The organism is Chryseobacterium scophthalmum (genome assembly GCF_900143185.1).
GTDB classification, from domain to species: Bacteria; Bacteroidota; Bacteroidia; order Flavobacteriales; family Weeksellaceae; genus Chryseobacterium; species Chryseobacterium scophthalmum.
Window position 1 is genome coordinate 230,686 of record NZ_FSRQ01000002.1, and the last position, 230,686, is coordinate 461,371.

At 33.0% G+C, this 230,686-nt stretch carries 225 protein-coding genes, 5 tRNA genes and 3 pseudogenes (2 of these 233 running past the window's edge); 105 read left to right on the forward strand and 128 right to left on the reverse strand.

Going from position 1 to position 230,686, the window contains the following annotated elements; genetic code table 11:
• Positions 1–487, forward strand: the 3' portion of a protein-coding gene (msrA, locus tag BUR17_RS11185; RefSeq protein ID WP_074230462.1) for a peptide-methionine (S)-S-oxide reductase MsrA. Its footprint begins 74 nt before the window's first position; the window shows 487 of its 561 coding nt (coding positions 75–561); its start codon lies beyond the left edge, outside the window; its stop codon occupies positions 485–487.
• Between the two features lie 33 nt (positions 488–520).
• On the opposite strand, the gene BUR17_RS11190 is transcribed toward msrA, so the two are convergent.
• Positions 521–1,351: a hypothetical protein gene (locus BUR17_RS11190; protein WP_074230463.1), complete on the reverse strand. Its 831-nt coding sequence runs from the start codon at positions 1,349–1,351 to the stop codon at positions 521–523.
• A 378-nt stretch (positions 1,352–1,729) separates the two neighbouring features.
• Here BUR17_RS11190 and BUR17_RS11195 point away from each other — a divergent pair, with 378 nt between their 5' ends.
• From BUR17_RS11195 to BUR17_RS11280, 18 genes are all read left to right on the forward strand, one after another.
• Positions 1,730–1,933, forward strand: coding sequence for a hypothetical protein (locus BUR17_RS11195; RefSeq protein WP_143747572.1), 204 nt, complete (start codon positions 1,730–1,732; stop codon positions 1,931–1,933).
• A 158-nt stretch (positions 1,934–2,091) separates the two neighbouring features.
• On the forward strand, positions 2,092–3,639 hold the full coding sequence (locus BUR17_RS11200; protein ID WP_143747573.1) for a tetratricopeptide repeat-containing sensor histidine kinase: 1,548 nt from the start codon (positions 2,092–2,094) through the stop codon (positions 3,637–3,639).
• A gap of 10 nt (positions 3,640–3,649) precedes the next feature.
• Entirely contained in the window at positions 3,650–4,315 is a 666-nt protein-coding gene (locus BUR17_RS11205) for a response regulator (RefSeq protein WP_074230465.1), read from the forward strand.
• Between the two features lie 119 nt (positions 4,316–4,434).
• Positions 4,435–4,701, forward strand: a complete 267-nt coding sequence (locus BUR17_RS11210) for a hypothetical protein (protein ID WP_074230466.1) — start codon at positions 4,435–4,437, stop codon at positions 4,699–4,701.
• Positions 4,673–4,957, forward strand: a complete 285-nt coding sequence (gene yidD, locus BUR17_RS11215; protein ID WP_074230467.1) for a membrane protein insertion efficiency factor YidD — start codon at positions 4,673–4,675, stop codon at positions 4,955–4,957. Before BUR17_RS11210 ends, yidD begins: the two co-directional genes overlap by 29 nt.
• 5 nt (positions 4,958–4,962) lie before the next feature.
• Complete coding sequence (locus tag BUR17_RS11220) at positions 4,963–5,295, forward strand: YegP family protein (RefSeq protein ID WP_074230468.1); 333 nt, start codon at positions 4,963–4,965, stop codon at positions 5,293–5,295.
• Between the two features lie 11 nt (positions 5,296–5,306).
• Positions 5,307–6,377 (forward strand): type I restriction endonuclease, encoded by a 1,071-nt coding sequence (locus BUR17_RS11225; protein ID WP_074230469.1) that lies wholly within the window; start codon positions 5,307–5,309, stop codon positions 6,375–6,377.
• Between the two features lie 20 nt (positions 6,378–6,397).
• Complete coding sequence (locus BUR17_RS11230) at positions 6,398–6,679, forward strand: hypothetical protein (protein WP_074230470.1); 282 nt, start codon at positions 6,398–6,400, stop codon at positions 6,677–6,679.
• A 139-nt stretch (positions 6,680–6,818) separates the two neighbouring features.
• Complete coding sequence (locus BUR17_RS11235) at positions 6,819–7,526, forward strand: response regulator transcription factor (RefSeq protein ID WP_074230471.1); 708 nt, start codon at positions 6,819–6,821, stop codon at positions 7,524–7,526.
• A 3-nt stretch (positions 7,527–7,529) separates the two neighbouring features.
• Positions 7,530–8,939 carry a sensor histidine kinase gene (locus BUR17_RS11240; RefSeq protein ID WP_074230472.1) on the forward strand — a complete coding sequence of 470 codons (1,410 nt, stop codon included), beginning with the start codon at positions 7,530–7,532 and terminating at the stop codon, positions 8,937–8,939.
• A 146-nt stretch (positions 8,940–9,085) separates the two neighbouring features.
• On the forward strand, positions 9,086–9,583 hold the full coding sequence (locus BUR17_RS11245) for a hypothetical protein (RefSeq protein WP_074230473.1): 498 nt from the start codon (positions 9,086–9,088) through the stop codon (positions 9,581–9,583).
• Between the two features lie 34 nt (positions 9,584–9,617).
• Positions 9,618–10,472: a YoaK family protein gene (locus BUR17_RS11250; protein WP_074230474.1), complete on the forward strand. Its 855-nt coding sequence runs from the start codon at positions 9,618–9,620 to the stop codon at positions 10,470–10,472.
• 188 nt (positions 10,473–10,660) lie between these two features.
• Complete coding sequence (gene mutL, locus BUR17_RS11255) at positions 10,661–12,439, forward strand: DNA mismatch repair endonuclease MutL (RefSeq protein WP_074230475.1); 1,779 nt, start codon at positions 10,661–10,663, stop codon at positions 12,437–12,439.
• 4 nt (positions 12,440–12,443) lie between these two features.
• The gene (locus tag BUR17_RS11260) at positions 12,444–13,175 is read left to right on the forward strand and encodes a rhomboid family intramembrane serine protease (protein WP_074230476.1); all 732 of its coding nucleotides are present in this window, start codon (positions 12,444–12,446) and stop codon (positions 13,173–13,175) included.
• A 6-nt stretch (positions 13,176–13,181) separates the two neighbouring features.
• A complete protein-coding gene (locus BUR17_RS11265; RefSeq protein ID WP_074230477.1) occupies positions 13,182–14,171 on the forward strand; it encodes an endonuclease/exonuclease/phosphatase family protein in 990 nt (329 codons plus the stop codon).
• A 69-nt stretch (positions 14,172–14,240) separates the two neighbouring features.
• Entirely contained in the window at positions 14,241–15,227 is a 987-nt protein-coding gene (locus BUR17_RS11270; RefSeq protein ID WP_074230478.1) for an endonuclease/exonuclease/phosphatase family protein, read from the forward strand.
• 4 nt (positions 15,228–15,231) lie between these two features.
• A complete protein-coding gene (locus tag BUR17_RS11275; protein ID WP_074230479.1) occupies positions 15,232–15,552 on the forward strand; it encodes a hypothetical protein in 321 nt (106 codons plus the stop codon).
• 97 nt (positions 15,553–15,649) lie between these two features.
• Positions 15,650–16,054, forward strand: coding sequence for a hypothetical protein (locus tag BUR17_RS11280; RefSeq protein WP_074230480.1), 405 nt, complete (start codon positions 15,650–15,652; stop codon positions 16,052–16,054).
• Positions 16,055–16,086: 32 nt separating this feature from the next.
• On the opposite strand, the gene BUR17_RS11285 is transcribed toward BUR17_RS11280, so the two are convergent.
• The 17 genes from BUR17_RS11285 to mraZ all read right to left on the reverse strand — a co-directional run bounded on the left by BUR17_RS11285 (position 16,087) and on the right by mraZ (position 36,141).
• The gene (locus BUR17_RS11285; protein WP_074230481.1) at positions 16,087–17,604 is read right to left on the reverse strand and encodes a GH3 auxin-responsive promoter family protein; all 1,518 of its coding nucleotides are present in this window, start codon (positions 17,602–17,604) and stop codon (positions 16,087–16,089) included.
• Between the two features lie 103 nt (positions 17,605–17,707).
• Positions 17,708–18,118: a BrxA/BrxB family bacilliredoxin gene (locus tag BUR17_RS11290; RefSeq protein ID WP_074230482.1), complete on the reverse strand. Its 411-nt coding sequence runs from the start codon at positions 18,116–18,118 to the stop codon at positions 17,708–17,710.
• 659 nt (positions 18,119–18,777) lie between these two features.
• On the reverse strand, positions 18,778–19,224 hold the full coding sequence (locus BUR17_RS11295; protein ID WP_074230483.1) for a GatB/YqeY domain-containing protein: 447 nt from the start codon (positions 19,222–19,224) through the stop codon (positions 18,778–18,780).
• Between the two features lie 95 nt (positions 19,225–19,319).
• On the reverse strand, positions 19,320–21,227 hold the full coding sequence (gene ftsZ, locus BUR17_RS11300; RefSeq protein WP_074230484.1) for a cell division protein FtsZ: 1,908 nt from the start codon (positions 21,225–21,227) through the stop codon (positions 19,320–19,322).
• An 82-nt stretch (positions 21,228–21,309) separates the two neighbouring features.
• A complete protein-coding gene (gene ftsA / locus BUR17_RS11305; protein WP_074230485.1) occupies positions 21,310–22,689 on the reverse strand; it encodes a cell division protein FtsA in 1,380 nt (459 codons plus the stop codon).
• 90 nt (positions 22,690–22,779) lie between these two features.
• The gene (locus BUR17_RS11310) at positions 22,780–23,706 is read right to left on the reverse strand and encodes a cell division protein FtsQ/DivIB (RefSeq protein ID WP_074230486.1); all 927 of its coding nucleotides are present in this window, start codon (positions 23,704–23,706) and stop codon (positions 22,780–22,782) included.
• A gap of 67 nt (positions 23,707–23,773) precedes the next feature.
• Positions 23,774–25,132: a UDP-N-acetylmuramate--L-alanine ligase gene (murC, locus tag BUR17_RS11315; RefSeq protein WP_074230487.1), complete on the reverse strand. Its 1,359-nt coding sequence runs from the start codon at positions 25,130–25,132 to the stop codon at positions 23,774–23,776.
• 74 nt (positions 25,133–25,206) lie between these two features.
• A complete protein-coding gene (gene murG, locus BUR17_RS11320) occupies positions 25,207–26,307 on the reverse strand; it encodes an undecaprenyldiphospho-muramoylpentapeptide beta-N-acetylglucosaminyltransferase (RefSeq protein WP_074230488.1) in 1,101 nt (366 codons plus the stop codon).
• A gap of 75 nt (positions 26,308–26,382) precedes the next feature.
• Complete coding sequence (locus BUR17_RS11325) at positions 26,383–27,639, reverse strand: FtsW/RodA/SpoVE family cell cycle protein (protein WP_228418698.1); 1,257 nt, start codon at positions 27,637–27,639, stop codon at positions 26,383–26,385.
• Positions 27,640–27,706: 67 nt separating this feature from the next.
• Positions 27,707–29,032: a UDP-N-acetylmuramoyl-L-alanine--D-glutamate ligase gene (murD, locus tag BUR17_RS11330; RefSeq protein ID WP_074230490.1), complete on the reverse strand. Its 1,326-nt coding sequence runs from the start codon at positions 29,030–29,032 to the stop codon at positions 27,707–27,709.
• A gap of 84 nt (positions 29,033–29,116) precedes the next feature.
• On the reverse strand, positions 29,117–30,358 hold the full coding sequence (gene mraY / locus BUR17_RS11335) for a phospho-N-acetylmuramoyl-pentapeptide-transferase (protein WP_074230491.1): 1,242 nt from the start codon (positions 30,356–30,358) through the stop codon (positions 29,117–29,119).
• 42 nt (positions 30,359–30,400) lie between these two features.
• The gene (locus BUR17_RS11340; protein WP_074230492.1) at positions 30,401–30,772 is read right to left on the reverse strand and encodes a four helix bundle protein; all 372 of its coding nucleotides are present in this window, start codon (positions 30,770–30,772) and stop codon (positions 30,401–30,403) included.
• Between the two features lie 43 nt (positions 30,773–30,815).
• Positions 30,816–32,276: a UDP-N-acetylmuramoyl-L-alanyl-D-glutamate--2,6-diaminopimelate ligase gene (locus tag BUR17_RS11345; RefSeq protein WP_074230493.1), complete on the reverse strand. Its 1,461-nt coding sequence runs from the start codon at positions 32,274–32,276 to the stop codon at positions 30,816–30,818.
• Between the two features lie 79 nt (positions 32,277–32,355).
• A complete protein-coding gene (locus BUR17_RS11350; RefSeq protein WP_074230494.1) occupies positions 32,356–34,347 on the reverse strand; it encodes a penicillin-binding transpeptidase domain-containing protein in 1,992 nt (663 codons plus the stop codon).
• Positions 34,331–34,696, reverse strand: a complete 366-nt coding sequence (locus tag BUR17_RS11355) for an FtsL-like putative cell division protein (protein ID WP_074230495.1) — start codon at positions 34,694–34,696, stop codon at positions 34,331–34,333. The genes BUR17_RS11350 and BUR17_RS11355 overlap by 17 nt, the downstream gene beginning before the upstream one ends.
• Before the next feature lie 72 nt (positions 34,697–34,768).
• Entirely contained in the window at positions 34,769–35,662 is an 894-nt protein-coding gene (gene rsmH, locus BUR17_RS11360) for a 16S rRNA (cytosine(1402)-N(4))-methyltransferase RsmH (RefSeq protein WP_074230496.1), read from the reverse strand.
• Positions 35,663–35,682: 20 nt separating this feature from the next.
• A complete protein-coding gene (gene mraZ / locus BUR17_RS11365; RefSeq protein ID WP_074230497.1) occupies positions 35,683–36,141 on the reverse strand; it encodes a division/cell wall cluster transcriptional repressor MraZ in 459 nt (152 codons plus the stop codon).
• Between the two features lie 272 nt (positions 36,142–36,413).
• On the opposite strand from mraZ, the gene BUR17_RS11370 reads away from it, so the two are divergent.
• The 3 genes from BUR17_RS11370 to BUR17_RS11380 all read left to right on the forward strand — a co-directional run bounded on the left by BUR17_RS11370 (position 36,414) and on the right by BUR17_RS11380 (position 38,305).
• Positions 36,414–37,175 carry an alpha/beta fold hydrolase gene (locus tag BUR17_RS11370; RefSeq protein WP_074230498.1) on the forward strand — a complete coding sequence of 254 codons (762 nt, stop codon included), beginning with the start codon at positions 36,414–36,416 and terminating at the stop codon, positions 37,173–37,175.
• 61 nt (positions 37,176–37,236) lie between these two features.
• Entirely contained in the window at positions 37,237–37,860 is a 624-nt protein-coding gene (gene yihA / locus BUR17_RS11375; RefSeq protein WP_074230499.1) for a ribosome biogenesis GTP-binding protein YihA/YsxC, read from the forward strand.
• Positions 37,853–38,305 (forward strand): GNAT family N-acetyltransferase, encoded by a 453-nt coding sequence (locus BUR17_RS11380; protein ID WP_074230500.1) that lies wholly within the window; start codon positions 37,853–37,855, stop codon positions 38,303–38,305. The genes yihA and BUR17_RS11380 overlap by 8 nt, the downstream gene beginning before the upstream one ends.
• Positions 38,306–38,929: 624 nt before the next feature.
• Here BUR17_RS11380 and BUR17_RS21000 read toward each other — a convergent pair.
• The 10 genes from BUR17_RS21000 to BUR17_RS11435 form a co-directional block, all read right to left on the reverse strand.
• A complete protein-coding gene (locus tag BUR17_RS21000; RefSeq protein ID WP_074230501.1) occupies positions 38,930–39,136 on the reverse strand; it encodes a restriction endonuclease subunit S domain-containing protein in 207 nt (68 codons plus the stop codon).
• 493 nt (positions 39,137–39,629) lie between these two features.
• Positions 39,630–40,094, reverse strand: a complete 465-nt coding sequence (locus BUR17_RS11390) for a hypothetical protein (protein ID WP_074230502.1) — start codon at positions 40,092–40,094, stop codon at positions 39,630–39,632.
• Between the two features lie 693 nt (positions 40,095–40,787).
• On the reverse strand, positions 40,788–43,196 hold the full coding sequence (locus tag BUR17_RS11395; RefSeq protein WP_143747574.1) for a beta strand repeat-containing protein: 2,409 nt from the start codon (positions 43,194–43,196) through the stop codon (positions 40,788–40,790).
• 547 nt (positions 43,197–43,743) lie between these two features.
• Entirely contained in the window at positions 43,744–45,165 is a 1,422-nt protein-coding gene (locus tag BUR17_RS11400) for a helix-turn-helix transcriptional regulator (RefSeq protein ID WP_228418701.1), read from the reverse strand.
• Between the two features lie 498 nt (positions 45,166–45,663).
• Positions 45,664–46,308 (reverse strand): response regulator transcription factor, encoded by a 645-nt coding sequence (locus BUR17_RS11405; RefSeq protein WP_074230505.1) that lies wholly within the window; start codon positions 46,306–46,308, stop codon positions 45,664–45,666.
• Positions 46,308–47,075, reverse strand: coding sequence for a sensor histidine kinase (locus BUR17_RS11410; RefSeq protein ID WP_074230506.1), 768 nt, complete (start codon positions 47,073–47,075; stop codon positions 46,308–46,310). The genes BUR17_RS11405 and BUR17_RS11410 overlap by 1 nt, the downstream gene beginning before the upstream one ends.
• Before the next feature lie 668 nt (positions 47,076–47,743).
• Positions 47,744–48,301, reverse strand: a complete 558-nt coding sequence (locus BUR17_RS11420) for a hypothetical protein (RefSeq protein WP_074230508.1) — start codon at positions 48,299–48,301, stop codon at positions 47,744–47,746.
• Positions 48,302–48,580: 279 nt separating this feature from the next.
• Positions 48,581–48,662: transfer RNA gene (locus BUR17_RS11425), tRNA-Leu, on the reverse strand.
• An 8-nt stretch (positions 48,663–48,670) separates the two neighbouring features.
• Positions 48,671–48,743, reverse strand: a tRNA-Gly gene (locus BUR17_RS11430).
• Between the two features lie 10 nt (positions 48,744–48,753).
• A tRNA-Leu gene (locus BUR17_RS11435) sits at positions 48,754–48,835 on the reverse strand.
• A gap of 173 nt (positions 48,836–49,008) precedes the next feature.
• Here BUR17_RS11435 and BUR17_RS11440 point away from each other — a divergent pair.
• Genes BUR17_RS11440 through BUR17_RS11450 form a run of 3 tightly spaced genes read left to right on the forward strand, consistent with a single transcriptional unit; the run spans position 49,009 to position 50,970 of the window.
• Positions 49,009–49,386 (forward strand): DUF3127 domain-containing protein, encoded by a 378-nt coding sequence (locus BUR17_RS11440; RefSeq protein ID WP_074230509.1) that lies wholly within the window; start codon positions 49,009–49,011, stop codon positions 49,384–49,386.
• A 59-nt stretch (positions 49,387–49,445) separates the two neighbouring features.
• A complete protein-coding gene (gene aat, locus BUR17_RS11445) occupies positions 49,446–50,099 on the forward strand; it encodes a leucyl/phenylalanyl-tRNA--protein transferase (protein WP_074230510.1) in 654 nt (217 codons plus the stop codon).
• A complete protein-coding gene (locus tag BUR17_RS11450; RefSeq protein WP_074230511.1) occupies positions 50,086–50,970 on the forward strand; it encodes a DMT family transporter in 885 nt (294 codons plus the stop codon). The genes aat and BUR17_RS11450 overlap by 14 nt, the downstream gene beginning before the upstream one ends.
• A 235-nt stretch (positions 50,971–51,205) precedes the next feature.
• Here the strand turns inward: BUR17_RS11450 and BUR17_RS11455 are convergent, their stop codons facing one another.
• The 3 genes from BUR17_RS11455 to BUR17_RS11465 all read right to left on the reverse strand — a co-directional run bounded on the left by BUR17_RS11455 (position 51,206) and on the right by BUR17_RS11465 (position 55,243).
• Positions 51,206–52,588, reverse strand: coding sequence for a tetratricopeptide repeat protein (locus tag BUR17_RS11455; RefSeq protein WP_074230512.1), 1,383 nt, complete (start codon positions 52,586–52,588; stop codon positions 51,206–51,208).
• Between the two features lie 120 nt (positions 52,589–52,708).
• A complete protein-coding gene (gene glmM, locus BUR17_RS11460; protein ID WP_074230513.1) occupies positions 52,709–54,091 on the reverse strand; it encodes a phosphoglucosamine mutase in 1,383 nt (460 codons plus the stop codon).
• A gap of 129 nt (positions 54,092–54,220) precedes the next feature.
• Positions 54,221–55,243, reverse strand: a complete 1,023-nt coding sequence (locus tag BUR17_RS11465) for a DUF4421 family protein (RefSeq protein ID WP_074230514.1) — start codon at positions 55,241–55,243, stop codon at positions 54,221–54,223.
• Between the two features lie 118 nt (positions 55,244–55,361).
• On the opposite strand from BUR17_RS11465, the gene BUR17_RS11470 reads away from it, so the two are divergent.
• Positions 55,362–55,586: a hypothetical protein gene (locus BUR17_RS11470; RefSeq protein ID WP_123873385.1), complete on the forward strand. Its 225-nt coding sequence runs from the start codon at positions 55,362–55,364 to the stop codon at positions 55,584–55,586.
• Positions 55,574–55,864: a type II toxin-antitoxin system RelE/ParE family toxin gene (locus BUR17_RS11475; protein WP_074230516.1), complete on the forward strand. Its 291-nt coding sequence runs from the start codon at positions 55,574–55,576 to the stop codon at positions 55,862–55,864. Before BUR17_RS11470 ends, BUR17_RS11475 begins: the two co-directional genes overlap by 13 nt.
• Positions 55,865–56,035: 171 nt before the next feature.
• Here the strand turns inward: BUR17_RS11475 and feoB are convergent, their stop codons facing one another.
• From feoB to BUR17_RS11495, 4 genes are all read right to left on the reverse strand, one after another.
• Entirely contained in the window at positions 56,036–58,021 is a 1,986-nt protein-coding gene (gene feoB / locus BUR17_RS11480; protein ID WP_074230517.1) for a ferrous iron transport protein B, read from the reverse strand.
• On the reverse strand, positions 58,008–58,274 hold the full coding sequence (locus tag BUR17_RS11485; RefSeq protein ID WP_143747575.1) for a FeoA family protein: 267 nt from the start codon (positions 58,272–58,274) through the stop codon (positions 58,008–58,010). The genes feoB and BUR17_RS11485 overlap by 14 nt, the downstream gene beginning before the upstream one ends.
• Before the next feature lie 173 nt (positions 58,275–58,447).
• Positions 58,448–59,386, reverse strand: coding sequence for a GLPGLI family protein (locus tag BUR17_RS11490; RefSeq protein WP_074230518.1), 939 nt, complete (start codon positions 59,384–59,386; stop codon positions 58,448–58,450).
• A gap of 105 nt (positions 59,387–59,491) precedes the next feature.
• Positions 59,492–60,253, reverse strand: coding sequence for an FkbM family methyltransferase (locus BUR17_RS11495; protein WP_074230519.1), 762 nt, complete (start codon positions 60,251–60,253; stop codon positions 59,492–59,494).
• 204 nt (positions 60,254–60,457) lie between these two features.
• On the opposite strand from BUR17_RS11495, the gene BUR17_RS11500 reads away from it, so the two are divergent.
• On the forward strand, positions 60,458–60,955 hold the full coding sequence (locus tag BUR17_RS11500) for a DinB family protein (RefSeq protein ID WP_074230520.1): 498 nt from the start codon (positions 60,458–60,460) through the stop codon (positions 60,953–60,955).
• Between the two features lie 58 nt (positions 60,956–61,013).
• Here BUR17_RS11500 and BUR17_RS11505 read toward each other — a convergent pair whose 3' ends face one another.
• Positions 61,014–63,704: a carboxypeptidase-like regulatory domain-containing protein gene (locus tag BUR17_RS11505; protein WP_074230521.1), complete on the reverse strand. Its 2,691-nt coding sequence runs from the start codon at positions 63,702–63,704 to the stop codon at positions 61,014–61,016.
• Between the two features lie 482 nt (positions 63,705–64,186).
• On the opposite strand from BUR17_RS11505, the gene BUR17_RS11510 reads away from it, so the two are divergent.
• A complete protein-coding gene (locus BUR17_RS11510) occupies positions 64,187–65,071 on the forward strand; it encodes a cupin-like domain-containing protein (RefSeq protein WP_074230522.1) in 885 nt (294 codons plus the stop codon).
• 115 nt (positions 65,072–65,186) lie between these two features.
• Here BUR17_RS11510 and BUR17_RS11515 read toward each other — a convergent pair whose 3' ends face one another.
• From BUR17_RS11515 to BUR17_RS11575, 13 genes and pseudogenes are all read right to left on the reverse strand, one after another.
• The gene (locus BUR17_RS11515; RefSeq protein WP_074230523.1) at positions 65,187–65,381 is read right to left on the reverse strand and encodes a hypothetical protein; all 195 of its coding nucleotides are present in this window, start codon (positions 65,379–65,381) and stop codon (positions 65,187–65,189) included.
• 135 nt (positions 65,382–65,516) lie between these two features.
• Positions 65,517–66,062, reverse strand: coding sequence for an RNA 2'-phosphotransferase (locus BUR17_RS11520; RefSeq protein ID WP_074230524.1), 546 nt, complete (start codon positions 66,060–66,062; stop codon positions 65,517–65,519).
• A 12-nt stretch (positions 66,063–66,074) separates the two neighbouring features.
• Positions 66,075–67,040, reverse strand: a complete 966-nt coding sequence (locus BUR17_RS11525; protein WP_074230525.1) for an ADP-ribosylglycohydrolase family protein — start codon at positions 67,038–67,040, stop codon at positions 66,075–66,077.
• Positions 67,040–67,726, reverse strand: coding sequence for an SIR2 family NAD-dependent protein deacylase (locus BUR17_RS11530; RefSeq protein WP_074230526.1), 687 nt, complete (start codon positions 67,724–67,726; stop codon positions 67,040–67,042). The genes BUR17_RS11525 and BUR17_RS11530 overlap by 1 nt, the downstream gene beginning before the upstream one ends.
• Positions 67,727–67,829: 103 nt before the next feature.
• Complete coding sequence (locus BUR17_RS11535; protein ID WP_074230527.1) at positions 67,830–68,336, reverse strand: O-acetyl-ADP-ribose deacetylase; 507 nt, start codon at positions 68,334–68,336, stop codon at positions 67,830–67,832.
• Between the two features lie 15 nt (positions 68,337–68,351).
• A pseudogene (locus BUR17_RS11540) lies at positions 68,352–68,983 on the reverse strand (DUF4291 domain-containing protein).
• Between the two features lie 88 nt (positions 68,984–69,071).
• Positions 69,072–69,392 carry an ADP-ribosylation/crystallin J1 gene (locus BUR17_RS11545; RefSeq protein ID WP_074230528.1) on the reverse strand — a complete coding sequence of 107 codons (321 nt, stop codon included), beginning with the start codon at positions 69,390–69,392 and terminating at the stop codon, positions 69,072–69,074.
• A gap of 168 nt (positions 69,393–69,560) precedes the next feature.
• Complete coding sequence (locus tag BUR17_RS11550; RefSeq protein WP_074230529.1) at positions 69,561–69,965, reverse strand: hypothetical protein; 405 nt, start codon at positions 69,963–69,965, stop codon at positions 69,561–69,563.
• A gap of 106 nt (positions 69,966–70,071) precedes the next feature.
• On the reverse strand, positions 70,072–71,142 hold the full coding sequence (locus BUR17_RS11555; protein WP_074230530.1) for an adenylosuccinate synthetase: 1,071 nt from the start codon (positions 71,140–71,142) through the stop codon (positions 70,072–70,074).
• A gap of 2 nt (positions 71,143–71,144) precedes the next feature.
• Positions 71,145–71,999 carry a hypothetical protein gene (locus BUR17_RS11560; RefSeq protein WP_074230531.1) on the reverse strand — a complete coding sequence of 285 codons (855 nt, stop codon included), beginning with the start codon at positions 71,997–71,999 and terminating at the stop codon, positions 71,145–71,147.
• A gap of 3 nt (positions 72,000–72,002) precedes the next feature.
• Positions 72,003–72,338, reverse strand: coding sequence for a hypothetical protein (locus tag BUR17_RS11565; protein ID WP_074230532.1), 336 nt, complete (start codon positions 72,336–72,338; stop codon positions 72,003–72,005).
• Between the two features lie 137 nt (positions 72,339–72,475).
• Positions 72,476–73,027: an NADAR family protein gene (locus BUR17_RS11570; RefSeq protein ID WP_074230533.1), complete on the reverse strand. Its 552-nt coding sequence runs from the start codon at positions 73,025–73,027 to the stop codon at positions 72,476–72,478.
• A gap of 403 nt (positions 73,028–73,430) precedes the next feature.
• Positions 73,431–74,126 carry an NUDIX hydrolase gene (locus BUR17_RS11575; RefSeq protein WP_074230534.1) on the reverse strand — a complete coding sequence of 232 codons (696 nt, stop codon included), beginning with the start codon at positions 74,124–74,126 and terminating at the stop codon, positions 73,431–73,433.
• 123 nt (positions 74,127–74,249) lie between these two features.
• On the opposite strand from BUR17_RS11575, the gene BUR17_RS11580 reads away from it, so the two are divergent.
• The gene (locus tag BUR17_RS11580) at positions 74,250–74,885 is read left to right on the forward strand and encodes a DUF1579 domain-containing protein (RefSeq protein ID WP_074230535.1); all 636 of its coding nucleotides are present in this window, start codon (positions 74,250–74,252) and stop codon (positions 74,883–74,885) included.
• A 101-nt stretch (positions 74,886–74,986) separates the two neighbouring features.
• Here the strand turns inward: BUR17_RS11580 and lepA are convergent, their stop codons facing one another.
• From lepA to BUR17_RS11605, 5 genes are all read right to left on the reverse strand, one after another.
• Entirely contained in the window at positions 74,987–76,783 is a 1,797-nt protein-coding gene (gene lepA, locus BUR17_RS11585; protein ID WP_074230536.1) for a translation elongation factor 4, read from the reverse strand.
• Positions 76,784–76,859: 76 nt separating this feature from the next.
• On the reverse strand, positions 76,860–77,879 hold the full coding sequence (locus BUR17_RS11590; protein WP_074230537.1) for a hypothetical protein: 1,020 nt from the start codon (positions 77,877–77,879) through the stop codon (positions 76,860–76,862).
• Between the two features lie 93 nt (positions 77,880–77,972).
• Positions 77,973–78,485, reverse strand: coding sequence for a hypothetical protein (locus BUR17_RS11595; protein ID WP_074230538.1), 513 nt, complete (start codon positions 78,483–78,485; stop codon positions 77,973–77,975).
• Positions 78,486–78,492: 7 nt separating this feature from the next.
• Positions 78,493–79,068, reverse strand: a complete 576-nt coding sequence (locus BUR17_RS11600) for a hypothetical protein (RefSeq protein WP_228418704.1) — start codon at positions 79,066–79,068, stop codon at positions 78,493–78,495.
• Between the two features lie 66 nt (positions 79,069–79,134).
• A complete protein-coding gene (locus tag BUR17_RS11605) occupies positions 79,135–79,686 on the reverse strand; it encodes an RNA polymerase sigma factor (protein ID WP_074230539.1) in 552 nt (183 codons plus the stop codon).
• 168 nt (positions 79,687–79,854) lie between these two features.
• Here BUR17_RS11605 and BUR17_RS11610 point away from each other — a divergent pair, with 168 nt between their 5' ends.
• The 5 genes from BUR17_RS11610 (at position 79,855) to porW (ending at position 85,318) form a co-directional block, all read left to right on the forward strand.
• On the forward strand, positions 79,855–80,607 hold the full coding sequence (locus BUR17_RS11610) for a Rossmann-like and DUF2520 domain-containing protein (RefSeq protein ID WP_074230540.1): 753 nt from the start codon (positions 79,855–79,857) through the stop codon (positions 80,605–80,607).
• 28 nt (positions 80,608–80,635) lie between these two features.
• Positions 80,636–81,391: an SIMPL domain-containing protein gene (locus BUR17_RS11615; protein WP_074231190.1), complete on the forward strand. Its 756-nt coding sequence runs from the start codon at positions 80,636–80,638 to the stop codon at positions 81,389–81,391.
• A gap of 93 nt (positions 81,392–81,484) precedes the next feature.
• Positions 81,485–82,003, forward strand: a complete 519-nt coding sequence (locus BUR17_RS11620; protein ID WP_074230541.1) for a KdsC family phosphatase — start codon at positions 81,485–81,487, stop codon at positions 82,001–82,003.
• A 103-nt stretch (positions 82,004–82,106) separates the two neighbouring features.
• Complete coding sequence (locus BUR17_RS11625; protein WP_074230542.1) at positions 82,107–82,661, forward strand: Maf family nucleotide pyrophosphatase; 555 nt, start codon at positions 82,107–82,109, stop codon at positions 82,659–82,661.
• Between the two features lie 86 nt (positions 82,662–82,747).
• Positions 82,748–85,318 (forward strand): type IX secretion system periplasmic lipoprotein PorW/SprE, encoded by a 2,571-nt coding sequence (gene porW / locus BUR17_RS11630; RefSeq protein ID WP_074230543.1) that lies wholly within the window; start codon positions 82,748–82,750, stop codon positions 85,316–85,318.
• Positions 85,319–85,330: 12 nt separating this feature from the next.
• On the opposite strand, the gene tsaB is transcribed toward porW, so the two are convergent.
• The 11 genes from tsaB to BUR17_RS11685 form a co-directional block, all read right to left on the reverse strand.
• Positions 85,331–86,014 (reverse strand): tRNA (adenosine(37)-N6)-threonylcarbamoyltransferase complex dimerization subunit type 1 TsaB, encoded by a 684-nt coding sequence (tsaB, locus tag BUR17_RS11635; protein ID WP_074230544.1) that lies wholly within the window; start codon positions 86,012–86,014, stop codon positions 85,331–85,333.
• Positions 86,015–86,022: 8 nt separating this feature from the next.
• A complete protein-coding gene (locus tag BUR17_RS11640) occupies positions 86,023–87,024 on the reverse strand; it encodes a virulence RhuM family protein (RefSeq protein ID WP_074230545.1) in 1,002 nt (333 codons plus the stop codon).
• 22 nt (positions 87,025–87,046) lie between these two features.
• A complete protein-coding gene (locus BUR17_RS11645; RefSeq protein WP_228418706.1) occupies positions 87,047–87,478 on the reverse strand; it encodes a nuclear transport factor 2 family protein in 432 nt (143 codons plus the stop codon).
• 31 nt (positions 87,479–87,509) lie between these two features.
• Entirely contained in the window at positions 87,510–88,262 is a 753-nt protein-coding gene (locus tag BUR17_RS11650; protein ID WP_074230547.1) for an SDR family NAD(P)-dependent oxidoreductase, read from the reverse strand.
• Positions 88,263–88,352: 90 nt separating this feature from the next.
• Entirely contained in the window at positions 88,353–88,724 is a 372-nt protein-coding gene (locus tag BUR17_RS11655) for a YraN family protein (protein ID WP_074230548.1), read from the reverse strand.
• 42 nt (positions 88,725–88,766) lie between these two features.
• The gene (locus BUR17_RS11660) at positions 88,767–89,690 is read right to left on the reverse strand and encodes a S66 peptidase family protein (protein ID WP_074230549.1); all 924 of its coding nucleotides are present in this window, start codon (positions 89,688–89,690) and stop codon (positions 88,767–88,769) included.
• A gap of 156 nt (positions 89,691–89,846) precedes the next feature.
• Positions 89,847–90,527: a LysE family translocator gene (locus tag BUR17_RS11665; protein ID WP_074230550.1), complete on the reverse strand. Its 681-nt coding sequence runs from the start codon at positions 90,525–90,527 to the stop codon at positions 89,847–89,849.
• A gap of 149 nt (positions 90,528–90,676) precedes the next feature.
• Positions 90,677–92,827, reverse strand: a complete 2,151-nt coding sequence (gene rnr / locus BUR17_RS11670; protein ID WP_074230551.1) for a ribonuclease R — start codon at positions 92,825–92,827, stop codon at positions 90,677–90,679.
• A 153-nt stretch (positions 92,828–92,980) separates the two neighbouring features.
• On the reverse strand, positions 92,981–93,787 hold the full coding sequence (locus BUR17_RS11675) for a hypothetical protein (protein ID WP_143747577.1): 807 nt from the start codon (positions 93,785–93,787) through the stop codon (positions 92,981–92,983).
• Between the two features lie 237 nt (positions 93,788–94,024).
• Positions 94,025–94,459: a ribose 5-phosphate isomerase B gene (gene rpiB / locus BUR17_RS11680; protein ID WP_074230553.1), complete on the reverse strand. Its 435-nt coding sequence runs from the start codon at positions 94,457–94,459 to the stop codon at positions 94,025–94,027.
• 27 nt (positions 94,460–94,486) lie between these two features.
• Entirely contained in the window at positions 94,487–96,058 is a 1,572-nt protein-coding gene (locus tag BUR17_RS11685) for a DUF4139 domain-containing protein (RefSeq protein ID WP_143747578.1), read from the reverse strand.
• A 615-nt stretch (positions 96,059–96,673) separates the two neighbouring features.
• On the opposite strand from BUR17_RS11685, the gene BUR17_RS11690 reads away from it, so the two are divergent.
• A complete protein-coding gene (locus tag BUR17_RS11690) occupies positions 96,674–97,864 on the forward strand; it encodes a phosphoglycerate kinase (RefSeq protein ID WP_074231192.1) in 1,191 nt (396 codons plus the stop codon).
• 778 nt (positions 97,865–98,642) lie between these two features.
• Here the strand turns inward: BUR17_RS11690 and BUR17_RS11695 are convergent.
• The 8 genes from BUR17_RS11695 to BUR17_RS11730 all read right to left on the reverse strand — a co-directional run bounded on the left by BUR17_RS11695 (position 98,643) and on the right by BUR17_RS11730 (position 107,908).
• Positions 98,643–99,464: a class I SAM-dependent methyltransferase gene (locus tag BUR17_RS11695; RefSeq protein WP_074230555.1), complete on the reverse strand. Its 822-nt coding sequence runs from the start codon at positions 99,462–99,464 to the stop codon at positions 98,643–98,645.
• A 113-nt stretch (positions 99,465–99,577) separates the two neighbouring features.
• Complete coding sequence (gene mnmG / locus BUR17_RS11700; protein WP_074230556.1) at positions 99,578–101,440, reverse strand: tRNA uridine-5-carboxymethylaminomethyl(34) synthesis enzyme MnmG; 1,863 nt, start codon at positions 101,438–101,440, stop codon at positions 99,578–99,580.
• A 193-nt stretch (positions 101,441–101,633) separates the two neighbouring features.
• Positions 101,634–102,041 carry an rRNA maturation RNase YbeY gene (gene ybeY, locus BUR17_RS11705; protein ID WP_074230557.1) on the reverse strand — a complete coding sequence of 136 codons (408 nt, stop codon included), beginning with the start codon at positions 102,039–102,041 and terminating at the stop codon, positions 101,634–101,636.
• A 5-nt stretch (positions 102,042–102,046) separates the two neighbouring features.
• Positions 102,047–104,203, reverse strand: coding sequence for a patatin-like phospholipase family protein (locus tag BUR17_RS11710; protein ID WP_074230558.1), 2,157 nt, complete (start codon positions 104,201–104,203; stop codon positions 102,047–102,049).
• Positions 104,204–104,205: 2 nt separating this feature from the next.
• Positions 104,206–106,653 carry a bifunctional UDP-N-acetylmuramoyl-tripeptide:D-alanyl-D-alanine ligase/alanine racemase gene (locus BUR17_RS11715; RefSeq protein ID WP_074230559.1) on the reverse strand — a complete coding sequence of 816 codons (2,448 nt, stop codon included), beginning with the start codon at positions 106,651–106,653 and terminating at the stop codon, positions 104,206–104,208.
• A gap of 6 nt (positions 106,654–106,659) precedes the next feature.
• On the reverse strand, positions 106,660–106,962 hold the full coding sequence (locus tag BUR17_RS11720; RefSeq protein ID WP_074230560.1) for a type II toxin-antitoxin system RelE/ParE family toxin: 303 nt from the start codon (positions 106,960–106,962) through the stop codon (positions 106,660–106,662).
• Positions 106,943–107,263 (reverse strand): hypothetical protein, encoded by a 321-nt coding sequence (locus tag BUR17_RS11725; protein WP_074230561.1) that lies wholly within the window; start codon positions 107,261–107,263, stop codon positions 106,943–106,945. The genes BUR17_RS11720 and BUR17_RS11725 overlap by 20 nt, the downstream gene beginning before the upstream one ends.
• Positions 107,264–107,317: 54 nt before the next feature.
• The gene (locus BUR17_RS11730; RefSeq protein WP_074230562.1) at positions 107,318–107,908 is read right to left on the reverse strand and encodes a thymidine kinase; all 591 of its coding nucleotides are present in this window, start codon (positions 107,906–107,908) and stop codon (positions 107,318–107,320) included.
• A gap of 60 nt (positions 107,909–107,968) precedes the next feature.
• Here BUR17_RS11730 and BUR17_RS11735 point away from each other — a divergent pair, with 60 nt between their 5' ends.
• From BUR17_RS11735 to fabG, 4 genes are all read left to right on the forward strand, one after another.
• Entirely contained in the window at positions 107,969–109,396 is a 1,428-nt protein-coding gene (locus tag BUR17_RS11735; RefSeq protein WP_074230563.1) for a ring-infected erythrocyte surface antigen domain-containing protein, read from the forward strand.
• A gap of 2 nt (positions 109,397–109,398) precedes the next feature.
• On the forward strand, positions 109,399–110,076 hold the full coding sequence (gene rsmI / locus BUR17_RS11740) for a 16S rRNA (cytidine(1402)-2'-O)-methyltransferase (protein ID WP_074230564.1): 678 nt from the start codon (positions 109,399–109,401) through the stop codon (positions 110,074–110,076).
• Positions 110,077–110,081: 5 nt separating this feature from the next.
• Positions 110,082–111,554 (forward strand): WG repeat-containing protein, encoded by a 1,473-nt coding sequence (locus BUR17_RS11745; protein ID WP_074230565.1) that lies wholly within the window; start codon positions 110,082–110,084, stop codon positions 111,552–111,554.
• A gap of 113 nt (positions 111,555–111,667) precedes the next feature.
• Positions 111,668–112,411, forward strand: coding sequence for a 3-oxoacyl-[acyl-carrier-protein] reductase (fabG, locus tag BUR17_RS11750; protein ID WP_074230566.1), 744 nt, complete (start codon positions 111,668–111,670; stop codon positions 112,409–112,411).
• 57 nt (positions 112,412–112,468) lie between these two features.
• On the opposite strand, the gene BUR17_RS11755 is transcribed toward fabG, so the two are convergent.
• Both BUR17_RS11755 and BUR17_RS11760 read right to left on the reverse strand, forming a co-directional pair.
• Positions 112,469–113,920 (reverse strand): tetratricopeptide repeat protein, encoded by a 1,452-nt coding sequence (locus tag BUR17_RS11755; RefSeq protein ID WP_143747579.1) that lies wholly within the window; start codon positions 113,918–113,920, stop codon positions 112,469–112,471.
• Positions 113,921–114,671: 751 nt separating this feature from the next.
• Entirely contained in the window at positions 114,672–115,712 is a 1,041-nt protein-coding gene (locus BUR17_RS11760; protein WP_074230568.1) for a GMP reductase, read from the reverse strand.
• A gap of 68 nt (positions 115,713–115,780) precedes the next feature.
• Between BUR17_RS11760 and BUR17_RS11765 the strand changes: the two genes are divergently transcribed.
• The 3 genes from BUR17_RS11765 to BUR17_RS11775 are packed head-to-tail and all read left to right on the forward strand — an operon-like array spanning position 115,781 to position 118,170.
• Positions 115,781–116,524, forward strand: coding sequence for a prolipoprotein diacylglyceryl transferase (locus BUR17_RS11765; RefSeq protein ID WP_074230569.1), 744 nt, complete (start codon positions 115,781–115,783; stop codon positions 116,522–116,524).
• A complete protein-coding gene (locus tag BUR17_RS11770; protein ID WP_074230570.1) occupies positions 116,521–116,757 on the forward strand; it encodes a hypothetical protein in 237 nt (78 codons plus the stop codon). The genes BUR17_RS11765 and BUR17_RS11770 overlap by 4 nt, the downstream gene beginning before the upstream one ends.
• 9 nt (positions 116,758–116,766) lie before the next feature.
• Entirely contained in the window at positions 116,767–118,170 is a 1,404-nt protein-coding gene (locus BUR17_RS11775) for a radical SAM protein (RefSeq protein WP_074230571.1), read from the forward strand.
• An 86-nt stretch (positions 118,171–118,256) separates the two neighbouring features.
• Here the strand turns inward: BUR17_RS11775 and BUR17_RS11780 are convergent, their stop codons facing one another.
• On the reverse strand, positions 118,257–118,922 hold the full coding sequence (locus BUR17_RS11780; RefSeq protein ID WP_074230572.1) for a GNAT family N-acetyltransferase: 666 nt from the start codon (positions 118,920–118,922) through the stop codon (positions 118,257–118,259).
• Complete coding sequence (gene surE / locus BUR17_RS11785; protein ID WP_074230573.1) at positions 118,922–119,692, reverse strand: 5'/3'-nucleotidase SurE; 771 nt, start codon at positions 119,690–119,692, stop codon at positions 118,922–118,924. The genes BUR17_RS11780 and surE overlap by 1 nt, the downstream gene beginning before the upstream one ends.
• 143 nt (positions 119,693–119,835) lie before the next feature.
• On the opposite strand from surE, the gene BUR17_RS11790 reads away from it, so the two are divergent.
• Entirely contained in the window at positions 119,836–121,965 is a 2,130-nt protein-coding gene (locus BUR17_RS11790; RefSeq protein ID WP_074230574.1) for a carboxy terminal-processing peptidase, read from the forward strand.
• Between the two features lie 66 nt (positions 121,966–122,031).
• Here BUR17_RS11790 and BUR17_RS11795 read toward each other — a convergent pair whose 3' ends face one another.
• Complete coding sequence (locus BUR17_RS11795; protein ID WP_074230575.1) at positions 122,032–122,535, reverse strand: superoxide dismutase family protein; 504 nt, start codon at positions 122,533–122,535, stop codon at positions 122,032–122,034.
• 160 nt (positions 122,536–122,695) lie between these two features.
• Here BUR17_RS11795 and BUR17_RS11800 point away from each other — a divergent pair, with 160 nt between their 5' ends.
• From BUR17_RS11800 to BUR17_RS11845, 10 genes are all read left to right on the forward strand, one after another.
• Positions 122,696–123,577 (forward strand): AraC family transcriptional regulator, encoded by an 882-nt coding sequence (locus tag BUR17_RS11800; RefSeq protein ID WP_074230576.1) that lies wholly within the window; start codon positions 122,696–122,698, stop codon positions 123,575–123,577.
• Positions 123,578–123,782: 205 nt separating this feature from the next.
• On the forward strand, positions 123,783–126,005 hold the full coding sequence (locus tag BUR17_RS11805) for a TonB-dependent receptor (protein ID WP_074230577.1): 2,223 nt from the start codon (positions 123,783–123,785) through the stop codon (positions 126,003–126,005).
• Between the two features lie 272 nt (positions 126,006–126,277).
• Entirely contained in the window at positions 126,278–126,925 is a 648-nt protein-coding gene (locus BUR17_RS11810; protein ID WP_074230578.1) for a hypothetical protein, read from the forward strand.
• A gap of 398 nt (positions 126,926–127,323) precedes the next feature.
• A complete protein-coding gene (locus tag BUR17_RS11815) occupies positions 127,324–128,637 on the forward strand; it encodes a 2TM domain-containing protein (protein ID WP_074230579.1) in 1,314 nt (437 codons plus the stop codon).
• 5 nt (positions 128,638–128,642) lie between these two features.
• Entirely contained in the window at positions 128,643–128,942 is a 300-nt protein-coding gene (locus tag BUR17_RS11820; protein WP_074230580.1) for a 2TM domain-containing protein, read from the forward strand.
• A 1-nt stretch (position 128,943) separates the two neighbouring features.
• Entirely contained in the window at positions 128,944–129,510 is a 567-nt protein-coding gene (locus BUR17_RS11825; RefSeq protein ID WP_074230581.1) for a methyltransferase family protein, read from the forward strand.
• Positions 129,511–130,060: 550 nt separating this feature from the next.
• Positions 130,061–130,357, forward strand: a complete 297-nt coding sequence (locus BUR17_RS11830) for a 2TM domain-containing protein (RefSeq protein ID WP_074230582.1) — start codon at positions 130,061–130,063, stop codon at positions 130,355–130,357.
• A gap of 6 nt (positions 130,358–130,363) precedes the next feature.
• Positions 130,364–130,648 carry a 2TM domain-containing protein gene (locus BUR17_RS11835; protein ID WP_074230583.1) on the forward strand — a complete coding sequence of 95 codons (285 nt, stop codon included), beginning with the start codon at positions 130,364–130,366 and terminating at the stop codon, positions 130,646–130,648.
• 26 nt (positions 130,649–130,674) lie between these two features.
• Positions 130,675–130,947 (forward strand): 2TM domain-containing protein, encoded by a 273-nt coding sequence (locus BUR17_RS11840; protein ID WP_074230584.1) that lies wholly within the window; start codon positions 130,675–130,677, stop codon positions 130,945–130,947.
• Positions 130,948–130,997: 50 nt separating this feature from the next.
• Positions 130,998–131,741 (forward strand): LytR/AlgR family response regulator transcription factor, encoded by a 744-nt coding sequence (locus BUR17_RS11845; RefSeq protein ID WP_084550586.1) that lies wholly within the window; start codon positions 130,998–131,000, stop codon positions 131,739–131,741.
• A gap of 428 nt (positions 131,742–132,169) precedes the next feature.
• Here the strand turns inward: BUR17_RS11845 and BUR17_RS11855 are convergent, their stop codons facing one another.
• Positions 132,170–132,373: a hypothetical protein gene (locus BUR17_RS11855; protein ID WP_066675915.1), complete on the reverse strand. Its 204-nt coding sequence runs from the start codon at positions 132,371–132,373 to the stop codon at positions 132,170–132,172.
• A 231-nt stretch (positions 132,374–132,604) separates the two neighbouring features.
• Complete coding sequence (mnmA, locus tag BUR17_RS11860; RefSeq protein ID WP_074230586.1) at positions 132,605–133,792, reverse strand: tRNA 2-thiouridine(34) synthase MnmA; 1,188 nt, start codon at positions 133,790–133,792, stop codon at positions 132,605–132,607.
• Between the two features lie 154 nt (positions 133,793–133,946).
• Here mnmA and BUR17_RS11865 point away from each other — a divergent pair, with 154 nt between their 5' ends.
• Positions 133,947–134,474 (forward strand): hypothetical protein, encoded by a 528-nt coding sequence (locus tag BUR17_RS11865; RefSeq protein WP_074231196.1) that lies wholly within the window; start codon positions 133,947–133,949, stop codon positions 134,472–134,474.
• 208 nt (positions 134,475–134,682) lie between these two features.
• Here the strand turns inward: BUR17_RS11865 and BUR17_RS11870 are convergent, their stop codons facing one another.
• Positions 134,683–137,214, reverse strand: a complete 2,532-nt coding sequence (locus BUR17_RS11870) for an ATP-dependent Clp protease ATP-binding subunit (RefSeq protein WP_074230587.1) — start codon at positions 137,212–137,214, stop codon at positions 134,683–134,685.
• 151 nt (positions 137,215–137,365) lie between these two features.
• Between BUR17_RS11870 and BUR17_RS11875 the strand changes: the two genes are divergently transcribed.
• From BUR17_RS11875 to BUR17_RS11895, 5 genes are all read left to right on the forward strand, one after another.
• Complete coding sequence (locus tag BUR17_RS11875) at positions 137,366–137,590, forward strand: uroporphyrinogen decarboxylase (protein WP_074230588.1); 225 nt, start codon at positions 137,366–137,368, stop codon at positions 137,588–137,590.
• Entirely contained in the window at positions 137,590–138,687 is a 1,098-nt protein-coding gene (locus tag BUR17_RS11880) for a glycosyltransferase (protein ID WP_074230589.1), read from the forward strand. The genes BUR17_RS11875 and BUR17_RS11880 overlap by 1 nt, the downstream gene beginning before the upstream one ends.
• Positions 138,688–138,810: 123 nt before the next feature.
• Positions 138,811–139,230 (forward strand): SufE family protein, encoded by a 420-nt coding sequence (locus tag BUR17_RS11885; protein ID WP_074230590.1) that lies wholly within the window; start codon positions 138,811–138,813, stop codon positions 139,228–139,230.
• A gap of 2 nt (positions 139,231–139,232) precedes the next feature.
• On the forward strand, positions 139,233–140,198 hold the full coding sequence (locus BUR17_RS11890; protein WP_228418709.1) for a glycosyltransferase family 9 protein: 966 nt from the start codon (positions 139,233–139,235) through the stop codon (positions 140,196–140,198).
• Between the two features lie 4 nt (positions 140,199–140,202).
• Positions 140,203–141,102: a glycosyltransferase family 2 protein gene (locus BUR17_RS11895; protein WP_074230591.1), complete on the forward strand. Its 900-nt coding sequence runs from the start codon at positions 140,203–140,205 to the stop codon at positions 141,100–141,102.
• A 41-nt stretch (positions 141,103–141,143) separates the two neighbouring features.
• On the opposite strand, the gene BUR17_RS11900 is transcribed toward BUR17_RS11895, so the two are convergent.
• The 3 genes from BUR17_RS11900 to BUR17_RS11910 form a co-directional block, all read right to left on the reverse strand.
• Positions 141,144–141,218: transfer RNA gene (locus BUR17_RS11900), tRNA-Val, on the reverse strand.
• A gap of 30 nt (positions 141,219–141,248) precedes the next feature.
• A tRNA-Val gene (locus BUR17_RS11905) sits at positions 141,249–141,323 on the reverse strand.
• A gap of 42 nt (positions 141,324–141,365) precedes the next feature.
• Complete coding sequence (locus tag BUR17_RS11910) at positions 141,366–142,610, reverse strand: bifunctional folylpolyglutamate synthase/dihydrofolate synthase (RefSeq protein WP_074230592.1); 1,245 nt, start codon at positions 142,608–142,610, stop codon at positions 141,366–141,368.
• 170 nt (positions 142,611–142,780) lie between these two features.
• Here BUR17_RS11910 and BUR17_RS11915 point away from each other — a divergent pair, with 170 nt between their 5' ends.
• Genes BUR17_RS11915 through BUR17_RS11935 form a run of 5 tightly spaced genes read left to right on the forward strand, consistent with a single transcriptional unit; the run spans position 142,781 to position 146,999 of the window.
• The gene (locus BUR17_RS11915) at positions 142,781–144,127 is read left to right on the forward strand and encodes a TolC family protein (RefSeq protein WP_084550589.1); all 1,347 of its coding nucleotides are present in this window, start codon (positions 142,781–142,783) and stop codon (positions 144,125–144,127) included.
• A gap of 1 nt (position 144,128) precedes the next feature.
• The gene (locus tag BUR17_RS11920; RefSeq protein ID WP_074230594.1) at positions 144,129–144,719 is read left to right on the forward strand and encodes a SprT-like domain-containing protein; all 591 of its coding nucleotides are present in this window, start codon (positions 144,129–144,131) and stop codon (positions 144,717–144,719) included.
• Positions 144,720–144,721: 2 nt separating this feature from the next.
• The gene (locus BUR17_RS11925) at positions 144,722–145,801 is read left to right on the forward strand and encodes a mannose-1-phosphate guanylyltransferase (RefSeq protein ID WP_228418712.1); all 1,080 of its coding nucleotides are present in this window, start codon (positions 144,722–144,724) and stop codon (positions 145,799–145,801) included.
• Between the two features lie 33 nt (positions 145,802–145,834).
• Positions 145,835–146,497 carry a hypothetical protein gene (locus BUR17_RS11930; RefSeq protein ID WP_074230596.1) on the forward strand — a complete coding sequence of 221 codons (663 nt, stop codon included), beginning with the start codon at positions 145,835–145,837 and terminating at the stop codon, positions 146,495–146,497.
• The gene (locus BUR17_RS11935) at positions 146,460–146,999 is read left to right on the forward strand and encodes a GNAT family N-acetyltransferase (RefSeq protein WP_074230597.1); all 540 of its coding nucleotides are present in this window, start codon (positions 146,460–146,462) and stop codon (positions 146,997–146,999) included. Before BUR17_RS11930 ends, BUR17_RS11935 begins: the two co-directional genes overlap by 38 nt.
• Positions 147,000–147,088: 89 nt before the next feature.
• On the opposite strand, the gene bcp is transcribed toward BUR17_RS11935, so the two are convergent.
• Positions 147,089–147,535 carry a thioredoxin-dependent thiol peroxidase gene (gene bcp, locus BUR17_RS11940; RefSeq protein WP_074230598.1) on the reverse strand — a complete coding sequence of 149 codons (447 nt, stop codon included), beginning with the start codon at positions 147,533–147,535 and terminating at the stop codon, positions 147,089–147,091.
• 33 nt (positions 147,536–147,568) lie between these two features.
• On the opposite strand from bcp, the gene BUR17_RS11945 reads away from it, so the two are divergent.
• Entirely contained in the window at positions 147,569–148,198 is a 630-nt protein-coding gene (locus BUR17_RS11945; protein WP_074230599.1) for an endonuclease III domain-containing protein, read from the forward strand.
• Positions 148,199–148,291: 93 nt separating this feature from the next.
• Here BUR17_RS11945 and BUR17_RS11950 read toward each other — a convergent pair whose 3' ends face one another.
• The 3 genes from BUR17_RS11950 to BUR17_RS11960 form a co-directional block, all read right to left on the reverse strand.
• Complete coding sequence (locus BUR17_RS11950) at positions 148,292–148,738, reverse strand: DinB family protein (RefSeq protein WP_185116695.1); 447 nt, start codon at positions 148,736–148,738, stop codon at positions 148,292–148,294.
• 114 nt (positions 148,739–148,852) lie between these two features.
• A complete protein-coding gene (locus BUR17_RS11955; RefSeq protein WP_074230600.1) occupies positions 148,853–149,416 on the reverse strand; it encodes a hypothetical protein in 564 nt (187 codons plus the stop codon).
• A 99-nt stretch (positions 149,417–149,515) separates the two neighbouring features.
• Positions 149,516–151,312 (reverse strand): DUF885 domain-containing protein, encoded by a 1,797-nt coding sequence (locus BUR17_RS11960; protein WP_074230601.1) that lies wholly within the window; start codon positions 151,310–151,312, stop codon positions 149,516–149,518.
• Positions 151,313–151,549: 237 nt separating this feature from the next.
• Here BUR17_RS11960 and BUR17_RS11965 point away from each other — a divergent pair, with 237 nt between their 5' ends.
• From BUR17_RS11965 to BUR17_RS11980, 4 genes are all read left to right on the forward strand, one after another.
• Positions 151,550–152,011, forward strand: a complete 462-nt coding sequence (locus BUR17_RS11965) for a hypothetical protein (RefSeq protein WP_074230602.1) — start codon at positions 151,550–151,552, stop codon at positions 152,009–152,011.
• A gap of 173 nt (positions 152,012–152,184) precedes the next feature.
• Positions 152,185–152,889: a MotA/TolQ/ExbB proton channel family protein gene (locus BUR17_RS11970; protein WP_074230603.1), complete on the forward strand. Its 705-nt coding sequence runs from the start codon at positions 152,185–152,187 to the stop codon at positions 152,887–152,889.
• A 10-nt stretch (positions 152,890–152,899) separates the two neighbouring features.
• Positions 152,900–153,295 carry an ExbD/TolR family protein gene (locus tag BUR17_RS11975; protein WP_074230604.1) on the forward strand — a complete coding sequence of 132 codons (396 nt, stop codon included), beginning with the start codon at positions 152,900–152,902 and terminating at the stop codon, positions 153,293–153,295.
• Positions 153,296–153,380: 85 nt separating this feature from the next.
• Complete coding sequence (locus tag BUR17_RS11980; RefSeq protein ID WP_074230605.1) at positions 153,381–154,259, forward strand: ferric siderophore ABC transporter substrate-binding protein; 879 nt, start codon at positions 153,381–153,383, stop codon at positions 154,257–154,259.
• 15 nt (positions 154,260–154,274) lie between these two features.
• On the opposite strand, the gene BUR17_RS11985 is transcribed toward BUR17_RS11980, so the two are convergent.
• The 10 genes from BUR17_RS11985 to BUR17_RS12030 form a co-directional block, all read right to left on the reverse strand.
• Positions 154,275–154,667, reverse strand: coding sequence for a hypothetical protein (locus BUR17_RS11985; protein WP_074230606.1), 393 nt, complete (start codon positions 154,665–154,667; stop codon positions 154,275–154,277).
• A 50-nt stretch (positions 154,668–154,717) separates the two neighbouring features.
• Positions 154,718–155,203 (reverse strand): hypothetical protein, encoded by a 486-nt coding sequence (locus BUR17_RS11990; RefSeq protein ID WP_074230607.1) that lies wholly within the window; start codon positions 155,201–155,203, stop codon positions 154,718–154,720.
• A gap of 34 nt (positions 155,204–155,237) precedes the next feature.
• A complete protein-coding gene (locus BUR17_RS11995) occupies positions 155,238–156,641 on the reverse strand; it encodes a nucleoside recognition domain-containing protein (protein WP_074230608.1) in 1,404 nt (467 codons plus the stop codon).
• 154 nt (positions 156,642–156,795) lie between these two features.
• Positions 156,796–157,308: a DUF6973 domain-containing protein gene (locus tag BUR17_RS12000; RefSeq protein ID WP_074230609.1), complete on the reverse strand. Its 513-nt coding sequence runs from the start codon at positions 157,306–157,308 to the stop codon at positions 156,796–156,798.
• A gap of 55 nt (positions 157,309–157,363) precedes the next feature.
• Positions 157,364–158,218 carry an acetyl-CoA carboxylase, carboxyltransferase subunit beta gene (accD, locus tag BUR17_RS12005; protein ID WP_074230610.1) on the reverse strand — a complete coding sequence of 285 codons (855 nt, stop codon included), beginning with the start codon at positions 158,216–158,218 and terminating at the stop codon, positions 157,364–157,366.
• 89 nt (positions 158,219–158,307) lie between these two features.
• Positions 158,308–159,378 (reverse strand): class II fructose-bisphosphate aldolase, encoded by a 1,071-nt coding sequence (gene fbaA, locus BUR17_RS12010; protein ID WP_074230611.1) that lies wholly within the window; start codon positions 159,376–159,378, stop codon positions 158,308–158,310.
• A 73-nt stretch (positions 159,379–159,451) separates the two neighbouring features.
• Positions 159,452–160,318 carry an NAD kinase gene (locus tag BUR17_RS12015; protein ID WP_074230612.1) on the reverse strand — a complete coding sequence of 289 codons (867 nt, stop codon included), beginning with the start codon at positions 160,316–160,318 and terminating at the stop codon, positions 159,452–159,454.
• Between the two features lies 1 nt (position 160,319).
• On the reverse strand, positions 160,320–160,970 hold the full coding sequence (locus tag BUR17_RS12020) for a CBS domain-containing protein (protein ID WP_074230613.1): 651 nt from the start codon (positions 160,968–160,970) through the stop codon (positions 160,320–160,322).
• A 184-nt stretch (positions 160,971–161,154) separates the two neighbouring features.
• The gene (locus BUR17_RS12025; RefSeq protein ID WP_074230614.1) at positions 161,155–161,685 is read right to left on the reverse strand and encodes an RNA methyltransferase; all 531 of its coding nucleotides are present in this window, start codon (positions 161,683–161,685) and stop codon (positions 161,155–161,157) included.
• A gap of 71 nt (positions 161,686–161,756) precedes the next feature.
• The gene (locus BUR17_RS12030) at positions 161,757–162,638 is read right to left on the reverse strand and encodes a bestrophin family protein (protein ID WP_074230615.1); all 882 of its coding nucleotides are present in this window, start codon (positions 162,636–162,638) and stop codon (positions 161,757–161,759) included.
• Positions 162,639–162,719: 81 nt separating this feature from the next.
• Between BUR17_RS12030 and BUR17_RS12035 the strand changes: the two genes are divergently transcribed.
• Both BUR17_RS12035 and mutS read left to right on the forward strand, forming a co-directional pair.
• Positions 162,720–163,601: a cupin-like domain-containing protein gene (locus BUR17_RS12035; protein ID WP_074230616.1), complete on the forward strand. Its 882-nt coding sequence runs from the start codon at positions 162,720–162,722 to the stop codon at positions 163,599–163,601.
• A 234-nt stretch (positions 163,602–163,835) separates the two neighbouring features.
• Positions 163,836–166,424, forward strand: coding sequence for a DNA mismatch repair protein MutS (mutS, locus tag BUR17_RS12040; RefSeq protein ID WP_074230617.1), 2,589 nt, complete (start codon positions 163,836–163,838; stop codon positions 166,422–166,424).
• On the opposite strand, the gene BUR17_RS12045 is transcribed toward mutS, so the two are convergent.
• The 3 genes from BUR17_RS12045 to BUR17_RS12055 form a co-directional block, all read right to left on the reverse strand.
• A complete protein-coding gene (locus BUR17_RS12045; RefSeq protein WP_074230618.1) occupies positions 166,425–166,865 on the reverse strand; it encodes an energy transducer TonB in 441 nt (146 codons plus the stop codon).
• A 70-nt stretch (positions 166,866–166,935) separates the two neighbouring features.
• Positions 166,936–167,397, reverse strand: a complete 462-nt coding sequence (locus tag BUR17_RS12050; protein WP_074230619.1) for an energy transducer TonB — start codon at positions 167,395–167,397, stop codon at positions 166,936–166,938.
• An 83-nt stretch (positions 167,398–167,480) separates the two neighbouring features.
• A complete protein-coding gene (locus BUR17_RS12055) occupies positions 167,481–167,900 on the reverse strand; it encodes an energy transducer TonB (protein ID WP_074230620.1) in 420 nt (139 codons plus the stop codon).
• 110 nt (positions 167,901–168,010) lie between these two features.
• Here BUR17_RS12055 and BUR17_RS12060 point away from each other — a divergent pair, with 110 nt between their 5' ends.
• The 3 genes from BUR17_RS12060 to BUR17_RS12070 all read left to right on the forward strand — a co-directional run bounded on the left by BUR17_RS12060 (position 168,011) and on the right by BUR17_RS12070 (position 169,635).
• Positions 168,011–168,508, forward strand: a complete 498-nt coding sequence (locus BUR17_RS12060; RefSeq protein ID WP_228418715.1) for a TlpA family protein disulfide reductase — start codon at positions 168,011–168,013, stop codon at positions 168,506–168,508.
• Between the two features lie 2 nt (positions 168,509–168,510).
• Positions 168,511–169,164 carry a thioredoxin family protein gene (locus BUR17_RS12065; RefSeq protein ID WP_074230621.1) on the forward strand — a complete coding sequence of 218 codons (654 nt, stop codon included), beginning with the start codon at positions 168,511–168,513 and terminating at the stop codon, positions 169,162–169,164.
• An 84-nt stretch (positions 169,165–169,248) separates the two neighbouring features.
• Positions 169,249–169,635: a ribosomal maturation YjgA family protein gene (locus BUR17_RS12070; protein ID WP_143747581.1), complete on the forward strand. Its 387-nt coding sequence runs from the start codon at positions 169,249–169,251 to the stop codon at positions 169,633–169,635.
• On the opposite strand, the gene BUR17_RS12075 is transcribed toward BUR17_RS12070, so the two are convergent.
• Genes BUR17_RS12075 through BUR17_RS12095 form a run of 5 tightly spaced genes read right to left on the reverse strand, consistent with a single transcriptional unit; the run spans position 169,632 to position 173,252 of the window.
• On the reverse strand, positions 169,632–170,054 hold the full coding sequence (locus BUR17_RS12075) for a hypothetical protein (RefSeq protein ID WP_074230623.1): 423 nt from the start codon (positions 170,052–170,054) through the stop codon (positions 169,632–169,634). The genes BUR17_RS12070 and BUR17_RS12075 overlap by 4 nt on opposite strands.
• 6 nt (positions 170,055–170,060) lie before the next feature.
• On the reverse strand, positions 170,061–170,981 hold the full coding sequence (locus BUR17_RS12080; RefSeq protein WP_074230624.1) for a YARHG domain-containing protein: 921 nt from the start codon (positions 170,979–170,981) through the stop codon (positions 170,061–170,063).
• A 5-nt stretch (positions 170,982–170,986) separates the two neighbouring features.
• Positions 170,987–171,625 carry a DUF2306 domain-containing protein gene (locus tag BUR17_RS12085; RefSeq protein ID WP_074230625.1) on the reverse strand — a complete coding sequence of 213 codons (639 nt, stop codon included), beginning with the start codon at positions 171,623–171,625 and terminating at the stop codon, positions 170,987–170,989.
• 12 nt (positions 171,626–171,637) lie between these two features.
• Positions 171,638–172,036, reverse strand: coding sequence for an energy transducer TonB (locus BUR17_RS12090; protein ID WP_074230626.1), 399 nt, complete (start codon positions 172,034–172,036; stop codon positions 171,638–171,640).
• A 13-nt stretch (positions 172,037–172,049) separates the two neighbouring features.
• Positions 172,050–173,252: a BaiN/RdsA family NAD(P)/FAD-dependent oxidoreductase gene (locus tag BUR17_RS12095; protein WP_074230627.1), complete on the reverse strand. Its 1,203-nt coding sequence runs from the start codon at positions 173,250–173,252 to the stop codon at positions 172,050–172,052.
• A 272-nt stretch (positions 173,253–173,524) separates the two neighbouring features.
• On the opposite strand from BUR17_RS12095, the gene BUR17_RS12100 reads away from it, so the two are divergent.
• Both BUR17_RS12100 and thiL read left to right on the forward strand, forming a co-directional pair.
• The gene (locus BUR17_RS12100) at positions 173,525–174,016 is read left to right on the forward strand and encodes an acyl-CoA thioesterase (protein ID WP_066677105.1); all 492 of its coding nucleotides are present in this window, start codon (positions 173,525–173,527) and stop codon (positions 174,014–174,016) included.
• An 88-nt stretch (positions 174,017–174,104) separates the two neighbouring features.
• The gene (gene thiL, locus BUR17_RS12105; protein WP_074230628.1) at positions 174,105–175,169 is read left to right on the forward strand and encodes a thiamine-phosphate kinase; all 1,065 of its coding nucleotides are present in this window, start codon (positions 174,105–174,107) and stop codon (positions 175,167–175,169) included.
• A gap of 223 nt (positions 175,170–175,392) precedes the next feature.
• Here thiL and BUR17_RS12110 read toward each other — a convergent pair whose 3' ends face one another.
• The 3 genes from BUR17_RS12110 to pepT all read right to left on the reverse strand — a co-directional run bounded on the left by BUR17_RS12110 (position 175,393) and on the right by pepT (position 177,606).
• The gene (locus BUR17_RS12110) at positions 175,393–175,635 is read right to left on the reverse strand and encodes a hypothetical protein (RefSeq protein WP_074230629.1); all 243 of its coding nucleotides are present in this window, start codon (positions 175,633–175,635) and stop codon (positions 175,393–175,395) included.
• A 117-nt stretch (positions 175,636–175,752) separates the two neighbouring features.
• Complete coding sequence (locus BUR17_RS12115) at positions 175,753–176,355, reverse strand: hypothetical protein (protein ID WP_074230630.1); 603 nt, start codon at positions 176,353–176,355, stop codon at positions 175,753–175,755.
• A gap of 3 nt (positions 176,356–176,358) precedes the next feature.
• Entirely contained in the window at positions 176,359–177,606 is a 1,248-nt protein-coding gene (gene pepT / locus BUR17_RS12120) for a peptidase T (protein ID WP_074230631.1), read from the reverse strand.
• Between the two features lie 186 nt (positions 177,607–177,792).
• Here pepT and BUR17_RS12125 point away from each other — a divergent pair, with 186 nt between their 5' ends.
• The 3 genes from BUR17_RS12125 (at position 177,793) to BUR17_RS12135 (ending at position 180,279) form a co-directional block, all read left to right on the forward strand.
• Positions 177,793–178,641 (forward strand): hydroxymethylglutaryl-CoA lyase, encoded by an 849-nt coding sequence (locus BUR17_RS12125; protein ID WP_074230632.1) that lies wholly within the window; start codon positions 177,793–177,795, stop codon positions 178,639–178,641.
• Positions 178,642–178,673: 32 nt separating this feature from the next.
• Positions 178,674–179,072: an OsmC family protein gene (locus BUR17_RS12130; protein WP_074230633.1), complete on the forward strand. Its 399-nt coding sequence runs from the start codon at positions 178,674–178,676 to the stop codon at positions 179,070–179,072.
• A gap of 370 nt (positions 179,073–179,442) precedes the next feature.
• Positions 179,443–180,279 carry a sulfurtransferase gene (locus BUR17_RS12135; protein ID WP_074230634.1) on the forward strand — a complete coding sequence of 279 codons (837 nt, stop codon included), beginning with the start codon at positions 179,443–179,445 and terminating at the stop codon, positions 180,277–180,279.
• Between the two features lie 199 nt (positions 180,280–180,478).
• Here the strand turns inward: BUR17_RS12135 and BUR17_RS12140 are convergent, their stop codons facing one another.
• The 3 genes from BUR17_RS12140 to BUR17_RS12150 all read right to left on the reverse strand — a co-directional run bounded on the left by BUR17_RS12140 (position 180,479) and on the right by BUR17_RS12150 (position 181,990).
• On the reverse strand, positions 180,479–180,805 hold the full coding sequence (locus tag BUR17_RS12140) for an SUF system Fe-S cluster assembly protein (RefSeq protein WP_066677091.1): 327 nt from the start codon (positions 180,803–180,805) through the stop codon (positions 180,479–180,481).
• A gap of 36 nt (positions 180,806–180,841) precedes the next feature.
• A complete protein-coding gene (locus BUR17_RS12145) occupies positions 180,842–181,543 on the reverse strand; it encodes a 3'-5' exonuclease (protein ID WP_074230635.1) in 702 nt (233 codons plus the stop codon).
• Positions 181,544–181,642: 99 nt separating this feature from the next.
• Positions 181,643–181,990 (reverse strand): tRNA-binding protein, encoded by a 348-nt coding sequence (locus tag BUR17_RS12150; protein WP_074230636.1) that lies wholly within the window; start codon positions 181,988–181,990, stop codon positions 181,643–181,645.
• Positions 181,991–182,192: 202 nt separating this feature from the next.
• Between BUR17_RS12150 and BUR17_RS12155 the strand changes: the two genes are divergently transcribed.
• The 8 genes and pseudogenes from BUR17_RS12155 (at position 182,193) to qatD (ending at position 191,745) form a co-directional block, all read left to right on the forward strand.
• Positions 182,193–182,504: a hypothetical protein gene (locus BUR17_RS12155; protein WP_228418718.1), complete on the forward strand. Its 312-nt coding sequence runs from the start codon at positions 182,193–182,195 to the stop codon at positions 182,502–182,504.
• A 232-nt stretch (positions 182,505–182,736) separates the two neighbouring features.
• On the forward strand, positions 182,737–183,597 hold the full coding sequence (locus tag BUR17_RS12160; protein ID WP_074230638.1) for a DUF3347 domain-containing protein: 861 nt from the start codon (positions 182,737–182,739) through the stop codon (positions 183,595–183,597).
• An 8-nt stretch (positions 183,598–183,605) separates the two neighbouring features.
• Positions 183,606–185,921, forward strand: coding sequence for a multicopper oxidase domain-containing protein (locus tag BUR17_RS12165; RefSeq protein WP_084550592.1), 2,316 nt, complete (start codon positions 183,606–183,608; stop codon positions 185,919–185,921).
• 150 nt (positions 185,922–186,071) lie between these two features.
• Positions 186,072–186,701, forward strand: a pseudogene (locus BUR17_RS12170) (magnesium chelatase domain-containing protein); the annotation flags it as partial.
• Between the two features lie 231 nt (positions 186,702–186,932).
• Positions 186,933–188,786 (forward strand): KAP family P-loop NTPase fold protein, encoded by a 1,854-nt coding sequence (locus BUR17_RS12175; RefSeq protein WP_074230639.1) that lies wholly within the window; start codon positions 186,933–186,935, stop codon positions 188,784–188,786.
• Positions 188,787–188,796: 10 nt separating this feature from the next.
• A complete protein-coding gene (gene qatB, locus BUR17_RS12180; protein ID WP_074230640.1) occupies positions 188,797–189,672 on the forward strand; it encodes a Qat anti-phage system associated protein QatB in 876 nt (291 codons plus the stop codon).
• Entirely contained in the window at positions 189,672–191,003 is a 1,332-nt protein-coding gene (qatC, locus tag BUR17_RS12185; RefSeq protein ID WP_074230641.1) for a Qat anti-phage system QueC-like protein QatC, read from the forward strand. The genes qatB and qatC overlap by 1 nt, the downstream gene beginning before the upstream one ends.
• A 7-nt stretch (positions 191,004–191,010) precedes the next feature.
• Positions 191,011–191,745, forward strand: coding sequence for a Qat anti-phage system TatD family nuclease QatD (gene qatD / locus BUR17_RS12190; RefSeq protein ID WP_074230642.1), 735 nt, complete (start codon positions 191,011–191,013; stop codon positions 191,743–191,745).
• Positions 191,746–191,806: 61 nt separating this feature from the next.
• On the opposite strand, the gene BUR17_RS12195 is transcribed toward qatD, so the two are convergent.
• From BUR17_RS12195 to BUR17_RS12205, 4 genes are all read right to left on the reverse strand, one after another.
• Positions 191,807–193,048, reverse strand: a complete 1,242-nt coding sequence (locus BUR17_RS12195; RefSeq protein WP_074230643.1) for a hypothetical protein — start codon at positions 193,046–193,048, stop codon at positions 191,807–191,809.
• 8 nt (positions 193,049–193,056) lie between these two features.
• On the reverse strand, positions 193,057–193,230 hold the full coding sequence (locus BUR17_RS20865; RefSeq protein WP_167594300.1) for a hypothetical protein: 174 nt from the start codon (positions 193,228–193,230) through the stop codon (positions 193,057–193,059).
• 190 nt (positions 193,231–193,420) lie between these two features.
• Complete coding sequence (locus BUR17_RS12200; RefSeq protein WP_074230644.1) at positions 193,421–193,849, reverse strand: hypothetical protein; 429 nt, start codon at positions 193,847–193,849, stop codon at positions 193,421–193,423.
• A complete protein-coding gene (locus BUR17_RS12205) occupies positions 193,846–194,913 on the reverse strand; it encodes a helix-turn-helix domain-containing protein (RefSeq protein WP_074230645.1) in 1,068 nt (355 codons plus the stop codon). Before BUR17_RS12205 ends, BUR17_RS12200 begins: the two co-directional genes overlap by 4 nt.
• A gap of 311 nt (positions 194,914–195,224) precedes the next feature.
• On the opposite strand from BUR17_RS12205, the gene BUR17_RS12210 reads away from it, so the two are divergent.
• Positions 195,225–196,916: a hypothetical protein gene (locus BUR17_RS12210; RefSeq protein ID WP_074230646.1), complete on the forward strand. Its 1,692-nt coding sequence runs from the start codon at positions 195,225–195,227 to the stop codon at positions 196,914–196,916.
• Here the strand turns inward: BUR17_RS12210 and BUR17_RS12215 are convergent.
• From BUR17_RS12215 to BUR17_RS12230, 4 genes are read right to left on the reverse strand one after another with little or no spacing between them, the layout of a single operon-like run.
• Positions 196,906–197,895, reverse strand: a complete 990-nt coding sequence (locus BUR17_RS12215) for a TniQ family protein (protein WP_074230647.1) — start codon at positions 197,893–197,895, stop codon at positions 196,906–196,908. The genes BUR17_RS12210 and BUR17_RS12215 overlap by 11 nt on opposite strands.
• Positions 197,882–198,778, reverse strand: coding sequence for a TniB family NTP-binding protein (locus BUR17_RS12220; RefSeq protein ID WP_074230648.1), 897 nt, complete (start codon positions 198,776–198,778; stop codon positions 197,882–197,884). Before BUR17_RS12220 ends, BUR17_RS12215 begins: the two co-directional genes overlap by 14 nt.
• A complete protein-coding gene (locus BUR17_RS12225; RefSeq protein ID WP_084550595.1) occupies positions 198,766–200,601 on the reverse strand; it encodes a Mu transposase C-terminal domain-containing protein in 1,836 nt (611 codons plus the stop codon). Before BUR17_RS12225 ends, BUR17_RS12220 begins: the two co-directional genes overlap by 13 nt.
• A complete protein-coding gene (locus tag BUR17_RS12230; protein WP_159437599.1) occupies positions 200,598–201,245 on the reverse strand; it encodes a TnsA endonuclease N-terminal domain-containing protein in 648 nt (215 codons plus the stop codon). Before BUR17_RS12230 ends, BUR17_RS12225 begins: the two co-directional genes overlap by 4 nt.
• A gap of 120 nt (positions 201,246–201,365) precedes the next feature.
• On the opposite strand from BUR17_RS12230, the pseudogene BUR17_RS12235 reads away from it, so the two are divergent.
• Positions 201,366–202,049: pseudogene (locus BUR17_RS12235) on the forward strand (YifB family Mg chelatase-like AAA ATPase); the annotation flags it as partial.
• Between the two features lie 160 nt (positions 202,050–202,209).
• A complete protein-coding gene (locus tag BUR17_RS20570) occupies positions 202,210–207,045 on the forward strand; it encodes a PKD domain-containing protein (RefSeq protein WP_084550598.1) in 4,836 nt (1,611 codons plus the stop codon).
• Between the two features lie 257 nt (positions 207,046–207,302).
• Here BUR17_RS20570 and BUR17_RS12255 read toward each other — a convergent pair whose 3' ends face one another.
• Together BUR17_RS12255 and BUR17_RS12260 are read right to left on the reverse strand one after the other, a co-directional pair.
• Positions 207,303–208,520 (reverse strand): spondin domain-containing protein, encoded by a 1,218-nt coding sequence (locus tag BUR17_RS12255; RefSeq protein WP_074230651.1) that lies wholly within the window; start codon positions 208,518–208,520, stop codon positions 207,303–207,305.
• 233 nt (positions 208,521–208,753) lie between these two features.
• A complete protein-coding gene (locus BUR17_RS12260; protein ID WP_074230652.1) occupies positions 208,754–210,952 on the reverse strand; it encodes a S46 family peptidase in 2,199 nt (732 codons plus the stop codon).
• Between the two features lie 86 nt (positions 210,953–211,038).
• Between BUR17_RS12260 and BUR17_RS12265 the strand changes: the two genes are divergently transcribed.
• From BUR17_RS12265 to BUR17_RS12315, 10 genes are all read left to right on the forward strand, one after another.
• On the forward strand, positions 211,039–211,473 hold the full coding sequence (locus BUR17_RS12265; RefSeq protein WP_074230653.1) for an META domain-containing protein: 435 nt from the start codon (positions 211,039–211,041) through the stop codon (positions 211,471–211,473).
• Between the two features lie 222 nt (positions 211,474–211,695).
• A complete protein-coding gene (gene hflX / locus BUR17_RS12270) occupies positions 211,696–212,928 on the forward strand; it encodes a GTPase HflX (RefSeq protein ID WP_074230654.1) in 1,233 nt (410 codons plus the stop codon).
• The gene (locus tag BUR17_RS12275; RefSeq protein WP_074230655.1) at positions 212,928–213,563 is read left to right on the forward strand and encodes a DUF4919 domain-containing protein; all 636 of its coding nucleotides are present in this window, start codon (positions 212,928–212,930) and stop codon (positions 213,561–213,563) included. Before hflX ends, BUR17_RS12275 begins: the two co-directional genes overlap by 1 nt.
• 12 nt (positions 213,564–213,575) lie before the next feature.
• The gene (locus BUR17_RS12280; RefSeq protein ID WP_074230656.1) at positions 213,576–214,862 is read left to right on the forward strand and encodes a cation:proton antiporter; all 1,287 of its coding nucleotides are present in this window, start codon (positions 213,576–213,578) and stop codon (positions 214,860–214,862) included.
• A 14-nt stretch (positions 214,863–214,876) separates the two neighbouring features.
• Positions 214,877–215,596, forward strand: a complete 720-nt coding sequence (locus BUR17_RS12285) for a DNA alkylation repair protein (protein ID WP_074230657.1) — start codon at positions 214,877–214,879, stop codon at positions 215,594–215,596.
• Positions 215,597–215,664: 68 nt separating this feature from the next.
• Positions 215,665–216,333, forward strand: coding sequence for a hypothetical protein (locus tag BUR17_RS12290; protein ID WP_074230658.1), 669 nt, complete (start codon positions 215,665–215,667; stop codon positions 216,331–216,333).
• A 13-nt stretch (positions 216,334–216,346) separates the two neighbouring features.
• A complete protein-coding gene (locus BUR17_RS12295; RefSeq protein WP_074230659.1) occupies positions 216,347–218,419 on the forward strand; it encodes a hypothetical protein in 2,073 nt (690 codons plus the stop codon).
• A gap of 89 nt (positions 218,420–218,508) precedes the next feature.
• Positions 218,509–219,735, forward strand: coding sequence for a hypothetical protein (locus BUR17_RS12300; RefSeq protein WP_074230660.1), 1,227 nt, complete (start codon positions 218,509–218,511; stop codon positions 219,733–219,735).
• A gap of 6 nt (positions 219,736–219,741) precedes the next feature.
• Positions 219,742–220,080, forward strand: a complete 339-nt coding sequence (locus BUR17_RS12305; protein ID WP_074230661.1) for a DUF6122 family protein — start codon at positions 219,742–219,744, stop codon at positions 220,078–220,080.
• A 349-nt stretch (positions 220,081–220,429) separates the two neighbouring features.
• On the forward strand, positions 220,430–221,500 hold the full coding sequence (locus BUR17_RS12315; RefSeq protein ID WP_074230663.1) for a calcium:proton antiporter: 1,071 nt from the start codon (positions 220,430–220,432) through the stop codon (positions 221,498–221,500).
• Between the two features lie 36 nt (positions 221,501–221,536).
• Here BUR17_RS12315 and BUR17_RS12320 read toward each other — a convergent pair whose 3' ends face one another.
• Positions 221,537–221,917 (reverse strand): group III truncated hemoglobin, encoded by a 381-nt coding sequence (locus tag BUR17_RS12320; protein ID WP_074230664.1) that lies wholly within the window; start codon positions 221,915–221,917, stop codon positions 221,537–221,539.
• A 128-nt stretch (positions 221,918–222,045) separates the two neighbouring features.
• Between BUR17_RS12320 and BUR17_RS12325 the strand changes: the two genes are divergently transcribed.
• Together BUR17_RS12325 and BUR17_RS12330 are read left to right on the forward strand one after the other, a co-directional pair.
• Positions 222,046–222,534: a YkgJ family cysteine cluster protein gene (locus tag BUR17_RS12325; RefSeq protein WP_074230665.1), complete on the forward strand. Its 489-nt coding sequence runs from the start codon at positions 222,046–222,048 to the stop codon at positions 222,532–222,534.
• 104 nt (positions 222,535–222,638) lie between these two features.
• The gene (locus BUR17_RS12330; RefSeq protein ID WP_143747582.1) at positions 222,639–224,084 is read left to right on the forward strand and encodes a hypothetical protein; all 1,446 of its coding nucleotides are present in this window, start codon (positions 222,639–222,641) and stop codon (positions 224,082–224,084) included.
• A 90-nt stretch (positions 224,085–224,174) separates the two neighbouring features.
• On the opposite strand, the gene BUR17_RS12335 is transcribed toward BUR17_RS12330, so the two are convergent.
• The 4 genes from BUR17_RS12335 to BUR17_RS12350 form a co-directional block, all read right to left on the reverse strand.
• Complete coding sequence (locus BUR17_RS12335; RefSeq protein WP_143747583.1) at positions 224,175–224,546, reverse strand: iron chaperone; 372 nt, start codon at positions 224,544–224,546, stop codon at positions 224,175–224,177.
• A 141-nt stretch (positions 224,547–224,687) separates the two neighbouring features.
• The gene (gdhA, locus tag BUR17_RS12340; RefSeq protein ID WP_074230667.1) at positions 224,688–226,046 is read right to left on the reverse strand and encodes an NADP-specific glutamate dehydrogenase; all 1,359 of its coding nucleotides are present in this window, start codon (positions 226,044–226,046) and stop codon (positions 224,688–224,690) included.
• Between the two features lie 191 nt (positions 226,047–226,237).
• The gene (gene dprA, locus BUR17_RS12345; RefSeq protein WP_074230668.1) at positions 226,238–227,347 is read right to left on the reverse strand and encodes a DNA-processing protein DprA; all 1,110 of its coding nucleotides are present in this window, start codon (positions 227,345–227,347) and stop codon (positions 226,238–226,240) included.
• 35 nt (positions 227,348–227,382) lie between these two features.
• Positions 227,383–228,150, reverse strand: coding sequence for a rhomboid family intramembrane serine protease (locus BUR17_RS12350; RefSeq protein ID WP_074230669.1), 768 nt, complete (start codon positions 228,148–228,150; stop codon positions 227,383–227,385).
• A gap of 199 nt (positions 228,151–228,349) precedes the next feature.
• Between BUR17_RS12350 and BUR17_RS12355 the strand changes: the two genes are divergently transcribed.
• Positions 228,350–229,282, forward strand: a complete 933-nt coding sequence (locus BUR17_RS12355) for a DUF3078 domain-containing protein (protein WP_074230670.1) — start codon at positions 228,350–228,352, stop codon at positions 229,280–229,282.
• Positions 229,283–229,487: 205 nt separating this feature from the next.
• Positions 229,488–230,411: a DUF3078 domain-containing protein gene (locus BUR17_RS12360; RefSeq protein WP_074230671.1), complete on the forward strand. Its 924-nt coding sequence runs from the start codon at positions 229,488–229,490 to the stop codon at positions 230,409–230,411.
• Positions 230,412–230,479: 68 nt separating this feature from the next.
• Here the strand turns inward: BUR17_RS12360 and sufD are convergent, their stop codons facing one another.
• A protein-coding gene (gene sufD, locus BUR17_RS12365; protein WP_074230672.1) for a Fe-S cluster assembly protein SufD crosses the window boundary here: on the reverse strand, positions 230,480–230,686 show its final stretch. The gene runs 1,101 nt beyond the window's last position; the window shows 207 of its 1,308 coding nt (coding positions 1,102–1,308); the start codon falls outside the window, past its right edge; it ends in the stop codon at positions 230,480–230,482.

The following is a 230,686-nucleotide window of genomic DNA, read 5'->3' on the forward strand; positions in this document are numbered from 1 at the left end:
ATTGAAAGGAGTAGAATCTGCAATTTCAGGGTATTCCGGAGGTCATAAAGATAATCCGACCTACGAGGAAGTTTGCACAGGTGAAACCGGTCATGCTGAAGTGGTAGAAATTACCTATGATCCTGCAATTATTTCTTATGAGCAATTAATGGATGTATTTTTCTTCCTTCACAACCCTACTCAACTAAACAGACAGGGAAATGACATCGGAACTCAATATCGTTCTGTCATTTATTATAAAGACGAAGCTGAAAAAGCAAAAGCTGAAGAAGCCATCAAAGCGTCACAAGAATCAGGAAGATGGTCTGGAACTTATGTGACAGAATTATCACCATTTGAAAAATTCTGGCCAGCTGAACAATACCATCAAGGATATTATAATGAAAACCCGACACAGCCTTATTGCAGCGCAGTTGTAGGACCAAAAATTCAGAAGTTCAAAAAATATTTTGGAGAGTTGGGAATGCTGGAAACAGATTCACAGTAAAAATATAGAAGCGGAGATTTTTCTTCGCTTTTTTTATTGCGCTTCTTCCTGAATTCCGCCATATTTATCAATGATATATTCTGTTGCTTTTCTTAATTCTCTTCCATTATTCGGATCAACTCCATCATCTGTAAAAAAATCTACTTCACCGTTATATTTCGAATACCAAACCTTCCCATAAGCATTGTCTACCGTTAAAGTATCTTTCCGTTCAATTCTTTTAAAATACGTCATCCTTTCATAATCAAAAGGAATTCTATGATTGTAAACCGGGTTTTTATCCTGACAATCTATCGGCTTATATTCACTTTTATCCCAATACATACAATGAATTTGTGAATCTAAAATTCCGGCAAAACCCTTTCCCGGAATTTGTGTATTAGGTTTTTTCGAAAAAGCAATACTACCAGTTGTAAGACATATTAAAAATGCAATTTCCATAATTCCCATTCCATTTTTCTTCATGAATTCGGGCATCTTGAAATTTTGCTCGTTCGTTATATTGATAATAATATTGGATAACTTCTCGCTGAGAGATTCTTCATCTTTATCAACACTTATTTTTACCGTTGTCTTATTGGTTTCATTATCTTTTTTTATGAAGGTTCTGGAGAAAGCAGCAAAGTCTTTATAATCTAAATATTCGCTTAATTTATCAAGCTTTTCAGGTTCAATATCTCTTTCATAATGTCCTAATACATAATCTTCGTAATACCTTACAAAAGTTCTTTCTGAAATTGTAAAATTTAAATGCTCCTCGAAATACACCCATAAAAAAGATGCTAATCCGTTTTTTGAAGTCTTTCCTGAATCTTCCTTGGCTTTTTTAAATACCTCATTGATTAATAATTTTCTTTTGGACATAATTAGTTTTTAAAGGCATTACAAATTAAATGATTTTCAATCACATAACATTATGGTTTCCCGTAATATAAATAGACATAACCGATGTCCATCGATGTCCATACTTTGTCTAACACTTGCTTTCTTTTCTACCCCATCTTTGCCTCAGAAATCAGTGACAAACTAACAATTACAAAAACAAAACATTTAATCTGATTTCTAAAATCACCTGATAAAACGGAAGAAAACTCCGGGTTGGGAAGCAGATGTTTCTCTTCCGTTTTTGAAGGTTCACTTCCCAAAAATTTAGAAGCGCTTCGAAATTTAACGTGTACAGCTCGAGATCAAAGTATCTGCGAGAGGAAGAAAAACAATTTCAACTTCAAAAATTTAAAGGAAATGATCCAATTAATATTAATGCTATTAGGTTTAGCATTCGGAAATAATAATGCAAATACAACAAACACCGATAATAACCAAGACCCTATAACGGTACAGAACTCAGGAGGAACTACTCCGGGAACTGGATTAGGTGAAGATGGAGGAACAAGTGGAAACACAGGACAGAAACCTCCATTTACAGACCCATCAACAAATCCATAATTCAATAAACTGAGAGAGTAATTAATTATTACTCTCTTTTTTGTAATTTTCGGAAAAAACTAACCTTGAAAAAATTCTTATTACTTTTATTCACCTTATTGATTTTAATAAATTGTAAGGAAAAAACAGAAAACAATTCTTCTCAAGAAAATAGCAATTTGAATAGAGCTGTAAAGTTTAGAGATTCTGCAAATGAAGATTCAGCTTACGTTTACTATGTTAGAGCTAAAGAAGAATTACTAAAAAACAACAACAATACTGAAGCTGCCCGAGCAATTGTAAATATTGCTATTATAGAATGCAACAAAGGTGATTACCATTCAAGTATTGGTAATTCTATAGAAGCAGAAAAACTTTTAAAGAATAAAAAAGACAGCATCGCATTACAAATTGCATCCAGCAATTATAATTCTATCGCAATTGCATCTAAAAATTTAAAAAACTACTCACAAGCAATTGATTATTATAAACTTGCTATAAAAAAATCTCAGAAAAAGACAGATTCATTAGCTTTTTATAACAATATTGGAGACACCTATTTAGAGCAAAAAAATAATAAACTAGCTAAATCTTACTTTAAAATAGCCCTACAAACAAATGACAGTATAGATTATGCTCGTGCGTTAAATAACCTTGCAAAAGCTAATTTTTCAGAAAACCCATTCTATGATGCATATCCTGAGTTAGAAAAAGCTTTACAAATCAGAATACGACAAAAAGACAATAAAGAAATCACTTCAAGCTTTGCCACTTTAGCCGATTTTTATTTTAAAAAAAATCCTGCGAAATCTTTATTCTATATAAATAAAATGTATAAAATTGCTCTGAAAAATAAAAATCCCGATGATCAATTAGAAGCTCTAAACAAAATAATACTTTTAGATTCTAAAGAATATTCACAAAATTTTAGTAGATATGCTTCACTAAAAGACAGTGTCCAAAATTCGCGCAACAATGATTTTCAACGATTTGGTCTCATAAAATTTGATGTTGAAAAACAAAAACGAGCAAATCAGGAGCTAAAAGCAAAAAACTTTCAGCAAATTATAGGAATTGTATTTTTAGTTTTAGCATTAATAGGGACATTCATTTGGTATAGAAAAAGAAAACAAAGACTCCTACTAGAATCCGAAAACAAATTAAAAGAACAACAACTTAAAACATCCAAAAAAGTACACGACGTAGTAGCCAACGGAATTTATCAGGTGATGACAAAAATTGAAAACCAAAATGATTTCAATAAAGAACAGACACTTGACGAACTGGAGTTTGTTTATGAAAAATCCAGAGATATTTCCTACGAAAATCCTGATTCTCATGATGAAAAGTTCAATGAAAAAATTTCAAAACTCGTAGCTTCTTTTAAAAATGATGAGATCAATACTTTTACCGTCGGAAATCAGGAAGAAACTTGGGAAAACGTTACAAAATCCACTCAAACGGAGATTTATCAGATTATCCGTGAGCTTTTGGTAAATATGAAAAAGCATAGTGAAGCCAATAACGTTGTTTTTAAGTTTGAAAAAATAAACAACCTCATCAACATCAACTATGCTGATAACGGAATTGGAATTTCTGATGAATTAATTTTTAAAAATGGTTTATCAAATACGGTTTCCCGTATAGAAAACATCAACGGAAAAATTACTTTTGAAACCAAAACCGAAAAAGGATTGAAGGTCAATATTTCATTTCCAGTTTCTTAAAAAGATAACAATGTTTAAAAAAATTCTAATTTCCGAAGACCACGAAAGCATCAATTTTTCAGTACAGAAAACTTTAGAGGATCTCAATTTTGATAATTTTGAGTATGTCTATTATTGTGATGACGCATTGGCAAAAGCTCAGAAAGCCATTCGTGAAAAAACACCTTATGATTTACTCATCACCGATCTTTATTATGAAGAAGATCATCATCCTCAAAAACTAAAAGACGGCCGTGAATTGATTTCTGCAATCCGACAAGAACAGCCAGATTTAAAAATTATTGTATTTTCTGCTGAGCACAAATCCGGAATAATCGATTCTCTTTTTAATGATTACGGAATAAACGGTTATGTACGAAAAGCAAGACACGATTCTAAAGAATTGAAAAAAGCAATTACATCAGTTTATAACAATGAAAATTATCTTTCACTTGATCTTAAGCAAGAGGTAAAAAAACTGAATAATTATGAGTTCACAACGTATGATATTACCTTAGTTTCTTTACTTTCTCAAGGCGTTTTACAAAAAAATATTCCGGTATTTCTACAAAACAACAATATAAAACCCAACAGTTTGAGCAGTATTGAAAAGAAACTCAATACTCTGAAAGAAGAGTTGGGAATAAGCAACAACGAGCAATTGGTTGCCTTCTGCAAAGATTTAGGAATTATATAATTTCTTTTAATTAACTATTCGAAACCTTTCAATAATTTGAAAGGTTTTTTGTTTTACGGTTTCCCGTAAGGATTGGTTTTGAAAGGTTTATACTTTTGGAGTATTAAACAAAAACAATCATGGAATATAAAGTAATCCCGTTTGTTGCAACTGCAAAACAACAAAACATAAGTTCAAGTATTATCGCTCAACAATTAGAAAGTTTAATAAAGGATCAATCTCAATTAGGTTGGAAATATTTGAGACTGGAAAGTGTTTCAACTTACATTCAACCAGTAGAAGGTTGTTTTGGAATCGGTCAGCAAAAACCCGGATATATGACATCCTATCAAGTAGCTGTTTTTACAAAAGAAACAAATGAAATATCTTCTACTATTAATCATTAAATCTTATTGGTTTATAATTCCTGCTTCAAAAAGAAGAAAGTGCATTTTCAGAAAGAGTTGTTCAAAACATGTTTATGAAGAAACAATAAGTAAAGGAATTATTTCAGGATTAAAAGCTCTTAAATATAGGTTTGAAAATTGTAGATCAGGAGCTCAAATTTTTGAAAACCCAATAACAGGAAAACTTCAAATCATTTTACTAAATAATCAAATTCTTGATGAAAAAGAAATTTCAGAAAGATTTATAAAAAAATAACAATTATGGGAAAATTTACGATCAGCAAAAGAAAAAATGATGAATATCAATTTAATCTGAAAGCCGGAAACGGAGAAATCATTTTAACCAGCGAAGGTTACACTACAAAAGCAAACTGCCACAAAGGAATTGAATCTGTAAGAATCAATTCACAGGATGATTCAAGATACGACAGAAGAGTTGCTGTAAACGTAAAAGATTACTTCGTATTGAAAGCAAGAAACGGTGAAATCATTGGAAAAAGCCAGTATTACAGTTCAAAATCGAGCATGGAAATCGGAATTGATTCTGTAAAAACCAATGCTCCAACCGCTGAAATCGTTGATGAAACTTTTTAAAAAACACCATTATGGATCTTAAAATTAAACTTGAGCAATTACATCAAAAAGTAGTTGGGTTAAAAGAGCAGATCACTACAGAAGAAGCTACCAAAAATGCTTTTGTAATGCCTTTTATACAGATTTTGGGTTATGATATTTTCAATCCCACAGAAGTCGTTCCGGAACACGTTTGCGATATTGGAACTAAGAAAGGCGAAAAAGTAGATTACGTCATTAAAAATAATGACGAGCCCATTTTTATTATCGAATGTAAACACTGGAAAGAAAGTGCAGATGCACACAATTCTCAGCTTCACAGATATTACCATGTTTCGAAAACGAGATTTGGAGTTCTTACCAACGGAATTGTTTACAACTTCTACACAGATCTTGAAAAACCGAATATTATGGATGAAAAGCCTTTTTTCACCATCAATATTGAAGATATAAAAGACAGTTCGATTAAAATTCTGGAAAGTTTCACCAAGAAAGATTACAACCTTGAAAGCATCCTGGATTCTGCAGAAGCATTAAAATACATCAAAGCCATCAGAAAAGAGTTTGAAAAAGAGATTGAAAATCCTTCTGATGAATTGGTCAAACTATTGGTCAACCGCTTTTTTGAAAAGCCTTTAACCGCAAACCGAATGATTTCGTTTAAAGAATATGCAAAAAAAGCGTTGACAACTTCCATTAATGAATCAATCAGCTTCAGACTAAAATCTGCATTAAGCATTAATGAGCAGATTGAAAAGCAGGATGATGATATAAAAACATCTCAATCCATCGACGAGAATAATGATTCTAAAATTGTAACTACAGAAGAAGAGCTGGAAGGTTTTCAGATTGTGAAAGCTATTTTAAGAGAAAAAATTCCTTCTTCAAGGATTGCTTACAGAGATACACTATCCTATTTCGGGATTTTACTCGACGATAATAATCGAAAACCACTTTGCAGATTACATTTTAATACCGCAAATAAATATCTCGAAACATTTCATAACGGAAAAGAAGCCGGAGAAAAGATTTTACTGAATAATCTGGATGAAATATATAATTACAAGGCAGAGCTTCTGAAAACATTAGAAAATTATAACTAAAATAAATTAACATTAAAACCATGAAAAAACTACTATTTACAAGCCTTTTAGGTTTAGGATTATTATTACCTGCTAACTTTTTAGCCAAAGAAAATTCAACTGCTAAAACAGAATTTTCAAACACAAAACCAAAAAAGAAAAGTAAAAAAAGCAAACAGAAAAGAACAATAACAGCTTCTACAAGACAAGACTGCACATATAACGGTCGTACTTTATATGTCGGGGAAAGAGGTGGTTGTTATTATTACACAGGAAACAGCAAAAAATATGTTGACAGATCATATTGTTCAGGTTGTAATTAATTATTTTTTTAAACTAAAAACACATTCCATATATTACTCAAGGCGAATTTTATATTCGTCTTTTTTGTTGAATTAAGATCAAAAAACAGAATTTTCCGTTTATAATCTTTTTCCTATTTTTGTGAAGTTCACTATTTTTATGAAAAAAATTGTTCTGATTGAGGATGAAACCAGCGTAGTCTCTTTTATTAAAAAAGGACTTCAGGAAAAAGGATATGAAATTTCTGTAGCATTTGACGGTCTCACCGGTGTCAATCTGGTGCAGGAAAATGATTTCGATTTGGTCATTCTCGATATTATGCTGCCCGAAATGAACGGACTGGATGTCTGCAAAGAGATCAGAAAAACCAATAAAAATGTTCCTATTCTTTTTTTAACGGCATTGGGAACTTCTGAAAACATTGTTTTAGGATTAGAAAACGGCGGTGACGATTACCTTGTAAAGCCTTTTAAATTCATCGAATTGGTTGCTCGAGTAAAATCTCTTCTTCGAAGAAGTAACCCAATCAACACTCCAGATGCAACTGAAAACGAAATCGATAACGAGCATGTTTTTCAGATTTCAGATTTAATCGTGAATGATTACACCAAAAAAGTAATTCGAGCAGGTGAAGAGGTTTCTTTAACTTCTACAGAATACAAACTTCTGATGTACTTCCTCAATAATCCTGAAAAAGTGATCTCAAGAGCTGAAATTTTAGATGCAGTTTGGGGTGTCAATTATGAATTGGGAACCAATGTTGTGGATGTTTATGTCAATTATTTACGAAAAAAAATAGATAATCAGGAAGACAGCAAACTCATTCACACGGTAATCGGAATGGGATATGTTTTAAAAAAACCTTAGAAAATGTTTAATAAAGTCATTACCAATCAAACCAAAACGATGGTTCTTTTGATGGTTGTTTTTACAACCGTTATTCTGATTTTTGGTGGATCGGTGTACTTTTCTATTGTTAATTTTTCGCATCAGAGGTTTTATGAATTGCTGAAAATCCGTACCACAACGATTGTGCAGATCGAGAAAAGCAAAGAACACCTTGACCTTCCCGAAAACTATATTCTCAACAGCAGGAATGATGAAGAACTTCCGATGGAAAGAGACTATGTTTTTGCAATTCCTACAGATTCTAATTTCAAAAAAATATCGCACGAAGTACATATTCCGGACACATTTTTTAAAAATATCATCAGATCCGGTGAAGCCAATTACAACGATTCTGAATTTTATTATATCGGTCAGACTTTCAAATATCAAAACAAAGATTATATCGCAATTGCTTCGGCAAAAAACCATTACGTGGTTCATTATCTTGGTTTTTTAAAAAGAACATTGATCACATGTATGATCCTTTCGATATTCTTCAGCATGATTTTCTCTTTTTATCTTTCTAAAACTTTATTCAAGCCAATTTTAAAAATCACTGGAAAAGTAAAAGAAATCAGCTCTGAAAATCTGCATTTAAGACTTGAACCTCAACCGGATAATAAAGAATTAAATGAATTGGTTGAAACATTCAACACGATGCTGACAAGAATTGAAACCTCTTTTGAAACTCAAAATCACCTGATTGGAAATGTTTCGCACGAGCTCAGAACACCGCTTACTTCGATTATGGGCGAAGCTGATGTTGCACTTTCTATCAACCGAACGGCAGAAGAATATAAAGAAACGCTCGAAATAATTTTGGATGAAGCCGAAAAGCTTGATAAAAAAATAAAAGCACTTTTACTAATTGCACAAACCGGATTTGATGGCAGAATTCAGAAAATCGATAAAGTAAGAATCGATCAGCTTTTATGGGATGTTATCGAAACTTTAAGAAGAATCGACTCCCGAAACAATATTTATCTTGACATCAGCATGCTTCCTGATAATCCTAAAAAACTGAAAGTTCAGGGTAATGAGCAGCTTCTTCATTTGGCGGTTGCCAATATCATCAATAACGGCTGTAAATATTCTAATCATCAACAGGTAAAAGTTTCTTTAGGAGCAACAGATACAGATCTTTACATCATCGTCAAAGATAACGGAATCGGTATTCCTGAATCTGAAATGAATAAAATCTACGATCCTTTTTTCCGCGCTTCGAATACCCGAAATTATGAAGGTTATGGTATCGGTCTTCCTCTTGCCAGAAATATTGTGAGAATGCACAACGGAGAATTGTTGGTAAGCTCACACGAAAATCAGGGAACAACTGTACAAATGCGTTTTCCTACGATTTACGGTACTCAGAAGGAAGAAAATCCAACTTAGCTTCAAAAAGAAGCTTTTCTTAAAATGAAATTCTAATCTCATTTTAATCTCTTTAATTACATTTTAATTTCGTTCCAAAGGTCTTCTAATCTTACAGATATAGTTTTGTATCATCAAAAAGATGTTACACAACTAAATCTAAAGATATGATCAAAACCATTTTAATAGCAACAGATTATTCTCTTGAGTCTCTTAATATTTTAAAAAGAGTTTTAAAAGAGAAAAACGCAGAAGAAAATGACACTCAATACAAAATTTTATTGGTATCGGGTTACGACATGGGAGATTCTATCAGAGATCTTCTTTTTACCACAAAATCTACTATTTTCAGTAAAATAAGAACTCAGGAATTTTGTGATGCATACGGAATTATCGTTAATAAATATCCGCATCTGGTTCACAAAATTGTATGCGACGTTTTCTCAGGAAGCTTCCAGAGAGCATTCAATAATTATGTGAAAGCTGAAGAAATTACAGAAGCATACTATTCGCCTTCGCTTAAAAATAAAAATACCAAAGGAAAATTCGATCTGAATCCTTACATCAAAAAATGTAAAGAATTGACGTCTCACGAAATGGTATTCGGAACTCCTCAATTTATGCCAGAAAAAGGCAGATTGGCGGAAGTTTTTGTGGAAGTTTAATGACTTTAAATAAACTATTTAAAATTTAAGTAAAATGTTAAGAAATTATAGTAACAGCAGGACGTTGGGAGACAACATAAAACTGGGGACGCTGACTGCCTTTACGGCAGGAACTATAAATATTGCATCTCTATTAATATTTCTCTCATTTACCTCAAACGTAACGGGACATTATGCCGTTTTTGCAGCAGAAATAAGCAAAGGAAACTGGAATCAGGTTGCCGTTGTCGGAGCCTGGATCTTCCTATTCTTCTTCGGCAGTTTTACCGCCAATTTTTTCGTTATCAACTTCAACAGAAAAAGTAAATATTTTGCACACGCAATGCCGATTGTTTTGGAGATTTTGTGTCTTTTGGCAGTAGGAATTTACGGACAGTTTTATTATCAGAAAACACTGGAAGAAGCAGAATATCTGGTCGCTTTAATGCTTTTTGCAACCGGTTTACAGAATGGTTTAACGGCGAGTATTTCCAACTTTTTGGTAAAAACAACCCACCTTACCGGAACAACAACCGACTTGGGGATTCTGATGTCTATGTTTACGCACAAAAAATACAGAAAAAACCCGGAATTGATTGCAAGAGCAAAGCTTTTATCAAGTGTCATGTTGGCTTATGTTACAGGAGCAGTGTTTTCAGGATTGACTTATTATTATCTGGAATTCAGCGTATTTTATGTAATCAGCGTTTGCTTGGTAGTCGTTATCGGATATGATCTTTATAAAATTCATCTGAGACACTTTTATACGAGCTACAGATATTCGAAAATCTATAAAAAACCCAATCTGATGGCTTATTTGTACGACAGAATACATGGAAGCGCCGAAGTGGTAATGAAACAAAAACGACCGGAAAAATCTAAACTGGTCTTAGAAGAAAAAATGATGTGACGATCATTGATTAAAATTTGGACAGCACAAATTGTATATACTTAGTTTGGGGCTCTTAATTGTTATACAATTAGGGGCTTTTTTTAATAGGATTGTGTAAAAGTTAGGGATAACTTAATCTTAAATCATTGTTTTACTGTTTTAAATCTTATTTGCTTTGCCTATTTTTGTAAGTTCATTACCCACTTATGTCAGATATTATTCAGCTTTTACCCGATCATGTAGCCAACCAAATCGCAGCCGGTGAGGTGGTGCAGCGTCCTGCATCTATTGTAAAAGAGCTTTTGGAAAACTCTATCGATGCTGGAGCTACAAAAATAGAGCTGATTATAAGAGATGCCGGGAAAAACCTTATTCAGGTTGTTGATGATGGAAAAGGAATGTCTGAGACCGATGCAAGAATGTCTTTTGAAAGACACGCCACATCAAAAATAAGAGGAACTGAAGATATATTTAAAATAGCAACCAAAGGATTCCGTGGTGAAGCTTTGGCTTCTATTGCTGCCGTTTCTCAGGTAGAATTAAAAACTAAACAAAAAGACACTGCATTAGGAACCAATATTTACATTGAAGGCGGAGTTTTCCAGTTTCAGGAACCAACGCAGACTTCGGAAGGTTCTAATTTTTTAGTTAAAAACCTTTTCTATAACGTTCCGGCAAGAAGAAAGTTTCTAAAAAATAATAATATTGAATTTCGTCATGTCATTGATGAATTTCAGCGTGTTGCTTTAGCTCACGAAGGTTTAGAATTTTCATTATTTCATGATGATGAGCCTATTTTTAAATTAAGAAAAGGAACTCAGATGCAGCGAATTGTTGATATTTTCGGCAGAAAGCTTCATCCACAGCTGATTCCTATAAAAGAAGATATTATCTGGTGTAAACTTCATGGTTTTGTAGCAAAACCGGAAGGTGCTAAGAAAACCCGTGGCGAACAGTTCCTTTTTGTAAATGGAAGATTTTTTAAAAGTCCATATTTCAACAAAGCCGTTCAGGAAGCTTTTGAAGGATTGCTTTTACCTGGATACATTCCTACATTTTTTCTTTTTCTTGAATTAGATCCTGAAAAAATTGATGTTAATATTCATCCTCAAAAAACAGAAGTAAAATTTGAAGATGAGCATCTTATTTTTGCTTTGCTCCGTTCTACCATCAAACGTGCTTTAGGAATTTACAATATTGCACCAAGTTTAGATTTCGAAAGAGATCCCCAACTTGATGAAATGATGCAGAAAAGCTTTCCCAGCAAAAGCAACAACATTGGAAATCTCAAAATGCCTGAAATAATTGTAGACCGAGATTACAATCCTTTTTTGGAAGAAAGGGGAAATCCGCAAATAGAAATTCAGAATCTTACAAAAATGTATCATCAGAACATTTCTGCAGAGCCTTCAAAAATCAATTTATTTGAAGATGAAGATTTTGATGAAGATTTGATGCGACTTCCCAACGGATATTGGCTTTTTAATAAAGGAGATTCTACATTAATGCTCGATCTGGGTAGAATGCATCGTCTTTTGGTGGCAGAAAGCAATAAAAAATCAAAAAAATCTACAAACAGACAGTCTCTCTTGTTTTCGTTGGAATATCATATGAACGAGACTGAAAAGAGCAAGTACAAAGCGATAAAAAAATATCTTCCAGAACTTGGGTTTGAAATGAGCATCAATCACGACAGCGTTTTAAGTATTGATGCAGTTCCTGAAGGATTGAAAGAATCTCAGGTGATGAAATTTCTGGAAAATCTTTTTGAAGTTTTAGAATATAAAACTGAGGAAGAGTTTTTACAGTTTTACCAGAATCAGTGGAACAAAATGCAGTCGAAATCCCGTTTTGATTTTATCTATAAAGCAGATGCTGAACAATTGATTAAAGATTTTACAGCATTGGGCTTCCCAGAATTTTTACCTAACGGAAAAAGATGTTTTTATGAGGTTCCGTTTAATGATTTTAAAAATAAATTTTAAGTAGATGTTTAATAATATACCGCCACTTACCCGAAATATCATTATAATAAATGTAGTTGTATTTATTGTAGTAACTCTTCTGAACAGCAATCAAGTAAATGCATATTTAGCAGCTTTCTATCCATTCTCACCCTTTTTTCACTCTTGGCAAATAATCACACATATGTTTATGCATGGAAGTTTTATGCATATTTTATTTAATATGCTGACTCTTTTCAGCTTCGGTCCGATACTGGAACAAAGCTTGGGTGACAAAAAATTTCTAATACTATATTTTTTAAGTGGGCTTGGTGCATTTTTCTTATTTAATTTATGGAATTTTGTTGAAGTTGAGCAAATCAAATCTAGTTTAGAAAGTTTTGGGTTTGACATTAATGGTTATTTAGCAGGAGAATCTGTTCAATTCAAAGGAAATTCGGCGGCTATTATTACCCAACAGGGATTATTAGAAGACTTAAAAAATATTATTTCAATACCGATGGTTGGTGCATCCGGAGCAATCTTTGGAGTTATTGCTGCGTTTGCAACTTTATATCCTGAAGCAAGAATTGGAATTATGTTCATTCCCATTCCCGTAAAAGTAAAATATGTTCTCCCAATTGTTATTATCGTTTCAATAGGATTAGGCGTTACAGGAAGCGTTGGTGGAATTGCTCACTTAGCTCACGTTGGAGGTGCAATTGTAGGGTTTATTTTAGCTAAAATTTGGAAAAAACACTTATATAGATTCAAATAACATCTTGTGAAAATTTTCCGATTAATACTTTTCATACTGCATTTAGGATTATTACTTCTGTTAACAGGAGTTTTACTGAATGCTTATATTCCACCGAAAATTTTTCCTTGGTCTAATTTACTGTCTTTAGGCTTTCCTATTTTAGTTATTGGATATGTTATTCTCACGTTCTTTTGGATTTTCAGCTGGAAAAAAAGAGCATTTGTCTTTATGTTTTTGGGATTATTTTTCTTAAATCCTGTAAAGAGATGGGTTAATTATTCTTCTGAAAGTAAAGAAACAGCAAACCTTAAAATTCTTACGTTTAATATAAAAGGAGGTACTTTAGGTAAAGATAAAATACAAGATTATATTGATCATCAAAAAGCAGATCTAGTTTTTGTTCAAGAAAACGGAGGAGAATTAAAACTTCAAAACCTTACCGGAAAGGATAGTATTCCTGTAATATCACTTTACACACATTATAAAATTATTTCCCGTAAAAATCTATTTGAAGGTCTTCCTAATAGAGATATAACTGTACAGTGCGAACAAGTAGACCTTGAAATTAGAGATAAAATCTATCGTGTCATAAATGTTCATTTAGAATCTTTCGGTGTTGTAAAAAGTATGGTTAAACTTAACGGAAACAGCGAGGAAGATGAGCAAAAAGTAAAGAATATTGTAAAGCGCTTAATTCCTACTTTTAAATCGCACCAAGAACAAGTTCAAATTATCAGAAAAAGTATTGATGCTTCTCCTTACCCTGTAATTGTTGCAGGAGATTTTAATGCCGTTCCTAATTCTTATGAATACTATAAAACCTCAGAAGGATTAAAAGATGCTTTCTACGAAGTAGGCAGAGGAAGTGGAACCAGTTTTCATGATTACAAATACCCCTTAAGAATAGATTATATTTTTACTTCAGAATCTATAAAACCGGTTAGCTATAAAGTTGATCGCTCCGTAAATCTTTCTGATCATTTTCCGGTGATTGCTACTTTTAAAATTGAATAAAACCAACTATTTAAATTTCATAAAACGCTGATTGGCAGAATTTTTGTTACTAAACAAACATTTGAATTCATGAAGCGGTTTCCCTTTTTACTTTTTATCCATTTAGTTGTTTTAACACTGTTAATCAGCACATTTGCAAACGCTTGGATAGCTCCCAATTATTTCAGTAAGCTCAATCTTCTTTCATTAGGTTTTCCTTATTTAATTTTAGCCCATCTTTTATTTACACTTATTTGGATTATTAAAAGAAAAAAAATTGCTCTCATTTTTATTCTTTCAACATTTATTTTTTACAATCCTGTAAGACGATGGGTAAATTTCTCTCCGCAAAACAGCAATATTACTTCTGCCAAAACAGATATAAAAGTTTTAACCTACAACGTGAAATATGGAAGTTTGGGCTGGGATAATGTAAAAAAATATATCCGAGATCAAAATGCCGACATCATTCTGGTTCAGGAAAAAGACACCAATAGAGCACTCAGAAGCGATTTGATAAAATATCCTTCGGTGATATTAAAAACCAAACACAAAATTTTGAGACAGGGAGATTTAATCAATGATGCTTCTAAAGGCAATTCTTTTTTTGCAGATATTGATATCAATGGTAAAATCGTAAGAGTTGTAAACGTCTATCTGGAACCTTTCAGATTAAATAAAAACATGCTTGGAATGGAAGATGAAAACTCCGAGAAAAAAGAAAACAATAAAATGGAAGCTCTTTTTTCAAGACTGATTCCTACCTTCAGAACGCATGAAGAACAGGTTAAGAAAATCAGAAAAGCAGTTGACAATTCGCCTTATCCGGTGATTCTTGCAGGAGATTTTAATTCCGTTCCTAATTCCTGGGAATACTATAATTTAGGCAAAAACTTAGATGATGCCTTTGTAAAAGCAGGAAATGGAAGTTCTACAAGTTTTCATGATTATAAATTTCCTCTGAGAATAGATTATATTTTTGCATCCAGCAGCATTATTCCCAAAAGTTACAAAGTAGATTATTCTGTAAAATTATCAGATCATTATCCTGTAATTGCTGAATTTCTATTAAATTAGTCGCATGAAAAATGTGATTTTTGCCAGTGTCATTTTATCTTTATCAACGGTTGCGTGTTCTCAACGAGAACCCGTTGTCAATAACGTTCAGGAATTAAAAGTAAAATACGATACCACAGCAATAGATTCTTTTTCGGCAGGCGCTACATCGGTTGATATTGCAAGACAAATAAGAATGTCTTCACAAAAATATCAGGATTCTTTAAAAGAGGCCTTAAAATTGCAACAAGAAGAAAAAAGAATTACCGAAGAACTTGAAAAAGAAAATAAAAAGAAAGCTGAAGCAGAGAAAAAACTAAAAGCTTCTGAAAACGCAGCAGAATAATTAAATTAATTTTTATCTCAAAAGAAAATTTTTTGTTCCTTTTCTCGTTTAAAAACACATCATCAATTCATTTAAATCAACATTAAAAATATACACAATGAAAAAGCACATTTTAGCAGCAGTAGCCGTTTCTACACTATTTGTTGCATGCACAAAGTCAACAACAACTGAAAAAACTGAAAATCCTGACGGATCTGTAACAACGACAACGACGACAGAACTCGGTACAGACTTGGTAGATAGCTCAAAAATAGATAAGGCAAAAAGCGATATTAAAAATACCGTAGATAATGCGGGTGATAAAATAGAGAATACTGCTCAGAAAGCAAAAGAGGATATCAACGCTGCAGGAAAAGATCTTAAAAGCGAAGCCAATAAAGTAGGGAAAGATATTAAGTCTGGAGCTCAGGATGTGAGTAAAGATGTAAAAGATGCAGCTGCAAAAGGAGCTCAGAAAGTAGAGGATGGTGCGAAAAAATTCAAAGAAGATCTTAAAAAATAAAAGATAAAACCGCAGAAATTTCTGCGGTTTTTTTATGCTTTATTTAGCTCCAATAAAGGATCAATATATTCTCTGTCGTTACTCAGTCTAGGAACTTTGTTTTGTCCGCCTAATTTACCCTTAGATTCAAGCCAGCAATAGAAAAGATTAGGTCTTGCAATATGCACTACCGGCTTTTTCAGTGTAATATTATTGTATCTTTTGGCTTCGTAATCAGAATTGATGCTTTTCAGGTGTCTATCAAAAATATCCGTGAATAATTCTAAATTTTCGGGATGCTCACTAAACTCAAAAATCCATTCATGGGCGCCGCTTTCATTTTCTTTCATAAAAATCGGAGCTCCGGTAAAATCTTTTACAGAAGAGTTTGTTTCCTGACAAGCTTTGGTTAAAGCCGATTCTACATTGGTAATCATCAGTTCTTCCCCAAAAGCATTAATGTAATGTTTTGTACGACCCGTAATTTTTATTCTGAAAGGATTTGTTGAAGTGAAAATAACAGTATCTCCTATTAAGTACCTCCAAAGTCCGCCATTGGTTGTAATTACCATTGCATAGTTTTTTCCGACCTCTACACCTTCCAGACTTACCACTTTCGGATTGGAACGGTGAAACTCATCCATAGGAATAAACTCATAGAAAATTCCGTAATCGAGCATCAGAAGCATTTCGTCACTATTCGATCTGTCCTGAATTCCGAAAAATCCTTCAGAAGCATTATAGATTTCATAGTAATTGATGTCTTTCCCGATAATCGGTTTATATTGCTCTTTATAAGGTTTAAAACTAATTCCTCCGTGAAAAAACACTTCCAGATTTGGCCAAAGTTCAGAAACATTTTTTACATCCGTTTCTTTTAAAACTCTCTGTAATAAAACCATCATCCAACTTGGAACTCCGAGAATACTTCCTACGTCTTCATTTTTAACTTCAGAAACAATGGCTTTCAGTTTACTTTCCCACTCTCCCATCAATGAAACTTTCTTGCTTGGCGTTGTTGTAATTTCAACCCAAAAAGGAAGATTATCAATTAAAATAGCGGAAAGATCACCGAATTTTGTGTTGAAATCTGCATACAATTCAGAGCTTCCGCCCAAACGTAAATTTTTATTGGTGAAAAGTTGATTTTCCGGATGGTTATTGGCGTAAATGGAAACCATATCCTTTCCAGCTTTCATATGGCAATATTCAAGGCTTTCTGCCGAAATAGGAATGAATTTACTTTTGGCATTGGTTGTTCCGGAAGATTTTGCAAAATGCTTGATATAACCAGGCCAACTTACGTCTTTATAACCTTGTCTTGCGCGCTCAACATAAGGTTCAAATTCTTCATAAGTAACAATCGGAACTTTATTTTTAAAATCCTGATAACTTGAAATAGAATTAAACCCATATTTCTTGCCGTATTCCGTGTCTTCTGCATGGAATAACTGAGAAAACAGGATTCCTTTCTGTGTCTCGATAGGATAATCCATAAAATGCTGAATCTGATCTATCCTCTGCTTGATAAACCAATTGACTACCGTATTGAAAAGTGCTTTCGTTGCCATTCTGACAAATATAATAATATTTGGATTTTCAACGAGTTATTTAAACAAAAAAACCATCACAAATTTGCAATGGTTCTCATATTAATTTTTAAATACTAAAAGATTAGCAGTACTCATCGTAAGCAGCCTGTAGGTTTGCCGCAATAGCTCCTGCAGGATTTCCTTCAATATGATGTCTTTCAAGCATGTGTACCAATTCTCCGTCTTTGAAAAGAGCCACACATGGTGAGCTTGGAGGGAATGGTGCCAAATGTTTTCTAGCCGCTTCTACCGCTTCTTTATCGAAACCTGCAAAAACTGTAGTCAGATGGTCTGGTTTTTTATCTCCTGTTAAAGAGTAAACAACGCCCGGTCTTGCCGCTCCCGCTGCACAACCACATACAGAATTGATTACTAAAAGAGTAGTTCCTGATTGTTTTAAAGCATCTTCTACCTGAGCAGGAGTTGCCAAATCTGCGAAACCTTTATCTGTAAGCTCAGCCTTCATAGGCATTACTAAATCTGTTGGATACATTTCTTATTTTTTTTAAGTGTTTACAAATTTACACAATTCTGCATGTATTTACAATTTATAAAAACTATCTAAGTATTTAATAAACAAAATTAAAAGTTATTGATATATAACGATATAATAATAAATTTAATTAATATTTAAATAAAATACATTGATATTAAATTATATTTGCTAAATTTGAAATGATTCTAAAAACGATTTCCATGAAAAAAAACTTATTAATTAATCTTTCAGGATATTAGAGTAAATCTAATGCCAATGTAATTCCCTCACCTTTATCTTTGTTTTATCTTAGGTTTTTAGAATATTTATAAAAAAAATATCGATAAAGGATTTACAATAAGTGAAGTCCGAATACTAATTTCGGGCTTCATTATTAAAAGTAATAAATTAAACATAAATCTTAAAAATTACTTATCTACTCAGAAAACTACAAACAAATACATTTTAAATATTGAAAATGGCTTAGGAAATTACATCCACCATTTTATTAAAAAATAAAATCAACATTCATATTAAAAACGAAGCCCGAAACATAAAGTTTCGGGCTTCGTTAATCAAATCGATATGCAAAGGTTGAATATCCTTAATAAATGGTGGATGGGTTTTGGTTGATAGTCGATAGTTTAATCTATCAACAAACAACTATGAACCAATAGCTATGAAAGTAACTTCTTCGCCATTTCTGAGATACTTTTTCCGTCAGATTTTCCGGCTAAATTTTTTGAAGCCGTTCCCATCACCTTTCCTAAATCTTTAATAGACTCAGCTCCGGTTTCGGAAATAATCTGCTTAATTTCAGCTTCCAATTCTTCAGAAGATAATTGTGCAGGTAGAAACTTCTCAATGACTTTCATCTGAGCTTCTTCTACTTCCGCCAAATCATTTCTTCCCTGAGCTGTAAACTGCTCGTAAGAATCTTTACGCTGTTTGATCATTCTCTGCAAAATTGAAATTTCCTGCTCAGATGAAACTTCAGCTCCTAAAGCTTCGGTTTTTAGCAATAATATCTGAGATTTTACAGCACGAAGAGAATCTAAAGCTACTCTGTCTTTAGCTCTCATTGCTGTTTTTATTGCTTCACTTATGGTAAGTTCTAAACTCATTATAATTAATTTAACAATGTAAAAGTGTATCAATGTACCAATAACTTAATGCACAAAATTGATACATTATTAGATTGATACATTGTTACATTATTTTAGTCTACGTCTTTATTTAAAAATCTATTTTCTCTGATCTGCATGTTCCCATTGTTGTCAGACAAATACGTGTTGATATTTTGATCTGACGCATTAGAACCGTCAATGGAAATGTTTTTTCTCTTGAAGGCAGGTACAGATTCAAATTCATTCACATTATCGAAATTCTGGTAACGAGAATTGAATTCTTTCAGTTTGTTTCTTCTCTCAACTACTCTTTCCTGCTCTGCAGGTTTATTAACAAAAGTAAATTCAGATTCTGTTTGTTTCTGAGTCTCTACTTCTGATCTGTTTTGGAAAGTTGATCTTTCTTCTACTTTCGGCTGTTCAGGAGTTTGATAGAATGTTTCTATTTTTTGAGTAGTTTCTTCTATTTTTTTCTCGATTACTGAAGTTTCAAACTCATTTTTTGGCTGGCCAAAATCATATTTAGGCTCAACAACAGGTTCGTTAACGGTGAAGTTAAACTCAACCTTTTTTTCGTCTGAATAGCTATTGTTGAATGAATTTTCCTTTGGCTCTTCTTTTTTATTGTCAAAATCAAAAGAAAAAGACTGAATTTCTAAATCATTCGGATCGTCATCAAAAGAAAACAAATTCACATCATTATCATCGCTCGATTCTTCGCTTCTCCAGCTCTGAATCGGGCTTTCCAATGTATCTTCCTCTCTATCAGAGAATTTTATTTCGGTTTTTACCTCTTCATCCTCAATAATCATTTTTTTTTCAGAAGACGTCATCTTAAACTGTGGCGCATCCTGATCTTCATCATCTAATCTGAAAAGATTTTTTCCTCCAAAGTCGTATCCCTGTTCAGGAGCAACCTCTCTCTCATCTCTTGTTTTGAAAGGCGAAGTTTTTGGGTTGTCTAAAGCATCATTTAAACCGATTCTGATTTTCTCAGTAGGCCCAGAAAACTTTTGGTTATCGTTAGAAAAACCAGTAGCAATAACCAATACACTTACCGCATCACCCAATTCTTCGTCAGCTCCAACACCAAAAATAATATCTGCTGTGTGACCTGCTTCTTTTTGGATATAATCCATGATGATACCGATTTCGTCCATTGTAGCTTCTTCTACACCACTTCTGATCAACAATAACACGTTTCTTGCGCCCGTAATTTTGTTGTCGTTCAATAATGGAGAATCCAATGCTTTTCTTACTGCTTCTTCAGCTTTATTTTCGCCAGAAGCCATTCCTGTAGACATCAATGCCGTACCAGAATTCTGAAGCACAGATTTAGCATCTCTAAAGTCAATGTTTACATCAAAGTAACCGGTAATAACCTCTGCCATTCCTTTTGCAGCATTGGTTAAAACTTCATCGGCTTTTGAGAATCCTTGTTTGAAACCAAGGTTACCAAATTGCTGTCTTAATTTATCATTATTGATTACAATTAATGAATCAACATTATTTCTTAATTTATCAAGTCCTAATTCTGCCTGATCAAGTCTTCTTTTTCCTTCAAAGCTGAAAGGTACGGTAACAATACCTACCGTAAGAATTCCCATATCTTTGGCAACTTTAGCAATAACCGGAGCCGCACCCGTTCCGGTACCACCACCCATTCCTGCGGTGATGAAAACCATTTTGGTGTTTTGCCCCATTGCTGCTTTAATATCTTCGATACTTTCGATAGCCGCTTTTTCCCCTACTTCAGGATCTGCACCCGCTCCAAGACCTTCAGTAATGGTAACTCCCAACTGAACTTTATTTGAAACCGGATTGTTATCTAAAGTCTGTGCATCAGTATTACAAATCACGAAATCTACCCCGTGAATACCTTTTTCGTACATGTGTTTTAGAGCGTTGTTTCCACCGCCTCCAACACCAATAACTTTGATGATCGAAGAATTCCCTTTTGGCAGATCAAATGAAAATCCTTGTGTGCCTATATTTTCCATATTTAATTTTTTCTAAATTGATAATCGACTATGATAGTTGATGAGAAAATCGTTCATCGCTTATCATTCATCATTTATATTTTTATTCTACTTCTTCAAAGAATTTTTTCACTTTCTCCATCAGCGACTGTCCGAAGGTTGGTTTCGAAGATCTAGATGTTTGTACCGGAGCTTTAAATTCTTCTTCTATTTGCGGAGCTACCTGAGTTTCAGCATTAATATCAGTTTGCACTTCTTTTTGCTCAACTTTAGCATCAACCTCAATTTCAACCTCTTCTTCTACAACAACCGTTTTTTTGTCTCTGATTTTTAAACTTTCCATCAGCAAACCAATAGATGTTGCAAATTCCGGTCCTTTAAGATACTGGTTTTTATCGTTTGCAATGTATTCATTTGCAAAACCAATTCTGCTGTCGAAACCTGTTGTATAATTTGCCAACTGACGAAGATGTTTCAAGTTTGAACCACCACCCGTCAATACAATTCCTGCAATCAGTTTTTTCTTTTGTTCGAAAGCTCCGTAAGCTTTCAATTCTGTGTTAACCATTTCCAAGATTTCCTCCACTCTCGCATTGATAATCTGCGCTAAAGTTTTAAGAGAAATCTCTTTATCCGGTCTTCCGTGAAGCCCCGGAATGGTTACAAATGTGCTGTCTTTTTCCAATTCAGGAACAGCAGAACCGAACTTAACCTTTAATTGCTCGGCGTGCTTTTCAATAATTGAACAACCTTCTTTGATGTCTTCCGTGATAATTCCGCCTCCGTAAGGAATGACGCAAGTATGACGGATGATATTATCTTTAAAAATAGCAATATCTGTAGTACCACCACCGATGTCTACAATTGCTACTCCTGCTTCTTTTTCTTCTTTGGTAAGAACAGCTTCAGAAGATGCTAAAGGCTCTAAAGTAAGTGCCTCCATTTCCAAACCTGCTTCTCTTACGCATCTTGCGATGTTTCTGATGCTTCCCATTTGTCCTACAACAACGTGAAAATTCGCTTCCAGACGTTTTCCGTGCATTCCGACAGGCTCCTGAATTTCTCCTTCAGAATCAACCTTATATTCCTGCGGAAGTACGTGGATAATTTCTTCTCCTGGTAACATCACCAGTTTTTTTACCTGATCTTTTAACGCTTCAATATCATCGTCTGTAATGAATCTATCTGGATGCTCACGCATAATGTAATCTGAATGCTGCAGTGAACGAATGTGTTTTCCTGCAATACCTACAGTTACCTTATGAATAGGAACTCCTGCGCTTGACTGTGCTTCTGACACAGCTGCCTTAATGGAGTTAATGGTTTGTGAAATATTATTCACAATTCCTTTATGAACTCCCAGACTTTTTGCCTTCCCTACACCGAGAATTTCTATTTTCCCGTGTGCATTCCTCCTTCCGACAATGGCGACAATCTTGGTTGTCCCGATGTCAAGACCTACTGAATACTCTTGATTTTCCATTGTATATATCTCGATTTGATTTAATTACTTTTTTTATTAAATAGGATTACATCCTATCCTTTATTAAGTCGTCCCTTTGGGACTCTTTTTTTATTCTATTTTAATTTTTGCTTTGGGTTTTGCCGCCGTTTTCTTTTCTGGAGTTTTCTTTTTCTCCTTTGGTTTGACGACCGCTTTCGGCTTCGTATTTTCTTTCGGTTTTAAAGAAGTGGAGCTCGCTTTTTTTACTATCGCAACCGGAGCTTTTACCAAATCTTTATGACTTGCTTTTAAAATACTGTCATTTTCTTTAAAATAAGGATTCAGTGTTGTTACAATCTGATTTTGATACTTTACCGAAATCATCTTATACTTTTGCGGATCCTGAAACACCAGATATTTTTCTACAAAAGTCTTAAAACCTTTTACTTTTAATTCAATATTGTCTAAATCTCCTATTTCCACTCTATAAATTCCCTCACTAGTCAGAAGATTATAGCTGTCTTTATATTTTGAGATCCCGATGAAATATTTTTTACTGAAATCATCTTTGTCAATTTTATCAACTAATTCGGCAAGCTTTTCATATTCATCTTTTTTCACATCACCTGTCACCAACATACAAGGATGAGAATAGGTTTTAGAGATCGGAAATTCTATTCCTTTTTCGTCCACATAAAAATCCTTTCCTTTATAATTCAGCCTGAAAACCGGAACTCTTTGTTTGATGTCTAAATTCAGTTTTCCATTTAAATTTAAATATACATTCGCGCTGTCAACCGCAGGAAGCGCATTAATTTTCTTTTCAAGCTCAGGAATATTTAAATCTCCAACTTTTCTTGACGGATTTTCTTTATTAACAATCTCACGAATATCTTTTTCATCAATGAAATAAACCGGAGTTTTTTCATTCATTTTTACAGAAATTTTATTGTCCGTAATCTTCTGACCCCCAAATTTCTTCAACGAGAAACTCAGCAGGAACCCAAGAATGATCACTGTGATGGCAATTTTTAAAATTCTGTATTTGTTTTTCATACTTTTTTGTATTCATGTATTAATGTATTCATGAGCATTCATTAATACGTTAGTACATTATTACTTTTTACATTTTATTCATCCATTCGCAAATTGGATCATACAGTGTGTCTATATTTCCTGCACCGACTGTAAGTAGAATATCAAACTCTTTTTCTTTTATTTTGTTGAAAGCATCTGATAAATTCGACACTTCTTTTTTATTTAAAGTCACTTTTTCTAATAACCAATCTGAGGTAATTCCTTCAAAATTTTCCTGAAGCTCTCTTGCAGGATAAATATCAAGCAGAATCAATTCATTAGAATTATTTAAACTTTCCGCAAATCCATCAGCAAAATCTCGTGTTCTGCTGAATAAATGCGGCTGAAAAACCACCAATAATTTTTTATCCGGATAAAAGGTTTTAATTGAGCCAACCACAGCATTAATTTCCGTTGGATGGTGCGCATAATCGTCAATATAAATTTTACCACTCGGATAAATATGTTTTGTATATCTTCTTTTAATTCCTTTAAAATTGGCAATTGCTTTCTTTAAAATTTCAAAATCGACTCCCAGATTATGAAGAATAGCCAATGCAACCGTTGCGTTTTCTACATTGTGAATTCCCGGAATATCCCACACAAAATCTTTTATGGTTTCTGTCGGCGTATGAAAATCAAAATAGATTTTATCATGATCCATACGAAGATTGTCTGAATAATAATCTGCTTCTTCGTTTACTGCATACGTTTTATGTGCTCTACCGATTTCAATTCCTTTTCTTACAAAAAGTTGTTTATCTTCCGGAACTAAAGCTGCAAATTGTTTAAAACCTTCTTCAATTGTATTTTTATCTCCATAAATATCCAAATGATCGGCATCTGTAGAAGTAATCACTGCCCAATCCGGAGAAAGGTTGAGGAAACTTCTGTCGTATTCATCGGCTTCAACTACAGAATATTTCGAACCGTTATATAGGAAATTTGATTTAAAATTCTCAGAAATTCCACCTAAGAAACATGAGAAAGGCAAATCTGCTTCTTTACACAAATGCGAAACCAAAGTAGACGTCGTTGTTTTACCATGCGTTCCTGCAACAGCGATGCAATCTGTATTTTCAGTAATTAAACCTAAAACTTTAGCACGTTTTAAAACTTCAAACTGATTTTCATTAAAATAATCTAAAATATCCAGCTTTTTAATTGCCGGAGTATAAATTACCAATGTATTTTCTTTCTGAAGCGAAGTAATTTTTTCATCAATGACATCTTCAAAAACAATATCAATTCCCTCGTTCATTAAAGCCGTCGTCAATTTCGTGTTGGTTTTATCATAGCCCAAAACATTTTTACCCGAAGCATGGAAGTACCGTGCCAAAGCACTCATTCCGATACCTCCGATTCCAACGAAGTAAAAATTTTGATATGTTTCTAAATTGTTCATTCTTTTTTCTTGTATTATTGTATTCATGTAAAGGGTATTTATGATTTCATTAATACATTTTACATTGGTACTTTTTACAGTTTATTAAATATCTCATCTACAATCTCCTTTGCCGCATTGGGTTTGGCAAAATATTTCAGATTTTCAGACATTTCTTTTCTTACATTTTCGTTTTCACAGATCTCTGATAATGTATTCCAGAATTTCTCCTGCATTTCAGAATCTTTTACCATTTTAGCTGCATTTTTTTCAACCAGATTCATCGCATTTTTGGTTTGATGATCTTCCGCCGCAAATGGAAAAGGAATCAATAAAACAGGTTTCTGTGCTACCGCCAATTCTGAAATGGCGATCGCTCCAGCTCTTGAAACAATGACATCTGCCGCCGAATAAGCAGTTTCCATGTCTTTGATGAATTCCTTTATTTGGATTTGAGATTCGAGATTCGAGATTCGAGATTCGTTGCTCAATTCACTATAGTCCAATTTTCCGGTTTGCCAGATTAATTGATATCCTTTTTCTTTAAGTTGATCAAGATTTTCTTTCCAACCGTTGTTTAATGTTCTTGAGCCTAAAGATCCGCCAACTGATAAAATGGTCAGTTTATTTTTATCTAAACCTAATTTTTCTTTAGCCGAAGAAGATTCCTGCATTCCTGAAACGATGTTCTCACGAATCGGATTTCCTAAAAACTTTATTTTTTCAGCCGGAAAACCTTCTACTTTTGGGTAGGCTGTAAACACGGCTTTCGCTTTTTTACTTAAAATTTTATTCGTCACTCCTGCATGTGCATTCTGCTCCTGAATAAAAATCGGAATTCCCATTTTACTGGCTTCATACAAAGCCGGTCCGCTTGCAAAACCACCCGTTCCCACAGCAAAATCGGGAGCAAAATTTTTAATTATTCTTTTAGATTTAGATAAACTTTTCAAAATCTTGAAAGGCAAACCTAGATTTGATAACATATTTCCTCTATCGATTCCTGCAATGTCAATTCCCTCTATTTTGTAGCCAGCTTGCGGAACTTTTTCCATTTCCATTTTTCCGTTGGCTCCAATGAACAAAAACTCTGCATCAGGAAATCTTTTCTTGATTTCGTCTGCAATAGCGATTGCCGGGAAGATGTGTCCTCCTGTTCCGCCTCCGGATAACAATACTTTTAGTTTTTTGTTCATACCTTTTATTATTGATAAATGATGATTGATAAGCGATATGAAAATCAATTATAAATTATCATTCATCACTTATATTTATGCAATGTCGTTTATTTCGACAATGCTTTGTTTTTTGCCCATTCCTTCTTCATCGTAGATCTGTATTCTTGAACTTATATTTAAAATAATTCCAAGCTGGATGTACGTTACCAACATGGATGTTCCCCCATAACTTATCAGCGGCAGTGGCTGTCCTGTAACTGGAATCAGATTCACAGCAACGGCAATATTTACTGCCAATTGTATGAAGATCATCACACCGAGACTGAGAACGAGCAACGAGCCGAAAAATGCGGGCATTTTACTTGCAATCATCACAATCCTTACAATCATAATCAGATACATACTGATCAGAAATCCGGCTCCGATTAAACCATATTCTTCTACAATAACTGCAAAAATAAAATCGGATGCAGATTGCGGAAGCATTTGTTTTAAAGCAGATTTCCCTGGTCCCATTCCGGTAATTCCACCGTGAACGATGGCGGCTTTTGCCTGCATTACCTGATAATTTTTAGCTTTTACACTTTCATCATCAACATCGGCAGATTTTGCTTTGCTCGACGTAAAGGTTTCGATACGGCTCATCCATGTATGTACACGGTTTCCGCCAATCATATTTGTATTTAATGCAATTAATAGAAACAATGCAATCGCAACAAATGATGCCGAGATAAAACCTGCAATGTACTTCCAATCTAACTGTCCGATAATCAAAACAATAACCGAAACCATTAAAATCATCAAAGCTGTAGAACCGTTATCTTTCGCCACCAATACAAAAACCAATAAAATCGGCCCGAAAATGTACATAATGTTCTCAATCGGAAGCCTTTCTCTTGTTATTTTCTTCGTTAAATATCTACACAGATAAATAATCAACATTAAAAAAGCAAAAGACGAAGGCTGAAATGAAATGGGTGTTCCCGGAATTTTCAACCATCTTGAAGCACTCGCTCCGTCAATGGTTTGTCCGGTAAACATCGTGACAATCAATAGAATAATCATTAAACCCAACATAATACTGCTGAGTTTTCCCATGTATTCATATTTCACGGTTCCCACCAATCGCATGATTGCCAAACCTAAAACCACAAAGAACATGTGCTTCATAACGTGACCCGTTGTAGTACCGTTATTTACAATATATTCTAAGTTTGAACTCGCAGAATAAACCGGGAAAATAGAGAAAATGGAGATCACAAGAATGACCATCCAAAGTACTTTATCACCCTTTAGAAATTCGAATCTGCTTTCTTCTATATTCTGTTCGTTCATACGTTTCGTATTCATGTATTTATGTAAAATGTATTCATGATGCTAAATATCTTTATACATTAATACTTTTTACATTTTACAATTATTTTAATACTTGCTTTTTAAACTGATGACCTCTGTCTTCGTAGCTTTTGAAAAGATCAAAACTTGCACAACAAGGTGAAAGTAAAACCGTATCACCCTTTTTTGCTAAAGCTTTTGAAGTTTTCACCGCTTCTTCCATGCTTGAAGTGCTGTAAATCAATTCTTTTTTGTTTTTGAAAAAGTCGATAATTTTCTGATTATCAATTCCTAAACAAACAATTGCTTTTACTTTTCTTTTAACTAAATCTTCAATTTCAGTATAGTCGTTTCCTTTATCTAAACCTCCAACAATCCAAACTGTAGGGTTTTTCATGCTTTCTAAAGCATAATAAGTTGCGTTTACATTGGTTGCTTTGCTGTCGTTGATGTATTTTACCCCTTCAATTTCCGTAACAAGTTCCAATCTGTGCTCAACCGCCTGGAAAGTCATCAATGAATTTCTAATGCTTTCATTATTGATTTCCAATATTTTACCTGCAATTGAAGCCGCTAAACTGTTGGCAACATTGTGATTTCCCAATAAAGACAATTCTTCAATTTTCATCGAGAATTCGTCTTTTAGTTTCACCACAATTTTATCTTCATTTACAAAACCTCCTTCATTCAATTTTTCTTTGGTTGAAAAAGGAATCATTTTCGCTTTAATTTCAAATTTTTCAAGAATATTTTTGCTCATTTCATCATCTTTATTGTAGATGAAAAAATTGTCATTTTCCTGATTTTCAGTTATTCTGAATTTAGCCAAAGCATATTCTTCGTAGTTGTAATTGTACTGATCTAAATGATCTTTCGACAAATTCAACAATAAAGAAATATACGGTCTGAAATTCTGAATATCATCCAACTGGAAAGAGCTTACCTCCAAAACATAATATTCATGGTTCTCATCGGCAACTTGTTTTGCAAAACTGTGGCCAATATTTCCGCCTAAACCAACATTCAATCCTTCATTTTTCAGGATGTGATAGATTAAAGACGTTGTCGTTGTTTTTCCGTTGCTTCCTGTGATGGCAATGATTTTTGCGTCTGTAAATTCAGATGCAAATTCAATTTCAGAAGAAAGTCTGATTCCTTTCTCTTGAATTTTGATAATCATTTCTGTCTTTTTAGGAATTCCTGGACTTTTTACAATCCAGTCTGCATTGAGAATTCTTTCCTCATCATGGTTTCCCTCCTCAAATTCAATATCATTTTCCGTTAAAAACTGTTTGTAATGATCCTTAATGGCACCTTTGTCTGAAAGAAATACTTCCAAACCTTTTTTCTTAGCCAAATAAGCAGCACCACATCCACTTTCGCCACCTCCTAAAACAACTATTTTCATATATTTTTTATTTAATGATTGAAAGATTTAAATGATTCAAAAAATTTTTAAATGCCTAAATCTTTTCAATTTTAAATTAATTTTCTATCTCATCTTCAATGTAATGAGACACACGATTGCCAACATAACCCCAATGATAATCATCCTGTTAACGATTTTACTTTCGTGAAAACCGTCTTTCTGATAATGATGATGCAGCGGAGACATTTTAAACAATCTATTATTTTGGGCATATTCCAACCCGAATTTTCTTTTTCTGTATTTAAAGACAACTACCTGAAGCATTACTGAGATATTTTCAATTAAGAAAATTCCGCAAAGCACAGGAATCATCAGTTCTTTTCTTAAAATAACCGCCAAAACAGCAATCACACCACCCAACATCAAACTTCCGGTATCTCCCATGAAAACCTGCGCAGGATAAGTATTATACCAGAAAAATCCGATTACTGCACCTACCATTGCGACGGCAAAAATGGTGGTTTCACCCATATTCGGGAGGAACATAATGTTGAGATAATCCGCAAAAATAATATTCCCGGAAACGTAGGCGAAAAAGGCAAGCGCCAAAAGAATAATGGTACTCGTTCCTGCGGCGAGTCCGTCGATTCCGTCGGTAATATTTGCTCCATTTGAAACAGCCGTTACAATAAAAATAACGATAGGAATAAAAACAATCCATGCCCATTCATGGGCATCTTTGTCATTCATCCAAAATAAAATTCCGCTGTAGTCGAACTCGTTATTTTTGGTAAAAGGAACAGTGGAAACTGTAATTTTTTCTGTTGGCATAAAGTTTTGTTCAACATTATTTCTGTTGACTACTTTTGCATCTGCATATTTTCTTTTAACCGTAATATCCGGATGGAAATACATTGTAACCCCGATAATTAGCCCTAAACCGACCTGACCTACAATTTTGAATTTTCCGCTTAACCCGTCTTTATTTTTCTTTATTTTCTTTAAATAATCATCTATAAAACCAATCGCTCCCATCCAAATTACCGTTACAATCAAAAGAACGATGTAAATATTGGTAATTCTTGTAAACAGCAATACCGGAATTAAAGTAGCAATAATGATGATGAAACCTCCCATTGTAGGCGTTCCTTCTTTTTGTTTTTGTCCGTCTAATCCCAAATCACGAACTAACTCGCCCATTTGTTTTCCTCTCAGGTAATTGATGATGCTTTTTCCATAAACGAGGGCAATCGTTAATGAAAGTAAAACAGCCATTCCTGCACGAAACGAAATGTACCTCAACATTCCCATTCCAGGAATATGGATGCCTTGGCTCGTTAAATATTCGTATAGATAGTATAACATCTTTTTAATTTAAAATTTAATTTATTTAAGAATTTAAAAATTCTAAGTTCTCTCAATATTCTCTTTTAAATACCTAATAAAGTTTGAAATATTAGAAGAAATTTCTCTTGAGAGATTGATTATTTCTTCCGCTGCATTTTCATCTCCTAGTTTCAACCTTTTACTTACAATCATCATGCTTCTTACTTCAGCACAACTGCCTTTTGCAATTTTTAAATATTTAATAAATTGTCTGTTATTATTATATTCTGAGCCTTCAGCAATATTATTTGATATTGAAAAACTGGCTCTTTTTATTTGATTATTAAATTCAAATTCTTTTTCTAAACCTTTAGATCTTAGAAATTGATAGACTTTCTCAATCAATTCTAAACTCTTTATATAAACCGGAAAATTTTCAAAATTTTTAGTCATCACTAATTTTTAAATTTTTAAATCGGTTCAATCTTTAAATAAACTATTTACTCATAAGCTTCCAAAGCTCATTAATTACTTTTTTGTCGTCAAAATGATGTTTTACACCATTGATTTCCTGATAATTTTCGTGGCCTTTTCCGGCAACGAGAACTATATCTTTTGGTTCGGCAAATTTTATTGCCATCTTTATCGCTTCTCTTCTGTCTGGAATTGAAGTGTATTTGCTGAAATTCTGAGGCTCAACACCTGCTTCAATTTCTTTTATAATCACAGCCGGATCTTCTGTTCTTGGATTATCTGAAGTGATGATTGCCAACGTTGATTTTTTTGTGGCAATATTTCCCATTTCAGGTCTTTTCGAGTGATCTCTGTCGCCTCCACAACCAAAAACAGTAATCAGTCTTTCGTTTTTCGTTCTGATATCGTTGATACTGTCTAAAACATTTTCAAGTGCATCCGGAGTATGAGCATAATCTACGATGAAGAAAATTCCACCGTCGGATCTGAACGTTTCAAATCTTCCGGAAACTCTTTTCAAAGTACTGATTGCCTGAAGAATTTCATCCTGCTGAAATCCTAATTCGGTAGCAATTCCAAAGACCAAAAGCAAATTGTAAACATTGAATTTACCCGTTAAGGTTGTCCAAAATTCTTTTCCGTTGAAATTTAACAGCATTCCGTTAAAATCAAGCTCCAAAGTTCTTCCGTGGTAATCTGCCATCGTTTTCAAAGCATAAGATTTTTTCTTTGCCTTGGTGTTTTGCAACATTACATTTCCGTTTTTATCATCAACGTTAGTGATGGCAATGGCATTTTCATTTAACTCATCAAAAAATCTTTTTTTCGTTTTTAGATATTCATCAAACGTTTTATGATAATCTAAATGATCGTGGGTAAGATTGGTAAATCCTGCAATTTTGAAATGCAAACCTTCAGTTCTATTTTGAGAAATTCCGTGTGAGCTTACTTCCATAAAGGCAAATTCACAACCCGCTTCGACAGCTTTAGCTAAGATCTGATTGATGGTAATTACATCCGGTGTTGTATGTGTCGCAGGAATTATTTCATCTCCAACTCTAATTTCTACCGTTGAAAGCAGTGCTGAATTATAACCTAAATTTTTAAAGACATCAAAAAGCAAAGTAGAAACAGAAGTTTTTCCGTTGGTTCCGGTAACTCCGATTAACTTTAATTTTTCTGAAGGATTTTCATAGAAATTAGATGCTAATTGACCTAAAGTTTTAGATGAATCTTTTACTTTGATGTAGGTAATGTTTTCATCTAAATTTCCCGGTAAATCTTCGCAAACAATAGTTTTTGCGCCTTTCTCAATAGACGATGCAATAAATGAATGTCCGTCTGCAACTGTTCCTTTTACCGCAATATAAAGTGAGTCTTCGGAAACTTTTCTGCTGTCGAAAACCAATGCAGAAACTTCACGATCGTTTTTACCGTGACTTTCTAAAACTGGAATTCTATTTAATAATTCAACTAATTGCATTACTTTGATGCTTTTTATTTTTTATTTGATAGGATTTTCATCCTATCCTTTATTAAGTCGTCCCTTCGGGACTCTTTTTTTAATTCTGCAGAGACAAATATATTCTCTGGTTTTTGCTTATCGTTGTGCCTTCCAATGGGAACTGTTCTTTAATTCTTCCCACCCCTTTAAAGTCTACACGATAGCCTAAATTTTCCAATTGCGGGATAACATTTTTTCCGATTAACCCAACTACACTTGGCATTTGTTTATTGTTAACTGCTACTTTTACATTCGGTTCTACCATTTTATTAAGGTTCACCTTTCTGTCAACAAGCATTTCCTTTTCAATATTCTGCGGTGTTTTTAAGAAAGTTTTACCAGCAATCTCTTTAAAAACAGGAGCAGAAACCGTTCCTCCATAAAAGCTTTTAGCTGTATTCGGCTCGCTAATCATTACATAACACGTATATTTCGGGTTATCTGCCGGATAAAATCCTGCAAATGAAGCTCTGTATTTCATTGGACCAGGAAGCCAATATTCAAATCTTGCCGTTCCCGTTTTTCCTGCCATTTTCAGGTTTGGAGTAAAAATACTTCTACCCGTTCCCTTTTCCACCGCTTTTGTTAATGCTGCAGTCATCATCTGAATCGCTTTATCAGAAGCCATTTTCTTAACAATAACCTCTTCTTTTGCCTGAAAAATTGTTTTTCCATCTTTCATTATTTTATCAATGAAAAGAGGTTTTACCATTTTTCCTTTATTGGCAACTCCATTGTAGAAGGTTGTCAACTGTAAAAGATTAATGTTTGATGAATATCCATAAGATATCGAAGCCAATGCTGCGGCATTCCATCTTTTATTTTCCGGAGTTACGATTTTTGGTTTTGTAATTCCCGGAAGCTCGATATCCATTTTATCAAATAATTTCCATCTTCTTAAATGATCAAGGAAAATCTGAGGTTTCTCTGCGTAATATTTTGTAATCAGTTTAGCTGTTCCTACGTTGCTTGATTTTGCTAAAACATCACTGATATCGTAAGTTCCACCACCATGACCATCAGAAATTCTCTGCCTAGCATAGGTCCAAACTCCATTTCCAACATCTACCGTTGTATTTTCATCTATGAAACCATCATCCATTGCTGCCAAAAGAGAAATGGTTTTAAAAGTAGATCCTGGTTCGATATTATCTTTTAAAGCATAATTGTAAGCATCTTCATAAACGCCCGGTTCGGTTTGTCTTAAATTAACCAAGGCTCTCACTTTTCCGGTTTCAACCTCCATTACGATTACCGTTCCGTGTTTTGCTTCGAAATTGATCAGTTGTTTTTCTAAAGCAGAATGCGCAATATCCTGGATTCTAAGATCTAAAGTAGTATAAACATCCTGTCCGTCAACTGGTTCACTAACTTTCCAGAAATCAATTGGCTTCCATTGAGAAGAATTAACCCTTTGTTCCAATCTACTTCCGTCTGTTCCGGTAAGAAATTTTGAAAAAGCTCCTTCAAGACCTGATCTTACTTCACCATTATCCATTCCGATGGTTCCGGAACCGATTTCTGAAGTTGCGAGTTCTCTTTTATAATTCCTGTCAACAATAAATCCACCTTTGTTTTTTCCTCTTCTAAAAATCGGAAAATTTCGGATTCTGTCGTACTGATCAAAGTCTAAACCTTTTACCAAAGAATAATATTGATTCTTCTTTTTTTTCTGCTCGTCGAATCTTTTTCTGAATTCAGCTCTCGGCTTTCCGAACATGTTACTTAAAGAATCTGTAAGAGCACCAATATTATTGCTGTAAACAGTATCTTTTATCGTTTTAAAATCAAGAAAAATATCATAACGCATTACGGTTGTTGCCAAAATTGATCCATCGGAAGCAAACAAATTTCCGCGAGCTGCTTTCAGAGTTGCTGTTCGGTAATTGCTGTTGATATAATCGTCTTTAATTTCCTGAACATTGGTGTTCTGAAGAATAACGATTCTCGCCAAAAACATCACAAATACACATAAAGCAACAGTTGCGAAGAGGTAACCCCATCGCAGTGTTTTTTTTCTTTTGTTATCGTAATCATTTTGTTTTTGCATCACTACTGTCTAATTTGATTAACAATTTGTGCGGGTGACTTTCTAAAGTCATTAATGAATCTGCGGCCACTTCTTTGCCCAATTGAGATTCCATTTTTACTTTGATCAGCTTGCTTTGAGCGTAAGCGTTTCTCGATTTATATTCTTCTGTTTCTTCTTTTAAAGCGTTAACAATTTTTATTTTTTTGTTGACTAAATGATTACTATAAATCATCGCCATCATCAAGACAAACAACAACAGGAAAAACTTGTAATGAATTTTTATTTCATCACGGTTCAGGAAATTTCCTTTTATAATATCTATAAAAGTAAGTCTTCTCTGAGGGCGATTTGTTGTTCTTTTTGCCACTTGTTTATTAGTAATAGGTAATTAGTAATGTGTAATTATTTTTCAAATTACTTATTACCGATTGCTCATTATTTATAATTTAATTCCGGTTCTCATTTTAGCACTTCTGGCTCGTGAGTTTTCTTCAATTTCCTTATCATCAGGAATAATTGCTTTGCTCTTTACCAATTCGAATGCTTTTTCGTAATTTCCGTAGATATCACGTTGCGGCTCACCTTCAAACATTCCGTTTTTCAAAAATCTTTTTACCAAACGGTCTTCCAGAGAATGGTAAGAAATAACCACCAATCGTCCACCTGGTTTTAAAATTTTATAAGACTGAACCAGCATTTCCTTTAAAACTTCAAGTTCCTGATTAACCTCAATTCTTATTGCCTGAAACAATTGCGCATAAAATTTATTCACTTTATGCGGCGGAAGATAACTGAACAGTTTTTTCAGATCTTCAGTAGTCTCTATGGTTTTATTTTTTCTGTGATGCACGATGTCACGAGCTAATTTTCTCGCTTCTCTCAATTCACCATAGTAATAAAAAATATCCGCTAAAGCTTCTTCATCATACTCATTGATTACTTTTTTAGCATCAAGACTCTGCATGACGTTCATTCTCATATCAAGCGGCGCATTGCTTCTCGTAGAAAAACCTCTTTCGCCTGCATCGAATTGATGAGACGAAACTCCAAGATCAGCCAAAATACCATCAACCTGAGAAACACCATACATCAAAAGAGAATTTTCAAGGAATCTGAAATTCTGATTGATTAACGTAAATTTCGGGTCGTCGATATTATTTTTAAGGGCATCAAGATCCTGATCAAAACCGTACAATTTTCCTTTTTCGGAAAGTCGGCTTACAATCTCGCGTGAATGTCCACCGCCACCAAATGTGCAGTCCACATAAATTCCGTCTGGATTGGTCACCAAATCATCCACACTTTGCTTCAATAAAACGGGGTTGTGATACATGCTTATTTGTGTTTATTTAATTATTCTTCATCAAACGCTCCCATCACATCTTCTGCAAGGCTTGCAAAATCGTCTTCATTGGTCGCAATTACTTTTTCATAAGCTTCTTTATCCCAAATTTCAAAAAGTTCTCCCGCACTCGTTATCACAATATCCTTTGTAAGGCTTCCAAAATGGGTAAGGTCTTTCGAAATCTGCAGTCTTCCGGCGGTATCAAGCTCAACCGTCTTCACTCCTGCTGTAAACATTCTTATAAAATCTGCATTTTTTTTGATGAATCTATTCAACTTATTTATCTTATCCATCAGCTTATCCCAGGCTTTCATAGGGTAAACTTCAAGACATGGTTGAAACACAGAACGCTTTACCACAAAGGTTTTATCCTCAAAGTCCTCCATCTGCTTAATTAGCGATGAAGGCACTTTAAGGCGACCCTTGTCGTCTATTTTGCACTCATATGTTCCAATGAAATTTCTCATTTGGAACAAAAATATAAATATTTTTCCAAATCCTCCCACTTTTTCCCACTTTTTGACTTAATGTTAATAAGTTTCATTAAATATTGACTATCAGAGAGATAAAATAATTCATTTAATCTATAATATAAACCTTCTTGTATTCAAGGCATAACAAAAAGAATTGTAAAAAATACCACAACAATAGGTTTCATATATTATTTTTAGTTTATATTAGTTATATCAAAAAATTTTTGGTGTTTAATTTGTATTTTTGCAAGGCTTAGATAGGCATTATGAGATTTAGTACAAAAAAAGAAAAGAAATATAACTTTATAGAAGCTGGAGAAGGTCACCCTCTTGTGCTTTTGCACGGGTTGATGGGTGGATTGAGTAATTTTGATAAAATGGTGAGTTTTTTTTCAGAAAAAGGTTTTAAGGTTTATGTACCTCAATTACCGATTTACGATTTGCCGGTACTCAATACCAATCTCACAACGATTGCAAAATTTGTAATCAAATTTATCCAAACCAATATTGGCAAACCAGTTACCATTGTAGGTAATTCTATGGGTGGTCATGTCGGTTTAATTTTAACTTTGGCGCGCCCAGATTTGGTACAAAACCTTGTGTTAACAGGAAGTTCCGGTTTATACGAAAGAGCTTTTGGCGACAGTTTCCCAAGAAAAAACGACCGTTCTTATATCAGAAAGAAAGCAGAAGAGGTTTTTTATGACCCTTCAGTTGCTACTGAGGATTTGGTAGATGAAGTTTTCAGTGTGGTAAATGATCGAATGAAAGGAATCAAAACCGTAATGTTGGCAAGAAGTGCCATCAAACACAATATGTTGAATGATCTTCCTAAAATCTCAAGACCAACATGTCTTATTTGGGGAAAACAAGACAATGTAACACCTCCGGAAGTTGCAATCGACATGCACAAATTTATCCCTAATTCAGATTTATTCTGGATCGATAAATGCGGACATGCTGCAATGATGGAAAAGCCAGATGAGTTTAATGAAATTCTTTACGACTGGGTAAAAGACAAAATATAAAACGATAAACCATTAAGACTCTTCTTAATGGTTTATTTTTCTAAATATAAAAATCAATAAAATGGTTATAAAAACAGCAACGTTTGTAAAAAGCAGTGGAAAATGGCAAGAATGCCCAGAACCTGACATGCCGGAATATGCTTTCATTGGAAGATCAAACGTAGGTAAGTCTTCATTGATTAATGCAATGATGAACCACAAAGATTTAGCAAAAACATCAGGAACGCCGGGAAAAACTCAGCTTATCAATCATTTTTTGGTTAACGAAAACTGGTATCTTACCGATTTGCCGGGTTATGGGTATGCAAAAGTTTCGAAAGTTCTCAGAAAAGATTTTGAAAAACTGATTACCAACTATATTCTTAACAGAAGAAATCTTGTGAATCTTTTTGTATTGGTAGATTCTCGTCACAATCCACAAAAGATCGATTTGGAGTTTATACAATGGTGTGGCGAAAGCGGAGTTCCGTTTTCAATTGTTTTTACGAAAGCAGACAAATTGAAACCCAACATTGCCATCAAGAATGTTGAAGCCTATAAAAATGAATTGCTGAAAACATGGGCTGATCTTCCTGAAATGTATGTAACCTCAGCAGAAAAGAAAGAAGGATGCGACGAAATTTTAAATTTCATTCAGACAACAAACGAATTTTTAGTTAATAATAGCGTTAATTTCAATGAGTAATATTGTTTGGAAAATAAAAAGTTTCGAAGAATTGACGACTTCCGAACTTTACGAAATCATTAAAGCAAGAGTAGATGTTTTTGTGGTTGAGCAAGACACTCCTTATCCTGATTTGGATGGATATGATCAAAAAGCACTACATCTTTGGGCAGAGCAAGAGGATAAAACCGTATTAGCATACTGCCGAATTTTTGACAGAGGAATAAAATATGACGAAACTTCAATTGGAAGAGTTTTAACCTCAGAAAAAGGCAGAGGAAAAAATCTAGGAAAACAATTGATACAATATGCAGTTGAAACGATAGAAAACCGTTTTAAAACTTCTGAAGTAAGAATTTCTGCACAGGATTATTTGTTGAGATTTTATTCAGGTTTTGGCTTTACAGCTACCGAAAAAAAATATTTGGAAGACAACATTCCGCATACGGAAATGTTTAGGAAATAATTGCATTAGCTTTAACTTGATAATATAAAGCCGGAATTTGAAAAAACTCCGGCTTTAAAATACCAAAAACTTAAAAAAGTGAATATGATCATTTTTTTTGAGATATTATATGAGAGATATTGATTAATTATTTAGTGAAATTCTTTTTTTGATAAAGTGCCGCAAGATAAAGTCTGTTCTTACGGCACAAAATACAAATGATGATAAAAATGCGTTAAAAAAAATATTCTTAAACGCTATAGCTAACATACTGGTATTTATATCCAAAACAAAGAAAAGGGCTTGTAATTTTCCGGAATTTTACAAATATAAAAGCCAGAACTTTTAAATTCTGACTCTAGCAAAAAAATTTAAAAAATGAACTAATTATTCTCTTTAGATAACAAAATGATTTAATGTACTCTAACTTTAAAGGCTTCTTATAAAACAGTTTCTTTGTCTGAAGAATAATGTGAAATTGCCAATAACAGCATTAAACATACAATTTTTATAACCTTATCTTTCATACTACAATTTTTTATTAAAAGCGCTGCAGGAAATCTGTTTCTACGGCACAAAGTACATCTGATAATAAAAATGTATTAAGATTTTTCATCTTAAACAATTAACATTAACAAGGCTAACTTAGGTGTTTTCAGATTTTAAAACAATCAAATGGTTGGTAATTTTCCGGAATATTACAAGCAAAAAATCAGAAGATAACATTCCTTTTACGAAATGTTTAGAAAAACACATTTCTTCAAGCATGATTGCTGTCAAGATAACAATATTGCTATTTCTCAATCCTGAAACAGAATATTTCGAAACAGTTAGCTTGTCCAACTCTTGCATTGATGACCTTTAAGGTCAAATTTTTGAGTGTTTTGGTCAAACATCCAGCTTTTTTACTCAAATGTCCGAGCTTTTTGCTTTAATATCAGAGCTATTTACTCGGTTGTGCAACTTTTTTACTCGGTTATCCAACCTTTTAGCTTCGATATCGACCTCTTTTACTCAAATTTATGGGCAAATTAATTCTTATAAAAAGAAAACATCTGAAACAGTTTGGTTACACATGTTTTTCTTTTCGTGATATTGTTTTTCACCATCATAAAAGAGAAATCCGGAATTTTTTAAACTCCGGATTTCATCATGAAAAACATTAAAAAAACTGAAATAATATGAATTACTTTTTCTTGATATAATATAAATATGGTGTCATTTACTTCTTCTGATTATCGAAGCATCAGAATTATCTTAAAAGCATAGAAATCTTAATCATCTCAACGCTTAAAGATTTCGAGTACAAACCTAGTCGCATTTAAGACCCGAACCAAGCAAATAACTAGCACAATTCCGGAAATTTACTAGTATACATCAGCTCTCCTACATCTTTTTCTCTAAAAGTTTTTTTTATTTTCAGAATCTGATGCCTTGTAAAAAGAGGCAACCTGATTCTTATTTTTTTTACTGAATGATTGCTCCGTATTTTAATGTTCATCTGATTTGTAAATATGCCTTCCTGAATATCGAGCTCATTAATTAATGAGATTGGAAGTTCTATTTTAGACGGAACATACTTCTTTTCGACAAAAGGATGTCTTTCTTTAAGAGAAAAGCATTCGCCTGAGTTTTCTACCTCAATCCCTCGAAGATTGATTATAATCAATACTATTGCTATAAAAAATAACAGGCAACCTAATTTCCATATCGTGTTTTCTGATATAAAAAATCCTATGATTGGAAGAATGCTTAAAGCAATCATCACACAGCCCATTACTTTAATCTTTTTTAAATTTGAAATTTTCATATTTACCCGTATTAATTACATCTAAATAATGGCTAGTTGTAAAATTTATTTAATTATTATGGTCGTTTAAATATTTTTCTGTGAATAATCAATGATTTTATCCCGCATGTATAAATTGTAATAAAAGAAAGCCAGAAATGATTTCGTTCCGGCTTCCACCATAAAAAATACATTAAAAAATGAGTGAAGACGTAAATTACATTTTTAGTGGTATTGATCAAATTAACTTTTAAATGAAAAATCTGATATTTGATAAATGTGCCGTAGGAAAAAAGAGTTAGTCCTACGGCACAAAAACACAAATGATAAAAAAAATAAGCGTCAAAATCATCTTAAGACGCTTAAAACAATTCCTATAACTTACTCGTTTTCAAACCATAAAACAAGTAAATGATTTGTAGTATTCTGGAAAATTACAAGGTAAAAATTTGAGAAAAGTATTTTTTATCATTTTATACCTGAACTTGGTTAAAAGAGAGCCGGAAATTTGAAAATCCCAGCTCTCAACACCAAAAATCTAAAAATGAAAGTGAATTATTTTGTTTTTAGTTTATATATGAAGTATTAATAATTTCTACTTTTTTAAACAAATAATCGTTTTTGATAAAAGTGCCGCAGGCAAAGTATACTCTACGGCACAAAACCAAATGATAATAACGTATTCTTTATTTACTATATTAATTATTTGCTTTTTTAATTAACAGGAATAGCATAGAAATAATTCTCCCACGCTCTGGTTGGGAATGACCAATAATTGGTATTTTTATTTTGAAACAGTAAATAAATTCTTGTCGGAGCTGTTACACTAATCACTGAAGACCCTGAAATAAAATTCTGTGTTGAATTTGAATCATTTATATCTGAGCCACTATTAATAACATCTGCAACCGTAACATTATTACCGGCAGGACCAAGATGAGTGAATCCTACTTGTTCTACAGCAGTTTGTGATGAAGAGAGGTATAAGTGCTCTATATATCTTGCATTCGCAATTCCCGCATATATTGTGGCTCCTGAATTTACAATCCATTTTCCTGGTAAAAGATCTATATAGATTTCTGAATACTTAGGTGTGGCTCCCCCATCACTCTTTACTAAAATATCAGTTGTTGGAAAAACTCCCAAAATAGTTGGTCTTATTGAAGCTGGGCTCTGCCAAGTTCCAATACCATTAGCATCACTCATTAATACTTTTCCATTACCTTGTGTACCATCTACAATTTTAATAGCTCCGTTTGTAGTGCCGTTGTTTATTTCTAATTTTGTAGATGGAGTTGTTGTACCAATACCTATATTTCCTGCAGGTGCAGCTGCAGATCCGGTAAGCCCTGTTCCAAAGATTGCACCACCAATGTTAAGCTGATTGCTATCTGTATCATTCTTTAATTTTTGATCAGAACCAATTGCAATATTATTACTTGCTCCATCTTTTAATCCATTTCCTGCAGAAACACCAATCCCAATGTTTTTGTTACCCGTAGTATTGTCTGGGGAAGACAATGCGCTGGCTCCTATAGCTACATTATTTGTACCTGTTGTGTTAAAAGTTAAAGTACTTTGCCCTAAAGCAGTATTGTAGCCTCCTTCTGTATTTGAGGATAAAGAGCTATGCCCTACGCTTACGTTTGAACTCCCAGTAGTATTTGAATTTATTGCGTAATAACCCAAAGCTACATTATTTTTACCTGTCGTGTTGCCATCTAAACTTTTTTGTCCTACAATAGTATTTGTTGGTTGGTCACCCTTACCTCTTCCTATAGTAAGTCCGTTTAAGTTCAGATCCCCTCCTTTAATTTCTTTAATAATATTGTTTGCATTGGTAGATTTATAAGTACGCTCTCTTTCCGTATTATTTGTTTTTACCACAAAATCTACAGCATCGGTTGTTCCTATAAAGTCTGTTGTGGCAGATGTTCCACTATTACCTAAAATAGACCAATCATTTCCCGTTCCGGTAGCTGAATCTTGCCAAGTAGCTAAACCATTTGCATCAGAAGTTAATACTTTTCCAGCTCCTTGTGTACCGTCTACAATTTTGATCGCTCCGTTTGTAGTCCCATTATTTACTTCAAGTTTTGTAGCGGGAGTAGCTGTACCTATACCTATATTTCCAGCGGGAACCATCGAATTTCCGGTAAGTCCCGTTCCATAGATAATTCCACCAATATTAAGCTGGTTATTTCCTGTTGAATCGGCCAATTGTTGGCGTGAACCAATTACAATATTATTAGTAGTTGCATCTTCTAGTCTATTTCCTGCTGCAAATCCAATTGCAATATTGTGAGAACCTGTTTTATTAAGAGTATTTGATAAGGCATTTTTCCCAATAGCTACATTAAATTTACCTGTAGTATTAGAATCAAAACTATTTGTTCCCACAGCAACATTACCTCCTCCTGTTGTATTTGAAATCATAGAACTATGTCCTAAAGCCACATTATTTTCTCCAGTAGTAGTCTTGTTTAAACTATATGCACCTATCACTGTATTGAATGTACTTGATACATTAGCCTCTAAAGCATGGTTTCCTACTACCGTATTAGACTCGAAATTACCCGCTCCTCTTCCTATAGTAATTCCATTTAAATTTAAGTCTCCACCTGCAATTTTTTTAATGGTATTACTAGCATCTACTGCTTTATAAGTACGTTCTACTTCTGTATTATTTGTTTTTACTACAAAATCTTGAGCATCGGTTGTTCCTATAAAATTTGTTCCGGCGGTTGTTCCATTATTACCTAAAATAGACCAGTCATTTCCGCCGGCTCCGTTACTTCCAGTGGTAAGCTTTTGCCAAATATTTCCATCAAAATAAAAATATCCTATACTTGTAACGTTTACGGTTTTAGAAGTTGTATCTGCAGAAGCCAATGCTTCTGTAACATATACCAGACTTGCTTTCTGGTCTGCAGTATAAAGTGCATCTTTAGATTTCAGCTCAGATCCTTTCAATCTAGGAGCAATAATTCCATCTGCCTTTGTAAGATCAGACGGTTTCCCTTTTACATCTAAAGTAGCTTTAGGAGTTTCTGTATCGATTCCGACTTGCGAATACGCAGCACCAGATACCAATACGCTGATTGTAAAAATAATTTTTTTCATCATTCAGTTTTTTAAATTGTTATACTAAATTTTCAAACAACTCTCAGTTTTGAGCTTTCATAGTTGTGTTTACCTAATTCCTTCGCAGGAATTTCAAAAAAAATCGTAAAAGTTAGTTATAGGTAAGTATAGTTTTTAGGAAGAGTTGAATATCAACTCTTTTTGCAAGCAAAATTATAGGAAAGTCAATTGCTCACTTTTTTCGAAAATTTTTTTTTCATGCCTTTGTGTTTTGTTAAATAAACTTTTTTGTGTGTCATCTGATTGTCATAATTTCCGAAAATTAAAACAACCCGTTTTTAGAATCGTATCAAGTGGGAGATTAAGAAGATTAAATTGAGGGAATTGAAAACTTATTAATCTCGACACTTAACTTTTCGGGAGCAAAACTAGCCCCATTTGAAACTTCACACAAATAAAAGGTTTGTAATTTTCTCGAATTTTACAACCATAAAATTTAAATTACCTGTTGAAAATCAACAATTTATAAAGTTTTTCATAAAATTACTATCTAATCAAATTATAGCTTTTTTTACAACTTGATAGCTTACATTTCGTCGACATTTTTATTTTTTTCCGCTAATGAAGAGATAAATTTTGATGGGGTAATTTTAGTTTTTTTAGTGAAGACTTTTGTAAAATAGCTATGTGAAGAAAAACCAGCCAAATCTGAGAGATGCGTAAGTTTGTATTTACTGCTTTCTGGGTTTTCATGAAGATATTCGAGAATATATTTAATTCTTAAATCATTAATATATTCATTAAACGATTTACCCCGATGTTCTTTTAAAATACAGTTTATATATTTTGTATTCGTATCCAAAATACTTACAAAAGTACTTTTTGTGAAGTTTTTAGCTGTAAAAGCTTTTCCTTTTTCAAACTTTTCCAGTTTTTTTAATAAATCTATTTTTGTTGCATCTAATATTAAATGTGATTTTGGATCTTCGCAATCCGAAACAACTTCTTCGTCATTATTATCTTCTATTACATCAAAGCTTTCTTTCTTTTTATTCCTTTCAAGTTCTTTTATAATCTCTTCAAAATATATTTTTTGCTTTTTTCTTTTTCTCCTTTTAAACACCAAAACACCAACCGACAGAATAACAGCAAGTAAAATAAAAATATATTTATATTCTTTTTGATGCTCCAGATTAATATCCTGTCTATTAATTTCCCCGTTAATAACTTTGATGCTTTCTTTTTTAGAATGATCTTTACGTGTTACAAATTCAGCAAAAAGCACCTCTCTTTTTTCTGAAGTATCAATATTAAGCTTTAAACGCTGTTCTAATAAAACAGTTAATCTCTCGTCCATTTCACTTTTTCTGGCAATATCAATTGCTTTATCAAAATAATCTGCTGCACTTTTCTTATCTTTTTCTTTAGCCGCAATCACAGCTTTACACACGTAATATATTTCTGACCTCCAATTAAACTCGTCAGAAAATTGCGAAATATCATATGTAGATTCAAAAGAAGAAATCTGTTTTTCAGCTTCTTCTACATTGCCTATTTTGAGGTAATCGAAAGCCAAATAACATCTTGAAAAGGCAAATTCAGAGATGGCAAATTGAGGGAAGTTTTTATCTGAGCTTTTTTGAGAATAATTATTACAGCGTACACGATATGGAATGGCTGCATCAAACTTTTTTTCATTTTCTAAAGAAATCGCCTTTAGTTTCAACGTCATTGCAGCTAAATAAGGATTATCTGATTTTTGAGCAGTTTTTTCTGCCTTACTCATATATTGAGTGGCTTTTTGCATAACCCCGGACTTATGATAAGACAGAGACAAATAATAACTGGCAATAAAACCTCCTTCTAATGAATGCTGCTCCAGGAATAAAGAATCAGCTTTTTTAGCATAGAAAATACTTTTACTAAAATTCCCTTTTAAATAATACCCAACAAAAAGGTAAAGATAGCTTTTAGAAGTTTCAGCATCAGTATTAGATGTCTTAAGCATTTTCTCACCCTCATTAATTATTTGTCCAGAACTTTTAAAAGATTTTTGGTAAATATCAAAGGTTGATTCAGATATGTTTATTTTGTTTTGCCCAAAACAGGTAACTGCAAACAAAAAGATTACAATTTTTAATACTTTCATCATCAATGCGTTTTTCTGAGTTAATTTTTAATACAGCCTGAATGAATATTAAATTTTTACTTTAACAATCAAAAACATATATAAAAAATACAGTCCCTTATTTTATTTTTAGAATAAGAATACGGTTCATAAAGTAACACAATAAAACTTATATTATGATAAAAATTGACCACACACTTACCACATATTATAACTTCTAAGAGGTTATAATGCAATTTGTTGTTAAAAAAAATCATTTTATTACCATTACAGAAAAAACATTCGTTTTCAAATTGAATATAAACTGAAAAAAAATAAAAAGCCCTTCACTGATAATCAGGAAGGGCTTTTAAAATAATTCGTTATTTATACATTAAATCAACATAAGTTATGTTTCATCGCAAAAAGTACGAGACCCACTCTATTTTTGATATCTAATTTAATAAAAACAGAATCTCTGTAACCATCGATTGTTTTAGGACTTACAAACATTTTGTCTGCAATTTCTTTATAGGTAAGTTCTGTACAAGCCCATTTGATAAAATCTATTTCTCTGCCTTTTAATTCTGAAAGTAAAGATGCGATTTTAGTATCTTCAGCTTTTACTTGTAATAGCTTCTGAGCAACAAAATCGGTGTAAAAACTTCCTTTTTCAAATACGGTATCAATTGCCTGAAAAAGTATCGAAGGCTGCATATCTTTCAATAAATATCCTTTTGCTCCGGCTTTCAGCATTTTGATCAGTATTTTTTCGTCATCTTCCATCGTCAATGCAATTACTTTGATATCAGGATAATGTTCTGAAAGCCATTCTGTGGTTTCAATCCCGTTTTTAAAAGGCATATTGATATCCATCAAAACTACAGCAGGTAGTTCTGGAGCTTTTTCAAGAGCTTCAATAAAATCTTCCCCATTCGGATGATTCATAATCACACGATACTGAGGATTTTCTACAATCATGTTTTCTAACGCTTTTGACATTAAAGTGTGATCATCAACAACGGCTATCGGAATTGTTTTCATTATAGGTTTTTGTAATAGGTTATTGAAGTTTGAGTTCCTTTATCAGGTTCAGATTGAATGGAAAATTCTGCATGAATAATTTTTGCTCTCAATTCCATATTTTTTAATCCGGAACCATCTTTTTTAAGGTTTGTATTAAACCCTTTTCCGTTATCAGAAATCAGAATGTCTAATTTCTCGTGGTCATCTTCAATTTTTATAGAAACATTTTTCGCTTTAGAATGCTTCAAGATATTGTTTATACTTTCCTGAATAATTCTGAAAAGAATCAAACCATGTTTTGGCATAATATCAATATCATGCTTTTGCGTGATCAGCTCTATTTTGAGCAGTCTTAATTTCTGGATTTTACTGATTTCTCTTTCCAAAGACTCTATTAATCCGAAATGAATTACCTGCTCTGTAATCAATGTCTTCGACAAATCACGGATATCCTGAATACATTCCCCTAACAATTCGTTTAATTCTACCAATTCTTCCTTTTCGGAGTCTCTCATTTTAGCAATCAATTGGTTTTGCCTTAAACGGACGACAGAAAGTTTTTGACCTAAATCATCATGCAATTCCTGACCAATATAATTTAAGGTCTGCTCTTTCATTTCGATTTGAGATGTTGCCAATTCTTTTTCAAACCGCATATCTTTTTCTTTCTGAGCAATCAATAATCTTGTTTTCTTTTGAATGAAAATCACGTAAACGAAAATCATCGTTAATACGATAATCAATAAAGTAAATGTAAATATTATGACCAATTTGTTTTCTTCCATACTTTACATTCAGGTTTGTCTAAACTTATCGGGTTTATTCCAAAATAATCCAAAAACAAGAACCCCGTTATTAATAAGGTTTAAAAGAAATAATATAAAAAAATAAAGCTCTGGTGAAACTTTTGTTCTGAAATAAAAGATAGGGATAATTCCGATATAATAAATAAGCGAACTTACCGAAATCCAAAACGGAAGATAATTCTTAATCTCAAATATTTTATCCGAGTTAAAAGTTTGATATAAAAACAAAATAATTGAAAATGTAAGCAGTAGCAGATTCACATACAACATATTGAAAGAAAATCTGCCTAAAAAGTTCTCTTCAAAGTATAACATACAAAATACGTTCACTAAAAAGATAACCATTATAACAGTCTGAATGTTTTTAAGCAGCTTAGAATCAAACAATTGGTAATAATATAATAAATAAAGAAAAAAGACAACAGAACCGCCAATGACGTAGAACGTATCTGTTGCCATTTTTATAAACTTAAAATAGAAGTAGCAGAAAAAATCTAATAATGAAAATATGACAAAGCCTGCAAAGAAAAACAAGTTTACTTTTTCGATTTTTTTATAATTTATAAAAATCAAAATCAAGACTCCCATCAAAATTATCATGGATACTTGCTTACCAATTTCTACATCCCAAACCATTTTGTAATTATTTAGTTCATCGTCTCTACAAATGCATTGGGTGGTGGTGCAAGATTCGTCATATTCATAGGCTGAATCGATTCTATATCTGCATTTTCATCTGCCACACCTCTTCTTTTCTGTCTATTTTCAGAGTTCTGCGTTTTAGTTGTTGGCATTAAAAAAACCGTTTGATATCCCGCATATTCAGGTTTAGCCATTTTATTTGTGGGATGATTCGCCGGATATTTCCCCATATAGATTCTAATTCCCACATTTTGCAAGTTTTTTTCCTTCGCATTTTCTTTTACATATTTAATGTAGCCTTCCATTTCTTCAATAGAAAACCAATACCATCGAGAATCTGGGTTTCCGTTTCGTGATTGCATAAGAACTTTATTATTGGTCGCAGAATATTCATCAAAAAGAACCCTCGCTTCTTCATGAGTAATCAGTTTCTTTTTATAACTGTCATCAACAGGAGGTTCTGGTGGTGGTGGAGTACAACGAATAACACTCAATAAAAAAACAGTTGAAAAAAGTACGCTCAAAAACGAACTTAAATCCTTAAACAAAATTGAAGTTTTCATCTTTTATAATTTATAAGGTTATGTAACAAAAGTAGTTATAAGCCCAATTACAAAAAAGAGGAAAAACACTCTTTTTTATATTGATCTAAATTTTGAATAATACATAATATAAAGTTAGTTGAAATCTCGTTCAAAAGAAGAGATAAATTCAGATAATAATTCACTGAATTTTTAGAATTAAATTGAATTTGAAATAAAAGAGAATCTTGAATTTTTGCTTTAACAAAAAGTATATAAAACAAAAAAGACTGTTAATCAATGATTAACAGTCTTTCTATGTACCCCAGACGGGACTTGAACCCGTACATCCGAAGATACAGGATTTTAAGTCCTGCGTGTCTACCAATTCCACCACCAGGGCGTGATGTGAGCGAAAAACGGGACTCGAACCCGCGACCCCAACCTTGGCAAGGTTGTGCTCTACCAGCTGAGCTATTTTCGCAATAAAGTAGTGCGGATGAAGGGACTCGAACCCCCACGCCTCACGGCACCAGATCCTAAGTCTGGCGTGGCTACCAATTACACCACATCCGCATTATTATTGAGTTATTTTAAAGAACTTGTTTCGTTTTTGTGAGTGCAAATATAGGGCAATTTTCTTTACTTCCAAACCTTTTTGAAAAAAAAATTAATTTTTTGTAAAATTTATTTCCGTGTTGCTTTATTACATTTCAATTTACTACTTTTACAAAGTTAATATTTACGATATGGAATTACAAGGAACAGTAAAGAAAATCACTGATGTTCAAACATTTGCGAGTGGTTTCCAAAAAAGAGAAATGGTTATTCTTACACAAGAGCAATATCCACAGCCAATCAACATCGAATTTTTACAGGATAAAATAAATTTGCTGGATTCTTTGAAAGAAGGAGAAAATGTAAAAGTAGGCATCAACATCAGAGGTAGAGAATGGGTTTCACCACAGGGAGAAACTAAGTATTTCAACTCTATTACAGGATGGAGAGTAGAAAAAGTTTTGGATAATGGTTCTGAACCTACCCAAGCTTCTCCGTCTCACTCTGCAGCTCCGGTTTCAAATGACAACCCTTTTGCTGGTGACGATGATGATGATTTACCTTTTTAATCAGAAATAAAATCAAATACTAATCCTGCTTTTTGAAAAGTGGGATTTTTTTTCTCATAATGGTTCGATTAGACGAAAACGAAATATCATTTCCCGATCCTGCACAGTATGACGGTCACGAAGGCATCATCGCTTTCGGTGGTGATCTGTCTGTAGAAAGAATCTGGTTTGCTTATCAGAATGGTATTTTCCCTTGGTTTAATCCCGGTGAGGAAATTCTTTGGTGGTGTCCTGATCCCAGATTTGTGCTTTTTCCTGATGAGTTGAAAGTTTCGAAATCAATGAGAAAAATTTTAGATAAAAAAGTTTTTACCATTACCGAAAACCAGAACTTCAGAGAAGTGATAAAAAACTGTCGCGAAATCAACCGTAAAGGGCAGGAAGGAACCTGGCTTTCTGATGAACTGATGGAAACTTTTAATACACTTCACCGTTATGGGCTTGCCCGAAGCGTAGAAGTCTGGCAAAATAATGAGCTCGTTGGCGGACTTTACGGCATACTAATCGGGAAAGTTTTTTGTGGTGAAAGTATGTTTGCAAAGGTGAGCAATGCTTCCAAAGCAGGATTTATTCATTTTATAGAAACCCACCAAAACGATCTTGAACTGATTGACTGCCAATCTCACACCGAACATCTGGAAAGTCTGGGTGCGAGAATGATTCCTAAAGAAGATTTTTTAAAAATTTTACACCAAAACAATGAACGCAGATAAAGAAAAATGGCTTCTTCTGATTTTACTAAGTGCCATTTGGGGCTCTTCATTTATTTTAATTAAAAAATCCTTAGAACATTTCAGCCCTTATCAGGTGGGAGCTTTAAGAGTTTTAATTGCCGGAATCATCTTAATGCCCGTCGCTATTTCAAAGTACAAACTTTTCCCTAAGAAACATTTGAAATGGCTAATTTTAGCAGCTTTTACAGGGAATTTCGTCCCAATGTTCTTATTTCCTATTGCCGAAACAGAAATCAGCAGCAGCATCGCAGGAATCATCAATTCTATGATGCCTATTTTTGTCATTATTGTAGGCGCATTAGTTTGGAAATTTGAAACCACAAGAAGACAGATGACCGGAGTTTTTATAAGCTTTACCGGAGTTTGTTTGCTTGCTTTTGGGGGAGACGATAATACTCAGTTTAAATTATTCCCTATACTTTTGCTTCTTTTGGCAACATTATGTTACGCAATGAGTACAACAACCGTAAAATCAAAGTTAATGGATGTATCATCCACTATTTTATCGGCATTTGTATTTTCTTTCGTTTTATTTTTACCTTCAGTAATTGCTTTACTTTCCACAGGTTTTGTTTCCGAATTCACTTTCAGCAAAGAAAGTATGATCGGATTAGGATTTGTAAGCTTACTCTCTGTTTTCGGAACCGGATTGGCGATGATGATGAATTATCGATTATTGAAAGTATCCACTCCACTTTTTGCATCCACCGTTACTTTGCTGATGCCGATTGTTGCTATTATTTGGGGCGTTTTAGACGGTGAAAAACTAACGACTTTGCAATTGGCAGGAACAAGTATCATTATTGCCGGTTTAATCTTTTTAAGAGCCAAAACAACGGTGAAAAAATAGCCGATATAACTTTCCTATTGCTCATTTAATCTTTAAAATTAATTTAACGCAAAGTCCGCAAAGTTTTTTTTCGCTGTTGAAAATATTTTTCGTTCGCAAAGACGTTTCACTCAGCAAAGAAAGAAGATTCAAAAAAAAATCCCGCATTACTGCAGGATTTCTTATTTTAAGTAAACGTTAAAAATTGGCTTCAGGAAATTTCAAAACTTCTAACTTCCATCATCCAACATCAAGCTTATAAATTCTTCTTTTTAACCTTTGCTTTAGCTTTCTTCACCTCGTCTTTGATATACGGATATTTTTTCTGCATATCTGTAATCAATGAAGGATCTAGCTCCAAAGCTTTTTCCAAAGATTCACTGCCTTCTTCTTTATTATTTAGAATAAAATTACAGTTACTCAACTGATAAAACAATTCTGCTCTGTAATGATGCTTCAAGGCCAAATTTAAAACTGTAACAGCTTCTTCATATTCACCAACTAACATCAAAACTTCAGAATAGGCATACCAATTGTAAAACCTTGAAGGTTCAGCATCTACCAGTTTTTTCAAACAAGAAAGGCTTTCTTCAAATTTACCTGAATCAATAAACAAAAATGCCAATCTTTTCTGATAATCAAGGTTGCTGTCATTTAACAATGTTGCTTCTCTTGCAAAATGCAAAGCTTCAGGCATTCCGCCCATTTCTTCATAAAGATAAGACTGCTCCATCATCGCAAGATAAAATTGAGGATCTTCTCTTAATGATTTCTGAAAAGCATTTAAAGCAATGATTGGCTGTTTTAAAGCTTTGTGACACAATCCGATTTTATAAAAAGTAAATGCTTTTGTATATTCCAACTCCAACATTTCTTCGTATACTTCAATCGCTTTATGATACTGATTTAAAGCTTCATAACAAGCTGCTTTGCTCGCATAAACTCCAACTGCGCTGGAATTGATCGCTAACATATAATCGAAACCTTTGATGGCTTCTTCGTAATTTTTTCTATTGAAATAATATTGCCCATACTCGCTCCATGCAATTTCTGAATACGGAAAATCATCAAGATAACCGTTCAGAAAAGCTATCGCTTCCTCACTCTTATTCAGATCATTAAAGCACACCATAGCGTTTTCCAAAGAATATTCATCCATCGGATCTTCTTTGAGTGCTTGCTGATAATGTTTAAGAGCGTTAAAAGGATCTCCAAGATTCACATATTCGTCTGCAATAAAGTTATTGAGGAAGTTTTCTTCTTCCTTCAGTTCTAGGGCTTTTTTGCAGATTTCGATGGATCTTTTAGGGTTTCCTAAATTCGAATAATATTTGGCATAGCAAACCAAAAAGTCTGTATTCTCCATAGAAGAACCTTTTAACTCGTTGATTAATTCTTTTGCCATATTATAATCTTCCCATTCTAAAAGAACCTCCAGTTTTTTAATCTTGATTTCTAAAGAATTGGGATGGAGTTTCAGACCAAAATTAACCGCCATATCGGCATAATTAAAGTCTCCAAGCTCCAAATAATAAACAATAATGTCTTCTAACTCTTCTGTATCGAAGTAGAATTCATCATTATTTTCCATCATTTCTTCGAACTTTTTTACCAGTTCATTTCCAAAATATTCTTCCAATATAAACGAGTTTAAGATTTAAGACCAGAGATATGAGATATACAAATACTCGCTTCTGAAAATCTTATTACTATAAAGTTAATAAATAATTTTTTTAAAATGATGAATTTAGTTTGAATATTAAATCAAACTTTTGATCTTTGCGATCATATCATCACCCAATTTATCGGCTTCTTCCTGAGATTTAGCCTCTGTATAAATTCTGATAATCGGTTCTGTATTCGATTTACGAAGGTGAACCCAATTGTTTTCAAAATCTATTTTTACGCCGTCAACCATAGAAACCTCTTCATTTTGATATTCTTTTTCCATTTTAGTTAAAAGATCATCTACATTAATTTCCGGAGTCAGCTCAATTTTCTTTTTACCCATAAAATAGCTTGGATAGCCAGCTCTCAGTTCAGAAACTGTTTTGTTTTCTTTTGCCAAGTGCGTTAAAAACAAAGCAACTCCCACCAAAGAATCTCTTCCGTAATGAAGATCAGGATAGATAATTCCACCGTTTCCTTCACCTCCGATTACAGCATTTTTTTCTTTCATTAAATTCACCACATTCACCTCTCCTACTGCACTTGCAAAGTATTCTGAATTGTGGGTCTTCGCAACATCTCTCAAAGCACGGCTTGAAGAAAGATTTGAAATTGCTACTCCATTTTTATTTTTCAATAAATAATCTGCAACGGCAACCAAAGTATATTCTTCACCAAACATTTCTCCCGTTTCATCAACCAGAGCTAATCTGTCAACATCCGGGTCTACAACAACACCAAAATCTGCATTTTCTTTCTTTACCAGTTCACAAATATCTCCTAAATGTTCTTTCAACGGTTCAGGATTGTGAGGAAACTGTCCGTTTGGTTCGCAGTATAATTTAATTGTTTCGCAACCTAATTGATCCAAAAGCATAGGAATTGCAATTCCGCCTGTAGAATTTACAGCATCTAAAACGATTTTATATTTTTTAGCTTTAATTGCTTCTACATCAACCATCGGCAAATCAAGAATCTTCTGAATATGAATATCAAAAGCATCTTCTCTGGTTTCATACTGACCTAAATCATCAACTTCAGCATAGTTGAAATCTTCGCTTTCAGCCAAAGCTAAAACTTCAGCCCCGTTTTCTCCGTTGATGAATTCTCCTTTTTCATTTAATAACTTCAATGCATTCCATTGTTTTGGATTGTGAGAAGCCGTTAAGATAATTCCACCATCTGCATTTAATTCAGGAACCATTACCTCAACAGTAGGAGTTGTAGAAAGTCCTAAATCAACCACATTAATTCCCAATCCCTGTAACGTTGCTGTTACTAAAGAATTGACCATCGAGCCGGAAATTCTTGCATCACGACCGATAATCAGGGTTAAGTTTTTTTTATTTTTATTATTCTGAAGCCAGGTTCCGAAAGCAGAAGCAAATTTTACAACATCAAGCGGTGTTAAGTTATCACCAACTTTTCCACCAATCGTTCCGCGAATTCCCGAAATACTTTTTATTAATGACATTTTTTATATTTTTAATTTTCTGATTATTAACACGATGCAAAGTGCATCTTTAATTCTAATAATTCAAAAAGTATAGATTATTTTTAGTTTAAATTTTCCGTTTGCAAAGATACTGAAAAGACAGTTAACTCAGAGTAGCGGAATTTTTTTCTGAATTTTATTATAATTTCTTTCTACCACTTTTGGAGGCGGAAAGCGATAACCGATGTACAGAAGCCCATAAGTATTATTATTTTCTACCGTAGAATTTTCTTTTTCGTCATAAGCTGTCGCATTAAAATTAAGTTTTCCGCCAAAAAGAAAACGGTCAGAATTGTATCCTATATGCAAACCTCCAGAACTTTTTACTGTTACATATTGCTCATTTTGCTTTGGCCCTCTTGTTCCATTATCTAAAGTATCTTTAAAGCTTGTAAATTTTCCTCCAAAACCTACAGTTAAAAATGGAGCAATATTCACTTTTTCGGCAATCACCCAGTTATAAAAATATCCGATGTTTGCCCCGAAATTATACTGATATTCTTTACTTTTCAAACCATCAATGGTATTTCTGAAAACTGTAAAGTCATAATCTAAAAACGGAACCCAGCTTCCTTTGCTGTTTTTTTGCCATTCACCTTGTGTATAAAGGCTTTTTAATGAAAAATCTTTCTTTAAAATATACGCTGTAGACCCACCAAAAGTCTGAACTCTTAAATCAGGAAATTTAATATAAGGATCTCTGTCTTTTTGCCAACCCGGAATAAGATCCTGCATATTTTCAATATAAAATCCTTCTACATTTTTATAATACGCAGCCTGTATAAACCTATTTGGGAAAAATCTAAAACTGAAATCGGTGTAAGAACTGTTTCCTTTTCTTTCGTTGTCATTATTTCCGGGGAAAAATCGAGGTGCAAAAGACAAAGTAGCACTTATAATCCTGTAATCAACAGACAAGGAAGCTTTTGTTTTATTATTGATAGAAAGTATGGTTTGATTTAAATTTTCTTCGCCACCTTCAGAAAAAGTATAGTTTTCTATATTCGTATCAAAGTTTACACGAATCATTACCTGATCTGCGTAAGACTTTATTTTTGTGCTATCTGTTTGTGCTTTAGAATAAAAACCAGACAGACAAAGAAAAAAAACAGAGACTGCTTTTGAATTCAAATTGAGATTAAGTTTTAAGAAATGAAATTACTACAAATAATTTATAACAATCGAAAGAATTTATTTTTTTATGAAAATTCAAATTAGAAATAATTTATACCTTTGTAAAAAGCAGATTATGAATACGATAATAGTACATCCTACAACACCCGAAGAAACTAGCTTTTTAGAAAATCTTTTAAAAAGAATGAAGTTTTCCTTCGAAAAAGTTTCTGAAGAAATTATAACTGTTTCTCCCGAAGAATTAAAATCTATTAATATCGGTATTGATGAAGCTAATGACAATAAATTAACTGACAGCGCTGATGTTCATCAAAAAGCTCGAGCATTATGTTCAAAATAAAATGGACTCCTGAAGCAGAAAAACTATATTTTGAAACATTAGAATATTGGATTAACCACAATAAGTCTAATAATTATTCTTTAAAAATAATTGCAGAGGTGGAAAGAAAAGAGAAATTACTCTCTAATAATCCTTTTATTGGCGCAATAATTTTCGGAACAAAGGAAGAAATAAGAAGAGTTCTGGTTTTAGAAAACTTTTCTATTCATTATAGGGTAAAAAAATCAACTGTTGAGATTTTATCTTTTTGGGCAAATAAAAAAGACAGTCCATTTTAATTTATAAAAATCCTTTTCTAAGAACATCCGCAATCTTTATCACATCCAGATCTTTTGGAGCTGAATTTCTTTGGTGAAAAATTTTTCCTGATAAATCTATACAAAGAATAGCAGGCAAAAAGCACCAAAAGTGCAATAATGATATATTGAAAAATTAATGAAGAATCCATTTTACTTTAAAATTTGATAAGCTATCAACGACACAAAATATGCCAAACCGGTCATCATTGCCACCTGAAAGCCAGTCCATTTCCAGCTTTTGGTTTCTCTGTAGACTACTGCAAGTGTAGAAACACACTGCATTGCAAATGCGTAAAACAACAACACCGAAACTCCTGTGGCAAAATTGAAGACTTTTTCGCCATTCGGTTTGATATCGTGTCTCATTTTATCGATTACTTTTCCTTCCGGAGCATCGTCATCCAAACTGTATAAAGTAGACATTGTTCCTACAAAAACTTCTCTGGCTACGAAACTCGTCAAAATTCCAACACCCATTTTCCAATCATAACCAAGCGGTGCAATTGCAGGTTCAATAGCTTTTCCCATTTTAGCAAGATATGAATGATCTAGATGAACATCGCTTGCAACAAACTCATTTGGAGTTTGTTTCGGACCGAAATAACTTAACACCCAAATAATGATACTTACAATGAAGATAATCTTTCCGGCTCCTGTAATGAAGTCCCAAACTTTTCCTAAAACCAGTTTAAAATCGTAACCGAAAAGAGGTTTTTTATATGTCGGCAAATCCATCACAAGATAAGTTTTACCATCTTCTTTAATGAAGTTTTTAAGAATTGCCGCCGATAATAAAGCTACAAAAAACCCTAAAAGATACATTCCTAAAAGCACCAAAGCTTTGTATTGAATTCCAAAAATTGTGGCATCAGAAATAATTAAGCCAATAATAATACTGTAAACCGGAAGTCTTGCAGAACAAGTCATAAACGGTGTTACCAAAATCGTGAGTAATCTTTCCTTTAAATTTTCAATATTTCTGGTAGAAATTACTGCAGGAATCGCACAAGCTGTTCCTGAAACCAATGGAACAATACTTTTTCCATTTAATCCAAATGGTCTTAAAATCCTGTCCATCAGGAAAACCACTCTTGCCATATATCCTGAATCTTCCAGTAAATAGAGGAAATACAGAAGGATCCCGATTTGTGGCGCAAAGATGATAATTCCTCCTAAACCAGGAACAATTCCTTGAGAAACCAAAGAATTAAGTGGTCCTTCCGGAAGATGTTCACCTGCAAAATTAGAAAGCCAAGCAAAAGCTTCGTCGATCCAGTTCATCGGATATTCTGCCAAAAAGTAAACACACTGAAAAATAATTAAAAGGATAAACAAGAAAACGACATATCCCCAGAATTTATGTACAAGAACTTTGTCTAATTTCTCTGTTAAAAGTTCTTTAAACTGAGCTTTTTTAGTAATAACATCCGCTAAAATCTTGTCAACATTCTGATAGCGTCTTACGGTTTCCTGAACCTGTAATCTTTTCGGAACTATATTTTTTGATTCTGAATCTGAATTTTTTCCAAGCGTAAAATTAATCCAAGATTGATACTCATTCTCTGAGTTTTTATCAAGAAGATTTTTATGCTCGGCAGGAATTTCAAAACTCGGTTTTTCAGAAGTCACAAAATCATTGGTGAAAACAGCTTCTTTAATTGCTTCTATTCCTATCTGTTCTTTTGCATTGGTCTGAATAACTTTAATATTCAATGCCTGAGACAGTTTTTCAACATCAATGTGAATTCCTCTTCTTTCCGCCTGATCGATTTGATTTAAAACCAAAATCATCGGAATTCCAAGATCCTGAATCTGCTGGAATAACAAAAGACCTCTTTTAATGCTTAATGCTTCCAGAATATAAACGACTCCTGAATAGTTTTTTTGTCCGTCAATAAGAAATTTAGAAAAAATTGCCTCATCTTCAGAACTCGGATAAATACTGTAAGATCCGGGAAGATCTACAATTTCAATCTCCTCGTTTTTGTAAGAATAATTCCCTGAGTGGCTTGATACGGTAACACCCGCATAATTTCCCGTTTTTTGCTTTTTGTTTGATAAAGCGTTAAAAACGGTTGATTTTCCTACATTCGGGTTTCCTACTAAAAGTATCTGTTTTTTATTATTTTCCTGCATTAATCAAATCTTCTACAATGATAAAATCTCCTTCTTCTTTACGCAAAGCAATACGGCTTTTTTCATCGCCAAATTCAATGTAAAGGGGGCCGTTAAACGGTGCCTGATAAAGAATTTTAAACAGAGTCTCGGGAAGAAGCCCCATTTCTATAATTTTGGTCGGCATTTTTAGGTTATCATTATCATAGTCTACTATTTTCCCAATTTTATTTTTTGGAAAGCTGCTTAATGTATGTAATTGAATATCCTTCAAGACCCTAATTTTTTGTGACTGCAAATATAGTTATTTAAATTTAATCTAAATAACGTTGGTTTTCATATTTAAAGGCAGTTAGATTTATATTATTTTCAATTTTTTGATACAAAAAACCCAAACACATCACTGCATTTGGGTTTATTTTAAATATAATTTAGTTGATAAGGATCTTATTTTTTGTCTTTTTCTTTACCTACTTTTTCAAGATTTCCAACACTTATAGAACTTGCTTTTTCTATAGGATTGTCATTTGCGTTATAGAAATCTTTATACATTTTTTCCTGCTTTTTTATCATATCTCCTACAGTACCATCGGTTCCCGGCATTGGTTTAGACATTATTTCTTGTGACATCATTGGTCTTACCGAAGCAAAAGGATCTTTTTTGAAGTCATTAAAAGTTTTTTCAAACTTTTCTCTCGTTAATTCTTTTGGTTTTCCGCCTGTAGCCTGCATTAAGCCTTCAATGTAAGAAAACTCGCTGTATTCTTTTACTTTTTTATTACCCTGTAATACCCAAGAATAATTTTTGTCGGCATCTTCAATTTTTACAATTAAGCCAGGAAGTCCGCTGAATTTATATGGTCCATCCTGAAAAGGAAGATCTGAAGAGAACCATGCCGTCCATTTTCTTCCACCATATTCAGTCGTAGCTTTTTGAGCATTATATTCGCCAATTTTTTGTTTTTCGTCTGAGATTTTCCAGTTAAATTTCAAGTCTTCAGTGTATGCAATATTTACGGGAGTCATTCCATTCGCTACTTTATCTACATACTCCACTTTCATACTTGGGTAAAGTTTGTGAATTCTTGCCGAAAATTTCGGCGTTTTAAGAGATTTTGAAAGATCTTTAAAAGTACCCGCTTTTTGCATTGCTTCCATCTCTATTTTCATAATAGAATCTTGAGAAATTACCGTGTAATCCTGATAAACAGATCTGTTTTTATCTGTAATATCCAGTACGGTAATTACTTTATCAATCTTGGTAGAATCTTGTTTTGGTTTGAAACTCAATTCGTAGAAAAAACGGTTTGAGCTTTCTTTTGATTCCTGTGCATTTGCAGCAAAAGCAAAAACAGTAACAAATAGTATTGAAAATATATTTTTCATTATATAAAAGGTTTACTCAATTAGTTTACATTAGTTATATTTTGTTACAGATTTTATCAAACAAAATTATAATTCATTTAAAAAAAAATTTTAAACCTCCAATAATTAAATCGAAAGATTCTCTATAACCAGGTTTTCGCCACTTACAAAAAGGTGATAATGTGACCACGTTTTATTCAAGGTTTCAAAAAAGATTCTAGAGGTATCTTTCTGCATGGAATCATGAAGCTCAATAACAAGAATTTTGACTTTAGGTAGCCAATTTTCGTAATTTTTAGAAAAGACTTCTTTCTCACTGCCTTCTATATCCATTTTTAATAAATCAATTCTATCAAAATTATTTTCCTTAATAATTGTATTGATACTTATTGCTTCAATTTTACCGTTTTCATTGTCTTCTACCACTTGAATTCCCCATTTTGAAGCGTCTTCATTAATGATTTTTAGTTTAACATCATTACTCCAGAGACCTTTATGCAAGACCTTTACATCAGAATAGTTTTTAAGGTTTTTCTCTGCCATTAGAAAATTATTATCATCAGGTTCAATTGTTATGATTTGGGCATCTGGGAAATTATTCTTCATTAAAACACTAAAAAGCCCCACATTTCCTCCTGCATCTATTATAATCTTAGGATTTTTGTATTGATAGGGCATATATTGTTTTTCTATAAAAACCTGTTTAAAAACATCGATGTCAGATTCTTCATTTTTTCTAAGATTGATAGGATGTTTTATTCCATAAACATGAATGTTATCTAAGTTAGAAGATGAAAGCTTTTTATAAAGCCTATACCCTTCTTTGAATCCGTACTCATTGTAATACGGTAAAAAATTTTTAAATTTTAAATATATTTTTTTTCTCATCTATTCGATTTTTTTTTGCTAAAGTAAAATTTTTCTTTTTAAACCTTCATCAGTTTTACTATAAACTTATAATATTTATTACGTTTAGAATAATTTATAAATGGTTGAATTTGAAAATTCAGTATCAATTTTTAATCTTTTATAAAAAATAATTTTTCACCCTTTTAAAAGTTTTAAATTTAAGCTCACCTTAAAAAATATTATATGGACACCTTAAAACAATTAAGAGACGAACTTGAAGCCGAGTATCAAACCACAAAAAGCTTTTTAGAAATCTATCCTGATGACAAAAATGACTATGCTCCACACCCGAAAAGTATGAAAATGATGCATCTTGCCACTCACATTTCGGAAGTTTTTGGATGGCCCGGATTTATGCTGAATTCTTCAGAACTTGATTTCGCCAAAGGCGGAATGGAACCAAAGCATCTTACTACAAAAAATGAACTTTTAAAGGTTTTAGAAGAAAACCACAAAGCAAGTCAGGAAGCATTACAAAAAGCATCTGAAAACGACTTAGAACCAAGATGGGCTTTAAAAAATGATGGTCATGAATTGGCTTCCTGGACGAAATATGAAGCGATTCGTCACAGTTTAAATCAGATTACGCATCACAGAGCACAATTGGGAGTTTATTACAGACTGAATAACATTGACCTTCCCGGAAGTTATGGTCCTACGGCAGATAATCCAAATTTTTAAATACGCATTAACTATTTTAAAACAAAAAACCAATCTCGATGAGATTGGTTTTTATTATTTATTTAAAGTTGAATTTTACTGTAAACATAACTTGGCTTGGTCTGAGTAATATTCTTGTATAAGAAATATTTGTAGTATTAATATCGTACGTTTCAAATACTTTTTTATTTGCAATATTCATCCACTTCACTTCAAAGTCAACTTTCTTTTTAGACCATGAAAATTGATATGAAAGATCGTAGAATCCATTACGATATTTTTCATTGGCAGCATTTGTATTTACTTGATCCCAGTTGAATCCTATTGTATGATTTTCGATAGGATACAAGAATAAACCTAAGTTATGGGTGAAACCAGTTCTTGCCGCATCAGAATTTACTCCTCCTATACTTGTTTGGTCTGTTCTAGAGAAACTCGCATTATAATCTACACTCATCCAACTGAAATATGTATTGTTGAATTTTACACCAAAAGACTGGCTGTTATTTTTATTTGTAAAAGATGCATCATTCAGAAAAGCATCAGACTTTGATGTATTATTACTATAGCTAATTGATGCGTTGGTTTTAAATTTGGGGAAATACTTTCCTATTTCTGCATTATAACCGCTGCTTACTATATTGTTGTCTTGCTCTATATATTCCATTACTGAATATCCTCCAACAATTGTTGGGTTCGAAATCAAGTTTCGCTTCGCATCAGAAAGTCTATAACCAACATTGAAAAATAAATTATTTAGAGGATTACGGTATTCCAACCTAGCTCCTGCAGATTTATTATTATTTTCAGGAATTGGATTATCTGCTGCCATTGCATTTAGCCCCGTTGGAGATACCATTAATAATCCTGAATAAGCAGTATTCACTTCACCAAAATTATTGCTGATGTTACCATTTAATGATGCTTTAAAGAATGAAGCAAAGTTATACTGTGCAAAAATATTGGGTTCGAAAGTAATTTTATTTACAGATTTTGAAACCGTTCTTAAAGGATCTTCTGCATTGATATTGTTTGAGTTTACCGGAACATTAGCATAAAGCATCCAAGAATCACTCTTATAATTAATTCCTACACTTCCGTATGCAGTAGCAGTTGTATATTTAAGATCGTTATCGAAAGCAGATCCATAACCAAATACGTTCCCATTTTGATAATTTGTAAGAGCAGATCTAAGATCTGTCGATTTATAGTTTAAACCGATTTCAGGAGTGAAAGTCCATCCCTTAGCAGAGAAACCAATATTTGCAGAATGATTGGCTTCAAATGTTTTCAACTGTAAATTTTGTCTTACAGATTCTGCTGCACCTCCTGGGTTAAAACCTGGGATATTAAGATATGAAGCAGGAGTAATATCTAATTTCTGACTGTCATTTTGGTAACTGATAAATGACTGTACATTCACCATTTTCTCTTTCCATGGAATAATTGTGCTTAAAGAGTTCTGGAAAGAAGAAGTAGGAGACTCCAACGCTTCTCTACCATTTCTGCTAACTAAATTATCCGTTCTATCTACAACCGCTCTGTCAGCATTCCAAAACTGTGAGAAGCTCGTTGTATTTTTAAAGAAGCCTTTCTTAGCATTTTTTGTGAAAATTAATTCTCCTTTAAGTTTATCTGTGAAAAAGTTGTTTAATATATTTTGTGTAGTACTGAATGCAGGTGTTTTTGCTGTCGCAAAATAGTCTACCTGACTGTAAGATTCTCTTTCAACAGCATTATTTGTATAATTAGCATTTGCTTTTAGCTCCCATTCTTTTTTCTTATCAATATTGGTTAGATAATTTGCTGAAAGATAATGAACATTATTAAACAAATATCTTTTCACAGGAAGATTAGGAGTGCTTGCATTTTCTACATTCAGCCAATCATTTTGAGACGCGTTTATTCTTCTTCCTTCAAATCTATTTCCAAAAGCTAAAATATTTCCTTCATTTTCTACCTGCTCTCCCATATTGTTGGTCTTATAATTCACAACCCATTGTTGCTTTTTACTGAAAAACATAGGAGTTAATTTTACATTCCAAAGCCATGGATCACCAAAACCAGAACCGACTTCACCTCTACCCGTCATTGTTACGGATTTTTTAAGTTTAATATTTATGGCAGCTGCATCAGAAGGAATTTTTCCCTGTAACATTTTTACAGGTTGATGATTTTCTAAAACTTCAAGTTTTGAAATCGCATCTTTCGGTAAAGAATTGGTAATCGTTCCATAACCTCCTTCCATCAAGTCTTTCCCTTCAACATAGAATTTATTGATTGCGTTCCCTTGATATAGAATTGTTCCATCAGCATTTACTTCAATACCCGGAATTTTCTTCATAATATCAGCCAAAGTACGGTCGTTCTTATTGTCGAAAGCTTTCAAATCATAAGAAATGGTATCTCCTCTCGAAGTAATCATTTTGGTTTTAAGCTGTACTTCTTTGATTTCTGTTGCTTCAGATTGTAATTTGAAAGAAAGCGTCTGATCGCTGTTGCTGATCTGTTTTGTAATTGGTTTTTGGTTAAAAGCTTTTACTTTTAGATCTACATTCGATTCTGAAGAAGTAAAAGAAACTTTGTATTCTCCTTTAGAATTGGTAATTCCGTAGGCAAGAATTGCATCTTTTCCGGGTTCTTCAATCGTTACACTTGCGCTTGGAATCGCAACACCATCTTCGTCGGTAATTTTTCCGGAAACAGTTTTTTGTGCAAACGTAATCACGGATAAAAAAACCATCAGGAAAAGGTAAATTTTTCTTTTCATATATATTAATTTATTTTTTTAACGGTAACATATGGAATCGCAATACTTAGATTCATGATGGTATTTTACCAATCACAGCGATTTCATAATTTATTATTTGAGTAATTAGTTAGTTATTAATGTTTTTTGTTACACTTTAATAGAGATATAAATTTTAGATGATAGTTAAATTAGTTTTTTATAACTACAAACATAGTTATAATTTTAAATAATAATTCTCCTATATTTATATTTTATAAAACTTTAACGTTATGAGGTTTTTAAATACACTTAAAACAATAAATAAAATCACTAAAAAGTGAACAGTTGTTAAAAATAAAGTGAAATAAAAAATGATCCCGAATTTTTAAATCCAGTTTAAAGTAATTATAAATCTAATTTCGACTCAATTAAAATGTGATTAAGGTCATAGATTAAAAATATCTTAATTTATTTTCCGTAAGTAAATATTTAATAATTTTGTAACATTAAACTATAAAAAAATGGGGGTTATTCTAAAGCCTATAGATATTGTTGACGATATTACTCAAGAAGAGTTTCGTGAGAAATATCTGATACCAAGAAAACCAGTTGTGATAAAAAATATGGCCAGAAAATGGCCAGCCTATCAAAAATGGACCATGGATTATGTAAAGGAAGTGGTAGGAGACGTTACAGTTCCCCTATATGACAGTGCAAAAGCAGATCCTGCCGCGCCAATCAATACTCCTACAACGGAGATGAAATTTTCAGATTATATCGATTTGATACAGAGAGAACCTACCGATTTAAGAATTTTCTTTTTTGATCCTATCAAACGTGCCAACAAACTACTTGAAGACTACATTTCTCCTTCAGAATTAATGGGTGGATTTTTAGATAAATATCCTTCTATGTTTTTCGGTGGAAAAGGTTCTGTAACATTTTTACATTACGATATCGATCTAGCTCATATTTTCCATACTCATTTTAACGGGAGAAAACATGTGTTACTTTTTGAATATAAATGGAAAGAAAGGCTTTACAAATTACCTTATGCAACCTATGCTTTGGAGGATTTTGATATTTCTAATCCTGATTTTGAAAAATTTCCGGCTTTAGACGGTGTGGAAGGAATTGAATGTTTTCTGGAACATGGTGATACTTTATTTATGCCTACAGGATGGTGGCATTGGATGAAATATCTGGATGGAAGTTTCTCACTTTCGCTTCGTGCGTGGGATAAATCCTGGGCTGTAAAAGCCAATTCTTTATGGAATCTTACCGTTCAAAGAAATTTTGACAATATCATGAAAGGCCAATTCAAAAAGAAATACATGGATTGGAAAGAGAAAAAGGCTGTAGAAAGAGCCAATTATGCTTTGAAAAAGGGTTTGCCTAGAAAATAGAATAGCTTTTCATTTCCATGGTCAAAGTGATTTTTGATTTTAATAAAATTTTATTTTGCATAAAAAAGCCCCTAAATGTTAATACTTTTAGGGGCCTATTTTCTTTATATCTTAATTAAAAAGCATACCAACGCCCACATTTATTAACGCAAAATGGTTCAAAGTCAGGATCTGTGGTAGAAGCTTGAATGCAGGCTGCCTCGGTAGTGTAATAAGGTCTACCTGATCCCCACCAAGATGCACATTCTGGAGTAATACCTCCTTTAATTGATTTTAAATTTTCTCTTGAGATTTTGTTTAATTTTTTCATAATGATTTTGTTTAATTTTCCTACTCTATACGGTTTTCGGATACCCCGATATTAATACACTAATATATGAAATATATTATAACAAAATCAAAAAAAAAATTTTATTGATAGTTTTAATTATACTATTCGTCTTTATTATTGCGAAATGTATTTAATATCTACAAAATTTGTCAGCCAAACATTATTTTCAGAAAGATAAAATTCTATCCCATCATCAAACATTTTTTCTGTATTAATGGTTAGAATAACCGATTTTCCGTGACGCATCCCGACTTTAGTAGCCGTTTCTATATCCTGACTCAAATGAACGTGTTGTCGGTTTCTTTTTTCAATTCCTTTTTCAAAAATGGAATCGATATTACTTTGAGCCGTTCCATGATATAAAAATTCAGGTGGTTTTTGTGGAATTAAAGCCAGATTAATATCAATAGAATGCCCTTGATTTGCTCTGATACTGGTTTTATCTTCATTAAAAATAAAACGTTTTTTATCGTTGGTTTCCACAATTTCGTTCAATTCTTCAAAGGTAAGTCCTTGATAAGAATCTCTCTTTGATTTTATGATTAATTCATCAACATTTGCCCATCCATTTTCATCTAAATTCAAATTAATGAGTTCGGGATGATGCCTGAGAACATAGCTCAGAAATTTGCTTGTTTTTTTCTTATGTTGCTCGGTCATTGTTTGTGTTTTTTATTTCATTAATTTATTTTCTAATTTTATACAGAGCCCTTCAATATCCTCTTTCCTAACTAAAACATCAATCCATTCTTCAGGAATATTTTCAAAACCATAATAAATTCCTGCAATTCCGCCTGTGATTGCCCCGGTTGTATCGGTATCTTCTCCTAAATTGACTGCTTTCAGAACTGCTTCAGAATAACTTTCAGAATTTAGAAAACACCATAATGAGGCTTCTAAACTTGAGAGTACATATCCCGATGAACTTATTTCTTCTTCCTCCAAAGTGTGTAATGGATCTATGTCGTATTCACCAACTTTTAATTCTAAAATTCTGTGGAATTTATCCATTTCATTTTGAGAACAAATAGGATTGTTATCCAAAAATTCACGAACTGTTTTCTGCATGGCTTTATAAGCTTCCCATTTATCCTTTTCCTTCAAAATTTCCAAAGCAAATTCCAGATAAATAAAACAAGCCAGAACAGAACGAATATGGCCATGTGTAATGCTGGAAACATCTTTTACAATATCAAAACGCTTTTCAATCGGAAAATCTTTAATGTAAAATAATAACGGTAAAATTCTCATTAAAGAACCATTTCCATTATCAAATTCACTTGTTCCGCCGCATAAAGTCGGGGATGTTCCTTTACTGATTCTGTGAATGGCCTGTGAAGTGGCTATTCCAATATCAAAAACACTTCCATGTGGTGTCCAGACTTCTGCATTGTACCATTTCAAAAACTTTAAAGCTATATCTTCCAAATCATATCCTTTGCAAAGGCTATCCGCAAAACACAGCATTAAAGAACTGTCATCACTCCAAGTTCCAATCGGTTGACGATGAGTTCCAAAAGCTCTCATTGTTGTAACTGGTGATCGTTTCAGTTGGTCACAGCTTCGGAATTCTACCGGAACACCTAAAGCATCACCGATACAAACTCCGAAAATCCCTGCTTTTACAATGTTTTCCATTAGGCAAGATTTAACAATTTATCATACAATAATTTCATTCCTTTGGTTGCGGTTTCCTTCATTACAACAGCTCTTTGTCCATATCCAAAGCCTGTTTCATTAGGATTTATGACAATTAAAAGACAATCATCTTTAATATCATGAAGCAATCCTGCAGCCGGATAAACCTGCAAAGACGTTCCGATTACTAAGAAAATATCTGCTTCCTTTGCTTTTTTCGTTGCTTCATTCATCAATGGAACATCTTCCCCGAACCAAACAATAAAAGGTCTCAATTGAGCTCCGTCTTCCGCTTTATCACCGATATTGATGTCTGTTTTTTGTTCGTAAATCAAATTTTTATCATTGCAAGAACATGATTTGAACAATTCCCCATGAAGATGAATGATATTGGTAGAACCCACCCTTTCGTGCAAATCATCAATATTTTGCGTGATGATCTGAACATCGAAATGCTTTTCTAAATCAGCAATTAATTTGTGGGCATCATTCGGTTCCACTTCATGGAGTTGGCGACGTCTCTGATTGTAAAATTCCAATACCAAAGCTCTGTCTTTTCGCCATCCTTCCGGACTTGCCACGTCGGTTATGCTATGATTTTCCCAAAGACCATCTCCGTCTCTGAACGTTTTTATTCCGCTTTCGGCACTGATTCCGGCGCCGGTTAATATCGTTAGTTTTTTCATTTGTTTAATTTTTATCTCTCGCAGATTTAGCAAATTATGCAAATCTTTTTATCTGCTCAATCGAATTAATCTGCGAGATTATTTAAATTCGGAATATTTAAATTCATTCCAATAATTTCTTATAAATCTCTTCATTTTCGTCATCAAAACAGACAAAAATAATTTTTTCTATGACTTCTGATTTGAAATTCTTCACCTCATCAACAGCAATTTTTCCAGCTAATTCTTTTGGAAATCTGTAAACTCCTGTACTGATATTTGGAAAAGCAATTGTTTTTATCCCTAAGCTTTCAGCCATTTTTAATGAATTTATATAGCAATTTGCTAGTAGTTTTGAACCTTTTTCTTCATTGTCATTCCAAACAGGACCGACTGTGTGAATTACGTATTTCGCAGAAAGATTTCCGGCTGTGGTTACAACAGCTTCTCCTGTTGTGCATTTTCCTTGTCGGTTTCTGATTTCAATACATTCATCTAAAATCTGTTTCCCACCTGCGCGATGAATCGCCCCATCAACTCCACCTCCTCCAAGTAAGGACGAATTGGCAGCGTTAACAATTACATCTGCTTGTATTTTGGTGATATCTCCTTTTATTAATTCAATTTTCATCGAGATTGTTAGTTTTTAAATTAACCTTAATTTTTTGTTTAAATCTTCATCATCAAACTGTAATGGTTTTTCTTCGGGTATCATCAGACTATCTAAATCATCATTCAAAACAAATTGATATTGTTCTTTTACAAAATCTGAAATATTTTCAATTAAAATCAAATCCTCTTTAGCAAAAGAATGAGTAAATTCATTTCTCAAACCGATCTGAATGGCTCTTCTTTCTAATTTTTCACCAAAAGGATCATGATCCGGATCCCATTGCAACCTCACCGAAGATTCTTTTATCTGGTTTTGCCATTCTTCTCTTGAAATTCCCAATCTGTCATTGTAAGTTGAATAAACGGCATTTTCAAGATACCTTTTGAAAGCTTCCATTTTTAAGTGAATAGCTAAAACACATTCCTGTCCGTCCTTTGTTCCCCAACCGTTTCGGTACATCATCCAAAGGAAATTTGGTTTTATCCAATTCTTTCTAAGCTGAATGCTCCTCCAAAATATTGATTTTTTAATGCAAATTCGCCAATTTCTTTCCGATAAGATTGATAAACAATAATTTTGTCATCATCATATTGAGCCATGATGTAATGACCTTCTTGAGGCCAATCCAGTAATTGCTCTTTATATTTTTTTAATTTGAGTTTCATTTTTTAGTTTTAATAATAAATTTTCTACATCAGCATTCGCAGGTTCTTTAAAATCTTTCCCAATAAATACTTTTGTTACCTTAATATTTCATACAATTGCCTGATTAAAAGTATCCATTTCTTCTGAAGGAACCCACAGTTCATTATGATTTCTTGCTCCCACATTTTGGGCAGGATATTTATTCACTATCTCTTCCAACACTTCAAATTCGGTTACAAAACCAAGATAATTTCCTGCTTCATCTCTCGTATTCCATTTTTCTGCAATTTCGGAAGCATAATCCACATTTAAAACAGGATAGAAAATCGGTTGCCATTCTAGTCTTGGAGGAAATTTTTTGTAATTGTTTTCGATAATTAAAATCATTTCTTTTTCTCCGACGGGTCTGTATAATGTTATAGTTTTCATGGTTGTGCTTTTTTATATTTTTAATTTGTTTTTTAACGCAAAGGCGTTTCACTTAACGAAGATCACAAAGAGTTCTTTATGATGATAAATTTTGACTAATAATTTTATTTCCTTCAGTCTGCGGATTTGTTGCATCTCCTTTCAAATATGTTATTGTTTTCATGTTGATTAAATTTCAATTTTATTTAAACTTCGACACTTTTCAATGTTTTTTAGTGTTCCACTTTTTCTTTTTTCATCAGTATTAAAATCAGCGGCTAAAAAATGTGTACAATGTTCAATTCCAAATTGATCTCTTTCATAATCAGAAGTAAAACATGCTACTATTTTCCATTTCTCTGCCTTTGTTTTAAACAAATTGGCAAAATATCTTGGCTTTTTTCCGACATGAAGAATCGTTACATTTTCAGATTTATCCTTTAAAAATTCCATCATCAAAGTATCAGTTCCTGAAAAATCTCCTATAATAAATTCGTATTCGGAAAGATTTAATTTTTTTAATGGTTCAATATAAAATTGATGAAAGTTTTCCCATGTTACATTCCCATTTCCAGATACATATATTTTTTTCATCGTTGTGTTTTTAATATTATTTTTAACGCAAAGTCCACAAAGCTTTATTTACTACTATCTGCTTTTAAGTTCGCAAAGGCGTTTCACTTAGCTAAGTTTACAATGTTTAATCAATTCTTTTAAAATCTTTTGAATAAGGTGAGTAAGATCCAAAAACCTGATCAAATTTCACCTTAAGATTTTCTATTTTAAATCTTTCATCCAACTGATCAAGACAAGTTACCACCAAATTTTTCTTTTGTGCAACAACATAAGCTTCATCCAATTTCAAGGCATAATTCAATAAATCATAATCCAATTCTCCGAAACGCAGATCCTTTTGAAATTCATTAAAAGTACAGGTTTCTTCTTGATTATTTTTCAGGTTTAGCAATTTTTCATTGCTCATCCATCCGCTTCCGTGGCGGGTTGAATAAGATCTTGTCACATAAAACATTTCGATATCCTCAATTTTTAATAATTGACAGATTTCATATGCATTTTTAGAAGTCGTATTTGCAAAAGTCACATTCGGAAAAACACCGTGATCCATATCAAGTAAAATTCCCTGGCTTCCTTCAAAAATAAGATGATTAAATGATTTTAAGTACTCATAACCTTCTATTTTCCAATGTATTTTATCAATAGCTTCCAAAAAATCCTGCAACGCGTTTTCAATTTCTTCTCCTTCTTCAAAACCATAATAATTGGCGATTCCTTTTAATTTTTCAACCAACATTGTTCTTGGAGCGATTAAATCAACTGCAAATAACTTGTACGGACTTTCATTTCTTTTCATCGTTGCACCAACTCCTTTTCCGCATGTTCCATGTTCTAAATTTTTGACATTCTTTCTGTTATATAAAACATCAAAAGGAGTTGTTACTTTAGCTAAAGGATGAATAGTTAATTCAATATTTCCATTTTTCTGAATTAATTCTTCCCTTTCGTTGAATAAATAGGTTGGATGAATCGTACAATGCTCTGTAAAATACGAAGGTAAACCACGCAGCGCACCACTCGCAAAACTGGAATGAATGTGCTTTTTATCATCAATCATCACCGTATGCGCCGCTTGTTGACCTCCTGAAAACCGAATAACTACAGTCTCAGGATGTTGCTGAGCCAGAAAATCGGTTGTGATGCCTTTGCCTTCGTCCCCAAATCCTAAGCCTATAATTATTTGTGCTGTTTTCATTTTTAATACATTTGAATATTATCTAATCCTAAATTTTCTGTTGTTTTCGTAAAACTATCTTTAAATTTACTACAAACCACATCTTTAATCACCTTCGGAACATCTCTGTAATCTTCAATAGACAAACAGTTTTGCCCCAACAGATCTTTCCAGCCTTTGTCTGCATCTACCGCCTGTCCGGAATGTAAAACGCTGATGTGAAAAACTTCATATTTCTTCTGAGCTTCAGCCAACAGTTCCGTATGTTTGAAAGTCTGTTGACCCGTTCCCATCAATTCTCTGATCGCAGAAGCAGGAAGTGTTTTCAAACAAGGTTCGTCACCCACGGTGAATAATAATCCTTTTTGATTTCTCTTTTCAAAAGCATCTGTTCTTGTGTGAAAAGCGGCAAAATACCAAGCCAACAAATAACTTTCTCCTGCATTTCCTCCTCCTCCAGACTCGATGTAAGTTCTTGTTAACCACATATCAAGCTCTTCATCTCCCGATTCGAACTGGCCGACTTGCAAAGGATAACCGTCACATTCGTGATCTCCGATTCCTAAGAATAAAAGCGCCGGATCAGGAACTCCGTCCTGGATAATTCCGCCCATCAATTTTGGAAGCCCTTCTTTAATCAAATCATAAGGAATATGTCCCATACTTCCCGTCACATCAAGCCCTAAAATAATAGGAACTGAATTTGGATGAACCGCAGAATCTCTTGATTCTCTGAAAGAAATACCATGTGGATTCATAGATTCATGTGCTTTTCTTTTTGCATTCTGCGTGAAAATCTCACTTGCAGATTTTGATGCATATCCTGCTTTCTTTGCTCTGTCAAAACGAGCGTCCATGTCGTATCTTGTACTTCCCATAACTTAAAATTTTTTGCCAAATAAATATTCGAATCTTGTTCTTGTTAATTCTAATTGAATATTTAAATTTCTGATGATTAATGATAATTCTATGTCTCTCTGAACGAATGCTTCCGGCTGAAAATCAGCGAATGTTAAACTGTTTTTGTCTAAAGGACTGATGTCGATCAAGCCTTCCTGCTCTCTTTCCAGTCTTTTGATTTTCAGTTCGATATCTTCTACTCTCCGCTTGTAAATCAGCTCTGCATCATCTCCGATAATTCGGGCACGGCCTTCTCTTATCTGGTCATTATTTCTTTGTAATGACTCGATGAATCTGGGTTTTAAGTCTTCTTCCATAATTCATTTTTGTTTGTGTTATTTTTACGCTATTTAAAAACTGCATGGTTTTACTTTAATTCTTTTCGAATTTCAATAAAAAAGGATTAGCTAGGATTCTTTTTAATATTAATATTTTGTTCTTTGGCCTTGTGTTTTTATCCTCTTAATTCGTCTCTAACTTCCATTAAAGCAAATCCTAATAAATTTTCACCATTCCATTGTTGTGGATTTTCCGCTTTTGGATCCGTTTCCAGCATTCCGATTCCCCAAATTGTATCGTAAGGACTCGCTTCTACTAAAATTTTATCGTTTGTTGAAAGCAAAAATTCTTTAAATTTTTCATTTTGTGAAAACTTCAACAGATTTCCCTGTTTTACGATTTCATATTTGTGTTCATTCCAAAGTTGAGGATCAAAATTTTTGACTTTTCTTCCTAAACTTTTTGCCTGATTTGGAGTATCTGCTCTTAAAATTTGTTCTAAAGTTTCAAGATCATTAAATAATTTAGCTTTTCCAGCCATCATATAATGTTCAGCAGTTTTATAACTCATTCCATTTTCTTCAAATTCATAAGGAAACCACTGACTGAAACATGCTTTTGTAATTTCTTCTTTCACAGTATGTCCCCAAAAGAATAGAAAATCTAATTTTTCTTTATTCTGATTATTCTGAAATTTCTTAATAATATTTTCTAATGTGTAGCTCATGATTGCGTTATTATTACACAAATGTAAAAGATTATGGCTTTATCTTCCAAATTTATTTGTGTTAATTTTACGCTAATTAATTTAATTGATTGATTTTCAGGTGTGAAAATTTATTTTATAAAACACGAATTACACAAATATTTTTCACTAATAGCACAAATGATTATTGTTCATTTAAGTTTTTGGCTAAAGCCGATTGGAATTTTTGTTTATTAAAAAACGGGCTAAAGCCCGTTCCTATTGATGTTAAAATTGTATTTATTGAACTTATAATTTTGATGTAGAAAGAATCTTTAAATTACATTAAAAGATTCTTCACTCCGCATTGCTCCGTTCTGAATGACAAAAGGGAAAAATCATTGGTGAAAATTCGTGTAAAAATTAGTGATATCTGTGTTTAAATTTATTTGATCTCGAAATAAAAACCTTGCTCTTCAAGCTCTTTATATTTCTCCTGATTGAAAGTAAATAATTTTCCAGGTCTGCCGCTGCCTTCTTTTTTTAAGTTATTGGTTTCATTCAAAAGTCCGTAACTCATTATTTTTTTTCTGAAATTTCGACGGTCAATTTCCTGTCCGATAATGGTTTTATAGAGATTTTCAAGTTCAGAAAACACAAATTCATCATTTAAAAGATTAAAACCAATCGGTTGATATTGAATTTTTGTGCGAAGTCTTTTTAACGCAATATCAATAATCGTTTGATGATCAAAAGCAAGTTTCGGAAGTTGATTCACACTGAACCATTGTGCATCTTCCGCATCAGAATCAGCAAACAATTCATGATAAGAAGGATTAACCAAGCCTAAATAAGCCACTGAAACCACTCTATTTCTAGGATCACGACCTACGTTACCAAAAGTATAAAGTTGTTCCAAAAAATCGGGTTTTATACCCGCTTCTTCCTTTAACTCTCTTTTTACGGCATCGTCAAGATTTTCATCATCTAAAACTAAGCCTCCCGGAAGTGCCCAACCTCCTTTGAATGGTTCAATATTTCTTTTAATTAAAAGAATCTGAAGATCTTTTTTATCAAAATATCCGAAAATAACTGCGTCTACAGCAACTTTTATATCTTGTAATTTTTTAGGAGAATCCATAATTTAATTTGCGTTACGAGTACACAAAAGTAACCATAAGAAACTTTAATTTCAAAAATAAAATAATATTTTTTCGGAATCTATTTTTTGCTACATTTATAATCATCTTAAAACTAAATATTTATGAAAAATTTATTCTTTGCAGCCTGCGCTGCTCTTCTATTTATCGCGTGTGATAAAGCAAAAATTGATGTGAAAACTTCAACCGGAACAGATTCAATCGCCAACGAAGAATGGAAACCGGTAGATTCTGCAACCGCTAACAAAGCATGGATGGATTTTGCTACGCCGGGAGATATGCAGAAAATGCTGGCAAAATCTGACGGGGTTTGGTCCGGAGAAAATACGATGTGGATGGAAGACGGTGGAAAACCTATGACAAGTACATCGACAACGACCAATAAAATGATCTTTGATGGACGATATCAATCTAGCGAACATAAAGGAAATTTTATGGGAATGCCTTTTGAAGGAATGAGTATTACAGGTTATGACAATGCTAAAAAGAAATTTGTAAGCACCTGGATTGACAATATGGGAACCGGATTAATGACCATGGAAGGAGACTGGAATCCATCTAAAAAATCAATTGAATTTAAAGGAAAAATGACAGATCCTACAAGACCCGGAAAAGACTGTAATATGAGAGAAGTCTATACTTTTGTTGACGATACTCATCAAACATTAGAAATGTATGGTCCTGATTCTAAAACAGGCAAAGAGTACAAAACAATGGAAATAAAATATACGAAAAAATAAAATCTAAACCGTTTCAGGTTAAACTTTTAAGAATAAAAAAATCCGCAGAAATTTTCTGCGGATTTTACTTTTATCTCTTGCCTTTTTACTTGGCTCTTTAGCTAGTCATTCAGTTTCAAAACAGCCATAAATGCTGATTGCGGAACTTCTACTCTACCAATTTGCTTCATCTTTTTCTTACCTTCTTTCTGCTTTTCAAGAAGCTTTCTCTTTCTTGAAATATCTCCACCGTAACATTTTGCGGTAACATCTTTTCTTAAAGCTTTAATGGTTTCTCTCGCAATAACTTTCGCTCCTAAAGCAGCCTGAACAGCAATATCAAACTGTTGTCTCGGGATCAGTTCACGAAGTTTTTCACACATTCTTTTACCAATGTAATACGCATTAGAGTCATGAATCAATGAAGATAAAGCATCTACCATATCTCCGTTGATCAGGATATCCATTTTTACCAATTTAGAAGCACGCATTCCAATTGGTGAGTAATCGAATGAAGCATATCCTTTAGAAATTGATTTTAATCTGTCATAGAAATCGAAAACAACTTCCGCCAGTGGCATATTGAAAGTCAATTCTACTCTATCTGCAGTCAAATAACTTTGGTTAACAATTTCACCTCTTTTCTCAATACAAAGTGTCATTACTGCTCCTACGAAATCAGATTTTGTAATGATTGAAGCTTTAATATAAGGTTCTTCTACTCTATCCAAAAGATTGGGATCAATCATTTCAGACGGGTTGTTGATTAAAATTGCGGTTTCAGGATCTTTTTTAGAATATCCGTGATACGAAACGTTGGGAACCGTAGTAATTACGTTCATGTTAAATTCTCTCTCCAAACGTTCCTGAACGATTTCCATGTGAAGCATTCCTAAGAATCCGCAACGGAAACCAAAACCAAGAGCTGCAGAACTTTCCGGTTCGAAAACCAAAGAAGCATCATTTAATCTTAATTTTTCTAATGAGAATCTCAATTCTTCAAAATCCTCAGATTCGATAGGGTAAATTCCGGCAAAAACCATTGGTTTTACTTCTTCAAAACCATCAATTGGTCCATCTGCAGGATTTACAAAAGAGGTAATCGTGTCTCCTACTTTTACTTCACGGGCATCTTTAATCCCTGAAATAAGGTAACCTACATCACCACATTCAATCGTTTTCTTTGGAACCTGTTTTAATTTTAAAGTTCCTACTTCATCAGCGCCATATTCTTTTCCTGTTGCGAAAAATTTAATTTTTTCGTTTTTAGAAATACTCCCGTTTACGATTTTAAAATAGGCTTCAATTCCTCTGAAAGGGTTATAAACAGAATCAAAAATCAAAGCTTGAAGCGGAGCTTTAGGATCTCCAACTGGTGGCGGAACTCTTTTTACAATCTCCTCCAATAATTCGTGAACACCCTCCCCTGTTTTACCGGAAACTCTAAGAACGTCTTCATATTTACATCCTAAAAGTCCCATAATTTCGTCGGTAACTTCTTCAGGATTTGCAGATGGAAGATCTATTTTATTAAGAATCGGAATAATTTCCAAGTCATTTTCTAAAGCCAGATATAAATTTGAAATTGTTTGTGCCTGAATACTTTGCGCAGCATCTACAATTAAAAGTGCGCCTTCACAAGCTGCGATTGAACGGGAAACTTCGTAAGAAAAATCTACGTGTCCCGGTGTATCAATAAGGTTTAAAGTATATTTTTCGCCATTAAGCTCATAATCCATCTGGATGGCGTGAGATTTAATCGTAATCCCACGTTCTTTTTCCAAATCCATATCATCAAGCGTCTGAGATTGTAATTCTCGTTGGGTCACCGTATTGGTGTACTCCAAAAGACGGTCTGCCAAAGTACTTTTACCGTGGTCAATATGGGCGATTATGCAAAAATTTCGTATGTTTTTCATTTAAGAACTATGTAATTTGCAAAGATAAAAAAAAGAGGGACAAATTGTCTCTCTTAATCTGTAAGCAATGAAATTATTATTTATTATCAGAAAAATCATATTCTCCCGTCAAAGAATCTATGTAAATTTCTTCTTTATCTTCATTTTTCATTTTCTTTTGTTTTGATGCTTGGTCGATAGAACCGGCAACAGCTCCTATTAAGCCAAACATTCCGTAAGTGCTGTTATACTGCGCCGGAAAAATATGACCTTTGTTTGCGATTATATAAAATCCATTCTCATTTTTGTTGATTTCTATGAAACCAGACATTGTTTTCTTGTAAGCTTTACCCTTTTCAATATAAGCGAACATTTTATAAGCAGATATCTTATCTTTTTTACCGTTCTCTATTTTTATTGCTTTCGTAACTTCTCCTTTATCATTTCTTTCCAAAACATAATTTCCTTGTTCCGGACTTTGATTGAAAAACGAAGTGAAATCTAAATAGATTCCATCCTTTAATTGTTCATTTTTAAAAGCTTCGTAGTTATTTTTAGTATAAGCTTCATAATCAACAAGATCATTGAATGTTACTGCATTTTGAATAGGTTCTAAAGTGTAAGCTTTTTTAATAAAAATAGAAAAAATCCTTGGGATATTTTTTACCATTAATTCTGAAACTTCTTTATCCTGAAAGACAAAAACAGTATCTTTTTTATACACAAATCTGTATTTATCTCCCTCTTTTTGAAATAATTGAGCAGAGAAATCCATTTTCCCATTTGTTTTTTTACCATCACTTTCTCCTGTTGAAAGTTTTAATCTCTTTAAAATAAGAACCAATTCATTCTTCCCTGCTAAAGAATTACCCTTATCAAACCAAGCTTGAAAATCATTATTTGGAGTTGTAGGAAAAACAACTTCTTTCATTTCTTTATTTTCCCCAAAAGGAATACTACCAATTGATTTATCCTGCCTTTGATCTAAAACCTTAAATCCTTTATAAGTAACACCGTCAAATCTGGTAATATTTCCTCTAAATTTAATAGCTTCTGTAGCTTGAGCAAATGATAAGATTGCCACAAAAGAGAAGACAATCTGAAATATTTTTTTCATAATTATTTTTTCTGTAAAAATAGATATTTCCTAAAAATTAAACGACCCTCACAATAAATTGCAAGAGTCGTCCAACATTAAAAAAATAAACTATTATGGAGTTTGCTTCGATTCTGAAGCATTCTTTTTTCCGCCGTGAGGTTTTCTTTCATTCATTTTATCTCTCATCATTCCCTCAGACTGAAAAAGCTTCAAGACTTTTTGACAAGGAATCACAGTCTGCATCTTCTCAGCATACTTTTTTCTATTGTCGAATAATTTTTGACCTACATCAAAACTTTGCTGAAGTTTTACTTTTGCTTCTTCTTCCGTGAGTTTTGCCGGGTCAAAATTTGAATCGAACTGACTTTTAATTTTTTTCTGATTGTCTAAATATTCATTATACATCGCAGTAAATTCTGCTTTATCCTGTGGAGCAACATCCAGCATATCAACAACCATGTTATTTCTGAATTGCGTAAGAAGCGCTTTTCTTTCATCTGGCGAAAGATTGTTTATTACCTCTTTTCTTTGATCGGGATTCATTTTCTTCCAATCATACTCTTTGATTTGAGCTTTCAGCCCAAAACTTGAGATAATAAAAAGTGTAAATAATATTTTTTTCATCTTTCTTTTAATTATATAAATCTAAATAAACATCTTGACTGGAATTGTTTGCCAATTCTGCAATTTCTGAATTGGGAAGCGATTCTAAATATTCATTCATATGGATTTCATTAGCCGTTTTTACCGCTTTTTTATTTTGATTTCCAGAATTATTATTAACAACCTGCGAAACCACAGGCTTTATATCCATTTGTTTTTCAACTCTTTGATCACGATTTTCTACTGAAGTTAAATCTGACTCTAAAGTTTCGTATGCTATCTGACTTTCCTTTTTAGGTGCTGTTCTGTTATCAGCATAATTTCCATTTAAATCTCCATTTGTAGAAGAATCTGAATTAGATTGATATACAAATGTCGCTCCGAAAATAAGAGCCAAAGACGCTGCAGCTGCATATCCCCAATTCAATTTGAAAATCGGAGCTTTGCGTTCAGTTTTTATTTCACTCATCACTCTGTCCTGAATATTTTCAAACATATTTTCAGGGACTTTGTAAATGTTTTTTCGTTCTAATTTTTCTAGATCAAAATCATTCACTTCGCTCAACACTCTATTCTGAATGCTTTCAAACATATTGTCTGGCATTTTATAAATGTTTTGGCGCTCTAATTTTTCTAGATCAAAATCTTTCATGTTGTGGGTTCTCAAAAATTATCTCTCGTAATTCTCTTTGATATATTCTTCTATTTTTTGTTTGGCGTAATGATAATTTGTTTTTAAAGTTCCTACCGACATATCAACTATTTTTGATATCTCTTCGTAAGGTAAATCATCATAATACCGCATCATAAATACCAGTTTCTGCTTTTCGGGCAGACTTTGTATGGCTCTTTGCAAAAAAACTTGTATTTCTTCAGCATCACTGTGTGTGTTATCGGCAACCAGATTCTGCATGTAATATTCCGGATCTTCATCGGTTTTCTGCATTTTTTTCAGTTTATTAATCTGCTGCAAAGCTTCATTGGTTGCAATTCTGTACAGCCAAGTATACAACTGACTGTCATTTTTAAACTGATGAAAATTTTGGTAAGCTTTTATAAATGTTTCCTGCAAAGTGTCCTGAGCAAGGTCTCCATCTACAATAATGCGTCTGATATGCCAATATAATCTACTCTGATAAGCATCCATCAACACCCGAATACCTTTATCAAGTGTTCGTGGGTTTTGCATCAGCGCAATAATTTCTGCGTCTTTAATCTTCATAAGATGCTTTCATTGTTTTGGATTACAAAAATATCTAAAAGTTAAATTACTTATTCAATTTTGAGTCCAATATATTAACTTTTAAGATTTATAGCAATAATATTTATTCGAAAATGTCCATTATAATTCAGCTTTCTACTCAAAACTAAAAACTCTTATCTTTGTTTTATGCAAACAGTCATTATCGGTTCCGGGAATGTTGCCTATCATTTGGCAAAAGCTTTCGTTCAAAATGGTATTTCCATAGCCCAAATCTTTGGAAGAAATAAGAAAGAATTGAATAAAATTTCAGAAGAATTAAATATTCCAAATTCAACTAAACATTTAGTCAAATCAGATTTATATATTATTTGTGTAAGTGACGGTTCTATAGGAGCTGTTTCTAAATTGATTACTAAAAAAGATTGCCTTGTCGCCCATACTTCAGGATCTCTTCCGAAAGAGATTTTGATAGGGGAGTACAGGAAATCCAGTTTCTACCCTTTACAGACTTTTTCTAAAACTAAAAATTTAGATTATAAGAAAATTCCTTTTTTTATTGAAACTGAAAATGAAGAAGACCAAAAAACTTTAACCGATTTGGCTTCAAAAATTTCAGATAATGTAATGGAAAGCACCCATGAAAAGAGGAAATATATTCACCTAACTGCAGTATTTGCCTGCAACTTTGTGAATCATCTTTTTGCAAGAGCCAAGGAAATTTCAGACGCACAGGAAATTCCGTTTGATTATTTTTTACCGTTGATTAATGAAACAGTTCAGAAAATTAATGAAATAGATCCTAAATCAGCCCAAACCGGACCTGCCGTAAGAAACGACCAAAGAGTTTTGGAATTGCATGAGCAGTTATTAAAAGATGAAAGTCTCGAGATTTATAAAACAATAAATCATTCAATTAAAAAAATGTATCAATTACCATAAATTTTTAACTTTGATGAAAACCGAAAAAATGGACACAAAAATTATTCGTTCTCTCATCATCGGAGCAGCAATCGTTATTACAGCTTTCGTCTTAGGCTCAAGTTTTAAAAACAGAAATTTAAAACAAGATACAATATCCGTTACTGGTCTTGGTTCAAAAGATTTTATTTCAGATGAAATAAGTTGGGGCGGAAGTTTTGATGCAAATGCAATGGATGCAAAAGAAGCATACAATTTGATTTCGCAAGACAAAGAAAAAGTAAAGGCATTTTTCTACAGCAAAGGTTTCAAAGCAGGTGAATTTGCTTTTGGTGGAGTGAATTTTTCAAGGTCTTATCGTACGGTTACTATAAAAGAAGCAGACGGAGCAGAAAAATCTGAAGATGTTTTTGACGGATACAAAGCTACCCAAAGTGTATTTTTCAGAGCTAAGAAAAATCCGGCTTTGATGAAAAAAATTGAAAGCGTAATTGATAAAACTGCAGAACTCATCAATAGTGGAGTACAGTTTGAACCATCTTCTGCACAATATACTTATTCTGACCTTTCTTCGTTGAAACATAGCTTGATAGAACAAGGCTCCAAAGATGCGAGAGAAAGAGCGGAGAAAATTGTAAAAAGTGCAGACGGAGACCTTGGAAAATTAAAAGACGCTTCGATGGGTGTATTTCAGATTACCGCAAAAGGTTCTACAGATGAAGATAGTTATGGAGGAAATTTTGATACCTCAAGTAAGGAAAAATCAGCGAGAATTACAGTAAGGCTTACTTACAATCTCGACTAATATATTTATTAATAAAAAACAAGGAATTAATAAATGCGATTGATTTGATTTTTTTATCATTCATCAATTATCATTTATCAATCATTAATTAAAATGAGTTATAAAGAGAAATTAAAAGATATAAAAGCATTTGTATTTGATGTAGACGGTGTATTTACAGACGGAAGCGTTTATCTGATGCCCGGTGGAAACATGAGTCGTGTAATGAATGTTTTGGATGGATATGCAGTGGTAAAAGCATTAAAAAACGATTATCTCATCGGAGTCATTACCGGAGGAAACGATGAAATGGTGAGACATAGAATCAATTATTTAGGAATACAGGATTACTATGCAAAATCTCATGATAAAATGGTCGATTATGAAGATTTTAAGGATAAATATAGTCTTAAAAATGAAGAAATCTTAACGATGGGTGATGATGTTCCGGATCTTCATATGATGCAGAATTCGGCAATTGCAACGTGTCCTGAAAATGCTGTTCCCGAGATAAAAGGAATTGCAGACTATATTTCGCAAATAAAAGGTGGAAGTGGAGCAGTACGTGATGTGATTGAGCAGGTGATGAAAGTTCAGGGAAAATGGCATGATGATAATACGCAATCTGTATAAAGGAGATGAAAGAAAATAGATAAAATACTTACAATCAAATATCTATTCTCATGAAATATAAAATATCATTTACCATTAATCGTTTATTATTTATAAAATACTGATGAAAATACTTTTAGCATCGCAATCTCCGAGAAGGAAAGAATTACTGTCAAGTTTAGGTTTTGATTTTGAAGTCGTGAAAATTGACTGTGAAGAAATTTTACCCGAAAATATAAAAATAGAAGCTGCAGCGGCTTATTTATCTGAATTAAAAGCAAATACATTCAGAAATTTGCAAAATGATGAAGTTTTATTAACCGCAGATACAGTCGTTGCCAATGAAAATCAGTTTCTTGGAAAACCGAAAAATGAAATTGAGGCAAAAGAAATGCTCAAGTCATTATCAGGGAAAATACATCAGGTTTATACCGGAATTACGATTAAAACTTTAGATAAAATCATTACAGAAACTGATGTTGCTGATGTAGAGTTTGATGAAATTTCTGATGAAGAAATTAATTTTTATATCAAAAACTATCAACCATTCGACAAAGCAGGAGGTTATGGTATACAAGAATGGCTTGGAATGGCTAAAATTAAAAAAATTAATGGAAGTTTTTATACCATTATGGGACTTCCGACGCATTTAGTTTATAAAATTTTGAAGGAATTATAGATATTTTCAAAATAAAATTTTATTATTTTTACAAAATCATCAAACTGCTGATAATAAAAAGTAAATTAGCGAGTTATATTGAAATAATGAAAAAAAATATAGTATTCCTTTTAGTAGCGATTATTGTCGTTTCCTGTGGCACGAAAGTGAAAAAACCGGAAGCCAGATCAAAGTTTTTAAAAGGATTTTCAACCTATTACAATACCCTGTTTAATGCAAAAGATGCTTTAAACAGTGAGTTTACGGAAAGAGACAAAGCTCATAAAGATAATTTTTATGCGCCCTATATTCCCATATTAACTTACGAAGAGCAACCTTTGGGAAGTGATTTGGGACAATCTTCAGCTTTTGCAGAAAATTCTATGAAAATGGCTGAAGTCAACCGACCACAACAAAATGCAAGAAATGCACCCGGAATGCCTCCAAATCCTGGAATGCCTGGAAATATGCCTCAAGATCCTAACAATCCGGGAGGAAACAAAGGTGCTACAGTTTTAGAAATTGCTGAAGCAAAAGCTTTGAAAGCAATTAATAAATATTCTGTCATCAGAAAAGGAGAGGAGCAGAACAAAACAATCTTTGATGCCTACATTATTCTGGCTCAATCTAGAATTTATCAGGGAAAAGCAATTAAAGCTTTAGATGCTTTAAACTATGTTTTCACTCACATGAAGGAAGATAAAAGACTTCCTTTAGCTCATATTTACGAAGCTTTAGCGTATTCACAAATTAAAAATTATCATAAATCTGATGAAATTTTTAATAAACTTAAAAGTGAAAAATTAAGCAAAGATCATGATAAACTGTTGAGCATTTATTACGCTGAATCTCTTTTGGATCATGGTAAAAAAGAAGAATCTATAAAAGAATTAGACCGTGCTTTTGAGCTGAACAGCAACAGAAAACTAAAAAGCAGAATTGCATTTTTGAGAGGACAGGTTTTACAAGAAACAGGAAAACAAGAGCTTGCAAGAGAGAGCTTTTTAGCCGCTTACAAATATGCCAATGATTTTGAATTTGAAGTAAAATCTCAGATCGAGATCGCCAAAACATTCAACGGAAAAGGAAACTATGAAGGAGCTAAAGATTATCTTGAAAAAATAAGCAAAAAAGGAACTTATGGATCAAGAAAGAATGAATTTTTCTATGCTTTAGGTTTAATGGCCAACAAAGCCGGTAAGAAAAAAGAAGCACAGGAATTTTTTAGAAAATCACTGCTTGAAAAAGTTTCAGACGGACAGGTGAGAGGTTTGGCTTATTATGAAATCGGTAAAGATTATTTGGACAGAAATGATTATATCGGAGCAGGAGCTTATTATGATTCTGCATTGGTTGCAATGACGTATGAACCTTCTAAAATTTTGCTGCAAGATCAGTCTAATTACATTAAAAAGATCTCTAAAAACTATTATTTAATTAAGAAAAACGACAGTATTCTGTCTTTGGCAAAAATGTCAGATGCGCAGAAAACTGATTATTTCGCAAAGTATATAGAGAAACTGAAAATTAAAGAAGAAAGAGAAGAACAAGAAAGGAGACGCGCCGAAAGAAGCAAAGGTTTTGATACCGGAGATTACAATGCCAATTCTCTTTTTGCGAACAGCTCAAATTCTTTCGAAGATTTTGGGATTGCAGCAAAAGGTTTTTATTTTGGAAACACAGGGACAGTAAGCAAAGGTACATCCACCTTTAAACAGGTTTGGGGAGATCGTGCTTTGGTTGATAACTGGCGTTATTCTAAAAAAATGGCATCCCTTCAAGACATGAAGAATGAAGCTTTGGGAGTGACTTCTGCACCCAATCCGAGACGTTTTGAACCTTCATTTTATATTGAGCAAATTCCTTCAGATGCCGGAAAATTATCTCAGTTGAAGAAGGATAGAGATACTGCTTCATTAGGTCTTGGAGTAATGTATCAGAATTATTTTACCAATACTCCTTTAGCAACAAAAACGCTTTATGATTTGGTAGATGTAAAACCAGAAGAAAAAGTAATGCTTCAGGCTTTGTATGAAATTTTTGCGATGAATCATGAGAAAAATCCACAAGCTGCAGCAAGAGCAAAACAAATTTTATTGACTGATTATCCTTATAGTTCTTTTGCAGAATTCGCAAGAAATCCTAAAAGCAATACTTTTGTAAAGTCTTCAGAAGAAGTTGAAAACGAATACAAAATGGCTTTTGCCTTGTATGAATCTGAAAAGTTTGCAGAAAGTCAGGGTAAAATAGAGCAGGTGGTTCTTAAATATCCTAAAGATGCGTTAGTTCCTAAACTAAATCTTTTAAATGCATTCAATGCAGGAAAAACAAGCGGAAAAGAAGTGATGATTCTGCAGCTTGAGCAAATCGTTTTGAATTACGCTAAAACTCCTGAAGGAATTAAAGCTAAAGAAATGCTGAATTATCTGAAAAGCGATATCGCATTCCAGGCAACCGATAATAAAGGAAATAAAATGCAAAATGACCCTTTTAACGAACCGGGACAACCTAGTAATAATCAGCAGTCTCAAAACAGTAATTTTGCTCCAAGCAATACTGGTAATTCTCAGATGAATAATAATGTTCCACAGAATAATAATATTCCGAAAAAACCAGGAAATAATACAATGCAGAAGCTTCAGCAAACGACAGGCGAAGTGAAAACAATGAAACAATAAAAAAAGCGAAGATTATTCTTCGCTTTTTGTTTTTTTCTTTACTCCATGAAAATCTTTAAGATAGAATGGCTCAAAATAAGCTATATCTTCAAAATCTTCATTCTTTATTTTTTCTAAAGTTTTCTTTATTAAAAACTGAGCAGAAGGATATATTTCAGTGTTAAATTCTGCATTCGGAAGCTGCAGTATTTCTTTTGCTTTTAACGCTCCGTCACCTACAAAAAGTATTTTTTTATCTTTTAATTCTTTAAAAGAATTTTCATCTAAAACTTTAGCTTCGGTCTGAACAAGTTCTTCCCCCGAAATTCCATCGTAAACAGCGGTATAAACCTCCATTCGTCTTGCATCGACCAAAGGGATGATTAAGTCATAGTTTTGCCCTAAAAAAGGCTCTATCATGCTTTCCATGGAATTGACCGCAATCAAAGGAATTTTAAGTCCGTAGCAAAAACCTTTCGCAGAGGCGGCTCCAATTCTCAAACCTGTATAAGAACCAGGACCTTTTCCTAAAGAAATGGCTTCAATATCTTTTATTGATAATTTAGCACCTTCCAAAGCCCATTCTACAAAAGTATGGAGCGACTCGCTCTGTTTATAGTTTTCTGAAACCTCTTCTGTAGAGCAAAGCAGTTTTTCACCATCTGAAATGGCTACTGAACAGTTTTTTGAGGAGGTTTCGAGATATAATATTTTCATTTTTTATTTTAATCTTTTCCTAATTTTTTAATTTGCTTATCAAAGTCCGAAATTATTTTTTGAGTTTTGTTAAAAGTCTCATATTCTTTAATTGCTTTTTTTTCTGCAGCAATTTTAGATATATTTCCTTTTCCTTCCAGAATTCTGTATTCGTTAAAATCTAAAAACCGATTGACACTTTTAGCCAAAGATTCCATTGTAAAAGTATTTTGTCTTTCAATCAACCCTTCTATATAATCAAAATATCCTGACACGGTTCTTTCCAGTTGTTTAATTTCTGTTTCTTGAAGGTAATTTTTAGCTATTAAAATATCTTGCTTCAAAACTCTTCCATCCGGAGCATTTTTCCAAGATGTTAAGCCCATATTTTCTTTGGTACAATCGGCAGTTTTATAAATAATTTCAGCAGCAGTTTTTCCGGTAATTGCAAAATGAAATTTATTCTGAACCATTGCGTAAAAGTTTTTCGTAATCTCAGAATTTCTATCATAATCAATACTACACTCAGCAAAAATATCGGTGATTTGTTGGTAAACTCTTCTTTCACTTGCTCGAATAGAGCGGATTCTCTGCAGAAGTTCTTTAAAATAATCTTTACCAAATACATTTTGACCTTGTTTCAATCTTTCATCATCTATCACAAAACCTTTGATGATAAATTCTTTCAAAGTCTGTGTTGCCCAAATTCTAAATTGGGTCGCTTTGGATGAATTGACACGATAACCAACTGAAATTATAGCATCAAGATTATAGAATTTTTGGTTTCTTTCAACCATTCTATTACCTTCTTTTTGAACCTGTAAGAATTCCTTACAAGTTGCCATTTCACTAAGTTCTCCACTCTCAAAAATATTTTTTAAATGAATTGTAATATTTTGAGGTGTTGTTTCAAATAAATTCGCCATTGCCTTTTGAGTTAGCCAGAGTGTTTCATTTTGTAAAAAAACATCAACTCTAACTTTTTCATTAGGCGTGTTATAAATTAAAAATTTTTGAATCTCTTCTTTCATTGTGTTGATATTCTATGCAAATTTATGGCTTTATTTCCACACTTTGCCGGCTCCACAATTTCCAATTAGATTTCTTTTTTATCCAGATTTCAAGTAAAGCCAGTTTCATTTCAAAACTCTGATTTTTATAAAGACCAGCAACTTTTATGGTTCTTCGAATGCTTACTGTATTTTTAAACTGTTTTAATTCTGAAATTTCAAGTTGTGTAATTTCTTTATAGCTTACTTTTTTTGATGAAAAATCTTTCTTAAAATCTTCCAAATTTTGAATCCAGCTATTAGAATGACCAAACGAAACATCTGAACAAAATAAATCAATAATTTGAGTATCATTATTCATCATCAGAGAATCCAGCTTTTTTGTTTGTAATAAAATCGCTTTCTCATCTTTTGAATAATTTTGAGAAAATCCAAAAACAAAGCAAAACAAAAATAGAATAGGGAAGAACCTCATTTTCAAATTCTCAAATTAATTAATTTTCAAATTATCCTTTTCTGTAAATCGTTCTCGGTTCGCTTTGTGCGCTTGGATAAATTGTCATATCTGAAACCGTTACATGTTGCGGAGCGTTGATGCAATAAGCAATCGCATCAGCAATATCTTCAGCTTTCAAAGCTTCATAACCAGCATAAACCGTTGCTGCTCTTTCCTGATCTCCTTTAAATCTGATTAAAGAAAAATCGGTTTCTACAGCTCCTGGTTGAATATTCGTCACACGAATTCCAAATTCTGTCAATTCGATCCTCATTCCTTCAGAAATAACATCAACCGCTTTTTTGGTAGCACAATACACAACGCCATTCGCATAAGTTTGTCTTGCTGCAACTGAACTGATATTAATAATCTGACCAGAATTTCTTTCTTTCATCATTGGAATAAGCGTTTTAGAAACGTATAAAAGTCCTTTTACATTTCCATCAATCATAGAATCCCAATCGTCTGTACTTCCAGCCGAAAGGGGCTCTAAACCGTGTGCATTTCCTGCGTTATTAATCAGTACATCAATGTTTTTCCATTCTTCAGGAAGTGATGAGATGGCGGTTTCTACTTCTTCAAGATTTCTCACATCAAATTTTAAACTAAAAACTTCAGTTAAAGATGATAATTCTGCCTTTACAGACTCCAAAACTTCTGGTCGTCTTCCACAGATAATAATTCTGTTTCCTTGTTTTGCTAAAAGTTCAGCGGTAGATTTTCCTATTCCGGAAGTCGCTCCGGTGATGAGTATTGTTTTCATAAAAATTTTCAATTTTTAAATGTAATAATGTCTAAAATATCAGCTTACCAATGATTTTTACATTGTTATATTATTAGATTGTTACATTGATTAATTTGCATCAAATGCTTCAAAAGCATCTTCAATATGTTCTATAATGAGTTTTCCTTTTTCGTCGGGAAGAACAGAAATAATATCAAATCGTACTTCCTGATCTTTATTAAATTCTTCCATAAAATGATTGGCTGCCGTAACAATAAGTTTGATCTTACCTTTTGTAACAGCTTCCTGAGGCAAAATGAAAAAATCGGTCGATCTCGCTTTTACTTCTGTTATAATAATTAAATTATCTTTTTCAGCGATAATATCGATCTCAGCTTTTTGATAACGGAAGTTTCGCACAAGAATTTTGTAGCCGTTTTCCTGTAAAAACTGAACTGCCAAATCTTCTGCTAGTTTGCCGAGGTCGTTGTGATCTGCCATTTGAGTTGGAGTGTTTGAGAGTAGGGAAGTTTTAGGGTTTATTTAAAACTCAACCTTTACCTTATCATTAATCTTTACCTTAACCTGGCTTCCAATAATCAACGGTCGATTATCCTTAATGTGTCCATTTGGAAAATCAAAAACAACCGGGAAATTATACTGAGAGATTCTATCGGCAATAAGCTGGTTTGCAAATTCATCAAAGCTTTCTTCGTATTGTTTGTTGTCTTTTTCGTCACCCATATTGGTCATTCCACCAACAATTAAACCTTTTATTTTTGTAAAAACTCCAGCCAATTCAAGACTCATCATCATTCTGTCGAGCGCATAAAAATTTTCGCCAATATCTTCGATGAATAATATTTTATCTTTAAAATCAAAAGAATATTTGGTTCCTAAAAGCGCATAAATAAGCGCTAAATTCCCTCCGATCAATTCGCCTTCAATATTTCCTTTTTTATTAAATTGATTTGATTCTAAACTGTATTTTGGCTTTTTTCCTTTTAAAATATCAAAAATAAAATCATAGCTTTCTTCAGTAACTCCGAAGCTTGATGTTTTAATGGTTTGACCGTGTATGGAAACAAAACCTTTTTTCAGTAAAAAACTTTGTATAACCGTATTATCAGAATAACCGATGTACCATTTCGGATTTTTGGTAAATTCTTTTAAGTTTAAACCATGAATTAAATGTTGACAACCATAACCACCTCTTGAAGCCCAAACTGCAGAAATTTCACTGTCATTTAAAGCCCAATTCATATCTTTCAATCTTTGCTCCTCAGTTCCGGCGTAATTGTATCCGTTTGAAAATTTAGTATAAAGATTTTCGCCTAAAACAGGTTCAAAACCTTTAGATTTAATCATTTCAATTCCTTTTTCCAGTTGAGTGAGTTCCACTGAACCTGCAGGTGAAATGATGGCAATTTTATCGCCTTTCTTAAGTGATTTTGGAAATATTTTCATTAATCAGTTGTTGTTTTTTAATATGATTATTTTAGTGATTCTTAAAATTTAACGCAAAGTTCGCAAAGATTTCTTTTACTATTATTCTGCATATTTTTTGTTCGCAAAGGCGTTCTACTTAGCAAAGAAACCCAAGATATTTCAATTGAAAAATGATTATTTTTTATATTTTAATTCCTTTTTTTCGGCTTCTTCCAGCTGCTTATCAAACTGATTAAACATTTTAAAGCTTTGAAGGAAAATGAAAAAACTGAAAATAATCAGCACAACTCCCACCCCTTTTCTAATGTTGTTTGCCAGTTTTTGAGTCAGTTTATAATGGAATTGTTTTGCAAGAAAAATTTTAGCAAAATCAATTAAAAGATAAGTTGCGATTACAATTGCCAAGTAAAGAATCAATGTTTCTGTATCAGGATATTGATTTCGAACTCCAATTACCGTTACTAACCAAAAAAGAATAACTCCGACATTCAGAAGATTTAAAAGAAATCCGTTGAGGAATGTTTTAAAATAATTCTGGCTGATTATTTTTTCTTCTCCAGGTAAATGCATTTTAGTTTTTGTCACCATCATGATGATTCCGTAAGTAAGAATAAGGATGGAGGTAATTCTGTAAAAACCGGGATGTTTATCAATTAAATTAACAATATCTGCACTTGCATAATAGGCTGCAACGATACATAGTAAATCTGCTGTAATAACACCAAAGTCTAGCGCTAAAGCATGTTTAGGACCTCTTGTGAAACTGGTTTCAATCAAAAGGAAAAAAATAGGACCAATGAAAACCAGGCTCAACATAAAACCAAGACCAATGGCCGACAATATAAGTTCAAACATTCAAAATTGTTTCTATCCCAAATTTAAAAATTATATTTCTATTTGTCTGCAAAAATGAGTTTTTTAAACCTGAATTGTACAATAAAGACTTTTTAAAACAAAAAAAGACTGCCACAATCGGGCAGTCTTCTGTATTTATTTTTAAAATCTTAATCAACAATCTTAAAATCGAGCTGTTTCTGAATTAAATTGGCTTTTACCACTTTAATCTGAACATGATCTCCCAATTGATATCTGTTTCCTGTACGAGATCCGTAAACAGCATGTGTTGCTTTATCATATGTGTAAGAATCATCCATCAAATCGCGAAGTTTGATTAAACCTTCCGCGCCGTTTTCAGGAATTTCTACCCAGAAACCAAATTCTGCAACTCCGGAAATTACCCCTGTGAAAGTTTCTCCCAAATGTTTTTCCATGAATTTCACCTGCATAAATTTGATAGAATCTCTTTCTGCATCGGCTGCCAAACGTTCCATTGCGCTACAGTGTTTTGCTTTTTCTTCCAATTCATTTCTGTCGGGAGATTTTCCTCCATCCAAATAATGCTGCAACAATCTATGTGCAAGCAAATCCGGATAACGACGGATAGGAGAGGTGAAGTGCGAATAATAATCGAATCCTAAACCGTAGTGACCGATAGGATCTGTAGAATAAACGGCTTTACTCATGCTTCGCATCGCCAAAGTTTCGATCATATTTTCTTCGCCTTTTCCTTTTACATCTTTCAACAAAGTATTTAAAGATTCTGCCACTTTTTTGGTATTGGCAAGATCCATTTTGTATCCAAAAGTAGAAACGAAATCTCTTAAAGCTTCAAGTTTTGCAGGATCCGGATCGTCGTGAATTCTGTAAATAAATGTGTTTTCATTGGGTCTTCCGCTTTTCAACGAAACAAATTCCGAAACTTTTTTATTCGCCAACAACATAAATTCTTCTATCAGGTGATTAGAATCTTTACTGATTTTAAAGTAAACTCCAATCGGCTGATTATTTTCATCTAAATTGAATCTAACCTCACTTCTGTCGAAAGTAATCGCACCGTTTTTGATACGACCTGCACGCATAATTTTAGCTAATCTGTCTAAAACATTGATTTCTTCCTGCAAATCGCCTTCTTTGGTTTCTATTCTTTCCTGAGCTTCCTCATAAGTGAATCTTCTGTCTGAATGAATGACCGTTCTTCCAAACCATTGTTTCTGAATTTCTGCATTGTCATTCAACTCAAAAACAGCAGAAAAAGTATATTTATCTTCATTCGGACGAAGCGAACAAACATCATTACTCAAAACTTCCGGAAGCATTGGCACAACGCGGTCTACCAAATAGACAGAAGTTGCTCTTTCGTACGCTTCATCATCCAAAATAGTTCCCGGAACCACGTAATGAGAAACGTCTGCAATATGAACTCCGACTTCCCAGTTTCCATTTTCTAATTTGCGCATCGACAATGCATCATCAAAATCTTTTGCATCTTTCGGGTCAATCGTAAATGTTAAAACATCACGCATATCCCAACGTTTTGCAGCTTCTTCATCAGTGATTCTGCGGTCTATTTTATCGGCATCTCTCTCCACTTCTTCAGGGAATTCGTACGGTAAACCGTATTCTGCAAGAATAGAGTGGATCTCTGTTTCGTGATCTCCCGGGTTTCCTAAAACCTGTAAAATTTCTCCTTCAGGATTTTTATCTCCGGGTTTCCATTCTGTCATTTTTACAACGACTTTATTGCCATTTTCAGCACCGTTTATTTTTCCTTTTGGAATAAAAATATCGGTATTAATTGTCTTTTTATCACAAACTACAAACCCAAATTCTTTATGAGGAACCAATTGGAAAGTCCCCACGAATTCTGATCTTTTTCTTTCGAGAACTTCTAAAACAGAACCTTCAAGTTTTTTACCTTTAAAATTGTAGGTAACAATTAAAACTTTATCGCCCTGTAAAGCGTCTTTCACATTTTTTGAGTGAATAAAAATATCATCTTTTAAGTTTTCAACCGCTACATAAGCATTTCCGCTTTGGTTAAAATCGATAATTCCGGTTAAAGTACCTTCAATATTAAGATTGATGCTGTATTTTCCTTTGTCGGTTTCTTTGATTCTTTGGCTTGACAATAGCTTGTGCAAAGCCTGAATCACCATCTCACGCTGTCTCGGATTTTTATGATCTATTCCGTCTGAGATTTGTTTGTAATTGTATACTTTAGTTTGGTTTTGATTCATAAATCTCATGATCAACCTTCCGATTTCCATTAATTTATGATCATTTTTCTGACTTATATATTTTTTCTTTTTTGCCATTTTTTAATTTGATTGTATAAAGATATTTCCTTTAGCTTGTAATCGGAAATATTTTGTTTTATTTCTAAGTTTTATTTAATTTCTTGATGACGTTTTTTTAAATTAATCATCATCATTTTTTGGATTACTATCCTTTTTTTGTTTAGTAATAGATTATTTAGTTTTTTCTTCTAAAAAATTCCATTTTCCATCTTTGTATTGATAAAGCAAATATCTTTTGCTGAGTTCTTTTTCTTCATTTCCTAAAATGATTGTAACGCTATAAACGCCCGAATTGTCACTTACGACAGGAAATATTTTCATATCAAGTTGAAGATAATTCTGTGCAATTATTTTATTCTTGTCAAGGCTAATTTCTAAGCTCTCATTTGTTTTTTTATGAGATGAATAATAAAATTCTTTCTTTTTATTATTTAAATCTCTGTAAATTCCTTTGTAAAAAGGCTCAATATTTCGTGTTTTAAGATAATTATTTTCATCCTTCATATTTTGTTCAAAAGACCAAAATGGGAATTCAATCAAAGGAACAATTATTTTATTATCAAAGAAATTTAGAATTTTTAAATAGCTATTTTTATTCCATACCTTTTCGAAAACATCTTTGTTAATATACTTTTCATAATGTTTGCATTTAAAAAAAAAATCATTCCCGCAAGAAGATATTATTGTATTGTAATCAGGATTAAGTATTACTATTTTTCTTTCATCAGATTTTATTTTCTGAAATTCTTTCAGTTTTAAAAGCTCATCAAATAGTGTTTCAAAATTAAGTTTCTGAAGTTCTTCAGACTGCTTTTCATAAAGTGCTTTTTCTTCATCATAGATTTTTTGACAATCTACTTTTCTTAGTCCTGAAATTACAACATCTTCAATTTTATCATTATTTACAGAATCTTTTTCCTGTGCTTGAAGACACAGAAAACTTAATAACAAGAAAAATGAAAATATAAATTTATTCAAAAGTTAAATTTCTTTAATCAAAACCTATCAATTTCCATTTGGAATATTTACGATGAAAGTTTTAGTTAAATTTAAAACAAATATGGAGAAGGAGAGAGAAAATTTTCTGAAAGTCTTTATTAAAGAATCTGAAATTTCGTTAGGAATCAACAGCTTGGTAATTTCTGTTGGACAGTGCAAATATATAAAATAAAAAATAAATAAGGCTTGTAATTTGATTTACAAGCCTTTATCAATTTAGCAGAATGCAATTTTGTCTACTCTGTTTTGGTGTCTTCCTCCTTCAAATTCTGTATTCAAAAAAGTTTTTACAATTTCCAAAGCATATTCTTTAGCCACGAATCTTGCAGGTAATGCAACCATATTGGCATTATTGTGTTGTTTAGATAAAGCCGCAATTTCCGGCATCCACGAAAGTGCGCAACGAATTCCTTGGTGTTTATTAGCAGAAAGCTGTACGCCTTGTCCACTTCCACAAACTAAAATTCCTAATTCATTGTCTCCATTTTCAACAGAAGAAGCTGCTGGATGTACAAAATCAGGGTAATCTACACTTTCAAGAGAATGAGTTCCAAAATCCTGAATTTCAAATTCGTCTTGTAACTGCTGTTTCAAATATTCTTTATATTCAAAACCTGCATGATCTGCTGCAATAGCAATTTTTCTTTTCATTTTTTACTTTTAAATTTATTTTTACTTTTATCTTATATCTGCAGTCATTAAATCTTTTGGCAAAGTTACGTTAAATCCGAATTTAATCTTCTTAGTTTCATTAGGTTTTATCTCAAAATTCCAAATCAGGAAACCTGAGCTTTTGTCATAGTCTGCATTATCCGGATTAACAGCTTCTATTTTTATATTTTCTGCGACTGAAAGCGGAATCTGATCTTTCACTTCAAGTTTCACAGAGGTATCTTTATTATTTTTAATAGTGATTTCGTAGAGGTAATTTTCAAACTTTTCTTTTTCACCTAAATTTTTAGTTTCTCTTTTTACCAACTCTCTTTTGGTAAGAATATTCGGATCACTTCCAAGACTGATCAGCATTTCACTCGTCAATTGATTCGTATCAATATTTGCTGTCCCAATTTGTACATCTTCCATGAAAATATCTGCACTTCCAGGCAGGAAATTATATTGTGAATAATCTTTTATAGAAGCCAGAAGGAAAGTTTTGCTTTCTAGTTTTGGTGTTGTAAAATATTTATAATTAGTAGTTACTTCAAAGTCATTCAAATCCTCCGTTACTTCAACATCTGAAGGAAGCACTACATTTTTATCTAAAGAAATTTCTGTTTTCATCGTTCTTTGAGAAATTCTTGATCTAGAGTCTCCCAATACTGCATATTCAGCTACATTTGAAGTTTTCTCATTACTCTTCGGTCTTTGAAATGCCTGATTGGAAACATAATAATCTCGTTCAGTTCTCAGGAACCAGCGGTCCAATTCATAAGGTTTATCTTCTGAACTAAAACTTCCGTTGATTAGTTTTACAGGGATATTTTTAAATTCCAAACCTGTATTTTGCTGAATTTTTGCTTTGTAAGAAATCTTAAGTGGAGATTTTATACCATTAGATTTTATCACATAGTAGGGTCGCCAATTCGCATTTTGAATTTGCTGATTCACTTCAAAATTAACCGTTTGTCTTTTATCACTCGTAATTTGAAGAATAATAATATTATTGTAAAATGTTTCATCATCTTTGGACGATGCATATCTTTTATTCTCCAAAACCGAAATTCTTGATTGATTTTTTGCAATCTTCGCCTGAAAATCAGTTTCCTCTTTGTATAAATTTTTAAGAGTCGTCTGATTAAACTCTATCATTTTTAAAATTTCTGCAGAAGAAGGATTCCCCAATGTCTGATTTTTCTGAATAATTCCTATTGAATTTCTAGTCAGAGTCAGCTCCTGTTCAATCTTTTTGTTAGCATTTTTATAAAACTCAATGCTGTCATTTATAGGACCAATGTTTTTATTTTTACCAAGTTTTTCTGCGTAGTTGCTGTTATATGTTTCGTAACGTAAAAGGTTAATCTTTTTGTCTGGTTTAAAAGATGAAATATCCATTCCACTGTTTCTTCCAAACTCTTTGATGATGATGAAATTTTTTCCTTGCGCTACATCAGCTGAGAAAGAATGTTTGATAATTCCGCCATTTGAATAAATTTTAACTTCTTTAATTTTTGAGGAGGTTGTAGTATAGTTTTCTTGCCCGAAACAATTAAAAACGATTAATACAAAAGACAATAAATTGATTTTCAGCATATTTTTAATTTTTATTTTCACTTTTTCCCAATTCTCATAAATTGTTAGTTAGTTACTCACAAATTGTTAAGATCATTGTTAATAACTGTGGAAAAGTTTGTTAAAAATAATATTTTTTTTCTTCTGAAAAAGTTGTAATAGAAATTACTTCCTAATATTTGAGTAAAAATTTTTAAAAACTTTTTTCAGAGTATTCCTTAGTTTTTCCATAAATCAGTTATTCATAATCAGAATAGTGGAAAAGTTATCCATAATTGTTAGTAAGTGATTGAAAAAACAGATTTTCAGCATTTTAAAATGTGAATTAAATATGAGTTACGTATAAAATAGATGTTATCAAGTTTTATCGTTAAAGTTATCCCCGAAACTCACAACACTCAACAACAGTATTCATTCTTTCTTTTAAAAAAAAAGATGATAGTGTTGATTGGTGGGTAAAGCTTTGTGGGGAATTTTTTGAAAACTTTTAAAAGATTCAATTTTTTGCGAGACTTTAAAATCATACATTTGTGAAACTAAAATTCAAAATTATTTGTGAAATGCTTCTGAGCTTTGAAAATTTGAAATTTTAATTTGATGAAACAATTTCACAGCACAAAAAATATAGATTTAAGTATGAAAACAATCAACGATTTCAATTTTAAAGATAAGAAAGCTCTGGTAAGAGTAGATTTTAATGTTCCTCAGGATGATCAACTAAAAGTTACAGACAATACAAGAATTGTTGCGGTTAAACCAACTGTTGAAAAAATTCTTAAAGATGGAGGTTCTGTAATTTTGATGACTCATCTTGGTAGACCCAAAGGAGAAATAAAAAACGAGTTTTCTCTAAAAAATATTTTAGAAGAGGTTTCTGCAGTTTTGGGACAAAAAGTAAAATTTGTAGAAGAGTCTGTAGGAGAGAAAGCAGAAAAAGCTGCTTCTGATCTTCAACCTGGTGAAATTTTATTGTTAGAGAACTTACGTTTTCATAATGAAGAAGAAAAAGGTGATGAAGGTTTTGCTGAGCAACTTTCTAAGCTAGGCGATGCTTATGTAAATGATGCTTTTGGTACAGCACATAGAGCTCATGCTTCTACTGCCGTGATCGCTAAATTCTTTAATTCAACTAAATTCTTCGGTTTATTGATGGCTAATGAACTAAAAGCTATTGATAAAGTTTTAAAAAGTGGAGAAAAACCAGTAACTGCTATACTTGGTGGTTCAAAAGTTTCAACTAAAATTACCATTATAGAAAATATTTTGCCTGCAGTAGACAATTTAATCATTGGTGGAGGTATGGCTTTCACATTTATTAAAGCGCTTGGTGGAAAAATTGGTACTTCTTTGGTTGAAGAAGATAAATTACCTTTGGCATTAGAAATTTTAGGAAAGGCTAAACAACATAATGTAAAAGTATATCTTCCTTCAGATACGATTATTGCTGAAAGCTTTAATAATGATGCTGAAAGAAAAGAAGTTGATATTTACGAAATTCCTGAAGGATGGATGGGATTGGACGCTGGTGCAAAATCTAGAGATCAGTTTAATGATGTATTGTTAAATTCCAGAACTATTCTTTGGAACGGGCCAATTGGGGTTTTTGAAATGTCTAATTTTGCTGCAGGAACAATAGCTCTTGGTGAAAGCATCGCTGAAGCTACGAAATTGGGAGCTTTTTCTCTTGTTGGAGGAGGGGACAGTGTGGCCTTTGTAAAGCAGTTTGGTTATGCTGATAAAGTAAGCTATGTATCTACAGGAGGTGGAGCAATGCTTGAAAGTTTAGAAGGTCTTGAACTTCCGGGAGTTGCTGCCATAAACAACTAAACTTTAAAAATATATTGAAAGTCTGCTATTTATAGCAGACTTTTTCTTTTTCTATTTAAATTTTTTGATTTCCCTCGTATTTCCTTATTTTTTGACAATTACTTTGAATAAAGAATTTTATTTTTTTAAAATTTTAAGTTTTTTTGTATCTAATAAACTGTATTGTTATCAATAAAAAAATTCTATGCGATTCTCAGAGGGTTTGTTTGAACTTTCGTCTATGTTCTATTTTCAAATTTAGATAATCTTTTCAAAAACTTTTAAAATATAAAATTATTTGAATTTTACTTTTTTCAATTTATGCTTTTTTCTTTCTCATGTACTGAGTTATTATTCATTAAAAAATTTCTGTGGCATTCTCAGAGGCTTTATTTGAATTAAGAATTAAAGCTAGATTCTTGAAAATTGATTTAAACCTTTTATGTGATAAAATTCAAAATTATTCAAGTTTTATTTTTTCGATTTGTGCTATTCTATTTCTGCTATCCTGTATAATTACTAACTAAAAAAAATCTGCGAGATTCTCAGGCAGTTAATTTAAGTTTAAATATATTTTCTCTTTTTATTAATTGTATCACTTACTAACATTTTGCTAATATTTTTAGAATTAAAATCTTTAATTTTTTAAATTTTAGTTTTTAAAGAAAATATGGATTTAAAATTTAGAGTAGGGGAGTAGTGAATGAAATAAAAAAACTCGAGATTGTGTCTCGAGTTTTTATTTTTTTAGTGAAAATAGGGAAAATTGACCTTCATAAACGGCTTAAAAATCAATTTTCTATTTTTTTTCGATAATGTATATCAAACTTGAAAATTCGTTAGAAAAAAGGGCTTTTATGTTAGAAATCGTTCCGTTGATGACTGCTTTAAGCCAAAATAGGGGAGATTTTTTGTATTTTTCGCTCAACATTGAGATGTAATACGAATCTAATACTAACGGCTTTATTTTTCTCATTTTCCAATTTGGTTTTTTAGAAATAAGATTTTCCATTCCATTTTTTGAGAAATGATAAATGTGTCTCGGCACATCATAAGCTGCCCAATATTCTTTGTAATGTTTTGCATCGTAAGAAGTAGGGTTGGGAACAGCAATAATTAGTAAGCCTTTTTCTTTTAATTTTTTATTGAAAATTTCAAGCATCTCATCTTGATTTTCCACGTGCTCGAAAACATGCCAAAGTGTAATTGCATCTAAACTATAGTCTTCAATAGTATTGATATTATCTAAAATGGTAGCTTTTGAAATTTTATTTTGTACAGCTTTTCTTGCATCTGCATTTGGTTCAAAACCGAAAACTTCAAAGTCATTTTCTATATATTTTACAAATTCTCCGGCTCCACATCCATAATCTAATACTCTTGAGCCTTTCTTTATTCTGTCTAAAAGAATTGTTTTTTTATACTGTAAATTAAAAGACTGTAAAAATTTGTACAATTTTTCTTTTAAACTTCCCGAATCCTGATGATGAGAGATATAATCTTCGCTTTCATAATATTTAGAAATATTCGATGGAATAGGGGAGGTTTTAAAAACTCCTTTTGTTTCTGTTTCTTTAATTTCAAATATTTCCTGTGAAAGAAAATGATCTTTTATTTTCATTTAGCTTGTTTCTTTTAAATTAAAAATTAAGATATTCAGAGTTTAGAATAAGCTCATAAATACCTTAATTTTCGCTTTTATTTTATAAATGTTTCACGTGAAACATTTTGTGTTTAACGTCCTAAATAGATAAGTAAAACATTGATATCTGCCGGTGAAACGCCACTTATTCTTCCAGCTTGAGCTACCGTTTTTGGTCTTACATTATTCATTTTTTGTTTTGCTTCTGCAGATAAGCTTGAGATTTTTAAATAATCAAAATCTTCAGGAATCTTTACATTTTCTAGGCGATTAAGCTTTGCAACATTTTCTTTTTCCTTTTCAATATAGCCTTTATACTTAATATTTACTTCAGCCTGCTCTCTAACTTCATCACTATATTGAGAAGAAACTTCTTTTATTGCATCAATTTCTTCCAATTTTTCTAATGTAATATTAGGTCTTGTAAGGAATTGAGAAGCTCTGTAAGCTTGATCTACAGGATTACTTTCCATACTTTCAAGAATAGGATTAATGATTCCTGGCTTTAAAGAAGTTTCTCGTAAAAAGGCTTCAAGTTCCTGGCTTTTAGCTATTTTCTCTTCAACTCTTTTTAGTCTTTCCTCTTTTGCTAAACCTAATTGATATGCTTTTTCAGTTAGTCTGATATCTGCATTATCCTGTCTTAAAAGAAGCCTGTATTCAGCTCTTGAAGTGAACATTCTGTATGGTTCCTCAGTACCTTTTGTAATTAAGTCGTCAATTAAAACTCCAATATAAGCTTCATCTCTGTTAAGGATAAACTCATCCTTTTCGTGAACTTTATTGTGTGCATTGATACCCGCCATCAAACCTTGTCCAGCTGCTTCTTCATAACCGGTTGTACCGTTGATTTGACCTGCAAAATATAAATTATCTACTAATTTTGTTTCTAAAGTATGCTTTAACTGAGTAGGGGGGAAGTAGTCATATTCAATAGCATAGCCTGGTCTGAATACTTTTACATTTTCAAATCCGGGGATATGTCTCATCGCTTTAATCTGTACATCTTCGGGAAGAGACGAACTAAAACCGTTTACATAGATTTCTACAGTCTTCCAACCTTCTGGTTCTACAAATAGTTGATGTCTGTTTCTTTCTGCAAAACGATTGATTTTATCTTCAATACTTGGGCAATATCTTGGACCTAAACTTTGAATTGTACCGTTGAACATTGGGCTTCTATCGAAACCTTCACGTAAAATATCATGTACTGCTTCGTTAGTATAAACGATGTGACAGCTTAATTGTTTGGTTAACTTCGGAGTATCTAAATAGCTGAATTTTTGAGGATTTTGATCTCCTTTTTGTTCTTCCATTTTAGAATAATCAAGGCTTCTTCCATCTACTCTTGGTGGAGTACCTGTCTTCATTCTTCCGGCTTCAAAACCTAAAGAAACTAATTGTTCTGTAATACCAAAAGCTCTTGGTTCACCCATTCTTCCTCCTCCTAATTGTTTGTCTCCTACGTGAATTAATCCATTAAGGAAAGTTCCATTTGTGAGAACAACAGATTTTGATCTGATTTCAATTCCCAATGAAGTTATAACACCTACTGCTTTGTTATTCTCGATAATTAAGCTTTTTACCATATCCTGAAAAAAATCAAGATTTGGGGTGTTTTCTAACGCTAAACGCCACTCTTCAGCGAAAAGCATTCTGTCATTCTGTGTTCTTGGAGACCACATTGCAGGACCTTTTGAAAGATTAAGCATCTTGAATTGAATTGCAGATTTGTCTGCAATAATTCCTGAATATCCTCCCATCGCATCGATTTCTCTTACGATTTGTCCTTTGGCAATTCCACCCATTGCCGGGTTGCAGCTCATTTGTCCAATGGTCTGCATATTCATTGTAACCAATAAAGTTTTTGAACCTAAATTGGCAGCAGCAGCAGCAGCTTCACAACCTGCGTGACCTGCACCTACTACGATTACATCATATATTTCTGAAATCATTTTTTATTGCTTGTTTTAAGCCTTAAATTTTATTTTTTATCAAAATGTTTCACGTGAAACATTATTTAAATTTACAAGCTATAATGGCTTGTTGTGTGATTGTTTTAGCCCCGATCGTAGCATTTGTTTGAGCTCATTTTCTTTTTTAAAGAAAATAGCGAGTGCGGAGAGCGGGAATAAGCTCTAAAAAGATTTAATTATACTTTGCGATATAGAAATCTTCTTTATTGCGCATTAACTGTTCTTCTTCTTCAGTTTTATCTTTGTACCCGCAAAGATGAAGAATGCCATGAGCCAAGACTCTTCTGAGTTCTTCTTCATAATTTTTGGATAGGGTAGAAGCGTTGTCTGAAATGCGCTGCAAAGATACGAAAATCTCTCCGCTTATTGTTTTGCCTTTCACATAGTCGAAAGTAATGATGTCTGTATAGTAATCGTGCTGTAAATAATCCTGGTTTACCTTCAATAAATATTCGTCATCGCAAAATATATAATTGATTTCTCCCAACTTTTTACCTTCTGAAAGAATGATATCTTTCAACCAAATTGTGTATTCTGTATTTACCGATTCGGGTAAATTTTCGTAAAAGAATTGTATCATTTTTTTTAAAACCAGTGTCCTAAAATTACACTGAATATGCCTTTTTGATTATTTTTTAGTGAATGACTGAAATTCAGTTTTATTTGTCCAAACGGAGATTTATAGCCTAGAGTAGCACCTACAGAGCTATAATTAACTTTCACAGCATCTTCAAAGCTTATATCGTCTGAAAGATTGGCGAAAGAAAAGTTTCCGCTCAAAAATAAATTCTTATAAAACTTAAACTGAAGATCATTTGAAATTAAAACCACATTATTGGAGTTGAGCTGTGCAAAATAAAACCCTGAAAAGTTTTTGAAGTTGACAATATTCTGCTCAAATATTCCTCCCAATCTGTACTGATAATATTCTGGTAAATTTTCGCCGATGGTAATTCCGCCATAAAGATTCAGGTGATAACTAAGCTGTTTTGTAATTGGAAGATTAACTCTCACATCGGCTTTCACCTGAATTAATCTTTTTTCAACTTCAGATTTCATTAAGTCGATTACCTTTCCTTCGGCATTAAGGTAGAACCCTTTTGTAGGAAAATCGCGGTCGTTTTGAGTATCGCTCTTTAGAAATACATAAGGATTGAGGAAACGGTTGTATCGCTTATTTAAACCGTTTATTTCGGCTTCAAAATAGTCATGGCTAATTCCTGTTCCTATTGCGAATTTATCTCTCCAAACAGACTGTATATAAGCTTCGTTGCGCAACCATTCCCATTTATCTGCATTAATATTCAAATTATTTTTTAAATCGAAACTCATTCCTGAAGAATAAATACCAAATCCGGGAATATATCCGTTATCTATAAAATAGTTTAAGTAATATCTGGGTTTATCTCCTACAACTACGTCTAAAGAAAGGTTTGAATTTTTAAATAAAAGTCTTTTGGCTGAATAATTTAAAAGAAGCCCTGTTTTGAAAATTTCATCATAATGAAGTCCAACTTTCAGAAAATGTCTTGCTTCGTCTTCGGTTACATATAATTTGAGATAATTAAAATTATTTTCTGTAACGATATCATAATTAATAAAACGGTAATTATTGGTGGCAACCAATTTGTCTAAACCTTTGTTGATGCTGCCATAAGTTTGCAAAGAGGGAAGACGAAGCCCCATTTTCCCAAGAACGTAGTTTTTCCCGTAAATTTTTCCACCTTCTATCGAAATACTGTCAATCTTATATACATTAGAATATATTGGATTTACAGCCTGTCTGAGACGGTCGAATTCACGTTTTGGTAACTGATCCAGTATTGCAGTATATTTTAAACCTTCAACATATCCGCTATCGAGAATTTTTTTCTTGTCATCGTAGCTTGTAGCGGTCATTCCGGTAAGATTAGGTTTGATATTGATATCGGTATGTTTATACTGTCTTCTAGTATCTTTCTGAATGCCGAAATCGATGACCTGATTGAGAATTGAAATAATATTATTTAAATCTTCTCTTTTAGATAAATCCTGATTTAAATCTACGCCAATCACAATATCAATTCCTTTATCTTTTAAAGGTTTTGAAGGATAATTTACGGTCATTGCACCATCGATATAAATACTGTCGCCAATTTTCACAGGATCCATTAAAGATGGAAATGCAGAACTTGCCATAATAGACTGTACTAAATCTCCGCTTTCAAAAATCTGCATATTTCCACTTTCTAAATTAGTGGCAACGCACAAAAATGGAATAGGAAGTTTTGAAAAATCATTAACGTTCGAAACATTTTTAAATAATTCTTTTAGAAGATAAACATTCTTCTGCCCCGAACTGATTGAAGAGGGAAGAGTTATTTTTCCGTTTTTTAAAGGAATTGAAAAAAGATATTTGTCAACAGATTTATTGAAAAATGAACTTTCTTTTCTTGATTTTGGATCTCTGATTAATGAATAGAAATCAGTATCCATCACAATTTTTTCAATTTCCTTTCCAGAATATCCTGAAGCGTACAAACCTCCTACAATCGCGCCCATACTTGTGCCCGAAATATAATCGACTTTTACGCCTAAAGAATCGAGTACTTTGAGAACTCCTACGTGAGAAAAACCTTTAGCTCCGCCACCTGCAAGTGAAAGTCCGATTTTTGGATTTTTAGGAATCACCAAATCTTTCTTTACCTGAGACTGTATCAAAAGTAGCTGAAATACAAACAGCAAAGTGAGGAGTTTTCTCATAGTTAGTCTTTTACATAAATCCGTTTTACACGAGGTGAAATGGAGGTTAATACTTCATAAGTTATGGTTTTGCAGTATTCTGCGAATTCTTTTAAGCTTGGTTTTGCATTGAAAACAGTCACCGTATCGCCTTCTTTTACATTGGGAATATGATCAACATTAATCATCATCATATCCATACAAATGCTTCCAACAATTGGCGCTAAAGTTTTATTGACGCCCACATTTCCTATTTGGTTTCCAATGAGTCTTGGAATTCCATCTGCATAACCTACAGGAATTGTGGCAATTTTTGTAGCTTGATTGGGTTTAAATCTTCTGCTGTATCCTACAGATTCCCCATTTTCTACTAAAGAAATTTGTGAAATTACAGTTTTAAAACTTACTACTGATTGTAACTGTTTTTGTATTTCACTATTTGGTGATTCTCCAAGCATTCCTATACCAATTCTCACCATGTCATACTGATGATTGGTATAGCTTGTAATTCCTGAAGAATTTAAGATATGTCGGATAGGAGTGTAGCCTAATTTTTCAATTAAATAGTTTGAATTTTTCTCAAAAGTTTCAAGCTGCCTTAAAGTAAATTCTTTCTCGGTCGGCATATCTGAAGACGAAAGATGGCTAAAAATACTTTGAACTTTTAGATTGGTTTTATTTAAAATCTGGCTTAATTGATCCAATTCAAAATCTTTAAAACCAAGACGATGCATCCCTGTCTCAAGCTTGATGTGAATAGGATAATTTTTGTCGTATCCTGATTTTTGAATGGCTTCATAAAATAATTCTAAAACACGAAAACTATAAATTTCTGGCTCTAAATTATACTGAATCACCGTGTCATAACTATGTTGTTCAGGATTCATGACAACAATAGGAACGGTAATTCCTTTTTTTCTAAGCTCAACACCTTCGTCAACGAAAGCAACTCCTAAATAATCAATATGATGGTGCTGTAAAAATTCTGAAATCTCATAACTTCCTAATCCGTAAGCATTTGCTTTTACCATTGCCATCATTTTTGTGGTTGGTTTCAACAAGGTTTTATGATAATTAATGTTGTGCAAAAGTGCATTTAAATTGATTTCTAAAACAGTATCATGCTTTCTAAGCTCTAATAAATCTTTTACTTTCTCAATTTCAAATTTTCTAGCTCCTTTAAGTAAAATAATTTGATTTTCTATTTCTGTAAGATGTTTACTGTCAATTAATTCCTGAGTATTAATAAAAGTATGGGTTTTAGCTTTAAATAAATCACTAAATTTTGATATTTCATCACCGATTAAGAAAACAGAATCAAATTTTTGTTCATTAACCAATTCCGAAACTTCTTCATACAGTTCTTTTGAATTAGAATTAACACCAACAATATCAGTTAACACTAATGATTTCTTTGGTTTTTTGTATTCATTTAAAAACTGAAGAGCAGTTTTAAGAGAATCTAAATCAAGGTTAAAAGAATCATTAATGACGATGTTGTTTTTTTGTCCTTCAATCGCTTCAAGTCTCATTTCGACAGCCTTTAAAGCGTTGATTTTTTCGATGATATTTTGATTTTCTATACCTAACTCTTTCAAGACTGTAATCAGTGCTAAAACATTCGTTAAAGTCGCTTCATCTCTTTGATGAACAGGGAAGGATATTTCTTCACCAAAATAGTGTACAACAAACTTCTCGTCTTTTGAAATATTATTTTTAAAGTAAACCTGATTAGAATCTGTAAGTCCGTAAGAAATTAATTTTTTACTTGAATATAAATCATTTAATTTTTTATCAACCAGAGTATTATCGCCATTGTAAATAATCACTTCAGAATCTTTGAAAAGCTGTATTTTTTCATCGATCAAATCTTCTTCAGACTTGAAATTAGCAAGATGAGCAGTTCCGATATGGGTTAATAAACCAATTTGTGGCTGGAAGATATTTTCCAGCTTTTCCATTTCATAAGGTTTAGAAATTCCGACTTCAAAAATTCCCAGTTGATGGGTATCATTTATTTGAAGCAAAGAAAGAGGAAGTCCGATTTGTGAATTAAAACTTTTTGGGCTTTTCACCGTTGGAAACTCATTCCAGAGACATTGATACAACCATTCTTTTAAAATAGTTTTTCCGTTACTCCCCGTAATTCCTATTGATTTTATGTGAGAATTTTTGAAATGAAATTTGGCTAATTTTTGAAGAAATTCTACAGAATTTTCTACAATAATCCAGGTTATATTTTCAAACTGAGAATAGTGATGCTCAGAAATAATGACATTGATTCCTCTGTCGATGGCAGATTCAATAAATTTTTCGCCAGAATTTTTAGAAGTATTAATGGCAATGAACGCAGTATTTTTAGTTGAATAAATAATTCTGCTATCAAAAGCAATGTTTTTGATAATCAGATTTTCGTTACCAATAATTTTTGCATTGGTGATGTCTGCGATTTGGCTTATTGTATAATTCATTTCATTTTAAAGATCATCAATCACAAATTTTTTATCTTCGTTTTGATAATTGTTATATAACCTTAGTATTTTGAGGTATTTAGTTTCTAATTTGTAAATAAGCGTGGTCTGTTCAGTAATCAGAAGTTTATTGTAATCAGAAGATTGTTCTAATTTTTGAAAGATTACTTTTCTGTCTACAATCAATTCAATTTTCCGGTTAAGAATCTCTATGAATTTCTGATACTCTTTGTAGGTAAAACGATTTCCTATATAATCTTCAATTTGCTCGAGATCTTGAAGAGCAAAATTAGACCATCTTATTTCCATATTTCTTTAAAAAACGTTCTTCAGAAATTTTCATTACATCACTGTGAGAATAATATTTTCCTTCATCCAATTCTCTTTCTGCCTCTTTTAAAGATTGCAAAAAAGAATTTTCAGGTTCAATAATCTCAGCAATTTTCAGCAATTCTTCAGGTAAAAATTTTTTCTCCTTCATTTTTCTAAAAAATGTGGGCTCAGAAATTCCTGTCTTTTCAATAATGTATTTTATTTTGAAAGGAGAGTTTCTCAGAATCTCATCAATAGAATTACTTATTTTTATATAATTTTTAATTTCTAATATCATTTTTTGATAGTTTTTACTATTAAAATTTAAACAAAATTAAAAATAAATTTGATATTAAACTTCTTTTTTGTTTAAAACTTCATCTACAAAAACTCTTCGGCTTACAGCATCGTAAGATTCTGTTTCTCCGAGTTCTACCAAGTTTTTTCCTTCAGAAGTTCTCATCGAATAATTGGCTAAATTTCCTGTTCTTCTACAGATGGCGTGTACTTTTGTAACGTATTCGGCAGTTGCCATCAAATAAGGCATCGGTCCGAAAGGTCGTCCCAGAAAATCCATATCCAAACCTGCAATTACTACCCGAATTCCGCTGTTGGCCAACTGATTGGCAATTTCTACAATACTCTCGTCAAAAAACTGTGCTTCATCAATTCCGACAACATCACAATTTGACCCCAACAAAATAATTTCGTTAGGATTTTCTACCGCGGTACTGCGAATCTTGTTTTTGTTGTGCGAAACGACATCTTCATCAGAATATCTCGTATCGGTTTTAGGTTTAAAAATTTCCACATTCTGCCCCGCCATTTCAGCTCTTCTCAGCCTTCGGATCAACTCTTCGGTTTTTCCGGAAAACATTGAGCCACAAATAACTTCCATCCAACCGCTTTGTTTGGAATGATTAATTGTATTTTCTAAAAACATTTGTTAAATTAGCCGTAATATTTTAAGATCAAAAGTAAGCAATTTTAATAAGAATCTACGATGCAGAACATTCAAGATTTAAAGGATAAGATTTTTTTTGAATCCAGGAATATCATTGATATTTTGGGTGGAATAAACAACGTTGACGAACTGATTTCGAAACAAGATCTCTTAAATGATCTCGTGGAAAAAATTGCTTTTTTAAAATTGTTGGATAAAAATCTGGGCGATTACCAACAGCAAAATTCAAATTTTACTGATTATCAGAAAGGTGAATCTTTGGTTTCTAATTATTTGGTAACAGAAGAGGAAGCGATTTTTAATAACGAACTGAACGAAATTGGAAACGAATCTTTTTCTGAAAACGAAAATAAAATTGAAGTTGAGGAAGAAGAAGCCATTTTTAATAATCAGCTGAATGAAATTATTGAAAGTGATTTCCATGAAAATATTGTCAATTTTGTTGAAGAAAATGAGCCTGAAGCTGATATAAATTTTGTATCAGACGAAATTTCTGATCATCTTGAAGAAGAAGCGGTTTTTAATAATCAGTTAAATGAAATTGACGAAGATGAATCATCGGAAAATCCTGATCGAGTTTTGAGTTTTGTAGATGAAGAAAGAATTTTGGAAGATTCTCAGCCGGAAAGTGATGATGATTTTAGTGAAGAAATTTTTAATGAAGAGGCAACTGAAGAAGAGGTTACTTTCAATGATCAGTTAAATGAAATTATTGAAGAAGAAAATCAAATCTATGAAAATGCATCTGCTGAAACTCAAATTATTCTGGATATTTTTGAGAATGAATTTGATGAAGATGAAATTTTAATTGAAGAAACTGAGAATGAATATGTTTCAACATTTAATCATGAAAATGATGAAATTATCTCAGAAAGTTCAAATGTAGAATCTATTTTAAATGAAATTAAAAAAGATTTTGAAACTCCTGAAGAAGAAGCTGAGCTTAAAACAGAAGATTCAGGGAGAGGAAAAATTGTTGAAATAGATAAACCACAACCTGAAATAACAGCAGAAATTCCAAAATCAGACGAAAGTTTTGAAAATCTGGATGCTTATCACCATGAAAAGAAAATAAAGCTCGCCAACATAAGAGGTTTAAAAAATATTCAAACCTTATTTGATGACGATCCTTTGGAAAGAGAAACTCTGCATGAAAAAGTTGAAATTCCGGTTGTAAAAGAAGATATCGGAAGTTTAATAAAAACAAATATTCCGACTCAATTTATGGAAGCCGAAAAGCCAAGACCAGAATTCAGACTTGATCTGAATGACAGGATTGCTTTTACAAAGGTACTTTTTAACGGAAGCCAGACTGATCTGAATGATTCAATTTCTGAGCTTAACAGATGCAAAAACATCGAAGAGGCAAAAGAATATCTCAGCGAGCTGTATTATGATAAAAATTGGGAAAAAGTAGATGAATATGCCCAAAGACTTTGGGTATTGGTAGAAAATAAATTTTTATAATTTTGAGCGGTATTTTATATTTTGTTCCGACACCGGTCGGAAATCTTGAAGACATGACTTTCAGAGCGATTAATACGCTGAAAGAAGTAGATTATATTTTGTGTGAAGATACCCGAACTTCGGGAATTTTATTGAAGCATTATGAAATTTCAAAACCTTTGAAATCTTATCATCTTCACAATGAGCATCAAGCCACTGAAAAAGTGATTGCAGACCTTAAAAACGGTCAGAATATTGCCATTATTACCGATGCGGGAACTCCGGGAATTTCAGATCCGGGTTATTTACTGGCGAAAGCTGGGTCAGATCACAATATTGAAATGATTTGCCTTCCCGGTGCAACTGCTTTGATTCCGGCTTTGGTGGTTTCAGGTTTGCCAAATAATGAGTTTCTTTTTGCAGGTTTTCTTCCTCAGAAAAAAGGTCGTCAAACGAAGCTTAAACAGCTTGCAGAAGAAAAAAAGACAATCGTTTTGTACGAAAGTCCACATAAAATCAATACAACTTTAGAACAGATAAAAGAATTTTTCGGTGAAGAGACGAGAGCAAGTTTAAGCCGTGAAATTTCGAAAAAATTTGAAGAAACTAAGAGAGGAACGATCAATGAATTAATTGAATTCTCTAAAAGTAAAACTTTAAAAGGTGAAATTGTTTTAATCGTTAATAATTCTTTAAAGTAATTTCATTGAAAAAATTAGTTTTCATTCTGCTTTCAGGTATTTTTTCAGCACAGACCAATCAGTATAAAGAGATATTATTGTCTAAACAAGTTGGGAAAGAAGTACGCTTTTATACCAACGGTTACGGGATTATTTCAGATCCGAATACCGGAAACTCTTCTATAGTAGATTCTTTAGGAACTATTTCTTTTAATTATCCTTATAAAAGTGAAATTCTCCGTTTGTCAAAAGACAGATTTATTTTGAAAGTAAAAGAAGGTGAATCGAACGGAAAAACTGCTTTGATTGATGGAAACGGAAACCAGTTGATTCTATTAGATAAATTTAAATATAAAACCTGGGAAAATAGAGACCGTTTAATTGTATCAAAAGACGGAAAAGACGGTGTTTACGACTACAATGGGAAACAGATTATTCCGTCTCAGGATAAAATAGAATTCGCAAACGACAGCAGATTTTTTATTAAAAAAGATAAGCTTTGGTTTATATATAATTTTGACGGACAACAGGTTTCTGATAGAGAATTCAAGGAAAACTTGAGATTTTACAAAGGAAAAGTTTATTTAAATACCGGAATTAAAACCGGAGATGTAATTGATATCGACGGTAAAACGGTGAGCCAGTTTTCAAATCATTATATTGAGGATATTAATGGTTTTCCCTTTTTAATTACGAAGGATATTGCTAAAAATAAATATGGAATTGTAGATGAAAATGAGCAGGTTTTAGCGGAAAATATCTATGAACAGGCTTTTGTAGGAAGAAATTACATTTACCTTATCAAAGACAATAAAGTAAGCGTTTTTTCTAAAGCAGAAAGAAAAGTTTTCCCTACGGAATACCATTATGTAAATCATTTGTTTAATGGTAATTTTAAAACATTAAAAGATTATAAAAATCCTAAAATTGCAGTTATTAAAGAGAGTGGGGAAGTTGTTTTGCCTAAAGAATATGACGTTGTAGAAGGTTTTAAAATAAAAGGTGAAGATTATGTTTTTGTAAGCAAAGACAATGAAGAAAAGCTTTTAGATAAGAATTTTGAGAGTGTTTTGGATGACGGATTCCAGATTGAGAAAATCTTCTTTAATAATGTAATTGTTAAAAAAGACGAGGTATATTATAAGTTTTCACCAACAGATAAATCTTACACGCCGATTAAAGATATTGTTTCTATAAAACCATTTCAGTTTTACCCTGCAATTATCTGTAAAAACAAAGAAAATCTTTACGGTATGCTGGATGAAGAAGGAAAGGAAATTGTTCCGTTCATGTACGATGATATTGTAAGTTTTCTTTCAGGAGATGAAGTTGTGGTACAGAAAGGAGATAAGTTTGGTGTTACAAATCTTAAAAATGAACCACTTAAAGACGTGATTTACGACAAATATTCTGCAGATAACAAAAAGCTTACGCTCACAAAAGATAAAGAATCGGAAGTGATTGATTTTAGTTCTTCAGAAGACAAAGTAATGTTTTAAAACAATGTTTAATTAGTGAATTAAAACTCGCAAAAACAAAATATATATATTTGCAATCTGAATAATTTTCAACCACTCAAGTTATTTGGATTTTTAAAATAAATAATCATTATATGAAACTATTAGAAGGAAAAGTAGCGCTAATTACCGGAGCTACAAGAGGAATCGGGAAAGGTATTGCCGAAATTTTTGCTCAACAGGGAGCGAAAGTAGCATTTACATATGCTGGTTCTGTAGAAAAAGCGAAAGAATTGGAAACTGCTTTAAGTTCTGTAACTCAGATTAAAGGTTATCAGTCTGATGCATCAGATTACGATGCTGCACAAAAATTGGTAGATGATGTAATGGCTGAGTTTGGTAAAATTGATATTTTGGTAAACAATGCAGGAATTACGAAAGACAATCTTTTGATGAGAATGTCAAAAGACGATTGGGATACTATTATCAAAGTAAATTTAGATTCTGTATTCAACCTTACTAAGGCTGTAATTAAGCCAATGATGAAGGCTAAATCGGGCTCTATCATCAATATGACTTCTGTTGTAGGGGTAAAAGGTAATGCAGGACAGGCAAATTATGCTGCTTCTAAAGCAGGAGTTATCGGATTTACTAAATCTATTGCATTAGAATTAGGTTCAAGAAACATCCGTTGCAACGCAATTGCACCAGGATTTATTGAAACTGAAATGACGGCTGCTTTAGACGAAAAAACAGTTCAGGGATGGAGAGACGGTATTCCTTTGAAAAGAGGAGGACAACCGGAAGATATTGCTAACGCTTGTGTTTTCTTTGGTAGCGAAATGTCTTCTTATATTTCTGGTCAGGTTTTAAACGTTGACGGAGGAATGTTAACTTAAGAAAATTATTATTCTACAATATAGATCCCTTTCATAAAGCTTATGAAAGGGATTTTTTTATGATTGAGAATCGATGTAATTTCTAAGCCATATCTGAAGATCTTTTTCTGGAGACAGATGAATCTTTTTTCTGAAATTATAACGGTTATTTTCTATTGTTTTTATTGCTTTAAAAGTGCAATCTGCAATCTCTTTCGTTGTAAAACCGAGATAAATATAAGCTGCAAAAGTAAGTTCGCTTGGTTTCAGGCTTTCATTAAGCTGAAGCATTTTAGACTGAAATTTAGGATAAACTTCCTGAAATCTTGTATAAAATGAAGGATTATTCTCTTTTGCCAACTGAATGATTTCGTCGAAAGCTTCGTTAACCTGTTGTTTCAGTTTATGAGTTTCCTGCTCAGTGATTTCTTTTTCTTTAAGCAGTTTTTGGGCGATTTCGATAGATTTCAGATTTCTTGATTTCGATTTTTTAAGAAGATAAATAATAAATAAAGTGATGAATATCAGTGAAGAAATAATGATTAAAGTTGTTCTCTGAGTTTTTTTTGTTTCAAGAGTATGCTTTATTTTTTCTTCTTTCATTACTTCATTCAACGCAAAATCTCTTTCATTCTTCATTCTGTCATCCAATTCTTTATTCGTTTTCAGATAAAGATCCTGATATTGTTTTGCTTCTGTTGCATTTCCCTGAGCAATTTTCAGCTCCGCAATTTTTTTGTACAATTCGCTCAGAATATCCGGGAAATGATGCTGATCAAAACTTTTTAAAGCCAGATTATAAAAACTTTGCGCTTTAGAATATTTTTTTTGAACAGTAAAAAGATTTCCAAGTCCTATTAATGATTCAATTTTGCAGGGATGAATTTTATTTTTAAAATAATCTAATGATTTGCTGTAATAATATTGAGCCGAATCGGTTTTATTTTGATTCAGATAATAATTTCCAAAACCTAAACAAGAACAACCTTTTTGAATATAAGCATCCTGTAAATCGATTTTTTTAAGAATCGTATCTTCTTTTTTCAAGAAATAATGCATAGAATCCGGTTTATTGATGTTTTGATAGATGTAGCTCAGATGTGAATAAATAGCGCTTTCTGTGAGAGAATCTTTTGCTGTCTTATTAGGGTTGGTTTTTAAGATTTCAAGAGCCTTTCTGTAGTTTTTGAATGATAGGGTATAAAGTTCGAGAAGTAGGTAATTTCCGCCTAATAAAGATGAAATATTAGCAGAATGTGTTTTGTCTGTCTCTAAATAAGAAGTATATTTTTGAGCTTCTTTTGCATAATCAATGCTTTGTTTGAACTTGGCATGATCGTAATAATAAGAAGCTATATAATAATTACCATAACAAAGGCCTTTCTCATTTTTTGAAGCATTCGATAAATCAATAAGCTTTTGTGAAGCCTCCAAAACTTTGTCAGACTCTCCGGATAGCTGAATCGTATTGATTTGTTTCACTAAAAAATCAACATTGGATTGGTCTTGAGCATAAAAAAAATTGCTCAAAAGAACAAGGCTAAGTAAATATTTGTACGAATGGAGATAACCCATTTAAATAACTTGGTATTATTAACTCACTACATAAAAACTTAACACCTCACGAATGTTTTATTCATGGGTGTTACAGTCTTTTTCACTGTATGTTTTTACTCAATTTTTGTGCCAATATAAGCCTGTTAATTGAAAGAAACGTTTGCCAGAAGGCATAATTTTAACGGATTAATTAAAATTAACTTTCAATTTGTTTTAAATAGATCTCATATAAATAGATTTTCATATTCGTCGTGAATTTTTAAACTAGATAAAAAACGATTTATTATTGTAAATATTATTCAAAAAGATACGAATTATTAAGAGTTAATCAGCCTATTTATTATTTAAAGATTTCATTAAATCAAGGCTTACCAAATTAAACTCAGATAATGATAGAATAAGAATTCTAAAAAGGATATTATGTTTAATTTTAATAAAATAATAAATAGAAAAAGAAGGGTATTTTAGAAATGAAGATATATATATCAAAAAAAATCTCCGGAATTTTAAACCAAATTGTTTAAAATCTCCAGAGATTAATTTTTTTCTCCATCATTCGGATTTTAATTTTTCGAACAATACAAATAGAAGAAAAAGTAGAAAAAAGAGCAAAATATTTAGCCCTCAATTTGCCCTCTAATTCAATAAACTCTTTATTTATAAGGTATTATAGGATATTTTAAATTATTGCAATTAATTGAATTTAACGCGAATTAGATTACAATTAATCATTGTAAACCTGATTTTCCTGCTCCTGAACTCTTATAAAAGTCGTTCTTTTAGACAGTTCTTTTAAGGTAGAAGCACCAACATAAGTACAGGTAGAACGTACTCCGCCCAATATATCTTTCACTGTTTCCAGCACTGCACCTTTGTAAGGAACTTTCACCGTTTTTCCTTCCGAAGCTCTATATTCTGCGACACCACCTGAATGTTTATCCATTGCAGTTTTAGAACTCATACCGTAAAATAGTTTGAATTTTTTACCATTTTCTTCTACCATTTCGCCACCGCTTTCGTCATGTCCGGCAAACATTCCACCCAGCATTACAAAATCTGCTCCGCCGCCAAAAGCTTTGGCAACATCGCCGGGAACTTTGCAACCGCCGTCCGCAATAATGTGGCCCTTTAAACCATGCGCAGCATCAGCACATTCTATAATGGCTGAAAGTTGCGGATAGCCGACGCCGGTTTTTACACGCGTTGTACAAACCGAGCCGGGTCCGATTCCTACTTTTATGATATCTGCGCCGACTAAAAGAAGCTCTTCTACCATTTCGCCGGTTACCACATTTCCTGCCATAATGATTTTATCGGGGAAATTCTGTCTCGCTTTCTTTACAAACTGCACAAAATGCTCAGAATAGCCATTGGCTACATCGATGCAGAGAAACTCTATTTTCGGATGTTTTTCGAGGATTGTTTTTATTTTTTCTTCATCTGCTTTTCCGGTTCCCGTACTTAAAGCGATGTATTGATGAATGCTTTCAGGCTGATTTTGCAGAAAATTGTTCCATTCGTCTACAGAATAATGTTTGTGAACGGCGGTGATTATTTTTTCTTTCGCCAGCTCAACAGCCATTTCGAAAGTTCCCACCGTGTCCATATTGGCAGCAATGATTGGCGTGCCTTTCCATTTTTTCTGTGTATGGAGGAATGTAAATTCTCTTTCGAGATCGACTTCGGAGCGGGATTTTAAAGTAGAACGTTTTGGTCTGAACATCACGTCTTTAAAGCCCAGCTTTATATCGTTTTCTATGCGCATTTTGTCTGTTGATTTAGTATTTAATATTAAAAGTATAAATTTATCTTAAATATACTACTTTTGAAACCATGGATTTTCCTGTAACTTTTCAAATATTCGGTAAAACGATATTGGCTCACCCTGTTTTTGAAGCACTGGGAATATTTCTCGGAATGCGCTATTATTTTTATTTAAAGAGAAAATCAACAGAGAAATTGTCTTTCAATATTTCTGCAGCGGTTCTTATTGGTGCTACAGCAGGAGCTCTGATTGGGTCAAAACTCATTGGAAACCTAGAGAATCCCTATATTTTTTTTAATGATTTCAATTTCAAAAGATTCTGGACAAATAATACTATTGTTGGAGGTTTAGCTTTTGGAGTTATCGGAGTAGAAATGGCAAAAAAAGTAGTTGGCCATAAAAAAAGTACTGGAGATTTGATAGTTTTTCCTTTAATTTTGGCAATGATTATCGGACGAATAGGGTGTTTTCTCACAGGAATTCATGAAGAAACTTACGGATTACCGACAGATTCTATTTTCGGAATGCATCTTGGTGATGAATATTTAAGACACCCTGTTGCACTGTACGAGATTGCTTTTTTGATTTTCATGTGGTTTGAACTAAGAATGATTTCACGAAAGGATAAATATCCTTCAGGTTTTATTTTTCAGCTTTTTATGTTGAGTTACTTTAGTTTCAGGTTCTTTTTAGATTTTATTAAACCTAAAATTAATATCATTGGAAATTTAGGAACCATTCAATTGGTATGTATTTGTGTAATTATTTATTACATTTATATAATTAAAAACTCAAAAAAAATTACAAAATGAAAACTCTGACGCTTCTGGAAGGTAATATGGATTTAGGAGGTATAGTGGTGATGATTATTGGAATTATTCTCATTGTAGTTTTCGTTGTTTCATTAGTGGTTGCTGCGATTGCAAAAGTGATTTATGAATGGGATAATCAAAAGAAATTTACAACCGGACAATTTTGGAGAACGGTTTTGATTTCTATGTTGATTGGAGGATTAATCAGTGGTTTTGTTTGTGGTGGAATGTAAAAATAAATTATGCCGGTAAGAAATTATACGTATTACGACTATACGATCAGTCTTTGCCCGGAATGCCTGAAAAGGGTAGGAGCAAAGATTATCATTGAAGACGACTCTGTTTTTATGACCAAAAGATGTCCTGATCATGGTTTTTTTAAAACGATGATTGCTTCGGATGTTCAGTATTATAAAAACATCAGAAACTACAATAAAGCGTCTGAAATGCCCGTTCATTTCGGTACCGATGTAGAGTATGGTTGTCCATACGATTGTGGTTTGTGTGTTGATCATGAGCAACATAGCTGTCTTTCGATTGTAGAAGTTACCGATCGTTGCAATCTGACGTGTCCAACCTGTTATGCGATGTCTTCGCCCCATTACGGAAGTCATAGAACTTTGGAAGAAATCGAAGCCATGTTTGATGTCATTGTCAAAAACGAAGGTGAACCGGATGTTGTACAAATTAGTGGAGGCGAACCGACGATTCATCCTGAGTTTTTTAAGATCATGGATATTGCCAAGTCGAAACCCATCAAACATTTAATGCTTAATACCAACGGAATTCGTATTGCGAATGATCCTGGTTTTGCTGAAAAACTCGCAACTTACGCTCCCGAATTTGAAATTTATCTTCAGTTTGATTCTTTTAAACCTGAAGTTTTGGAAGATTTCCGAGGAAAAGATCTTACGAATGTTCGGATGAAAGCTTTGGAAAAATTAAATGAATTAAATCTTTCTACAACGCTGGTTATTGTTCTTCAAAAAGGTAAAAATATCGACGAAATCGGGAAATTAATTGATTTTGCTTTAAAACAAAAATGCGTCCGTGGAATTACTTTTCAGCCTGTAGAAGTTGCCGGAAGAAATCGTGAAGATTCTGCTCACGAAAAAATTACCTTGACGGAAGTTAGACAGGAAATTTTAAACCAGTTTCCGCTTTTGAACGGAGATGATATTATTCCTGTTCCTTGTAATCCGGATGCTTTGGCGATGGGGTATATTTTAAAACTGGATGGCGAAACGATTCCTTTAACGCGATATATCAATCCTGCTGATTTGTTGAATAATGAAACGAGAAATACAATCGTTTATGAGCAGGATCAAGGTTTGCAGATGCAACTTTTAGATATCTTCAGTACCGGAATTTCTGTAGATAAAGTTCAACCTAAAGTAAATCAGTTACTTTGTTGTTTACCAGAAGTTTCGGCTCCCAATTTAGATTACAATAACCTATTCAGAATTATTATCATGAATTTTATGGATGCACACGATTTTGATGTTCGTGCTGTAAAAAAATCCTGTGTTCATATTGTCAATAAAGATTTAAAAATGATTCCTTTTGAGACGATGAACCTATTTTACAGAGACGATAAGAGTAAATATCTGGAAGAATTGAGAAAAGAGGATAAGGTTTTATTTTAAATAAAAAAACACAAATTTTACAAATTACTCGAGTGAATGTTTATAAGATCTGTGCTGATTTGTGAGATCTGTGGCATCAATTAATTTTAAACTTTTACACCCCATAAATTTATTTTACCTCTCAGATCAAAACCTAATTTTTCATAGAGTTTCTTTGCTCCGAGATTGTTCTCAGCGACATGAAGGAACGGTGTTTTACCATCTTCAAATATCGTACTGGAAACAAATGCAACCAGCTGTTTGGCAAAACCTTTTCCCAGATAATCTGTGTCTGTGATAACTGCGCTTACTTCCGTCATATCATTCATCTGCATTCTTTGCCCAGTTACAGCAACGAGTTTATTATCTTTAAAAATTCCGAAATACCTTCCTAATTCAGGAGTTCTGTTTTTAAAATAATGAGGATAAAACTTCTTAACAAAAGCCAATAATTCTTCATGGTTTTCATTCTGAAGCTCGATAATTTCTTCATTATAATCAAGCTCAATTTTGTTTTCTAAAACATATTGATCACAAACAAGCTGTGACATTTCTGTTTTAAATTCTCTTAGATCTGGTTTATTTCCGAAAATGAGAAAATCACCACAGATTTTTGAATATTCTGTGATGTCTTTTTCTTTTGCAACGTTTGATGAACCTCCGAAAGCGGCGACTTCAGGATTGTAAAATTTAGAATCTCCGAAGTTTAAGCAAAACTTTTCATGATATTCATTAAGTGAATGATATACAGGATTATCTAATTTTTCGTACATTATTTAAAATCCATTACTTCGCGAAGGGTGTTCATATATTCATAAGCAGTCATATCAAACTTCACCGGAACAATTGAGATATATCCGTTTGCCAAAGCTGTTTCGTCTGCATCTTCAGATTCATCCATATTGTTGAAATATCCGGTCAACCAGTAATATTTTTTACCATGCGGATTGATTCTTTCATCAAAGCTTTCTTCCCATTTTGCATGAGCCTGCTTGCAGATTTTTACGCCTTTTATTTCTTCTTTTAAAAGCTTAGGAATATTTACATTAAGAACAACACCTTTAGGCATTGGGTTTTCTAAAGTTTTTCTTACAATTTCCTGAATATATTCTTTTGCCTGCGTAAAATCCGCCTCCCAACTGAAATCTAAAAGTGAAAAACCTATCGAAGGAAGACCTTCTACACCGCCTTCTACAGCTGCAGACATTGTCCCCGAATAAATTACATTGATAGAAGAGTTTGCACCATGATTGATTCCTGATACCACAAGATCTGGTCTTCTTGGAAGTATTTTATCTAAAGCCATTTTTACACAGTCAACAGGAGTTCCGCTGCACGAATAATCGGTTTGTGGGCCTTCAAGCTGTACTTCTTCATAGCTTAATGTAGAGTTTATCGTGATTGCGTGACCTTTTCCGCTTTGTGGCGAGTTGGGAGCAACCACAATTACTTCCCCTATTTCATTCATAAATTCTACAAGATTTCTGATACCCGGAGCTGTAATACCGTCGTCATTTGTTACCAGAATAAGTGGTTTTTCCATAAAAATTTAATTTTAACAAAATTACTTAAAACTAATTGATAATTGTAAATAAGGTATTAAATTTGATAGTTTGTAACAGTCATTTAATAAATGCTACTTATTGGATGATTTAAAAGAATTTAATAAAAATATATTACAGATTTATGTGGAAAAATTTTAAGCTAAATAAATTTCTACTCTTTATTCCATTAACAAGTCTTATGTTTTGTTTCAACTCGCCAAAGAATGACGATGAGAAAATGCAGACGATAATGGTGAGTGTTAAAAATACTCTTTCTTATTTACACTACAGCCCAAAACCTATCAATGATGCCTATTCAAAAGATGTTTACAAGCATTATTTTGAAATGATCGATCCAGGGAAAAGATATTTTCTGCAGTCTGATATGAACGAATTTGCCAAGCACGAAACAAAGCTTGACGATTATATCAATCAGGGCGATCTGCAGTTTTATAAGCTGACAATTGACAGATTGTATCAAAGAGTAGATGAAATCGATAAGATCACACAGGAGATCTTCAGCAAGCCGATTAATTTAGAAGAAGATGAAACGCTTACTTTGGAATCTAAATTGAAAAAAGTTCCTGCAGATCAAAAGGAGCAGTATAACGAGTGGAAAAAATTCATCAAATACAATATTCTTCAGGAAATTGAATCGATGAACAGCAAAGAAGAAGCTCAGAAAGAGAAGAAAGATTCAGTTCAGAAGTTTAAGCTGAAAGATACCATTAAACTTGAGATTCTTAGCCCTCAGCAAAAGCTGACAAAAGCTACAGACGAGGTAAAAGATTTGGTGAAAGAAACATTTACCAGATTCAAAAAAAGAAAGAAAATGGACTGGTTTTCGGTATATATGAACGCTTACACGGAAGTTTTCGACCCGCATACCAACTACTATTCTCCAAAAGATAAAGAAGATTTTGATACTCAGTTCAAAGGAAAAGTTATCGGAATTGGGGCTATTATTCAGGAGAAAAAAGGAAATCTTTATTTAGGAGCGCTAACAATTGGAGCTCCGGCTTGGAAGTCTAAAAAGCTTTCTGAAGGTGATAAAATCTTAAAGGTAAAATCTAAACCGAAAGAAGACCACGTAAACGTTGTGGGAATGCTTTCTGATGAGGCAGTTCGTTTGATCAGAGGTGAAAAAGGAACTCCGGTTACTTTGACGGTTCAGAAAAAAGATAAAACAATTGTAGAAGTAACGATGATTCGTGAAGAAGTGGCTATTGAAGACACTTTTGCGAAAAGTATTATTGTAAATTCTCCAAACGGTAAAAAATACGGATTCATTAACCTTCCAAGCTTTAATGCAGATTTCGAAGATGAGAAAGGAAGAAACGCTTCTGATGACATCAAAAACGAAATCATCAAGTTGAAAGCTCAGAATATTGAAGGAATTGTTTTAGATCTTAGAAATAACGGTGGTGGTTCATTAACTGAAGTTGGTGATATCATGGGATTATTTATGAATGCAGGTCCTTACGTTCAGGTAAAAGACGGAAACGGAAAAATTCAGACACTAAAAAACAAGCAGGAAACTCCAATCTGGACAGGTCCTTTAGTAATTATGCAGAATGAAATTTCAGCTTCGGCCTCAGAGATCTTAGCTGGTGTAATGCAGGATTACGGAAGAGCAATTATTGTAGGTTCGCCTCAATCGTATGGTAAAGGAACGGTACAAACTTTCGTAGATCTAAACAGATTCTTAAATAGTGAAGACGATTTCGGATCTTTAAAACTAACGATTCAGAAATTCTACAGAATTACCGGAGAATCTAATCAGAGAAAAGGGATTGTTTCTGATATTCAGATGAAAGACTTCTTTACTTATGCAGAAATTGGTGAAAGATATGATGATTTTGCTTTGGCTTGGGACAAAATTCCGAGTGCTAATTTCCAAAAGTTGAGCTATTTTGATGTTAAAGCTTTAGAAAAAGCAAGCAACGACAGAATGGCAAAAAATGCAAACTACCAATTGTTGCTTGAGTCGGCTCAATGGAGAGAGCAATTAGACAAAGAAGAAACCATTACTTTAAATATCAATAAGTTTAATGATTTGATGAAACACAGAAAATCTCAAATTGAAAAGTTTAAAAAGCTTACGAAATTTGATAACGGATTAAAATTTGAAATGTATCCTGCAGAGATCGAAAGAGAGAAAAAGGATGAGGTTTTCAAGAAAAAATCTGAAATGTGGATGAAGAACCTTAGAAAAGATTCTTACCTTCAGGAAGCAATGAATATTGTTGCAGACATGAAGACTAAAGCTTAAATAATATTACAAAAAGCGGCGCTAATCGAAGATTAGCGCCGCTTTTTTCTGCAAAGAATAGAAGAATTATTTAATTTCTATACAACCCACTCTTCCGCCTGCATTTCCTGTTGGCTGCGTCATAAAATCGTCTTTATCAGCATGAATGATGATTCCTTTACCGATAATGTTTTTAGACTCGTCAACACAGTCTAAACACCATTTATCAGTTTTAAAAGTCAGTTTTGCTTTTCCGTCAGTGCCGGCTTCCAGATTTCCGATATCTCCCATGTGGAAATGCTCAGATCCCCATTTTCCGTGGTCATGATTCCCGGGATTCCAGTGTCCGCCTGCAGAAGTTGCATCCGGAGCAGAGCAGTCACCTTTTTCATGAATATGGACTGCATGAATTCCCGGTGTAAGATTTGTCACTTCCAAATCCATTACCACTTCATTTCCGTTTTGAGTAAATTTTGCCGTTCCGCCAGTTTCGGTTCCGCTTTTTGCCAGAACGTTGTAGGTTTTACTAGAACTGCATGATGTTGCAAATAAAGCGCAACTGGCTAATAATGTTAATGTTTGTAGTTTCATAAATTAATATTTAAATGTTGTGATGATAAATTTAATAAACAATTTCAGAACCATTTATGATTTAAAATTGTTTTACTGTAATTAGCAATAAAACACAAATCGCCCTGAAATTATCTTGATACCTTTACAAAAAATACCTTTGAAAGAGTATAAAAAACGAATGGTAAAAATCATTCAGTACATAGATAACAATCTTGATACCGAACTTAGTTTAGAGATTGTTTCAGAAATAGGAACGTACTCTCCATTTCATTTTCATAGAATTTTCAAGCTAATTATGGGAGAAACATTACAGAGTTATATTTTTAGAAAAAGGATAGAAAAAAGTGCGTTTTATCTTTCATTAAGAAAGAGTTTATCAATAAAAGATATTTATTTGAATGTTGGATTTTCCAGTCATTCAGATTTCAACAAGGCTTTTAAAAAATATTACGGAAGATCTCCTTCAGAATTTAGAAAGATCACTCCCGAAAAATTTCATACGATCTCTCAGATACATCGCAAGAACGGACAAGTAGATACGGTTTTCGACCAATACATTAGCAATATAGAAAACCTATTAAACTGGTCAACAATGAATTTAAAAATTAAAGTAACCGATTTGCCGGAAATGAATTTGGCGTCTGTAATGAGCCTTGGTATCGCAAATGTAGAATCGTCTTTCAACGTTCTTATAGATTGGGCAGAGGAAAAGCAATTGTTCCCCCTGGAAGATCTTAAAATGATCTCTGTATATCATGATAGTTTTAAAGTTACTTCGCCAGATAAAGTGAGAATTCATGCTTGTATGCTCTTAAATAAATCATTAGAAAAACAGGATGGCGAAGTATTTCCTGAAACGCTGGAAGCCGGAAAATTTATCGTTGGAAGCGGTGAACTAACGCTTGCCGAGTTTGAGCAATCTTGGGTGTCGTTATTTTTATGGATGAAAGAAAACGGCTATACAACCCGAAAAGCATTTCCTTTTGAAATTTATCATTCAAATTTTAAAGAACATCCTGAAGGTAAAATGTTGGTAGATTTTTGTATTCCAATAAATTGATAGAATAATTCATGTAAACGTTCTTTACTTTGGATAAAAGTGGTCAAAATCAATAAATTTTTGACCTCTTTTTTATGAACTTTTAGGAATCCTTCTAGATTAAAAAACCAAAAAAAGCGATTCAGTTTCCAAATTCTACAGCTCAGTAACAAAAAATTTAAAGACATTAAAATTCATCCTATTTTTGATTCGAATTAAAACAGCTATGAAAACAAAACTATTATTTCTCATCTCTTTTTTCTTATTTGCTCTGAGTTTTTCTCAGACAAAAATTACAGGAAAGGTGACTTTTAAAAATAAAGGAATAAGCCAGATCAATGTGACTTTAAAAGATACTTACGACGGTGCAACAACAGATCCCGACGGGAATTTCTCTTTCGAAACTTCTGAAAAAGGTAATCATATCCTGACTTTTGTTCATCCGAAATACAATGAAATTCAGAAACCGATTTTAATTGAAGATAAAGATGTTTCCGTAAATGCCGAATTAAAAGAACAGATCAACGAAATAGATGCGGTCGTGATTTCTGCAGGTTCTATCGAAGCGAGCGACAGAAAAAGAGCAACTGCTTTATTGACGCCAATTGATATTTACACAACAGCAGGAGCCGATGGACAAATTTCTTCCGCTTTAACTTATCTTCCCGGGGTTCAGAAAGTAGGGGAAACCGAAGGTTTATTCGTTCGTGGAGGAACAGGAACTGAAACCAAAATTTTTATGGATGGAAGTTTGATCAACAATTATTTTTCCAGTTCGGTTCCCGGAATTGCTGGAAGAGACCGTTTTAACACGTCTCTTTTCAAAGGAAATATTTTTTCGAGCGGTGGATATTCTGCTTTGTACGGACAGGCTCTTTCCGGAGCTTTGATGCTCGAAAGTGTAGATCTTCCAGACCAGAGTTCTTATGATTTTGGGGTTTCTCCCATATTTTTAAGTGGAAGTTTCCAGAAATTAGGTGAAAATAAAAATCATTCTTATGGAGCAAGTTTAGGATATTCAAATTTAGGTTTGATGCAGGAAGTTTTTAATTTTAATACTGATTTTATTGATGCTCCAAGAGGTTTTAATGGCGATGCAAATTTTAGGATCAAAACAAAAACCGGAGGATTTTTAAAATACTACGGAATGTTTGACACTAATAAAATGGGCGTAAAAACCGAAAGTTTAGAACCGGGATATGATTTTGCCTTGGTAAGATTAAAAGGTGAAAATACTTACCATAACTTGTCTTTCAAGCAAAAATTCGGGAAGTATCTTTTCAATACAAGTGCTTCGTATTCTTACAATCAGTCAGATTTAAACTTTTCTACGGAAACCAATCAAACTGAATCGGAGAAAACAGAATTATTAAATGATGGAAATTATATCAATTTTAAAGCAGTTATCGACAGAAAAATCAATAAAATAAGTGCTTTACGAGGAGGATTTGAATTGAATTATGCCAATGAAAAATTAAATTTCGGAGAGGTTAATAAGAATTATCGTGATTTGATTTCTTCAGGTTTTTTGGAAACAGATTTAGGTTTCAGCAACAATTTATCAGCAAAAATTGGAGTAAGAGCCGAAAACTCTTCTTATCTGAATAAAAATAATTTGGCACCGCGTTTTGCTTTGGCTTATCGTTTAGCAAAAGACTGGACAACCTCTTTCGCTTACGGATTGTTTTTCCAAAATCCTGAAAGTAAATATATTAACTCATCTGCAAGTTTAGGTTTTCAAAAGTCACAGCATTACATTTTTCAGGTTCAAAGGTCAACAGAAGGAAGAAGCTTGAGATTTGAAGCTTTTTATAAAAAATATGATGAATTGATTAAAACTCAGAATATTGTTCCAGATTCTAATCAAAATCAGCAAGTGCAAACCGCTTTTAATAATAACGGAAATGGTTTCGCAAAAGGGCTTGAAGTATTTTGGAGAGACAAAAAAACGTTTGAAAATATCGATTATTGGATCAGTTATTCTTTTTTGGATTCTAAAAGAGATTTCCTGAATTATCCAGTAAGTTTAAAGCCCAATTTTGCTGCTGAACATACGCTTTCCGTTGTTGCCAAAAGATTTATCCCCGAATGGAAGACCGGAGTCAATCTTTCTTACACTTATGCAAAAGGACGACCTTATTACGACATCGTGACACAAAATGATGTAAATGTTATAAGAAATGAAGGAAGACTGAAAGATTACAACGCGCTGAATTTAAGCTTCAATTATCTGCCGAATATTGGTAAAAAAGACTCAAAAGCATTTACTATTTTCGTTCTAAGTATTTCAAATGTTTTAGGAAATAAAAACGTGTACGGATACAATTTTTCTCAAAACGGAAACCAAAGTTCCGCAGTCGTTCCGCCCGTCAATACATTTGTTTTTGTAGGAATGTTTATCAGTTTTGGGGTAGATAAAACGCAGGATGCGATCAATAATAACCTTTAATAAAATTAATTTAACGCAAAGTTTAACCTTCATAAACTTTATATTTAAGGGGCCAAGATGAATCAATAAATTGATTTTATAAAGCTCATAATTTCAAGCTTCATCAGAGACATTATCGCCATTCTTTGCTCCTTTAAATAATACATTTGACATTAAAATCTTTGCGTCAAAAAGTATTTCGGATTTAATGATTTTAGCATTTTTAAAACACGGATAATCATTTAGAAAAAATATCTTTAAATAAAAAAATAACATTAAACAATTTAGAAACTATGAAAAAATACATTTTAAGTTTTGCTTTAGCTTGTATGAGTTTATTATCTTTTGCTCAGGCTAATTATGAAAAAATAATGACAGAGAAAATTGCTAAAATTGAAACCTGCAAAACACCGGAAGATTTTCAGGTTCTGGCCAACGATTTTCAGAGAATTGCCGATAAGGAAACCACAAAATGGCTACCGAATTATTATGCTGCTTTTTCTTATATCCAAAAAGGAAGGGTATTGATGAGAGAAGGAAAAATGCAGGATATGGATATTGTTGCAGATCAGGCTCAAAAATTTATTGATGCTGCAGAAAGTATTGAAAAAGAAAATTCAGAGATTCATTTGCTTCAAAAAATGGTTTATTCACTGAAAATGATGGTCAATCCGCAGGAAAGATACATGACTTTTGGAATGAAAGCTCAGGAAGAACTTACGAAAGCTGAAAAATTTGATCCAGCTAATCCAAGAGTAACACTTATAAAAGCGGAAGATATTTACTTTACGCCGGAGCAATACGGAGGAAGCAAAACAAAAGGAATGGAAATGTTTAAAGCTGCTTTAGAAAAATTCAATTCGTTTAAACCCAAAACCAATTTAAGTCCGAACTGGGGAAAAGGAGAAGCGGAATATTTTATTAATCAACCGACAAAGTAATCGCTAATCTTCTAAATTAGAATTAAATGTCATATTTTTCTTGCAGATTTACAGATTAAGCAGATAAATAAAAGAGAAAAAATCTGCAAAATTTGCCTAATCTGCGAGATATTAAATCAGCCCTTTCTGCATTTCAAATGTGGAAAGGGTTTTAAAATTATAAAACGATTTGTATTACCAATTGTCATATAATTAGAAATAAAGAGTCTTTGTCATGCTGTAAGCATCTCTAAAAAGTTAACTTAGATTCTTTCAGACTGACAAACATGCTGTTTATGAGTTTAGATGTATAAACAGATAAAATTATTATTACCGTTCAGAACAGAAAAGCAACCATTCAGCGAGAAAAAGTTTTCACAGAGTTTAATAAAAGCTAATTTTGAACTATAAATTAACCAATGAAACGTAAGGATTTTATCATTTTATTTTGGGTGTCTTTGGCAACTACTCTGGTTTTCTTTTTCCTTTCTACGGAAGAAAAAAATCTTGAGAATTTCTCGCTTACTTTATTTATTTCAGCGATGTATTCTTTTGTAATAGGAATCGGAAATGACTTGATTAATAGTTTTCTCAACAAAAAAGTTCCTTGGTCTGAAGCAACAACCAAAAGAGCGATTTTAAGCATTGTTTCAATTCTTATTGCCAATTTTATTTTGGTGTATTTCTGCAACTATATCAACTTTGTGGTCATTCAAAAAGTAGCTACAACAGAAGCATTTTTCTCAGGAAAATACAATTTTATCAATTGGTTTATGGTGAATGTTGCTTTGCTGATTTCTGCTTTTCTACACGCTAAAAGTTTTATGGAGGAGCTTAAAAGATCTTCCAAAAAAGAAGTGGTTGAGCAGAAATTAATCGCAAAATCTGCCAATGCACAATTTGAAAGTTTAAAAAATCAGCTTGACCCACATTTTTTATTTAATTCATTAAATGTTTTAAGCTCGTTGATCGATGAAAACCCGAGTCAGGCTCAGAAGTTTACTGCCTCAATGTCAAAGATCTACAGATACGTTTTGGAGCAGAAAGATAAAGAATTAGTGACTATTGAAGACGAAATAGAATTTGCAAAAACCTATTGTGGCTTACTGAAAACAAGATTTGAAGACAGTGTTAATTTTATTTTTGATGTAAAAGAAGACGATTTACGACGATTTGTAGTTCCTCTTTCTCTCCAATTGCTTTTGGAAAATTGTATTAAACATAATTTGGCAACATCTTCAAAGCCTTTGCTGATCAGAATTTTTACGGAAGGCGACACTTTATGTATAGAAAATAACTTACAGATTCGGGAACAGATCAAAGAAAGTGCAGGAATAGGTTTGGCAAACATTGTACAACGCTATTCTTTACTGACGAAAAAGAATGTTTTTATAGAAAAATCTGAAGATTATTTTAAAGTAAAACTTCCGATATTATCTGAAAAACCAAACACGGCAAGTATCGATACAAAAAATCAGGATAAAGCTTACGAAAGAGCCAAGAAAAGAGTAAAAGAGATCAAAGGTTTTTATGGTAATCTTATTTCTTACTGCACGGTTATTCCTTTCCTGATCTTTGTGAATCTGTATACTCAAAATCATTACTATTGGTTTTGGTGGCCGCTTTTAGGATGGGGTGTTGGTGTGGCTTCTCACGCATTTCAGGTATTTGGGATCGGGACATCTTGGCAGGAAAAAAAGATCCAGGAAATTATGGATAAACAGAAAAAATAGAAATCATGGAAAAATTTGACGAAAATGATATCAATTATCAGCAGGCGAAAAGACAGGTAGAAAGATTGAGAGGTTTCTACGGACACTTATTTTCATACGTTGCTGTAAATCTTTTGATTGTTTATTATAATTACATCAATTTAAAACCAAATGAGAACTATTTTCAGTTTAAAAATTTCATTACGGCTGCATTTTGGGGAGTAGGTCTTTTGGCTCATGCATTATTTGTTTTTCTGCCCCGATTTAATTTTGCAAAAAAATGGGAAGAGAAGAAAATCAAAGAATTGATGGATAAAAATAAATAAAATGAATGCACTTTATCTGCTTTTTTACATTTCTATTGCTGCATGGTTTTTGAGCGAAATTTATTACAAGCAAAAATTTAAATCTGAATCGAAAGACCAAAAGAAAGATAAATCTACACTCAATATTTTGTGGGTGGTGATCATTCCGTCTGTTTTTGCGGCGGTAACGGTTTCTAAACTGACTTCTTTTCATATCAGAAACCAATATTGGATTTTATATTTAGGTGAATTTTTAATTGTGATTGGGATTGTTTTTCGTTGGATAATCATTAAATCTCTCGGAAGATTTTTCGCGGTAGATGTTTCGATTAGAGAAAATCATCAGATCAAAAAAGAAGGATCTTACAGATTGGTAAGGCATCCTTCTTATTCGTTTGCGCTTCTTACGTTCTTGGGTTTAGGATTATTTCTAAATAACTGGCTCTCTCTGTTTATTGCTCTTGTGCCTGTATTTTTAGCATTTTCGTATCGAATTAAAGTTGAAGAACAGGTTTTGATACAACAATTTGGAAACGAATATTTGGAATATAAGCGGAAAACAAAAAAGCTGATTCCGTTTATTTATTAATCTCAATGTAGATTAAATAATAAGTATAAGTGATTTATTATAAGTGTTTTATCTGTTTAACGCAAAGTTTGATTTTCATAAACTTTATTTTTAAGGAGCAAAGATGAATCAATAAATTGATTTTTATGAAGTTTTCGTTTTATTCAAGCTTCATCAGCGACTTTGTCGCCATTCTTTGCTCCTTAAAATATTAAGTTTAAGAATTAAAATCTTTGCGTGTTAAAGATTTAACTCATTTTTTTATCCTCACAAAAAAGACAAAGATTTTACCGAGTTATAAGTTATTCAAATGCTGGCAAAAAGAGAAATGAAAGCTCTGTCTTTTATGAACTTTTGAAATGCTCTTTTTTCAATCATTTCTTTTGCCCCTTTTGCTGTTAAAAAAACTTTAACACATAAAATAAAATCCCGATTTCAGTTGAGTCGGGATTTTTGCTGTTCAGTCTATATTTTCCACAGTTCAGTAATATAAAGTTGATTTGAGGTTGATTCTTGACCTAAATTTGACTCAAGAAAAACAAACAAATATTAATTTTAAAAATAAAAGATCATGGAAAATTTATCATTAAACAAAGAAAATTTAGCGTACAGAAAAGCAGCAAGACGAGTAAAAGATTTAAAAGGGTTTTACGGTAACCTTACTTCTTATTGCTTGGTTATTCCTTTTTTATTGATTTTAAATCTTATGACGGCACCGAATCATCTATGGTTTTATTGGCCAATGTTAGGTTGGGGATTGGGTCTTGCTTTACACGCTGTAAGTACTTTTGGAATCGGGAAAAACTGGGAAGAGAAAAAAATAAAAGAATTGATGGAGGAGGAGCAACAAAGAAGCATGCGTAAATAATCAGCAATGGAAAATAATCTTCAAAAGCAGCAATATAAGTCAGCCAAAAGCAGAATGAAAGAAATAAAAACATTCTACATTATGCTCACCGGATGTTTTTTGCTCACGCCTTATTTGATTTTTATCAACCTGAAAGTAAATCCTGAATTGCATTGGTTTTGGTTTCCGTTATTCGGTTTTGGAATAAGCATTCTGGGTTACGCATTTTATCTTTTTACGGGTAAAAACTGGGAAGAGAAGAAAATAAAACAATTGATGGAGCGTGAGAGAGGAAATTCAAAATCACTTTAAATAATTATTATTAAAAAATTAATACAATGGATTATAATAGCGCACAGCAAAAAGTAAAAAGGCTGAGGTCATTCTATAAAAACTGCATGTGGTTTACGATCGTTGCCGGATTTATTCTGATCAAAAATTTTATTAAATATTCTGGAACAGACCACAATTTTCAAGGATGGTTTATTCTTACGATTTGGGCAATAATTTTAGGAGTGAAAGCTGTAAATCTTTTTATATTTGATTCTGAATGGGAAAATCAGATCCTGGAAGAAGAACTTAAGAAGTCGAAAAAACCAATTAATTTTTAAAACTAAAAAGATTTAATTATTTTTATTTAAAATTAAACTAAAGCCAAGTAATGATTAAAACAGTCATCATCGAAGACGAAAAACCTGCAGCAAGAAAATTAGAAAGAATGTTGAGTCTTTTTCCTGATTTGCAATTGGTTGCCAACCTGGAATCTGTGGAAGAAGCAGTAAGCTGGTTTGCCGAAAATGAGCATCCGCAACTTATCTTTTCAGACATCGTTTTAGGAGACGGTCTTTCGTTTGATATTTTTGAAAAAATCTCTACAAAAGCTTTTATTATTTATACCACGGCTTTTGATCAATACACGTTGAAGGCTTTTAAACTCAACAGTATCGATTATCTTTTGAAACCCATTATGGAAGAAGATCTCGCCGGAGCGATTGAAAAATTCAAATCATTTATTCCTTCAGATAAATCGGTTAACTCACAAGAGATTAAGCAATTAATTAAAAAAGAAAAAACGACACTGTCGAGGATTTTGGTAAAGATCGGTTATAATCTGAAGATTGTACAGACCCCCGAGATCAGCTGTTTTTTTAGTGAAAATAAAATTGTTTATCTGCAGACTCAGGATCGGGTTTATCCTTCAGAATTTACTTTAGATGAATTAACGGATGTGCTTGATGATAAGAAGTTTTTCCGTGTCAACAGGCAGTTTATTATCAATTCAGATTATATTAAAAATATTCATACGTCGCCCAATTATAAAGTGGAACTCAATTTTCAACCAAAAGAAGAAATTACGGTGAGCCGTGAAAGGGTAAAAGATTTTAAAGACTGGTTGGTTAATTAATAGTTTTGCAGAATGTTTGAAGTATTTATAATCCTTTTTATTGTACTGTTTATAATTGGCAGTGTTTTTTATTTAATTAATACAGAAAAGCGTGAAAATCACCGCACTGCGTATCAAACGATATTTATGGTTATTCTTTTGGGTGTATGTTGGTTTACAGCAGTACATTCTTTTAATGATAAAACAAGAATAATTAGTTTTTCTGGCAGATTAGCCAATTTGGGGTCGAGTTTATTATTTCCGATTTTGCTGTACGTCATCCATAAATTGATTCCCCGAAAACTTAAAAATGATTATTTTCTTTACATGCTTTTGTTTCTAATTTCTGCATGCACTGTAATGTTTATCTCTTTTTTGGCTGTGATAGCAGCTGCTAAAACCGATTAAAAATAAAAAAGGCTTGAATTTCTTCAAACCTCTATTTTAAATTATTTCTGAATTTCTTTTTCAGGTTTATAACCATATTTTTCAACCATAATATAAGTTAAGACCACCAAAATGATGCTTATCGTTAATCTTGAATTTTCTGGATGTACAATTTCCTGATAAAGATTGTACCCTAAAGTTGCAGAAACTACCGCAATTAAAATTTGGTTGACGTAAGCGTACTGATTTTTTAAAGTCGTTTTCATGATAAATATTTTTAATTGTTATTTACTTGGTAAGTATCACAATCTGAAATATGTTACAGAAAACTTTTTATATTAACCTGAATTTGAATTAAGCAATAATAAATTTCTTAACGCAAAGCTTGATTTTCGCAAGTTTTATTTAAGCTTCATCAGCGACTTGTCGCCATTCTTTGCTCCTTAAAATAATAAGCTTAAAAATTAAAATCTTTGCGTTAAAAATTCAGTGCTAAATTATGAAATTACTCCGCTTCCAATCAATTCATCATCAATGTACCAAGCAGCAAATTGTCCTTCAGCAATCGCAGATTGAGGCTTTTCAAATTCTACAAAAAAACTATTTTCAAACTGATAAATCGTAGCTTTCTGAAGCTCTTGTCTGTAACGGAATCTCGCCATTACTTCCATCGATTCTCCATTTTTTAATCTTAAATCTTCGCGAACCCAATGCAGCTCAGAATTATCAATCTTCAACGCTTTTTTATGCAATCCCGGAAAGCTGTGACCTTCTCCCACGAAAATAATATTGTTTTCCATATCTCTCGATACGATAAAACAACTTTCTTTATGTCCGCCGATTCCTAATCCTTTGCTTTGTCCGATCGTGAAAAATTGAGCACCTTGATGCTTTCCGATTACTTTTCCGTCAGCTTTTTTATAATTAATTTTTTGGCTTAAAAATTCTAATTCTTCCTCTTTAGATGAAAAACTTGGCGTTTCCTGTGCGAAAAGGGGAGAGTCTTTGAAAATTTCTACAATTTCGCCTTCTTTCGGAACCAATTGCTGCTGTAAAAATTGTGGAAGACTTACTTTTCCGATAAAACAAAGTCCCTGAGAATCTTTTTTATCTGCAGTTACCAAACCAATTTCTTTCGCAATTTCTCTTACTTCAGGCTTCGTCAGTTCACCAATAGGAAACAATGCTTTAGACAATTGATCCTGATTCAGCTGACAAAGAAAGTACGACTGATCTTTATTATTGTCTTTTCCCGCCAACAAATGAAAAATTTCTTTTCCGTTTTCATCAAAAGTAGAATCTACTCTTGCGTAATGTCCTGTCGCCACTTTGTCAGCACCTAAAGACATTGCCGTTTTCATAAAAACATCAAATTTCACTTCTCTGTTGCACAAAACATCAGGATTCGGAGTTCTTCCTTTCTGATATTCATCAAACATATAATCAACGATGCGTTCTTTATAAAGTTCGCTCATATCAATCACCTGAAACGGAATTCCCAGTTTTTGAGCAACCATTAAAGCGTCATTACTGTCCTCAATCCACGGACATTCATCTTCTAAAGTTACCGAAGCATCATTCCAGTTTCTCATAAAAAGAGCAACCACTTCATGCCCTTGTTGTTGCAGCAAGTATGCTGTAACACTCGAATCTACGCCTCCGGAGAGACCTACTACTACTTTCATATATTCAATTTTACGAAACTCTTAACGGGAGTTCTTAGTTGAGCCGCAAAATTACGATAATCCTATTCACAAAAAAAATGATAATTTTATACATTGATAAAAACGATAGTAACACAAAATCGTTGTTTAAATGTTCACCAAAAAAATATTTGATATGAAAAAACTGTTTATTTCTTCATTCTTTCTGATTTCCGGATTGTCATTTTCTCAAGTTGCAATAGGAACACCCACCACTGAAACGAATAAATGGACTTTCGGTGGAGGATTAGGTGTTGGTTTCGGAAGCAATTCTTATTTTAATCTTCAGGTTGCACCGAGAGTTGGTTACCGACTGACAAATGATTTGGAGGCTGGTTTAATAGGAAGTGTTTCCTGGCAGACTTCGGATTTTTATAAATCGACCATGTTTGGTTTTGGTCCTTTTGTCAATTATTATTTCGCAAGATCTTTCTTTGTGAGTAGTAATCTGCAGCATTTTTTCATCAATTATGAAGACAAATATTACGATTTCAAAGACAATCAGCAAGAGACTGCTTTATATTTAGGTGGTGGTTATATGCAGCAAATCGGGAATAATTCTTTTATGCAGATTGGTTTGATGTACAATGTTTTGTATAAAGAAAACAGCAGTGTTTTTTCTGGAGGATTGATTCCAAATGTTGGCTTTGTGGTTGGACTTTAAGATTTCCCACAGATCTCACGGATTTACTCAGATGATTGAAAATAGAAATCTAAATCTTTAAATTATATTCTCGCAGATTTTGCTGATTACGCAGATTTTTTAACAATATGATCTGTGAAAATCTGTGTAATCCGTGAGAGAAAATTCAACATAAAACAAAAAAGCATCGAGAATTTCCCGATGCTTTCGTTATTATTTTTAAAATTGATTATTGAGAAGATTTCTCAGCAGACTTTTTTGTCTTCTGTGTTTTTCCTTCTAATCCGTCTTTAGCTTCATTTACATCTAAAGTTACCGTTTCGCCTTCAGTTAATTGTTTGTTGACCAGCATTTCTGCCAATAAATCCTCAATATACTTCTGGATAGCTCTCTTCAATGGTCTTGCACCAAAATCTTTGTCCCATCCTTTTTCTGAGATGAAATCTTTGGCTTCAGTAGTTAGATCTACTTTGTAACCTAATTTTTCAAGTCTTGAATATAGTTTAGACAATTCAATATCGATAATTTTAGAAATATCAGTTCTCTCAAGAGAGTTGAAAATCACAATATCGTCAATTCTGTTTAAGAATTCCGGAGCAAATGCTTTTTTAAGAGCATTTTCAATCGTACTTCTTGTTCTGGAATCAGAACTGGTTTTCTTAGCATTAGTTCCGAATCCTACACCATCACCAAAGTCTTTAATGTCTCTTGTTCCGATGTTTGAAGTAAGGATGATAATTGTATTTCTAAAGTCAATTTTTCTACCTAAACTGTCTGTTACATGACCTTCATCTAAGATTTGCAACAAGATATTGAATACATCCGGATGCGCTTTTTCAATCTCATCTAAAAGAACGACTGCATAAGGTTTTCTTCTTACCGCTTCAGTTAATTGTCCACCTTCTTCATATCCAACATATCCTGGAGGCGCACCAACCAATCTAGAAACTGCAAATTTCTCCATATATTCACTCATGTCAATTCTGATCAATGCTTCGTCAGAATCGAAGAGTTCTCTTGCCATTACTTTTGCCAGCTCAGTTTTACCAACACCGGTTGTTCCTAAGAAAATAAAGGTTCCGATAGGTCTGTTCGGATCTTTCAATCCTGCTCTGTTTCTTTGGATAGCTTTTACGACCTTTTTCACAGCGTCTTCCTGACCAATAACTTTTCCGTTCAGGTTATTATCCATTCCGGCCAATTTATCCAATTCATTTTTACCAACTTTTGTTACAGGAACACCGCTCATCATAGAAACTACTTCTGCAACACTTTCTTCGGATACCGTTTCTTTTTTCTCTTTTACATCTTTATCCCATTGATCCTGGGCAGAATTCAACTCCATTTGCAAACGCTCTTCTTCATCTTTCAGCTTTCTTGCTTCCAGGTAATCCTGAGCTTTTACAGCTTTTTGTTTCAATTCTTTAATGTCTTCAATTTTCTTTTCAAAATCGATAATGGCAGTAGGAACTTTCATGTTTTTAATGTAAACACGAGATCCTGCTTCATCCATCGCATCAATCGCTTTGTCCGGTAAAAATCGGTCTGTAATATATCTTGATGTCAAATTGACACAAGCCAAAATAGCTTCTTCTGTATAAACTACATTGTGATGCTCTTCATATTTATCTTTAATCTGATTCAAAATCTGAATCGTTTCATCGATAGAAGTTGGCTCCACCATTACTTTCTGGAATCTTCTTTCTAAAGCTCCGTCTTTCTCAATATACTGACGGTACTCATCAAGAGTTGTGGCACCAATACATTGAATTTCACCTCTTGCTAAAGCCGGTTTAAACATATTTGAAGCATCTAAACTTCCTGTAGAACTTCCCGCACCAACAATGGTGTGCAACTCGTCAATGAATAAAATCACATCACGGTTCTTTTCAAGCTCCGTCATGATCGCTTTCATTCTTTCTTCGAATTGACCACGGTATTTTGTTCCGGCAACCAAACTCGCAAGATCCAAAGTAATTACTCTTTTACCAAAAAGAACTCTTGAAACTTTTTTCTGCTGAATTCGTAAAGCTAAACCTTCAGCGATGGCAGATTTACCAACACCCGGTTCACCAATCAACAACGGATTGTTTTTCTTTCTTCTTGATAAAATTTGTGAAACTCTTTCGATTTCTTTCTCACGACCGATTACAGGATCCAATTTTCCGTCTCTTGCCAAAGAAGTAAGATCTCTACCAAAATTATCTAAGGTTGGAGTTTTACTTTTTGAAGAACCCAGATTTCCTGTAGGCTTTCTCATCTGCTCAAATTCTTCTCTGTCATCATCATCATCGTAAGCCGAATTCTGAGGTGCCTCTCCGGAATTTTTAAGCATTGTTTGATATTCTCTTGAAACTCCTTCATAGTCAATATCGTAAGCTCCTAAAATACTTGAAGTAGGATCCTCATATTTATATAAAATGCCCAAAAGCAGGTGAACGGTATTGATCTCGTTGCTTTTGTATTGTCTGCATTCTAATTCTGCACGCTTAATGGAATGATCTGCCATTTTCGTGAATGAAATATTGGTGACTTCCTCAGAAATAGGATTTAGACTTGCTGTATTTAAAGTTTCAATTTTTCTTCTGATCTGTGTTAAATCGGCATTAAGCCCTTGAAGGATTTCTTTTGCAGAGTTTTCTGTTTTTATAATACCTAAAAGTAGATGTTCTGTATTAAGAAATTCACTTTTCAGCCTTTTAGCTTCATTTTTGCTTTGCTTGAACACTTGGCTCAAACCTTGTGAAAACTTATAATCCATAATATATCTCGTTAGAATAAAAGCAGAATTGCTTTATATTCAATATCTAAATTACAAATATTTTACCAAAAACCAATTAATGACTTTATGGCAGAAAAATATTTTTTATCTTATTGAAAATGACTAAGTTTGTTGTCCTTAAATATTCCTCATGAGTCCTGAAATTGTCAATTACATCGGCTATGCTGCTTCAGTTTTTATCGTTTTGAGTTTTATTCTTAAAGATTTAACCAAAATCAGGATTGTCAATTGTATTGGTTGTCTCTGTTTTGTCATCTATGGAATTTTCAGTGGAATGCTTTGGCCGGTTATTATTCCCAACGGAATTATTTGCTTTGTACAGGTATATCATTTACTCATTGCAAAGAAGAAATAATGGCTCGAAAAAAAATATTAATTTCTGCATTCAGTAATCTTTATACCGACCAAAGAATTGAAAAAGTTTGTAAAACGCTGCATGAAAACGGTTATGAAATTGAATTGATCGGTAATAATTGGGGTGGGGAAGAAGCAATGATCCGTCCGTATCCTTTTTCAAGGATAAATATTATTTCTAAAACTTTAAAGACCGCTTATTTTGAGTTTAACTGGATGCTTTATTGGCAGCTTTATGAAAAAGCAAATGAACATACGATTCTTCTTGCCAATGATTTGGATGCTTTACTGCCTAATTATCTTTTAGCTAAAAAATTAAATATTCCGTTAATATTTGACAGTCATGAAATTTTTTCTGAAATGCCCGCTGTTCAAGGGAAAATGTCTCAAAAACTGTGGCGTTATTTGCAGAACAAAATTGTTCCGAATTTAAAATTCATGATTACTGCAAGTGGAAGTTATGCAAAATGGTTTCATAACAAATACGGAATCAATCCAACCGTTATTCAGAATGCGCCAAGAAAAATTGATTTTTCAATAGAAATTCCAGAAAATAATCCCAAAATAATTTTATATCAAGGCGCAATTAATCCATTTAGAGGAATTGATAAAGCTATTTTGGCAATGCATCATCTTGAAAATGTTATTTTTAAAATTGCAGGAGACGGACCGAAGAAAAAAGAATACGAAGATTTAATTGTAAAAGAAAATCTTCAGGATAAAGTTCAGTTTTTAGGAAAATTGCTTCCGGAAGATTTAAGAGAAATCACATTAACCGCTGATGTTGGAATGAGCATAGAAGAAAATGGCGGTGAAAGCTATGAATTTTCACTTCCTAATAAGGTTTTAGACTGTATTCAGGCTAGAGCTCCTTTAATTCTATCTCCGCTTCCGGAAATGCTGAGTATTAAAAATCAGTTTGATGTTGGCGAAATTATCAAAAATCATCAACCCGAAAATATAGCTACAGCAATAAATTTAGTGTTAAATAAAGGGAGAAAAAACTATCAATTAGAATTGAAAAAAGCTTCCGAAATTCTTTGTTGGGAAAATGAAGAAGTGAAATTGCTGGATGTTTTTGAAAAAGCTTCTCGATAAGATTGTTGTTAAAATTATTAAACTATTGTGGATACGAATTTCACTAACCTTAATGGTTCAATTAATTTTCTACAAAACTAAAAACTCTAAAAATTAGTATCTTTGCAGAAAGAAAGTATAGAAATGACCATTAAAGAAAAACAGCAGGAAATAATCGACGAATTTGCGTTTCTTGAAGACTGGGAACAGAAATATGAATACATCATAGATTTGGGTAAAGAACTGAAAGGTCTTCCGGATGACAAGAAAACCGATGATAACTTAATCAAAGGTTGCCAAAGCAAGGTGTGGATTGATGCTGAATTTAAAGATGGAAAACTATTTTTCAATGCAGATTCTGACGGAATTCTTCCAAAAGGAATCGTTTCTTTGCTGGTAAGCATTTATAGCGGTCATTCTACCCAGGAAATTCTTGATTCTGATTTTGAATTTATTTCTGAAATCGGATTGCAGGAATTTTTATCTCCTTCAAGAGCCAACGGATTGATGGCGATGACCAAGCAAATCAAATTTTATGCAGTCGCATACCAACTGAAATCTTAGTTGTGACCAGAATTTTAGCATACCGTTTTTCCGCTTTTGGTGATGTCGCTATGACAGTGCCTGTTTTTCGGGAGTTTTTGGAACAAAATCCTGAAGTTGAAATTGTGATGGTTTCTCGGAATAACTTTGAGAGCTTATTTGCTGATATTCCGAATGTTATCTTTCATGGGATTGATCTTGATGAATATAAAGGATTTCTTGGAATAAGAAGATTGGCCAAAGAATTATTAAAGTTATACAAACCAGATTATGTTGCTGATTTGCATGATGTTATCCGGGCGAAAATATTGGATAAGATTTATGTAAGAAAAGGCTTAAAGGTTTTTAAAATAAACAAAGGAAAAGAGGAGAAAGAAAACCTTACGGATGTCTGGAATTTAGATAAAACTCGATTAAAAAGAACGGTAGAACGTTATGCAGATGTTTTTCGGGATATGGCTTTTAAAGTTGAGCTTTCGCATCAGTTAAGACCCAAATCTAATCAAAAATCTGGGATTGGTTTTGCGCCATTCGCTCAACATAAAGGAAAAATGCTTCCTTTAGAGAAGTCTTTTGAACTTGTAAAAATTTTAGCAGAAAAAAATACCGTTTACTTCTTCGGAGGTGGAAAAAAAGAAACGGAAACCCTTGAAAGTTGGGAAAAACAAATTCCCAATACCAAAAGTTTGGCAGGAAAACTTAATCTTTCAGAAGAACTACACCGAATTTCGCAGCTTGAAGTAATGATTTCGATGGATTCAGCTAATATGCATTTAGCCAGTATTGTAGGAACTCGTTGTGTTTCAATTTGGGGAGCGACTCATCCATATGCAGGGTTTTTAGGTTTCGGACAAAGCGAGAATGACGTTGTTCAGATTAATGATCTTACCTGTAGACCCTGTTCGGTTTTTGGTGATAAAGAATGCTACCGTGGCGATTGGGCGTGTTTGGAAGAAATCAACGTACAACAGATTATAGACAAAATTTAACAGAATGAAGATTTCTGTTTGCATTCCGGTTTATAATTTTGATGTAAGAGAATTGGTCTATGATCTTAAGAAAGAAATAGAAAGCCATTCAATCAATGCTGAAATTATTCTTATTGATGACGGTTCAGACGAAAATTTCAAACAAATAAATAACGAACTCAATCATCAGGTAAACCAGTTTATTTTACTTGAAAAAAATATTGGAAGATCCAGAATTAGAAATCTGTTTTTAGAGTATTCAAAAACGGAATATCTGCTCTTTTTAGATTGTGACGGAAAAATTATTTCTCCAAATTTTCTTAAAAACTATGTCAATCTTTTAGATGAAAATTCTAATGTAGCTGTTGTTTATGGCGGAAGAAAGGTTTCAGAAAAGCCGTCTTCAGAAAAGCATATTTTAAGATGGAGATTTGCTGTAGAAAGGGAAAATTTACCGTTAGAAAAGAGAAAAATGAAACCTTATTTAAGCTTTCAGACAAATAATTTTTTAATTAAAAAAAACATCTTTGAAAGCATTAAATTTAATCCTGATCTCCGGAAATATGGCTATGAAGATTTGGTGTTTTCAATGGATTTAAAATCAGTAAAAATCCCGGTAATACATATTGATAACCCGATTTATAATAATGACGTAGAAGAGGGGAGTGTTTATTTGAAAAAGGTTGATGAGTCTGTAGAGAGTCTTCTGCTCATGCTAAATAATCAAGCATTAAGCTCTAAATTATCTGAAATTAAGCTTGTAAAAGCATATGAGTCTGTTTGTAAAAAAGGATTAAAATTTCCTGTTTTAATTTTATTTAGTTTTTTCGAAAAATTTCTGAAAAAGAATTTACTTTCCGGAAATCCTAATCTCAAATTTTTAGATCTATATAAACTTGGATTGATGCTTAAAAAATCAAAATAGCATTAAAATAAAAAACTCTCAGATTTTTCTGAGAGTTTTTGTGGGCCCTGAGGGATTCGAACCCCCGACCCTCTGGGTGTAAACCAGATGCTCTGAACCAACTGAGCTAAGAGCCCTAAATTTTTTAAAAGTTTTAGGAACTTTTGTGGGCGATGAGGGATTCGAACCCCCGACCCTCTGGGTGTAAACCAGATGCTCTGAACCAACTGAGCTAATCGCCCTCTTCAACGTTGCCGTTGTTTAGAGTGGTGCAAATATACGACTTATTCACAAATCTCCAAATTTTTTTCTAAAAAATCTCCAACTACAAAGTTGCTTCCGCCAATAAAAATCATTTCTTCATTTGTACATTCTTGTTTTGCAGAAAGATACGCTTCTTGTACAGAATCAAAAATTTTATATTTTATTTTTGAATTAATTAGTAAATCTTCATAGTCTTGTGGGGGTCTTCCTCTGTTGATGGATGGTTTTGCAAAATAAAACTGAGAATTTTGAGGAAGTAAGTCCATTACATCATCAATTTTCTTGTCATTGACAAATCCTAAAACAACGTGTTTGTGTTTTTCAATAGAATTTAACTGTTCAAAAACTGATTCCAAACCAGCCTGATTGTGTCCTGTATCACAAATAGTCAAAGGATCTTGGGAAAATTCAAACCAACGGCCAATAAATCCTGTATTTTGGTGGACGGATAAAAGTCCGGTTTCAATATTTTTATTTGAGATAGGGTAGTTTAGTTTTCTCAATTCTTCAACCAATTCTAAAACAACTTTAATGTTTTTATTTTGATAGTTTCCCTTCAAATCTGATTTTAGCTCGGTTTTTAATTCGGTAGCGTCAATAAATGGAGCGTTTTCTTCAGTTGCTTTATCTTTGATAATGTTTTTTACGATTTCATTATCATCTCCGAAAATAATTGGTGTGTAAGCTTTTATAATTCCTGCTTTTTCAAAGGCAATTTCTTCGATGGTATCTCCTAAGATATTTTGATGATCGAGCTGTACATTCGTAATTGCTGCAACCAAAGGTTTGATAATATTGGTTGAATCTAATCTTCCACCTAAACCGACTTCAATAATCGCAAAGTCTACCTTTTGCTGAGCAAAATATTCAAACGCCATAATTGTCGTAAACTCAAAAAAAGAGGGGAGGATATCTTCAGGGAGCTTTTTTAGTTTTAAAATGAAATTATAGACAAACTCTTTATCGCAATTTTTACCGTTAATTTTAATTCTTTCTGTGAAATCAATAAGATGTGGAGAATTATATAAACCCGTTTTGTAACCCGCTTCCTGAAGAACCGAAGAAAGCATGTTGCTGGTGGATCCTTTGCCATTGGTTCCTCCAATGTGAATGCATTTTATTTTATCTTGTGGGTTGTCAAAAAAAGAGCAGAGTCTTGTGATGTTTCCAAGTCCCGGTTTGTATGCTTTTTGTCCATCTAACTGATAGTTTGGCGCCTGAACGAAAAGCCATTCTACAGCTTCCTGATATTGTGCGTTTGTCATGATGCAAAATTCTCAAAACTTTCATTAAAATGAAACAATAATTTTCTAAATCTGTAACTTTTTTACAATCTTTACGTCTAATTTGAATAAAGCCAATTTAAAATCGTTATTTGCAAGCTTAATCAATTGAAAATAACGGCTCCATTTGAAAAAAAATTAAATATTTCCTTATGAAAAAAGTTTTGACGGTAGTTTTGGGATTAGCCTTTGCAGGATTAAACGCTCAGCAGAAATGGTCTTTGCGTGAATGTGTAGACTACGCAGTAAAGCATAATCTTCAAGTGATTCAGAATGAATATTCAAAACAGATTCAGGATTCTAATCTTAAAATTGCTCAGAGAAATTACCTTCCTTCTGTGAATGCAAGTGTAGGAAATAATGTAAGTTTCGGACAGGCTTCTTTGGGAACAGGAAGTATCAGAAACGACAGATTCAGCAATTCTGCAAATTTAGGAGCAGATATTTTAGTTTACAATAACGGGAGACTTGAAAAAACAATAAGAAAATCTCAGTTTGATGTAGAAGCGAGCCAATATGACATTGAAACTATTAAAAATGATATTTCACTTCAGATTGCTCAACAGTATTTAACGACTTTATTGAATAAAGAGATTGTAAAAATTTCTCAAAGTGCAACAGAAAATGCAAAAAAACAGTTTGATAGGGCAAAAATAACTACAGATGTGGGTACTACGGCTCAAACAATTGTTGCAGAAGCAGAAGCGGCGTGGGCAAGAGAAAAGCAAAATTTAAAAACCGCTGAAATTAATGTTGGAAGAAGCTTGTTTGCTTTGGCACAGTTACTTCAGTTAAAAGAATACAAAGATTTTGATGTGGAAGATGTAGAAGTTGATGATAAGTTGACTCCTCAATTGTTTTCTGTAGATGATGTGTTGAATTTAGCTTATGGAAATCAACCACAAATAAAAGCAGCAGAAAGCAGAATAAAATCTGCCGAAACTCAGACAGAAATTACCAAAACGTCTTTTTGGCCAACTATTACTGCAAGTTTGGGAATAGGAAGTTTTTATAATAATTTATTGAATACAAGTTATTCTGGGTTTGATGAATTTGGAAATGCCGCAAAAGAACGTTCTTTTTTCCAGCAGTATAAAGATAACTTTGGGCAGCAAGGAGGGATCAGTTTAAATATTCCTATTTTCAATAAAGGAATTACCAAACTTCAGGTAGAACAGTCAAAAATCAATGAGAATATTGCTAAAACAACTTTAGAACAGCAAAAACAGACTGTAAGGCAAAGTGTTCAGCAAGCTCAATTTGATGCGGATGCTAATTATGAAGTGTATCTTGCAGCAGTAGAAGCCGAAAAAAGCACAAAATTGGCTATGGAATTTGCAGATAAAAGTTATGCAGCGGGTCGTACAACAATTTATGATTTAAATATTGCCCGAAACAATTATGCAAACTCTCAAGGCTCGGTTCAACAGGCAAAATTTAATTATCTTTTCAGCCTTAAATTATTGAATTTCTATTCAGGGATTCCGCTAACTTTGTAAGATGTCTATTCAGTCTTTAGAAAAATATTTGCCTCAAAATACACTTTTGTATTTAAGGAAATGGTTTTCAGATTATTCTATTCATATAAAGGTTACTAAAAACCGAAATTCGAAGCTTGGAGACTATCGGAAGTTACGTAATAATTCGCACGAAATTAGCATCAATTCTACATTAGCCCCGCAACTTTTCTTTTTCGTATTAACTCACGAATTGGCGCATCTCATTGCCTTCGAAAAATTCGGAAGAAGAATTGCTCCACACGGTAACGAATGGAAAGATACTTTCAGGGAAATGCTTTTGGAAAGTGCGGATGTTTATGATGAAGATCTAAAGCCGATTATAACTAAGTTTTCACGGTCTCCGAAAGCCAATTTTATGGCAAGTCCGGATCTCGTAAAATATTTTCATATTGATAATCAGAATGATGATGAGATTTTTATAGAGAAGCTTAGCAAGGGTGAAAATTTCATCTATCGAGAACAAAAGTATTTGTTGGAAGGTCTGATTAAAAAAAACTATCTTTGTATGAATCTGGCTACAGGACGAAAGTATTCTTTCAAACCTTTGGCTAGAGTGAAAAAATGCAGTTAAATATGTTAAAATCAGATAAGTACTGTGTGATTATGGCAGGAGGAATCGGTAGTAGATTCTGGCCTCTGAGCACACAGAAATTTCCCAAACAATTTCAGGATATTTTAGGAACGGGTCGTACCATGATTCAGCAGACGTATGACAGAATCAGTAAGGTTATTCCTAAAGAAAACATATTTGTAATTACCAACAAAGAGTATGTAGCACTTTCTCATCAGCAATTACCAGAAATTCCTGAGGATAATGTAGTGGGTGAGCCTTTGATGAAAAATACGGCTGCATGTAATCTTTACATGGCAAATAAAATTGCTGAAATCAATCCTGATGCCACGATGATTGTGCTTCCAGCAGATCATTTAATCTTAAAAGAAGATGTTTTTTTGGAGAAAGTAGAATTGGCATTTGACTTAGCTTCTACTCATGATTATTTAGTGACTTTGGGAATTACACCAACAAGACCAGATACAGGTTACGGATACATCCAATTTGTTGAGAAAAAAGATTCAGACTATTATAAAGTTAAAACTTTCACAGAAAAACCTATTCTTGAAATTGCCAAAAGTTTCCTTGAAAGCGGAGATTTCCTGTGGAATGCAGGAATTTTTATCTGGAATGTAAAATCTATTCACAAAGCTTTTGAGATGTTTCTTCCGGACATGACTCAGCAGTTTATGGCTTGCGAATACAATGCAGAAGCAGAGGTAAGCTGTATAGAACTCATTTATCCTAAAATTCAAAAAATATCAATCGATAACGGGATTTTAGAAAAAGCTAAAAACGTATATGTAATTCCGGCTGATTTAGGCTGGAGCGATCTCGGAACCTGGACTTCGGTTTTTGAAAACAGCGATAGAGACGAAAATGAAAATGCAGTCAATATCAAAACAGCGCTTACCTACGATTCTACAGGAAATATTATTCATGTAAAAAATAATAAAGCGGTTGTAATAGACGGTTTGAAAGATTTTATCGTTGTAGATACAGATAAAGTACTTTTAATCTGCCCAAGAGAGCACGATCAGCAGATTAAAGAATACGTTTTAGATTTAAAAAGCCTTAAAAAAGGAGAGAAATTTATGTAAATATTGGCATAGTTTCTGTCCGTATTTCAAACTATGAAAAAAATTACAACTCTTACTTTTCTTTTTTTCTTTTTAGGAATCTCTGTTTTTTCCCAGGAAAAGAAAAAATTCTCAAATATTGATACCGTTTTGGGCAAAATTGTCCCCAATGGCAAAGTTGATTTTTGGGTATTGGTTAATAACAGTTATGGCAAAAATAAAGAAGTAAAAGTCTCAGGAACCAAACAAGATTATCTTCCTCAATTTGTGGGATTTAATTTCAGACCGGGTCAGGAAAGTTTTTATTATATTGTTTCTTCTGTGGGAGGGAAAATAAGCTATTTGACTGATCTAAAGGAATTAAAAGAGTTTATCGGAAAGGTTGATAACGTTGAAGAAGCTGCATTGTCTGCTGTTTTAGAAGGTTATTTAATCGATGAACAATTTGTGGATATTGCCGCCAATTATTACACAGATGCTACAAATTATTACTTAGATCTTGGAAAGATTACTTCAAAAGAGTGTCCTTATCAGAAAACACATTTTACATTAACGGTCAATAAATCGACAGGCATCGTTTCGAATATTAAAGATAACGGAACATACATCGAGGTTTATACTAAAAACTGTACAAATAACCCACGTCTTTTAAAAATAGAAAAGAAAGAAGAACCTAAAGATGAGCCAAAAAAGCAACCTGCCAAAAAAAGAAAATAATTTCTACGAAACAGAAAGGCTTTTAATTCGACCTGTTTCTGTAGATGATGCTGATATTATTTTTCAGCTTTATAATATGCCAAATTTTATAAAGTTTATTGGAAATAAGAACATCAATTCTTTCTCTGATGCCGAGAATTATATTAAATCTAAGTTTTTACCGCAAATTGAAAAACGAGGATTCGGAAATTATATTCTTGTTTTAAAAGAAGGAAATCAGAAAATCGGAAGTGTGGGAATCTTCGAAAGAGAAGGTTTAGATGTTGCAGATATTGGATTTTCTGTCCTTGAAAAATTTGAAGGCAAAGGTTTAATGTTTGAAGCCGCTCAGAAAGTAAAATCTATCGGAATGGAGGAATTTGGTTTAAATAAAATTTCTGCAATCACTTCAAAAGACAATTCTTCTTCACAAAAATTAATCGAAAGGTTAGGTTTGAAATTCCAAAAATATGTAACGCTTCCCAATGAAGACGAAGAGTTGATGTATTACGAAACAGAATAACGAAATACTAAAATCACAAATGTTTTCACGAATAAACACAAAATATGTATGAAATTAGTGAAAACATTTGTGAAAATTTGTGTTTAAATTTATTCTAAAATCTGAGCTGTCGCCGTTTTAGAAGTCACCTTCTCAATAACTCTCGTGCAAATTCCTTTTTCATCGAAAATAAAAGTAGTTCTCACAATTCCCATATAAGTTTTACCAAAAGTTTTTTTCTCTTTCCAAACTCCGAATTTTTCGATAACATCACGGTTTTCATCAGCAATCAGATCATAAGGAAAAGCAAATTTGCTGTGAAAATTCTTCTGCTTTTTCACGGTATCTCCACTGATTCCTAAAAGCTGAAATCCTGCTTGTTTCAATTGCGAATAATTATCGCTCAAATTACACGCTTCTACAGTACAAGTCGGCGTACTCGCTTGCGGATAAAAGAAAATAACTAATTTTTTTCCGAGTAGCTTTTCAGAATTAATTGTTTCTCCGTCCTGATTTATTCCTTCAAATTGTGGTAATTGGTCTCCAACTTTCAGCATAATGATTTATTTTTGTTCAAATTTAATGGTTAAATGACAAAAAAGCAAAGAGCCGCACTCGTTCAGGAAGAATTAGAAAAATTATATCCTGTTGTTCCTATTTTTTTAGATCATACAGATGTTTATACTCTAATGGTTGCTGTTGCCCTTTCTGCACAAACTACTGATAAGAAGGTAAATGAGGTAACTCCAGAACTTTTCGCTGTAGCAGGAACACCGCAAAGAATGGCTAAACTGGAGGATTTTGAAATTAAAGAACTCATCAAAGAAATCGGACTTTCGAATACAAAAGCTAAGAATCTGAAAAAAATGGCAGAGCAACTTTTGGAAAAACATAACGGCGTTGTCCCTCAAACCTATGAAGAACTTGAAGAGTTGGCAGGAGTGGGGCACAAAACGGCTTCTGTAGTGATGAGTCAGGGCTTTGGATTTCCTGCTTTTCCGGTCGATACACACATTCACAGACTGATGACGCAATGGAAGCTCACTTCCGGGAAAAACGTTGTAGAAACAGAGAAAGATGCCAAAAAATTATGGAAAGAAGAGTTCTGGAATAAACTCCACCTTCAAATTATTTTCTACGGAAGAGAATATTCTCCGGCGAGAGGAAAAGGCGAGAAAGATTTTATTACAAAAATGTTGTTCGAAGAAAAAGATAAATAATATAACAGCCGCAAAAATTCCCCTCCTTTGGAGGGGTGGCGAAAATTCGAAAGAATTTTTGACGGGGTGGTTTAAGAATAATAAATTTTAAAATTACTCAACATCCAACAATCTCCTATGATAGTTAATCTGTCCCAAATGATAACCCAAATGTCCAAACAAATGAATCAGAAAATATTCTGTCGTCATTTTATGACCTAAAGCTTCAATAGGATATTCTTTTTTCAAATCTTCCTCCGATAATTGGTCGAGTGAAGAGTGTACAATCTCAATCGTTTTTTCAATTTTATCAATCAATTCCGTTCTCGGAATATTTTTTAACGAAAATTCAAGCTCTCTGTTTCTTACATAACCTGAATTTCCCAATATTGATCCAATAAAATGATTAATATTTCCAACCAAATGAAGCGATAAATTTCCTGCAGAATTGAGAATATTTTTATCAATTTTCCAGATAGTTTCTTCGTTTTGATACGCTTCTATTTCTTTTTTTAATTGGTTTAAATCTCTTGTGAACAATAATTTTATACTTTCTGTCATAATTTTAGTATTATTAAATTCCCCTTCCATGAAGGGGTGGATTTTTGTGAAACAAAAAGACGGGGTAGCTAACTAATAAATCAAAATTAAGAAAAATCAATATTCCGAGTAATTTTATTTTACTAAAGCTCTAAAATATCCTCTGAAATCTTTTGTGAAATTTTCTACTTTTGTATTATAATCTATAAAACCATAAATACTGTCATTTTTTTTGAATTTATCTTTATTTAGCACAAGTTTTTGATAAATTGCTTTTGCAGGAATAAATTTATCTTCACCTTTTAGCGTTTTTGGATCATAATCTTTAATGAAAAAATTTCCATTAAAAACTTTTACCAAAGTACCATTTCCAAATTGTTTATTGTTATTATTCAATGAAATATTTAAGGTGTCGTCCTTTAAATTGGTTTTACATTTATAATTATCAAACCTTCCCGAGATATTCCAAATTGTTGACTCCTGAACAATATATGCTGTTCTGCTTTTGCTCTCATTAACATCAGTTCTGTAAAGTTTTAGCTCAGGGTATTTTGATAGGAGCTTTATTGTATCATTCTCTGGGAGGCTTTTGTCAACGGTAAATTTTTCAAAATTCTGTTGAGTTTTCTTCTCTTTTTTACAGCTTACAATTGATAAGCAGAAAATTAAAATGAATATAAAATATAAAGTTGGTTTCATGATTTTGTTTAAACAAATCTAAAACAAAAAAAGTCACGAAAAATTAATTCGTGACTTCTATATTTTAATGAGAAAATTTTTCTCTTTTTTAGACCAAAATTATTTCTGCTTCGTCGCCCAAAGCTCCATTTTTCTGTTTAAAACATCCAAAGGAAGACAACCCTGACTCAAAACTTCATCATGGAATTTTGCCAGATTAAATTTATCGCCCAATTCTTTCTGGTATTTTTCTCTCAGTTCTCTTATTCTTAAAGACCCGATTTTATACCCTAAAGCTTGTCCAGGCATTGCCATATATCGTTCAACTTCTGCAGTTGCTCCTGCTTCATCGTAAGCAATATTGTTTAGAAAATAAGTAATAGCATCTTCTCTTGTCATTTTTCCTGTGTGAATTCCGGTGTCAACAACCAAACGAACGGCACGAAGCATTTGATCGCTCAGATATCCCATTTTTTGGTAAGGATCTGTGTACAATCCGAATTCCGGACCTAAAGTTTCACAATAATGCGCCCAACCTTCGCCATAAGCTCCAAACCAGCCGAATCTCATGAATTTTGGAAGTTTTGTATTTTCCTGTTGCAGAGAAACCTGATAATGATGTCCCGGAATCGCTTCATGCAAGAAAAGAGATTCCATTCCTGAAGTAACGTTGAATTTTGACGGATCAGGAAGTGGCATATAGAAAATTCCCGGTCTTTTTCCGTCGGGAGTTCCCTGAATATATTCCGCACTTGCGCTTGCTTCTCTGAATTTTTCGGTTTGTCTGATTTCAAACTTAGTTTTTGGTGTTACGCTAAACATGGTTTTCAGCTTCGGAGTTATTTTAGCTAAAATCCCGTTGAAACCATCCAAAACTTCTTTTGATGTTTTGTAAGGCATCGCTTTAGGATCTGTTTTTACAGAATTGATAAACTCTTCAAGCGTTCCTTTGAAACCAACTTGGTTTTTTACTTTTTCCATTTCACCACGTAACATCGCAACTTGCTGTAGTCCTATTTTGTTGATTTCTTCAGGCGTTTTGTTGGTTGTTGTCCAGCTTTTAGCATAATATCTGTAAATATTGTCTCCTTTAGGAAGGCTGTTGTAGCCGTCTGTTTCTCTGGATTTAGGCAAATATTCTTTTTCTAAAAACTCACCCATTTTTGTATACGCAGGAATGATATTTTTTGTAATCGCTTCTTTATACAGTTTGGTAAGTTTTTCTTTTTGTTCTTTGCTGAAGCTCTTTGGGAAGTTTTTTACAGGTCCGTAGAAAATATTCTTTTCAAAATCTGGCGTGATGATTTCTTCAGCTTTCATCTGAGGAATCATTTTTACCACCAATTTTCTTGGCAGAACGACCTTATTATTTATTCCTTCACGGAAATTATCTGCAGCCGCATTCATCCATTCTGGGAATTTTTCCAGTCTTTTTAACCAGTCTTCATAGTCTTTTTCTGTATTGAAAGGCTGACTTCCTTGTCCGCTTCCATACAACGGAAAATTTAGCGGTAAACCTGTAAACTGGCTGAAAGGAATGTATTCAGGATGATAAGCATAAGCTTCAATTTTATCTTTTAAAGTATAATCTAAAACATCATAAACTACTTTGTCTTCATCCGAAAGACTATTATAATCTACATTTTCAAGCTGCTTTTGGATGGAATTATAAAAAGCAATTTCCCCCAAAATAAAATCTTTGTCAATATTGATCGGAAGCTGGTCGTTGTACCTCAAGTCTCCTTGTGAAGTAGCTTCTAAAGGATAAAGCTTCAAATACTGCTCATAATAATTAGACGCAATAGAATCGATGTTGGTTGGCGTAACTTTCGTTAATGGTGAATCTGATTTTTTGCATGATGAAATGCTCACCGCCAATCCGAGCCCGATTATGGTTTTAAATAAAATATTTTTCATAGATAATCTTTACCTTTTATTTGTAAGATGAAATACAATGGTTGTTACAAAAATTTTGTTTCAGCATTTTATTCAAATGAATAAATAACAAAAATAACCAATATTGTACATCAAATTCGTTTTAAATGTAGATTTTAATAAAAATAATTTTCAAAACATTTTTCAGATTCATACAATTTTTTATCTTTGCCTAAAGCATTTAACAATCATAGTATTACAGTTCTTTTTTAGGAAATAATGAAAGGGATTTTAAAAATTTACCATCCGGACGAAACTCTAAAATACAATATAAGAAGCACTTATTGCAAGGCTGTTTATAGTAATCAAAAACACTTTCTGGAAGTAGAGGTCATTACTGACGACGGTTTAGATCATGTAGATGACGATTCTTTGCAGTACAACTTTCCTCAGCTTTCGCTGGAAATAATTGAATTTCCAATAGATTCTGCCGAAATTGAAGGAAAAACATTCGAAATCAACGATTCTGACGATGAGGTTTATACCGAAGTTAATTTGTTTGATGATGAAGATGCCTTCATCTACGACAACGAACTTTGTTTTGAGAAAAACGAAGAAAATGAGCTTCAGGTAATCTGGAAAGGAACCATCGATGATTTTTACACAGGTTCTGATACTCCGATTCCTTTCAGACTGAAATGCGAATTTAAGCAAGACGAAATAGAGGTAGACGAAGACTAATCACTACCAAAATATAAACTACAAATTTCTTTTCAAATACTTTTTTGGAAAGAAATTTGCTTTTTTAAGACATTATTAGCTTTGGGATGTGTTTTTTAAGCTTATTTTAAGATAAGGATTAATAATATTCCATTATTTTTGTCGTTTAAAATCATTATAAAAATAATCAATTAATGCTGTTAACGGAACTTACTCAGATTTTATTTGCACAGGTCGCTGTACCTACTGTACCTGTAGAAAAGCTTGAATTTTCTTTTTGGAATATCCTTTTTCATGGTGGTGCTTTCGCTAAAATAGTGATGGTAACTGTTTTGTTATTAGGAGTTTTCTCGGTTTATCTTTTTTTTGAAAGATTTTTCTTTATTAAAAGAATGACTTCAAAAACGGATTCTAATTTTATGAATAACATCGAAGACTTCATAAGAGACGGGAAGATAGAGGCAGCAGCAGATTATTGTAAAACACAGAATTCACCGGAATCCAGAATTTTAGAGAAAGGAATCTCAAGATTAGGAAGACCTGTTTCTGATATTGTAAGCGCAATGGAGTCTCAGGCTCAAATTGAGGTTGCCAATATGGAAAAAAATCTGAACCTTTTGGCGGTTGTACCAAGTATTGCACCGATGTTGGGGCTTTTGGGAACGGTAATCGGGATGATTATTGCGTTCTTCGATTTGTCACATGCTGAAGGCGCTTTCTCTCCGAAAACTTTATCTGAAGGTATTTATACGGCTCTTGGACAGACTGCAGTTGGTTTGGCGGTAGCAATTCCGGCAAATTTTTTCTACAATATTTTGCTGACAAGAATTGATAAATTCGTTCTGAGAACTCAGAATGTTTCTGGAGAATTTTTAGATATTATCAATAAACCTTTATAAATTCTAACAGATGAAAATTCAGAGAAGAAATAAAGCGCATCCAGAATTCAGTTTAGCAGCAATGACGGACGTTATCTTGCTGATGTTGATTTTCTTTATGATTACCTCTTCTGCGGCTAATCAAAGTGCGATTGATGTAAAACTTCCACAAACAGGAAGCGTAGATAATAATATTCCGAATCCGATGACGGTAAGTGTAAAACCAGACGGATCGTATTTTGTAAATGATAAACCTGTAAGCAGAGAATTGGTAGAACAGACAATTGTGAGTGATCTTCAGAGCAAATCAGCAAAATCATTTACCATCAGAGCAGACGAAAGCACAATGCATAAAGATGTAGTTTTCTTAATGGAAATCGCAGAAAAGCATAAGTTTAATATTGCCATTGCAACGGTAAAAGAATAAGCATTCTGCATTGCTACGAATACGCAAATAAGAAAATTAGTGCATTCATGGCAAATAAAAATTATAATTTGAGACCAATAATTCAATGAGAGGTTATACGATAAATAGAGCCGAAGAAAATAAAGATAAGGTAAAGAGTGCAGTACTTTCTATCCTTATTTGGTCTGCTATTTTGTTATTCGTTTTCATCTATAAAATGAAACCGACTGAGCGCCCGAAAGAACCTGAAGTGATTACTACAATGCTCGTCAATTTTGGAGATAACAGAAACGGAGCGGGAATTGAAGAACCTGCCAATCAGGAAGGAAGTTTGGCTGCAAAAGCTATAGAAACAGCTCCTGAACCGGTGGAGAATGTTGTTTCCGAGCCTAAAACGGTTATCGTTCCCGATCCAAAACCGGAATCAAAAAAAACTGAGGTTAAAGAAAAAATAATTACCGGAACAAATACCAAAGTTACCGCTCCGAAAAAAGAAGATTCAAAAACCAATAAAAAATCAACGGCAAGTTCGACTACCAAAAGCACAAAAAGTTCTGCAAAAACTGCCAATTCTAAAACCGGAAATGGTGACGGAAAAGGAACTGCAGCCATCGGAAATCTAATTAGAGGTCGTGGAACAAAAGCCGGAAGTCAAGGTACAGGAACTGGAATTGGGAACAATGGCGATCCTTTAGGCGGAGATGGAAATGGAGATAGCAAAGTAGGAATTGACCGTCGATTGATTGGATATATTCCCGGAACAATGGGAAGAGGAGGTGCACAACCAAGCCACAATTGTACAGCAAGCGGATCGATCACAATAGCTTATACTGTAGATAAAGCCGGAAATATTTCTTCAGCAAGAAGATCAGGAGGAGTTTCAGATCCTTGTGTGGTTTCTACATCTGTTGCATGGGTGAAGAAATACGTGAAAGCTGAAAAAGCCAGCGTCTCATCCACCGGAACTTACAATATCACATTCTAAAAATACAAAAGCACTTTATTCAAGTGCTTTTTTTATTTCGTTGATTCTATTGATAATGGGAAGTGCAAAAATTCCGCTGGTTTTAAGATAGAGTTCGTAGAATGTTTTTCCTTTGTCTAGGAAGTCATTATTCTTTTCACCTTTACCGTTGTAATAGAAAAGATTTCCAAGCATTTCGTAATAATCTTTGTGATCTCTTTCCTGTCTTTCGTTCACAATTTCGATGATTTCTTCCTTTGATTTTGATGAAAGTTCTTTAAAATCAAATTTAAAAATGTCTTTCATTAAAGAATCAAAATCGAGCTCTTTCTGCATTAAACTTTCTTCAGGTTTATCTAAAATCAGTTTTTCTAAAGCTTGAGTTAATTGACGTATTAATCTTAATGTGAATTCTTTATCTGTAATCATAATCTAGTTGCTTGTTGATCGTTGTTTGTTAATGGTTTATATAATATTAATTAAGATTTAGAATCTAAAAAAAATAATCCGTCTAAGTCATTTTTAGAAATTTCAATTTCTTTTTTGAACTTTATTGTATTGGCTTTATCATCAATACCCAATTCAAAATCAGCTAGAAAAACTAGCTTTTCTGGTTTTATTTCCAGCAAAACCACATCTAGAATTCTGAGAGGTGCTTTACAACTTTTACAAATTAAAAATTGATCGTTGTAATAACCTGAGTCAACGTGGATTTTTCTTTCTTCAATAAATTTAATTTTGTTATTGTCAATTAATAGAAAGTTAGAATCTTTTGTACTAAAATATGACCTTATAAAAGGATCTTTCTCTTTTATTTTGTCAGATTTAAAATCTATTCTAAATGTTTTCCCAATATCATTTTTATTAATATTCTCAACTTTTAAATAACCAATATTCCATCCTCCTTGTGCAAAAATGAAAGAGTTAAATGACAGAATTAAAAATGTAAATAGGATTGATTTCATTTATCTAAATTTAAATCGGAGTTACTCACACTTTTTAAGCGAAAAACAAATATGCCAATCCAATTGCAGTAATTACACCCACCAAATCAGCCAAAAGCATAGCAACTACCGTATATCTTGTATTCTTTACAGCTACGGCTCCAAAATAAACTGCAATCACGTAAAACGTCGTGTCTGAGCTTCCCTGAAGAACTGCTGCCAATTTCCCCTGAAAACTGTCTGCTCCAAAAGTTGCCATTGTATCAACCATCATTCCTCTTGCTCCTGAACCGGATAAAGGCTTAATTAAAGCAGTCGGAAGTCCGTCGACAAATCTGGCGTCTAAATTGGCCGTATTGGCAATCCATTTCATTCCATCAATAATGACGTCAAAAACTCCTGAAGTTCTTAAAAGAGAAATTGCAATCAGCATTCCTACCAAATAGGGGATAATTTTTACACACGTCCAGAAACCTTCTTTTGCACCTTCAATAAAAGCGTCAAAAACATTAATTTTTTTGTAAACGGCTCCGAGAACAATGGCAATAAAAATAAATAAGATCAAACCATTGCTTAAAACTTTGCTGAAATCATCCAGTTCGTTTTTGCTCAATTGAACTAAATAGACAACCAAAAGCGCAATCAATGCTGAAATTCCTCCGACATAGGCCAGAACAATAGGTTTTAATAGATTTATTTTTTGATAAGCAGAAACAATAATCATTGCCGCTAAAGTCGCAGCAAATGTTGCAATCATACACGGAAGAAAAATATCTGTAGGAGTTTTTGAACCCATCGAAGCTCTGATTGCAATAATAGAAACCGGAATCAATGTCATTCCGCCTGCGTGAAGGCAGAGAAACATAATTTGTGAATTGCTCGCTGTCTCTTTATTTGGGTTTAATGTCTGTAAACTTTCCATTGCTTTTAGACCAAAAGGAGTTGCGGCATTATCTAAACCTAAAAGATTTGCGCTAAAGTTCATCAACATATGACCGAAAGCAGGATGATTCTTTGGGATTTCTGGAAATAATTTTGAGAAAAATGGCTGTATCAATCGGCTTAAAAGATTGATTCCACCAGCTTTTTCGGCGATACTCATGAAGCCCATGAAAAGCGTCATGATTCCTATTAAACCAAGACAAATTTTAACGGCAGTTTCAGAAGTTCCAATAACACCGTCTGCTTCCTGAACTCGATAAACACTTACATTTTGTTTCAGAGAATCTGTTTTATAATGAATTCTGCTCTCTGCAAAATCATTTTTTTTCATCAGGCTGTCTCTTACAATGGGGGAGAGTGTAGTGATGTTTTGGGTAGCAATTTGTACGGTATCGCCGCCTTTTCCTACAACCATATCATTGAAAATGGTTTTGTAGTGGCTTGACGAGATGTATTTTATACTTGCAATAGTAATGGCGATGATAATGAAAGCCGACCAAATTCTGCTGAGAACCATTTGATTAAATTAATTGTTTAAACTTAGTTAAAAATTCTTCAGATTACAAAAAGGATGAAAATAAATTTCCACAATGTTTGTCATTCCGTAGGAATCTAAGTTTATAATTTAAAGATTCGAATCTAGATTCCTACGGGATGACAAAAAGAAGTTGTTATTTTTCATCCAGATAAACCAGTTCTCCTTCAAAATCATCATCCAGACTTTTCAAAATTTTGGCATTGGCTGTTTTCTTTTGTAATTCTTTAATAAAAAAGCTTTTCTCAAAAAACTGACGATGAATTCCAGGAAGAAGTTCCATGAAATAATCCATCCCTATTTTATTATTATGGAGATCCATTTTTGTTTCCAAAGGTTCATTCGGAAATAATTCTTCGTGAAGATCGGTGATTTTTTTGCAGAAATCTAATGCTTTTTGAGGTGAAGAAACCTTGCTGCAATACATCATAATCAGGCAACACCAAAGTGAATGTCTGAAAGCATTTCCTTCACCGTTTTTTGATGCTGTTTTAGGATAAAGTTTCTGTGCGATAGAAAAGGCTTTTATCGTTGCGTAAAAACTTAAAATCGAAAAAAGAGGGTGCGGTAAAACAGCAGATAAGAGTCTAAAGATTTTCTTTAAACTCATTGATGTGATGGTATTTAAAACGACTTTAAATGTCCTCATAAAAATAAAAATCTCTCCCAAATTGAGAGAGATGATATGTTTTTTAGTTTAAATTTTAAGCTTTTACAGCCAAAAGATTTACTGTTTTAGAAACAACTTCTTTAATTTCTGTTCTTTTCACAATAAAATCTACAAAACCTTTTTCCTGTAAAAATTCTGAAGTCTGGAAACCTTCCGGTAAATCTCTACCGATGGTTTCACGGATAACTCTTGGTCCTGCAAATCCGATCAAAGCTTTTGGTTCTGCCATAATAATATCTGCAGTCATTGCAAAAGAAGCGGTAATTCCACCGAAAGTTGGGTCACAAAGATAAGCGATGTATAAAAGTCCTGCTTCTGAAAGCTGAGCCAATTTAGCCTGAACTTTTGCCAACTGCATCAAAGAATATGTTGCTTCCTGCATTCTTGCTCCTCCAGACTGACAAATAATCATGTATGGAAGTCTTTTTTCGATACAGTAATCAATTGCTCTTCTGATTTTTTCACCCATCACAGAACCTAAAGATCCTCCGATGAACGCAAAATCCATACAAGAAACTACCATCTCGGTTCCGTTTACGGTTCCTACAGCATTTCTGATAGAATCAGTAAGCTTTGTTTTTGCTTTTACTTCTTTTAGACGGTCGGTATATGACTTGGTATCTTTAAAGCTAAGAATATCAATACTTTCCACATTTGGATCAAGCTCAGTGAATTTTCCTTCGTCAAAAAGGATGTCAAAAAACTCTGCACTTCCTATTCTTACATGAAAATCGTCTTCAGGAGAAACATAATTGTTTTTCTTTAATTCGTCGTGTTCCACTACTTTTCCTGATGGAGTCTGATGCCAAAGACCTTTTGGTACGTCTTTTTTATCATCTGTAGAAGTGGTAATATTTTGTGCTTTTCTTTTAAACCAGTCGAATGCCATCTTGTATGTATTAATGTATAAAAGTAAGTGTATTAATGTAAAATTTTCAAATCATGAATACATTTTACATTAATACACTGATACAATTTTTATTTTAAAGTATTTACGTTATTTAAATCTTCAAATGCCTGAATTAATCTCTTAGAGAAAGTTTCTTCACCTTTTCTGATCCAAACTCTTGGGTCATAATATTTTTTGTTAGGCTTTTCTTCTCCTTCAGGGTTTCCGATTTGAGTTTTCAAATATTCTACATTGTTTACCATGTAATCTCTGATTCCTTCTGTGTAAGCGAACTGAAGATCGGTATCAATATTCATCTTAATTACCCCGTAATCAATAGCTTCTCTGATCTCTTCTAAAGAAGAACCTGAACCACCGTGGAATACAAAATTAATTGGCTTCTCTGCAGTTCCGAATTTCTCCTGAACAAATTTCTGAGAGTTATCTAAGATTTTTGGAGTAAGAACTACGTTCCCTGGTTTGTAAACTCCGTGTACGTTTCCGAAAGCTGCTGCAATGGTAAAGTTATCAGAAACTGCTTTTAGTTTTTCGTAAGTGTAAGCGATGTCTTCAGGTTGTGTGTACAATAAAGAGTTATCTACACTAGAATTGTCTACACCGTCTTCTTCACCTCCTGTAACCCCGATCTCAACTTCTAGAGTCATCTGCATTTTTGCCATTCTTTCGAAATATTGAGCGGAAATCTCAAGGTTTTCTTCTAAAGATTCTTCAGAAAGATCAAGCATGTGAGAAGAGTAAAGAGATTTTCCTGTCTGCTTGAAGAATTCTTCGTTTGCATCCATCAAACCATCGATCCAAGGCAACAATTTTTTTGCAGCGTGATCTGTATGTAAAATTACTGTTGCTCCGTAAGCTTCAGCAAGGGTATGAATATGTCTAGCTCCTGCGATACCACCTAAAATAGCTGATTTCTGAGCGTCATTGCTAAGTCCTTTTCCAGCGTTAAAAGCTGCTCCACCGTTAGAAAACTGAATGATAACAGGTGAATTTAATTTTGCTGCAGTTTCCATTACTGCGTTTACGTTGCTAGAACCGATTACGTTCACTGCAGGTAATGCAAATTTGTTTTCTTTAGCATATTGAAAAATATCTGTAACTAACTGACCTGTGGCAACTCCTGCCGGGAAAATTCTGCTCATGTTTTACTTTATTATAATAATATTAGGATATTTTTTGAAAATTCTTGTAAAGGTAATCAATTTTAAGAAATTACTAATTTCTTTTATCGCGTCCCCAAAGTAGCTTCTGACGGATGGTTTCGTAGAAACTCAAATTGTTGGGCTGCACCAATAATAGCTGGAAGCTCGCCTTTTTGATTATAATTTCTTTATCGGTTTCGATATGAATTAATCTTGAATCTAATGAAAGAGAATATTGCGGAACTCTGCTTTCCACTTTAAATTTAATTTCTACTTTATCATTAACAACCAAAGGTCTTACATTTAAATTGTGTGGAGCAATCGGTGTAATAACAAAATTTTCGTTGTTTGGAGAAATAATCGGTCCGCCGCAACTTAATGAATAAGCTGTAGAACCTGTCGGTGTAGAAACAATAACACCATCACCCCAAAATACATTTAAAAATTCATCATTAATATAAGAATCTACCGTTACCATTGATGTCGTCTCTTTTCTGGAAACCGTTACATCATTTAAAGCATACGGAAAAAACTCGTCAGATTTTGGCGAAACAACTTCTATTACAGATCTTCGGCTGGTTTTTACATCACCTTTTAAAATAGAATCGAGTTCTTTAAAGGCTTCTTCTTTAGTGAAACTTGCCAAAAACCCAAGTCTTCCGGTGTTGACCCCTACAACAGGAATTTCAAGATCTTCAATGAAAGTTAAAGAGTTTACAATGGTTCCATCGCCTCCGAAAGTGAAGAAAAGATCAACTTCTTTATCGATAAGATCCTGTTTGTTGCCAAAAGTTTCAAAAATTTTAGAAAACTGAAGCGCTTCAGCCATTTCGTCAAACAAAACAGATTTTACACCTCTGCTTTCCAGTTCAGAAATAAATTTGCTTAAATATAAAAAAGTATCAAGATCTTTTTTCTGAGAATATATGGCTGCCTTCATATTATATTTCGATAAATTTTTGTAAAAAACCTAAACGGTCTTTGAAAAGATCTGTTTTCTCATCAGAATAATATTTTTCTACAATTCTGTAATCATAACGGTCAAATGTTGCATCAATTGAAGCTAGATTTTCGTTACTGATTTTGATGGTGATGTGAATCACTTCATCCGACATGAAACTGATAAATCCGCCGTAAAATTTAGAGTTGTTGCTCTCGACGATATTGGCAATTTCTGTCATTGAATATTTTCTTGCCGGAGTTTCTATCGTAAGAATAGCGCCGGTTTCCGAAAACAGAGGGTATTTTGAAAAGGTCTGAAAAACATCATCACAACAGATGTATCCCAGATATTTTTCGTTTTTGTTGATCACAGGAATCACATTGGCATTGAATGTATAAAACAATCGGATGCTATCCATGATATTATTGTCTTCCAAAATCGCAAACCGCTCGATCTGATGTTCCAGATTTTTCAGAGTACCTTCCTCCTCATAAAGGAAGTCTTTGGCGATGGCTCCGTAAAAGTGGTGGGATTTTTTAATGAAAATATGCGTATATCCAAATGCTTCTAAAGTTTCTCTAGCTGATTCGATAGAGTCAGTCAGATGAAAACACGGAAAATCTTTTGAGATATAGTCCTTGATAAACATTGTGCTAATTTATAAAATTTTAAACGAAACCTTTCTCTAAAAGTTAAGTTATTTTTCAAAAAAGTAAAAAAACGGATTCAAAAATTTGTTCGTAAAGAAAAATAAAGTATCTTTGTCGCCTTTCATTTTTACTTTTTATTAGATTTATTTCAAACTGCACTGTCTTTTGACAGACGCAGTTTTTTTATTTTAGGGCTTTTGCAAACTCCCACATCACGATTCCACCGCATACGCTTACGTTTAAAGAATGCTTTGTTCCGAGCTGTGGAATTTCAATAAAAGAATCGATATTCTGCAAAACTTCATCGCTGATTCCTTCTACTTCATTGCCTAAAATCACCGCATATTTTTTAGTGTTTTCGATTTTAAAATCAGTGATCATTGTACTGTTTGTCGTTTGCTCGATACCTACAACTTCAAAACCCTGGCTTTTTAAATCATTGATAGTTGTGTTAATGTCGCTTTCATAACTCCAATCTACACTTTCTGTTGCGCCTAAAGCCGCTTTGTGAATTTCACGGTGTGGCGGTTGTGGTGTAATTCCACACAGAATAATTTTCTGAACCAAAAAAGCATCTGCTGTTCTAAAAGTAGCACCCACATTGTGCATGCTTCTTATATTATCTAAAACGACTACCAACGGAATTTTCTCAACCTTTTTAAAAGTTTCTACATCAATTCTGTTGAGTTCTTCCAGTTTTAATTTATTTACCAAAATAATTTTTATTTCTTATTACAATTTACGAATTCTTCTTTATGAACGGATTTAAAAACGATTCATTATTTTTATTTTTTTGCACCCATGATCTGATGCACATTTTTTTCAATATTCTGAGCGATCGTTTCCATCGGAATATCATTCTCGTCATTATTGAAAGGATCTTCAATTTCCTCAGCAATTAATTCCAGACTCATCAATACATAATACACAAAAACCGTCAATGGAATCATGAAGTATCCAAGATTGATCACGTAAGCAATCGGTAAAGCCAAAACATATAAAATGATGAATTTTTTTATAAATGAAGAATATGAATAAGGAATCGGGGTGTTTTTAATTCTTTCACAACCTCCGCAAACATCAAGAAAACCTGAAATTTGAGTGTCTAAATACAGCATTTCTATATCAGAAATTTTTCCTTCCTTTTTTAATTGATACAATTTGTGGGTTAAAAGGATCACCAAATCTGTAGGTCCGTGATTTTTTAAAGATTTTTCAATTTCAGAATAATCTTCATCCAAAGCCAATCTTGTAGATTCCTGAGAAAGATGTTTCGCTAAAAAATGGGGATAGTATTTTAAGTAACGTGCAATTTGGTTTGCAGAATCTCTGTCTTCTGAAAGAATCATATTGATTTTTACGGCGAAATTTCTTGTGTCATTCACCAGTTTCCCCCAAAGTTTTCTGCCTTCCCACCATCTGTCGTAAGCGGTATTGGTTCTGAAAACCAATAATAAAGACAAGACAAATCCCAATAAAGAATGGATAATCCCTACATTGCTGACTTTAGATTTTGAGGTCAAATGCAGATATTCAATTTCCAGATACTGGATTCCGTAAGAATAAACAGCCATCAAAATCATTGTTGGAAAAAGGATTTTCATGGTGTCGCTTTTGTGTAAGCTGACCAATATTTTCAGGAAATGTTTGGTATTGTAAACTCTCATGGATGATGTTTGTCTTGCAAAGATAAATTTTTATAAATTTCAAAAAAACACTATTTTTATTTCGCATTAAATTACAAACCCATGATTCTTGAAAACGTAGACGTTGTAAACGATATAACGAAAGAAGATTTTCAGCAAAATTATTTCAAAAAACAGAAACCATTGCTCATAAAAAATTATGCGAGCCGCTGGGAAGCTTTCGACAAATGGAATTTTGATTTCATTAAAGAAAAAGCGGGTGAGCAAGAAGTTCCGTTGTACGATAACAAACCAGCCGATTCTAAGAAAAGTTCTGATGCACCTGTCGCAAAGATGAAAATGAAAGATTATATCGATACGATAAGATCTAAACCTTCAGACCTTCGCATCTTCTTTTATATTATTACCGACCGTCTTCCTGAGTTGCTTAAAAATTTTACATATCCTGATTTGGGAATTAAATTTTTCAAAAGGCTTCCTACATTATTTTTTGGCGGAAGTGATGCGCATGTTTTAATGCATTATGACGTTGACTTGGGAGATTTTATGCACTTTCATTTTGAAGGCAAGAAGAGAATTCTTTTGTTTGACCAGAAACAGTCGAAGTTTTTATATAAAGTTCCACTTTCGGTTCACACGGTTTATGATATTGATTATGAGAATCCGGATTACGAGAAATTTCCTGCTTTGAAATACGCAAAAGGCATTGAGATTTTCATGGAACACGGCGATGCACTTTTCATTCCCGGAGCTTTCTGGCATTTCAACAGATATTTGGAACCTGGCTTTTCGATGTCGTTAAGAGCTTTACCTAACAAACCTAAAGTTTTTGCCAATATGATGTATCATGTTTTCATCATGAGATATACTGATAAACTAATGCGAAAACTTTTTAAAGCAAATTGGGTGAATTTTAAGCAAAAATGGGCGTATGAAAAGGCAACAGAAGCTTTGGAGAAACATCTGAAAAAGATGAAAATTTGAGTTTCCCACAGATTTTGCAGATTTTCACAGATTATTAAGCCACGAATGCACGAATTTTTTTCACGTAAAATTGTTTAAAACATCATTTAAGGAAAATGATCATAAACTAATTCGTGCATTCGTGGCAATTTTTCCTCAATTATCCATGAAAATCTGTGGGAAAAATGAAAAAGTATCATTTCCTCCTTCTTTTTTATTTCATACTTTTACCAACCCAATTTTAAGAACATTTCAATGGCAAAGGCGACGAAGAAAGAAACCCCGTTAATGACGCAGTACAATACCATCAAGGCGAGATATCCTGATGCACTTTTACTTTTCAGAGTGGGAGATTTCTATGAAACTTTTGGACAGGATGCCGTTCGAACTTCTCAAATTTTAGGCATTGTTCTTACCAAAAGAGCCAACGGAGAAGGTCATATCGAATTGGCTGGTTTTCCGCACCATTCGGTAGATTCTTATTTGCCAAAATTGGTAAGAGCAGGAATTCGTGTTGCGATTTGCGACCAGTTGGAAGATCCAAAAACCGTCAAAGGAATTGTAAAACGTGGCGTAACAGAATTGGTTACACCAGGTGTGACGTTCAATGATCAGGTTTTAAGTTCAAAAAAGAATAATTTCCTGCTTTCACTACATAAAGAAAAAGAAAAATATGGAATTGCTTTGGTTGATGTTTCCACCGGAGAATTTTTGGTGAGTGAAGGGAATTTAGATAAGATTTTACACATCATCAATACGTTTGATCCGAGTGAAATTATTTATCAAAGAAGTGTACAGATCCCAGATCAGCTGAAAAATAGGAATGTTTTTAAATTGGAAGATTGGGCATATCAATACAATTTTGCCTACGAAAAATTAACAAATCAGTTTAAAACCAATTCATTAAAAGGTTTTGGAGTAGAGGGGCTTCCTCTCGCAATTACTGCAGCAGGAGCTATTTTTGCTTATCTGGTTGAAGATACGCACCACAAATTATTGGCGCACATTACCAAGATTCAGATCATTCCGCAGGAAGATTATCTGATGATGGATCATTTTACGCTGAGAAATCTTGAAATCGTTTATCCGAGTAATCCGAAAGGAAAATCTCTTCTGGATATTATCGATAAAACTTCCACACCAATGGGCGGAAGATTATTGAGAAGAAGAATTATTCTTCCTTTAAAATCTGTCGAAGAAATTGGAAGACGACTTTCTCTGATTGATTTTTTAAACGAAAATGATCAATTGAAATATGAAATTTCGCAATTATTGCGTGCGATTTCAGATCTGGATCGATTGATGGGAAAACTAGCGGCAGAAAAAATTTCACCTAAAGAATTGGGTTATCTGCGTCAAAGTTTGATTAATATTCAGAAAATTAAAGGATTACTTCATCCTCATGCTGATATTTTAGCTTGGCTGGAACCTTTAAATTCATTAGATGAATTGATTGAATTGCTTGAGAATCATTTAAATGAAGAACTTCCGGTAAACCTTGCGAAAGGAAATGTAATTAAGCAGAATATTTCTGAAGAGCTCGATCATTTGAGAGGTCTTCAAAATAAAGGTCGTGGTTTTCTTGACGAAATGTGTCAACGTGAAGTGGAGCGCACCGGAATTACCAGTCTGAAAATTGATTTTAATAATGTTTTCGGGTATTTTATTGAAGTAAGAAATACCCATAAAGATAAAGTTCCGAATGATTGGATCAGAAAACAAACGCTTGTAAATGCTGAAAGATACATCACTGAAGAACTGAAAGAATATGAAAGCCAGATCTTGGGTGCTGAAGAAAAAATCAGCGTTCTTGAAAATCAGCTGTACCGAAAAGTCTGTTCAGACACGATGATTTACATCGACAGAATTCAGGAAAATTCAAATATCATTGCACAGCTTGATGTTGCAGTAGGTTTCTCTGAATTAGCGGTTTCTGAAAGCTATACAAAACCTGTTTTGAACGATGGTTTTGGGATTGATTTAAAAGAAGCAAGGCATCCTATTATTGAAAATGCGCTTCCTTTAGGCGAAAAATATATTCCAAATGATATCTTTTTAGATAAAGATTCTCAACAAATTATTATGGTTACCGGACCCAATATGGCGGGTAAATCGGCAATCCTCCGTCAAACTGCAATTGTTTGTTTGATGGCGCAGATTGGAAGTTTTGTTCCGGCAAAGCATGCAGAAATAGGGCTTTTAGATAAAATTTTTACCAGAGTAGGGGCGAGCGATAATATTTCGGCTGGCGAATCTACTTTTATGGTGGAAATGAATGAAGCTGCGAATATTCTGAATAATATTTCTGAAAGAAGCTTGATTTTATTAGACGAAATTGGGCGTGGTACATCAACGTACGATGGAGTTTCAATTGCATGGGCGATCGCGGAATATCTTCATCAACATCCGACCCAGGCAAAGACTTTATTTGCAACGCATTATCACGAGCTGAATGAAATGACCGTGAATTTTGAGCGTGTGAAAAACTTCCATGTTTCTATTCAGGAAAATAAAGGGAATATCATTTTCCTGAGAAAGTTAGTTCCTGGCGGAAGTGAGCATAGTTTTGGTATTCACGTGGCAAAACTGGCGGGAATGCCCGCAAAAGTAGTTAACAGAGCTAATGAAATTCTGAAAACTCTGGAAGCAAGTCGCTCTCAAAGCGGTTCTTCTGAAAGTATTAAAAAAGTAACTGATGAAAATATGCAGCTTTCGTTCTTTCAGTTAGATGATCCTGTTTTGGAAAATATCAGAGAAGAATTAACGAAGATTGACATCAATACTTTAACGCCGATTGAAGCTTTGATGAAGCTGAATTCTATTAAAAAGATGATTGGAAAGTAATTATTTTAAATTTATAGTAATAGGAATTTGAAGTTTACTTCTTACAAAATTTCCATTAAGTTTTGCAGGAATCCATTTGCCATTGATCTGTTTCATAGATTTTTTTACAACTGTATTAAAATTCATATCAGAACCGATAACTTCAATCTCTGCGATGCTCCCATCTCGTTCGACAATAAAATTAAGAATCGCTTTAAGAGTGTTTTCTCCATTCTTAGTTTTTACAGAGTCTAATAATACTGCATTTTCTAGCTTTTTAATAAAAGTTTCTGTGCCATTAGGAAAATAGGCTTCGTGATCAGGATAATCGGGACATACTGTAGTTACATGAATATTCTCTATTGTTTTCGGTATTGATGGCATTGCGGGAGGTACGGGAATATTTTGCCCGAAAACAAACCTGTTTAAGATTATTATGATAATTAAAGTAAGGTTTTTCATGATTAAATTTTTTCAAAAAAAGACGCCAAAGTACTGAAACTGATTTAATCTCTTTGAAAAGTATCCTAATTTAATTATACTTTTTACTCGTCAAAGGAAAATAAAATAAGTAACGTACAGGTTCACCATTGATTTTTGCGGGTTTCCAGCGGGCAAAAATCTTTCTTACTCCCTGTTCTGCCGCTTCTGCGTGTTTTTTGTTTTTTGCAACAGCAGTAACGTTTCTTACGTATCCGTTTTTTTCAACGATAAAATAGAGTCTTGTATCTACTTTTTCGTTTTGTTTAAGGTCTAAAGTTTCAATATTTTCGAAATATTTTCTTTTAAAAGCATTCATTCCACCAGGAAATTCAGGAAGACTATCTGCTTTTGTAACGACTTGTTTTAGATCTAATTTGTTTTTAATAATATTGTAATCAGGCAAAGCTAAAACGTCGAAAATGGTATTCCGAACAGGATTTTTCGCATCAGTTTCCTGCGCAAAAACAAAAAAATTGAAAAAAATACCAAGTAAGAGAATAGCTTTTTTCATTCAATTTAATTTTTATAATACTGATTCTGAAGTATAATCAGAGGTATTGTTTAATAAATTGAGAGAATCAAACTTAATACCAATTATTCAAAGTTTATAGTAAGAGGTAATCTAAAACGATATCTTACTTTGTAACCGTCAATTTCTGCAGGAATCCATTTGTCTTTAATTTTAGAAACCGCTCGAATAGCTTCGTTATTGAAACTTTCATTAGTTCCAGAAGCTTTAATGTCCGTAAGAGTGCCATCTCTTTCAATGACAAAAGTAAGTTCACATTTTTCTCTTCCTTTACTGATAACGTTTTTTTCTTTGAATTTTTTTGCAAACTTTTGTCTGAAAACAAGTGAGCCTTTGGGAAAGTAAGCTGGTTTTTCCACAGCATTATAAATATCGGTTTTATTTTTACGTAAATCCAATTCTTCTAAATCAGTTGTTCCTGCAACTTCCTGAGCTTGTATGAAATAGCCAAATAGTAATGCCGAAAATAAAATAAGTTTTTTCATCGTTTAATTTTAGCAAAAATAAGACTCTTAAATTTAATTGTATTTGATTAATTAACAAAGTTTAACAACTCTATTCTGCTGGCTTTCAAATTCATTAGTTAATTTTGAGTATGAAGAAAATTTTGAGTTTCAGTGCATTGATTTTCAGTATGTCTTTTTATTTTTCACAGGAGCAAATTATTGTAAATGATGTTCCTATGATTAAATATGAAGTACTCGAAAAGAAAATTCAAGAGGAAAAAGACGTTCTACTGGTTCTGAATTTCTGGTCTACGACTTGTGCTCCTTGTGTGAAGGAACTTCCGGATTTTATGGAGGTTAATAATAAATATAAAGACAATCCTAAATTTAAAATGCTTTTGGTGTCTTTAGATCGCCCAAAAGATAAAGAGCGTGTAGTACAATTTATTAAAAACAAGAAACTTACCGCAGAAGTTATTCTCCTTGATGATATTAAAAGAATGAACACCTGGATTCCCCGATTTGAAAAAAACTGGGACGGAAACATTCCTGTTACTATTGTCTATAAAAACTCAGAAAAAGTACATTTTAACGATGGAGAAATGACAAAAGTCGAATTGGAAAACGTAATCACAAAAAATCTATAAACATGAAAAATATTAAAACATTAGTTGCTGCTGCAATAATAGGCTTAAGTTTACTAAGCTTTACGACAATCAATAAAAATAATGAAGAGCCGAAGCAAAAAGCAAGTTCTTCAAAAGGCTATGAAGTTGGCGATACCGCTGCCGATTTTAAGCTTAAAAATATCGACGGAAAAATGGTTTCGTTGAGCGATTTTAAAAAGGCAAAAGGTTTTATTGTGGTTTTTACCTGTAATCATTGTCCGTATGCAAAAAAATATGAAGACAGAATTGTTGCGCTTGATAAAAAATATAAAGAAGCTGGTTATCCTGTGATCGCAATTAACCCGAATGATCCAAATGTGCAGCCGGAAGATGGGTTTCAACAAATGATCACAAGAGCCAAAGAAAAAGGCTTTACATTCCCTTATTTGGTAGATGAAGGACAGAAAGTTTATCCTCAATATGGCGCCACAAAAACGCCGCACGTTTTTATTCTTCAGAAAGAAGGTGCGAAAAATATTGTAAAATATATTGGAGCCATCGACAATAATTATGATGATCCTAATGATGTTTCAGAGCATTATGTACAAGATGCAATGGATGCTTTATTGAGCGGAAAACTAATTGCAAATGCTAAAACAGTAGCGATAGGCTGTACAATAAAAGTGAAAAAATAATTTTATTTTTTAAAATTAAATTGAGATATTGGGCAGGCTTTTAGTCTGCTCTTTTTTATAAAGACTTAGCCCAAATTAATCATGATGAAATTTAAATTTAGCGCAAAATATTTCCTTTTAACCATCCTTATCTTTCTTGTTGAAGTTTTAATTGCAACGGTTTTAAAAGATCAATTCTTTATCAGAGCTTATCTGGGAGATGTGATTGTGGTGATGTTGCTGTATACTTTTGTGAAAAGTTTTGTCATCATCAACGAAACAAAGTTAATCATCGGGATTTTTGCTTTTTCATGTCTGGTTGAGTTTGCTCAATTTTTCCATGTAGCAGATAAATTAGGCTTCCAACCGGGAAGCCTGATGTATATCGTAATCGGAAATTCTTTCTCGTGGATTGATATTTTGTGTTATGGAGTTGGTTGCTTAATTTTATATGTTTTCACAAAATTCAAACCAAAAAATGAAGACAATTAATCTAAATTAAACTGAAGAGGTTGTCGCATACGCATTTTTACTTTCTCACCATTTTGTTCACCGGGAATCCACTTTGTTTTTATTTTGTTGAGCGCACTTAGAAACTCTGTTTTTACGGCTTCATTGTCATAAGATTCCATTCTCAGATCAATCATATTTCCTTCTTTATCAATATCAAACACAGCAATTGCTCTTGCTTTTGCAATGTTCTGCCTTGCTAATTTGGAAGTGTTGAAATTACCTATAATCAGCTTCATAAATGCAGCATGCCCTCCCGGAAATTCAGGAGTTTTATCTAAAGATGCCTTTTTTCCATAATCAGAACCTACTTTTACATCAGGAGATTGTATGGAATCTTTTTGAGCATCGATAGAAATTAGACAAAATAAAATCAGTAAAAATGCAAAATATTTTTTCATAATCGTTTATCTTCCAAATTGGTCATATTTATCTTCAGCATACTTGATGAAACGGTTCAGCAAAGCTACATTGTCTTTTTCCATAGGTGATAATTCGCTGTCAACATTATTGGAAACAGGGATATACCAATCGGTTTGCTCAAAGAAGTTTCTATAAGTTTGTTTTTTGAAGGAATAGCCATGTCTTGCAAAAACAGAGTTTTTAATGATCTCCATATCCAGTTTTCTTAGATTTTTCAAGTCTTTTTCGTTCAGTTTCTGTTTAGAAGCATTGATTTTGAAAACCGCATCAGAGGCGATTCTATTTTTTGAAGTGGTATAAGTTTCTGTTTTTCCGGTTTCTTCGTCGGTATATTTTTCTTTAAAATCTTTAGGGTTTTCCCAATCGATCAATTCAGAGTTTTCATCCAGCATAAAATTCGGATTGTAAACGAACTCTTTTTTGATCAGTTTTAAGTTTTTTAAAGGAGCTTTTACGGCAGATTTATTAAAAGCGGTCCACTTTCCCGTGATGCTGTCGTTTTTCAGTTTAATTTCAAACCGTCCGTCGGTTTTGTCATTGCCTGGTTCATCCAAAACAAAAGATTGAGATTGCTCATTGAAAACTCCACGAAAAGGACGCTGAGTTCCGTTCACAATACTTTGTCCGTACACAGAATCCTGAGTAATTCGGTTGATTTTTAATGAAAGCCTTTTATAATCTGTTCCTTCGTAATATTCTTCGGTTTCGTTGTCATAAAGCTCTCCTTTACCTGCAAATTCTCCGGTGTAAATTCCGTAATATTCTTTATGAACTTCTGGGATTGCCACAGAATCTTTTTTTGCAGTTAAACTGTCTTTAGGTTTTTCTTCGGTTGTTGCTTCTTTTTTACAGCTTATTAAACTGATGGTAAAAAGTGTGATTACAGTAAATTTTAAAATTTTCATATAAATTAAATGTGCTTTTTTGTGATTAAATATTCAATTAATAAAATGTTTGGAATCCAGCCCAACCAAGCGATGATTTGGTAAACATCCATTGGATTTGGGTGGAATAAATATACAATAATTACTTTCCACATTCTCAAAGTGATGGCAGAAATTGTGAGTGCAAAACTTCGCCACATCCATTGTTTGTGTTCTTTAAATTTTCTCTGTCTGGCTAATTGAAAAGCTTTAAACGTACTAAACCACCAAAAACAGCCTAAAATGACAAAAGAGATTTTTGATAAAAATCCACCATTTGCAAAAACTCCCATATAAATTCCTGAAGGTGCAGCAAATAGTAAAATCAAAAAAATATAAATTTTACCTGTGTTTCTGTGAAAGTTTTTTACTGCGAAATCTTTTCTGAGAATAGCTAAAAAACCAGCTAATAAAACAAAAATGCTTGTGTAAACATGGGTGTAAAAGAAATAAAGATATTCCGGTCTTTGTTCTACTTCAGTTTGTTTAATCATTAAAAAACTCACATTGGTATCTAAAGGAATATACTCTAAAGTTATTTTCAGCATGAGCCAAAAGAAATATCCGAATCCTATGATAAGAAGGATTTTTACAACGTTAGGAATATTTCTTTTAATTGAAAGCATTTTTATTTCTAATTAATCAAAATTCATTGTAATAGGTAGTTTAAATCTGAATTTTACTGGTTTTCCATCAATTTTAGCAGGAATCCATTTTGTTTTGGACATACGCTTTGCTACACGTTCCATTTCTTTATTTAAAGACTTATTGTCTCCTATAATATTTATATCTACAACATCACCATCTTCAGAAATTATTAATTGAGCTTCGGATTTAACTGCACCTTTAGCATTTACCTTATCCCAATCAATCATTTTAGCAAAGTTCATTTTGAAAACATTAATTCCTCCTGGATAAATTGGAAACTCTTTAGATTTTTCGATATTTCCAAATTGTTCAGTAGATGATGTATTTTGTTCTTGTGAGAAAATTTTTACAGAACTAATTAGTACAAGAAATACAAATAGTTTTTTCATGATATGTTTTTATTTATAAATTATTTAAGTCTTGTGCAATCAGCCACGCTTCACTCCAACATGCCTGAAAATTAAATCCACCAGTTACAGCGTCAATATTCAGAACTTCTCCGGCAATGTAAAAGTTAGGCAAAATTTTCGAAGACATATTTTTAAAATTAATTTCTTTTAAATCTACACCTCCTGCAGTTACAAACTCATCCTTAAAAGTCGATTTTCCTGTAACCTGAAACTTCTTTTTACATAAATTTTCAAGAATTGTCTGTATCTCTTTTCCTGAAATATTCGCAATTTGTTTATTCAAATCAACTTTTGAAACCTCCAGAATTCTCTGCCAAAAACGATTGGTCACATCAAAAATCTTAGACTGTCCGATAGATTTTTTAGGATTTGACTGTTTGAAATTTTGAAATAATTCTTCCGCATCATCAATGTCTTTTGAAATAAAATTCACCTGAACTTCAAAATTGTATTTTACTTTCGCCAGATTAATGGCTTCCCAAGCCGAAATTTTCAGAATTGCAGGTCCTGAAAGTCCCCAATGCGTAATCAATAGCGGTCCGCTTTCTTCAGTTTTTAATTTTGGAATAGAGGTTTCTGCCATTTCAAAACTTGTTCCTAAAAGATCTTTCAGCAAATCATCTTTAATATTAAATGTAAATAGGGAAGGAACCAAGTCTATGATCTTATGTCCTAAATTTTCAATCATTTTTAAAGACTTTGGTGAACTTCCGGTTGTGTAAATCACAAAATCTGCTTCAAAATCCCCTAAACTTGTTTTAACTAAATATTTTTCATCTAATTTTTCAATTTCTTTGACTGAACATTTCGTTTTAACTTCAACATTTTTCTGCTGAATTTCATGTAAAAAAGTATTAATAATCGTCTGCGAAGAATTGCTTTCAGGGAAGATCCTGTTATCTTTTTCTATCTTCAACGGAATTTTCCGATTTTCGAACCATTCCATGGTATCTCCCGGTTGAAATTTGGTGAAAACGCTCAGTAACTCTTTGTTTCCACGAGGATAAAACTGCACTAATTCTTTAGGATCAAAACAGGCATGACTTACATTACATCTTCCACCTCCGGAAATTTTTACTTTTTGCAAAACATCTGAATTCTGCTCAAGAATGGTAACTTTATATTTCTTTTCGTCAAGATTTGCAGCACAGAAAAATCCTGCTGCACCACCTCCGATAATGATAATTTGCTTCATAATTATTTAATCTTATGCTGAAGATTATTTTTGCAAAACTACAATTTTTATAAACCATCTTATTTGAGTAATTTTGGGGATTATAATTTTTGAATTTTTAAACGAAATTATTAACCATAATAAGTATTATCCTCATTATTTATCTAGTTTGTCATTCCGCAGGAATCTCAACTGATTTAAGTAATGTTGTTTAGATTCCTACGGAATGACAAACATTACGTACGTAGTTTGAATGGTTAATGTTCAATAGTTCACTTTTAAAACAAACTTAAATGACTTTTTACCATACATTCGAAGTTCGCTGGAGCGACTTAGACGCAAATAAACACTTGGCCAACTCATCTTACGTGCAATATTGTGCGCAAACCAGAATGGCTTTTATGAAAAAGGAAAAAATGGGTGTTACTCAAATGAGCCGATGGGGAATTGGGCCTGTAATTATGCATGAGCGATTTTCTTTTTTCAAGGAAATTTTTGCTGATCAAAAGGTAATTGTAAGCCTTGAAATTGATGGATGCGCAGAAGATGCAGCGATCTATCGTTTCGTTCATAAATTCTATCTTCCTGATGGTTCACATTGTGCGACTTCTGAAGCAACCGGTGTCTGGATCGATACGATGTTGAGAAAAATGACTTCTCCACCGGACGATGTGGTAGAAGCAATGAATAAATATAAAACTGCCGAAACAATATTGATGACGAGAGAAGATTTTAAAAAGCTTCCTTTCCGTCCGGAAAATATTGACCCGGCAACATTTAACTAATAAATGATAAGAGATAAATGATGTTTGATAACCTAAGAAGTATTCAAAATCATTTATCATTTATCAATCATCACTTATAATAAAATTTATGTTTGAAGATAAAGAACAAGAATTAACACCGATCTCAAAATTGGGAGAGTTTGGTTTAATTAAACATTTAACGGAATTTTTTCCTTTATCCAATGAGTCTTCGGAACTTGGCGTAGGAGATGATGCTGCAGTGATCAATTCCGGGAACAAGAGGGTTGTTTTAACCACCGATGTTTTGGCGGAAGGAGTTCATTTCAATTTAGGATATGTTCCATTGAAACATTTAGGTTACAAAGCTGTTGTTGTGAATCTAAGTGATATTGCAGCAATGAATGCAACACCAACACAGATTTTGGTTTCTCTAGCAGTTTCAAACCGTTTTCCCGTAGAAGCTTTAGAAGAATTATATTCAGGAATTCAGGCGGCTTGCGGAAGGTATAAAGTGGACTTAATTGGCGGAGACACAACAAGTTCGAATGCCGGTTTGGTGATGAGCATAACCGCAGTCGGAATTGAAAATGAAGAAAATATTGTTAAAAGAAGCGGTGCAAAACCAAATGATTTATTGGTGGTAACCGGAGATTTAGGTGGAGCTTATATGGGACTTCAGATTTTGGAAAGAGAGCATGCTGTTTTCTTAGCTGATCCAAATATGCAGCCTGAAATGGAAGGTTGCGACTATATTTTAGAAAGACAATTGAAACCAGAAGCAAGAACTGATGTGAAAGGTGTCTTAGAACAATTAGATATCAAACCGACGTCAATGATCGATATTTCAGACGGTTTGGCTTCGGAAATTCTGCATCTTTCTGACCAGTCAAAAGTTGGTTTCAGATTGTATGAAGAGAAAATTCCGATGGATAATTTAACGATTACAACTGCTGATGAATTGAATTTAAATCCTGTAATGACGGCGTTAAGCGGTGGTGAAGATTATGAACTGTTATTCACGATTGCTTCAGAAGATTTTGATAAAATAAAAAATCACCCGGATTTTACCATTATCGGTCATGCGGTTGAAAAAGAAGAAGGCAATTTTATGGTGGCAAGAGGGTCTAATCAATTGGTCGCTTTAACGGCGCAAGGTTGGGATGCTTTTTTAGGAAACCAGTACAACGATTAAAATTTAATTTTAAATATTGTGAAGCCACTGCATTTTTTTGTAGTGGTTTTTTTGTTTAATATTGACAGATGGATGAAAAAAAATGACTTAAATGCTCAATATTACTGTTGGATATTTTTCTCTTAAAGAAAAAGGAGTTGTTTAGATTTAAAAATAAATTCAGATATCACTAAGCGGATATTCTATAAAAAAATCTCTGCAGTTTTGCAGAGATTTTATAGTTTTAAAAAGGTTGTTCGGTACATCTGTCATCACCGGGAGGACAATAAGGTGTTCCACCACCACCGCCTCCAACAGCGACGCATTGTCCCGGATTTCCGTCATCATTCATTTCGCATGCTTTTCCAAAAGTACATTCGCAATCGGTCCAGCAATAAGCGGAATCTCCATTTGTATGGCAACCAGATCCGGCTCTGCCAAGAATAGTCGATAAATCTTTTCTCAGAAGTTTTTTAATGTTTTTCATAAATTAAAAGTTTTGTATTGGGTTAAGAGGTAAATACTTACATTGTTTAAAGATAAAAAATTAATCCTAATCTTCGGTAAAAATAAAAACCCATCGCAATTGCAATGGGTTTTTATTTTATTCTGTAAAATCAGATTCTGCTTCTTGAAATTTTAATGTTATGGGATAAGAAAAACCATATAAAATAGGTTGCCCGTTAATCTCAGCAGGTTTCCATTTTCCTTTATCTTTTATTCTATAAAATGCAGCCAGTATAAAAGTATTAATGTTGGTATTTTTACCTTTTACCCGCACATCATATACATATCCTTTTGAATCTACAGCACAAGTTAATCTTGCAGTATAAGTAGGACTTGAAATATTATAATTTAACGATGATATATTGTCCGCATAAGCAGAGAATAAAAGAGCTTTAAATTGACTTTCTCCCAATTCAAATTCCGGTCGCTTTGTTACAGGAGGAACTGAAGGAGCCGGATATTCCGTAATTCCTTTCTGCTCTTCTATATTTATTTTTTCTAAAGTTTTTTTATAGGATAGAATTTTTTCATCTAAAAGAACTTTTTCCTGCTTGAATCTTTCAATCGATTCTTTCGGGAATTTCTTAAGAAGAGTCTTCATTTTTTTATTATAAATGTCATCCGCTGTTTTAAATTCTTCTACCTGAGAATAGCCGAATAAAAAAGAAATCAGAAAAAATAAAACCGAAATCTTTTTCATAAATTAAGCTTTCACAATATTTATAATCACCTTAGTAGCTTTCATCATACTTTCCAAAGCAACATACTCATAAGGTCCGTGGAAGTTGATCCCGCCGGCAAAAATATTCGGACAAGGCAATCCCATATAAGATAATTGCGCTCCGTCTGTTCCACCTCTAATTGCTTTAATTTTAGGCTCAATTCCAGCTTCTTTCATTGCTTTTGCAGCAAGATCTACGATGTGCATTTTACCTTCAAATTGCTGCTTCATGTTGCGGTATTGTTCTTTAATCTCCACTTCAGCCGTTTTTTCGCCATGTTTTTGATTAAATTCTGCCACTTTTTCTTCCATGAATTTTTTTCTAGCCTCAAATTTCTCTTCGTCATGATCACGAATGATATATTGAAGCTTACATTCTGAAACATCAGAAGTTACATCCATTAAATGATAAAATCCGTCAAAACCTTTTGTCGTTGAAGGTGTTTCATTTGCTGGAAGAGATTGGATAAATTCTGCTGCCAAAAGACTTGCGTTCACCATTTTTCCAAAAGCATAACCAGGGTGCACACTCAATCCGTGGATTTTTACAACCGCTCCGGCTGCATTGAAATTTTCATATTCCAATTCTCCAACTTCTCCGCCATCCATTGTATAAGCGAATTCAGCTCCGAATTTTGCTACATCAAATTTATGTGCTCCTCTTCCGATTTCTTCATCCGGTGTAAATCCTACAGCAATTCTTCCGTGTTTGATTTCTGGATTGGCAATAAGATATTCTACAGCAGTTACAATTTCAGCGCAACCTGCTTTGTCATCTGCTCCAAGAAGGGTATTTCCGTCAGTTGTAATTACAGTCTGACCGATATATTTTTTTAAACTTTCAAATTTTGAAGGAGATAAAGTGAAATTTGTTTCTTTATTCAGAATCAAATCTTCTCCCTGATAATTTTCCCAAACCTGAGGTTTTACATTTTCACCACTGAAATCCGGTGAAGTATCATAATGAGAAATAAATCCTATCGTCGGCTGATTGTCGTTTTCCAAATTAGATGGAACATATCCCATAATGTAACCATGCTCGTCAATAGAAACATCTTCCAGACCAATTGTTTTCAGTTCTTCAGTGATATAATTGGCGATGTCCCATTGCCTTTCTGTTGAAGGAGTGGTTTCGCTTTCAGCGTCACTTGTTGAATATATTTTTACATAGCTGAGAAAACGGTTCAGCAGTTTTTCTCTCCACATCGAGTTGAATTCTATTGTACTCATTTTGATATTATAAATTTTAACAAAGTTAGCAAATTTGAGGCTCAGAACAGGTTATTTGTTGATGAATGTATTGTATTGAAATTTTAAATCGGAAATAAATTATTGATAATCAATTTAATATTAGCTTTGTTGGAAGCGAGAACTAAATAGTTTAGTTTTATTATATTTGAGAAAATCAAAAGTAAAATGTTTCTTACAGAATGCCCTAGAGATGCGATGCAGGGTTGGGATGAGTTTATCCCGACTGATAAAAAAATAGATTACATCAATTCACTGATGGAAGTAGGTTTTGATGTGCTTGATTGCCTGAGTTTTGTCTCTCCGAAAGCAATTCCGCAAATGGCAGATTCTGCTGAGGTTGCCGAGAATATCGATAAATCTTTGTCTAATACCAAAGTTTCTGCAATTATTGCCAATTATAGAGGTGCTGAAAAAGCGTTGAAGCATCAATCTGTAGATATTTTGGGTTTTCCATTTTCCATTTCTGAAACTTTTCAGCACAGAAATACCAATAAAAATCAGGAGGAAGCTTTTGATGATATTGTAAAAATGGTTGAGCTCACCAAAACTGAAGGAAAAGAACTGAATATTTACTTTTCAATGGCATTCGGAAATCCGTATGGTGAAATGTGGAAATGGGAAGATGTAGACTTTTGGGCGAATAGATTTTCAGAAATAGGAATTAAAAATATCCTTCTTTCAGATACAACCGGAGTAGCAACACCGAAAACGATTGCTTTATTGTTTGAAAAAATTCCATCGAAATATCCTGAAATAGATTTTGGAGCACATTTTCATAACCGTTATGAAGAATCTTATTCTAAACTGAAAGCAGCTTATGATAAAGGTTGCAGGAGATATGATTCTGCTATCAAAGGAATTGGCGGTTGTCCGATGGCAAAAGATGATTTGGTAGGAAATATGCCGACAGAGCAAGTAATCAATTTTATGAGCGTAGAAAAAGCGCAACACAATTTAAACTTATTGAATTTCGAAAGTTCTTATAACAGGGCGAAAGATATTTTTCATTTCTAGAGACATCGTCTCCTCATTTTTAATAAAAATATATGACATCAAAAATAACATACATAGGAGGTTTAAGATGTTCAGCAGAACATTTACAATCTGGAACCATCATCGAAAGTGATGCGCCAACCGATAACCACGGAAAAGGTGAAAAGTTTTCGCCTACAGATCTTTGTGCGACTTCTTTAGCGGAATGTGCATTGACAACCATTGCCATTTTAGGGAAAGACAAAATAAATATTGACGGAGCTTACTGTACGCTTCAGAAAATTATGAAAACCGAGCCAAGAAGAATTGGTGAGATTGTTTGTAATTTTGTTTTTTCAAATCAATATTCTGATGAAGAGAAAGCTTTTATTGAGGAAACCGCTCATAATTGCCCGGTTGCAAAAAGCCTTCATCCAGAACTTGTACAGACAATGATTTTCATTTATCAATAAACAAAACCTCAGAATTTCTGCGGTTTTTTATTTTTAGCTTATGCGGCTTTTGCAAATTTGAAATCCTAAATTAGCTTGAGTTTGGAATAAGAAATTAATTAAAATCTTTTATCACGCAAAGATTTTAATTATTAAGCTATTATTTTAAGGAGCAAAGAATGGCGACAAAGTCGCTGATGAAGCTTGAATAAAACGAGAGCTTCATAAAATCAATGTATTGATTCATCTTTGCTCCTTAAAAATAAGATTTGCAAAAATTAATCTTTGCGTTAAATGCATAACAACTTCACAATAAGTGGTTTATTTTTACAGCTTAAATTGGATTCACGTAAATTAATCTGCGAGAAAATTTAAATTAAAATAAACATCCATGCTTCCTATAATTTCACCAAAACAATTAAAAGGACTTTCTGCTGAAAAACTTATTATTCTTGATGTACGAACCGGAAAAGACAGTTATCAAAACTATCTGAATCAACATCTCAAGAAAGCAAAATTCATAGATTTAGATAAAGATTTAGCAGAAATTGTTGAAGATGCAGCTTTTGGAGGAAGACATCCGCTTCCAAATATTCAAAATTTTGCCGAAACCGTTTCCCGTTTGGGAATTTCAGAAGATTCTCATGTTGTCATTTATGATGATAAAAACGGAGCAAATGCTGCAGCCAGAGCTTGGTGGATGTTGAAATCTTTTGGGCTGAAAAACGTACAGGTTTTAGATGGTGGAATTCAGGCAGCTCAAAAAGAAAATTTGGATTTTTCATCGGGAAAAGAAGCTTTTGAAAAATCTGAAATCATTACAAAAAAACATTGGCTTCTGCCTGTTTCAAGTCTGGAAGATGTTGAAAATGAGTTAACAAACGAGTCTTTAGCTGTAATTGATGTAAGAGATGCTTATCGTTATAAAGGTGAGTCTGAACCGATCGATTTAGTTGCAGGTCATATTCCGGGAGCGATTAATATTCCTTTTTCTGAAAATTTAGAGGAAAACGGAAACTTTTTGAAGCCTGAAGTTTTAAAAGAAAAGTATTTAAAATTATTAGAAAATAAACCTGAAAAATTAATCATTCATTGTGGTTCAGGAGTTACTGCTTGTCACACAATTTTGGCGCTTGCTTATGCCGGATTTGAAATTCCAAATTTATACGTTGGTTCCTGGAGTGAATGGAGTAGAAGAGAGGGGAAAGAGATTGCAAAAGAAATCTAAGCTATTATAAATTAAAAACGTTGTTGAGATTCCTACAGAATGACAAACATATATTAAAAAGATAGAGATAAAGTTTGTTGAAAATAAAAAGCTGCCAAAAATATTGACAGCTCTTATGTTATTTTAATGGAGAGTGGTAATTTGGTTGCTGAGCTTTAAAAAACTTCCAGCATCAAACTTCCATCTTCCAAGCTTTAAATTACAGCATTCCCAACTCGAATTTAGCCTCTTCGCTCATCATATCTTTGTTCCAGCTTGGCTCAAAAGTAAGTTCCAATTCAACTTCGTTTACGTTTTCCACTGTTTTTACTTTATCTTTTACTTCCTGTGGTAAAGTTTCTGCAACCGGACAATTAGGAGTCGTTAAAGTCATAATAATTTTTACATCAGCTTCATCAGAGATCTGTACATCGTAAATCAACCCCAATTCATAAATATCCACCGGAATTTCCGGGTCATAAACGGTTTTTAATATTCTTATAATTTCTTCTCCTATATCGGCAATCTGATCGTCTGTAAATTTCATTTTATCGTTTTAACTACCGTTTAAGCGGCATTTTATTTAATCTAAATTGATATTTCTTTTTAATAAATCTTCCTGACGCATCCGTCTGAAAATATTGGCCAAAGTTAAGACATCTTTTTCACAATAGTCAACTATTCGTTGCAAGTCTTTTTCTATGTAGTAGATTGATGAAACCATTGATCCGTCGATGTCGTCTTTCGGCGTAGGAATTCCGAAAACATGAGCTAATAATTCTAATGAAACATAGCTTTTATAATCTCCGAATTTCCACAGTTCCATGGTGTCGATATGCGGAATTTCCCAAGGTTTCTTTCCAAACATTTGGAATGGAGTAGGGGGCATCATTCCATTGATGAGAAATCGTCTTGCAATCCACGGGAAATCAAATTCTTTTCCGTTATGAGCGCAGAGAATCACATCACGCAATCTTGGGCTGTTAAAAAGTTCGCCAAATTCATTCAACATTTTCTTTTCATCATCATCCGCAAAGCTTTTGATTCTTAAGGTGTCATTTTTCTCAAGCATTCCAATTGTAATGCAGATAATTTTTCCAAACTCTGCCATAATTCCGGCTTTGTCGTAAAAATCTTCTGCAGAAATCTCATCTTTTCTTTGAAACCTTGTTTTTTTATCCCAAAGTTTTTGTTCGGTTTCAGACAACTCCTCCCAAGAACCAGAGTTGGGAACGGTTTCAATATCAAGAAATAAGACTTTTTCTAATGGAATGTTTTGTATCATATCTGTGTTTGATTAATTATTTTAAAAACTAAATTTTATTATCACATTCAAACCTAATGGGTTTCAAAAAACCTTTAGTTTTACATTTTTTCAAGAAATTTATCCGACCTGCAATCCGTTTTTTGCCGGAAGAGACGGTGAAAGAAGGGTTACATCTTTTGCATCTTCACCATAAACTCCTAAAACCAGACATTCGCTGAAAAAATTGGCAATCTGTTTTTTTGGAAAATTAACGACAGCTAAAATTTGTTTTCCAACCAAATCTTCTTTGCTGTAAAGGGTAGTGATTTGTGCTGCAGATTTTCTGGTACCTAAATCTCCAAAATCAATCTCAAGTTGATAAGAAGGGTTTCTTGCTTTTTCAAAATCATTCACGGAAATAATGGTACCGCATCGAATGTCTAATTTATCAAAATCTGCCCAAGATATTTCAGGTTTTATTACCATAATAGAGTGCTTTTTTCTTTTTCTTAAATCCTTAAAAGAAGGTCATTCACAAATATAAATAAATTTTGCTTGAAGAAATAGGGTGATCATGGTGATTAAAAAATGTTAAAAATTTTATTTTAAAATAAAAAAATATTAATTTAGCAAGAAGATGCATCGAAGTGTTTACATATTGTTTTTCGTTTGTTTGGGATTTTTATTAATGCCCACTCAAACTTATGCATGTAATATGACTAATGCTTCAACGCAGAAAGCAAAAACACACGCTTCTGCATCAAAAAAAGAGGATTGCAAAGATGCATGTTCGCATGAGCAAAGCAAAAAAGATCATTGCGGAAATGATTGCAATAATGCTTTGTGTAAATGCCCCACCAATAGCAATATTTCTTTTTTTTATTCTAATAATTTCTCTTTTGGTAAAGCAAAGGTTGATATAACATCATCTTTCTCAAATTATGAAACTAATATTTCCAAAGGATTCTATTCCATTTGGCTGATTCCTAAAATAGGATAATCTCTTTATTGTATAGCCATAGCTATGCACTTTTGAAAACGTCTCTGTTTTCAACTTTATCAATTATTTCAACTTAATTCTTTCTACACAATAGATAAGTAATACGTATTTGTAATGTGGTGTTTTGTTTTTAAGCAAACTTAGTTGTTTCAAAAACAAAATATGAGGTCACTTTGGCGACACTACATTATTTAATCAAGATTACTTCTCATTGTTTTAATAAAAAAATATTATGAAATCAATATCAAAAATAATGGCATTTATGATGCTTTTAGTATCATTAGTATATACTGCCCAGATTAAAAATGCAAAAACCGAAACAGTAAAAATCTCAGGAAATTGCGATATGTGCAAATCAAAGATCGAGAAATCTGGAAATGTGAAAAATGTAGCCACCGTAAATTGGGATGAAGCTTCTAAAATGGCAACTCTGACTTATGATGCATCAAAAACAAACCAACAGGAAATTTTAAAAAGAATTGCCAATGCTGGATATGACAGCGAATCTTTTTATGCTCCGGATGAAGTGTATGCTAAACTTCCGTCTTGTTGTCAATATAAAAGAAATAAGACAACAACAACAGATGGGCACGGACATGACCATTCTGCAATGAAAGGTTCTATGTCAAACGAGAAGGATCATTCTTCAATGACTCAGGAAAGTAAACCGGTTGGTTCGCCTTTGCAAAGTGTTCAGAATTCTTATTTTTCATTAAAAAATGCTCTTGTAAAATCGGATGCTAAAACTGCCTCTGCAAATGGAAAAGAATTAACAGATGTGATCACTGCTGTAAAAATGAATGAACTGTCGGCTACAGAGCATGATGTTTGGATGAAAGTAATGAATACTTTAGGAACTGATGCAAAAGCAATTTCTGAAACGCAGGATGTTAAAAAGCAAAGAGAAACTTTCAAGTCATTATCTAAAAATATGTATGAATTGCTGAAAACTTCAAAGCATTCTACACCTGTTTATTACCAATATTGCCCAATGCAGGATGCTAACTGGTTAAGTCTCGAAAATACAGTTAAAAACCCATATTACGGAGCACAAATGCTTACATGTGGAAGTACTGTTGAAACTTTAAAATAAAGAATAATATGCTAAAAACTAAATATATAGTTATCGGGATTTTATTTTCTTTTTTCTTTGTAAAAGCACAGAAGCATTCTGCGCATAATATTCAGAACGCTCAGAACAAAAAAGTACTTCCTTTTCCTGAAAAAAAATTAACAGGTGGTAAAACAGTAACATATCATCTGTATGTAAAGGATACTTTGGTCAACTACACCGGGAAAGTAAAAAGGGCAATTGCGGTTAATGGCCAGATTCCTATGCCTACGCTCACATTTACGGAAGGCGATACTGCGGAAATCATCGTACATAACCTTATGGACGAAGAAACTTCTTTGCATTGGCATGGATTAATGTTGCCCAACAAAGAAGACGGTGTTCCTATGCTTACTCAAATGGGAATTAAGCCACATTCAACCTATATTTATAAATTTCCAATTATTCAGCACGGAACGCATTGGTATCATTCTCATTCAGGTTTGCAGGAGCAGATAGGAATGTATGGATCGATGATTTTGAAAAAAAGAGATGATGATCCTACTTTTAGAAAAGGAATTGATGATATTCCTGCAATTCCGTTGATTTTAAGTGAATGGACGGATCTCAATCCTAATAACGTACATAGAATGCTTCATAATGCCAATGACTGGTTTGCGATAAAGAAAAACAGCACGCAAAGTTATTGGGAAGCCATCAAAGAAGGGCATTTCGGAACTAAAGTGACCAACGAATGGAAACGGATGCTTGCAATGGATGTAAGCGATATTTATTACGATAAATTTTTAATTAATGGTACCTCTGAACAACAGTTATCTCAATTTAAAGCAGGAGACAGGGTGAGGTTTCGTATTTCCAACGGAGGTGCTTCGTCCTATTTCTGGATCAATTATGCAGGCGGAAAGATAGAAGTTGTGGCAAACGATGGTAATGATGTAGAACCGGTAATGGTCGACCGACTCATTATAGGTGTTTCTGAAACGTATGATATTGTGGTGATAATTCCTGAGAAAAATACTTCTTACGAGCTTTTGGTAACTCCAGAAGACAGAACAAAATCGGTTTCTATTTATGTAGGAGAAGGCATCAAGCAACTTCATGCTCCGCTTCCTAAGCTTAAATATTTTGAAGGAATGAAAATGATGAACGATATGATGAAGATGAATGGCGATATGAAAGACATGGGAATGGCAATGAGCCTTCAAAAAATGGATATGAATGCAGTGATGTATCCTGAAATTACAGGTGAGAAAGCAAAAGATTCTCAAAAAATGGACATGAGTAAAGATACGAAGATGGACCATTCTTCGCACGGTGTAGGGAATACTGATATTGTAACCTTAAATTACAATATGCTAAAATCTCCTTATGATACTTCTTTGCAGAAAAAAGATTCTATAAAAAATATTACCCTTACTCTTACAGGAAATATGAACCGTTATGTATGGAGTATGGATAATAAAGTACTTTCTGAAGTTGATAAAATACAGGTTAAAAAAGGAGAAATATTAAGAATTAAATTGATCAACAACTCTATGATGAGACATCCGATGCACTTACATGGTTTTGATTTCCGTGTACTCAACGCAAATGGTGTTCAAGCTCCATTGAAAAATGTATTGGATATCATGCCGATGGAAACAGATATTATAGAATTTGCAGCCAATACCGAAGGAGACTGGTTTTTTCACTGTCATATCTTATATCACATGATGGCAGGAATGAACAGAGTTTTTGCGGTGGGAGATTATAAAAACCCTGAGCTTCCAAATAAAGAAAAAGCATATAAAATGCTACAAAACGAAAGTAACGAGTGGCATCTTATGGCAGAAAACGACTTTGCAACCAATGGTAACGACGGACAGGCGATGTTGCAAAATGCAAGATGGAGCATTGGTACAGAATGGAGATTAGGATACAACAATATGCACGGTTATGAAATAGAAACACACGTTGGTAGATATATAGGTAAAATGCAGTGGTTAATGCCTTTTATTGGCTTCGATTGGAGATATAGAGACTCACATGGTTCTGGTGAATTAGAAAAAAATCTTTTCGGACAAAAAAATAAAAAAGACCAAAGAGCAACACTTAGTGCGGGTGTATTGTATACCTTACCAATGCTGATCGACTTTCAGGCAGAAGTTTTCACAGACGGAATTGTAAGGTTACAATTAAGAAGAGAAGATATTCCTCTTACTCGAAGATTGCGCGGTGCTTTTTCAGTAAATACTGATAAAGAATATATGTTGGGTCTAAAATATATTGTTACAAGAAATGCATCTTTATCGACGCATTACGACAGCGATATGGGGTTTGGAGCCGGAATAACACTGGTATATTAAATATTTTTCATCAAATTTTAAAACAATTTTTTAAGATAATAATTCGGGGCAATTTTCTTGTCCCGAATTATTTTTTATAAAAAGTGAAAAAATAAATACTGTTAATCACACACTTATGAGAAAAAATAATTAATTTTACAAAAAACACATATGCTGATTAAAATATATGGAAGTTCCATTTTCGGCGTATCTGCACAAACTATAACCATTGAAGTCAACGTTGATACAGGAGGAGTAGGTTATCATTTGGTAGGTCTTCCCGATAATGCGATTAAAGAAAGTAGCTACAGAATTTCTGCTGCACTAAAAAATTGTGGTTATAAAATTCCCGGTAAAAAAGTCACAATCAATATGGCGCCCGCAGATTTGCGGAAAGAAGGTGCTGCGTACGACTTGAGTATCGCAATCGGAATTCTGATTGCATCTGACCAGATTCTTGGTGAAAATGTACAAGATTATATCATTATGGGCGAGCTTTCACTTGACGGAGGTTTGCAACCGATAAAAGGAGTACTTCCAATTGCTATTCAGGCTCGTGAAGAAGGATTTAAAGGAATTATTTTACCGAAACAAAATACCAGAGAAGCAGCCATTGTCAATAATCTTGATGTATATGGCGTAGAAAATATCAAAGAAGTCATCGATTTTTTTAATGAAGGAAAGCCTCTTGAGAAAGTGGTTTTAGATACAAGAAAAGAATTTCAGGAAAAGATCAATAATTTTCCGTTTGATTTTTCTGAAGTGAAAGGCCAGGAAACCGCCAAAAGAGCAATGGATGTCAATTACAAAAGTAAATGATAATATACAACTAAAAATGATAAACTTATAACATTCATGATAATATAATTTATTAATGCAACATGAAATACCGTGTTTTTACTGAATATTTATTCACTAATTTTTAAGAATTTCAGCATAATTGTATATTTTTCTCAAAATAATACATGAATTACGGTTAACCGTAAAAAGTTATAAAGATTAGATATTAATTTTGATATAAATCAACAAAGTATGTGGAATGACAACGAATCCCTTTCTGACTATATTGATTATAGTTATTTAATGAAAGCAGTAACAACAATAATTGATAAAGATAATCTATTGCCTTGTAGTATTGGAATTTATGGAGATTGGGGAAGTGGAAAGTCTAGTTTAATGAAAATGATTGAAAAAAAATACGAAAATGATGAAAATATTTTGGTAATTAAATTTAATGGATGGTTATTTGAGGGATATGAAGATGCAAAATCTGTATTAATGGGGCGGATTGTTGATGAAATAATAAACAAACGAACATTTTCAGAGAAAGCTATTAAATATGCGGCTAAATTATTAAAAAGAATAGATTGGATTAAAGTTGCAGGATCATCGTTGAAATATGGGATGAGTTTTTTAACATTAGGACCTGTAGGACTTGCTGGGGTGTCATTGGCTGATGCAATGGGGAAAATGAGCGACGGGGATTATGAAAAATATATAAAAGAAAGACAAGGAAAAGAAATAGAAGACTCAGACGAGAGTTTGAGAAATAATATCCAGGAATTTCACAAAAATTTTGAATCACTTATTGATGAAACAAAAATAGACAAAATTATAGTATTTATAGATGATCTTGATCGCTGTTCTCCTGATACAATAATAGGTACTCTCGAAGCAATTAAGCTTTTTTTATTTACGAAGAAAACGGCTTTTGTAATTGGAGCTGATGAAAGATTAATCAAATATGCTGTTAAAAGAAGATTTCCGGAATTAGCTGGGGAAAATCTTGAGATAGGTAGAGATTATCTAGAAAAGTTAATTCAATATCCTATTCGAATTCCCCCTTTAAATAAAATAGAATTAACAACATATGTTAACTTGTTATTTTCTCAATTATATTCTGTAGATACAGATGATTTTGAACAGAGAAGAAATGAGGTTATAAAGGCTAAATCAACAAATGGATTTGATTTTGCCTTAGATCAAAATAATATTTCTGATTTTTTTCATACCGGGAATAATGAATTTGAGGATGCAATTGCTCTTTGTTCTCAGATAGTACCAGTTTTAAGTACCGGTTTAAATGGAAACCCTAGACAAGCAAAAAGATTTCTTAATACCCTGTTAATAAGAATTAGCATGGCCTCTGCAAAAGGAATAGATTTAAAGAAAAGGGTGCTTGCAAAATTAATGTTGTTAGAATATTTTAAGCCAGAAACATTTACAGATTTTCATGATATTCAAGCAGGGAATAATGGTGCTATTGCTCTGATAGATAAATTAGAAACAACTACTTACGGACAGGAAAATACTGAGCCTAAAAATATATCGGAAGGGGAGGAAGCAAGCTCAGAAGAGAAAATATTATTAGAAGATAATTGGATTGTTGAGTGGATCAAAAGTGAACCTAAATTAGGAAAAGAAAATTTACAACCTTACTTCTACTTCTCTAGAGATAAATTAACAATTAGTGCAGTTAATTTTCAGCGTATGACCCCAAAGGCACAAGAAACAATTCGGAGATTAATAGGTGACTCTGAAATAGCTCGTAAATCTGCAATAAAATCACTAAGTACATTATCTTCTAGCGAAGCAGCATCTGTTTTTGAAGCTTTGACAGAAAAGGTGAAGCAGGAAGAAAATATTAATGACAGCAAAGCTTTTAAAGCATTATTTTATTTATGTGAGGAAAAATCAGATTTGAAATCACAAGCCATTACTTTTCTTACAAAATATCCAGACCATAAATTACCATTAATAGCTATAACATTTACTGAAAGGCTATTGAAAACTTCTAATCCCGAAGCTTTAAACCATCTTTTTAATATATGGAGTAAATCTGCTAATGAAAATTTTGCAAAGATTGTTAGAAAAAAAATAAAATAATTAATAAATCATGGGAACATCAGCTTCAAACGGGGGACCAACAGGATCTCCACCACTTTTACCTGATTGGTTTAATTCTAATCCACCGGAAAGAGAGCAAAATGAACAACAGGAAACCGAAAATAATGATCTTGAAACGGATACTGCAAATAATGATCAGCAAGAAGGACAATCTCAAGATGAAACTCTAGAGCAAATAAATCCATTGAATCAATCCAAAGATTGGGGGAAATCTAAAGGGGCTCTAACTAGACTGTCAAATGCAAGATCTGGAGCATCAATTAGAAAGGCTGGCAGAAACTATGTAAACAGTTTAGGCGGAAGTAGAGGAGCAACAAGAGCCGCTGTGCAAGGTGTAATAACAGGTAAAAATTATGCGAACTTCTTAGGAAGTATAGCTGAAGGAGGAATAACAAATGCTTTACAGGGGCTCGGAATAGATGAGTTTATTGGAAGAACCTCGGAAGAGGTTTGTATAGCAATAGCTAACGCATTAGCACCAATTGGAGCTACAAATGATGAAGCTATAGCACGTGAAGCTCTTATATCGACCTTGGACTCATTGTATGGGAAAATGCAAGAAGAAGGAAGCGATTTTACAAGTGTAAGCCAATTAAATCTAGAACAAATAAAAGATACACTTATTGAGTTTGTTAGTAACTATATTTTTAATAAATGGATGTATGAGCTTGGGGGAGCAATTGAAAGAGGTGATGTTACAGAAAGAGAAGTTATAAATTTAGAAATACAAGTTAAAGATTTTATTCAAGCTGAGACAATTGAGAGATATCGAGATATTCCAATTGAAACATTTAATTTAAATGATCGTGTGAATTATATAATAATAGAAGAAATTTTTCAAACTGCATACTCAACTCTTGAATAATGAAAACAAAAAATATAATAGTAAAAATACATAGCTCTGATGATTTTCAATATGCTGAAGATCAGCAAGAAGATGTGCTGGAAATTCAGCTTGATCATACAGATGTGAATAGAATGGTCAAGGAAAATATATTAAGAGATCTAAGTCATTCAGGTCTTGTACCCAATAATGTAATTTATGACTTACTAAATTTTGCCCTTGCCATATACACGATTGATCAGGTTGTATCAAGAAAGAATAATGGTTTTCAAGGATGGTCTAGATATTTTATTGTCAATTTTCCAGTACAAGACTTTGAAATTTGGGATGCTGTAAGTGAAGAGTTCAACAAATATTTAAGCTTTTTAAGTGGAGATAAATGGGAATTTGTATTTAGACAGAGTGAAGAAATTAGAGATTTTGTATTGCCAGAAAATAGAAATCCAAATGGTATTACAAAAGTATCATTACTTTCAGGTGGTCTAGATTCATTTATTGGAGCAATAGATCTTCTATCAAATGGGGAAATACCTTTTTTTGTAAGTCATCACAAAACTTCTGAAAGCAAAATTCAAGATAAAGTTTTAGGAGCTTTAAAAGCTCAGTTTGGCAATACAAGTTTTAAATCTCAAAAATTTTGGGTACAGCCAAATCAAAAAAACTCTACAGCAGAAAAAGAGAACTCTTCAAGAGCTCGCTCCTTCTTATTTATAACACTTGGGGTTGCTGTTGCTAATAGTATTGATGATGGGATTCAGATGGTTCTTCCAGAAAATGGTCTTATTTCACTAAATATACCTCTTACAAAATCAAGATTTAGTAGCCACAGTACAAGAACTACCCATCCGTTTTTTGTGGATGGATTAAATAGTATATTTGAAAAATTAGGAATAAACAATAAAATTGAAAATCCTTATAGGTTTAAAACTAAAGGTGAAATGATATTGCAATGTGAAGATATTGACTTTTTAAAAGAACATATTGCCATAACAATGTCATGTTCCCATCCAGAAAATGGAAGGTTTTTAGGAAGAGAACCTCTTAATTGTGGATATTGTGTTCCGTGCATAATTCGTCAAGCATCCGAGTATCAAACTGGAGAAATTTTCACATCCTATGCAATTGGAGATGTGAGAGAATCGGTTCCGTCTCAAAAATATAAAAAAGGTTCTGATTATCGTGCATTTAAGATAGGATTAGAAAAATTATCAGACATTAATAATGAACATTCACTAGCTTTGCAAATTATAAGATCAGGTCCTATTCCTTACTCCACTTTAAATGAACTAAATGAATACATATCAGTTTATCAAAGGGGTATGTCAGAAGTTGAACAATTTTTAAACAGTTAAATGCTTAATGTTATTTGATACTCATTTCCACTTGGACTTATTTGAAGATCCACACTCACTTATTAAAAATATTGAAAAAAGGCAGGTTTATACAATAGCTGTAACAAACCTTCCAAAAGTTTTTTTTCATACACAAAAATTGTGTGAAGGATGTAAATATATTCGTCCCGCCTTAGGTTATCATCCAGAATTAGTTTTTAAATTTGGTGATCAGTTAGAATTGTTTCTTAAGTATCTTAACGAGACTAGATATATAGGTGAGATTGGATTAGATAATCAAAAAAAATCATTTGATGATTTCACTAAGCAAAAGCAGATTTTTGAAAAAATCATTTTTGCATGTGCTGACAAAGGGGATAAAATATTAACCATTCATTCAAGAAAGGCTGAAAAGGAAGTTTTATCAATTTTAGGCAATAATTTTCCTGGGACTGTTATTTTACATTGGTACTCTGGTTCTTTAAAAGAATTAGAGACGGCTCTATCTTATGGCTTTTATTTTTCAATAAATTCAGCTATGCTGAAGTCCAAGAATGGTTTAAATATTATAAAAAACATACCAGAAGACAGATTGTTATTGGAGTCCGATAGTCCATTTATAGGAGTTGATAGAAGTAGCAAAATTCCATACAATGCAGAATTTCTTATTCAGGAGTTAAGTGCTGTAAAGAAATTCCAGTCAGAAATATTAAAGGGAAAGTTACTTGATAATTTTAAAAATGTTTTGTCAATTAAACACTGACACAAATCTTATTAAAACTAAACAAAAAATCCATTGTAGTTGAATTACAATGGATTTCCTTTTAACCTCCATAAAGCATTATGTCGGAGATTATATAACGTAATTTGTCTTTTAAATCATACTCAATTTCCAAGTCCTCAGCATTTTCACACATCTCAATTAGCTTTGCAAAACTTGAAATTTCATTATCAATCTTACGTTTAAAAATATCTGAAAGCTTCGTTATACCTTTCAGAGCACTTCGAGGATTTTTAATTTTAGCTAAGATTTTGACTCTAAGCTCATCAGGCGTTTTTATTGACTTGATTTCGTTCAGTTCTTGTATGAATTCGTCACTCGTATTCAAGACTCCTTCCATATTATTAAACGTAGAGAATACATTTTCTGGTTTTGTTGTATGTGGAATGATCTCTTTATTTTTTTCAACTTCGGATTTTCTTCTATATATAAAAAAACCTTTTTCAATTCTACCTACACTGAGAATGTTAGAAAAGCTAAGTGAGCCTTGCCCTAAGTCATTTGTAGATATTTTAACCGCTGTTGAAATGCTACCGAAGGCTCCGGCATCTTTCAAGAATTTCTCAGAAACAATTATATCAAGTTTAGATTCATTTAATGCAGCGCTTCTTATTGTATATTCGACTCCATCTTTATATTTCATATTCTGATGTAAAATCAGCATACTTACCACAAAGGTAAAATCAACACCATATTCAAAATATTTATTTATTGACGTAATTCCTCGTAAATAAAATTGACTATTATATTCTACAAGCCTATAACTTTTATGTTTATTAACTTTAGAATTAGTCTTAGCTTTTTCTTTGAAATATTGAATGTTTTGTCTTGCCAATGCGCCCTCCCTAATCTTAAAAAGGTTATTAGCATATTTTGTCATCTCATAACTATCCAAAAAAGTGTTCTTTGCATCATAAATAGCAATTGTACGGAGATTATTCTTTACTTCATCGATTTCGACATATTCTTCAAAATTGAAAATTATATCTGTATTTATTTCTCCCTCAATGATCTGTTCATCGTCGTAAACATCAATGTCCTTTACTTGAGCATATATAAAGGATCTATTATAATTTTCATTATAATATTTAACTCTTTCATATACAAGATCAATGTAATCGATGCAGATAATCTCATCTTGAATTTCACTAATTTTAAATGAACTATAAATTTCATCCCTATAAGGATGGGAATCTATTAATTCACATAACTTGCTAACTCTTAGCTTTCCCGTACTTTTTTCAGGGTTAAGCTGTACTGTTTTTTGAAAAAACTCTGGCTTCATAAAAATAATTATTTTTCTTTTTTTACTCCTTTGAAAGGTTTTGGACTTGATACTTTGACGTCAATAAACTGCCCTGTTGTAGTATCTCTCTTTACCCATAAACCTGTTTTAGGATTTAGAACTTGAGAGCGGTCTTTTACCGCTCCTTTACGACTTCCGTCGTTTGGTGCATTAGTTGCCATAATTAAAATTTAATAATTGTTTATAAATGAGCAACTTAAAAAGAAAAACGATTTAATTTTTATGAAAAATCTTGGAAAAAAGTATAATTATATTTACCTTTGAGGTCTCAAATCAAGAAGGTAAAAGAAAATTATTCTTCAATACAAGCCTAATCATTAGATTTAGGCTTTTCTTTTTGTAGTTGTTATTTTAGTTTGTCATCATAGATGTTATTATATATTCTAAAAGATTTATCTGATCCGGTTGCGCATTCATTTTTTTCACAGCTTCAATTGGTTCACACAAACTAACTTTATTCTCGATTGCAAATTTTTCTACATGCTTACATCTGGACAGTACTGTTAATCCATATTTTTGGGCATAATAAACGGACGAAATGTCCGTAATTGCTATTTCGGGATGATGATCATGATTCTTATTGTAAAAATTATAAAAATCGTTTGAAAGATCAAATACAGTTAGATCTCCATTCCTTTCTAAATCTTTTATTGCGATTATTTCATTAGTTTCAAAATAATTCTCAGTTAAAAAAAGTTGAGAAATACCAAAAAAACCGTTCTTTATAAGTTGTAAAGAGCGCAATGGCATAATAAGCTCTATGTCATTTAGCACTATCATCTCAATGTAAATTCTGTGGTAAATGATTCTCTGCTTAATGCGGTAATTGTCATTCCGGATAATTGGCTTGCCTTACTTTTGCTAAATAATTTTTCATTCAGCCCTTTAGCAAGCAAATAATTGAATCTACTTACTCTTTCAGTGTCTTCATGCGGGATATCTTTATCTTTCCAAGAGTCATACTGATCTTTCCATTCTTGATACTTTTCCCATCCTATAAGCCCTAAACTTAAAATTCTAATTAGGATAGCAAATATTGATATTCCGTACATAGTTTTAATTCTTTTCAATTCTTCTAGTGTAATGCTAGATTTATCCCCTATATAGCTCATTAGAGCTTCATAAGGAAGAAGCATTGCCCCGGCAAAGTGGTCACAGAAACGCTCTATCTTTTCCATTTCTTCATTTACTTCGAATCTTAACAACAAATGGGCTAATTCATGAAAAATAGTGAATCGCCTTCTTGGTATATCTGAATTTTTAACATTAATGACAATTATAGGATTATTCTTTTCCCAACAAGAAAAACCAGCAAAGCTCTCGTCTTCACTTACTTCAAAAATTTTAACTCCTAAATCTTCTAAAAAACTCACCAAATTATAAATAGGTGTAGTTTCAAATTTCCATTTTTTTCTCAAAATTTTAGCAGCATCTTCAACTTGCTTTTTGTTAGTAATTGGATCAAAATTTTTAAGTGGGTTTTGAAATACAATTATTGAGTTTACAAGTTTTTCCAAACTAATATAAGAGTTGTATTTACCATGCAATTCTCCTAAAATTTTACGTTCAAAAAAAGTTCGGTCGAAATTAATTTTAAAGCCTTCTCTAAATTCAATATTTCTCAATGTAAATTCATCTGAGCTATAGCTTGTTCCATTTAAAATTTCAGGAATACTTACTCCCAATGCCCCCGATAACTGGACTAGTTGTGAAGAACGAATTTCCCTGTGCCCTTCTTCGAATTTCTGAATATATGATTTTGAAAAATCAGAACGGATAGCGAGGTCTTCTTGCGATAGCCCCTTTTTTATCCTCAGTTCTCTTATTCTTTCTCCTATGTTCATGTCAAATTTTTTACAAATATATAAAAAACACACAAATGTATCAAATAATTTTAAAAAAATAATATTTTGTGTGTTTATGTGTTTTAAAATTATCCTAACTTACAAGTTGTTTTTATGTGTTATAGAACCGATTTTTCTAACCTAGTTTAACAAACATTACTTTTAAATTCAACAAAAAGCAGAACTCTTGATAATGAATTTCCCGGTTATTGAAGCTATGTTATTGCTGGTTGACCTACAATTTTAATATTTCCATTTTATAATTAAATTATTATCTTCAACTTTTGTAATTTCCAAAACATGAATTTAATATGGTTTTAAAAAAAATAAAGAGTTATTCTAGGGAAGGTGATTGTTGGATGCTTTTTAATTTTGGAAAGATCACTTTTAGAGATGAAATTTTATACAGAGAAATCAAGTTTATCAAAGTAAATCCATCTGCTTATTATAATTCAGAAGAATGGAGTTTAGATGAAATTATCATAGAAGAAATAGCAGAGCAAATTGTAAATAAATTTAAACTCGCAGATATTTATGATTGCAATGGAAAGTTTGTATGCGATTTAAATAAAAATAATAATAAAATAGAAAAAAGGGAAGTTATCTTATCAAACTATAGAAATTTCAAAGTAGGCTCTTGTGGAGAGTTTTTTAATGATACCCCTTTTGCTAATCAAATTAATAATAAAGCATATTATCTCTTTAATAATGATACGTTTATTTCTTTAAGCTTGGTTAGTCAGTTTTTCTACTACTATTCCACTAAAGTTATTAATATAATTACAGATTTTGAAAAATTTAACAAAGGGTTTGTAAATAGAGATGTACTAGAAAGCAAATTCGTTTTTGATAATACTATCGGTATAGGGCAAAAAGAGGCAAAGTTTATAGGTAAATATTGGTTTACCCATAAAGATGAAAACAAAACAGGGATTTATTTATTAAGGAAAGCGATTAATAGTTTTTATAGTTTATTATGGAAGCAAAAAGAAGAGAAAAGAGGGCACCTTTCAGGAGAAATCTTCTATAATATACCATTTAACTTTCCAATTAAAGCAACTGTTATAGGACAAAAGCTCGCTAAAAATAAATTTTTCGCCTATAGATTGCTAAATATCGAACCCAATAAAAAAGATAATCTTTTTTTTATTAATGACCAAGATATTGAACCAATAGCACTTGTAGATACTCGTTCAGCTGAAAACAATCACGGAGATTCCGAGACATATACTGACAATATAACAATTGATGGAGAAGAGATATTAGATTTGGTATCAGATTCTCCTGCGGTCTCTACAAATCCTAATTTGGGCGTTGAAGAGATAGCAGTTGATAATGATATCTTCTTAGATTCTCCTAATTATAAAAAAACCAAGAAAATACAAAACGATAAAAATTATATAAAAGGAAATACGGTTGTAAATACAGTAGAAGATCATGGAATATTAAGTAATCAGACAACAACCGGAAATAATACTCAAGCTATTGATTATACTGCTATTCAAGAAAATTCTTCTGATCTTTTTTTGAAAATACTTGAATATCTAAAGGAAAAGGGAGTAAATATTGTTTTCGCAACAATTAATGATTCTGCAGATGAGAAGTTCTCATTTTATGAGCCTGAGAACTCTAAAATACCATATATCATAATTGCTATCGCTAGATTAAATGATAGGGAGTTTTTCATTATTGAAACAGGTTTGTATCGGAATATTGGGTTAGTAGAAAATTTATCAAATATACCAGTACAACAAAGGAACGATAAAAATCTAAGCAAACTTATTAAAATACTTGATCATAGAAGTGTAAAATTTAGCTGGAGTTCAATATTTTACGACGGTACATTAAGTAAGGATTATCAAAATAAGAAAATAAGATGTGACTATATAAGAGAAAAAATGTTTTTAGAAGTCCTACAACCTGTTAACCATAGATATGGACTTACAGAGAAAAACACAATCCAAAAAATTGGTGACACTATATATAAAAAAATTAATAAATAAGTTTCTTTTCAAACCAATATGGTATTCCAGACTTTTCAGAGTATATATAAGATTTTGCTATTTTATAGTGGTTAAGTTGGTCATAAAATTTTTGTTCTTTAAGTATTTTATAGGCAAGTGGAAAAGTCTCAATTCTTGTTTGAAGATCCCAAAAGCTAATATTTTCATTAATTATTTCTAAATCGAAGTGGTATATATCTTTAAGAAATTGGTTAAATATTCCTTTATGTGAATTGCTTCTAAGCCTAGAGGCAATGATTAAAAATACTTTTAAAAATAAAAATGAATACGAAGTGAATTCGTTGTATCCAATATTAATAGTTGAATTAATATACTTTTGATATTGTAAATCTAATTTATTACTTACGACTAAATGATTTAAGTCTATTAAAGAATAATCGAAAAAACAATTGTAACAAATATTAAATGGTTTAAAACCATTCGCTGGATATAATCTATTTCCTCCTTTATTAATTTTAAAAAAATGTAGAGGGTGATTGCATTCAGGGCATCTGTCAATCAAATATAATTTGCAGTCTAGGCATAATATAGAAGAGCTTAGTCTCCATTGTTTTTGATAATATTTATATTCGTTTAAACATTTAACGCAAGCTTGGAGACCGTGTTTAAACTTGGACCTATTAACTATTCCGATTGGTAAAACATTTATTGTTATTGTTTTAGTATTAATGTTTTCGAAGGCATAACCCTCAAAAGATTTTAAAAAAAGGTTATTAATTTGTGAGATCGACAAGGGAGTATATCTGTTAATTGTCTCTATTAAATTATTAGGAGCTAAAATATCAATATCTCTTGTAAAATAGCTTCTTGATTTTGGGAAGAAGTTCTTAAGAAAAGTTTGTGTTTTAACTTCATGGTTAATAGATAATCTGTTTATCCAAGAACTAAATAACTCATTCTTGTTTGGTGCGATATACAGCGGAAAAATATCTTTATCAAAAGATTTAATATATACCATTGTTAAAAAAAGCTTTTTTTCTGTTTTGTGGAGCTATATAATCGATGTTATTTAATATTTCTAAAGTTATTTTTTCACTTTGCGTATTAATAGCTAATATAGTTGAGAGCTCTAATATTTTGGAAATTTCCCCTATTAAGCCATCGCTCATCAGAAGGATTTTATTCGATAGCCGATCTTCTATGAGATCCGATCTTTTTTTGATTGGAAGTACCTTTTCAAAACTTGCTAGAAGTCTTTTGTAATCAGTGTTGTTTTCCCATCTTACAAGGATATTAGGTTCAAATCGATTTGATAGTTGTGAATCGGTTTGTATAGCATTGAAAGCTAGTTTTGTTCCGGAGCAAACTAACGGTATGTTTAATTCGTTAGATAAATATTTTATAACATTTAAAAATAATCTTTGCTTTGAAATCGTGCCGGCAAGAACGTGATGGATTTCATCAATAATTAAGACTTTAACTTCAAGTTCTTTTAAAAGATGTATTACTCGATTTTGTCTATTCTCAATTTTTTCAGATGTTTTCGTTGGTGCCAATACTGAGTTTAATATAGCATTATAGAACCTTTTTTCATCTGGTTCTGGAGGAGATTGAATCATTAATACAGGACATTTTAATTTTGCGGTTTTTTCATCAACATATGATTGATGTGATCTGCAAAATTTTTTTAGTAAGGCAGTTTTTCCATTATTTGACTCTCCAACAAGCAATAGATTCGGCATTCTATGCCCTTTGGGATATGTTGTTAAATCTACCATTTTATCTAAAATGATTTTAGCTTTTGTATAGCCTATCCATTTAAACTCTTTGGTATATAGTATTCTTTCTTCACTAGAAGAATTGGCAATGAAAGTCTTTAAATTATTTGTTAAATGTTCCATACTTCAATGTCATCAAAAGGTTGAATATCTTTATAATTTTTCTGCTCATTTTGTATTAGAGATTCCTCGTCTAATTTTGTCTGTATTTTGTTTTTACTATAAGATTTACTATTTTGGATTTTTGTATTTCTCATAGCTCTTTTTTCTATCTCATCTAATTCTCGGTAAGCTTCAAAAATTGATTTTTCATCTACCTTTATTTTTTTACTTTTTATTATTTTTAAAATTTCCCGATATTCCCAAATCGATATTTTAGGTAAAGACATATTTCTATAAGGAATGTCGTAATAATCGTTTTTTTGTGGATCGTAAAAATAAATGCAACTAATATCTCTAGGATCCCTTCTAAATAAATGCTGTATTTTTTCCCCTTTGATATTGGCATCATGTATGAAACTTTTTAATACATCACTATAATAATGGATATGATCAATAACAATCCCATACTCCTGAATAGTTCTTTTAATTATTGGCATGAAGTCTAATCTTACTTTTCTTTCATTATTAATTCTAGGAGGAATTCCTCGTCCTATAACGTCGGATCCTCCCAGAATACCTCTTTTAAATTTCTGTTCAGGAGTGATGTCTAGACTAGAATGAATTCTTTTATGATAGATTTTAGTAATATATGTGACCAACCATTTTTCAAATTCATATAGTGTGAAAGACGCATTTTTTTTCGAATCATAATTCTTTCTATCTTGAATATTAGAGAAAGTTGTTCCGGGTAAATTGTGAATCTCTTTCGAAAATGTTCCTAAAATACGCTCTATATGTCCTCCAAAATGTGGAGTAGCAACTGGTCTGAATTCAATATTAATTCCATAATTAGCACAGGATTTTCGCAAAGTATTTCCTCTAAATTCTTTGGCATTATCTAAATGTACAGTGTCCATAATTCCCCAACAGGACCATTCTCCAGATATTTCTAATGAATTTAACCATGATTCTTTTGGTAATATAGAATTGGCTATGCACATTCCTGTACCCAGTGCTCCTGGGTGCTCAAAAGAAAGGTATAAGCCAGTAACCATTCTACTATAAACATCAATTGCTAGTGTAAGCCAAGGTCTTTTCAGTGGTTTTCTATATTGTTCATCTACAAGAATAATATCAACCAGTGTGTGATCAATTTGTACTATGGATAATGGGTATTGTGCACCTTCAAAACTGCCTCTGTGAGGTTCATACTTATATTTAGCTTCCTTTATTCCTAATCTTTTTCTTACTTTTTCTTCATCAGAAATATTTTTAATTCTATTACGGATTGTGTTGGGATGTGGTGGCTTAATAGAGTATTTATCACATTCTAAATTCACCTCTCTTATAGTTTTATTTATTGACTTTTTTGATTGATTAAGATAAACTGAATGTATTTTATTTGCTATAATATTTTCCAAATCATCTGGTAATCTACTCTTTCCTTGTCCTCCATTTTTCTTTTTCCCAGCAAGTGACGAAACTGTTCCATAGGTTTCAAATATCTTAACCCATCTATAAATTGTTGGAATGCTGATTTTGTTGTTTTTGGAAATTGAAGAAATCAGTTTGTAATCGCCCCTGTTTTTTAATATTGGACTGATTAGATTATATCTGTGCTGTGCTTTTTCCCATTCCTTGTCAGACAAGGAAACAAGGTTTTTTTCGTTGTTTACGCTGAAGTTTTTAATGCTTTCTAGTTCGGCTATTTTAACGGTATGGATGATATTTGTTTTAATTTCTTCAATTGATAACGTATCTATATCAATAATTCTTACGATTATACATAAAGTACTATTGTACAATACTTTTTCACCTTTACTAATAAAAATTCTTTCCATCATTCTAAAAATATTAGAGTATCCATTGTTAATTTAGTTGTTTCATCGAAGTTTATATATCTTTTAGATAACATATGAAGCAAAACGTATAATAATTCAGCTTTTTTCTCTTCGCAAGTAATTGCTAAATCAAGAGTCTCTTGTATTGAAACTATTTTATGACTTTCTATAACTCTTTCTAAAACCGTCATAAGACCATCATCAAATCCAACTTTAGGACTTCTGTATCCTAATAGAAACTTTGCATTTTGTAATCTATGACCATAACGTATTTGCTCTTCGGTAACAATATTAAATTTTAATCCATTATCAGAGCAAAATGCTTGTGCTGCTTCAAACTTTAGTTTGTATTTTTCTTTATTTTCAACAAGGTCATTTATATATTTTATTTCAATCAGTTCGCTTTTTACATCTTTTGAATGGTATTGCACGAAAAAATCAGGGACATAATATTGATTATTCCCATAGTATATTTTTAATGGCTGTTCATAGTATTTATAAACCTTAGTGTCATATTCTAAAAGATGAATATAATCTCGTTCTAATGAGGATTCAAAATTTACTATTTCATTTCCTTTAGCACTATATATGTTTCCTGTTAAACTTAAATTGGATAACCCAATTTGTCTAACTTTTTTATGACTCATAATCAACATCTTTTGTGTAATTAAAGTTAAAAATTATTTTAAGAAGTTTCAATTATCATTTACTTTTGTAAAAAGTGTGATTAAAGGATTAGATATTATCAAAAAGTAATGCAATTTACAGTTGGAGGCGGAAGCTATCCGCAACCCGGAGAAATTTCTTTGGCTCATAATGGCGTTTTATTTTTAGACGAAATGCCGGAATTTAAAAGAACGGTTTTAGAAGTAATGCGACAACCATTAGAAGATCGGGAGGTCACAATTTCCAGAGCAAGATTTACGGTAAATTATCCTTCAAGCTTTATGTTGGTGGCTTCGATGAATCCTAGTCCGAGTGGATATTTCCCTGATGATCCTCAAAATACTTCTTCTGTTTTAGAAATGCAGCGGTATATGAATAAACTTTCGGGACCACTTTTAGACAGAATTGATATTCATGTTGAGGTGCAGAAGGTTGAATTTGAACAGTTGGCAGAAAAAAGAAAAGGCGAAAAAAGTGAAGACATAAGAAAGCGGGTTTTAGTTGCTCGCGAAATACAAAATGAAAGATACAAAGATTTGCCAATTAGCTATAACGCTCAAATTGGTTCAAAAGAATTAGAACAGTTTTGTGAGTTAGATGACGCATCTTTTAACCTTATTAAAATGGCGATGGAAAAACTAAATCTTTCAGCAAGAGCCTATGACAGAATTCTGAAAGTTGCCAGAACAATTGCTGATTTGGAAGAATCTGAAAATATCGTGTCTCATCATATTTCGGAAGCCATACAATACCGAAGTCTCGATCGGGAGTTTTGGAATGTATGATTAAAAAAGAGTGATTTACTAAATTTCAGATTAACATTATTATAAAATTTCATTCCCCTCCCATTAAAATAGTAATGAGTTGAAATTTATTATATATACAAAATAGGAGTAACCCGAAAAGCCTTTAAATAGAGTAGGGAATAAACCAAAATTACAAATAATGAAAAAAATTAGCTTTTTTTTCCTGCTTTGTGTAATTCTCGTCAGTGCACAAAGCCCGTTATCGAAATTCTCGGCTGCCATTTCTGGAGCAAATTCGGTAACATTTACCAATGAGAGTACGGGAAGTCCGACTTCTTTTACTTGGGAATTTACTGGAGGAACACCTTCCAGCTCTAACAGTCCGAATCCTAACGTGACATATACTACAGCAGGGATTTATACCGCAAAATTAACGGTTAATAATGCTTCTGGAAGTTCTGTTTCTACCAGAACTATTCAGGTTTCTGCAGCCAATGTAGTAGATCTTTGTACAGGAAGAAATGATGATGGTACTATTATGCCGGAAATTGGTGCTTCAGATAACGATTGGAAGTACACAGATCCCAATGGAGTAACGAGTACACCCATCACACGTCATTCTAATGCGGTAGGGTGGTATTCTGCTTCAACAGGAGGTGTTGCAGGAATTACAAGATGGATTACCGGAAACAATGTAATTACCGGAGACCATTATTATGAAAGTAAAGAATTTGAAATTCCAAACGGTGTAACAACGGCTGTTTTAAACCTTAGATCTTTATCTTTTGTCCGCAATTGGACTTATTTAGTTAAAAAAAATTCTGACGGAAGCGAAACTGAATCTTTGGTGACTGCTACAACCTGGATGAGTGACGGAGCTAAAGGATGGCTTAACAGTAGAAGTCCTGAAGTGATAAACTATCCTCTTACACCGGGTAAATATTATGTAAAGGTAAAAGTATATACAAATAATACAGGACAAAGACAGGCAACAGATGTGAACGCAAATGTAAATTTTGGTTTAGGATTTACGTTTTCACCGATTGCAGAGTTTTCTGCAACACCGACCTCGACAAATGTAGGAAGCAACGTTCAGTTTAGTAATCTGTCACAAGGTAGCCCTACATCGGTTTCCTGGAATTTTGAAGATGGAGCAAATGTTTTGACCTCGACACAAAATAATCCCACTGTAACTTTTTCAACCGTTGGGAATCATTATGCAGAACTTTCAGCAAATTACGGAAGCGGATTGTTGTCTTCATTGAGAATAAATGATTATATCCAGACTGCCCATATAAAAACTCCCGTAGTATCTTCTACTCAGCCATCTTGCAGTGTATCATCAGGAAGTATTACTGTGACTTCTCCTGCCACAGGTGTTACTTATAGTTTCGATAATGGCGCAAGTTTTCAGACGTCAAATACTTTATCAGGATTAGCTGCGGGAACTTATTTAATAAAAGTAAAAAATCAAGCAGGCTCTATATCAGATGCAGTAAGTGTTGTTATTAATTCAGCTTTAAATATTCCTCAAAATCCTGTTCTGAATATAGCACAACCAGCATGTGGAACAACTACAGGAAGTATAACTGTGACCTCACCATCAACAGATGTTCAGTATAGTTTTGATGGAGGAATTACTTATCAGGCTTCAAATGTAAAAGCAGGAATTGCACCTGGAACATATACTGTTGTGGTAAAAAACAATTCAGGCTGTACATCAACCGCAACTGCTACTATTGCTCAGTCGGACTGTAGAGACTGGACTAAGGCACCGAATTCTTACATCTATACAGGAAAAGATTCTAATAATAATGAGGTTGACGGTATTTATATTCCTGTAAAGAAGGCTTATGCAATGTGGAATAGTACTTCAACGCTTATTGCCGGGAATGCTCTTCCAAGTGGAACTATAACAGCGGATGTGCTTTGGGAAGATGTTCATGGGTTGATAAAAACAGGAGAAAATTATACGCTTCAGTTGGAAGGTGTAGGAGAAAATGCTAAAATAAAGGTTCCTGTTAGTAAAAATAAAGAAGGAAATGCAGTTGTAACATTCAAAATAAATGGTGAGATTTATTGGTCATGGCATATTTGGGTAACGGATGATCCTAGTAATGGATCTACTTATAAAAGCTATACTGCTGTGCAAAGGCAGTTAACCAATGGAACTCTTGAAAACATCCCTGATTCGGAATGGAAATGGATGGATCGAAACTTAGGAGCAGTATCTAGTTCGTTTACAGGATCTAATTGGGATAAAAGTGGAGGTCTCCTATATCAATGGGGAAGAAAAGATCCTTTTCCGTCTTTGGTAACTAAAGGAAATGATTTCTATGAGGTTACAGGTTCTATCAATCATAGAGTAAGACATTATGATTCTCATGAAACAAATCAGTGGGCAGGTACTTCACTTGATGCGTTAGAAAAATATATAAAAGTACAGGATGCAAACGTGAAAGATAACATTCGTCTTTCTATAAAAAATCCTTTAAGCTTAATTTATATAAGAAATAATGATAATACCAATCAAGCATTTTATAACGGTAATGCTAATCTACCTTATAATTGGTTTGGTACTTCTCCCTCACTAACATCAGATAAATTGGGAGAGCTTAATTTATGGTCAGATAATGCAGAAGGTAAAATAATAAACTCCAATTATAATTTTAACTCTCAGAGAAAACCATATAAAAATAAATCCTCTTATGATCCTTGTCCAAATGGATGGAGAATTCCATCATTATTAATAGCTAATCTTGGAAATTACAGTTATGTAAACGATGTTAGAATTGATTATACTCCTTTCGGATTAAACCCAAATGGAGCAACAACTGATAATATTTTGCCCAAAACAATAAAACCATCTAACGCTAATATGCCTGCATATATGCAGAATTTTAAAATTTACCCGTCGGTTGGTTTTGACATGACAAATATATCAGGAAATAACTTGGGTATTTTCCCAGGAACCGGAATGATATACAGCTATAATTCTGAATATACAGATCAACATGAGACTTACTTATGGACAGCAACTATGCCGCGATGGCAAGATGCTACACCTACGATAGCAGCAAGAAGTTTAAGATTAGTACCAGATCCAGGTCAGTATATTAATAGTTATAGACCAGATGCTACTAATTTTCCAAATGTTTGGGGTAGGTATGAGTATTATCCAATGTACACAAATCAGACATCTGATGGTCTGGCTTGCAGATGTATCAAAGATCCATTATTTGAGAAAAATAATTACAACTTTGCCACAACAACATCAGATTTCTTTACTGAAAGTGCACCAAAATACAGTGAGGGCTTATACAATCCAAATACTTATAACTTAGTAAAAAGTAGCAGTGTACAAACTCAGGAAATTCCTGTTAGCAAAGCATTTTCCGTTCAAAGTCAAATGCTAGGAAATACGGATATTTTGAATAATAATAAATTTAATAATCTAAAACCAAATGTTTTATGGACTACCAACACCAATTTAATCCAGAATATTTCAATGAGTGGGAGCCCTTCTACATTGGCAGATCTTAGCAATACCAAGATTGTTGTAAAAGTTAACCCTAATCAGTCAGGAAACGCAGTTGTTACCTTGCATAATGGCAGTATTACAAATCCGGTATACTGGAGTTGGCATATTTGGGTGACCAATTCGCCACTTACAAGTATTGTTTACACCACAGAGCAACCAGATGTGACTGCTACTAATTATATTAATTATATTAAAAAAGGGGTAACGGTTTTACAAACTGAATTTATGGATCGTAATTTAGGTGCAGAAGAAGCATTTCCTACAGTTGCTAATCCTGCTTTGCCAAATGCCGATGAATTGAATAAAATTAAATTATCTGGAGGGATGCAATATCAGTGGGGGAGAAAAGACCCTATTCCTCCGTTTGTAAACCCGGATGGTACTGCATACCAGATTCACTTGGGAAGTGTAAATACAGATGGAAGTATAACCTATAGCTCCCTTAACAGCAGTACTTACAATAATGCTAGCGGAAGCTATATTATTCCTTACAATACTTATACTAACGCTTCAAATGCTAATGTTGTAGCAACAGATAAAATAAATGTAAAAATGAATAAGGTACTTACTTACTCTATTCAAAATCCATTAGTATTTATGGTTCCAAGTAACTTTGCACCAATATTCTATAATCAGATAGCATATACAAACGGATCCGATTGGATTTCAAATGAAACCAATATTGCCGCAAACCGATGGGGCAGAGCAGATAAAAAATCACCATTTGATCCTTGTCCTAATGGATGGCGAATTCCAGATGTAGCTTCAGTAAGTTCTGATGCTCAATTAAGTAATTTTCCTTGGGGGAAAAAAGATGTGAATGAATTAGCTGCACAAAGCATTATTACTATTTATAATGGAACCAATGTTGGAAATGGTATGGGCTATCAATTTAATGATGCTGCTTATAAAATTGGGAATTATCCTTTTGTTGGTATTAGAGGATATAGACAAATAATGAAAAATGCCGCAGAAGGTGGTACCCCTGATTATACAAAACTTCACTCTTCTCTAACGGGAATATGGACGGCCTCTTTAAATTCTAATTATTATGGAAGAGCAAATAATTTTATAATAGACAGGTCTAATAATAATTTAGCTGTTCATAATGATAATGCAGACCCATATTTTGCGATGAACTGTCGTTGTGTAAAAATAAAAACTGAAGGAAATGATGAGCAGGGAGTTATTTTGCCAATGCCGGTTACGCCAAATTCAGGTAAGCAGGCTGTTGATGTCTTTGTGAAAAAAGAAATTGAACAAAAAAGAAATTCCGATGGTATTGTACTATATCCAAATCCTGTAAATACAATATTGTATATTGATGCTAATGATACAAAAGACTATTATTATCAGATTTATAATATGTCTGGACAACTCGTTAAAAAAGGCAAATTTGAAAACAAACAGACTAATGTTTCAGATTTAGTTACAGGAGCTTATCTTGTAAGAATTAATGATTCGCAAACTGTTGTAAAAATTATTAAAAAGTAGTGTGAAACTTAAAGTAAACCATTATTTAAAAATGCCCCTAAAATTTTTTAGGGGTATTTTTTTGCTGAATCTTTCAGTAAGAACTTACATAGAATTTTGTCTCATCATATTTCGGAAGCTATACAATACAGAAGTCTAAACCAAGAATTTTGGAATGTCTGATATAAATTAAATAAAAAGCACCCCTGAATTATTACTCAGAGATGCTCATTGAAACCATTTGTTGTTTTTCGTTATTCAACCCAAATCGAGATTAATTAGTTTACAGTCACTTTTAAGACATTTTGTACTGCCGGTACAGGATATTGAGTTCCGACTTTAGAAATAACAATGCTTTCTGCTTGAGGAGTTCCTCCAAATAAAGCTTGGCGATTTCCTGCTCCGGGATATTGATTAACACCCGTTCCCGAATCAAACAAAGTTGTTTTTGAGGTTAAATCTCCCTTAGTATTTGCATCAATACTTTGCTCATTCGCATAAAACCAGTCATTAGAAAAACCAAACATCGTTACATAGGCTATTTTATCTCCTGATGTATAAGAAAAGTTGGTCATCACTTTATTTCCTGGTGCTACAGGAGCATTTCCTGCGATATAAACTCCTTTTACATTAGACATAGCTTTTAAGCTGTTTTGAAGTTTCATAACAGCTCCAGTCTGAGAAACTTCTTTTAAACCATTACCAGAATCCAACTGTCCTAATTGATAAATAGGATTTTGGTTGCCGCTGTAAACTACAACCAAGGCTGGAGAAAGACCTGTCATTATCCCTGTGTTTGCATTAAGTTTCATCACCATTTTAGTGATATCTCCCATTTGCGCTATATCTGTAATTTCAGGATTTGATAAAGCATTGGGTGTGAAAAACGGTGCCGAATTAAGCAATTGCGAACCATTATAGTTTGAAACGGCCCAAACTCCCGGAGATAAAGGTGTCGCATTAGCTGTTCCTCCAGAAGTATTTGTTATCATTAAAGTAAATTCAGATTTCATAATGTCATAACTAAGATTTAGCTTGACCAATTGAGAGGCAGTCACACCTGGAACCTGAGCGATAGGATTGCTCTGAGCTGTTCCTGTTGTGTTGTCTTTTGTTCCGTTGTCCCACAATAAAACTTCTGAAGAAACATCACCTGTAATGGCATTTCCGTTAGCATCAAACAATTTTATTCCCGGTTGTTTTGATGCAAAGAACCAATCTTTGGATGCACCATACATGGTCGCAAACATCAAAGACTGTGCTTTTCCTGCACTGAATTTAACGGAGACAGATTCTCCGGGCATAATAACAGGAGTATTGGTTCCTTGAAAGCTGCCACTTTCTACAAAATCTTTTGGAGCGACAATATTTTCAAACGTAATTGTTTTTTCCATAGAGCTTTCCATCATCATATCGTCATCATCACAAGATGAAAGTCCGAAAATTGTCATAAACCCAAGGCTAAGTGTTGCTAGTTTTAAAAAGTTCTTTTTCATAAAAGTATTTTTTATAGTTATAATTGATTTATAATTATAGTCGGAGTTATTTAAAAATCCTGACAAAAAAATATCTTTTTATTGAAATTAAATATTTAAGGTGTTGGTTTTTAGTGTTTAAAATTTTAAAATGATTGATTTTTCTTGAAAAAGACTCATATTAGATTAATAAAAAAAGCAACAAAAAAACCGTGAAATAAATTCCACGGTTTTCAAAATATTTTTTGAGAAAATTATTTTTTCTTTTTTACAGGAGTTGCAATTTTGATTTTAGATTTACCAGTATCAGCAGGAGTATTTTCATCTCTTACTAATTTTAGTTCGTCTACAATTCTTCTTGCACCAGCATATTTGTCGATTGTCCAAAGAACAAAACGGATGTCCACACTGATTGTTTTCTGCCATTCGTTTTCAAAAACAATATCTCCACTTAATGCTTCGCTATTTCCATCGAAAGCGATACCGATAAGGTTACCGTCTCCATCAATTACCGGAGAACCAGAGTTTCCACCTGTAATATCATTGTTTGAAAGGAAGTTTACAGGAAGGTAACCTGCTTTGTCTGCATATTGACCGTAATCTTTAGCATTTTGAAGCGCAATTACTCTTTGTGGAAGATCAAATTCTTCGTCACCTGCTTTGTATTTACCTACTAAACCTTCCATTGTAGTGTAATAGTTATCAGTTACTCCAAAGTAGTTTCTGTCGTCTCTTACAGGTAAAGTATCAATTTGTCCGTAAGTAAGTCTCATGGTAGAGTTTGCATCCGGATAGAATTTTTTCTCAGGCATTGCTTTCATTAAACCAGCTAAGAAAAGACGGTTGTTTTTAGCAAAGCTGTCATCCAACAATACATATTTATCGTTTGATGTTTTTTGATCTGCAATAATTCCTCTTGCTATTTTCAAAAGAGGATCTGCATCCAATTTCAAACGATCAGGATTCATAATATAATTCGTCACAGAAGTTTTGTTAGCAAATAGAGACGAAAATGCAAGGTTAGATAAGTTTTTAGCATCCAAAGCCATCAATGTTGGAGAAGCTACATCAGATTTTACTCTCGTTTGGTAAAGATTTACCAAAGAGTTCAACATTTCTCCTTCAAGATTGGTGTTGATGTTATCGTACGCATCTTTTACAGCCGTTTCTAATTTAGCTTTCATTGCTAATCTTCCTGCCATATCTTGTTTTGCGTAAGCGTCTAATGCAGGGGCCAAACCGTTTGCAAGAGCAATGTATTTAGCATTTCTCATTAATAGAGAAGCGTAATTTCTTTCTACATTTCTGTTTGAAACTTGAGAGTAATAATTTTGAATTGCTTCTAAAACATCATCATACATTTCATTTCCTGGTTGCATCGCCCAGTCGTTGAATTTTTTCTCAAGTTCTCTTTTGTCAGTAATTGTACCGTTTTTTTCAACAGCATCAATTGTTCCCTGTCTGTTTTTCCAGTAGTTGGCAACAGAAGCATATTGAGAAGCATATCCTAATTGAGTCGTCTTATCTTTATCCATGTACTTCTTCATAATGTCCATCGCCATTTTAGAAGTCTCTACCCAAGCCGGATAATCTTTAGTAACCATTTGCTCAATTCCGTAAGAAGTTAAGTAACGGTTTGTTCTTCCAGGATATCCTAAAATCATTGAAAAATCTCCTGGCTTAATTCCTTTTAGAGAAACAGGTAAGAAATGTTTAGGTTTTAATGGAACATTGGTAGGCTTAAATTCTGCTGGATTTCCTGCAGCATCAGCATAAACTCTGAATACTGTAAAATCTCCTGTATGTCTTGGCCATTCCCAGTTATCGGTATCTCCACCAAATTTACCAATTGATGATGGCGGTGCACCAACTAATCTGATATCTTTATAGTCTTGATAAACAAAATAATAAAATTCGTTTCCGTTGAAGAAATCTCTTACAACAACAGTATATTTTCCATTTTCAGAATTTTCTGTCTGAATTGCTTTTGTTTCAGCATCAATTACAGCTTTTCTCTGAGCTGCAGACATTTCGTTGTTTAGTTTAGAATTGATTCTCTGTGTAGCATCATCCATTCTCACCAAGAATCTTACATAAAGATCTTTAGAATTGAATTCTTCTTTTTCGTTTTTTGCCCAGAAACCATTCTTTAGGTAATCTTTTTCAGGAGTAGAAGCCGCAGCTACAGCACCATAACCACAGTGGTGGTTGGTGAAAATCAAACCTTTGTCTGATACAATTTCTCCTGTACAAAAACCGCCAAAGCTTACAATAGCATCTTTTAAGCTAGAATTGTTTACAGAATAAATCTCTTCTGGAGTCAAACGCAGACCCTCTTTTTGCATGTCTACACCATTAAGTCTTTTGACAAGCATTAATAGCCACATTCCTTCATCTGCCCTCATTTGAGCAAAGCCTAATAAGAAAGTGAATAGTAAAAATATTCTTTTCATTTTATAAAATAATTTTTGTGGGGCTAAATTACTAATTTTTACGATAATTTGTCAGCAATTGGTATGAAAATGGGAGGGAGGATGATATGAAAAACATTTTATCATTTCTTTTTGCCTTTTTTATTCTAAATTTAGTTGTAAACTGTTCTGCTGTAAAGTCGAATAATCAGCACTACCAAAGAGAATGGATGATGGTTTCGTTTGATGGTTTCACTAAAGAACAGCTTGTGAAAAATAAAGCAGAAATCAACCTTACCGAACCTGTCAAAGATGGAAAAATAAGAGGAACTGCCATGATGGGTTGCAACAGAATGTTTTTTACCTTAGAATTTAAATCTAAAAGCAAAGTAAAAATTTCCGGATTGGGAAGTACATTGATGGCTTGTCAGGAAATGGAAATAGAAGATAAGTTTACAAAAGTTTTTGAAAAAATGACCCGATATGAAATTGATGGTCATTTTCTTACCCTTTATGATGATAAAGGCGCTCAGATGAAATTTGTTGCAGCAGACTGGGATTAATTTTCTTTTTTGTTCAACCAAATTTGCATAATCACAACTTGGATTTAAAACATAAATTTCCAAAATCAGAAATGAAGAAGCTAATGTGAAAGGTGAATAACTATTTCTTATACAGAGAAATAATGCAAAATTTTACCGGAAAATCCCTGTTTTTAAAGACTTGAGTTGCATTTATAAATTAAAAATGTTATCTTGTAAATCTCATAAATTATACAGAATTTAATGCTAGAAAAGAAACAACATAATTACGAAAAGGCAGTTTTGGTGGGCGTTGTCACTCAAAATCAGGATGAAGATAAGTTGCAGGAATATATGGACGAACTGGAGTTTTTGGCCTTCACAGCAGGTGCTACGGTAGACAGACGTTTTACTCAGAAATTAACCCAGCCCGATTCTAAAACTTTTGTAGGAAGCGGAAAAGCACAGGAAATAAAAGAATATGTAAAAGAAAACGAGATAGGAACCATTATTTTTGATGATGAATTATCTCCTTCTCAGCTTAAAAATCTTGAAAAAGAAATTGAAGTAAAAATTCTAGACAGAACCAATCTTATTCTTGATATTTTCGCACAAAGAGCACAAACTTCTTACGCAAGAACTCAGGTTGAATTGGCGCAATACCAATATTTGCTGCCTAGATTAAGCAAGATGTGGTCTCACTTAGATAAGCAAAAAGGGGGAATCGGAATGCGTGGTCCAGGTGAAACAGAAATTGAAACCGATAGAAGGATCATCCGTGACAGAATATCTTTGCTTAAAGACAAACTGAAGATCATCGACAAGCAAATGGCAACCCAGCGAAACAATCGTGGAAAAGTCGTTCGTGCCGCTTTGGTAGGGTATACCAACGTAGGAAAGTCAACATTGATGAATGCTATTTCTAAATCTGATGTCTTTGCTGAAAATAAACTTTTTGCAACACTGGATACAACAGTAAGAAAAGTAGTCATTGGCAATTTACCTTTTCTTTTAACAGATACGGTAGGTTTCATCAGAAAATTACCAACGCAATTGGTAGAATCTTTCAAATCTACTTTGGATGAGGTACGTGAAGCGGATCTTCTGATTCATGTGGTTGATATTTCGCACGAAAGCTTTGAAGATCATATCGAATCTGTGAATCAGATTTTAATGGAAATCAATGCGCATCAAAAACCGATGATTATGGTTTTCAACAAGATTGATGATTTCAGCTACGAGAAAAAAGATGAAGATGATCTTACGCCTGGCTCAAGCAAAAACGTCTCTCTTGAAGAATGGAAAAAAACATGGATGGCAAAATCTAAACATCCTGCAGTTTTCATTTCTGCTCTTACGAAAGAAAATTTCCCTGAAATGAAAAGGCTGGTGTACGACGAGGTAATGAAGATTCATATTTCAAGATTTCCTTACAACGATTTTCTTTTCGAATATTTCGATAACGACGAAGACGAAGCCTCAGAAAAAGAAGATTAATGAATTTCAGAATCGTATTCTTTCTACTTATTCTTCCGTTTTTTGGTTTGAGCCAAAAGACAAAGTTCGATTTGAAAAATATCGAAAAAAATCTCACCAATCCCAAATCTGTTTACAATTACGACAGACTTATTTTTAAATATAAGGGTCTTCCAAAATCTATAGACAGTACAGAAGCAGAACATTTGTACTACGGAAGAAATTTCAGAAAAGATTTGGTTTCCCAATCGGGAGACGATTTCAAAGAGTTAGCAGATGCTTTCAAAAGCAATAATTTTATAGAATGCATCAGGCTTGGTAAAGTACTTTACGCAAAAGATCCTACCAACCTTGATGTGATTCTTATCTTACTTCGTGCCTATGATCAGACAAAAGACATAGGGAACTTTTCGCATCACATCGCACAATTGCGACTTCTTACAGATGCGATCAAAAATTCGGGAGACGGTAAATCAGAAAAAACTGCATACAAAGTCAACAACGTGGGAGATGAGTATATTTTCCTTAATGTGATGAATGTAGGGCAAGGTTATACCAGAGCTTCTAAAACCCTGAAAGACGGCATTATCGACGTTTGGGAAAAAGAAGACATCAAAATTTATATCAAAGTACTTTATTTAGACTTCAATTTTTAAAAAACAAATTTATTGGAATTATATTATTCATTTTCAGCGCTCATCGTATTAGCATCCATTTTTGCATATATCAATTATAGGTTTTTAAAACTTCCGAGTACTATCGGTATTATGGTTATTGCCATCGTGGTATCGATCATTTTGGTTTTATTTGGAGAAAACTTTCTTCCAAAAACATTCGGTCATCTGAATGATTTGATGAACAGTATCGACTTTACCGAAGTTCTGATGGGAGCGATGCTTAATTTTCTTCTTTTCGCGGGAGGAATCCATATTAATATTAATGATCTAAAAGAACAGTTCCGGCCGGTTCTTATATTTTCAACAGCCGGGGTGATTATTTCTACCTTTATTGTAGGATTTGGGATGTTTTATTTGTTACCGTTGGTAGGATTAAAAATTCCTTTTATCTACTGTTTGGTATTTGGAGCATTGATTTCACCAACTGATCCGGTTGCGGTTTTAAGTGTTTTAAAACAAGCCAAAGTTTCAAAGTCATTAGAAACAAAAATTGCCGGAGAATCGTTATTTAATGACGGTATGGCGGTTGTAGTTTTCACGGTAGTTTTGCAGATTGCAGTTGGTGATAAAGTAGATTTAGGAGTAGAAAATATTACCATTCTATTAATGAAAGAAGCCGGAGGTGGATTACTTTTGGGTGTTCTTTTAGGTTGGATAACTTCAAGATTAATGCGTGAAATTGATGATTATATTATCTCAGTTTTAGTAACACTTGCAGTTGTAATGGGAGGTTATCTTGTCGCAAGACAAATGCATGTTTCGGGTCCTTTGACTATGGTTGCAGCAGGATTGTTTATGGGTAATTTTAATGTTAAATTTAAAATGAAATCCATCACCCAAGATTATCTGATCAAATTCTGGGAACTGATTGACGAAATTCTGAATGCCGTTTTATTCCTTTTCATCGGGTTTGAATTGTTGATGATTAAAGACTTGAATCATTATGTAATTCCTGGATTATTGGCGATTGTTGTAGTTCTTTGTGCAAGATTTGCTTCGATTTGGGGGCCTACAAAATTCATGTCTTTCAGAACAAGATTTAGTCCGCAAACAATAAAAGTGTTATTTTGGGGTGGAATTCGAGGTGGTGTTTCCATCGCTTTGGCGATGTCGATTCCTAAAAACGAATACAGCAATGCTATTTTAAGTATTACGTATTGTGTGGTGGTATTTTCTATTATTGTTCAGGGACTTACGATTGCTAAAGTTGCCAATCCAAAGAAGATTGCAGATGAAGAAAAAGAGCAGGAAAGTATTGCTTTAGAAGAAGGTCATTAATCCGTTATAAATCAATGAGTACAATTCTTAAAGAAATCAAAGAATCATTAGCGGTTTTATCCATTCCGGAAAAAGCAGCTTTTTTTCCTAAGTTTTTCAAAACAGGAAAAGGCGAATATGGCGAAGGTGATTTGTTTTTGGGGGTAAAAGTTCCGGATCAAAGAGCTGTTGCCAAAGAATATTATGCTAAAATTTCTTTAGATGAATTGAGCGAGTTGCTTTCTTCCCCTTATCATGAGCATCGTTTAACGGCTTTAATTATGCTGATTTCTAAATTTGAAAAAACGAAAGATTTATCCGTAAAAGAAGAAATCATTGATTTCTATCTTAAACATCTAGATTTTGTTAATAATTGGGATCTGGTTGACACGAGCTGTTATAAAATTTTAGGCAGGTATGCTTTTGAGAATCAAAAAGAAAACCTTTTGAGAACACTTGCTGATTCGGACCAAATGTGGCACAAAAGAATTGCTGTTGTAGGGACGATGCATTATATAAAAAAGGGTTCATTTGAATTAACGAAAGAGCTTGTAACACAGAATCTTTATCATCCGCACGACTTAATGCACAAAGCAAACGGCTGGCTTTTAAGAGAAATGGGAAATAAAAATGAAGCTGAATTGATATCTTATTTAAATCAATATTACAAAGAAATGCCTAGAACCTGTCTTCGTTATGCCATCGAAAAATTAGACGAAGAATTACGTCAGGATTATCTGAAAGGCAGAATTTAAACATGATTGATTTCACCTTTTGAAGAGGTAAATTAAAAATAAGTAAATTTGCGTTTCAACACGAACTTATGAAAATATATTTCAGGCATATTTTTCTGCTAATTTCTTTATTTCTTTTGACAAGTTGTTTTGATATTCTTGATAAAGTAAATGTCAAAGCAGACGGAAGCGGAGAATATTCGCTCATTCTGAATGCCAGTAAAAGCAAAACAAGATTGGCTTCCATCTCAAAAATGGAAACTGTAAATGGCAAGAAAGTTCCTAAAAAAGCTGAAATTGAAGCTAAAATTAACGAAGCTGCAAGAATTTTTAAAAACGTTCCCGGAATTTCAAACGTTAAAACTTCTATGGATTTTGACAATTACATTCTTAAATTAAGCTGTAATTTCAAAAAAATCGAAAATATTAATGCCGGATTAGAGCAGCTGAAAGCGAAGAATATTTTAGGAAAAATGGTTCCTACCCAAATTTACAGTCAGAGTTCAGACAAGAAATCTTTCACGAGAAATAAGATCAATACTTTTAAAAGTGATTACGACAAACTGAGTAAAGCTGATAAAGAGGTTTTTAACGAAGCAAAATACACTTCGATCTTACAGTTTGAAAACACCATTAAATCTCAATCTAATTCCACCTATTTATTGTCTCCCAACAAGAAAGCTTTAAAGCTGGACGGGAATATCTTAGACTTTATTCTTCAGAAAAAACAGATTCAAAATAATATTATTCTACAATAACCAACCTCAAAATATGAAATCTCTATTTTTAAAAACACAAACCATTTTTTTAATTCTTTTTGGTTTTGTGCTGACTTTTGCGCAAAATAGCATGAAAATTCCGCAAAATGCAGTTTTTTACATGGAAGTGAACGGAAAACAGCTTAATAAAAAAATTAACTGGGAAAAATTCAATCCTTTCTTACAGGAAATCACCAAAGATAAAGGCAAAAATAAAAAAGCTTCGTGGAACGATTATTCCAAAACGGGTATAAAATACGATGCAACTCAGTATCATTACGCAACAATGAATGATTCTGTGAAATCTTACAACACCCATTTCACTTTAGAAAATCCGGAAAAGTTTCAGGAATTTATCAATTCGGTAAAGAAAAAAGGACAGGAAGTAACCAAGAAAAATAATTACTCATACGTTGATATCGAAGATGATATTTTTGTTGCTTGGAGCGGAAACCGCGCAGTTTTAAGCTTGATGAGCTATGATAAACCATATAAATGGAATGATGATTATGCGGTTGACAGCGCTGCAACGGTTGTTGATACGGTAGCGATTGCGATTGATAGTGTGGCTGCAGCTTATGAGGAAGAAGTAAAGCCTTTTGATTATAAAGAAGAGATTAAATATCTGAAAGACGATATTAAATATTTAAAAGAAAGCATTAAAGATAATAATGCTGAAATTCTAAAGCTTCAGAAAGACATCAAATACCTTGAGAAACACCATAAATATCCTGAAGAAAAGAAAGAACCGGAAATCACCGAAGCGATAAAAGATTCTACTTACACACCAAATGTAGAAGTTTTGCCGCCGCCAATTTCGCAGGATGATTATTATAGTGAAGACTCTTATGAAGTAGATTCCAGTTATCAGAAAGAAATGGATTCGCTGAATATTGAAAAATTTAAAATCGTTAAAAAGTTTGCCGAAGATAGCTTTAATCTGTATTTCAATTCAAATGGTGAACTTTCGGTGACTAAAGATATGTTGAGTTTCAGAGATCCGAATTCTGATGTTTTTATCTATGCAGATTACGGAAAGATTGTGAACGAAGGAATCTACGGAAAAATGCCTGCAAGTTTCAATTTTACAGGTATTTTAGGTAAAATGTATAATTCGAATACTTCTTATAATCTGTATTTCGATAAAGATAAAGTAAGACTCGTTAATAATTATCAGCATAAAGATTCTGAAACCCAAAAGAATATTTCTGAGGTTTATAAAGGAAAGAAGAACAAAAAACTGGCTGCTTTAATCAACGATAAAAGTGTGGGTTATTATGTGATGAATGTGAATGGTTCTAAATATTTTGATATGATGTACGGTTTGTTGAAAAACACAGGGGAAACTGAATATCAGAAAGAAATGGAACTGATGATGGAAACGATGAAAATTGTTTTGGATGAAGAAGCTATTGCAAAAATTGCTCCCGGAAACGGAATTTTCGTTCTGAATGAATTGAAATCTAAAAACGTAGAATACACCGATTACGATTACGACGACGATTACAACGAGAAAGAAGTAAAGAAAACCAAAGATGTGATGGTTCCCGATTTTACGTTTGCCTTCGCTACGGAAAACGAAAACTATTGGAAACGTGTTTTCAATGTATTGACTTCCAATAAAGCTTTTGCCAAAAACTTCTCTAAAAATGGAGAGTTTTACGCCTTTAAAGACGAGAAGAATAAGAATGGATATGTTGATCAGTTATTTTTCACCGTGAAAGAAGGAATTGTTTATGTAACGACTTCAAAAGAGAATATCAATACCAACAATCAGTCTGAAATTTCTAAGCAGTGGATGAAAGATTCTTCTAAATATCCATTGTCTGGAAGATTAAATATTCAAAAACTTCTGATTGGCTTAGATAAAGAATTTAAAAGTAAATCTGAAAGAAAAACCCTTGATTTCTTAAGAAAAAATGTAGGTGAAGTTTATTTTAAAACTGAAGCAAAAGGCGGAAGCATTCAGACGGAAATGAATTATAATATTAAAAATTCTTCAGAAAACAGTTTGATGTATTTCTTCAATTTATTTGATGAAATATACAAGATTTCAGAGTCTGAAAAACCTTCAAAAACGTTATAAACAGTATCAATAGAAACGGGCTTTAGCCCGTTTTCTTAATTTTAATGTAAATTGGCTGTAGCCAAAAAAGATAATTTTGTAAGAAATTTATGAAGAAAAAATATATTTTTCTTGTCATCATAATCCTGCTTTCGGTTGGAATTTATTTTCTGTTTTTTCATAAAGATAAAAGCTTAAAACACATTCCCGAAAATGCAGATGTTGTTGTTTTAGTTGATGTTAAAAAAGCGACAAAACAATATATTTTCAGCTTTTTAACGCATCCTTCAAAATGGTTTGAAGATTCTAAAAAAGATAAAAACAAAATCTCTATTTCAGATTCTGGCTTGAAAATCCCGGATTTTCTGCAGATTTTTCATTTAGACAAGACCAAAATTTCTGAGTGGTACACTGTTTTAGAAATCAAAGATCAGGCGAAATTTTCAGCATTTTTAAAGAATCGCCAATTTGTAAATGATGGAAAAGACCAATTTAATAATAGTCAGTTTTTTATAAAAATTGATGGCGAAAAATGTATTGTAGGAACATCAAGCCTGAATTTCAAGAATATCGGGAAATCATTATCACAAAAATCCAGAAAGCAGGTTTTGAATGCAGATTCTTTTATGAATGATGGTTTAGGAAGCGTTTCTTTTATTTCGGAATTGCGCACTCAAAACTTTTCAATCAATGTAAAAGATGACAAAATTGAAATTAAAAATGAAACGAATTCTATCGATTTTGAATCATTAATTTCAGATTTAAATAATGAAACTCAATTTCTTAATGCTGAATTAGATTCAGAAAACATCAAAAAAATAAGTTCTGTTTTTAAAGAAAAGGTTTCAGATTCTTTATCAGTTAATTATTTGAAAATGAGTGCTAATCTTGCCGAAGTAAACGATACGATTATCAGTTATGGTTACGACGATAATTTTAATGAAATTGAAAAAATCTCTTATCAGAAAATCGTTCAGCCAGATTATGAAATTCTGCTTCAATGTTCCAATCCCAATAAAACTTTGGAATATTTCCAGCGTAAAAAATGGATGAATGCGCAGAATCAGTTTACTGCAATTCCTTTTCAGCCTAATTTAATTAGTTCGGATAAGAATGAGATTTCTATAAAGTCTACCAGAAAATCTGTAAAATTGAACAAAACAAAAAAGCAAAACTATATTTTCGTCAAAAATAATCCTCTCTTGTTTTCTTCGTTTAAAACGTTAAACAACCAAATTTTTAAAGAAGTAGAATATCTTTTTTACGGAAATAAAAATCAGGATTATACGGTGAAAATTAAATTTAAAAAAGAAAAATATCCATTAATTTTAAGATAAAACGAGATGTGTCCTCCTGAAATTGCTTTACTGAAAACGTGTACGCATTACTTTCTGCATTTGGCTTTTCCTGCAGTTATAGCTTTTGTTTTTTATCGTAATCAATGGAAAAGAGTTTATTTTATTCTTTTGGCGACAATGCTGGTTGATCTCGATCATTTATTTGCAGATCCTATTTTCGACCCCGACAGAATGAGTGTAGGTTTTCATTTTCTGCATTCTTATTATGCGATTGCGGTGTATTTTTTGCTGCTCTTTTTTAAAGGAAATTTAAGAATTATCGGCATCGGTTTGCTCTTTCATATGCTGACCGACTTGCAGGATTTTGTTTTGTGGTGTCATTAATTTCTAAGTTTTCGCTGAGCTGAAAAATTTTCTCACGGTCATTTATTATCAATCCTGATTTTGTAAGAAGCATTCACGGAAATAGGGTAGAGTTACTCAATGGAAAATCTATTTCTATTTCAACCAGTAAAAAAAGAAGAACTTTTTAGATTGTTGTGGATGTAATTTGCTTTTTACGGTGTATTTTTTGCTTCTCTTTTTTAAAGAATTTAAGAATAAATGAAATTGGCTGCTGTTTTTCATGTTGCTTGATTTTCAGTGTTTTGAATGATTTTCTTATTAAAATATTATTAATATTTTCTTTTAATATTGTTAATTTGATAGATTTTTTGTATTTTAGAGTCATTTTATGAAGCCAAAAGAATTTTTACAATACACCTATATTTTTCCCGTTCTTGCTGTAATTTACTACTTCGCAGGATTCATGGGACAAGGACTTATTTCTGATATTATTGCAGGAATTTTATTAACCGGAAGTGTTTTATCTGCGGTACATCATGCAGAAGTAGTCGCTCACAAAGTCGGCGAACCTTACGGAACGATTATTTTGGCGCTCTGTATCACAATTATTGAAGTCGCGCTTATTGTTTCGCTGATGGTTGCAGGTGGAGAACAGGCAATTACTTTAGCCAGGGATACGGTTTTTGCGGCCGTAATGATTATCTTAAATGGAATTATTGGTATTTGTGTATTGGTGGGTGGTGTAAAATATTTTGAACAGTTTTTTGCGCGAACTTCTGCTACAACCTATCTCGTAAGTATTGTTTCTATTTTGGTGATTACTTTGGTTCTTCCTAATTTTACTTCAAGCGTCAATGGACCTTATTATAATAATGCGCAATTGGTTTTTGTTTCTATTGCCTGTCTTGTCATTTATGGAGTCTTTTTAATGGTGCAAACCGTGAGACACAGAAGCTATTTTGTTCCTGCAGACGGAAATGCAGAAGAACATTTTATACCGAATAAAACACAGGCAATTGTGAGCTTTTTCTTGTTGGTTGTATGTCTGATCATTGTTGTTTTAATGGCAAAAGGTCTTTCTAAAACCATCGAAGATATGGTGCAAAGTATGGGAGCTCCAAAATCTTTAGTGGGTGTTATTATTGCGGGTGTTGTGCTTCTTCCGGAAGGTTTGGCGGCAATTCGTGCAGCGAGAAATAATCAGTTTCAGTCGAGTTTAAATTTGGCTTTAGGATCTGCTTTAGCAAGTATTGGATTAAGTATTCCCGCAATTTCTGCAGTGAGTATTATGTATGATATTCCTTTGGTTTTAGGTCTTGATAAGAAAGATATTATACTTCTTACTTTGTCTGTATTTATCGTGATGTTATCCTTAAGCCGAGGGAAAACCAACGTTTTGTACGGAACTGTTTTGTTAGTCAATTTAGCAGCCTATATTTTTACCGTAATTGTACCGTAATTTTAACTCGAAACAGAAAACTCGAAACACGTAACTCTAAATTTTTCTCGCCATTTCCATTTTATAAGACATCAGATTTGCAATGTTTTCAGATTTTGTTATGGCCATAGAAGCATTTTCACCTGTGAAATTCTCTTCAATTGTTTGTTTCCATAATTCAAGCCATCTTTCAAAATGTCTTTTTTCCATCGCTTCTAATTGGTTGATGGGAAAATGTACCGCCATCGGGTTTCCTTTGTAGCTCATTTGACCGAAAAGAATGCTTTCCCAGAATGAATACATTTTTGGTAAATGCTTATCCCAATCTACTTTTATGATGTCTTTAAAGAAGAAACCAATCGTTTCATCTTTTACTACTTTATCGTAAAATGAATTAACCAATAACTCTATATCTTCTCTTGATTCTAAATTTTTCATTGTAATGAATTTACCTTATCAAATTTAGTTTAATTCTAAATCTTAAAGAAGCTCCTTCAATTGATAAAATTCATGAAAACAATATTTTATCTTTGTAGTCTGCTTTTCGGCATATTAAAAAAAATGAATTGAATTTAGACTTTTATAAAACCCAAGCTTTACAGAAACAGAAAGAACACAAAAAGTTTTTGGATGGTTTAAAGAAAAAACCGCCTAAAAACCTCGATTATGTCGTTCAGGAAACTCATGAAGAAGTCTTTGAGAGGGTAGATTGTCTTCAATGTGCCAATTGCTGTAAAACCACCGGGCCGCTTTATACTGAAAAAGATATAGAAAGAATTTCAAAACATCTACGGATGAAACAGGCAGATTTTGAAAGTAAATTTCTGCGTGTAGATGAAGATAATGACAAAGTTTTACAAAATCTTCCGTGTTATTTTTTGAATGATGATAATACGTGTTCTATTTACGAAGTTCGGCCAAAAGCATGCAGAGAATATCCACACACAGACCGGAAAAAGATTTATCAGATCAATCATTTAATGATAAAAAACACGGTGATTTGTCCGGCTGCTTTTGAGTTTGTAGAAAGCATGATGAAGAATTTGAATAAATAGTTGCGGTTTAGAAAATGATAAATAAACAAGCCTTGAATAAACTTCAAGGTTTTTTTATTTATATTTGGTACTTCAAAAACGCAAAAATTTTAATTAAATAAATGATGAAAACTAAATTAGTACTCATTGCAACGATGTTTGCAAGCATTTCCTTGTTCGCGCAGGAAATAAAAATCAAAAAAGGAGAACTTTTTCTAGATGAAAAAGCAGTAGCAAAAGTTGATGATAAGGGCAGGATATACAAATTCAGCAACCTTAATGATAAACTGCAATTTACTGCGACTATTATCAACGGAAGAACAGTTGGAACACAGTCTGACAATGGTTGGGTAGAATACACAAGTACAAACAATATTGTAAAAGAGTCCAAACACACTGAAGGTGGGTTTACTCTCAGTATGGGAAAACTTATTGTTCAGAATGCTTTGGCTAACGGTCTTATTACAAAAGAAGGGATTGACGAAGCAAAAGTAAGTGAATTTTTCGTTGCCGAAGACCGTTCGCTTTCCGAAGCTAGGAAAAATAGTAACTCTGCTCAAAAAGCGGAAGCAACAAATGAGGATGCTACAGGAGTTTCAATCGATTATGATGGAAATATAAAAGATAAAGTAGGAAAGCTAATCGGAACAATATCAAGACTAAATATCGAGGCTTCGCAATCAAAATTCAAAAGCTCATCAATGATGGATAAATTTTTTGAGTATCGAGTTTTTGATGTCAATAAAATTCTTGTCGCAAAGCTTCCTTGTTCTGATAGTGATATGACGAATGAAAGCACAGGGTTAGTAATTTATACCTATGATAACAAAGAAATCCCAATGACTGCTAAAAATGGTCTCGAATTTAAGATTCCAATTGCAGTGGATAAAATTGCAAACCGAATGGTAAAAAAGCTGTATGCAAATGGCTATACTTTAGGTGATATGAAACCAGTTTTTGAAGTTTCCGCGAAGGCTGTTAGAGATAATGTAACCCAAAAATCTGAGAATGCAGAGAATAAAGCGAAAGCAGATTCTAAAAACATTTACAATATTGCAGGATATGTCATTAATAAAGAAGGTGAAAAAAAAGAAGGAGCTATAACTATTGAGTTTGAATCTATTGATGCGAAGTTAGGAAGGCAAAAAGGTATGGGTGACTTAACAAATTATGGTAGTACAGTCACATTAAATGTAAATGGTAAAAACGAATTTTATAAAGCTAAAGACGGTGTGAAATTTTGTGCTGGAGAAAAATGCTTTTTAGGCGTGTCTGGAACTAGTTCTTTAGGAGGGAATGTATTTTGTGAAATCGTTTCAGAAAATGACGGAAACTTTGTGTTAAATGATATGAAAACTCCAGAAGATTTTTTTATCAAATTATCTAATCAGCCAAAAGCAGTTTATCTAGGTGAAAAAGGCGCCTTCGGGAAAAGGAAGATTGAAAAGATTAAAGCGGTTTTTGATGAATATATGAAATGTTCAGCCTTAGATTTTTCTAAATATGATACCAAAACAAAAGAAGGGTTGATGCGGATTCTTGCAGACTATTCTCTTCAATGTAAAAAATAATATTTGTACTGTTTCATTTTTTACAAGACGTGGCTTGTCTCTTTTTCGAGTTTTTAAAAGTATAAAAAGTATTTGTATAAAACCTGAAATTTAATGTTTCAGGTTTTGTTTTATTTCCATTATCCTAAATTCCATCATTTTTTCAATCAAATCCAACGGTAAATCTTCTTTCAACGGAAATTGCACCGCACCTTTCGAAAACTTATATTTTCTTTTAATAAAATCATTTTCAAAATGTACAATTGCTTCCGGAAGTGGATAAAAACCAATGTGATTTTTATAAGCTGCAAAATAAACCAAAGGTTTCTCTTTATATTTAAAAGCAGGCATTTGATAACCAATATATTCTTCCAAATCAGGGCTTTGGGAGTGTATTGCTTTTCTTAAAATCTCCATTTTCAACTGTACTTCTTCGGGAAAGAGAAGAAAATATTCATTAAAATTTGTGAATGTATCTTTCATAGAAAATATTTTCATAAAAATAAAAAAAGCGCTGAACTGGACATTCAACGCTTTCCTCTTTCACTATTACTTTTTTCCCATTTATAATCCCGGGACAGGTTGTAAGAAAAAAGGTCGGGGAAACTTCCCGACCTTTATATTTTATACTACTCCTTGAGCAAGCATTGCTTCAGCTACTTTTACAAATCCGGCGATGTTAGCGCCTTTTACGTAGTTTACATAGCCGTCTTCCTCTTTACCGTAGTCTCTACAAGCTTTGTGGATTCCGATCATAATCTCTTTCAATCTTGCGTCAACTTCCTCAGAAGTCCAGTTTAATCTGATAGAGTTTTGAGTCATTTCTAATCCTGAAGTAGCTACACCACCTGCGTTAGAAGCTTTCCCTGGAGAGAACAATACTTTGTTTTCAAGGAAATAATTAATAGCATCTAAAGTTGAAGGCATATTGGCAGCTTCAGTTACACAAACGCAACCGTTTTCTACCAATAATCTTGCATCTTCTAAATGAAGTTCGTTCTGAGTTGCAGAAGGGATGGCTACATCACACTTCACTTCCCAAGGACGTTTTCCAGCGTGGAATACAGCTGAAGGATATTTTTTAGCATAATCTTCGGCTCTGTTATTTCCTGAAGCTCTAAGCTCTAACAAATAATCAATTTTTTCACCGTCAATTCCGTCTTTATCGTAAATATAACCGTCCGGTCCTGAAAGTGTAACCACTTTACCACCCAGTTCATTTACTTTTTTGATAACTCCCCAAGCTACGTTTCCGAAACCTGAAACAGTTACTGTTTTATCTTTAAAAGTTTGTCCGATAGTTTTCAACATTTGCTCAGCAAAGTAAACAACACCGTAACCAGTCGCTTCAGGACGGATTAATGATCCACCGTAAGCAAGACCTTTTCCGGTAAGAACTCCTGTAAATTCGTTTCTTACTTTCTTGTACTGACCGAATAAATATCCGATTTCTCTTGCTCCAACACCGATGTCTCCTGCAGGAACATCTGTTTCAGGACCAATGTGCTTGCATAATTCTGTCATGAAAGCCTGGCAAAAACGCATTACTTCCATATCAGATTTTCCTTGAGGATCGAAGTCTGAACCACCTTTTCCACCTCCCATTGGAAGCGTAGTTAAAGAGTTTTTGAATACCTGCTCGAAAGCTAAGAATTTAAGTACAGAAAGGTTTACCGTAGGGTGGAAACGAATTCCTCCTTTGTAAGGTCCGATTGCAGAGTTCATCTGAATTCTGAAACCTCTGTTTACCTGAATTTCACCTTTGTCATCAACCCATGGAACTCTGAAAATAATAATTCTTTCCGCTTCAGCCATTCTCTCTAGGAGCTTCATTCCGGTATATTCTTTTCTGGTCAAGATAAACGGAATTACAGTTACAGCAACTTCTTTTACTGCCTGTAAAAATTCCGGTTCGTTAGGATTTTTTGCCTCAATTTTAGCAATAAACTCCTGGATTTTCTGGTCAATATTATATTGTTCCATATTAGGTAGGGTTGAATATTATGCCAACAAATTTAATTTTTTTTTCAAGATTCACAATAGCATATTTGATAATTGCTGAAAATTGAATAATAATGAATCAAAATATTATTAAATTGATAATTTTAAACTAAATTTTATTAAAAATTAAATGTTATATATGAAATAATGAAATATTAAGAAATCGTTAATTCTTACATTGCTATAAATTGTCTCCCGGAAAACGATTTTACTTTTCCCAAAAGCTCTAATTCTAAAATTACAGGCAATAATTTGTGCGAAGACACCGATATTTTCTCTGCTAAATCGTCTAAGGAGATGTGTGGATTTTCTGAGATGTTTTTATATATTAATTCTTGATTTTCAGATAATTGAATTGTAATTTTGCTGTGTGGGAAAAGCTCTTCTATTTTTTCTTTAGGATCATTAAATCCGAGCAGATCGAGTAAGTCTTTAATGGTGGAAATTGCGGTGGCTTTATTCTGAAAAATTAAATGATTGCATCCTTGACTGTATTTGTCACCTATTCTTCCGGGAAGAGCAAAAACATCTCTGTTATAAGTGTTTGCAAATGTCGCGGTACTTACAGATCCGCCTCCGAATGCTGTTTCTACAACGATGGTAGCAGGAGAAATTCCGGCAACAATTCTGTTTCTTTGGATAAAATTTTCACGGTCTGGCTTTCTTGACGAATTAAATTCGGTAAGCAATCCTCCTTTTTCTTCAATAATTTTTTCTGAAAGTTTTCTATTTTTAGAAGGGTAGAAGGTATGAAAACCATGAGCTAAAACTCCGATGGTAGGAATTTGATGTTTTAAAGATTGTTCATGAACTTCTTTGTCAACACCCAAAGCCAAACCGCTGACAGAAATAAACTGATGGGATTTTGATTCTTCAAAAAAATCTTCAATGAATTTTTTCCCGTAAGACGTTATATTTCTGGTTCCGACTAAACTTATAGTTTTTAAATTGGTTTCAAAACTTCCTTTCTGATAAAGTATTGCAGGAGCATCATCACATTCATTTAATAAAAAAGGAAGATCATTTTGATGGCGCAAATTAATTTTTATGGAATTTTTTTCGCAAAATGAAAGTTCTTTTTCTGCAAATTTAAGATGTTCAGGATTTCCAATATCGGAAATGATTTTCATACCGATTCCGTCGGTTTTGCTGAGTTCTTTCTTAGAAGTTTTCCAAACATTTTCTGCTGTTCCAAAACGGCGTACAAGTTTGGAAAAATTAATATCACCAATAAAATTACACTCGCGAAGAGCGATAGAGTAGAGATGTTCTTCAGAATACATTTGTGTTATTTTATTCAAATGTAGCAAATTAGGATTTATTTTCGCCTTAATTCTTCCAAATAATCCCAAACATCTTCATTTTTTTTATAAGGCAATTCCAGGAAATCATCAGGATGGTTTTCTTTGTATTCCTGCCAAAGTTTATCGTCTTTTTCGCTGTAGTAATTGGGGAATTCCCAGATATATCTTTTTTTCTTTTCGCCTGATCCTTTAAAAATATAAGCCATTGCGCTTCCCATTAACGCACCGGATAAATGAGCCTGCCAAGAAATTTTACTTGGTTCGTCAAGATTATTAAAAAGCTCTTCCGGAAACATTCCCCAGATTAAGCTTCCATAGTATAAAACTACGAGAAGTGAAATCGTCAAAAGCTTCATATTCCATTTAAAAACTCCACTGAAAAAAAGAAAAAATGCCAAAACATAGACAACACCACTCGCTCCAATGGTGCATGTGTAATTATACTCTCCTGTCATAATATCGATGGGAGGCAACAGCCAAAGAAGAAGACCTGTACTTATCCAACCCATCACAAAAACTTTGGTGGCTACTTCAGAATAAAACTGATATAATAAAAACATAAGCACTGCAATCGGGATAGAGTTTCCTATAATATGATCGATACTGCCATGTAAAAGAGGCGAAGTTATGATTCCCAATAAACCTTCAGGCAAAAGCGGAATAATTGCCCCGAAACAGCTCGAGAAAAATCCCATTGTCTGCAAAAGGTATCCAAACCACATTGCAGCAAGCATCAATAAGGGAGCGATAAATGCTTTTTTGTGAATTATATTTTTAATCATGCAGGTAAGATGTCAAATCAAAAGCCAAGTATAAATTTCGGAAATTTTGGCGATGATTTGGGATATTGCAATTGATTTAAGACAAAAAGTAATGATTTTAAAATGAAATATTTACAGATGAGAGATTTCTGCAAAAGGTTTTCTAAAAATGTCCTGAAAATAATTTTACTTATTTTTGTGGCGTAAAAATTTTGGATTTATGAGAAAGATTTTCATGTTATTTTTTATTTATCTAAGTGTAAGTTCTTTTGCACAGGTAATTATCAGTGATTCTGCAGCAGTTGATACTATTAAAAAGCCAAGACATTGGTCTGTTCTTGCCAAGAATAGTGTGATGTTTAATCAGGCAGCTTTTTCTAACTGGGTTGGTGGGGGAGCCAATAATGTAGGTTGGCTTGCAAGTGCAAATTATAATCTTACCTATGAAAAAGGACGCCATCTTTGGGAAAATATTATCATCTTAAATTATGGGCAAAATACTACAAAAGGAATTGGTACCAGAAAAACACAAGATGTTCTTAATTTTTCTACAAACTACGGTAGACAGTTTTCAAAAAGTTGGTATGTTTCTGCGGGAGCGAGTTTACTTTCTCAGTTTTCGGGAGGTTTTGAAGATGGAAATAATCCAGAAGCAAAAAAAATATCAAATTTTATGGCTCCGGGTTATGTGAATGCCGGTTTAGGGATAACTTATAGACCTGACGAAAATCTCACTGTAACTTTAAGACCTGCCAACGGAAGGTTTACATTTGTCCTTGATAAAGAGCTTCAGCTTGCCGGAAATTATGGCTTAAAGTCGGATGGTGATTTTTTCCTGATGCAGCTCGGTTTTCTTGGTTCTGCAATCTATAAAGTAAAGTTGATGGAAAATATTGAAATGACCAATACAGCTTCTATATTCTCAAATTATCTTGATAAACCAGATCATATGGTGCTTTCGTACAATATGCTTTTAAATATGAAAATCAATAGGTTTATCTCTTCCATCGTTACGGTAGACGTAATGTATGATCATAATCAGATACAAAAAACTCAGCTGAAACAAACACTCGGAATAGGATTTGCGTATAATATTGATAATGGTGTAAAACGTTCAGCCAGAAAAGATAATCAATGGTGGTTAAAGAAATAATCTAAAAATAAATATTAGGAAAAGTAATTCAGATTTGAGTTACTTTTTTTATGCTTAAAATTGTGATTTTTTTAATTTAATTAAATCTTGTTTAAGATAAGTTGTATTTTTAATACCTTAGATAAACATAAATGATACTGATTTCCATGAAATAGTATGTATTTTTTATTTAAAAGAAATAAACCATTTTTAAAATAAATTAATCATGAGAAAAATTTTATTGCCAATTTCCATATTTCTGGGAATGTATGTTTCTGCTCAGGAAACAAATGCAGATTCACCTGCAGCAGATACTTTAAAAGCATGGTCTATTCAGGCTCAAAACACATTAATGCTCAATCAGGCTGCCTTTTCAAATTGGGTAGGTGGTGGAGCCAACAATGTAGGTTGGCTTGCCGGAGTAAACTATAATCTTACTTACGAAAAAGGCAAATATCTCTGGGAAAACATTATTGTTTTGGGATATGGACAAAATAACACTAAAGGAGTCGGAACACGAAAAACTCAGGATGTCATTAATCTATCAACCAATTTTGGAAAAGAATTTGTAAAAAACTGGTATCTTTCTGCAGGTGCAAGTTTACAGTCTCAATTTGCAGCTGGTTATGAAGATGGAAATAATCCTGAAGCAGCTAAACTTTCCAATTTTATGGCTCCGGGTTTTGTGAATATTGGTGTTGGTGTTACATATCGTCCAAATGATAATTTTACAATGACTTTAAGACCTGCCAATGCAAGAATGACTTTTGTTCTTGATGAAGAGCTTCAAAAAGCCGGAACTTATGGTTTGAAAAATGATGGCGATTCTATGCTGTTTCAGTTCGGTTTCTTGGGAACGGCTATTTATAAAATGAAATTAATGGAAAACATTAGCCTAATCAATACAGGCTCGGTATTTTCAAATTATATCGATCATCCGGAAAGGTTGGTGCTTTCTTATGGCGCTGTTTTAAATATGAAAATAAATAGATTTATTTCAACCAATATTACCGTTGATGTTTTGTATGATCACAATCAGATTCAGAAAACTCAGTTGAAACAAACTTTGGGAGTTGGTTTTGCCTATAATATTGACAACGGCGTGAAAAGATCTGAAAGAAAAGATAACCAATCTTGGCTGAAGAAATAGCTAAATTTAATACAAAAGGAAGCACTTCAATTTGAAGTGCTTCCTTGTTATATATGTTTTTTTTGAGTTTAAAACTCAATATTAACTTCCAGTTTTTCTGTCAAAAGCTTTGAAATTTTCTCCTTTAAAGGCTCGATGTCGATATTCTGCATTGCATCGTTTGCGAAAGCAAATAACAATAAAGCCTGAGCTTCTTTTTTAGAAATTCCTCTTGCTCTCAAATAAAATAAAGCATCTTTATTCAGTTGTCCAACTGTACAACCGTGAGAACACTT

What these genes read in the sequence shown, in the direction of transcription:
- BUR17_RS11190 (WP_074230463.1), bottom strand. Translation starts at nt 1,351, where the DNA reads ATGTCCAAAAGAAAATTATTAATCAATGAGGTATTTAAAAAAGCCAAG.
- BUR17_RS11195 (WP_143747572.1), top strand. Translation starts at nt 1,730, where the DNA reads ATGATCCAATTAATATTAATGCTATTAGGTTTAGCATTCGGAAATAAT.
- BUR17_RS11205 (WP_074230465.1), top strand. Translation starts at nt 3,650, where the DNA reads ATGTTTAAAAAAATTCTAATTTCCGAAGACCACGAAAGCATCAATTTT.
- BUR17_RS11210 (WP_074230466.1), top strand. Translation starts at nt 4,435, where the DNA reads ATGGAATATAAAGTAATCCCGTTTGTTGCAACTGCAAAACAACAAAAC.
- yidD (WP_074230467.1), top strand. Translation starts at nt 4,673, where the DNA reads ATGAAATATCTTCTACTATTAATCATTAAATCTTATTGGTTTATAATT.
- BUR17_RS11220 (WP_074230468.1), top strand. Translation starts at nt 4,963, where the DNA reads ATGGGAAAATTTACGATCAGCAAAAGAAAAAATGATGAATATCAATTT.
- BUR17_RS11225 (WP_074230469.1), top strand. Translation starts at nt 5,307, where the DNA reads ATGGATCTTAAAATTAAACTTGAGCAATTACATCAAAAAGTAGTTGGG.
- BUR17_RS11230 (WP_074230470.1), top strand. Translation starts at nt 6,398, where the DNA reads ATGAAAAAACTACTATTTACAAGCCTTTTAGGTTTAGGATTATTATTA.
- BUR17_RS11235 (WP_074230471.1), top strand. Translation starts at nt 6,819, where the DNA reads ATGAAAAAAATTGTTCTGATTGAGGATGAAACCAGCGTAGTCTCTTTT.
- BUR17_RS11240 (WP_074230472.1), top strand. Translation starts at nt 7,530, where the DNA reads ATGTTTAATAAAGTCATTACCAATCAAACCAAAACGATGGTTCTTTTG.
- BUR17_RS11245 (WP_074230473.1), top strand. Translation starts at nt 9,086, where the DNA reads ATGATCAAAACCATTTTAATAGCAACAGATTATTCTCTTGAGTCTCTT.
- BUR17_RS11250 (WP_074230474.1), top strand. Translation starts at nt 9,618, where the DNA reads ATGTTAAGAAATTATAGTAACAGCAGGACGTTGGGAGACAACATAAAA.
- mutL (WP_074230475.1), top strand. Translation starts at nt 10,661, where the DNA reads ATGTCAGATATTATTCAGCTTTTACCCGATCATGTAGCCAACCAAATC.
- BUR17_RS11260 (WP_074230476.1), top strand. Translation starts at nt 12,444, where the DNA reads ATGTTTAATAATATACCGCCACTTACCCGAAATATCATTATAATAAAT.
- BUR17_RS11270 (WP_074230478.1), top strand. Translation starts at nt 14,241, where the DNA reads ATGAAGCGGTTTCCCTTTTTACTTTTTATCCATTTAGTTGTTTTAACA.
- BUR17_RS11275 (WP_074230479.1), top strand. Translation starts at nt 15,232, where the DNA reads ATGAAAAATGTGATTTTTGCCAGTGTCATTTTATCTTTATCAACGGTT.
- BUR17_RS11280 (WP_074230480.1), top strand. Translation starts at nt 15,650, where the DNA reads ATGAAAAAGCACATTTTAGCAGCAGTAGCCGTTTCTACACTATTTGTT.
- BUR17_RS11285 (WP_074230481.1), bottom strand. Translation starts at nt 17,604, where the DNA reads ATGGCAACGAAAGCACTTTTCAATACGGTAGTCAATTGGTTTATCAAG.
- BUR17_RS11290 (WP_074230482.1), bottom strand. Translation starts at nt 18,118, where the DNA reads ATGTATCCAACAGATTTAGTAATGCCTATGAAGGCTGAGCTTACAGAT.
- BUR17_RS11295 (WP_074230483.1), bottom strand. Translation starts at nt 19,224, where the DNA reads ATGAGTTTAGAACTTACCATAAGTGAAGCAATAAAAACAGCAATGAGA.
- ftsZ (WP_074230484.1), bottom strand. Translation starts at nt 21,227, where the DNA reads ATGGAAAATATAGGCACACAAGGATTTTCATTTGATCTGCCAAAAGGG.
- ftsA (WP_074230485.1), bottom strand. Translation starts at nt 22,689, where the DNA reads ATGGAAAATCAAGAGTATTCAGTAGGTCTTGACATCGGGACAACCAAG.
- BUR17_RS11310 (WP_074230486.1), bottom strand. Translation starts at nt 23,706, where the DNA reads ATGAAAAACAAATACAGAATTTTAAAAATTGCCATCACAGTGATCATT.
- murC (WP_074230487.1), bottom strand. Translation starts at nt 25,132, where the DNA reads ATGAACAATTTAGAAACATATCAAAATTTTTACTTCGTTGGAATCGGA.
- murG (WP_074230488.1), bottom strand. Translation starts at nt 26,307, where the DNA reads ATGAACAAAAAACTAAAAGTATTGTTATCCGGAGGCGGAACAGGAGGA.
- BUR17_RS11325 (WP_228418698.1), bottom strand. Translation starts at nt 27,639, where the DNA reads ATGAATACGAAACGTATGAACGAACAGAATATAGAAGAAAGCAGATTC.
- murD (WP_074230490.1), bottom strand. Translation starts at nt 29,032, where the DNA reads ATGAAAATAGTTGTTTTAGGAGGTGGCGAAAGTGGATGTGGTGCTGCT.
- mraY (WP_074230491.1), bottom strand. Translation starts at nt 30,358, where the DNA reads ATGTTATACTATCTATACGAATATTTAACGAGCCAAGGCATCCATATT.
- BUR17_RS11340 (WP_074230492.1), bottom strand. Translation starts at nt 30,772, where the DNA reads ATGACTAAAAATTTTGAAAATTTTCCGGTTTATATAAAGAGTTTAGAA.
- BUR17_RS11345 (WP_074230493.1), bottom strand. Translation starts at nt 32,276, where the DNA reads ATGCAATTAGTTGAATTATTAAATAGAATTCCAGTTTTAGAAAGTCAC.
- BUR17_RS11350 (WP_074230494.1), bottom strand. Translation starts at nt 34,347, where the DNA reads ATGCAAAAACAAAATGATTACGATAACAAAAGAAAAAAAACACTGCGA.
- rsmH (WP_074230496.1), bottom strand. Translation starts at nt 35,662, where the DNA reads ATGTATCACAACCCCGTTTTATTGAAGCAAAGTGTGGATGATTTGGTG.
- mraZ (WP_074230497.1), bottom strand. Translation starts at nt 36,141, where the DNA reads ATGAGAAATTTCATTGGAACATATGAGTGCAAAATAGACGACAAGGGT.
- BUR17_RS11370 (WP_074230498.1), top strand. Translation starts at nt 36,414, where the DNA reads ATGAGATTTAGTACAAAAAAAGAAAAGAAATATAACTTTATAGAAGCT.
- yihA (WP_074230499.1), top strand. Translation starts at nt 37,237, where the DNA reads ATGGTTATAAAAACAGCAACGTTTGTAAAAAGCAGTGGAAAATGGCAA.
- BUR17_RS11380 (WP_074230500.1), top strand. Translation starts at nt 37,853, where the DNA reads ATGAGTAATATTGTTTGGAAAATAAAAAGTTTCGAAGAATTGACGACT.
- BUR17_RS21000 (WP_074230501.1), bottom strand. Translation starts at nt 39,136, where the DNA reads ATGCAAGAGTTGGACAAGCTAACTGTTTCGAAATATTCTGTTTCAGGA.
- BUR17_RS11390 (WP_074230502.1), bottom strand. Translation starts at nt 40,094, where the DNA reads ATGAAAATTTCAAATTTAAAAAAGATTAAAGTAATGGGCTGTGTGATG.
- BUR17_RS11395 (WP_143747574.1), bottom strand. Translation starts at nt 43,196, where the DNA reads ATGAAAAAAATTATTTTTACAATCAGCGTATTGGTATCTGGTGCTGCG.
- BUR17_RS11400 (WP_228418701.1), bottom strand. Translation starts at nt 45,165, where the DNA reads ATGCTTAAGACATCTAATACTGATGCTGAAACTTCTAAAAGCTATCTT.
- BUR17_RS11405 (WP_074230505.1), bottom strand. Translation starts at nt 46,308, where the DNA reads ATGAAAACAATTCCGATAGCCGTTGTTGATGATCACACTTTAATGTCA.
- BUR17_RS11410 (WP_074230506.1), bottom strand. Translation starts at nt 47,075, where the DNA reads ATGGAAGAAAACAAATTGGTCATAATATTTACATTTACTTTATTGATT.
- BUR17_RS11420 (WP_074230508.1), bottom strand. Translation starts at nt 48,301, where the DNA reads ATGAAAACTTCAATTTTGTTTAAGGATTTAAGTTCGTTTTTGAGCGTA.
- BUR17_RS11440 (WP_074230509.1), top strand. Translation starts at nt 49,009, where the DNA reads ATGGAATTACAAGGAACAGTAAAGAAAATCACTGATGTTCAAACATTT.
- aat (WP_074230510.1), top strand. Translation starts at nt 49,446, where the DNA reads ATGGTTCGATTAGACGAAAACGAAATATCATTTCCCGATCCTGCACAG.
- BUR17_RS11450 (WP_074230511.1), top strand. Translation starts at nt 50,086, where the DNA reads ATGAACGCAGATAAAGAAAAATGGCTTCTTCTGATTTTACTAAGTGCC.
- glmM (WP_074230513.1), bottom strand. Translation starts at nt 54,091, where the DNA reads ATGTCATTAATAAAAAGTATTTCGGGAATTCGCGGAACGATTGGTGGA.
- BUR17_RS11470 (WP_123873385.1), top strand. Translation starts at nt 55,362, where the DNA reads ATGAATACGATAATAGTACATCCTACAACACCCGAAGAAACTAGCTTT.
- BUR17_RS11475 (WP_074230516.1), top strand. Translation starts at nt 55,574, where the DNA reads ATGTTCAAAATAAAATGGACTCCTGAAGCAGAAAAACTATATTTTGAA.
- feoB (WP_074230517.1), bottom strand. Translation starts at nt 58,021, where the DNA reads ATGCAGGAAAATAATAAAAAACAGATACTTTTAGTAGGAAACCCGAAT.
- BUR17_RS11490 (WP_074230518.1), bottom strand. Translation starts at nt 59,386, where the DNA reads ATGAAAAATATATTTTCAATACTATTTGTTACTGTTTTTGCTTTTGCT.
- BUR17_RS11495 (WP_074230519.1), bottom strand. Translation starts at nt 60,253, where the DNA reads ATGAGAAAAAAAATATATTTAAAATTTAAAAATTTTTTACCGTATTAC.
- BUR17_RS11500 (WP_074230520.1), top strand. Translation starts at nt 60,458, where the DNA reads ATGGACACCTTAAAACAATTAAGAGACGAACTTGAAGCCGAGTATCAA.
- BUR17_RS11505 (WP_074230521.1), bottom strand. Translation starts at nt 63,704, where the DNA reads ATGAAAAGAAAAATTTACCTTTTCCTGATGGTTTTTTTATCCGTGATT.
- BUR17_RS11510 (WP_074230522.1), top strand. Translation starts at nt 64,187, where the DNA reads ATGGGGGTTATTCTAAAGCCTATAGATATTGTTGACGATATTACTCAA.
- BUR17_RS11515 (WP_074230523.1), bottom strand. Translation starts at nt 65,381, where the DNA reads ATGAAAAAATTAAACAAAATCTCAAGAGAAAATTTAAAATCAATTAAA.
- BUR17_RS11520 (WP_074230524.1), bottom strand. Translation starts at nt 66,062, where the DNA reads ATGACCGAGCAACATAAGAAAAAAACAAGCAAATTTCTGAGCTATGTT.
- BUR17_RS11525 (WP_074230525.1), bottom strand. Translation starts at nt 67,040, where the DNA reads ATGGAAAACATTGTAAAAGCAGGGATTTTCGGAGTTTGTATCGGTGAT.
- BUR17_RS11530 (WP_074230526.1), bottom strand. Translation starts at nt 67,726, where the DNA reads ATGAAAAAACTAACGATATTAACCGGCGCCGGAATCAGTGCCGAAAGC.
- BUR17_RS11535 (WP_074230527.1), bottom strand. Translation starts at nt 68,336, where the DNA reads ATGAAAATTGAATTAATAAAAGGAGATATCACCAAAATACAAGCAGAT.
- BUR17_RS11545 (WP_074230528.1), bottom strand. Translation starts at nt 69,392, where the DNA reads ATGAAAACTATAACATTATACAGACCCGTCGGAGAAAAAGAAATGATT.
- BUR17_RS11550 (WP_074230529.1), bottom strand. Translation starts at nt 69,965, where the DNA reads ATGAAAAAAATATATGTATCTGGAAATGGGAATGTAACATGGGAAAAC.
- BUR17_RS11555 (WP_074230530.1), bottom strand. Translation starts at nt 71,142, where the DNA reads ATGAAAACAGCACAAATAATTATAGGCTTAGGATTTGGGGACGAAGGC.
- BUR17_RS11560 (WP_074230531.1), bottom strand. Translation starts at nt 71,999, where the DNA reads ATGGGAAGTACAAGATACGACATGGACGCTCGTTTTGACAGAGCAAAG.
- BUR17_RS11565 (WP_074230532.1), bottom strand. Translation starts at nt 72,338, where the DNA reads ATGGAAGAAGACTTAAAACCCAGATTCATCGAGTCATTACAAAGAAAT.
- BUR17_RS11570 (WP_074230533.1), bottom strand. Translation starts at nt 73,027, where the DNA reads ATGAGCTACACATTAGAAAATATTATTAAGAAATTTCAGAATAATCAG.
- BUR17_RS11575 (WP_074230534.1), bottom strand. Translation starts at nt 74,126, where the DNA reads ATGGATTCTCCTAAAAAATTACAAGATATAAAAGTTGCTGTAGACGCA.
- BUR17_RS11580 (WP_074230535.1), top strand. Translation starts at nt 74,250, where the DNA reads ATGAAAAATTTATTCTTTGCAGCCTGCGCTGCTCTTCTATTTATCGCG.
- lepA (WP_074230536.1), bottom strand. Translation starts at nt 76,783, where the DNA reads ATGAAAAACATACGAAATTTTTGCATAATCGCCCATATTGACCACGGT.
- BUR17_RS11590 (WP_074230537.1), bottom strand. Translation starts at nt 77,879, where the DNA reads ATGAAAAAAATATTTCAGATTGTCTTCTCTTTTGTGGCAATCTTATCA.
- BUR17_RS11595 (WP_074230538.1), bottom strand. Translation starts at nt 78,485, where the DNA reads ATGAAAAAAATATTATTTACACTTTTTATTATCTCAAGTTTTGGGCTG.
- BUR17_RS11600 (WP_228418704.1), bottom strand. Translation starts at nt 79,068, where the DNA reads ATGCCAGACAATATGTTTGAAAGCATTCAGAATAGAGTGTTGAGCGAA.
- BUR17_RS11605 (WP_074230539.1), bottom strand. Translation starts at nt 79,686, where the DNA reads ATGAAGATTAAAGACGCAGAAATTATTGCGCTGATGCAAAACCCACGA.
- BUR17_RS11610 (WP_074230540.1), top strand. Translation starts at nt 79,855, where the DNA reads ATGCAAACAGTCATTATCGGTTCCGGGAATGTTGCCTATCATTTGGCA.
- BUR17_RS11615 (WP_074231190.1), top strand. Translation starts at nt 80,636, where the DNA reads ATGGACACAAAAATTATTCGTTCTCTCATCATCGGAGCAGCAATCGTT.
- BUR17_RS11620 (WP_074230541.1), top strand. Translation starts at nt 81,485, where the DNA reads ATGAGTTATAAAGAGAAATTAAAAGATATAAAAGCATTTGTATTTGAT.
- BUR17_RS11625 (WP_074230542.1), top strand. Translation starts at nt 82,107, where the DNA reads ATGAAAATACTTTTAGCATCGCAATCTCCGAGAAGGAAAGAATTACTG.
- porW (WP_074230543.1), top strand. Translation starts at nt 82,748, where the DNA reads ATGAAAAAAAATATAGTATTCCTTTTAGTAGCGATTATTGTCGTTTCC.
- tsaB (WP_074230544.1), bottom strand. Translation starts at nt 86,014, where the DNA reads ATGAAAATATTATATCTCGAAACCTCCTCAAAAAACTGTTCAGTAGCC.
- BUR17_RS11640 (WP_074230545.1), bottom strand. Translation starts at nt 87,024, where the DNA reads ATGAAAGAAGAGATTCAAAAATTTTTAATTTATAACACGCCTAATGAA.
- BUR17_RS11645 (WP_228418706.1), bottom strand. Translation starts at nt 87,478, where the DNA reads ATGAGGTTCTTCCCTATTCTATTTTTGTTTTGCTTTGTTTTTGGATTT.
- BUR17_RS11650 (WP_074230547.1), bottom strand. Translation starts at nt 88,262, where the DNA reads ATGAAAACAATACTCATCACCGGAGCGACTTCCGGAATAGGAAAATCT.
- BUR17_RS11655 (WP_074230548.1), bottom strand. Translation starts at nt 88,724, where the DNA reads ATGGCAGATCACAACGACCTCGGCAAACTAGCAGAAGATTTGGCAGTT.
- BUR17_RS11660 (WP_074230549.1), bottom strand. Translation starts at nt 89,690, where the DNA reads ATGAAAATATTTCCAAAATCACTTAAGAAAGGCGATAAAATTGCCATC.
- BUR17_RS11665 (WP_074230550.1), bottom strand. Translation starts at nt 90,527, where the DNA reads ATGTTTGAACTTATATTGTCGGCCATTGGTCTTGGTTTTATGTTGAGC.
- rnr (WP_074230551.1), bottom strand. Translation starts at nt 92,827, where the DNA reads ATGGCAAAAAAGAAAAAATATATAAGTCAGAAAAATGATCATAAATTA.
- rpiB (WP_074230553.1), bottom strand. Translation starts at nt 94,459, where the DNA reads ATGAAAAGAAAAATTGCTATTGCAGCAGATCATGCAGGTTTTGAATAT.
- BUR17_RS11685 (WP_143747578.1), bottom strand. Translation starts at nt 96,058, where the DNA reads ATGCTGAAAATCAATTTATTGTCTTTTGTATTAATCGTTTTTAATTGT.
- BUR17_RS11690 (WP_074231192.1), top strand. Translation starts at nt 96,674, where the DNA reads ATGAAAACAATCAACGATTTCAATTTTAAAGATAAGAAAGCTCTGGTA.
- BUR17_RS11695 (WP_074230555.1), bottom strand. Translation starts at nt 99,464, where the DNA reads ATGAAAATAAAAGATCATTTTCTTTCACAGGAAATATTTGAAATTAAA.
- mnmG (WP_074230556.1), bottom strand. Translation starts at nt 101,440, where the DNA reads ATGATTTCAGAAATATATGATGTAATCGTAGTAGGTGCAGGTCACGCA.
- ybeY (WP_074230557.1), bottom strand. Translation starts at nt 102,041, where the DNA reads ATGATACAATTCTTTTACGAAAATTTACCCGAATCGGTAAATACAGAA.
- BUR17_RS11710 (WP_074230558.1), bottom strand. Translation starts at nt 104,203, where the DNA reads ATGAGAAAACTCCTCACTTTGCTGTTTGTATTTCAGCTACTTTTGATA.
- BUR17_RS11715 (WP_074230559.1), bottom strand. Translation starts at nt 106,653, where the DNA reads ATGAATTATACAATAAGCCAAATCGCAGACATCACCAATGCAAAAATT.
- BUR17_RS11720 (WP_074230560.1), bottom strand. Translation starts at nt 106,962, where the DNA reads ATGGAAATAAGATGGTCTAATTTTGCTCTTCAAGATCTCGAGCAAATT.
- BUR17_RS11725 (WP_074230561.1), bottom strand. Translation starts at nt 107,263, where the DNA reads ATGATATTAGAAATTAAAAATTATATAAAAATAAGTAATTCTATTGAT.
- BUR17_RS11730 (WP_074230562.1), bottom strand. Translation starts at nt 107,908, where the DNA reads ATGTTTTTAGAAAATACAATTAATCATTCCAAACAAAGCGGTTGGATG.
- BUR17_RS11735 (WP_074230563.1), top strand. Translation starts at nt 107,969, where the DNA reads ATGCAGAACATTCAAGATTTAAAGGATAAGATTTTTTTTGAATCCAGG.
- fabG (WP_074230566.1), top strand. Translation starts at nt 111,668, where the DNA reads ATGAAACTATTAGAAGGAAAAGTAGCGCTAATTACCGGAGCTACAAGA.
- BUR17_RS11760 (WP_074230568.1), bottom strand. Translation starts at nt 115,712, where the DNA reads ATGCGCATAGAAAACGATATAAAGCTGGGCTTTAAAGACGTGATGTTC.
- BUR17_RS11765 (WP_074230569.1), top strand. Translation starts at nt 115,781, where the DNA reads ATGGATTTTCCTGTAACTTTTCAAATATTCGGTAAAACGATATTGGCT.
- BUR17_RS11770 (WP_074230570.1), top strand. Translation starts at nt 116,521, where the DNA reads ATGAAAACTCTGACGCTTCTGGAAGGTAATATGGATTTAGGAGGTATA.
- BUR17_RS11775 (WP_074230571.1), top strand. Translation starts at nt 116,767, where the DNA reads ATGCCGGTAAGAAATTATACGTATTACGACTATACGATCAGTCTTTGC.
- BUR17_RS11780 (WP_074230572.1), bottom strand. Translation starts at nt 118,922, where the DNA reads ATGTACGAAAAATTAGATAATCCTGTATATCATTCACTTAATGAATAT.
- surE (WP_074230573.1), bottom strand. Translation starts at nt 119,692, where the DNA reads ATGGAAAAACCACTTATTCTGGTAACAAATGACGACGGTATTACAGCT.
- BUR17_RS11790 (WP_074230574.1), top strand. Translation starts at nt 119,836, where the DNA reads ATGTGGAAAAATTTTAAGCTAAATAAATTTCTACTCTTTATTCCATTA.
- BUR17_RS11795 (WP_074230575.1), bottom strand. Translation starts at nt 122,535, where the DNA reads ATGAAACTACAAACATTAACATTATTAGCCAGTTGCGCTTTATTTGCA.
- BUR17_RS11800 (WP_074230576.1), top strand. Translation starts at nt 122,696, where the DNA reads ATGGTAAAAATCATTCAGTACATAGATAACAATCTTGATACCGAACTT.
- BUR17_RS11805 (WP_074230577.1), top strand. Translation starts at nt 123,783, where the DNA reads ATGAAAACAAAACTATTATTTCTCATCTCTTTTTTCTTATTTGCTCTG.
- BUR17_RS11810 (WP_074230578.1), top strand. Translation starts at nt 126,278, where the DNA reads ATGAAAAAATACATTTTAAGTTTTGCTTTAGCTTGTATGAGTTTATTA.
- BUR17_RS11815 (WP_074230579.1), top strand. Translation starts at nt 127,324, where the DNA reads ATGAAACGTAAGGATTTTATCATTTTATTTTGGGTGTCTTTGGCAACT.
- BUR17_RS11820 (WP_074230580.1), top strand. Translation starts at nt 128,643, where the DNA reads ATGGAAAAATTTGACGAAAATGATATCAATTATCAGCAGGCGAAAAGA.
- BUR17_RS11825 (WP_074230581.1), top strand. Translation starts at nt 128,944, where the DNA reads ATGAATGCACTTTATCTGCTTTTTTACATTTCTATTGCTGCATGGTTT.
- BUR17_RS11830 (WP_074230582.1), top strand. Translation starts at nt 130,061, where the DNA reads ATGGAAAATTTATCATTAAACAAAGAAAATTTAGCGTACAGAAAAGCA.
- BUR17_RS11835 (WP_074230583.1), top strand. Translation starts at nt 130,364, where the DNA reads ATGGAAAATAATCTTCAAAAGCAGCAATATAAGTCAGCCAAAAGCAGA.
- BUR17_RS11840 (WP_074230584.1), top strand. Translation starts at nt 130,675, where the DNA reads ATGGATTATAATAGCGCACAGCAAAAAGTAAAAAGGCTGAGGTCATTC.
- BUR17_RS11845 (WP_084550586.1), top strand. Translation starts at nt 130,998, where the DNA reads ATGATTAAAACAGTCATCATCGAAGACGAAAAACCTGCAGCAAGAAAA.
- BUR17_RS11855 (WP_066675915.1), bottom strand. Translation starts at nt 132,373, where the DNA reads ATGAAAACGACTTTAAAAAATCAGTACGCTTACGTCAACCAAATTTTA.
- mnmA (WP_074230586.1), bottom strand. Translation starts at nt 133,792, where the DNA reads ATGAAAGTAGTAGTAGGTCTCTCCGGAGGCGTAGATTCGAGTGTTACA.
- BUR17_RS11865 (WP_074231196.1), top strand. Translation starts at nt 133,947, where the DNA reads ATGAAAAAACTGTTTATTTCTTCATTCTTTCTGATTTCCGGATTGTCA.
- BUR17_RS11870 (WP_074230587.1), bottom strand. Translation starts at nt 137,214, where the DNA reads ATGGATTATAAGTTTTCACAAGGTTTGAGCCAAGTGTTCAAGCAAAGC.
- BUR17_RS11875 (WP_074230588.1), top strand. Translation starts at nt 137,366, where the DNA reads ATGAGTCCTGAAATTGTCAATTACATCGGCTATGCTGCTTCAGTTTTT.
- BUR17_RS11880 (WP_074230589.1), top strand. Translation starts at nt 137,590, where the DNA reads ATGGCTCGAAAAAAAATATTAATTTCTGCATTCAGTAATCTTTATACC.
- BUR17_RS11885 (WP_074230590.1), top strand. Translation starts at nt 138,811, where the DNA reads ATGACCATTAAAGAAAAACAGCAGGAAATAATCGACGAATTTGCGTTT.
- BUR17_RS11895 (WP_074230591.1), top strand. Translation starts at nt 140,203, where the DNA reads ATGAAGATTTCTGTTTGCATTCCGGTTTATAATTTTGATGTAAGAGAA.
- BUR17_RS11910 (WP_074230592.1), bottom strand. Translation starts at nt 142,610, where the DNA reads ATGACAAACGCACAATATCAGGAAGCTGTAGAATGGCTTTTCGTTCAG.
- BUR17_RS11915 (WP_084550589.1), top strand. Translation starts at nt 142,781, where the DNA reads ATGAAAAAAGTTTTGACGGTAGTTTTGGGATTAGCCTTTGCAGGATTA.
- BUR17_RS11920 (WP_074230594.1), top strand. Translation starts at nt 144,129, where the DNA reads ATGTCTATTCAGTCTTTAGAAAAATATTTGCCTCAAAATACACTTTTG.
- BUR17_RS11925 (WP_228418712.1), top strand. Translation starts at nt 144,722, where the DNA reads ATGTTAAAATCAGATAAGTACTGTGTGATTATGGCAGGAGGAATCGGT.
- BUR17_RS11930 (WP_074230596.1), top strand. Translation starts at nt 145,835, where the DNA reads ATGAAAAAAATTACAACTCTTACTTTTCTTTTTTTCTTTTTAGGAATC.
- BUR17_RS11935 (WP_074230597.1), top strand. Translation starts at nt 146,460, where the DNA reads ATGAGCCAAAAAAGCAACCTGCCAAAAAAAGAAAATAATTTCTACGAA.
- bcp (WP_074230598.1), bottom strand. Translation starts at nt 147,535, where the DNA reads ATGCTGAAAGTTGGAGACCAATTACCACAATTTGAAGGAATAAATCAG.
- BUR17_RS11945 (WP_074230599.1), top strand. Translation starts at nt 147,569, where the DNA reads ATGACAAAAAAGCAAAGAGCCGCACTCGTTCAGGAAGAATTAGAAAAA.
- BUR17_RS11950 (WP_185116695.1), bottom strand. Translation starts at nt 148,738, where the DNA reads ATGACAGAAAGTATAAAATTATTGTTCACAAGAGATTTAAACCAATTA.
- BUR17_RS11955 (WP_074230600.1), bottom strand. Translation starts at nt 149,416, where the DNA reads ATGAAACCAACTTTATATTTTATATTCATTTTAATTTTCTGCTTATCA.
- BUR17_RS11960 (WP_074230601.1), bottom strand. Translation starts at nt 151,312, where the DNA reads ATGAAAAATATTTTATTTAAAACCATAATCGGGCTCGGATTGGCGGTG.
- BUR17_RS11965 (WP_074230602.1), top strand. Translation starts at nt 151,550, where the DNA reads ATGAAAGGGATTTTAAAAATTTACCATCCGGACGAAACTCTAAAATAC.
- BUR17_RS11970 (WP_074230603.1), top strand. Translation starts at nt 152,185, where the DNA reads ATGCTGTTAACGGAACTTACTCAGATTTTATTTGCACAGGTCGCTGTA.
- BUR17_RS11975 (WP_074230604.1), top strand. Translation starts at nt 152,900, where the DNA reads ATGAAAATTCAGAGAAGAAATAAAGCGCATCCAGAATTCAGTTTAGCA.
- BUR17_RS11980 (WP_074230605.1), top strand. Translation starts at nt 153,381, where the DNA reads ATGAGAGGTTATACGATAAATAGAGCCGAAGAAAATAAAGATAAGGTA.
- BUR17_RS11985 (WP_074230606.1), bottom strand. Translation starts at nt 154,667, where the DNA reads ATGATTACAGATAAAGAATTCACATTAAGATTAATACGTCAATTAACT.
- BUR17_RS11990 (WP_074230607.1), bottom strand. Translation starts at nt 155,203, where the DNA reads ATGAAATCAATCCTATTTACATTTTTAATTCTGTCATTTAACTCTTTC.
- BUR17_RS11995 (WP_074230608.1), bottom strand. Translation starts at nt 156,641, where the DNA reads ATGGTTCTCAGCAGAATTTGGTCGGCTTTCATTATCATCGCCATTACT.
- BUR17_RS12000 (WP_074230609.1), bottom strand. Translation starts at nt 157,308, where the DNA reads ATGAGGACATTTAAAGTCGTTTTAAATACCATCACATCAATGAGTTTA.
- accD (WP_074230610.1), bottom strand. Translation starts at nt 158,218, where the DNA reads ATGGCATTCGACTGGTTTAAAAGAAAAGCACAAAATATTACCACTTCT.
- fbaA (WP_074230611.1), bottom strand. Translation starts at nt 159,378, where the DNA reads ATGAGCAGAATTTTCCCGGCAGGAGTTGCCACAGGTCAGTTAGTTACA.
- BUR17_RS12015 (WP_074230612.1), bottom strand. Translation starts at nt 160,318, where the DNA reads ATGAAGGCAGCCATATATTCTCAGAAAAAAGATCTTGATACTTTTTTA.
- BUR17_RS12020 (WP_074230613.1), bottom strand. Translation starts at nt 160,970, where the DNA reads ATGTTTATCAAGGACTATATCTCAAAAGATTTTCCGTGTTTTCATCTG.
- BUR17_RS12030 (WP_074230615.1), bottom strand. Translation starts at nt 162,638, where the DNA reads ATGAGAGTTTACAATACCAAACATTTCCTGAAAATATTGGTCAGCTTA.
- BUR17_RS12035 (WP_074230616.1), top strand. Translation starts at nt 162,720, where the DNA reads ATGATTCTTGAAAACGTAGACGTTGTAAACGATATAACGAAAGAAGAT.
- mutS (WP_074230617.1), top strand. Translation starts at nt 163,836, where the DNA reads ATGGCAAAGGCGACGAAGAAAGAAACCCCGTTAATGACGCAGTACAAT.
- BUR17_RS12045 (WP_074230618.1), bottom strand. Translation starts at nt 166,865, where the DNA reads ATGAAAAACCTTACTTTAATTATCATAATAATCTTAAACAGGTTTGTT.
- BUR17_RS12050 (WP_074230619.1), bottom strand. Translation starts at nt 167,397, where the DNA reads ATGAAAAAAGCTATTCTCTTACTTGGTATTTTTTTCAATTTTTTTGTT.
- BUR17_RS12055 (WP_074230620.1), bottom strand. Translation starts at nt 167,900, where the DNA reads ATGAAAAAACTTATTTTATTTTCGGCATTACTATTTGGCTATTTCATA.
- BUR17_RS12060 (WP_228418715.1), top strand. Translation starts at nt 168,011, where the DNA reads ATGAAGAAAATTTTGAGTTTCAGTGCATTGATTTTCAGTATGTCTTTT.
- BUR17_RS12065 (WP_074230621.1), top strand. Translation starts at nt 168,511, where the DNA reads ATGAAAAATATTAAAACATTAGTTGCTGCTGCAATAATAGGCTTAAGT.
- BUR17_RS12070 (WP_143747581.1), top strand. Translation starts at nt 169,249, where the DNA reads ATGAAATTTAAATTTAGCGCAAAATATTTCCTTTTAACCATCCTTATC.
- BUR17_RS12075 (WP_074230623.1), bottom strand. Translation starts at nt 170,054, where the DNA reads ATGAAAAAATATTTTGCATTTTTACTGATTTTATTTTGTCTAATTTCT.
- BUR17_RS12080 (WP_074230624.1), bottom strand. Translation starts at nt 170,981, where the DNA reads ATGAAAATTTTAAAATTTACTGTAATCACACTTTTTACCATCAGTTTA.
- BUR17_RS12085 (WP_074230625.1), bottom strand. Translation starts at nt 171,625, where the DNA reads ATGCTTTCAATTAAAAGAAATATTCCTAACGTTGTAAAAATCCTTCTT.
- BUR17_RS12090 (WP_074230626.1), bottom strand. Translation starts at nt 172,036, where the DNA reads ATGAAAAAACTATTTGTATTTCTTGTACTAATTAGTTCTGTAAAAATT.
- BUR17_RS12095 (WP_074230627.1), bottom strand. Translation starts at nt 173,252, where the DNA reads ATGAAGCAAATTATCATTATCGGAGGTGGTGCAGCAGGATTTTTCTGT.
- BUR17_RS12100 (WP_066677105.1), top strand. Translation starts at nt 173,525, where the DNA reads ATGACTTTTTACCATACATTCGAAGTTCGCTGGAGCGACTTAGACGCA.
- thiL (WP_074230628.1), top strand. Translation starts at nt 174,105, where the DNA reads ATGTTTGAAGATAAAGAACAAGAATTAACACCGATCTCAAAATTGGGA.
- BUR17_RS12110 (WP_074230629.1), bottom strand. Translation starts at nt 175,635, where the DNA reads ATGAAAAACATTAAAAAACTTCTGAGAAAAGATTTATCGACTATTCTT.
- BUR17_RS12115 (WP_074230630.1), bottom strand. Translation starts at nt 176,355, where the DNA reads ATGAAAAAGATTTCGGTTTTATTTTTTCTGATTTCTTTTTTATTCGGC.
- pepT (WP_074230631.1), bottom strand. Translation starts at nt 177,606, where the DNA reads ATGAGTACAATAGAATTCAACTCGATGTGGAGAGAAAAACTGCTGAAC.
- BUR17_RS12125 (WP_074230632.1), top strand. Translation starts at nt 177,793, where the DNA reads ATGTTTCTTACAGAATGCCCTAGAGATGCGATGCAGGGTTGGGATGAG.
- BUR17_RS12130 (WP_074230633.1), top strand. Translation starts at nt 178,674, where the DNA reads ATGACATCAAAAATAACATACATAGGAGGTTTAAGATGTTCAGCAGAA.
- BUR17_RS12135 (WP_074230634.1), top strand. Translation starts at nt 179,443, where the DNA reads ATGCTTCCTATAATTTCACCAAAACAATTAAAAGGACTTTCTGCTGAA.
- BUR17_RS12140 (WP_066677091.1), bottom strand. Translation starts at nt 180,805, where the DNA reads ATGAAATTTACAGACGATCAGATTGCCGATATAGGAGAAGAAATTATA.
- BUR17_RS12145 (WP_074230635.1), bottom strand. Translation starts at nt 181,543, where the DNA reads ATGATACAAAACATTCCATTAGAAAAAGTCTTATTTCTTGATATTGAA.
- BUR17_RS12150 (WP_074230636.1), bottom strand. Translation starts at nt 181,990, where the DNA reads ATGGTAATAAAACCTGAAATATCTTGGGCAGATTTTGATAAATTAGAC.
- BUR17_RS12155 (WP_228418718.1), top strand. Translation starts at nt 182,193, where the DNA reads ATGCCCACTCAAACTTATGCATGTAATATGACTAATGCTTCAACGCAG.
- BUR17_RS12160 (WP_074230638.1), top strand. Translation starts at nt 182,737, where the DNA reads ATGAAATCAATATCAAAAATAATGGCATTTATGATGCTTTTAGTATCA.
- BUR17_RS12165 (WP_084550592.1), top strand. Translation starts at nt 183,606, where the DNA reads ATGCTAAAAACTAAATATATAGTTATCGGGATTTTATTTTCTTTTTTC.
- BUR17_RS12175 (WP_074230639.1), top strand. Translation starts at nt 186,933, where the DNA reads ATGTGGAATGACAACGAATCCCTTTCTGACTATATTGATTATAGTTAT.
- qatB (WP_074230640.1), top strand. Translation starts at nt 188,797, where the DNA reads ATGGGAACATCAGCTTCAAACGGGGGACCAACAGGATCTCCACCACTT.
- qatC (WP_074230641.1), top strand. Translation starts at nt 189,672, where the DNA reads ATGAAAACAAAAAATATAATAGTAAAAATACATAGCTCTGATGATTTT.
- qatD (WP_074230642.1), top strand. Translation starts at nt 191,011, where the DNA reads ATGTTATTTGATACTCATTTCCACTTGGACTTATTTGAAGATCCACAC.
- BUR17_RS12195 (WP_074230643.1), bottom strand. Translation starts at nt 193,048, where the DNA reads ATGAAGCCAGAGTTTTTTCAAAAAACAGTACAGCTTAACCCTGAAAAA.
- BUR17_RS20865 (WP_167594300.1), bottom strand. Translation starts at nt 193,230, where the DNA reads ATGGCAACTAATGCACCAAACGACGGAAGTCGTAAAGGAGCGGTAAAA.
- BUR17_RS12200 (WP_074230644.1), bottom strand. Translation starts at nt 193,849, where the DNA reads ATGATAGTGCTAAATGACATAGAGCTTATTATGCCATTGCGCTCTTTA.
- BUR17_RS12205 (WP_074230645.1), bottom strand. Translation starts at nt 194,913, where the DNA reads ATGAACATAGGAGAAAGAATAAGAGAACTGAGGATAAAAAAGGGGCTA.
- BUR17_RS12210 (WP_074230646.1), top strand. Translation starts at nt 195,225, where the DNA reads ATGGTTTTAAAAAAAATAAAGAGTTATTCTAGGGAAGGTGATTGTTGG.
- BUR17_RS12215 (WP_074230647.1), bottom strand. Translation starts at nt 197,895, where the DNA reads ATGGTATATATTAAATCTTTTGATAAAGATATTTTTCCGCTGTATATC.
- BUR17_RS12220 (WP_074230648.1), bottom strand. Translation starts at nt 198,778, where the DNA reads ATGGAACATTTAACAAATAATTTAAAGACTTTCATTGCCAATTCTTCT.
- BUR17_RS12225 (WP_084550595.1), bottom strand. Translation starts at nt 200,601, where the DNA reads ATGATGGAAAGAATTTTTATTAGTAAAGGTGAAAAAGTATTGTACAAT.
- BUR17_RS12230 (WP_159437599.1), bottom strand. Translation starts at nt 201,245, where the DNA reads ATGAGTCATAAAAAAGTTAGACAAATTGGGTTATCCAATTTAAGTTTA.
- BUR17_RS20570 (WP_084550598.1), top strand. Translation starts at nt 202,210, where the DNA reads ATGAAAAAAATTAGCTTTTTTTTCCTGCTTTGTGTAATTCTCGTCAGT.
- BUR17_RS12255 (WP_074230651.1), bottom strand. Translation starts at nt 208,520, where the DNA reads ATGAAAAAGAACTTTTTAAAACTAGCAACACTTAGCCTTGGGTTTATG.
- BUR17_RS12260 (WP_074230652.1), bottom strand. Translation starts at nt 210,952, where the DNA reads ATGAAAAGAATATTTTTACTATTCACTTTCTTATTAGGCTTTGCTCAA.
- BUR17_RS12265 (WP_074230653.1), top strand. Translation starts at nt 211,039, where the DNA reads ATGAAAAACATTTTATCATTTCTTTTTGCCTTTTTTATTCTAAATTTA.
- hflX (WP_074230654.1), top strand. Translation starts at nt 211,696, where the DNA reads ATGCTAGAAAAGAAACAACATAATTACGAAAAGGCAGTTTTGGTGGGC.
- BUR17_RS12275 (WP_074230655.1), top strand. Translation starts at nt 212,928, where the DNA reads ATGAATTTCAGAATCGTATTCTTTCTACTTATTCTTCCGTTTTTTGGT.
- BUR17_RS12285 (WP_074230657.1), top strand. Translation starts at nt 214,877, where the DNA reads ATGAGTACAATTCTTAAAGAAATCAAAGAATCATTAGCGGTTTTATCC.
- BUR17_RS12290 (WP_074230658.1), top strand. Translation starts at nt 215,665, where the DNA reads ATGAAAATATATTTCAGGCATATTTTTCTGCTAATTTCTTTATTTCTT.
- BUR17_RS12295 (WP_074230659.1), top strand. Translation starts at nt 216,347, where the DNA reads ATGAAATCTCTATTTTTAAAAACACAAACCATTTTTTTAATTCTTTTT.
- BUR17_RS12300 (WP_074230660.1), top strand. Translation starts at nt 218,509, where the DNA reads ATGAAGAAAAAATATATTTTTCTTGTCATCATAATCCTGCTTTCGGTT.
- BUR17_RS12305 (WP_074230661.1), top strand. Translation starts at nt 219,742, where the DNA reads ATGTGTCCTCCTGAAATTGCTTTACTGAAAACGTGTACGCATTACTTT.
- BUR17_RS12315 (WP_074230663.1), top strand. Translation starts at nt 220,430, where the DNA reads ATGAAGCCAAAAGAATTTTTACAATACACCTATATTTTTCCCGTTCTT.
- BUR17_RS12320 (WP_074230664.1), bottom strand. Translation starts at nt 221,917, where the DNA reads ATGAAAAATTTAGAATCAAGAGAAGATATAGAGTTATTGGTTAATTCA.
- BUR17_RS12330 (WP_143747582.1), top strand. Translation starts at nt 222,639, where the DNA reads ATGAAAACTAAATTAGTACTCATTGCAACGATGTTTGCAAGCATTTCC.
- BUR17_RS12335 (WP_143747583.1), bottom strand. Translation starts at nt 224,546, where the DNA reads ATGAAAGATACATTCACAAATTTTAATGAATATTTTCTTCTCTTTCCC.
- gdhA (WP_074230667.1), bottom strand. Translation starts at nt 226,046, where the DNA reads ATGGAACAATATAATATTGACCAGAAAATCCAGGAGTTTATTGCTAAA.
- dprA (WP_074230668.1), bottom strand. Translation starts at nt 227,347, where the DNA reads ATGTATTCTGAAGAACATCTCTACTCTATCGCTCTTCGCGAGTGTAAT.
- BUR17_RS12350 (WP_074230669.1), bottom strand. Translation starts at nt 228,150, where the DNA reads ATGATTAAAAATATAATTCACAAAAAAGCATTTATCGCTCCCTTATTG.
- BUR17_RS12355 (WP_074230670.1), top strand. Translation starts at nt 228,350, where the DNA reads ATGAGAAAGATTTTCATGTTATTTTTTATTTATCTAAGTGTAAGTTCT.
- BUR17_RS12360 (WP_074230671.1), top strand. Translation starts at nt 229,488, where the DNA reads ATGAGAAAAATTTTATTGCCAATTTCCATATTTCTGGGAATGTATGTT.